At 37.9% G+C, this 230,686-nt stretch carries 203 protein-coding genes, 5 tRNA genes and 17 pseudogenes (2 of these 225 only partly in view); 97 read left to right on the forward strand and 128 right to left on the reverse strand.

Annotation, left to right across the window (positions count from 1 at the left end; genetic code table 11):
- Positions 1-3,153: the 5' portion of a transcription-repair coupling factor gene (mfd, locus tag FPG78_RS01630; protein WP_144086328.1), read on the reverse strand. The gene continues 162 nt to the left of window position 1, outside the view; 3,153 of the gene's 3,315 nt are visible here — the first part of the coding sequence; the start codon lies at positions 3,151-3,153; its stop codon lies beyond the left edge, outside the window.
- Between the two features lie 661 nt (positions 3,154-3,814).
- Here mfd and FPG78_RS01635 point away from each other — a divergent pair.
- Positions 3,815-4,459, forward strand: coding sequence for a hypothetical protein (locus tag FPG78_RS01635; RefSeq protein WP_144086329.1), 645 nt, complete (start codon positions 3,815-3,817; stop codon positions 4,457-4,459).
- Between the two features lie 156 nt (positions 4,460-4,615).
- Here FPG78_RS01635 and trmB read toward each other — a convergent pair whose 3' ends face one another.
- Entirely contained in the window at positions 4,616-5,269 is a 654-nt protein-coding gene (trmB, locus tag FPG78_RS01640) for a tRNA (guanosine(46)-N7)-methyltransferase TrmB (protein ID WP_144086330.1), read from the reverse strand.
- Between the two features lie 213 nt (positions 5,270-5,482).
- Entirely contained in the window at positions 5,483-6,244 is a 762-nt protein-coding gene (gene map, locus FPG78_RS01645) for a type I methionyl aminopeptidase (protein WP_144086331.1), read from the reverse strand.
- Positions 6,245-6,380: 136 nt separating this feature from the next.
- On the opposite strand from map, the gene FPG78_RS01650 reads away from it, so the two are divergent.
- The gene (locus FPG78_RS01650; RefSeq protein ID WP_144086332.1) at positions 6,381-7,019 is read left to right on the forward strand and encodes a protein-L-isoaspartate(D-aspartate) O-methyltransferase; all 639 of its coding nucleotides are present in this window, start codon (positions 6,381-6,383) and stop codon (positions 7,017-7,019) included.
- Between the two features lie 411 nt (positions 7,020-7,430).
- Here FPG78_RS01650 and FPG78_RS01655 read toward each other — a convergent pair whose 3' ends face one another.
- On the reverse strand, positions 7,431-7,649 hold the full coding sequence (locus FPG78_RS01655) for a DUF2188 domain-containing protein (protein WP_144086333.1): 219 nt from the start codon (positions 7,647-7,649) through the stop codon (positions 7,431-7,433).
- Between the two features lie 183 nt (positions 7,650-7,832).
- Positions 7,833-8,225, reverse strand: coding sequence for an Hsp20/alpha crystallin family protein (locus FPG78_RS01660; protein WP_223261942.1), 393 nt, complete (start codon positions 8,223-8,225; stop codon positions 7,833-7,835).
- A gap of 240 nt (positions 8,226-8,465) precedes the next feature.
- Between FPG78_RS01660 and FPG78_RS01665 the strand changes: the two genes are divergently transcribed.
- Positions 8,466-8,660, forward strand: a complete 195-nt coding sequence (locus tag FPG78_RS01665) for a ChaB family protein (RefSeq protein ID WP_223261943.1) — start codon at positions 8,466-8,468, stop codon at positions 8,658-8,660.
- Between the two features lie 142 nt (positions 8,661-8,802).
- On the opposite strand, the gene FPG78_RS01670 is transcribed toward FPG78_RS01665, so the two are convergent.
- Positions 8,803-8,876 (reverse strand) — tRNA-Ala (locus FPG78_RS01670).
- Positions 8,877-9,126: 250 nt separating this feature from the next.
- Between FPG78_RS01670 and FPG78_RS01675 the strand changes: the two genes are divergently transcribed.
- From FPG78_RS01675 to rfbB, 6 genes are all read left to right on the forward strand, one after another.
- Entirely contained in the window at positions 9,127-9,624 is a 498-nt protein-coding gene (locus FPG78_RS01675; protein WP_186292400.1) for a dihydrofolate reductase, read from the forward strand.
- 466 nt (positions 9,625-10,090) lie between these two features.
- A complete protein-coding gene (dnaN, locus tag FPG78_RS01680; protein ID WP_223261944.1) occupies positions 10,091-11,137 on the forward strand; it encodes a DNA polymerase III subunit beta in 1,047 nt (348 codons plus the stop codon).
- A gap of 268 nt (positions 11,138-11,405) precedes the next feature.
- The gene (locus FPG78_RS01685; RefSeq protein WP_144086334.1) at positions 11,406-11,852 is read left to right on the forward strand and encodes an esterase/lipase family protein; all 447 of its coding nucleotides are present in this window, start codon (positions 11,406-11,408) and stop codon (positions 11,850-11,852) included.
- Positions 11,825-12,412, forward strand: a complete 588-nt coding sequence (locus FPG78_RS01690) for a hypothetical protein (RefSeq protein WP_144086335.1) — start codon at positions 11,825-11,827, stop codon at positions 12,410-12,412. The genes FPG78_RS01685 and FPG78_RS01690 overlap by 28 nt, the downstream gene beginning before the upstream one ends.
- Positions 12,413-12,503: 91 nt before the next feature.
- Positions 12,504-12,592: transfer RNA gene (locus FPG78_RS01695), tRNA-Ser, on the forward strand.
- Positions 12,593-12,715: 123 nt separating this feature from the next.
- Positions 12,716-13,714 carry a dTDP-glucose 4,6-dehydratase gene (gene rfbB / locus FPG78_RS01700; RefSeq protein WP_144086336.1) on the forward strand — a complete coding sequence of 333 codons (999 nt, stop codon included), beginning with the start codon at positions 12,716-12,718 and terminating at the stop codon, positions 13,712-13,714.
- Positions 13,715-13,936: 222 nt separating this feature from the next.
- Here the strand turns inward: rfbB and FPG78_RS07520 are convergent, their stop codons facing one another.
- The 6 genes from FPG78_RS07520 to FPG78_RS01720 form a co-directional block, all read right to left on the reverse strand.
- The gene (locus FPG78_RS07520; protein ID WP_223261945.1) at positions 13,937-14,170 is read right to left on the reverse strand and encodes a hypothetical protein; all 234 of its coding nucleotides are present in this window, start codon (positions 14,168-14,170) and stop codon (positions 13,937-13,939) included.
- Positions 14,113-14,712 carry an Rpn family recombination-promoting nuclease/putative transposase gene (locus FPG78_RS01705; RefSeq protein ID WP_223261946.1) on the reverse strand — a complete coding sequence of 200 codons (600 nt, stop codon included), beginning with the start codon at positions 14,710-14,712 and terminating at the stop codon, positions 14,113-14,115. The genes FPG78_RS07520 and FPG78_RS01705 overlap by 58 nt, the downstream gene beginning before the upstream one ends.
- 81 nt (positions 14,713-14,793) lie before the next feature.
- Positions 14,794-16,782, reverse strand: coding sequence for an HD domain-containing protein (locus FPG78_RS01710; protein ID WP_144086337.1), 1,989 nt, complete (start codon positions 16,780-16,782; stop codon positions 14,794-14,796).
- Positions 16,783-16,805: 23 nt separating this feature from the next.
- Positions 16,806-16,958 carry a hypothetical protein gene (locus FPG78_RS07070; protein ID WP_186292401.1) on the reverse strand — a complete coding sequence of 51 codons (153 nt, stop codon included), beginning with the start codon at positions 16,956-16,958 and terminating at the stop codon, positions 16,806-16,808.
- 314 nt (positions 16,959-17,272) lie between these two features.
- The gene (locus FPG78_RS01715) at positions 17,273-18,646 is read right to left on the reverse strand and encodes an ATP-dependent Clp protease proteolytic subunit (RefSeq protein WP_144086338.1); all 1,374 of its coding nucleotides are present in this window, start codon (positions 18,644-18,646) and stop codon (positions 17,273-17,275) included.
- 31 nt (positions 18,647-18,677) lie between these two features.
- A tRNA-Gln gene (locus FPG78_RS01720) sits at positions 18,678-18,749 on the reverse strand.
- A 414-nt stretch (positions 18,750-19,163) separates the two neighbouring features.
- Here FPG78_RS01720 and FPG78_RS01725 point away from each other — a divergent pair.
- Positions 19,164-21,245, forward strand: a complete 2,082-nt coding sequence (locus FPG78_RS01725) for a UPF0223 family protein (protein WP_144086339.1) — start codon at positions 19,164-19,166, stop codon at positions 21,243-21,245.
- Here the strand turns inward: FPG78_RS01725 and serS are convergent.
- Positions 21,219-22,565 carry a serine--tRNA ligase gene (gene serS, locus FPG78_RS01730; protein ID WP_320411049.1) on the reverse strand — a complete coding sequence of 449 codons (1,347 nt, stop codon included), beginning with the start codon at positions 22,563-22,565 and terminating at the stop codon, positions 21,219-21,221. The two genes, FPG78_RS01725 and serS, sit on opposite strands and share 27 nt — an antisense overlap.
- Before the next feature lie 838 nt (positions 22,566-23,403).
- On the opposite strand from serS, the gene rho reads away from it, so the two are divergent.
- The 4 genes from rho to FPG78_RS01750 are packed head-to-tail and all read left to right on the forward strand — an operon-like array spanning position 23,404 to position 27,448.
- Positions 23,404-24,924 carry a transcription termination factor Rho gene (gene rho, locus FPG78_RS01735; RefSeq protein ID WP_144086340.1) on the forward strand — a complete coding sequence of 507 codons (1,521 nt, stop codon included), beginning with the start codon at positions 23,404-23,406 and terminating at the stop codon, positions 24,922-24,924.
- Between the two features lie 58 nt (positions 24,925-24,982).
- Positions 24,983-25,288 carry a hypothetical protein gene (locus FPG78_RS01740; protein ID WP_144086341.1) on the forward strand — a complete coding sequence of 102 codons (306 nt, stop codon included), beginning with the start codon at positions 24,983-24,985 and terminating at the stop codon, positions 25,286-25,288.
- Positions 25,264-25,689, forward strand: a complete 426-nt coding sequence (locus FPG78_RS01745) for a phosphatase PAP2 family protein (RefSeq protein WP_144086342.1) — start codon at positions 25,264-25,266, stop codon at positions 25,687-25,689. Before FPG78_RS01740 ends, FPG78_RS01745 begins: the two co-directional genes overlap by 25 nt.
- A complete protein-coding gene (locus FPG78_RS01750) occupies positions 25,661-27,448 on the forward strand; it encodes a glycosyltransferase family 39 protein (protein ID WP_144086343.1) in 1,788 nt (595 codons plus the stop codon). Before FPG78_RS01745 ends, FPG78_RS01750 begins: the two co-directional genes overlap by 29 nt.
- A gap of 130 nt (positions 27,449-27,578) precedes the next feature.
- Here the strand turns inward: FPG78_RS01750 and FPG78_RS01755 are convergent, their stop codons facing one another.
- On the reverse strand, positions 27,579-28,751 hold the full coding sequence (locus FPG78_RS01755; protein ID WP_144086344.1) for a hypothetical protein: 1,173 nt from the start codon (positions 28,749-28,751) through the stop codon (positions 27,579-27,581).
- 454 nt (positions 28,752-29,205) lie between these two features.
- On the opposite strand from FPG78_RS01755, the gene tyrS reads away from it, so the two are divergent.
- The gene (gene tyrS, locus FPG78_RS01760) at positions 29,206-30,495 is read left to right on the forward strand and encodes a tyrosine--tRNA ligase (protein WP_144086345.1); all 1,290 of its coding nucleotides are present in this window, start codon (positions 29,206-29,208) and stop codon (positions 30,493-30,495) included.
- Between the two features lie 15 nt (positions 30,496-30,510).
- A pseudogene (locus FPG78_RS01765) lies at positions 30,511-32,049 on the forward strand (YifB family Mg chelatase-like AAA ATPase).
- Between the two features lie 52 nt (positions 32,050-32,101).
- Here the strand turns inward: FPG78_RS01765 and FPG78_RS01770 are convergent.
- The 20 genes and pseudogenes from FPG78_RS01770 to acs all read right to left on the reverse strand — a co-directional run bounded on the left by FPG78_RS01770 (position 32,102) and on the right by acs (position 55,464).
- Positions 32,102-34,201, reverse strand: a complete 2,100-nt coding sequence (locus FPG78_RS01770) for a type I secretion system permease/ATPase (protein ID WP_144086346.1) — start codon at positions 34,199-34,201, stop codon at positions 32,102-32,104.
- Positions 34,198-35,550, reverse strand: a complete 1,353-nt coding sequence (locus FPG78_RS01775; RefSeq protein WP_144086347.1) for an HlyD family type I secretion periplasmic adaptor subunit — start codon at positions 35,548-35,550, stop codon at positions 34,198-34,200. Before FPG78_RS01775 ends, FPG78_RS01770 begins: the two co-directional genes overlap by 4 nt.
- A 19-nt stretch (positions 35,551-35,569) precedes the next feature.
- Complete coding sequence (locus FPG78_RS07525; protein WP_255431701.1) at positions 35,570-36,214, reverse strand: ABC transporter ATP-binding protein; 645 nt, start codon at positions 36,212-36,214, stop codon at positions 35,570-35,572.
- A gap of 35 nt (positions 36,215-36,249) precedes the next feature.
- Positions 36,250-37,566 carry an ABC transporter transmembrane domain-containing protein gene (locus FPG78_RS01780; protein ID WP_223261947.1) on the reverse strand — a complete coding sequence of 439 codons (1,317 nt, stop codon included), beginning with the start codon at positions 37,564-37,566 and terminating at the stop codon, positions 36,250-36,252.
- A 220-nt stretch (positions 37,567-37,786) separates the two neighbouring features.
- Positions 37,787-38,257, reverse strand: a complete 471-nt coding sequence (locus FPG78_RS08315; RefSeq protein ID WP_420888390.1) for an ankyrin repeat domain-containing protein — start codon at positions 38,255-38,257, stop codon at positions 37,787-37,789.
- Positions 38,240-38,296: pseudogene (locus FPG78_RS08375) on the reverse strand (hypothetical protein); the annotation flags it as partial. The gene FPG78_RS08315 and the pseudogene FPG78_RS08375, both read right to left, overlap by 18 nt.
- 55 nt (positions 38,297-38,351) lie before the next feature.
- Positions 38,352-38,867 (reverse strand): ankyrin repeat domain-containing protein, encoded by a 516-nt coding sequence (locus FPG78_RS01790; RefSeq protein ID WP_186292403.1) that lies wholly within the window; start codon positions 38,865-38,867, stop codon positions 38,352-38,354.
- A gap of 144 nt (positions 38,868-39,011) precedes the next feature.
- On the reverse strand, positions 39,012-43,190 hold the full coding sequence (locus FPG78_RS01795; RefSeq protein WP_144086350.1) for an alpha/beta hydrolase family protein: 4,179 nt from the start codon (positions 43,188-43,190) through the stop codon (positions 39,012-39,014).
- A 162-nt stretch (positions 43,191-43,352) separates the two neighbouring features.
- Positions 43,353-44,060 carry a C2H2-type zinc finger protein gene (locus FPG78_RS01800; protein WP_186292404.1) on the reverse strand — a complete coding sequence of 236 codons (708 nt, stop codon included), beginning with the start codon at positions 44,058-44,060 and terminating at the stop codon, positions 43,353-43,355.
- Positions 44,061-44,679: 619 nt separating this feature from the next.
- Positions 44,680-45,777 carry a PD-(D/E)XK nuclease domain-containing protein gene (locus FPG78_RS08550; RefSeq protein WP_186292405.1) on the reverse strand — a complete coding sequence of 366 codons (1,098 nt, stop codon included), beginning with the start codon at positions 45,775-45,777 and terminating at the stop codon, positions 44,680-44,682.
- Complete coding sequence (locus FPG78_RS01810; RefSeq protein WP_144086353.1) at positions 45,675-46,490, reverse strand: AAA family ATPase; 816 nt, start codon at positions 46,488-46,490, stop codon at positions 45,675-45,677. Before FPG78_RS01810 ends, FPG78_RS08550 begins: the two co-directional genes overlap by 103 nt.
- A 46-nt stretch (positions 46,491-46,536) precedes the next feature.
- Positions 46,537-47,052, reverse strand: a complete 516-nt coding sequence (locus FPG78_RS01815) for a hypothetical protein (protein ID WP_144086354.1) — start codon at positions 47,050-47,052, stop codon at positions 46,537-46,539.
- Complete coding sequence (locus tag FPG78_RS01820) at positions 46,991-47,572, reverse strand: hypothetical protein (protein WP_144086355.1); 582 nt, start codon at positions 47,570-47,572, stop codon at positions 46,991-46,993. The genes FPG78_RS01815 and FPG78_RS01820 overlap by 62 nt, the downstream gene beginning before the upstream one ends.
- Positions 47,573-48,425: 853 nt before the next feature.
- Positions 48,426-49,040: a hypothetical protein gene (locus FPG78_RS01825; protein WP_144086356.1), complete on the reverse strand. Its 615-nt coding sequence runs from the start codon at positions 49,038-49,040 to the stop codon at positions 48,426-48,428.
- A 47-nt stretch (positions 49,041-49,087) separates the two neighbouring features.
- On the reverse strand, positions 49,088-49,483 hold the full coding sequence (secG, locus tag FPG78_RS01830; protein ID WP_144086357.1) for a preprotein translocase subunit SecG: 396 nt from the start codon (positions 49,481-49,483) through the stop codon (positions 49,088-49,090).
- Between the two features lie 2 nt (positions 49,484-49,485).
- Positions 49,486-50,121, reverse strand: coding sequence for a hypothetical protein (locus FPG78_RS01835; protein ID WP_144086358.1), 636 nt, complete (start codon positions 50,119-50,121; stop codon positions 49,486-49,488).
- Positions 50,122-50,140: 19 nt separating this feature from the next.
- Positions 50,141-50,662 carry an LPS assembly lipoprotein LptE gene (gene lptE, locus FPG78_RS01840; RefSeq protein WP_186292406.1) on the reverse strand — a complete coding sequence of 174 codons (522 nt, stop codon included), beginning with the start codon at positions 50,660-50,662 and terminating at the stop codon, positions 50,141-50,143.
- Positions 50,637-51,869, reverse strand: a complete 1,233-nt coding sequence (locus FPG78_RS01845; RefSeq protein WP_144086360.1) for a sigma-54 interaction domain-containing protein — start codon at positions 51,867-51,869, stop codon at positions 50,637-50,639. The genes lptE and FPG78_RS01845 overlap by 26 nt, the downstream gene beginning before the upstream one ends.
- Positions 51,870-51,881: 12 nt before the next feature.
- Positions 51,882-53,326, reverse strand: a pseudogene (gene miaB, locus FPG78_RS01850) (tRNA (N6-isopentenyl adenosine(37)-C2)-methylthiotransferase MiaB).
- Between the two features lie 116 nt (positions 53,327-53,442).
- Positions 53,443-55,464, reverse strand: a complete 2,022-nt coding sequence (gene acs, locus FPG78_RS01855; RefSeq protein ID WP_144086361.1) for an acetate--CoA ligase — start codon at positions 55,462-55,464, stop codon at positions 53,443-53,445.
- A 449-nt stretch (positions 55,465-55,913) separates the two neighbouring features.
- Between acs and FPG78_RS01860 the strand changes: the two genes are divergently transcribed.
- From FPG78_RS01860 to FPG78_RS01880, 5 genes are all read left to right on the forward strand, one after another.
- Entirely contained in the window at positions 55,914-56,234 is a 321-nt protein-coding gene (locus FPG78_RS01860; RefSeq protein ID WP_223261948.1) for a hypothetical protein, read from the forward strand.
- Between the two features lie 36 nt (positions 56,235-56,270).
- The gene (locus FPG78_RS01865; protein WP_144086363.1) at positions 56,271-57,464 is read left to right on the forward strand and encodes a phosphoglycerate kinase; all 1,194 of its coding nucleotides are present in this window, start codon (positions 56,271-56,273) and stop codon (positions 57,462-57,464) included.
- A 190-nt stretch (positions 57,465-57,654) separates the two neighbouring features.
- The gene (locus FPG78_RS01870; protein WP_144086364.1) at positions 57,655-58,287 is read left to right on the forward strand and encodes a hypothetical protein; all 633 of its coding nucleotides are present in this window, start codon (positions 57,655-57,657) and stop codon (positions 58,285-58,287) included.
- Between the two features lie 414 nt (positions 58,288-58,701).
- Positions 58,702-60,876 (forward strand): ankyrin repeat domain-containing protein, encoded by a 2,175-nt coding sequence (locus FPG78_RS01875; RefSeq protein ID WP_144086365.1) that lies wholly within the window; start codon positions 58,702-58,704, stop codon positions 60,874-60,876.
- A gap of 92 nt (positions 60,877-60,968) precedes the next feature.
- A complete protein-coding gene (locus FPG78_RS01880; protein ID WP_144086366.1) occupies positions 60,969-61,214 on the forward strand; it encodes a DUF6314 family protein in 246 nt (81 codons plus the stop codon).
- Between the two features lie 62 nt (positions 61,215-61,276).
- Here FPG78_RS01880 and FPG78_RS01885 read toward each other — a convergent pair whose 3' ends face one another.
- Both FPG78_RS01885 and FPG78_RS01890 read right to left on the reverse strand, forming a co-directional pair.
- Complete coding sequence (locus tag FPG78_RS01885) at positions 61,277-61,582, reverse strand: DUF6314 family protein (protein WP_144086367.1); 306 nt, start codon at positions 61,580-61,582, stop codon at positions 61,277-61,279.
- Between the two features lie 5 nt (positions 61,583-61,587).
- Positions 61,588-62,534: pseudogene (locus FPG78_RS01890) on the reverse strand (acetyl-CoA carboxylase carboxyltransferase subunit alpha).
- Between the two features lie 571 nt (positions 62,535-63,105).
- Between FPG78_RS01890 and ileS the strand changes: the two are divergent.
- Positions 63,106-66,386: pseudogene (gene ileS / locus FPG78_RS08385) on the forward strand (isoleucine--tRNA ligase).
- A gap of 62 nt (positions 66,387-66,448) precedes the next feature.
- Here ileS and FPG78_RS08390 read toward each other — a convergent pair.
- A complete protein-coding gene (locus FPG78_RS08390) occupies positions 66,449-66,976 on the reverse strand; it encodes a C2H2-type zinc finger protein (RefSeq protein ID WP_420888391.1) in 528 nt (175 codons plus the stop codon).
- Positions 66,973-67,581 (reverse strand): hypothetical protein, encoded by a 609-nt coding sequence (locus FPG78_RS01905; RefSeq protein ID WP_144086369.1) that lies wholly within the window; start codon positions 67,579-67,581, stop codon positions 66,973-66,975. The genes FPG78_RS08390 and FPG78_RS01905 overlap by 4 nt, the downstream gene beginning before the upstream one ends.
- Positions 67,582-68,124: 543 nt before the next feature.
- Here FPG78_RS01905 and FPG78_RS01910 point away from each other — a divergent pair.
- Positions 68,125-69,936, forward strand: a complete 1,812-nt coding sequence (locus FPG78_RS01910; RefSeq protein WP_144086370.1) for an AAA family ATPase — start codon at positions 68,125-68,127, stop codon at positions 69,934-69,936.
- A gap of 41 nt (positions 69,937-69,977) precedes the next feature.
- Here the strand turns inward: FPG78_RS01910 and FPG78_RS01915 are convergent, their stop codons facing one another.
- The 3 genes from FPG78_RS01915 to FPG78_RS01925 all read right to left on the reverse strand — a co-directional run bounded on the left by FPG78_RS01915 (position 69,978) and on the right by FPG78_RS01925 (position 71,931).
- Positions 69,978-70,565: an energy-coupling factor transporter transmembrane component T family protein gene (locus FPG78_RS01915; RefSeq protein WP_144086371.1), complete on the reverse strand. Its 588-nt coding sequence runs from the start codon at positions 70,563-70,565 to the stop codon at positions 69,978-69,980.
- Positions 70,552-71,235, reverse strand: coding sequence for an energy-coupling factor ABC transporter ATP-binding protein (locus tag FPG78_RS01920; RefSeq protein WP_144086372.1), 684 nt, complete (start codon positions 71,233-71,235; stop codon positions 70,552-70,554). The genes FPG78_RS01915 and FPG78_RS01920 overlap by 14 nt, the downstream gene beginning before the upstream one ends.
- 135 nt (positions 71,236-71,370) lie before the next feature.
- The gene (locus FPG78_RS01925; RefSeq protein WP_144086373.1) at positions 71,371-71,931 is read right to left on the reverse strand and encodes a biotin transporter BioY; all 561 of its coding nucleotides are present in this window, start codon (positions 71,929-71,931) and stop codon (positions 71,371-71,373) included.
- A gap of 346 nt (positions 71,932-72,277) precedes the next feature.
- Between FPG78_RS01925 and FPG78_RS01930 the strand changes: the two genes are divergently transcribed.
- A complete protein-coding gene (locus FPG78_RS01930) occupies positions 72,278-74,065 on the forward strand; it encodes an AAA family ATPase (protein ID WP_144086374.1) in 1,788 nt (595 codons plus the stop codon).
- A 139-nt stretch (positions 74,066-74,204) separates the two neighbouring features.
- Here the strand turns inward: FPG78_RS01930 and FPG78_RS01935 are convergent, their stop codons facing one another.
- From FPG78_RS01935 to FPG78_RS01955, 5 genes and pseudogenes are all read right to left on the reverse strand, one after another.
- Positions 74,205-74,399, reverse strand: coding sequence for a hypothetical protein (locus FPG78_RS01935; protein ID WP_144086375.1), 195 nt, complete (start codon positions 74,397-74,399; stop codon positions 74,205-74,207).
- A 217-nt stretch (positions 74,400-74,616) separates the two neighbouring features.
- On the reverse strand, positions 74,617-74,814 hold the full coding sequence (locus FPG78_RS01940) for a hypothetical protein (protein ID WP_144086376.1): 198 nt from the start codon (positions 74,812-74,814) through the stop codon (positions 74,617-74,619).
- 133 nt (positions 74,815-74,947) lie between these two features.
- Positions 74,948-76,893 (reverse strand): annotated as a pseudogene (gyrB, locus tag FPG78_RS01945) (DNA topoisomerase (ATP-hydrolyzing) subunit B).
- Positions 76,894-76,958: 65 nt separating this feature from the next.
- Positions 76,959-77,405, reverse strand: coding sequence for a Smr/MutS family protein (locus tag FPG78_RS01950; RefSeq protein WP_144086377.1), 447 nt, complete (start codon positions 77,403-77,405; stop codon positions 76,959-76,961).
- Positions 77,406-77,424: 19 nt separating this feature from the next.
- A complete protein-coding gene (locus tag FPG78_RS01955; protein ID WP_144086378.1) occupies positions 77,425-77,781 on the reverse strand; it encodes a DUF4296 domain-containing protein in 357 nt (118 codons plus the stop codon).
- A 181-nt stretch (positions 77,782-77,962) separates the two neighbouring features.
- Here FPG78_RS01955 and FPG78_RS01960 point away from each other — a divergent pair, with 181 nt between their 5' ends.
- The 4 genes from FPG78_RS01960 (at position 77,963) to FPG78_RS01975 (ending at position 80,824) form a co-directional block, all read left to right on the forward strand.
- A complete protein-coding gene (locus FPG78_RS01960) occupies positions 77,963-78,865 on the forward strand; it encodes a DUF3822 family protein (RefSeq protein ID WP_144086379.1) in 903 nt (300 codons plus the stop codon).
- 211 nt (positions 78,866-79,076) lie between these two features.
- The gene (tsaB, locus tag FPG78_RS01965; RefSeq protein WP_144086380.1) at positions 79,077-79,742 is read left to right on the forward strand and encodes a tRNA (adenosine(37)-N6)-threonylcarbamoyltransferase complex dimerization subunit type 1 TsaB; all 666 of its coding nucleotides are present in this window, start codon (positions 79,077-79,079) and stop codon (positions 79,740-79,742) included.
- Positions 79,743-79,932: 190 nt separating this feature from the next.
- Positions 79,933-80,679, forward strand: a complete 747-nt coding sequence (locus FPG78_RS01970) for an outer membrane beta-barrel protein (protein WP_144086381.1) — start codon at positions 79,933-79,935, stop codon at positions 80,677-80,679.
- 73 nt (positions 80,680-80,752) lie between these two features.
- Positions 80,753-80,824: transfer RNA gene (locus FPG78_RS01975), tRNA-Glu, on the forward strand.
- Between the two features lie 358 nt (positions 80,825-81,182).
- On the opposite strand, the gene radA is transcribed toward FPG78_RS01975, so the two are convergent.
- The gene (gene radA / locus FPG78_RS01980; RefSeq protein WP_144086382.1) at positions 81,183-82,517 is read right to left on the reverse strand and encodes a DNA repair protein RadA; all 1,335 of its coding nucleotides are present in this window, start codon (positions 82,515-82,517) and stop codon (positions 81,183-81,185) included.
- Between the two features lie 197 nt (positions 82,518-82,714).
- Between radA and FPG78_RS01985 the strand changes: the two genes are divergently transcribed.
- From FPG78_RS01985 to FPG78_RS02010, 7 genes and pseudogenes are all read left to right on the forward strand, one after another.
- Positions 82,715-83,470: a biotin--[acetyl-CoA-carboxylase] ligase gene (locus tag FPG78_RS01985; protein WP_186292408.1), complete on the forward strand. Its 756-nt coding sequence runs from the start codon at positions 82,715-82,717 to the stop codon at positions 83,468-83,470.
- Positions 83,471-83,604: 134 nt separating this feature from the next.
- Positions 83,605-85,170 (forward strand): ankyrin repeat domain-containing protein, encoded by a 1,566-nt coding sequence (locus tag FPG78_RS01990; protein ID WP_144086384.1) that lies wholly within the window; start codon positions 83,605-83,607, stop codon positions 85,168-85,170.
- A 74-nt stretch (positions 85,171-85,244) separates the two neighbouring features.
- A pseudogene (locus tag FPG78_RS08270) lies at positions 85,245-85,693 on the forward strand (pseudouridine synthase family protein).
- A 13-nt stretch (positions 85,694-85,706) separates the two neighbouring features.
- Positions 85,707-85,931 (forward strand): hypothetical protein, encoded by a 225-nt coding sequence (locus tag FPG78_RS08275; RefSeq protein WP_320411050.1) that lies wholly within the window; start codon positions 85,707-85,709, stop codon positions 85,929-85,931.
- Positions 85,932-86,310: 379 nt separating this feature from the next.
- Positions 86,311-86,820, forward strand: coding sequence for a hypothetical protein (locus tag FPG78_RS02000; RefSeq protein WP_144086385.1), 510 nt, complete (start codon positions 86,311-86,313; stop codon positions 86,818-86,820).
- Positions 86,817-87,182, forward strand: coding sequence for an ankyrin repeat domain-containing protein (locus tag FPG78_RS02005; protein WP_223262043.1), 366 nt, complete (start codon positions 86,817-86,819; stop codon positions 87,180-87,182). The genes FPG78_RS02000 and FPG78_RS02005 overlap by 4 nt, the downstream gene beginning before the upstream one ends.
- Before the next feature lie 4 nt (positions 87,183-87,186).
- Positions 87,187-87,423, forward strand: coding sequence for a hypothetical protein (locus FPG78_RS02010; protein ID WP_144086387.1), 237 nt, complete (start codon positions 87,187-87,189; stop codon positions 87,421-87,423).
- A 164-nt stretch (positions 87,424-87,587) separates the two neighbouring features.
- On the opposite strand, the gene FPG78_RS02015 is transcribed toward FPG78_RS02010, so the two are convergent.
- Positions 87,588-88,511 carry an ankyrin repeat domain-containing protein gene (locus tag FPG78_RS02015; protein WP_144086388.1) on the reverse strand — a complete coding sequence of 308 codons (924 nt, stop codon included), beginning with the start codon at positions 88,509-88,511 and terminating at the stop codon, positions 87,588-87,590.
- Between the two features lie 451 nt (positions 88,512-88,962).
- Here FPG78_RS02015 and FPG78_RS02020 point away from each other — a divergent pair, with 451 nt between their 5' ends.
- Both FPG78_RS02020 and FPG78_RS02025 read left to right on the forward strand, forming a co-directional pair.
- A complete protein-coding gene (locus FPG78_RS02020) occupies positions 88,963-90,225 on the forward strand; it encodes a hypothetical protein (RefSeq protein WP_144086389.1) in 1,263 nt (420 codons plus the stop codon).
- 132 nt (positions 90,226-90,357) lie between these two features.
- Positions 90,358-90,696: a hypothetical protein gene (locus FPG78_RS02025; RefSeq protein ID WP_144086390.1), complete on the forward strand. Its 339-nt coding sequence runs from the start codon at positions 90,358-90,360 to the stop codon at positions 90,694-90,696.
- A 186-nt stretch (positions 90,697-90,882) separates the two neighbouring features.
- On the opposite strand, the gene FPG78_RS02030 is transcribed toward FPG78_RS02025, so the two are convergent.
- The 3 genes from FPG78_RS02030 to FPG78_RS02040 form a co-directional block, all read right to left on the reverse strand.
- Complete coding sequence (locus tag FPG78_RS02030) at positions 90,883-91,137, reverse strand: hypothetical protein (protein ID WP_255431702.1); 255 nt, start codon at positions 91,135-91,137, stop codon at positions 90,883-90,885.
- Between the two features lie 32 nt (positions 91,138-91,169).
- Positions 91,170-92,663, reverse strand: a complete 1,494-nt coding sequence (locus tag FPG78_RS02035; RefSeq protein WP_144086392.1) for an AAA family ATPase — start codon at positions 92,661-92,663, stop codon at positions 91,170-91,172.
- A gap of 115 nt (positions 92,664-92,778) precedes the next feature.
- Positions 92,779-93,375: a hypothetical protein gene (locus FPG78_RS02040; RefSeq protein ID WP_144086393.1), complete on the reverse strand. Its 597-nt coding sequence runs from the start codon at positions 93,373-93,375 to the stop codon at positions 92,779-92,781.
- Positions 93,376-93,509: 134 nt separating this feature from the next.
- On the opposite strand from FPG78_RS02040, the gene FPG78_RS02045 reads away from it, so the two are divergent.
- The 4 genes from FPG78_RS02045 to FPG78_RS02060 all read left to right on the forward strand — a co-directional run bounded on the left by FPG78_RS02045 (position 93,510) and on the right by FPG78_RS02060 (position 99,616).
- The gene (locus FPG78_RS02045; protein WP_144086394.1) at positions 93,510-97,283 is read left to right on the forward strand and encodes a baseplate J/gp47 family protein; all 3,774 of its coding nucleotides are present in this window, start codon (positions 93,510-93,512) and stop codon (positions 97,281-97,283) included.
- The gene (locus FPG78_RS02050; RefSeq protein ID WP_223261949.1) at positions 97,270-97,947 is read left to right on the forward strand and encodes an adhesin; all 678 of its coding nucleotides are present in this window, start codon (positions 97,270-97,272) and stop codon (positions 97,945-97,947) included. The genes FPG78_RS02045 and FPG78_RS02050 overlap by 14 nt, the downstream gene beginning before the upstream one ends.
- Before the next feature lie 244 nt (positions 97,948-98,191).
- Positions 98,192-98,449 carry a type B 50S ribosomal protein L31 gene (locus tag FPG78_RS02055; protein ID WP_144086395.1) on the forward strand — a complete coding sequence of 86 codons (258 nt, stop codon included), beginning with the start codon at positions 98,192-98,194 and terminating at the stop codon, positions 98,447-98,449.
- Positions 98,450-98,494: 45 nt separating this feature from the next.
- Positions 98,495-99,616: a DNA polymerase III subunit gene (locus FPG78_RS02060; RefSeq protein WP_144086396.1), complete on the forward strand. Its 1,122-nt coding sequence runs from the start codon at positions 98,495-98,497 to the stop codon at positions 99,614-99,616.
- Position 99,617: 1 nt separating this feature from the next.
- Here FPG78_RS02060 and FPG78_RS02065 read toward each other — a convergent pair whose 3' ends face one another.
- Both FPG78_RS02065 and FPG78_RS02070 read right to left on the reverse strand, forming a co-directional pair.
- Positions 99,618-99,887 (reverse strand): hypothetical protein, encoded by a 270-nt coding sequence (locus tag FPG78_RS02065; RefSeq protein WP_144086397.1) that lies wholly within the window; start codon positions 99,885-99,887, stop codon positions 99,618-99,620.
- Between the two features lie 120 nt (positions 99,888-100,007).
- Positions 100,008-100,937 (reverse strand): annotated as a pseudogene (locus tag FPG78_RS02070) (DUF4158 domain-containing protein); the annotation flags it as partial.
- Positions 100,938-101,104: 167 nt separating this feature from the next.
- Here FPG78_RS02070 and FPG78_RS02075 point away from each other — a divergent pair.
- A complete protein-coding gene (locus FPG78_RS02075) occupies positions 101,105-101,764 on the forward strand; it encodes a recombinase family protein (protein WP_144086398.1) in 660 nt (219 codons plus the stop codon).
- Between the two features lie 398 nt (positions 101,765-102,162).
- Here FPG78_RS02075 and FPG78_RS02080 read toward each other — a convergent pair whose 3' ends face one another.
- Entirely contained in the window at positions 102,163-102,822 is a 660-nt protein-coding gene (locus FPG78_RS02080; protein ID WP_144086398.1) for a recombinase family protein, read from the reverse strand.
- Positions 102,823-102,989: 167 nt separating this feature from the next.
- Here FPG78_RS02080 and FPG78_RS02085 point away from each other — a divergent pair.
- From FPG78_RS02085 to FPG78_RS02095, 3 genes and pseudogenes are all read left to right on the forward strand, one after another.
- Positions 102,990-103,919: pseudogene (locus FPG78_RS02085) on the forward strand (DUF4158 domain-containing protein); the annotation flags it as partial.
- A 136-nt stretch (positions 103,920-104,055) separates the two neighbouring features.
- Entirely contained in the window at positions 104,056-104,253 is a 198-nt protein-coding gene (locus FPG78_RS08395; protein WP_420888386.1) for a hypothetical protein, read from the forward strand.
- 211 nt (positions 104,254-104,464) lie between these two features.
- Positions 104,465-104,656: a hypothetical protein gene (locus tag FPG78_RS02095; RefSeq protein ID WP_144086399.1), complete on the forward strand. Its 192-nt coding sequence runs from the start codon at positions 104,465-104,467 to the stop codon at positions 104,654-104,656.
- A gap of 71 nt (positions 104,657-104,727) precedes the next feature.
- Here FPG78_RS02095 and FPG78_RS02100 read toward each other — a convergent pair whose 3' ends face one another.
- The 5 genes from FPG78_RS02100 to vgrG form a co-directional block, all read right to left on the reverse strand.
- The gene (locus FPG78_RS02100) at positions 104,728-105,621 is read right to left on the reverse strand and encodes an ankyrin repeat domain-containing protein (RefSeq protein ID WP_186292409.1); all 894 of its coding nucleotides are present in this window, start codon (positions 105,619-105,621) and stop codon (positions 104,728-104,730) included.
- A gap of 218 nt (positions 105,622-105,839) precedes the next feature.
- A complete protein-coding gene (locus FPG78_RS02105; RefSeq protein ID WP_144086401.1) occupies positions 105,840-108,326 on the reverse strand; it encodes a hypothetical protein in 2,487 nt (828 codons plus the stop codon).
- 215 nt (positions 108,327-108,541) lie between these two features.
- A complete protein-coding gene (locus FPG78_RS02110; protein WP_144086402.1) occupies positions 108,542-108,946 on the reverse strand; it encodes a GPW/gp25 family protein in 405 nt (134 codons plus the stop codon).
- An 18-nt stretch (positions 108,947-108,964) separates the two neighbouring features.
- The gene (locus FPG78_RS02115; protein ID WP_144086403.1) at positions 108,965-109,273 is read right to left on the reverse strand and encodes a PAAR domain-containing protein; all 309 of its coding nucleotides are present in this window, start codon (positions 109,271-109,273) and stop codon (positions 108,965-108,967) included.
- Positions 109,274-109,461: 188 nt separating this feature from the next.
- Entirely contained in the window at positions 109,462-111,255 is a 1,794-nt protein-coding gene (vgrG, locus tag FPG78_RS02120; protein ID WP_144086404.1) for a type VI secretion system tip protein VgrG, read from the reverse strand.
- 531 nt (positions 111,256-111,786) lie between these two features.
- On the opposite strand from vgrG, the gene FPG78_RS02125 reads away from it, so the two are divergent.
- Both FPG78_RS02125 and FPG78_RS02130 read left to right on the forward strand, forming a co-directional pair.
- A complete protein-coding gene (locus FPG78_RS02125) occupies positions 111,787-112,266 on the forward strand; it encodes a hypothetical protein (protein ID WP_144086405.1) in 480 nt (159 codons plus the stop codon).
- 122 nt (positions 112,267-112,388) lie between these two features.
- Positions 112,389-112,877: pseudogene (locus tag FPG78_RS02130) on the forward strand (Ulp1 family isopeptidase); the annotation flags it as partial.
- Between the two features lie 122 nt (positions 112,878-112,999).
- Here FPG78_RS02130 and FPG78_RS08015 read toward each other — a convergent pair.
- The 10 genes from FPG78_RS08015 to FPG78_RS02180 all read right to left on the reverse strand — a co-directional run bounded on the left by FPG78_RS08015 (position 113,000) and on the right by FPG78_RS02180 (position 121,789).
- The gene (locus FPG78_RS08015; RefSeq protein WP_255431704.1) at positions 113,000-113,128 is read right to left on the reverse strand and encodes a hypothetical protein; all 129 of its coding nucleotides are present in this window, start codon (positions 113,126-113,128) and stop codon (positions 113,000-113,002) included.
- Positions 113,116-113,562 (reverse strand): hypothetical protein, encoded by a 447-nt coding sequence (locus tag FPG78_RS02135; protein WP_144086407.1) that lies wholly within the window; start codon positions 113,560-113,562, stop codon positions 113,116-113,118. The genes FPG78_RS08015 and FPG78_RS02135 overlap by 13 nt, the downstream gene beginning before the upstream one ends.
- A complete protein-coding gene (locus tag FPG78_RS02140; RefSeq protein ID WP_144086408.1) occupies positions 113,531-114,421 on the reverse strand; it encodes a hypothetical protein in 891 nt (296 codons plus the stop codon). Before FPG78_RS02140 ends, FPG78_RS02135 begins: the two co-directional genes overlap by 32 nt.
- A gap of 400 nt (positions 114,422-114,821) precedes the next feature.
- Positions 114,822-115,712 carry an ATP synthase F1 subunit gamma gene (atpG, locus tag FPG78_RS02150; RefSeq protein ID WP_144086409.1) on the reverse strand — a complete coding sequence of 297 codons (891 nt, stop codon included), beginning with the start codon at positions 115,710-115,712 and terminating at the stop codon, positions 114,822-114,824.
- A gap of 206 nt (positions 115,713-115,918) precedes the next feature.
- Positions 115,919-117,505, reverse strand: a complete 1,587-nt coding sequence (gene atpA, locus FPG78_RS02155) for a F0F1 ATP synthase subunit alpha (RefSeq protein ID WP_144086410.1) — start codon at positions 117,503-117,505, stop codon at positions 115,919-115,921.
- Positions 117,506-117,713: 208 nt separating this feature from the next.
- On the reverse strand, positions 117,714-118,253 hold the full coding sequence (gene atpH / locus FPG78_RS02160; protein WP_144086411.1) for an ATP synthase F1 subunit delta: 540 nt from the start codon (positions 118,251-118,253) through the stop codon (positions 117,714-117,716).
- 21 nt (positions 118,254-118,274) lie between these two features.
- The gene (gene atpF, locus FPG78_RS02165) at positions 118,275-118,772 is read right to left on the reverse strand and encodes a F0F1 ATP synthase subunit B (protein WP_144086412.1); all 498 of its coding nucleotides are present in this window, start codon (positions 118,770-118,772) and stop codon (positions 118,275-118,277) included.
- A 212-nt stretch (positions 118,773-118,984) separates the two neighbouring features.
- On the reverse strand, positions 118,985-119,221 hold the full coding sequence (gene atpE / locus FPG78_RS02170; protein WP_144086413.1) for an ATP synthase F0 subunit C: 237 nt from the start codon (positions 119,219-119,221) through the stop codon (positions 118,985-118,987).
- Between the two features lie 57 nt (positions 119,222-119,278).
- Positions 119,279-120,325: a F0F1 ATP synthase subunit A gene (gene atpB / locus FPG78_RS02175; protein WP_144086414.1), complete on the reverse strand. Its 1,047-nt coding sequence runs from the start codon at positions 120,323-120,325 to the stop codon at positions 119,279-119,281.
- A 798-nt stretch (positions 120,326-121,123) separates the two neighbouring features.
- Positions 121,124-121,789 carry an ABC transporter permease family protein gene (locus FPG78_RS02180; protein WP_186292410.1) on the reverse strand — a complete coding sequence of 222 codons (666 nt, stop codon included), beginning with the start codon at positions 121,787-121,789 and terminating at the stop codon, positions 121,124-121,126.
- Positions 121,790-121,816: 27 nt separating this feature from the next.
- On the opposite strand from FPG78_RS02180, the gene FPG78_RS02185 reads away from it, so the two are divergent.
- Positions 121,817-122,038: a PD-(D/E)XK nuclease domain-containing protein gene (locus FPG78_RS02185; protein WP_144086416.1), complete on the forward strand. Its 222-nt coding sequence runs from the start codon at positions 121,817-121,819 to the stop codon at positions 122,036-122,038.
- A gap of 451 nt (positions 122,039-122,489) precedes the next feature.
- Here FPG78_RS02185 and FPG78_RS08020 read toward each other — a convergent pair whose 3' ends face one another.
- The 3 genes from FPG78_RS08020 to lpxK all read right to left on the reverse strand — a co-directional run bounded on the left by FPG78_RS08020 (position 122,490) and on the right by lpxK (position 125,925).
- A complete protein-coding gene (locus tag FPG78_RS08020; protein WP_144086417.1) occupies positions 122,490-123,740 on the reverse strand; it encodes a putative porin in 1,251 nt (416 codons plus the stop codon).
- Between the two features lie 11 nt (positions 123,741-123,751).
- On the reverse strand, positions 123,752-124,492 hold the full coding sequence (locus FPG78_RS08025) for a putative porin (protein WP_144086418.1): 741 nt from the start codon (positions 124,490-124,492) through the stop codon (positions 123,752-123,754).
- A gap of 380 nt (positions 124,493-124,872) precedes the next feature.
- Positions 124,873-125,925, reverse strand: coding sequence for a tetraacyldisaccharide 4'-kinase (lpxK, locus tag FPG78_RS02200; RefSeq protein WP_186292411.1), 1,053 nt, complete (start codon positions 125,923-125,925; stop codon positions 124,873-124,875).
- Between the two features lie 131 nt (positions 125,926-126,056).
- Between lpxK and FPG78_RS02205 the strand changes: the two genes are divergently transcribed.
- From FPG78_RS02205 to FPG78_RS07545, 6 genes are all read left to right on the forward strand, one after another.
- Positions 126,057-127,184 (forward strand): Nif3-like dinuclear metal center hexameric protein, encoded by a 1,128-nt coding sequence (locus FPG78_RS02205; RefSeq protein WP_144086420.1) that lies wholly within the window; start codon positions 126,057-126,059, stop codon positions 127,182-127,184.
- 3 nt (positions 127,185-127,187) lie between these two features.
- Complete coding sequence (locus FPG78_RS02210) at positions 127,188-127,937, forward strand: zinc ribbon domain-containing protein (RefSeq protein ID WP_144086421.1); 750 nt, start codon at positions 127,188-127,190, stop codon at positions 127,935-127,937.
- Between the two features lie 98 nt (positions 127,938-128,035).
- Positions 128,036-128,401: a TraR/DksA family transcriptional regulator gene (locus FPG78_RS02215; RefSeq protein ID WP_144086422.1), complete on the forward strand. Its 366-nt coding sequence runs from the start codon at positions 128,036-128,038 to the stop codon at positions 128,399-128,401.
- A gap of 34 nt (positions 128,402-128,435) precedes the next feature.
- Positions 128,436-129,173 carry a pseudouridine synthase gene (locus FPG78_RS02220; protein WP_144086423.1) on the forward strand — a complete coding sequence of 246 codons (738 nt, stop codon included), beginning with the start codon at positions 128,436-128,438 and terminating at the stop codon, positions 129,171-129,173.
- Complete coding sequence (gpmI, locus tag FPG78_RS07540; RefSeq protein ID WP_223261950.1) at positions 129,174-130,160, forward strand: 2,3-bisphosphoglycerate-independent phosphoglycerate mutase; 987 nt, start codon at positions 129,174-129,176, stop codon at positions 130,158-130,160. It abuts the gene before it with no gap.
- The gene (locus FPG78_RS07545) at positions 130,157-130,723 is read left to right on the forward strand and encodes an alkaline phosphatase family protein (protein ID WP_223261951.1); all 567 of its coding nucleotides are present in this window, start codon (positions 130,157-130,159) and stop codon (positions 130,721-130,723) included. Before gpmI ends, FPG78_RS07545 begins: the two co-directional genes overlap by 4 nt.
- A 67-nt stretch (positions 130,724-130,790) precedes the next feature.
- Here FPG78_RS07545 and FPG78_RS02230 read toward each other — a convergent pair whose 3' ends face one another.
- Both FPG78_RS02230 and FPG78_RS02235 read right to left on the reverse strand, forming a co-directional pair.
- Positions 130,791-131,168, reverse strand: a complete 378-nt coding sequence (locus tag FPG78_RS02230) for a hypothetical protein (protein ID WP_144086424.1) — start codon at positions 131,166-131,168, stop codon at positions 130,791-130,793.
- Between the two features lie 43 nt (positions 131,169-131,211).
- Positions 131,212-131,946 carry an alpha/beta hydrolase gene (locus FPG78_RS02235; protein ID WP_144086425.1) on the reverse strand — a complete coding sequence of 245 codons (735 nt, stop codon included), beginning with the start codon at positions 131,944-131,946 and terminating at the stop codon, positions 131,212-131,214.
- Between the two features lie 276 nt (positions 131,947-132,222).
- Between FPG78_RS02235 and eno the strand changes: the two genes are divergently transcribed.
- Positions 132,223-133,518: a phosphopyruvate hydratase gene (eno, locus tag FPG78_RS02240; protein ID WP_144086426.1), complete on the forward strand. Its 1,296-nt coding sequence runs from the start codon at positions 132,223-132,225 to the stop codon at positions 133,516-133,518.
- Between the two features lie 32 nt (positions 133,519-133,550).
- Here the strand turns inward: eno and FPG78_RS02245 are convergent, their stop codons facing one another.
- The 7 genes and pseudogenes from FPG78_RS02245 to FPG78_RS02275 form a co-directional block, all read right to left on the reverse strand.
- On the reverse strand, positions 133,551-134,237 hold the full coding sequence (locus tag FPG78_RS02245; RefSeq protein ID WP_144086427.1) for a hypothetical protein: 687 nt from the start codon (positions 134,235-134,237) through the stop codon (positions 133,551-133,553).
- Positions 134,238-134,275: 38 nt separating this feature from the next.
- Complete coding sequence (locus tag FPG78_RS02250; RefSeq protein WP_144086428.1) at positions 134,276-135,016, reverse strand: hypothetical protein; 741 nt, start codon at positions 135,014-135,016, stop codon at positions 134,276-134,278.
- A 252-nt stretch (positions 135,017-135,268) separates the two neighbouring features.
- Positions 135,269-136,267: a hypothetical protein gene (locus FPG78_RS02255; RefSeq protein WP_144086429.1), complete on the reverse strand. Its 999-nt coding sequence runs from the start codon at positions 136,265-136,267 to the stop codon at positions 135,269-135,271.
- Between the two features lie 35 nt (positions 136,268-136,302).
- Positions 136,303-137,221: pseudogene (locus FPG78_RS02260) on the reverse strand (Rpn family recombination-promoting nuclease/putative transposase).
- A 278-nt stretch (positions 137,222-137,499) separates the two neighbouring features.
- A complete protein-coding gene (locus tag FPG78_RS02265; protein ID WP_186292413.1) occupies positions 137,500-137,727 on the reverse strand; it encodes a hypothetical protein in 228 nt (75 codons plus the stop codon).
- Positions 137,728-137,822: 95 nt separating this feature from the next.
- Entirely contained in the window at positions 137,823-138,713 is an 891-nt protein-coding gene (locus FPG78_RS02270; RefSeq protein ID WP_144086431.1) for a hypothetical protein, read from the reverse strand.
- A 561-nt stretch (positions 138,714-139,274) separates the two neighbouring features.
- Positions 139,275-141,866: an ATP-dependent Clp protease ATP-binding subunit gene (locus tag FPG78_RS02275; RefSeq protein WP_144086432.1), complete on the reverse strand. Its 2,592-nt coding sequence runs from the start codon at positions 141,864-141,866 to the stop codon at positions 139,275-139,277.
- A gap of 622 nt (positions 141,867-142,488) precedes the next feature.
- On the opposite strand from FPG78_RS02275, the gene FPG78_RS02280 reads away from it, so the two are divergent.
- The 13 genes from FPG78_RS02280 to FPG78_RS07080 all read left to right on the forward strand — a co-directional run bounded on the left by FPG78_RS02280 (position 142,489) and on the right by FPG78_RS07080 (position 157,026).
- Positions 142,489-142,959: a hypothetical protein gene (locus tag FPG78_RS02280; protein ID WP_223261954.1), complete on the forward strand. Its 471-nt coding sequence runs from the start codon at positions 142,489-142,491 to the stop codon at positions 142,957-142,959.
- 225 nt (positions 142,960-143,184) lie between these two features.
- A complete protein-coding gene (locus FPG78_RS02285; RefSeq protein WP_144086434.1) occupies positions 143,185-143,652 on the forward strand; it encodes a hypothetical protein in 468 nt (155 codons plus the stop codon).
- Positions 143,653-143,982: 330 nt separating this feature from the next.
- The gene (locus FPG78_RS02290) at positions 143,983-144,939 is read left to right on the forward strand and encodes a hypothetical protein (protein WP_144086435.1); all 957 of its coding nucleotides are present in this window, start codon (positions 143,983-143,985) and stop codon (positions 144,937-144,939) included.
- A 26-nt stretch (positions 144,940-144,965) separates the two neighbouring features.
- Positions 144,966-145,505: a hypothetical protein gene (locus FPG78_RS02295; RefSeq protein WP_144086436.1), complete on the forward strand. Its 540-nt coding sequence runs from the start codon at positions 144,966-144,968 to the stop codon at positions 145,503-145,505.
- On the forward strand, positions 145,490-145,843 hold the full coding sequence (locus FPG78_RS02300) for a DUF2867 domain-containing protein (RefSeq protein ID WP_144086437.1): 354 nt from the start codon (positions 145,490-145,492) through the stop codon (positions 145,841-145,843). Before FPG78_RS02295 ends, FPG78_RS02300 begins: the two co-directional genes overlap by 16 nt.
- A gap of 399 nt (positions 145,844-146,242) precedes the next feature.
- The gene (locus FPG78_RS08400) at positions 146,243-146,791 is read left to right on the forward strand and encodes a phospholipase D family nuclease (protein ID WP_223262046.1); all 549 of its coding nucleotides are present in this window, start codon (positions 146,243-146,245) and stop codon (positions 146,789-146,791) included.
- Positions 146,792-148,999: 2,208 nt separating this feature from the next.
- On the forward strand, positions 149,000-149,599 hold the full coding sequence (locus FPG78_RS02310; protein ID WP_144086439.1) for a hypothetical protein: 600 nt from the start codon (positions 149,000-149,002) through the stop codon (positions 149,597-149,599).
- A 42-nt stretch (positions 149,600-149,641) separates the two neighbouring features.
- Positions 149,642-150,199, forward strand: a complete 558-nt coding sequence (locus tag FPG78_RS02315; RefSeq protein ID WP_144086440.1) for a DNA-3-methyladenine glycosylase — start codon at positions 149,642-149,644, stop codon at positions 150,197-150,199.
- A gap of 185 nt (positions 150,200-150,384) precedes the next feature.
- Complete coding sequence (locus FPG78_RS02320; RefSeq protein ID WP_144086441.1) at positions 150,385-152,043, forward strand: contractile injection system tape measure protein; 1,659 nt, start codon at positions 150,385-150,387, stop codon at positions 152,041-152,043.
- Entirely contained in the window at positions 151,959-154,829 is a 2,871-nt protein-coding gene (locus FPG78_RS02325) for a contractile injection system tape measure protein (protein ID WP_144086442.1), read from the forward strand. The genes FPG78_RS02320 and FPG78_RS02325 overlap by 85 nt, the downstream gene beginning before the upstream one ends.
- 242 nt (positions 154,830-155,071) lie before the next feature.
- Complete coding sequence (locus FPG78_RS02330) at positions 155,072-155,851, forward strand: hypothetical protein (RefSeq protein WP_144086443.1); 780 nt, start codon at positions 155,072-155,074, stop codon at positions 155,849-155,851.
- Entirely contained in the window at positions 155,763-156,620 is an 858-nt protein-coding gene (locus FPG78_RS02335) for a hypothetical protein (protein WP_144086444.1), read from the forward strand. The genes FPG78_RS02330 and FPG78_RS02335 overlap by 89 nt, the downstream gene beginning before the upstream one ends.
- 241 nt (positions 156,621-156,861) lie before the next feature.
- Entirely contained in the window at positions 156,862-157,026 is a 165-nt protein-coding gene (locus tag FPG78_RS07080; RefSeq protein WP_186292414.1) for a hypothetical protein, read from the forward strand.
- A 193-nt stretch (positions 157,027-157,219) separates the two neighbouring features.
- Here FPG78_RS07080 and FPG78_RS02340 read toward each other — a convergent pair whose 3' ends face one another.
- The 7 genes from FPG78_RS02340 to FPG78_RS02360 form a co-directional block, all read right to left on the reverse strand.
- On the reverse strand, positions 157,220-157,879 hold the full coding sequence (locus tag FPG78_RS02340) for a PD-(D/E)XK nuclease domain-containing protein (protein ID WP_144086445.1): 660 nt from the start codon (positions 157,877-157,879) through the stop codon (positions 157,220-157,222).
- Positions 157,864-158,313, reverse strand: coding sequence for a P-loop NTPase family protein (locus tag FPG78_RS08035; protein ID WP_255431710.1), 450 nt, complete (start codon positions 158,311-158,313; stop codon positions 157,864-157,866). Before FPG78_RS08035 ends, FPG78_RS02340 begins: the two co-directional genes overlap by 16 nt.
- Positions 158,300-158,992 carry an AAA family ATPase gene (locus tag FPG78_RS08040; protein WP_144086447.1) on the reverse strand — a complete coding sequence of 231 codons (693 nt, stop codon included), beginning with the start codon at positions 158,990-158,992 and terminating at the stop codon, positions 158,300-158,302. The genes FPG78_RS08035 and FPG78_RS08040 overlap by 14 nt, the downstream gene beginning before the upstream one ends.
- A gap of 160 nt (positions 158,993-159,152) precedes the next feature.
- The gene (locus tag FPG78_RS07560; RefSeq protein WP_223261955.1) at positions 159,153-160,283 is read right to left on the reverse strand and encodes an HD domain-containing protein; all 1,131 of its coding nucleotides are present in this window, start codon (positions 160,281-160,283) and stop codon (positions 159,153-159,155) included.
- Between the two features lie 26 nt (positions 160,284-160,309).
- Positions 160,310-161,221: a hypothetical protein gene (locus FPG78_RS07565; protein ID WP_223261956.1), complete on the reverse strand. Its 912-nt coding sequence runs from the start codon at positions 161,219-161,221 to the stop codon at positions 160,310-160,312.
- A complete protein-coding gene (locus tag FPG78_RS07570; RefSeq protein WP_223261957.1) occupies positions 161,214-162,434 on the reverse strand; it encodes a sodium:solute symporter family protein in 1,221 nt (406 codons plus the stop codon). Before FPG78_RS07570 ends, FPG78_RS07565 begins: the two co-directional genes overlap by 8 nt.
- Positions 162,435-162,982: 548 nt before the next feature.
- Positions 162,983-163,966, reverse strand: a complete 984-nt coding sequence (locus FPG78_RS02360; protein ID WP_144086448.1) for an FAD-dependent oxidoreductase — start codon at positions 163,964-163,966, stop codon at positions 162,983-162,985.
- 348 nt (positions 163,967-164,314) lie between these two features.
- Between FPG78_RS02360 and FPG78_RS08405 the strand changes: the two genes are divergently transcribed.
- On the forward strand, positions 164,315-164,464 hold the full coding sequence (locus tag FPG78_RS08405) for an SH3 domain-containing protein (RefSeq protein ID WP_186292416.1): 150 nt from the start codon (positions 164,315-164,317) through the stop codon (positions 164,462-164,464).
- Here FPG78_RS08405 and FPG78_RS02370 read toward each other — a convergent pair.
- The 3 genes from FPG78_RS02370 to FPG78_RS07085 all read right to left on the reverse strand — a co-directional run bounded on the left by FPG78_RS02370 (position 164,464) and on the right by FPG78_RS07085 (position 165,972).
- Positions 164,464-164,550: transfer RNA gene (locus FPG78_RS02370), tRNA-Ser, on the reverse strand. The two genes, FPG78_RS08405 and FPG78_RS02370, sit on opposite strands and share 1 nt — an antisense overlap.
- A gap of 207 nt (positions 164,551-164,757) precedes the next feature.
- Positions 164,758-165,369 carry a DUF502 domain-containing protein gene (locus FPG78_RS02375; protein WP_144086450.1) on the reverse strand — a complete coding sequence of 204 codons (612 nt, stop codon included), beginning with the start codon at positions 165,367-165,369 and terminating at the stop codon, positions 164,758-164,760.
- A gap of 453 nt (positions 165,370-165,822) precedes the next feature.
- Positions 165,823-165,972 carry a hypothetical protein gene (locus FPG78_RS07085; RefSeq protein ID WP_186292417.1) on the reverse strand — a complete coding sequence of 50 codons (150 nt, stop codon included), beginning with the start codon at positions 165,970-165,972 and terminating at the stop codon, positions 165,823-165,825.
- Between the two features lie 196 nt (positions 165,973-166,168).
- On the opposite strand from FPG78_RS07085, the gene FPG78_RS02380 reads away from it, so the two are divergent.
- Together FPG78_RS02380 and FPG78_RS02385 are read left to right on the forward strand one after the other, a co-directional pair.
- Positions 166,169-166,828 (forward strand): metal-dependent transcriptional regulator, encoded by a 660-nt coding sequence (locus FPG78_RS02380; protein ID WP_144086451.1) that lies wholly within the window; start codon positions 166,169-166,171, stop codon positions 166,826-166,828.
- A 56-nt stretch (positions 166,829-166,884) separates the two neighbouring features.
- A complete protein-coding gene (locus tag FPG78_RS02385; RefSeq protein WP_223261958.1) occupies positions 166,885-167,763 on the forward strand; it encodes a metal ABC transporter solute-binding protein, Zn/Mn family in 879 nt (292 codons plus the stop codon).
- A 344-nt stretch (positions 167,764-168,107) separates the two neighbouring features.
- On the opposite strand, the gene FPG78_RS07090 is transcribed toward FPG78_RS02385, so the two are convergent.
- Positions 168,108-168,245 carry a hypothetical protein gene (locus tag FPG78_RS07090; protein ID WP_186292503.1) on the reverse strand — a complete coding sequence of 46 codons (138 nt, stop codon included), beginning with the start codon at positions 168,243-168,245 and terminating at the stop codon, positions 168,108-168,110.
- A gap of 58 nt (positions 168,246-168,303) precedes the next feature.
- Here FPG78_RS07090 and FPG78_RS02390 point away from each other — a divergent pair, with 58 nt between their 5' ends.
- The 3 genes from FPG78_RS02390 to FPG78_RS08045 all read left to right on the forward strand — a co-directional run bounded on the left by FPG78_RS02390 (position 168,304) and on the right by FPG78_RS08045 (position 170,108).
- Entirely contained in the window at positions 168,304-169,149 is an 846-nt protein-coding gene (locus FPG78_RS02390) for a metal ABC transporter solute-binding protein, Zn/Mn family (protein ID WP_223261959.1), read from the forward strand.
- 2 nt (positions 169,150-169,151) lie between these two features.
- Complete coding sequence (locus FPG78_RS02395) at positions 169,152-169,910, forward strand: metal ABC transporter ATP-binding protein (protein ID WP_186292418.1); 759 nt, start codon at positions 169,152-169,154, stop codon at positions 169,908-169,910.
- Between the two features lie 72 nt (positions 169,911-169,982).
- Positions 169,983-170,108 (forward strand): hypothetical protein, encoded by a 126-nt coding sequence (locus FPG78_RS08045; protein WP_255431712.1) that lies wholly within the window; start codon positions 169,983-169,985, stop codon positions 170,106-170,108.
- A 69-nt stretch (positions 170,109-170,177) separates the two neighbouring features.
- On the opposite strand, the gene FPG78_RS02405 is transcribed toward FPG78_RS08045, so the two are convergent.
- From FPG78_RS02405 to FPG78_RS08050, 3 genes are all read right to left on the reverse strand, one after another.
- The gene (locus tag FPG78_RS02405; protein ID WP_144086454.1) at positions 170,178-170,363 is read right to left on the reverse strand and encodes an RpnC/YadD family protein; all 186 of its coding nucleotides are present in this window, start codon (positions 170,361-170,363) and stop codon (positions 170,178-170,180) included.
- A gap of 151 nt (positions 170,364-170,514) precedes the next feature.
- Positions 170,515-170,670 carry an Rpn family recombination-promoting nuclease/putative transposase gene (locus tag FPG78_RS08410; RefSeq protein ID WP_144086455.1) on the reverse strand — a complete coding sequence of 52 codons (156 nt, stop codon included), beginning with the start codon at positions 170,668-170,670 and terminating at the stop codon, positions 170,515-170,517.
- 57 nt (positions 170,671-170,727) lie between these two features.
- The gene (locus FPG78_RS08050) at positions 170,728-170,862 is read right to left on the reverse strand and encodes a hypothetical protein (protein WP_255431713.1); all 135 of its coding nucleotides are present in this window, start codon (positions 170,860-170,862) and stop codon (positions 170,728-170,730) included.
- 107 nt (positions 170,863-170,969) lie between these two features.
- On the opposite strand from FPG78_RS08050, the gene trxA reads away from it, so the two are divergent.
- The 4 genes from trxA to FPG78_RS02430 all read left to right on the forward strand — a co-directional run bounded on the left by trxA (position 170,970) and on the right by FPG78_RS02430 (position 176,582).
- Entirely contained in the window at positions 170,970-171,296 is a 327-nt protein-coding gene (trxA, locus tag FPG78_RS02415) for a thioredoxin (RefSeq protein WP_144086456.1), read from the forward strand.
- Between the two features lie 218 nt (positions 171,297-171,514).
- On the forward strand, positions 171,515-173,338 hold the full coding sequence (locus tag FPG78_RS02420) for an ABC transporter ATP-binding protein (RefSeq protein ID WP_186292419.1): 1,824 nt from the start codon (positions 171,515-171,517) through the stop codon (positions 173,336-173,338).
- Between the two features lie 5 nt (positions 173,339-173,343).
- The gene (locus FPG78_RS02425; RefSeq protein WP_144086458.1) at positions 173,344-174,636 is read left to right on the forward strand and encodes an aminopeptidase P family protein; all 1,293 of its coding nucleotides are present in this window, start codon (positions 173,344-173,346) and stop codon (positions 174,634-174,636) included.
- A gap of 155 nt (positions 174,637-174,791) precedes the next feature.
- The gene (locus FPG78_RS02430) at positions 174,792-176,582 is read left to right on the forward strand and encodes an AAA family ATPase (protein ID WP_186292420.1); all 1,791 of its coding nucleotides are present in this window, start codon (positions 174,792-174,794) and stop codon (positions 176,580-176,582) included.
- Between the two features lie 14 nt (positions 176,583-176,596).
- Here the strand turns inward: FPG78_RS02430 and tilS are convergent, their stop codons facing one another.
- Entirely contained in the window at positions 176,597-177,958 is a 1,362-nt protein-coding gene (tilS, locus tag FPG78_RS02435; protein ID WP_144086460.1) for a tRNA lysidine(34) synthetase TilS, read from the reverse strand.
- 419 nt (positions 177,959-178,377) lie between these two features.
- Between tilS and FPG78_RS08330 the strand changes: the two genes are divergently transcribed.
- The 5 genes from FPG78_RS08330 to rsmG all read left to right on the forward strand — a co-directional run bounded on the left by FPG78_RS08330 (position 178,378) and on the right by rsmG (position 181,159).
- Complete coding sequence (locus FPG78_RS08330; RefSeq protein ID WP_338140434.1) at positions 178,378-178,494, forward strand: biotin/lipoyl-containing protein; 117 nt, start codon at positions 178,378-178,380, stop codon at positions 178,492-178,494.
- A gap of 17 nt (positions 178,495-178,511) precedes the next feature.
- The gene (locus tag FPG78_RS08335; RefSeq protein ID WP_338140435.1) at positions 178,512-179,564 is read left to right on the forward strand and encodes a dihydrolipoamide acetyltransferase family protein; all 1,053 of its coding nucleotides are present in this window, start codon (positions 178,512-178,514) and stop codon (positions 179,562-179,564) included.
- Between the two features lie 70 nt (positions 179,565-179,634).
- Entirely contained in the window at positions 179,635-180,195 is a 561-nt protein-coding gene (gene hslV / locus FPG78_RS02445; protein WP_186292421.1) for an ATP-dependent protease subunit HslV, read from the forward strand.
- A complete protein-coding gene (locus tag FPG78_RS02450; protein WP_144086462.1) occupies positions 180,173-180,376 on the forward strand; it encodes a hypothetical protein in 204 nt (67 codons plus the stop codon). Before hslV ends, FPG78_RS02450 begins: the two co-directional genes overlap by 23 nt.
- A gap of 168 nt (positions 180,377-180,544) precedes the next feature.
- A complete protein-coding gene (rsmG, locus tag FPG78_RS02455; RefSeq protein ID WP_144086463.1) occupies positions 180,545-181,159 on the forward strand; it encodes a 16S rRNA (guanine(527)-N(7))-methyltransferase RsmG in 615 nt (204 codons plus the stop codon).
- 79 nt (positions 181,160-181,238) lie between these two features.
- On the opposite strand, the gene FPG78_RS02460 is transcribed toward rsmG, so the two are convergent.
- The 4 genes from FPG78_RS02460 to mtaB form a co-directional block, all read right to left on the reverse strand.
- A complete protein-coding gene (locus tag FPG78_RS02460) occupies positions 181,239-182,288 on the reverse strand; it encodes a hypothetical protein (RefSeq protein WP_144086464.1) in 1,050 nt (349 codons plus the stop codon).
- Positions 182,289-182,666: 378 nt separating this feature from the next.
- The gene (locus FPG78_RS02465; RefSeq protein ID WP_144086465.1) at positions 182,667-183,581 is read right to left on the reverse strand and encodes a hypothetical protein; all 915 of its coding nucleotides are present in this window, start codon (positions 183,579-183,581) and stop codon (positions 182,667-182,669) included.
- 59 nt (positions 183,582-183,640) lie between these two features.
- Entirely contained in the window at positions 183,641-183,871 is a 231-nt protein-coding gene (locus FPG78_RS02470; protein ID WP_186292422.1) for a palindromic element RPE1 domain-containing protein, read from the reverse strand.
- Positions 183,843-185,159, reverse strand: coding sequence for a tRNA (N(6)-L-threonylcarbamoyladenosine(37)-C(2))-methylthiotransferase MtaB (mtaB, locus tag FPG78_RS02475; RefSeq protein WP_144086467.1), 1,317 nt, complete (start codon positions 185,157-185,159; stop codon positions 183,843-183,845). The genes FPG78_RS02470 and mtaB overlap by 29 nt, the downstream gene beginning before the upstream one ends.
- Before the next feature lie 531 nt (positions 185,160-185,690).
- Between mtaB and FPG78_RS02480 the strand changes: the two genes are divergently transcribed.
- Entirely contained in the window at positions 185,691-186,857 is a 1,167-nt protein-coding gene (locus FPG78_RS02480; RefSeq protein ID WP_144086468.1) for a hypothetical protein, read from the forward strand.
- Positions 186,858-187,354: 497 nt separating this feature from the next.
- On the opposite strand, the gene lon is transcribed toward FPG78_RS02480, so the two are convergent.
- The 3 genes and pseudogenes from lon to hslU all read right to left on the reverse strand — a co-directional run bounded on the left by lon (position 187,355) and on the right by hslU (position 192,677).
- A complete protein-coding gene (gene lon, locus FPG78_RS02485; protein ID WP_144086469.1) occupies positions 187,355-189,832 on the reverse strand; it encodes an endopeptidase La in 2,478 nt (825 codons plus the stop codon).
- Between the two features lie 101 nt (positions 189,833-189,933).
- Positions 189,934-191,244 carry an RIP metalloprotease RseP gene (rseP, locus tag FPG78_RS02490; protein WP_144086470.1) on the reverse strand — a complete coding sequence of 437 codons (1,311 nt, stop codon included), beginning with the start codon at positions 191,242-191,244 and terminating at the stop codon, positions 189,934-189,936.
- A gap of 123 nt (positions 191,245-191,367) precedes the next feature.
- A pseudogene (hslU, locus tag FPG78_RS08415) lies at positions 191,368-192,677 on the reverse strand (ATP-dependent protease ATPase subunit HslU).
- Positions 192,678-193,100: 423 nt separating this feature from the next.
- On the opposite strand from hslU, the gene FPG78_RS02500 reads away from it, so the two are divergent.
- From FPG78_RS02500 to FPG78_RS02515, 4 genes are all read left to right on the forward strand, one after another.
- A complete protein-coding gene (locus FPG78_RS02500; RefSeq protein WP_144086471.1) occupies positions 193,101-193,679 on the forward strand; it encodes an ATPase in 579 nt (192 codons plus the stop codon).
- A 4-nt stretch (positions 193,680-193,683) separates the two neighbouring features.
- Entirely contained in the window at positions 193,684-193,887 is a 204-nt protein-coding gene (locus FPG78_RS02505) for a hypothetical protein (RefSeq protein WP_144086472.1), read from the forward strand.
- A gap of 198 nt (positions 193,888-194,085) precedes the next feature.
- Positions 194,086-195,204: a hypothetical protein gene (locus FPG78_RS02510; protein WP_144086473.1), complete on the forward strand. Its 1,119-nt coding sequence runs from the start codon at positions 194,086-194,088 to the stop codon at positions 195,202-195,204.
- 54 nt (positions 195,205-195,258) lie between these two features.
- On the forward strand, positions 195,259-196,671 hold the full coding sequence (locus FPG78_RS02515; protein ID WP_223261960.1) for a PD-(D/E)XK nuclease family protein: 1,413 nt from the start codon (positions 195,259-195,261) through the stop codon (positions 196,669-196,671).
- A gap of 829 nt (positions 196,672-197,500) precedes the next feature.
- Here FPG78_RS02515 and FPG78_RS02520 read toward each other — a convergent pair.
- From FPG78_RS02520 to rpsL, 10 genes and pseudogenes are all read right to left on the reverse strand, one after another.
- Positions 197,501-198,121 carry a hypothetical protein gene (locus FPG78_RS02520; protein ID WP_144086475.1) on the reverse strand — a complete coding sequence of 207 codons (621 nt, stop codon included), beginning with the start codon at positions 198,119-198,121 and terminating at the stop codon, positions 197,501-197,503.
- Positions 198,122-198,293: 172 nt separating this feature from the next.
- Positions 198,294-199,207, reverse strand: a pseudogene (locus FPG78_RS02525) (DNA recombination protein RmuC).
- 151 nt (positions 199,208-199,358) lie between these two features.
- Entirely contained in the window at positions 199,359-199,595 is a 237-nt protein-coding gene (locus FPG78_RS07585) for a hypothetical protein (RefSeq protein WP_223261961.1), read from the reverse strand.
- Between the two features lie 151 nt (positions 199,596-199,746).
- Complete coding sequence (locus FPG78_RS02530; protein WP_144086476.1) at positions 199,747-199,962, reverse strand: hypothetical protein; 216 nt, start codon at positions 199,960-199,962, stop codon at positions 199,747-199,749.
- A 106-nt stretch (positions 199,963-200,068) separates the two neighbouring features.
- On the reverse strand, positions 200,069-201,073 hold the full coding sequence (locus tag FPG78_RS02535) for an ankyrin repeat domain-containing protein (protein ID WP_144086477.1): 1,005 nt from the start codon (positions 201,071-201,073) through the stop codon (positions 200,069-200,071).
- Between the two features lie 313 nt (positions 201,074-201,386).
- A complete protein-coding gene (gene rpsJ / locus FPG78_RS02540; RefSeq protein ID WP_144086478.1) occupies positions 201,387-201,692 on the reverse strand; it encodes a 30S ribosomal protein S10 in 306 nt (101 codons plus the stop codon).
- 22 nt (positions 201,693-201,714) lie between these two features.
- Entirely contained in the window at positions 201,715-201,993 is a 279-nt protein-coding gene (locus tag FPG78_RS08420) for a hypothetical protein (protein ID WP_420888392.1), read from the reverse strand.
- 81 nt (positions 201,994-202,074) lie between these two features.
- Positions 202,075-203,858 (reverse strand): annotated as a pseudogene (gene fusA / locus FPG78_RS02545) (elongation factor G); the annotation flags it as partial.
- A pseudogene (gene rpsG / locus FPG78_RS02550) lies at positions 203,859-204,328 on the reverse strand (30S ribosomal protein S7).
- A 103-nt stretch (positions 204,329-204,431) separates the two neighbouring features.
- Positions 204,432-204,809 (reverse strand): 30S ribosomal protein S12, encoded by a 378-nt coding sequence (gene rpsL, locus FPG78_RS02555; RefSeq protein ID WP_144086479.1) that lies wholly within the window; start codon positions 204,807-204,809, stop codon positions 204,432-204,434.
- Between the two features lie 862 nt (positions 204,810-205,671).
- Here rpsL and FPG78_RS08060 point away from each other — a divergent pair.
- Together FPG78_RS08060 and FPG78_RS02565 are read left to right on the forward strand one after the other, a co-directional pair.
- Positions 205,672-206,019, forward strand: coding sequence for a rhomboid family intramembrane serine protease (locus tag FPG78_RS08060; protein WP_255431716.1), 348 nt, complete (start codon positions 205,672-205,674; stop codon positions 206,017-206,019).
- 361 nt (positions 206,020-206,380) lie between these two features.
- The gene (locus FPG78_RS02565; protein ID WP_144086481.1) at positions 206,381-206,722 is read left to right on the forward strand and encodes a phage holin family protein; all 342 of its coding nucleotides are present in this window, start codon (positions 206,381-206,383) and stop codon (positions 206,720-206,722) included.
- Between the two features lie 10 nt (positions 206,723-206,732).
- Here the strand turns inward: FPG78_RS02565 and murD are convergent, their stop codons facing one another.
- Together murD and FPG78_RS02575 are read right to left on the reverse strand one after the other, a co-directional pair.
- Positions 206,733-208,040: a UDP-N-acetylmuramoyl-L-alanine--D-glutamate ligase gene (gene murD, locus FPG78_RS02570; RefSeq protein ID WP_144086482.1), complete on the reverse strand. Its 1,308-nt coding sequence runs from the start codon at positions 208,038-208,040 to the stop codon at positions 206,733-206,735.
- 69 nt (positions 208,041-208,109) lie between these two features.
- On the reverse strand, positions 208,110-209,033 hold the full coding sequence (locus FPG78_RS02575; protein ID WP_144086483.1) for a CPBP family intramembrane glutamic endopeptidase: 924 nt from the start codon (positions 209,031-209,033) through the stop codon (positions 208,110-208,112).
- Between the two features lie 45 nt (positions 209,034-209,078).
- Here FPG78_RS02575 and ruvB point away from each other — a divergent pair.
- Both ruvB and FPG78_RS02585 read left to right on the forward strand, forming a co-directional pair.
- Positions 209,079-210,099 (forward strand): annotated as a pseudogene (gene ruvB / locus FPG78_RS02580) (Holliday junction branch migration DNA helicase RuvB).
- A gap of 21 nt (positions 210,100-210,120) precedes the next feature.
- Complete coding sequence (locus FPG78_RS02585; protein WP_144086484.1) at positions 210,121-210,867, forward strand: YebC/PmpR family DNA-binding transcriptional regulator; 747 nt, start codon at positions 210,121-210,123, stop codon at positions 210,865-210,867.
- Positions 210,868-211,030: 163 nt separating this feature from the next.
- On the opposite strand, the gene FPG78_RS02590 is transcribed toward FPG78_RS02585, so the two are convergent.
- The 3 genes from FPG78_RS02590 to FPG78_RS02600 all read right to left on the reverse strand — a co-directional run bounded on the left by FPG78_RS02590 (position 211,031) and on the right by FPG78_RS02600 (position 215,518).
- Positions 211,031-211,729: a hypothetical protein gene (locus FPG78_RS02590; RefSeq protein ID WP_144086485.1), complete on the reverse strand. Its 699-nt coding sequence runs from the start codon at positions 211,727-211,729 to the stop codon at positions 211,031-211,033.
- A 523-nt stretch (positions 211,730-212,252) separates the two neighbouring features.
- The gene (priA, locus tag FPG78_RS02595; RefSeq protein ID WP_144086486.1) at positions 212,253-214,712 is read right to left on the reverse strand and encodes a replication restart helicase PriA; all 2,460 of its coding nucleotides are present in this window, start codon (positions 214,710-214,712) and stop codon (positions 212,253-212,255) included.
- A gap of 8 nt (positions 214,713-214,720) precedes the next feature.
- A complete protein-coding gene (locus FPG78_RS02600) occupies positions 214,721-215,518 on the reverse strand; it encodes a 3'-5' exonuclease (RefSeq protein WP_144086487.1) in 798 nt (265 codons plus the stop codon).
- Positions 215,519-215,713: 195 nt separating this feature from the next.
- Here FPG78_RS02600 and mutY point away from each other — a divergent pair, with 195 nt between their 5' ends.
- From mutY to FPG78_RS02615, 3 genes are all read left to right on the forward strand, one after another.
- A complete protein-coding gene (gene mutY / locus FPG78_RS02605; protein ID WP_144086488.1) occupies positions 215,714-216,805 on the forward strand; it encodes an A/G-specific adenine glycosylase in 1,092 nt (363 codons plus the stop codon).
- Between the two features lie 377 nt (positions 216,806-217,182).
- The gene (locus FPG78_RS02610) at positions 217,183-217,389 is read left to right on the forward strand and encodes a cold-shock protein (RefSeq protein WP_144086489.1); all 207 of its coding nucleotides are present in this window, start codon (positions 217,183-217,185) and stop codon (positions 217,387-217,389) included.
- 38 nt (positions 217,390-217,427) lie between these two features.
- Positions 217,428-218,597, forward strand: a complete 1,170-nt coding sequence (locus tag FPG78_RS02615; protein WP_144086490.1) for a DEAD/DEAH box helicase — start codon at positions 217,428-217,430, stop codon at positions 218,595-218,597.
- Positions 218,598-218,680: 83 nt separating this feature from the next.
- Here FPG78_RS02615 and FPG78_RS02620 read toward each other — a convergent pair.
- From FPG78_RS02620 to mobV, 10 genes and pseudogenes are all read right to left on the reverse strand, one after another.
- Positions 218,681-220,305, reverse strand: a pseudogene (locus FPG78_RS02620) (CTP synthase).
- Positions 220,306-220,496: 191 nt separating this feature from the next.
- Positions 220,497-220,784 (reverse strand): cell division protein ZapA, encoded by a 288-nt coding sequence (locus tag FPG78_RS02625; protein WP_144086491.1) that lies wholly within the window; start codon positions 220,782-220,784, stop codon positions 220,497-220,499.
- Positions 220,785-220,787: 3 nt separating this feature from the next.
- Positions 220,788-221,072, reverse strand: coding sequence for a hypothetical protein (locus FPG78_RS02630; protein ID WP_144086492.1), 285 nt, complete (start codon positions 221,070-221,072; stop codon positions 220,788-220,790).
- Complete coding sequence (locus FPG78_RS02635) at positions 221,053-222,294, reverse strand: phenylalanine--tRNA ligase subunit beta (RefSeq protein ID WP_144086493.1); 1,242 nt, start codon at positions 222,292-222,294, stop codon at positions 221,053-221,055. Before FPG78_RS02635 ends, FPG78_RS02630 begins: the two co-directional genes overlap by 20 nt.
- Positions 222,295-222,302: 8 nt before the next feature.
- On the reverse strand, positions 222,303-223,445 hold the full coding sequence (locus tag FPG78_RS02640; RefSeq protein ID WP_144086494.1) for a phenylalanine--tRNA ligase subunit beta: 1,143 nt from the start codon (positions 223,443-223,445) through the stop codon (positions 222,303-222,305).
- A gap of 43 nt (positions 223,446-223,488) precedes the next feature.
- Positions 223,489-224,772 carry a malic enzyme-like NAD(P)-binding protein gene (locus FPG78_RS02645; RefSeq protein WP_144086495.1) on the reverse strand — a complete coding sequence of 428 codons (1,284 nt, stop codon included), beginning with the start codon at positions 224,770-224,772 and terminating at the stop codon, positions 223,489-223,491.
- Positions 224,773-225,150: 378 nt separating this feature from the next.
- Positions 225,151-226,377, reverse strand: a complete 1,227-nt coding sequence (rlmN, locus tag FPG78_RS02650) for a dual-specificity RNA methyltransferase RlmN (protein ID WP_144086496.1) — start codon at positions 226,375-226,377, stop codon at positions 225,151-225,153.
- A 486-nt stretch (positions 226,378-226,863) separates the two neighbouring features.
- The gene (locus tag FPG78_RS02655) at positions 226,864-227,187 is read right to left on the reverse strand and encodes a hypothetical protein (RefSeq protein ID WP_223261962.1); all 324 of its coding nucleotides are present in this window, start codon (positions 227,185-227,187) and stop codon (positions 226,864-226,866) included.
- Positions 227,188-228,241: 1,054 nt separating this feature from the next.
- Complete coding sequence (locus FPG78_RS07595) at positions 228,242-228,637, reverse strand: toprim domain-containing protein (protein ID WP_255431717.1); 396 nt, start codon at positions 228,635-228,637, stop codon at positions 228,242-228,244.
- Positions 228,638-228,642: 5 nt separating this feature from the next.
- On the reverse strand, positions 228,643-230,160 hold the full coding sequence (mobV, locus tag FPG78_RS02660) for a MobV family relaxase (RefSeq protein WP_223261964.1): 1,518 nt from the start codon (positions 230,158-230,160) through the stop codon (positions 228,643-228,645).
- Between the two features lie 256 nt (positions 230,161-230,416).
- Between mobV and FPG78_RS07095 the strand changes: the two genes are divergently transcribed.
- The gene (locus tag FPG78_RS07095) at positions 230,417-230,590 is read left to right on the forward strand and encodes a hypothetical protein (RefSeq protein WP_186292424.1); all 174 of its coding nucleotides are present in this window, start codon (positions 230,417-230,419) and stop codon (positions 230,588-230,590) included.
- A 67-nt stretch (positions 230,591-230,657) separates the two neighbouring features.
- On the forward strand, positions 230,658-230,686 hold the start of the coding sequence (locus FPG78_RS02665) for an ankyrin repeat domain-containing protein (protein ID WP_223261965.1). The gene runs 3,373 nt beyond the window's last position; 29 of the gene's 3,402 nt are visible here — the first part of the coding sequence; the start codon lies at positions 230,658-230,660; the stop codon falls past the right edge of the window.

The following is a 230,686-nucleotide window of genomic DNA, read 5'->3' on the forward strand; positions in this document are numbered from 1 at the left end:
CCACATATTCCCATTTCTTTTTTGGAAATCAGCGCCTAGGTAGCAATGCAAGCGTTGATTCTTAAATGAAATTTTTTGAAATCCAATCCGTTCTGCTTCCCATCGGAGTTGTACCGTTTCCAACAGGGTATCTGTAGCAGTAGGCAATGGACCAAACCGATCTATGAGTTCTTCTTTAAAGTGTGTGAGCTGGTCCATGTTTTTAAGTTCATGTAGTCTACTATACAGGGTCATGCGTTGCGTTGTGCTTTGCACATATTCAGGTGGTAAAAGTGCTTCACAGTTTGTTTCAATGGAACATTCGCTGGGTAGCGTTTTGGCCTCTTTACCAAATAATGCTTTAAAATCATTATGCTTTACCTCTTCTACAGCCTCTTCTAATATTTTACAATAGGTGTCAAAACCAATGTCCGATATAAAGCCACTTTGTGCGGAACCTAGTAGATCACCTGCGCCACGTATGTCTAGGTCTCTCATAGCCAGCTTAAAGCCATCTCCTAATGCTGAACACTCTTCTAATGCAGCTAGCCTTAGTTTTGCTTCTGGTGTAAGGGTTGCATCTTCTGGAATCAATAGGTAGCAAAAGGCTTGTACATTAGAACGACCTACTCTGCCACGCATTTGATGTAAGTCAGAAAGGCCTAAAAGATGGCTGTCATTGATGATAATGGTGTTGACATTGGGCATATCTATGCCAGATTCTATAATACTGGTTGCTACCAGTATATCGTAACGCCCTACTATAAACTGCAGGATTTTTTCTTCTAGCATAGATCCGGCCATTTGACCATGCGCAACACAGATGCGTGCGGTGGGCAGTAGCGCTGATAGATTTTGCGCCATGGCATTGATATTGCTTACCCTGTTGTGCACAAAAAAGACTTGTCCGCCACGGGCTATTTCATCTTCTATGGCTTCTTTAATAAGCTGCTCATCAAAGCCATGAAGCTTTGTTTGGACAGGTAGCCTATTGGTAGGAGGGGTAGCCAGAATACTTAAATCCCTGGCACCCATCAGCGAAAAATGAAGGGTGCGTGGAATAGGTGTAGCGGTTAGGGTTAATGTGTCTACGTTTAAACGCATCTTTTTTAACTTTTCTTTAGCACTTACCCCAAATTTCTGTTCTTCATCGATAATCAATAGCCCTAAATCTTTAAACTTAACACCGTTTGTGAGTAGCTTGTGTGTGCCAATTAGAATATCCACTTTTCCAGAAGCTGTATCGGAGCGCGTTTGCTCAATTTCTTGTTTGGTTTTAAATCTGTTGATATAGCTGACATGAATCGGTAGGTTGGCCAACCTATTGATAAAGGAGTTGTAATGCTGTAGCGCTAAAATCGTAGTAGGCACCAGCACAGCGACTTGCTTGCCACTTGTTGCTGCCTTAAAAGCTGCACGAATCGCGATTTCTGTTTTGCCAAACCCCACATCGCCACAAACCAGTCGATCCATAGGGGTGGAGCTTTCCATATCTTCTTTAACAGCGGCAATGGCCACCGCTTGGTCTGGGGTTTCCTCATAGCAGAAGGAAGCGGCTAATGCTGCGTCTAGTAGCGTATCTGCTCCAAAAGCAAATCCTAACGTTTTTTTGCGTGCTGCGTAAAGTGCAATCAGCTCCTTGGCAATGTCTTTGATCTGTTTTTTAACGCTGTTTTTTTTACGCCCCCAGGCGGAACTGCCCAATGTATGCATCCCAGGCGTTGTGCCGTCTTTGCTGGTATATTTACTGATTTTATATAATTCGTGTACATTGACGTATACCGTGTCGTTGTTTTTATAGATCAGTCGAATGGCTTCTTGCTTTTGGTTATTGATCTGTAAGGAATGTAATCCGGAAAATCGACCAATCCCGTAGTCACTGTGTACCACATAATCTCCAATTTCTAGTTTCCTGCATGCATCGGCAAGTAGGGTTTCAGTTGTAGTATGCCGTTTGGGTGGTTCATACTTGTAGTATCTATTAAAGATTTGGTGATCGCTATAGCAGACTATTTTGGCTGTATGGTCTATATAACCTTCTCGTAAGCTCAGCAGTAGTGGCGTAAAAGTTGTTTTGTGCGCTTGTGCTTCTAAAATAGTATGCAGTCGGGCAAATTGCCCTGCAGCAGTAGCTGTAATGTATATATCATACTCCTGCGCATTCCTTTTGTAGAGGTCATCTGCTAAAAGGCTAAAATTTTGTTTGAAAAAAGGCTGTTTTTCAGCATTATAGGTTAGTACTAGGTCGTTTTCTGAAACAATAGATGCTCCAAATAGAATTTGGTGAAAGGGTATAATGGATGCCATAAAGCTTTCCACAGTGTCTAAGGTATCACTTGATGCACTACTTTTTGGTGCTGCTAAGATCTTTTTTTTATTTTTTAGCCAAATACAACTCCCTGCTGGTAGACAAGCCCCAAAAGAGGTATAGTTTAATTGTTTTGTCGTTGTCGTTTCTGGATTCGATAAGATAGTTGCTACATTTGTCTTTTTAAAAGACTTTTGGTCTTTAGGGTCAAAGATGCGAATGGTGGAAACTTGATCGCCCCATAGTTCTATTCGGTAGGGAAACGACTGGTTCATGCTATAAATGTCAATAATGCCGCCACGTATAGCAAACTGACCTGGGCTATAGACAAAATCTACTTTTGTAAATCTTTGAAGCATCTTTTCCAATGTTTGGAATGATAGCGTTTGGCCTACATGTATATTAGAGCACATAGTGGTCACCAGAGATGGATCCAAGATTTTTTCCAAAACGGCGGCTATATGGGTAACCACTAATGGCGCAGCGCTATTTTCGCTTATAGCCTGTATAATAGCTGATCGTTTGTTTTGAATCGTTTTATACTTATCCTCTTTTTGTTCTAAACTGGGAAAAAGTAGTACAGGATGGGCAGGCAATAGATGAGTGAGGTCCCCATAGATAGCCAATGCTTCTTCTTTGTTTTCCACTACAACCAGTTGTAGCTGGTTGCAGTTTTGTTGCAGTGCTGCAATAAGTAGTGCATCTAAGCTCCCTTGCATACCTTCTAGGTGCATCGCTCTGTTTTGGGGATCCTCTTTTAGGTAGTCTGTAAGCTTGGTTACCACTTCATTTTTTTCGTACAGCGCTATGAAATCGTTGATCTGCAAGATGAAAGTAAAGGTTAATGAAAATAAAACCCCGGACATATACCCTTGGATATACAATGGTCCGTGGCAGCTACGGCTGAACTATAAATAAAATGAAATGAATATGCTATAAAGACTGCGTCCAACGCAAATTTACAAATAATTTTTTAAAAAGTGTAGGGTAAGCGCATGGCTTGGGTAGGGTTTGTGGTCTTTTTTTATTTTTCTTTTGCCATATAATTGGTAGCTATTATAGGGTATGGAAAAGTTGAAGCAATTAGGCAAGTAAGTAATTTATTAGAAAAATACAATAGACGGATTTAAACTGTTTTATTCTGGTATTCTATTATTTATCAATTGATAATCGTATATTAAACTTATAAAGGTGATGAATAGACTATCATTTGTTTATAGTTTATATGCTACTTTTCCGCTTTTAGGGTAGGCTTATTAAGCGAAACCCTTTCCAAGGTGCGTTTTTAAGAAACCTCTTGTTTTTTAACATGGTCAGGTGATTGAAGGGATAGGTTTTATGGAACACTGCACGGGCAAATATATGCTCTATTATTTTAAGTCTGCTCACTCCCATTTGGTTCAGGAGAGAGAGGCTATGGTTGTAATTTTTTTTGCGCTTTAGGTTTCGTCCGTTATGTAATAAAGCAGCAATGAAAAAAAATAAAAACAATTTATTTATAACACTTTTATTCTATTTTTTTACGCTGTGGTCGAATGGATGTATTGGATGTATACGGAATATGCGTGCAAAAATCCAGGTTATAAACAAATTATCAAACCTTTACAACGGCCAGCAAGTGACTGTAATGAGCTCAATCGTGGAGTAGACCCAGCAACTGCTATCCATTACGATTCTAATGATAAGCGTGATGTTTCTAATACTTTTTTAACTCCAAAATCTGAAGAGAAGCCTCCACTACCGTGTGTTGTTAGTAGCCGTATTAATAGGGGTGATAGTAGCCAAGTAACTAAACCGGAGAAAATACCACAAATAGAAAGTAACGTAGCCTTAAGAACAGTATGGAAATTAGTACAAGCATTAATGATTTCAGTCTCTGAATCGGAAAAAATAGTCTTACAAATTCTGGAAATGGTAGGACCGGAATTGGATAAACTTTTAGAGCAAGTATCTGTGCTAAGCAATTGTGTACAATCAGTGCTCTGTAAATCAGAAGAAAAGGCTAAAATAGCTCAAGGAGCAGGTTCCGATGTATCCGATGTAAGAGTAATTATACAAGAGACAGAAGTGGCTGCAAGAACTGATGCATCAGGTAATGATATAACTACTGAAAACATAGTACAAATGGTAGCTGATATGATGTCCATTGTTCAAGATGTAAAAAAAGTATAGGATATGATGAAAAACGCCTAGGAATGTTTAAAAAGGTTCTAAAAGCAGTAGAAGGTCGTGCAAATAACCTTAAAGTAAAAGCCACCAAATCAGTAGAGGTTGCGCATGAAGCTGTACAAGCGTCTGAGAGTGTGTAAATTAGCCTATATCCATTCTTTATTTTAATGCAAAAGATAGATAATAGATCTGCATCCCTTGCGCTATAAACCGTTTTTCATAAGTGGTTTGGATGCCAAAATGGCTATTTACTAATGTAGAATGATATAAATCTGTTGTACAATTGCGTGGTACGATCCCTTGCGCTTGGAGCAAATCTAATGTATACGCAAAGAGTAAGCGACTATCTGTTTTTAAGTGGACGCATCCCCCTTGTATCAGTATCGTTTTATATAGTTTTAAAAAACGAGGGCTGGTGAGCCTACGTTTTATATCCCTGGTTTTAGGCCTAGGATCTGGAAAGGTAATCCAAACCTCAGCTACTTCATCTTGTTCAAAAAAATCTAAAAGATGGGTTGCTTGTGCACGTAGAAAGGCAACATTTTGTAGTGCAGACGCTTTTGCTTCTTGTGCACCCTTCCACAACCGGTCTCCTTTGATGTCAATGCCTATAAAGTTTCTTTCTGGAAATATTTTAGCCAATCCAATGGTATAGGCGCCGTGGCCACAACCAATTTCTAGCGTAATGGGATGGTTGTTTTGAAAATACAAAAGATTCCATTTTCCTTTGATGCTTTTATAGATTGCCTTTTCTGGTTCTATAAGATGATCCAAAAATTTATTTTCCTCAAAACGCTTGCGCTTCTTTCTCATAGCTTCAATCAATACAAATAGCTTTTAGATTCGTGCACTCAAAATGGTAGACCTTCTGCAAAACCTATTTTTGATCAGCAGTTTTTAGGAGAAGCGCAGCCGCCAGCATACTAAATGTATTTGAAGAGCATAGACCACTAAATTGCCATTTAGCAATAGGTTTTACAGAAGGTCTGGTATTGTTTCAGATATATGGCGGTAGCTAATCGATTATCAAACCGCATTTGCCATTAAATTGGTTAAGATGGTATACCCCTCTTCTTCAACAGCAATGGTATGCTCAAAGTGGGCGGAATCTTTTCCATCTTTGGTGACAATGGTCCAACCATCTTGCAAGGTTTTAATGGCCGGATAACCCAAGTTCAATATAGGTTCTATAGCCAGGACCATACCTGCCTTTAAAATAGGCCCCCTACTGGGTTTGCCATAGTTTGGAATCTGAGGCGATTCATGCAGCATGGTGCCTACACCGTGCCCACCCAATTCTTTTACAATACTCAGCTTATGTTGTGTAGCATAGTGACCTATGGCATGGGAAATGGTAGAAAGGTGAATGCCTGCTTTAATCACACGTAGGCCCTCCCATAAAGCTTTTTCTGTATGCGCTAATAAAAACTTTTTTTCGTCAGAAATCTTGCCTATAGGATAGGTCCATGCACTATCGCCAATGTAGCCCTTATATTTGACACCTATGTCAATGCTAACAATATCCCCCTCCTGTAACAGTCGATTATTTGGTATGCCATGTACTACACCATCGTTTATAGAGACACAAGTAGCATTTGGAAAACCACGATATCCCTTAAATATAGGCTCAGCACCATTGCTGCGGATGACTTCCTCCACCATTGTGTCTAAAGCTAGACTATCTACACCTGGCTGAATGGTATTTTTTAAAAGGTCATGGCAAAGCGCTACAATATGACCCGCTCGCTGCAATAACTTTAGCTCAGAACCGGTCCGTATTTTTATCATATAATTATAAAGTAATGTTATATTACAGCAATATAAAGATTTTTATGTAGAATCATCGATTGATTGATTTTTATTAAGGTAGGCAGTATTTATTGCTAACTTTAGTTAGACCTAACTTAGGAAAAATAAAATTGATATGGACCAAGATAATTTTTATACACAGCGATTAGCAATGGTCAATGACCAGTTAGTAGCCAGAAATATAAGGGATGTCAGTGTATTGGCCGTGATGAAAACAATACCGAGGCATCTTTTTGTTCCTGACAATGTTAAAAAATATGCATATTCAGATGCGCCCCTAGGAATAGGATATGGTCAAACTATCTCTCAACCCTATATAGTAGCCTTTATGACAGAAACAGCAATGCTTGACCATGATGCAAAAGTCTTGGAAATTGGTACGGGGTCTGGCTACCAAGCGGCTATTTTGGCCTCATTATGTAAAGAGGTCTATACAATAGAATCCGTCAGTGCTTTAGGAGAAAGAGCTAAAGCACTGCTGAACCAATTCGCATATCATAATCTTTATGTTCGGGTAGGAGATGGATATAAGGGTTGGCCAGAGCAGGCCCCTTTTGATGCAATTATAGTTACAGCAGCTCCTGATCAAGTGCCAAAAACATTGATTGATCAACTTAAAGAAAATGGGAGATTGATTATACCTGTAGGTGAATTTGAGCAACAATTGATACGCATTACTCGAACGAAAGATGGGATTAAACAAGAAACACTTTTACCGGTAAGATTTGTACCTATGGTGAAGGCAAAAGGATAATTATCTACTTCTAAATCAAATAATATACCCTGTAATAGGGATGGTAAGTATACTCAAATGATTTTAAGATTCAAATGGGTTAGCATAACACCGTAACGCTAGGATAAATCATAAAAGCAAAAGAGTATACTCCAATTGGTTTTACTTAACCCCCTCAGGCCTTACTAATTAAAATTAGTAATTAGTAACGAATGATCAAATCTCTAGACCTTCTGCAAAACCTATTTCTAATGGCAATTTTGGTGTCGAAACTTGTCTATGCTCCTCAAATACATTTAGTATTCTGCGGTGCTCGACTGCGCTTCTCCTAAAAACTGCTGATCACAAATAGGTTTTACAGAAGGTCTCCTGATTTGAAGCATCAAATTGCTGTAGAATCCTTACCGTTGCACCTGAATATAATTTTGTTGGTTAAAAATTTTCAACAGTTTCAAATTTTCCCCGTTCATCATGAATGACTACATGGCCCATCTCTACTTTCTTTGCTAGCTCTTCAGCTTTTTTAGTAGCTTCGTCTTTACTATTAAAGGCAAGCGTTGCACTATCTTTCCATTTGACTTCTCTGACATACCATTTGTCATCACTTTTGCTATGCGTAACGTGAAAAAAATGTCCTCTTCTTTCAGTCATAGCTATATAATTAAATTAATACTACTGTCACTTGAACAACTTTTTTAAGCTTGATATGGAATAACCATAACCCCAAATTATGGATTAGGCATTCATTATACTGCCCTGTTGGTTCAGAATTTGGTAGCTAAATTGCCTTATCTCTATTTTTTTGATCTGCCGAACCCTGAGCACTACAGTTCACTAACTTTTGATCTCTATCCTTTTAGTTATCGCCTCTTTCTTTTTAGGAATCGTAAGCTGTAATATTCCGTCTTTAAGTTTAGCATTTATTTGCTCTATAGCAGCATTATTGGGCAAAGAAATGGATCTCTGAAAAGAACCTATATGCCTTTCTTGCATAAAGTAGTTTTTCTCCTTGTTCTCAATATTTTCTTCTTTTTTTCCCTTGATAGTAAGTAAGTTCCCGTCTACCTGAACATCTATGTCCTTCAACTCAATACCAGGAAGTTCTGCATCTATTTGATAACCCGTATTGGTTTCAGAAACATCAATGCTTGGTACTAAATTTCTATCTTTTGTTGTAAACAAATCTGGAAACAAAGAATAAAAATTGTCAAAGATATTATCCATCATTAACGTATTGCCTCTTTACTAAGGCTCGAATGTTAGATCTAGGCCTAAAGCTTGGTAAATTAAATGTCATAACCTTATTTAATTTATTAGTTAATAGATTTATCTAGCTCATTATATTTTAGTATTAATGTTTATTAATACCTTTTACATATTAGTAAAATAAATATTTTTAAGCAAGTGTATTGTTGCAATTTTATACTAAAAGTTTTTTGTAGTAAAATCAATGTAAAATATACCAATATGCCATATGATATAAATGAAGCGTTACCAGAATCTATACAGAAACATTTACCTAAGCATGCTCAAGACATTTATAGGGAAGCATTTAACCATGCTTATAAAGAATATCAAGATCCTGATAAGAAACGCGATAAAGATGACTCAGTAGAAAAAATAAGCCATCGTGTTGCTTGGAGTGCTGTAAAAAAAGTATGAAAAAGGAAGTGATAATGTTTGGCGTGAGAAAAAAGTCTAATACAACCGAACTCCTAATAAAAAATGCAAAGCAGGCATTTTAAAGAATGGGGAACCCTTAAGTGGGCAAACTGCAATTGATTGAGCGCGCAACCAGAAGAAGTGGAGAATATCGGATTCGAACCGATGACCCCTTGCTTGCAAAGCAAGTGCTCTAACCAGCTGAGCTAATCCCCCTTTTGTAGGGCTACAATTAATAGACCTTCTTCAAAACCTATTTGTGATCAGCAGTTTTTAGGAGAAGCGCAGTCGCCAGAATACTAAATGTATTTGAGGAGCATGGACAAGCTTCGACACCAAAATTGCCATTAGCAATAGGTTTTGCAAAAGGTCTAATCTATTGAACCCTTTAGTGTGGAACAAATATAGTGGTGTTGATTGAATAAATCAAAATAAATCCTTTTATTTTGGATATTTTGAGCAAACTATGATTATATCCCTTATTGTAGCGATGTCGTTAAATAGCGTCATTGGCAAGCAAAATAAGCTTCCTTGGCATCTTCCTGCTGATTTGCAAGAATTTAAAAAACAGACACAAGGCCACCATTTGCTAATGGGTAGCCATACTTTTCATGCGATTGGGCGTATTTTACCAGGTCGGATTAGTATAGTAGTCAGTACAAAAATGGATCAGTCCGTTGTTGGTTATCATGTGGTACGCAGTATAGAAGAAGCTATACAGCTGGCAAAAGCCCAAGAAGAATCAGAGTTATTTGTTATTGGCGGAGGAAAGATTTATGAACAAACTTTACCTTTAGCCGATAGAATTTATTTAACAAAGATTCATGCTATTGTACCGGGAGATACCTATTTTCCTGTTCTAGGGAAAGAATGGATAGCATCTGCGATGCGTTCTTGTAAAGCAGATGCAAAAAATCCTTATGATTATGAATTTATTCTATTAGAAAAGGAATGCAAGAAATAATCATGCTGTCTTTTAAATTATAGCTAATATGTACATTAGACCTTCTGCAAAACCTATTGCTAAATGGCAATTTTGTGGTCTATGCTCCTCAAATACATTTAGTATGCTGCGGTGCTCGACTGCGCTTCTCCTAAAAACTGCTGATCACAAATAGGTTTTGAAGAAGGCCTTGTAAGGTTTTATCTACTTTATGGAATCTTTTTTTTGCTAAAATAGATTTACTATTAAATAGGCAAAAATAAAACCTTTTAAATTTTTTTCTTAAATTGCCTTCATTTATAAGTCTAATCTAAGTGGGGCAGTATAAAGTAGTTTTGAAGCGCAGGGGGCAGACTTTTAGGATATCGAAGTGGCTATGGTCATTAGTTTCAATGATTTCAATGAGACAAAAAACATCAAAGAAAATAGATTAAAAATTCTTTTGATAGCAGCATAGTCCCCATATTCAAATCACAAAAAAATAACTATGGAATTTACCATATCATCGGCTTTGCTTTCACAGCAGCTAACTGCCATTAGTGGGGTTATAACCCGTAATCCGGTTGTTCCAATCTTAGAAAATTTTCTTTTTCAGATAGATCACAATCGTTTAGTGGTTACAGCATCAGATTTGCAGACCTCTATTAGCGCTACTTTGGCCATTCAATCAGATGCGCAAATAAGTGTGGCCATACCTGCTCGTATGTTGCTGGATACGGTTAAGAACCTACCAGAGCAGTCTATTAGCTTGGCCATTAACCCAGACTCTTATACTGTTTCTATTAAATCTGATAATGGGCAGTATAAATTGGCAGGGGAGAGTGCCAATGATTTTCCACAGCTAGCTACCTTAGATGATGGCATAGCCTTAGAGGTAGAACTAGATGTGTTGAGGAATATTTTACAAAAAACCATATTTGCAACCAGTAATGATGAGCTAAAGCCTGCTATGTCTGGTGTATATATAGAATTAACCAATGCTATGGCTACTTTTGTAGCCACGGATGGACATCGGTTGGTCCGTTATATTCGTGAAGATCTGAAAGCATCTACACAAAATCCGATTATTGTGCCTAAAAAATCATTGCTACTTTTGAATGGGCTGTTGGGTGGTAGAGATAGGAGGATTGGTTTTATTTTTGATCGACATAAAATCCAATTTAGTATCGATAACATTAAAGTGATTAGTAGATTAGTGGACGAACGATATCCAGACTATGAGAACGTCATACCCAAGGAACATACCAGTAAGCTTACTATAAATAAGCCTGCCTTGGTGAGTGCGCTTAGACGCACAGCTATTTATGCCAATAAAGCAACCCATCAAGTAAAGTTGACCCTTGTGGACAATCAATTGACCATTTCAGCAGAGGATTTGGACTTTTCTAATGAAGCACAGGAGCAACTTATTTGTAACTATGAAGGATTACCCCTAGAAATAGGGTTTAATGCAAAGCTTTTATTAGAGATACTTGCCAGCATCACAACAGAAGAAGTAGAATGCTTTTTCTGGGGGCTAATAAAGCTGTTTTAATTTTTCCTAAAATCCAAAATAAGCAAGAGCATTTGCTGTTGTTAATTATGCCTATTATTTTTTAAGTTTACGCTTTTAATAGAAGACCTTCTTCAAAACCTATTTGTGATCAGCAGTTTTTAGGAGAAGCGCAGTCGAGCACCGCAGCATACTAAATGTATTTGAGGAGCATAGACCACAAAATTGCCATTTAGCAATAGATTTTGCAGAAGGTCTAGACTTGTTTTCGTTTAGATTTTATTCTATGTAACTTGATCCTTATACACTTATGTCATACATCTTTTATATATTTAAATCGATTTTGCTTTATTTATTGCTTATTCCAGGCGTCTCGCATGCAAAGTCATCTTCATCTAAAAATCAGCATCAACCATTAATTGTTTTACTCCATGGATTAGGGAATCATGCATCCTCCTTTAAGTCGATGAAGCAAAAGCTTGAGCAATCCTGCCCTGATGCTTTTGTTTTTACGCCAAAGAGTGTGGAAGGCATGAAGAGCATCGAGCTTTCTATAAGCAAACAGGCTGAAATGATTTTTCAAGAGATTTGCAGCAAGGTAGCAAATCTTAAAGATAGAGCTATACTGTTGGTAGGTCATAGTCAAGGTGCCTTGACTGGTTATGCATTTCTCAAGCAATATGAAGATACTTTAAAAAATATAAAAGGGCTAGTTACGTTAGCTGCGCCATGGGAGGGGCTGCGGGCGCTAGGGTAGATGCTGCCATGTTGGCACAGAATTTGACAGCTTCTGTTTTAAAAGATCTTCGTACTCTTTCGTTTAACCTTGGTTATGCTAAAAATGAGCTTGAAAAGCAGCTTATGTTAAATGTACAGTCCAATCAAGTAGTTTGTTCCCGGCCTGGAGGTAAAGACTTAATGCCAGGTAGTGCTTTTTTAGCTGAGGTTCGAAAGTCCCTTCATAAAGAAAAAGTTCCTATACTAGCAATAGGAGCGGGGCAAAATAATTTTAGAGCGCTTCTGACTAAAAAAAAGGCGCGCCGTTTTAAGCTTAAGGCTTTAAATGATATCTATACTTTTTTTGTAGTTGGTGAAAAACGTATTAATGGTCGCCATGATATGCAGGTTTCAGTTGATAGCCAGCATGCGCTCCATATTGTCCCTAAAAAAAAGAAAAATTTCACAAGATTGCTTATCAAAGATGCCTTTCATAGTTCTTATGTTTTAACAGTACCTGTTCCAAAAGATAAAGCTATATTGTGTCATCCTACTGCATTGGGTGCAGTTGTCAATTTTGCTAAAACCATCTTCAAGTAGGGGATATCCCTTTATAGGGGAGTTTTTTATTTTGAGGTAGTGTGGCGATACGATTGAATCGATAGGCAAAGGTAGTTCACTTATAGCTGTTGGAGTAGTGTCTGAGTGGTTGAAGGTATCCGTCTCGAAAACGGGTGTACCCTGAAAAAGGTACCGGGGGTTCGAATCCCTCCTACTCCGCTTGCAGCTAAAATAGGCAAAACCAGCTACCATTTTAGCACTATCTTTCCAGCTAATTTTTTCATCAGTGCTTGATTTTTTGTTGCTTTTTGATCAGGCAAAAAGTAAAGTAAAAATGCTGTTATGCAAAAGTTATTAGTAACGGGTGGAGCTGGCTTTATAGGTTCTCATTGTATTCAATTATTTTTGAAAAAATATCCTGATTATTATATTGTTAACCTAGATAAGCTTACCTATGCTGCTCGTATAGCCTTTGCACTGCAGGAGCAGCCAAACTACTATTTTGTAGAAGGAGATATAACCGACTTTGCATTGGTCTGGGCATTATTTCAAAAATTTAATTTTGATGGGGTTATTCATTTTGCTGCTGAGTCACATGTAGATAGATCAATTATTGATCCACTTCTTTTTATAAAGACCAATATAGAGGGCACTGGTGTGCTGTTGCATGCAGCTTATAGCCATTGGTTTAAAGCAGCAAGTCAGCCAAGAAATCCGAATCATCGGTTTGTATATATTTCTACGGATGAAGTCTATGGTGCATTAGATGATCACAATAAACAGTTTACAGAAACCGATGCTCTTGCGCCAAGTAATCCCTATAGTGCCAGCAAGGCTGCAGGGGAATGTTTGGTTAGCGCTTATGCCCATACATATGGGCTTCATACAGTTATTACCCGTTCGACCAATAATTATGGGCGGTACCAATATCCAGAGAAATTGATTCCTATGGTTCTAAAAAATGCATTACAAGCGCAACCTATTCCATTGCATGGAGATGGAAGTAGCATTCGAGATTGGTTGCATGTGGAGGACCATTGTAGGGCTATCGATTGCATTTTTCATAAAGGCCAAATTGGCCAATCTTATAATATTGGTGCCAATGAAGAGTGGACCAATCTTGAAATCACATGGATGATTTGCCAAATACTAGATCGTTTGAAACCGCTAAGCGGAAGATCTTACACTTCTTTTATTCGCTTTACTACTGAAAGAATAGGCCAAGATAGACGCTATGCACTTGACTGCACAAAAATTAAAGAAACACTAGGATGGGCGCCATCTATTGCGCTACAAGAAGGCATAGAGCATCTTGTGCGTAGTGAGATCGAACAAGATTAAACTTTTTTACCACTGGCTTAAATAGATACCTCTCTCGAATTATTTAACATTTTATACAATCGTATTCGACCAGTTAGAAATTTTATAAGCTCTTAGCCGATAATTATATAAGTTGCTCGATCTGGTAACGGGATAGACCAGTAATAAACACGATATCTTCCAATCGATAGCCCTTTGAAAGCATCGCTTTAGCGATCTCTATGCTTCTTTCTTCTTTTCCCTCTAGCTTTCCTCTAATTTTAATTTTTCAGCTACTGACATGGCAACTTGTTTTAATTTTGGATTAGACTTCCTAATGGTTTGTAGTAAATCTGGATTATCATCTACCTCTAACATATACAAAAAAACTGCATCAGCATAGGCAATATAATCTTTTTCTAAAAGATCTACAATTAAGCCTATATGATCGATAACCCACTGATTAAACGAACGAGAAATGCCTTGTTTGAGCACCATGGCTGCAAAAGCCGCCTTTTTATAGCTGAGCAGCTTATACTATATAAATCAACCAGATGAAAGCGGTCAAACATACAAGATTTAGCTAATTCAGGATCTGAAAACATTGATAATAAGCTATTGGAACCTTTATATGCTTTATGGCCATTATAAATGCACACATTTAAGATAACTGGAAGGGCAACATTTCCGTTTTCTTTTAGGTGTTGCCGTATTAACCGAATGTTGTATTCTAGAAATTTTAGTGGCATATAGGGATCCTCAGTCGATTGGTGTTCGATTAAAAGGTAGAGATAACCTTTTTTTCCATTTATATTGGTTCTGAATACCAAATCAGATTCTCCCCTTCTACCAACTGGATCAACAAAGCTTTTATCCGTTAAATGCAAGGCTTCTTGATCTATTTTACTGAGTAGGTCAGGCGTTATATTAGCAGCTAAGAAGTCTAATATAGCTTCTTTATTACAGAAGGTGCTCTTAAATACCCTATCATGGGGCTGTGAATCTTTCTTATCCTTTTTCTTGTCTTTGTGCTTACTCATGTGATGAATATTATAATAAATCAGTTTAGCGGTATGGTCATGCTACCCCCAAGACAAGCAAAAAATCAACTGTACATGTCGTTATTTTTTTTCACAAATCTGTAGTGCCTGTTCCGCTGCGTTTGCTAATGCTTCTACAATTTTAGCATTTAAGTATTTCTTTGCTAGCTCAATATCTATTGTAAGTGTTTCTTGCGCCATGTATTTTAATTCATCTAGATGGGTATAGCTTTCAGCATGCCGTAGGTCATACAGTCGTTCGGCCAATTTAATGCAAAGCACAAAAAGCTGTTCTCGATTGATTACTTGCTTCAGGGCATTTCCAATATAAAGCCCACATGGCTCCATGCCCTGGCGGTCATTTACTGTTAAAATACTTTCAATCAGCGAGTAAATATTTAAATCGTAGTTGGCTTTAATATAAGCAAGTGGTAAATCCGCATAATGAACCAAGTCATAAAGCAAAACAACATAAATCGGTTCCGGATAGAACCGTATCCATTCTGCAACCAATTGTGCAATACTTATCGCACGGATATATAACAGTTGTCCGGATATATGTCGTCTGAAACCATAACACCTCCTCATCAATAGCAGTATTTCATCTACTACAGCCTTACGGGCCTCGGATATCTCTAAAAGATGTTGATAAGACTTTATAAATATTTCCATTGATTGATCCATTTCTTTTTGGGATATAGAAACATTTAAAGGAAGTATCTTGGCAATCATTGCATCTCGAACCGCTGCTACATTACAAGGCAGTACTATCAGCATAGGTCTTTTTTTCGAGAGGGGAAAACGTAGGTAACCATAATGGGCACGAACGGCTCGTTCTATGATGCGTTTTTCAAGATGTATGCGCTCTGAATCTGTCTGACTACTGTGCCATTTGAGCTCCCTACCCTCTGTAATATCCTTATAATGGCTTTTAATTTTTGGTAATATCGCTACAGGTGTAGTGGAGGTGCTGATTACCAAGGCTATAGCTGGGAAGCTTGTTTCTGAATGGTAGCCACTTTCTTGGGCATTTTTCTGCGCATATTTTAAATGAGCGGTATGTAATTGAATTTTTATAACTTCCCCTTTTGGGGCATCTAGGTTAGCGGTACGCAAAACAATAGGAACCAATGATTGAATCATATGGCTAATGTCACATGTGATCTTTTTAGGAATGCGGTCATCTTTTCTTTCTACTACTACTTTTGGGGTTGGTGAAGCCTTAGCTTGTAATGCAGCCTCTAGTTTGGAGATCAGTTCATCTATAGTGATTTCACTTGGCATTAATAATATCTGGTCTATAGACCTGGCACGTTGCTTTAAAAAAGTAGTAAAAGTGGTAAAATGGTCGATAATACTTTGAATATCTTGCTTATACAGTGGTTTATTATCTAAATAGGACATAAATTCAGTAACGCCCTGCATCGCTTTTTCTACACAAGGTTCAGCATTTTTTAGGTTTTTGGAGCCATTTTCTAACTGCGCGTTATTCGTTTGTATCGGTTCATCTTTCTTGGTTTCTGTTAGGTTTACTTGACTTTTTAAGTAGCGGTTATAAAGTGTATAGGCAGTTATTTTGCGTTTATTATAAATAATAATGCTAAAAACTATTAAGCCAAAGCCTAATAGCGATAGCAAAGAATCATTTGATGTCAAGAGTTGATCTATGCCTATGTTATAAATTGCGCAACAGATTACTAACAATGTACAGGCTACTAGTTTTATGCTTATATACAGGGGTAATACAAATAAAGTGGCAGATAAATGTGCTACAGACAAGGTTAGTGTAAATTGATAGTCTTGCACATGAAACCAATGCCAAAAGACATTTATAGGAAGGCAAAAAACGGTGCATATTAGCCACGATCGACCAATTTTCCAGGATGGTACCTTTTTTTTCGAAGCAATGCCATGCCCTATCAGCCAAATACCTATACAGAGTTGGAGTATATACCAATAAATAGTCAACCCGCCACTTATGTAATCTAATATAGTGGTGAGTATAACGTAACACCCTGTACATCCGATTATCGCATCACTTGGTCTTAGTTTAGCTAATTTTTCTTTCATAGAAGCAGATTTTAACCTTTTTTTTATGTAGGCTTTTTTTCGTGTATCGCTTGTTGAATCGCTCTAATTTCATCAGCAAATTCTTTATGATTTAGATCATGTTCGCCAGATGGAGCGGCACTTTGATGCAGGTAAAAAGCTACTACTAGCGCCAATAGCAAAAAAGGTAATGCCATAAGGAAGGGAGTATTGAATGACATTGTACAATAGATTATAGATTGCTAAGTAAAAATAGACACCCTATACAATTATAAGAATAAATTCAAGTATTTTAGCTCGTTTTGCTTAAAAATGCTAAATACCTAAAAAAATCTTGCTGATTTAATATTTCTGGTGATTGAAGTGGCTCAATAGAGCTTTTTTGAAATTGGATTGTTAATGGCAATGATTAGCGTTTTAGCTAGGAAGGAGGAGAAATTTGCATCTTACCTTTTGGTTTAAATAAAAGGTAAGATGCAAATTAAGAAGTGATTGGCTTTAGCGCTACTTTTTAATGACTGGCTTGTTTCGCAACATTACCTATCATCTGATTTTTTCTATTAAAGTTGTAGCTATAGTCAAAGTCATAAGGTGCCAATTGATAATACTGCGCTGCTTCAGATTGTTCTGTTTCTTTTGTTGTATTATAACCATATTGTTCTTTTATATACTTTTCACAAGTATAGCTGTTTGGATCTGGTAAGCTGCTAACCGCACTATGCTGTATACTATTGATTACATAATCAACCCATTTAAGCTTTTGGGCATTGTTGGCGTATTCACGCCAATCTCCATACATAGATTTCTCGTAGAGTTTTTTCTCAAATGCTACAAGTGATATTCCCATTTTTTTTGCAACCCTTCCGCCTGAACGCTTCCAAATTGTATTAAGAAATTCATAATGCTCCTTTGTTTCTCTGAGATTACCCCAAACACAAGATAAAGGCTGGTGGTGTAAGATGAGTGCATTTGGATAAGCATAAGATTTAGTAGCTAATGTAGTAATCAAAGCGGCCATGGAACCAGCGTATGTTTTTACCACCACATAGACAGGTGCTTTACTATGCTCTATGGCTTGTAAAATATTCCAGCCTGCCATTATAGAACCGCCTGGAGAATCACCAATAACAATAAATATAGGATAATCTCCATTTTTATTATTAAAATAATGAATTTGATCTACAATGTAATTTGCTTTCCAGGGAGTAATATGACCATTTAAGTCAATACATCGATCGGAGAGGATTAAGGTATTGCTGCGTTTGTCCAATGGATCTTTCAGGTAGATGGGTTTTTTTGTAATATATTTACCCCGTTCTGATTCAGCTTGCAAGGCTTCTATTTCTGCTTTTTTCCGATGGCTTTGCTCCTGTAGCAGTTGTACTTGCCCTTTTTCTAGTTGTATTTTTTTATCTAACATGGCTAATGCCACATCATGCTCCATCATTTGTTTGGTAAACCTAGCCTTTTCGAGCTCTAATTCCATGGTAAGCCTTTCTTTTTCCATGTTTAGTACAAGCATCTCGTGGTCATGCTTCTTCCGAAGGTTTTCATCTTCTATTTCTTTGCCCAAGCGCTGACATTCTTTTTTAATACGGAGCTCTTCAATTTTAGCAATAACAGCTGAAAGTTTTTTTTCCAAAAGTGCGCGATTCAGTGCATTTTCTGCTTCTAGCTTACTTTGTAGCTTCTTGTTTGCCGCAATGATGGCATCATCGGAGTCATCGGATTTTTTTTGTTTGACAGGAGCAACAATAGCTACTTTTTTTTCCTTTCCCCCCTTTTTTTCTTGTTTTGCTAATGCGCTATTATTACCTGTGATGAGTAATGTGCAAATAGAGAGGCCTAATTTTATTAAACCACGGTTATTATTTAAACCTACCATCTTAAATATTTATTTAGTTTATATTTTTTTGTTGTCCGGCTAGGGGTCGAACCTAGAGTCTTCTGGACCAAAACCAGACGTGTTGCCATTACACTACCGGACAGTATTAAGGCAAACTGTAATCACAAATCTATTAATTTAATTAGAAAAAAGGAAGCAATCATCTGTTTTTTATGGTTTAACTTTTACTTTTATACATTTAGGGCGTGTAGGGCAATATAGGTTTTTTATTCAAAATAAGTTGGATAGGATAGTCCAAAGTCGTATAATGCAGTAGGCCTGGTTTGACCATTTAGGGCAGTAGAGCTTCTGCAAAACCTATTGCTAAATGGCAATTTTGGCGCTTGTTTATGCTCCTCAAATACATTTAGTATTCTGGCGACTGCGCTTCTCCTAAAAACTGCTGATCACAAATAGGTTTTGCAGAAGCTCTAGTTTATGCTAACCGTTTGCTTCTCCTTTTGAGGCAATTTAGTATAATTTTAGGTTTGGATTGTTTTTTTATTTAAAAGTTGCAATGTCGTTTAATATTCTACCTTTTGTTATAATATTAATCTTATTATTGCTGAAATCTTCTTTTACAAAAGAACGATTGTCTAAGCTGAAGCCAAGTGATGCCATGATGGCATTGATAGGGTGCTACGTTATATGCACTACTATATTAGATTATGCAAGTGAGGGTTTTATCTATTGGTATCTACTTCAATTTATTACAGCTATTTCGCTTATAGGTTATGCAATCGATTCCAAGAAAGAAGTTCCATCCTGGAAAATTGGTCGGCGTTGGTTGATAAGTGTGGTTTTCTGTCTTCCTATAAATGTGCTTTGGAACTGGTCAGGGTTGGTGCAAGCGCCATCTGTTTTTGCGTTGGCTTTATCTGTGGCCCATTTGACTTTAACTTTGTTTGTATTGCCATTGCGCATAAGCGTAAGGCTAGTATCGGTTATGTTGTTGGTAATTATTTATGCGATATCCCGCAATGGTATGGGTCTATTATTATCGGAATCAGGTGTTTTTTTAATATCCTTGTTGGGATTAAGTCTAATGATTTTTTTCATTATTGTTTATAATAAGCGTAAACTAGCTAGTTACAAGCATCATGGCCATTACCTAAAAAGCAAAATACAAGAGAAACAACTCAAAGAGCAGGAAGAACAGCAATCAGGGTTTGACTTATATTCGGATCTAGAGACGGTGCGTAATAACCCAATGGAAGCACACACTTTTATAGATCAAGTCATGAAGGAGGCTACACAATTTATTTCCTATTTAGATAGTAGGCCGCTGTATAAAGAAGATTTAGATCTTATTACCAATAATTTTGTTATTTGGGATATTTTTCTAAAACAGCGTGCCAGATCTAGAAATCATATCATATTGATACCAGTTGAGGTGAGCCTTGATGAGTTGGTGCGTAAGTTAGAGGTTGCGCTAGACCTGGAAAGTAAAACGCATCCTATTCCTAAGCTGTTAATAGAGCCTAAAGATCATAAGCTTCCTGAAAAGATCATATGTGATGCCAACCAGATGGTCTCTTTATTAATAATGCCTGTTATTTTAAGTATTGCCAGCTTAGATTCTTCAAAAGATAGGTTTGTAACGGTTCAATTATATACCACCTATTTAAAATATGAGCCAAGAAACCCTGCTAAGGATACATCTGCTACAGATGGCTGCTTTCCTGCTATCGCTTTGGTGATTGGCAATGCTGTTATTCCTCAAGAAGCGTTACCTAAAATTAAAAGTTATTATCAAGATGTTACGGTAGGTAGTGAGTTTAGTTGGCACAGTGTGGTGCAAAAGGAATCAGAATGGACCAGTATGGAAAAGCGAAGTATAGAACGGATTGTTCGTATTCACTATGGTTACTTGCAATTTCCGGCTTCCCATAAAAGACCTATACTTATAGTGGTGCCTTGTAATGTAGCCGCTGTGCGGGATGAAATGATTTCCAGAATACTACCTTCAGATCCTTCTATTAGCTATAGAGAATTTAAAGAATCTATGGTAACCTTAACCAAAGCCTATAACAATCTTTGCACGGTGGCTGATATGCGTACCATTGTATTAGATGAACTTTTCCTGCTGGTAAGGCGTTGTTATGGTTTTAGGCGGCATGCATCAGGTCAATTATTCTATGTACGTGCTTTAGATATTGCCCAATTGGTAGCAGAATGGGTGCCCTATCAACCAAGACCGGTTTATTTCAGTGTCCTATATGGCTTGGTACGTTATGCAGGTTTACCACTTGCTTATGTTAAAGCCAATTATAGTATGGATGTCTACCACTTTGTGGAAAGCATTGTAGCCGTCAATAAGCGCCAAGAGATGGAGCCATGTGGACTTTATATCGGTAATCGGCTCAAACGAATCATCAATCGAGAGCAACTCTTTGTGCTTTGTATTAAATTCGCGGAACGATTGTATGACCTCCGGCATGCCAAAGATTATATCCACTTGGAGGAGGTTAAATATATGGCCCAAGAAACCCTTACAATAGATATTGAGCTTGGAAAAAAATATTTAAACGCTAAAATCGTAGAAGAATTGGTACAGGCAGCCAACCAGGCATTAGAAGTCTGTGAAGGAACATGTTAGCAGGTGCCCTTTATCAGGCAAAAAGTAAGACAAACCTTCCTTAAAGGCTTTAATCAATGATATGAAACCCTGTATAAGGTTGTAAGGCCTTTGGGATCTGAATCCCTCTGGGGTTTGATTCCATTCTAATAGTGCGGCTAGAATACGTGGCAGGGCGAGTCCACTTCCATTTAAGGTATGTAAAAGACAACTTTTTTTATCCTTGTCTTTATACCTTAATGATAATCTATTGGACTGGAAGGTTTCAAAGTTACTGATTGAGCTTACTTCTAGCCACTTATCTTGGCCTATAGCGTGTACTTCTATATCGTAGGTCATAGCAGCGCAAAAACCTAAATCTCCACTACAAAGTTTTACAATACGATAGGGTAGTTCCAGCGCTTCTACCAGCCCTTGCACATAGGTTAACATCGTTTCTAGGTTTTCGTAAGAATCCTCAGGATGGCAAATCTGAACCAGTTCTACTTTGTCAAATTGATGTAGCCTATTGAGGCCACGCACATCGGCTCCCCAAGAACCTGCTTCACGTCTAAAGCAAGGGGTATATCCTACATGCTTAATGGGTAAGGTAGCCGCTGCTACCATTGTATCACGATAGATGTTTGTAATAGATACTTCTGCCGTAGGAATCAGATACAATTGTACTGAAGGTATCTGATACATTTGACTTTCTTTGTCAGGTAATTGACCCGTTGCATAAGCAGATGCTTCATTTACCAAAATAGGCGGTTGAATTTCTGTATAGCCTGCTTTTGATGCTTGATCCAAAAAAAAGTTGATGAGCGCACGTTGTAACTTAGCGCCTTTTCCCTTGTATACTGGAAAACCAGCACCTGTAATTTTATTGCCCAGTTCAAAGTCAACCAGGTCATATTTTTTAATTAAATCCCAGTGGGCCCACGCTACACTTTTGGAACTTGGTGTGGTTTGATGGATAATCAGGTTGTCCTGAGCGTGGTTGCCAATCGGTACGTTTGCATGCGGCAGGTTGGGCAGCGCATACAGCTGCTCCAATAGCACCGATGTATATCCCTTAAACTGTTGCGTCAACTGCTTAGCCCTTTCTTTTAATTGGTTAACCTCGCTTTTTTTAGCTTCTAATAGTGCTGCCTCTCCTTGTAGCCGCAACGCATCGCCTATTTCTTTATTCAGCTTATTGAGTGTAGCGGCTAGGTTGTCTAGTTGAGACTGTGTAGCCCGTTTTTCTATGTCTAGTTTGCAGATGGCCTCAACTAGCATTGCTGCATTGGATAAGCCTCTTTTATGTAGGCCATCTATTACTGCCTTTTTATCTGTTCTTATACGATGTAAGTCAATCATTGTAAGTCAATCATTCTATTTGCCGTTTAAACATTGCAATATAGTATACATTAACCTAAAATTACAGCGTTTTAAGCAGTCGATCTGTAGACCTTCTGCAAAACCTATTGCTAAATGGCAATTTTGTGGTCTATGCTCCTCAAATACATCTAGTATTCTGGCGACTGCGCTTCTCCTAAAAACTGCTGATCACAAATAGATTTTGCAGAAGGTCTTATTTTTTCAGGGTTGCTCTTTTTGAATTTTTCAAATTATAGTTGTATAATTGTTCATGTTGGTTTGCTATGGGGCTGCACTCGGAGCCCTACATTAATATTCATTCCTTATTACAGCTGTTCTATATTCTGTATGTACAGAGATACCCTTATTTTCGACTATTCTTACTAGATTTAAAAAAGCGAAATCAGAACAAATAAGAAGGTGATATGCTATTAACGCAGCTATTACTGTTGCTTGGCAATGAAACTATATTATAAAATGGCTGATCGAAAGATTTGCATCACCACAAGTTGTTGCGGTCTTAAAGGTGGCTTTATGTAGCGTTTCGAAGCGCTTGATTAGATAATTCTTTTTATGGATTGATTATCATTTAAAAAATACCATAGACCTTCTGCAAAATCTATTTGTGATCAGCAGTTTTTAGGAGAAGCGCAGTCGCCAGAATACTAGATGTATTTGAGGAGCATAGACCACAAAATTGCCATTTAGCAATAGGCTTTGCAGAAGGTCTTATTTTGGATGCATGTTCACATGTTTAACTTACATACTATATCATATAGGTTTACGATTACTCATTTTATTTTTAATGGGCTTTATTTAACTTACACCTAACTCAATCATGTACAATATCGGAGAGCTCAATCAAAAACTTATTTCTGAGTTACGCGAAATAGCAGAAAAATTTAAAGTTAAAAGCTATAAAACGCTTTTAAAAGAGGAACTTATTTATAAAATATTGGACCAACAGGCGGTACTTCCGGAGATAAAAAAGCATCATGAAGTGGTTGCTGCACCACTACAACCAAAGGAAGCCACCCCATCTGTATTGCCCAAGAAGGGTTATATAAAATCTAGAGCAGTGGAAGCACAGGTTGAGTCTAGCCTACAAGGTAAAAACAGTGAGGGCCCAGATCCAGAAAAGCCAGCTGTGGCGGAACGTTCTCCTATTTCGGCTGTAAAAGAACCAAAAGAAGCCCCTCCTTCATGTGAAAAGTATAAAAAAGAAGCAGCTAGCCTGCATAACTTGGATACCACTATTGAAGGGGAGGGTGTGCTAGAGATTATGCAAGACGGCTATGGATTTTTACGTTCATCTGACTATCACTATTTAGCTAGCCCAGACGATGTGTATGTATCGCCCTCTCAAATCAAGTTATTTAATCTAAAAACAGGTGATACCATTCGTGGTAAAATACGTCCACCCAAAGAAGGGGAAAAATACTTTGCCCTTTTAAAGGTAATTTACATGAATGGTGTAACTATAGAGGAGGGCCGCAATCGTATTCCGTTTGAGCATCTGACGCCCCTTTTCCCACATGATAAGTTGCATATTTCCAATGGGGCCAGCCAATATTCAACGCGTATTATGGATTTGTTTTCTCCTATTGGTAAGGGGCAACGTGGTATGATTGTAGCGCAGCCTAAGACTGGTAAAACGGTATTATTAAAAGAGATTGCCAATGCCATTGCATGCAATCATCCAGAAGTTTATTTGATTGTGCTCCTTATTGGGGAACGCCCAGAGGAGGTGACGGATATGGCTAGAAATGTAAAAGCAGAGGTTATTGCTTCCACCTTTGATGAGCAGGCTGAGCGGCACGTAAAAGTTTCTAATATTGTTTTGGAAAAGGCAAAGAGAATGGTAGAATGTGGCCGTGATGTGGTTATCCTGTTGGATTCTATTACCCGATTGGCTCGGGCACACAATACAGTTAGCCCTTCTTCTGGAAAGATACTTTCTGGTGGTATTGATGCCAATGCACTGCATAAACCCCAGCGGTTTTTTGGTGCAGCCCGTAATGTGGAGAATGGGGGGTCGCTGACCATTTTGGCTACAGCACTTATTGATACAGGCTCTAAAATGGATGAAGTGATTTTTGAAGAATTCAAAGGTACGGGTAATATGGAGCTGCAATTGGATCGTAAGTTGGCCAATAAACGCATCTATCCAGCTATTGATGTACCTGCCTCTGGAACAAGGCATGAAGAATTACTGATCGGAAAAGAGGAACTAGCGCGCATCTGGATACTGCGTAATATCATGGCAGATATGAGTTCTACAGAAGCTATGGATTTTCTACTTAAGAAGATGAGGGGTACACGTAACAATGAGGAATTTTTGGTCTCTATGAGCAATTAGGGAAGTATATTTAGACTGTCTAATTTTATCTATCCATTTGGCCTCCTCCAATAACAGCATGAAGAAGCTAACGGCTATTAGAATGATTTGGTATGAAAACAGGCTGTTTTTTTACCTGCTTATTGCCCTATCGCTTATCGGAAGTTTCCCCTTTTTTGTATTGGATAAAGTTTCTTTTTTTATCTTGCTCAAGCAGTGGCATCATCCTGTAGCCGATTGTATGGCGCTTTATTTGACCTGGTTAGGTGATGGGGTTACTTACCTAGCGCTGCTATCGATGGTTGCCTTGTTTCGTGCAAGTTGTAGAAAGCTTATCATTATGGGGGGAGCTTTCTCTGTATGTCTATTGTGGTACAATTACTGAAGCGTGTTTTTTTTTCCTGTATGCTAAGGCCTATAGCCTTGCTCCCTATAGATGCATCGCTCTACCTAGTAGATGGTGTGCGCTTATTAAGGGATTTAAGCTTTCCTTCAGGTCATGCTGCTACCATTTTTGTGTTGATATCTGTTGTACAGCTATTGTCTAGAAGCAAAAAAAAAAGCTACACTGTTATTTTATTAGGGCTGGCACTTATGGTTGCTTATTCAAGAATTTATCTTTGTCAGCATTTCTATATAGATGTCTATGCAGGTGCTTGGATTGGTATAATTTCTGCCCTAGTAGTCTATAGCTGCTCGCTTTATTTCCGTGGACCAGATTGGTTAGACCATTCTATCTATTTTTTGTTATATACATATGGAAAAGGATTGCCAATTAAAAAGTAGTAGCATTGCTTGTTTTTTAGTTAGCTTTGGGTGCATTTTTGCATGGGGAATCGGATCAATCCACCTATTTGATTTAGATGAGCTTTATTTTGCTGAGATTACCAGGGAAATGATGCGTACAGGTTCGTATGGTCAAGTCACCTTTAACTTTGAACCACTCTATGAAAAACCGCCCCTTTTCTTTTGGCTACAAGCGGCTAGTATGCATCTCTGGGGTATTAATGAGGTCGGCGCGCGTTTTCCTAACTTGTTGTGTGGACTATTGACCCTTGCAACCCTATATTACATAGGTCAACAATACAAGGGGAGATGGTTTGGTTTTTTATGGATGTGTTTGTATGCAACTGCTTTTTTACCTCATTTTTACTTTAAATCAGGTATTATAGATCCTTTTTTTAATTATTTTTTACTAACTGCTATCTATTTTTTATCACGTGCAGCCACACCATCCAAAGAATGGCTGTATGGCTGCGCAGGGCTATCTATAGGTTTTGCCCTACTGGCTAAGGGCCCTATGGGTTTTATTATACCACTGGCTACCTTATCGTTAGCTTATACTTGGTTTAAGGGAAGCGTAGTGCGGCTCAAGGGACTCATCTTAGCGCTGTTAGTGGCAACAGCTGTTTTATCCTGTTGGCTGATTCCAGAAATTTGGTCCAATGGATGCAGGTTTATTAAAGAATTTTGGGATTACCACTTACTGCTTTATCATCAACCTGTAGCTACCCATGTCCAACCTTGGTACTATCACTATTTGGTCCTTTTTTTTGGATGCTTTCCAAGTTCCCTATTTGCCATCTGCTTTTTGCAAGAAAAAAGATTGATTAGACCTCTTTCGAAATCGATTTGTGATCAGCAGTTTTTAGGAGAAGCGCAGTCGAGCACCGCAGCATACTCAGATGTATGTGAGGAGCATAGACAAGCTTCGACACCAAAATTGCCATTAGAAATCGAGTTTCGAAAGAGGGCTATTCAAGGAAATTATTTTGCAGCTAATATGCAAGCCTTATGGGCAGTTGTCCTGCTGATTTTTACGCTAGTGGGTACAAAGATTGTCCATTATAGTTCCATGGCCTATTTTCCTATAACCTTTTTTGCAGCTGGATTTTTTCATCAACGGATGTATAGTCTAAGAATAGGAGGAGTATTTTTAACCATTGGTCTAGTGCTAGGTAGTGTTTTAACCATTATGCCTTGGGTGATGAACCATAAAGCTGTATGGGTTCCCCTCATTAAAAACCAAACGATTAAAGATGCATTGGAGCTGCCTCTTGTATGGAACCACTGGGATAGCATACCAGGGGTTATCTATATGATAGGCATTGTCCTAGCCTACTATTACCTTGTGCGATTGCGTTTGGTTCCTTTTATCGGAACCTTTATGTCCATTAATATTTGTGTGCTGGCATTGTTTTTGCGTTATATAGCACCTAAGGTAGAAGCTTATACGCAAAAAGAGATGGTAGATTTCTGTAAAGCATGCAAAGGAAAGGATCTATACTTGCGTACCATTGGTTTTAAATCAGCTGCACCACTTTTCTATGCTGATCAGCCCAAAGGCTTAACGCAACCAGATATAACCTGGCTATTAGAAGGGGCTATTGATAAGCCTTGTTTTTTTATTTTATACAAAAGTGATCGCGCATCTTTGGAACATTATAAAGACATCACTTATCTAAAAAGTGCCGGATGCTTTGCGTTTTATAAACGGTTGCCTAAGCGATCGATGCAACCATATGATACCCCTGTTCCAAAATAAGCGGGAACGGATCCTGAAATAAAGTTGCGATTGGAACAATTCTCTATTCACTAATTTTTATCATCAGATTCCTAGAATGGTTTAATTATGTACTGCTTACTAAGCGGATAGGCGCTTCTTGTGCTTTTAATTAGCTAACCGTAACGGTGCACTGAAAGGCTTGTGTTTTGCTATTCTTTTCATTTTTGGCTACTGTGATCCTTAATACGTATGCACCAGGTTTTAAGGGGAATTGTTCCGGTAGGGGAAAGGTTATACCAGAGCTGCCTATTGCTTCCCCTTTAAGACGATTTAACCCTAGTTTTGGCGTATGATAATTGTTTGTGTTTGTTTTTTTGAGTGAAATAGTCTTAATAACATATTCCTCGGTTATACCGATTATTTCTAGCGTTATAGATTTCGTGGTGCCAACTTTTATGGTAATATCTTTTAAGCCAACGCTTGGTGACTCAGATGTGGTATCATTTTGCGGCTTCTCCTCCGCTATATTTTTGGAAGGATTAGCCCTATCATTTTTGGAAGCATCTTTCGTTATATTTTTGGAAGCATCGGCCTCTATGTTTTTGAAATCATCTTCCGCTATATTCTTGGAAGCATCTTCGTCTATATTTTTGGAAGCATCGGCCTCATCTTTGCTTGGGCAATCATTTTGTACCATTGTGTTACTATTGTATGCTGCTATGGTTTGTTTTGCGCTACATGATTCATTTTGCTTTTCATTTTTTGCTTTATCGTTAATAACTTGAATCGTACATTCTACCCATTGTTCTGTTGGCCGACTACCTTTTCCTGTTTTACCTATTTTAAGTTTTAATTCGTAATACCCATCTTGCTGCCTTGGATTAGTAGTTAAGGTAATGGGTAAACCAGTAGGGGGTATCGGCTGTTTAAGACGCTTTTTATAATCCTCAGTTATTCCAAATTTTCCTGTGCAATAGGTTCCATTTTTGCTTATTGAAATAGACTTAATGATATATCCCTCTGTGTTGCCGTTTGCTTTTAGCCTTATGGATTGCGTTGTTCCGGCATTTATGGTGATCTCTTCTAGCCTTATGGATTGCGTTGTTCCAGCTTTTATGGTAGTGTCTTCTAATTCAAATTTTGGTGGGGCTTGATCTGGTTGTTTTGGATCTGCTTGCAAGGGTTTACTATTTCCTGCGGAAGTAATCCCATCATCTTGTTGCGCTGTTGAGATTGAGATTGAGTGGGTCTTTAAAGCATTTTGTTGTTGTTTTTGGTCTTCAAAGATAAGATCAATCTGTTTAGAAGCCATTTCGTTTTTACAAGATGTAATATCTGTCAAAAACAAAAAGACTGAAAAAAGGCGATATAATCCGATAAGCTGATTGAGTATAAATATAATAAGCATGACAGAAGGTCTGTTAATGTAGCGTGTAAGTAAACTAGATTTCGATTAACTTACATAAAATAATCTGAGTCAACAATAGGGGCATGCAAATCACCACTTTGTGGCCTGTTGGCTGTTTTGTGCTTTGCAACTTTCTGGTTGGTTGATCGGGTGTTTTATAAAAATTTGACTGCAATGGCCTTTCATTAGACCTTCTGGAAAACCTATTTCTAATGGCAATTTTGGTGTCGAAGCTTGTCTATGCTCCTCAAATACATTTAGTATTCTGCGGTGCTCGACTGCACTTCTCCTAAAAACTGCTGATCACAAATAGGTTTTGCAGAAGGTCTATTATTGTCATGTTTTATAATATTACCTATCTTAAGATCCTTTTATTCGTTTAAGTGATATGAAAAATTTTATTGCCAGTTTACGCTGGCGTGGTATGATCCATGATATGGTTCCAGGTACAGCCGAACATCTAAGCAGCGGCATGGCTACTGGGTATGTTGGTTTTGACCCTTCTGCACCTTCTTTGCATCTAGGAAATTTGGTGGCGATTATGTTGTTAAAGCACTTCCAAGAAGCGGGCCATCAGCCTATTGCACTAGTGGGTGGCGCTACGGGCATGATTGGAGATCCTTCTGGACGTAGCCAAGAACGCCTGTTTTTAACAGAAGAAGTATTGCGTTACAATGAATCCTGTATTGCCAAACAATTGGAAAAGTTTTTAGACTTTTCTACTGGCCAAAATAAGGCTCTTCTATTAAATAATTTTGATTGGTTTAAAGATATTTCTTTCTTAAGCTTGTTGCGTGAGGTAGGCAAACACATACCTATTGGCTATATGATGGCTAAAGATAGTGTCAAGCAACGCATAGAGACCGGTATCTCTTATACCGAATTTTCCTATCAATTGTTACAAGCCTATGATTTTTATTATCTCTATCTACATAAAAATGTAACCCTACAAATGGGTGGGTCTGATCAATGGGGCAATTTAACTACAGGTGTTGAGCTGATTCGTAAAAAAGCGCAATGTCAAGCTTTTGCGGTCACTGCTCCTTTGCTGACCCGTGCGGATGGTACCAAATTTGGGAAAACAGCCTCTGGTAGCAATATATGGCTAGATCCAGCGAAAACATCTCCTTATGAACTCTATCAGTTTTTGTTGAATGGTGGTGATCATGAAGTAGAAAAGTTGATTAAAATATTTTCTTTTTGTACACAAGAGGAGGTAGAAGCGTTTATTTTGGCACACCAGGCCAAACCCGAAATGCGGCTGTTGCAGCAAACACTAGCTAAGATTGTCACCACTATGGTGCATTCAGAAGCAGCTTGTAGGCAAGCCATGGTTTGTAGCAATATTCTTTTTGGCCATACTGACTCAGTAGAGGCGCTCTATGCACTCAGTGAAGAGGACTTGCTGAATGTCTGTATCACGATACCTAAGGTGCCTATTGCAAGAACTGCTTTAGAGGCAGTAGATACAATGGTTTCTTTATTATCTGTGGCTACGGAAAATCGTATTATTCCTTCTAAATCAGAAGCAAGACGCGTAATTGCTTCATCTGGTATGAAGGTCAATAAGGTATTGATTACTGATCCTTATAAGAAACCGGATGTTGCCTTGTTACATAATCGTTATCTATTGGTGCAAAAAGGAAAAAAGAATTACTACCTTATTGTTGTTGAATAATTTTTTTATAAAAAGATGATCACTAGCTCTTTTAGCAGTGCGGTATATGGTGTAGATGCTTTTATTATATCCATAGAGGTAAGTATTGTAAGTGGGACGAGTCTATTTATGGTAGGGCTTCCAGATAATGCGATTAAAGAGAGCCAGCACCGAATAGAATCGGTATTAAAACATATTAAATGCACAATGCCTCGGCAGCGTGTGATTGTAAACCTTGCGCCAGCGGATATACGTAAGGAGGGGCTGCTTATGATCTACCGATTGCCTTATCTATTTTACATGCCTCAGAACAATATAATTTATCCCGGTTGTCTACCTATGTGATTATGGGTGAATTGGCTTTAGATGGAACCTTGAGGCCGGTAAAAGGGGTATTGCCTATTGCCATTGAAGCCCATAAGCATGCCTTTAAAGGTATTATTGTGCCAGAAAAGAATGGTCCAGAGGCGGGTATTGTGCGTAAAATAGAGGTTATTGCTGTTAACCATATTACAGAAGCCATTGAATTCTTATCAGGGGAACGTACCATTCATCCTGTAGAGGTAGATACACGTAACCTCTTTGAAGCGCAATCAGATGCCTATGCAGTAGATTTTGCAGATGTACAAGGGCAAGAAAATATCAAAAGGGCTTTGGAAATTGCAGCAGCTGGCGGTCATAATGTCATTATGATTGGACCTCCTGGGGCAGGTAAGACCATGTTGGCCAAGCGGTTGCCCTCTATTTTGCCTCCTTTTACCTTGGCTGAAACACTAGAAACCACTAAAATTTATTCTGTAATTGGCCGAATGGATAGCCAGTATGGACTGTTTGTCTATACGGCCTTTTCGTGCGCCTCACCATACGATTAGTGATGTAGCATTGGTAGGAGGGGGCACTTTCCCGCAACCGGGTGAGATTTCTTTGGCCCATCATGGCGTGCTTTTTTTAGATGAATTACCAGAGTTTAGACGGAGCGTACTAGAAGTGATGCGTCAACCTTTGGAAGATGGTAAAGTGGTGATTTCAAGAGCTAAATTTTCCATTGAGTTTCCAGCTAACTTTATGCTTATTGCCAGCATGAATCCTTGTCCCTGTGGTTATTACAACCATCCTGAAAAAGAATGTGTGTGTAGTACGGTTCATGTGCAACGTTATCTCAATAAGGTCAGTGGACCACTGTTGGATAGGATAGATCTACATGTAGAAGTGGTACCCATACTCTTTGAAGAATTAACTGCTTCCAAAAAAAATGAACCAAGCCATCTGATTCGGGAACGTGTGGTGCAGGCTAGGAAGATACAGGAAAAACGTTTTCAAGATCATAGACAACTCTATACCAATGCACGTATGTCTTCTGCAATGACTAAAATGTTTTGTCCTATTTCAAAGGCTGGGCAAAAGCTATTGCAAGTAGCCATGGAAAAATTGGGGCTTTCAGCAAGAGCGTACGAAAGAATTTTAAAAGTATCTAGAACCATTGCAGATTTAGCAGGTAGTCAAAATATATCAGAAGTCCATTTAGCTGAAGCCATTCAATACCGTAGCTTGGATCGAGCAGGATGGGGGAGTTAAGGAATTTTTTCCTTTAGAAATAGGTTTTGCAGAAGGTCTATGGATACCATTATTAGGTAGTTTGTAGCTTCCAAAGCTTAGCATATAATCCTTTTTGTTGCAGTAAACGATCATGGGTACCTTCCTCAATCATTCTACCTTGATCCAATACCAAAATGTGATCGGCCTGTTTAATGGTACCCAGTCGATGGGCGATGCTGATAACCGTGCGATCGTGGCAAATAGCATCTATATTAGCCATAATGGCTGCTTCAGATTCATAATCAAGGGCAGCAGTAGCCTCATCTAGAATCAGGATCTTTGGATTACTCAATAAAGCTCTAGCTAGTGCAATGCGCTGACGCTGTCCACCCGATAAACCGCTACCTCTTTCTCCTATATGGGTCTGGTAGCCTTCTGGCAAAGCATTAATAAAACCATCCGCTCCAGCTAGTTTCACAGCTTGTATCACTTGATCTTGGCTTGCTTGTGGCGCACATAATGTGATGTTATCGAGTATTGATCCAGCAAATAACATGTTGTCTTGCAGTACTACACCCATGCTACGACGCAATGCATTGGCATCCATAATGGCTATATCCATACCATCTATTAAGATGCTTCCTTTCTGTGGCCTATGTAGTCGTTGCAATAATCTGGTTAACGTACTTTTACCAGAACCAGAAGGTCCTGTAATCCCTATAAATGTACCAGCTTCTATCGTAAAAGAGAGATTGCTTAAAACCTCTGGTGTATCATCCTGGTAGCGAAAACTTAGATGCTGAAATGCTATTTTTCCCTTTACAGCTGGCAAGGATGCGACGCTTTTGCTTCCTGTTTCTGATTCAGTATATAAAATATCTCCAATACGGCGTAGGGTAATCATGGTATGCTGAAAGTCCTGCCAGATTTGTGCCAAACGTAAAATAGGCTGGGTTACATGACTGGCCAGCATATTGAAAGCGACCAGTCCGCCAACCGTTAGTTCTCCCTTAAGCACAGTCTTTACGCCTAGCCATAATAACCATGCAGTAGTAAGTTTTTGTATGAGGCTAATACCTTGTCCAGCTGTGATGGCCACTTTTTTAGCTGAAAAGGCCTCACGTAGTTGACCAGCCAATACTTGCTGCCACTGTTTAAGAAAATCTGGTTCCGTAGCAGTAGCCTTTAGCACCTCTATACCGGTTATGGTTTCAGTTAAATAGGCGGTAGACAGCGCATTCGCATCATATGCTCTGGTGGTACGATAACGGATGATTTGGCTCATGATTAGCCAAAATAGGGCATATGCTATTAAAGATACTACCACGAGCCAGGCTAATGTGGTAGCATAGCTAAACATGACCCCTATAAATAGTGAGATAAACACAATATCTAGCACCAGCATTAAGACTGATCCAGTTAAAAACTGACGAATATGATCCATCTCTCTTACTCGTGCTACAATTTGTCCCGTTTGTCTCTGCAAAAAGTAGTTTAATGGTAAAGTGAGCAGATGGCGATAGAGTTTAGCCGACCATTCAGCATGTATCTTGTTAGATAAGTTGGTAAATATTTTACTTCTTAAGCAACTATAGACAGGCTCTGCTATGGCAAGGGATAACATGGCTATAGCCAGTACATGTAAACTAGTCAGCCCTCTACTGACTAGTACGCGATCTATAACATTTTGAAACAGCAATGGGCTTACCAATGCCATCAATTGTAGTACCAAAGACAAAACCAATACATCCCGCAGCTGGCCTATATGCCGCAATATAGAGGGCAAAAACCAGTATATACCAGAGGTAATATCAGCAACTTGAAGCTCTTTTTCAGCTAGTAAAACTATTGGCGTATGCTGCGTAATCTTAGGCAATGGTTCTTGATAGCGCATTTGGGTGGCTATATCATACCGCCAACAGGATCCATCTGATTCAATTTTTTCAATAATATTCCATTGTCCATTTAAACAAATAAGTATAGGCACAGGTAATGCTAAAAGATTCCGATCAAATTTTTCATACCATTTGGCATGTAAGCCCATTTTTTTAGCTGATTTACATAGATCCAAAGCGGTTAATTGGGCCGCATCTGTGCCAAGGCTATGATAAAGTGTTTCCTCTGTTACGATTACTTCAAAGTACTGAGGCGCCTTTAATAAGGCTGGTATACCATATTTTCCTTTAATCATGGTTCTCGACAGGATTGTGATCTATAGGCGCTAATGGGGCTAAGTAAATAATCTATTACACGCCTTTTTCCAATTTTAATTTCAGCAGTGATGGCCATACCAGGGGTTAAGCTTACTGGTTTGCCATGAACCATGATATAATTTTGTTCAAGTTCAATTTGGGCTGGAAAAACGGATTCGGTAGTATAAGGTCTATTGCGTTTAACCGAATCACGCGATAGGTTGAGTACCTTACCATTAATCGTGCCATAACGGCTGTAAGGAAAGGCTTCAACTTTTACCGTAACCCATTGCCCAGGGCTAACAAAACCTATGTGGCTATTGGTAATATCAATTTCTGCTTGTTTAGGCGCATCATGTGGCGCAATAATCATTAAGGTTTGGCCAGCTTGGACGATACCCCCAATGGTATGCACAGCAAGTTGTTGTACGATGCCATCTAGTGGCGCTTCTAAGATCTGTAAACGGCTACGATCTTGCGCTTTGGCCAATTCTTGCGTTGCTATTAATAGCGCAGCTGCTGCTTTATTTAAACCATCATGCCAGGTTTTATGTGTTTGTGTTATATAGCTGATTTTATCCTTTTTCAGCCTATTGGCCCGTGCTTGTAATATTTTTAGCTCTTTGTGTTTGGTAGCTATTGATAGTTTTGTTTCTAATGCTTCTTTTTCTTTGGCTAGTAGTTCCATTTTAGGCATAATGTTAGATTTTGCCAGTTTACGGCTGGAGGCCAGACGTTGTTCTATGTTATGCAGTAGTTTTTGTAAATATTTTATACTGGTCTGGTTAGCTATTTGTTCAGATCGGTTAATGGCTAGGTTTGTATCAAACTTGTTTAACATGGCTTGATGTGCTTGCCAAGTGCTCATAAGGTGTGCTTTAGTTCTTGCTGCTATGGATTTTTCTATATCATTGGGTATGATGAAATCCTTTAAGGGTTGGCTACTCAGCAATGCTTTATAGCGTGCCAGTTCTAATTGCCCGAAAGATTTTTGTGCCTCGTGGCGACGCATCTCTTGTGCAGATCCTGCTATGTTTAGTACCAATAACTTATCTCCTGCTTTAACATGTGTTCCATCTTTTACTAATATTTCTGCTATCTTACCAGGTTCATAAGGTTGAATATGCTGCGAGCGGCTGGGTAAGATAAGCCTGCCATAGGCAGTAGCATGAATATCTAATTCACCCCACAAAGCCCAAATGAATGCCAGCGATACCAATATACTGATGACTATAGCGGTTACCCTAGCACTCGGTGAAGGCGGACGCTCCATCGATTCAATATAAGAAGGTAAAAATTCGTATGAATCATAGCGATCTTTCCGGCTAGTAGCATATAATGGTTTCATGGTTTGCTAAAATTAAACTTTAGGTCTCTGGTTGTAAATCTTGTTGTAGTTTCCATAAAAGTGCATATTTGCCATCTAGTCTTAATAAGGTTTCATGCTTTCCTTCTTCAATGATGCTCCCTTGCTCCAGCACGATAATCTTATCACAATGTTGCACAGTAGACAAACGGTGGGCAATAGTAATGACCGTACGTTGATGGGCTATTTTAGCCATATTGGTTTGAATCAAGCCCTGAGACTTGTCATCTAAAGCGCTTGTAGCCTCATCAAAGATCAGTATGCTAGGGTCGGTTAATAGGGCACGGGCAATAGCAATGCGCTGTCTTTGCCCGCCTGATAGAGAGCTGCCTCCTTCAGCCAATACCGTATCATAACCCATAGGGAGTCGTAAAATAAATGCATGCGCTCCTGCTAGTTCTGCAGCACGTATCACTGATTCTAAAGAAGCTTGAGGAAAAGATAAGGCAATGTTATCCCGTACCGTTCTGTTGAATAAAAAATTCTCTTGCAATACTACAGCTATTTGCTGACGGAGGCCACGTAGATCTAGGCTATCCAGTGGTATGCCACCAAATTGTATTTCTCCTTTTTCTGGTATATAAAGCCTCAAAAGCAACCGAGCAAGGGTACTTTTTCCAGAACCTGATGCGCCTACTATACCCACATGGCTACCAGCCTGAATGGCTAATGAGATATTGTCTAAGGCAAGGGCCCACCTGGTTGGTAGCGAAAGGTTACCTGGTCTAAAGTAATAGCACCTTGTAGACTTTGTTGTTGCCTTATTGTTTCTTGTTCAACCGGTAGGTTAAGTATATCACCCAGTTTATCTATTGCCACTCGAGCCTGAATAAATTGCCCCCATAATGCAACCAGTTTAGCCAGTGGTGTAGAAAAATGCTGATAAAGCATATTAAAGGCTATCAATTGACCAGTGGTTATGGAAAGGTTGATCACGGACCCAGCGCCATACCATAAAATCAATAGGCTGGTCAGCTTCCCTATTCCTTCAACTATATGGTGAGATAGGGAGGATAATACTTGGCTACGGTAGCTGGCGTTTACTAGATCTCTTGTTTGCATTTCCCAACGGTAGGACAAACGAGGCTCTACGGCTAAACTTTTGATAGTTTCTGCGCCAGCTATGCTTTCTGTTAGGAAAGCCGTATTTGCTGCACTATATTGGAATTGCATCTCCATGCGCACCTGTTGTGGCTTGGTAATGCGCCAAGCCACAATGATATAAAAAGGAATAGAGGCCAAAACTATTTTCGTTAATGCAGGTGACAAGACCCACATTACCAAAAGAAATAAACCCATAAAACTCATATCAACCACCAAACTAAATAGTGCGCCACTCAAAAACGATCTAATGCTATCCAGCTGGCAGACACGAGTTACCAATGAACCAACTGGTCGATTCTTAAAATAAAGTAAGGGTAACCCAAGCAAATGTTTGACTAGTTTCATACCTAGTAACATATCTATGCGACGGGTTGTATGGGCATATTGGTATTCGCGCAACCCCTTAAGCACTACTTCAAAAGTACTCGTAACCACTAAACCAAATATCAATACATCTAAAGTATGGTGCGTTTTATAGACTATAACTTTATCCATGATTATCTGAAAGAATAGGGGAAGTATAAGCGCTAATAGCTGTAAGACAAGGGAAAAGGATAATACTTCCGCTAGTATAGCCCGGTGTGCCCAAAAAGTTGGTACGAACCAAGACCAGTTAAATTTTAATGATGCACTAGATAAAGCAATTACTTTTCCACTCCAATTATTCCGCAGTTGTTCCCTAGACCACAGTTCGCTATGCGATTGGAGTGGGTGTTGTATTAAGGCATGCGTTGTATTTATTTTGGCTACTATGCGATAGACACCATCAGTTGCAAGAAAAGCTATGGGTGCATGATCAGCTACAAGATTAGCATGTTTTATTTTTTTCTGTTTTAATTTTACGCCATAGGCTTTGTTTAGTGCCTTTAAGCCAGCGTCAATATCCTGGGACATATACCCTCAGATGCCTCAATACCTGCTAATTTTAGTAATAATTTGCTACAAGTTACCGCACTTTCTATATCTATATGGGTCATGGTCTGTACTATTTTGGACAAATGTATGATGCGTATGATAGGTGTTGTCCATAGGTGAAGTATTGCCAGCGACTTGGTCGCTCTGTGGCATGCCGCATATATCTTGTTTTAAGAGATTGATATTAACTTTATGGTAATCAGATGAAAAACCTATTTGCATTGTTGACAACAACGTTACTATTTTCAGCTGGAGCATGGTCTCTATTAGCATGGTTAATGAACGTTTCTATAATCTTATTTGCTGATGCTATATTATTGAAATTGTTTAAAGGAGTTTCTCCAAGCTTGCTGGTCGCTTCGATTATTTCTTTGAAGGTTTTCCAACCGTCGTCAATATTTTTGGCATAGGTGAGTAATGTATCTACCACCTTATCATGACCCTCTTTAGCTGCTATATGACAAGCAGTGTTTCCACTGCTGTCCTTAGCTTGTATTAAAGCCTTTACGGTTTCCTGATTCAAAGGTGCTAGTAATGGCGCTACAGTGACATCGTGGCCACGATAGGCTGCTAGATGCAAAGCAGTGTGTCCATCCTCATTCTTATCTGTTATTAACCTCTTCAAGGCTTTTGGATCATCTCTAAAAGGTGCTAGTAATTCTTCTACAATGGTAGTATGGCCATTTACAGCTGCTAGATGCAAAGGAGTGTATCATTCCCTATCCTGATCTTGTATTAACGTTTTCAAGGCTTTCAGATCATCTCTAAAAGGTGCTAGTAATTGCGTTAGAGTGGCATCGTTTCCATTTGGCTGCTCCATGTAAAGCAGTGTGTCCATCCTCGTCTTGAGTTTTTATGAATTCCTTTAAAGCTTTCGGATCATCTCTAAAAGATTCGAGGAGTGAGGCTACAACAGTAGGATTGTTCTTTAAAGCTGCTCCATGTAAAGTAGTGCGTCCATTGTTGTCCTTAGCGCTTATGAACTTCTGTAAAGCTTTCGGATCATCTTTAAAAGATGCTAGTAATTGCGTTACAGTGGCATCATGGCCATTTAAAGCTGCTAGATGCAAAGCGGTGCATCCATTGCGCCTCTCTTTACTCATAACGAATTGCTGAAGTATGTCTAAATCTACACCTTTAAGGCTATTTAATAGAAAACTTATAATATTTAGATTGTTTTCTTTTGCTGCAATATGTAATGCAGTGTATCCTTGTTGATGCTTAAGTAGATTAGGGTTATTTTGCCATAATGTTCTAATGATGGCTCCATATTGTTCCAATACTGTTTCTGGAAATGTTTGTCGCTTATTTTCTAACCCATCGTTGATAAGAAAGCGGATAAACTGATAGTGTTTATCTATTAAAATATGCTCTAAAACAAATTTTTGTTTATTTGTATTGGAGAGTTTAGCCTCTTTTTCTACTCAATGCATACATGTTTGAGTAGCAAAGTATTCTTCAATGGTTTGATGAATAAATCTTAAATCACTGCCTTCAGACTTGATGATGCCAGATGACAGCGCTGCCCCTTTATATTTTTTTATATATACTTCTAAATCATCTTGAGGGGCTAATGAGAAAATAGATAGCTTTGCTAAAGCTTTACTATAGTCATTAAGCTGTTTCTTAATACTCTCTTTGATTTCTTCTTGTGTAATGCCTGCTTTTTTTAAATAAATATCATGTTTGCTATTAATGAATGTTTCATAGACGTCTCGTATATTACTACCCAGATAATCAAAACTTGGCGGATCATCAGGATAAGTTGCCCAATTTTTGAATGCTTTTATAGCACCATTTGATTCCAAGAACAAATAAAGTTGTAGTGGTGCTCCTATAAATCTAGATCCATCACCTCTAAATATTGATTGTATTTTTTGTGTCAATGCTTCACTATATTCCCATATCTTTGTACCCTCTTGCACTGCATCATGATTACTAAAAATCTCTGCAAGCGTTTCGTTACTTAACACTAAACTTAAACGATCCTTCAGATACTTGCTTATAAAAATTCTTTTTGTTGGATCATCTATTGGATGAAAGGTTATCGCAAATGTCGATAACGTATCTTTTAGCATTGCACGATGGTGCAAGCGAGTGGTAATCCAAATCTTGGTATTGGTGTTATTTTTTAACAACTTTAATAATCCTATAACCTTATCTCTATCTTCTTTATCTGGTATTTCATCGAAACCATCAAATGTTATTAATAGAGGCTTGAGGAAGCCTTCTTTTTTACACAAAGCGAATCCTAGTAAATTTTGGGAGAAGCGATCGGCTAAATTTGAGTCAATATGGGATAAGAATTGTGCTATGTTAGTAATATCCATACAATCAGAATGAATACCCGTTTTGATTGCTTGTAAATGATCTCTAAGATTTATGTTAATAACCCAATGCGATTCAGCTAATTTTGATTTGTTCTGTAAACCATATTTTGATTGGTATAGCTTCGTTAGCGTGGTTGATTTTCCCATTCCTGGATCATCAGCAATGATGAGTACTTGTTGATCTTTAATAGATTGAAGTAGGCTATCTTGTTCTTCTAAGGATATTTTACACTGATCTGGATCAATGTGTTCACGTAAGTTGCTGAATGAACCTTTAGAACCACGCCAAATAATTTGCTCAGTACTTTCACTGGTTATTACTTCCAACCAGTGCACAGTACCATGAAGTCCATTGAATATTGCCTTTGCATCTTCTGTAGCTTTTATAACAAATATTCGATTATTATCTAATGGATGATCCGCTAAGTCAAGAAATATTTTAAGTTCTTTATCATCTTTGCCACTCCATACAAATTGATCGCCTGTTACCTGGATGAGGGATTCTTTTACATCTTTTTTAATAACTACCTTATCTACCCTATTAAAACTTCGCTGAATATAAAAGTCAGGATTATAAAGTTGTTGTAGTATAAATTTTGATCCATCCCACTTGATCCAATATACTTTTTTGTCTGAATGATTGTGACATACTTCCTTAAAGTTACTTTCTTGAAACGCACGATCAACTAGTTGTATGGTTTTATAGCCAGGTACTGGTACATACGAGTAGGTAAGCATATCAATCTTATCGTTGCTATTGTCCATTGCAAACGTTAGATTAGGTATGCATACTTTGTGCACATTACTTTGATCTTCGCTATTGATCCCACTAATGACATAAATTACTTCTGATGCGTTATGCTCTAAATTTGTTTTCAGTGTATCTTCGTTAATTTCTTCAAACAATTCAGTATAGGCTCCTTCTGAATCACTAATCCCTAATGGCTTACTTCCTATTGCAATTTTTTCATTATTGATAAGCTTTACTAATGTGTTAAAATCAAATATTTGATTCATTTCATTGCTTTGAATCAATTCCCTTATACTTGTCTTTTTTCCTTGGAATTGTATTGATCTGTCTAGAAGCACTTCCTGTGATTTAGGCGCTAAGTCATTCCAAGTGAAACCTTGATCTTTTGTTGCAATATATTTTTGATTATCTAAATTTTGATTGATGAGTGTTTTAAAAAGTAAGCCCTTATCACTATTATCTTGTTTAGTGATTAAAATAATCTTAATGGAACGTTTCAAAGCACCATCTTTGACTTTTTGGAACAAACTGGTAAATACTTTTTTAACTTCAGGTTCATTTACATCACTTGGATTACACTCGACCATTAACAGATGAGGAGCTGTTTTTGATTCCAACAGACTTTGTATACCAATGATCTCATTGGTTGTCAATAGTTTACTTAGTTTTAGTATGGTATGATTATTTTTATCGCAATAATGGTTCAATGCTAGTTCTTCTGGAGCTATTTGCTCTAGTATTTTATATACCCTAAACAAACATAAACGGGTATCTTCTTGAATAGCTACCTGCCAAACTTGTTGATCGGTACTATCCAAGAAATTCTTTAGTATGCCTTTAACTGCATGGTCATCATTTTTAAAATCCAGTTGATTTAGAATGCTGTTAATATCTTTAAGATACTGATTAGAGTGATGTTGATATACCTGATCTTTAAACCCTTTCACAGAAACTTGCCTTTTTATTTCATCTACTATATTGGAATAAAATTTCCCTAACCATTTAACTAAAGCAATGAGTTTGTCTTTGTTTTCAGCAGAGTCGCAACTGATCATATCATTTTTAATAGTAAAACTATTTAATGTCTGTATCACCTCTTCCTTGACGGTGTCATCGCTAATCAGATTGAATAAAGAATCAGGATTAAACAGCTTAGGAAATTTTCGCAGCAATTCATAACTTTTTAAAACTTCTTGTTCCGATTGGCTACAAACATTAATGCTACATGCTCGCTCGTTAAACGTTTTAGTTTGATACCTAATAGGATAATAACCTTTTTTTCTACGCAGTTCAGTTTGAAACTCATCTGATCTTGGGTCTGGATGATATTTATTAAGATGCTTTGCCCACTTAAAAAACGCTTTGTATTCTCCTCCAAAATAGCTATCAACTGGCCAATCTACTACTTCTTGTATTTTTAATCTACCTGATTCATCTTTATAAACTTGACCTGTTTCAGGGTCAAATGTTTTTAGTATTTTATCAATACTATGCGTTGCTGTGTTATAGGAAAACAATGATTTTAAATATGTCATGTCTGAAAGATCAACAAAAATGCGATATATTTTTCCCACATGTGCGTTGCAAGTATTAATTCGATTTGGAGCAGATAGATAGCTATTAATATCTAAAGTAGTTATAGGAAGTGCATGATCTTTATCATATCTCACAGCAAAACTGTCCTGCATCTGAGCTAACATTGTCTTACAGCCAGGACTATCAAAAACTACCGTGTGGGCATGGTAACCTTCTTGATCTGCCTTTACAAAACAGCTGTTGGTAGCATCTACAGTAAGATATTTTACTGTAAAAGTGGTAATCTGTGCGAGCCATCCGCCTAGCGAATGACCGGTAAAGTCCATTTTAAAGTTTGTACCGTACTCTTGGTTAACTGTTTCTAATACACTCAGAATATGGTGCGAAAATGTACTAGCAGCATTCATCTGATCAACATATCTGCCAAAAATCACTCCACTTATGTCAGTCCAATCTGCCCCTAAATTCGTAGGCTCAGTTCCTCGATGGGCAATAACAATTTGTTCCCTTTCCGGATGCCAATAAGCTGCACCAAAATAACCATTAAGCATACCAGGATTATTGGCAATAGTCAATAATTCCCATTCATCTGGTAAACCTTTTTCATATTCTTTTGTTGTTTCTTCGTTGTAGGCTTCATCTGCTTTCTCAGCAAATTTGGAAGTAGTAAATAATGACCAGTCATCGGGCGGTTCATCCGGCCATCCATCGGTTAAGCCTTTTTCATCTTCTTTTGTTGTTTTTTTATTATAGTCTTCATATGCTTTCTCAGCGAATGAAGCAAAATGATAAGGAGAAGGATAGCCTACTGCGCTATTCAATGCATCAATTTTTGATTTCCTTTTAGATACTTTAGTTGTTATATATTCTTTTAATTCACTAGGTGTACGTGTAGGTATATACTGTAGATTTCGATCTACTGCTAGTTGCCCTGAAAAGGGAGCAAAAATATTTTCTCCTTTTTGGTTGGCACTAGTTGTTTTCATTTGATTGTCTGTCTGCCTTTCCATTTTAGTAACCTGAATTCTGGATTAGATTAGTGAAGCAATCTGTTAAAAAAGCTCCTTTGAGTTTTAAATTTGAATATAAAGCTATATGTAAGGTTTTTTACCAAATTATCAAAGGATTCAGTTATGGATGTAGCAAAATTAGTTGAAATATATTACGTTGTGGACGCTTTTAATATGCCTATATAAGTTACCTCGACTATAGAAATTTTTCTTGCATCCTTCAACCGTACATGGGGTTCTTTCACCTTTGTGGACGATTTTGATATGCTGAGATAAGGACTCTCGTTTGACGAAATCTTTCTTGCATCCTTCAACCGTACATGGGGTTCTCCCATTGTTTGCTACATGATTAATATTATTATCTTCTTCTGTTAAGTCATTACCTTGATTGACAATAGTGGATTGAACAATCTCTTCTAATATATCATTACTGTTATATTGCTTTTCAATGTACTCCTGTAACAATTTAACCGCATTGTTGGCAGGATAATTAGTAAACTCAAGTGCAACAAGAATAGCATCCTCTGCGTTATCCTTTGATATATATCCATGATCGAACAAAATCTTAATAAAACTTTTATGATTATGTATAGTTGCAGTATGAAGCACAGTATATGACTCGTTATTTTTTATATTTAAAATTTTCTTTATATCGTGCTTTATATTTTCTAGATTTTTAGATGAACATGTATATAAGTACCCTAAGATCAGTTTTAAAAAATTATGGTATCCTTTTTCCGCTATAATATGCATTAAGGTGTTTCCTTTTTCATCTTGTATCTTTAACATTGAAATTTTGGCTATATACTTATTATTGGATTGCTTGAGCTCTTTAATTAGCGTCAAAAAAGATTGCTTTAAGCAAATTGACATTGCGATCCCGGATTGAAGCAACCACCTTATGCCATTCATTCAATATAACATTAGATGTTAGATCTATTACTGATTGATTGTTTGTTACGTCAACACCATCATAACCTGATTCAGAACTGTACAAGTTAGATGTTTGATTTGCAGCATTAAGATTGCTTATATGCTTATATTATTGCAACCGTATATAAAAAGATGCAAAAATAAACAGTAAAAAAAAAGCATAAAACCTTGTTATAAAATCCATTGCGTATCTAAATACGCATATACTTAATGACCTAAATGCGTATCTATTTCTGACTGTAACGCTTTTTCTACAAGACGCTTATTTAATTGTTTGGCTAAGGCCTTCTTGTATCCATTCAGCCTAAACAAATACAAAAATTTGACTACTTCTCTTTAACTATCATGCTATTAAAAAAATTAGTAAAAAGAAAATAGTTTGAGGAAATTATTAAGAACGGTTAAAGTGAAAAAGATTATGATTGTCCATTTACTCGATGGACAGGATTGTGCAAAAGCATGCCCTTGGAAATGGCTGGAATGATGAACAGGTATCCTATGAAAACAAGACAGTATCGTTTTCCATGTCTTTCTACCTTACTTCTTGAAAATACCCCATAGCGTTAACCGTAAAGTTTTTGCGTGGCATCACCTGAAAGGCATGTTCTTTATTGCGTTGATGTACTTCAATAGCTGCTTCTGTAATATTGAGTCTTACAGGATCACATTTTAACCCTACGCATACTTTTTTAGCGCATGTATGGAATGACATGCTGTAATCTCTATCGTAGATCTGCTGTAACGCTTCTGAAACTGATTTTCCTACTTTTAACTCAAAAATGTAAGCGGTTTGGTGTAGGTTATCCTCTAGGGCGATATCCAAACGCCCTAATCCACTCGCTAGCTCAGCATTCACTTGCATCCCCTCCGTGATATGAAAAACACCATTTAAAAAGGAATATAAAGCACCATGAAAGCTCCTTTCTGTTTTATCTAGAAAATGGTAACCTGCTTTAGATAAGCAAGCCCCTTTAATAAGATTTAAAAAGCCACACCACTTCTCATTTCTTAATGCTTCTAAAATAGAATCGCTATATGCTATTCCTGTTTCCTGTTGTTTTTGAACTACAAACCTAGATAAAGTCAGCTTTAAAGCAGATTGCACTTCCTGATTTGGAAACTTTAAATAGTAGTCCGTTGCGTTTTTATCTGCTCGTGTGTCTGCTTTAAATCCATTAGGGTCTAAGGTCAGATAACCTGTTTGGTACATTAAAGGAAATAAAGCTATCTCGAAAAGAGCGCCTGCTGGGGTTTCAAAGTCTAGCTGACTGATTGGAAAACTAGATTGATCCCAAAGGACAGTAAATCTATTGATATTGTTTTTTATTTGTTGTAGTAAGATGGCAGGATTACCAGAGTTAGACCAGTAATTACCAAATGATTTATCTTTAAAGAATTTTAATATAGAGTCTGGGTTATAAACGCTTGTGATTTTATCTATTGTAAAGCAATAGCCATTATAATAGTCTTTTAACGCTTGCTTTAGTTGAATAAGTGTGTATTTTTCTTCCTGGGTATTTTTTCTATTCAGTTTTTCAAGTACTGGATGAACAATTGTATCCTTGCTAAGAAATAAGCTGTCAATATCCTCTTCTGTATAGCCCAATATCTCTGCATAATCCTCATGCAAGGATATGTCATTGGCTGAGTTGGCCCTGAGGTAAGGCCAGATAAATGAAATTTAGTTACGCCTGTTACAAAAATAAATTTACAGTCTTTCTGACTGCCTTTTAAAACTTTAAAAAATGAACTAAGCACAGCAAGTACCGCTTCATACTGCTCTTTTTCGCAAGAAATTAACGGACTATCATATTCATCGACTAAGATAATAGGGGTAGATTCATAATTTTCCAGTTTACTCAACAAATTAATTACCCTCTTTAGGTAGTCTTCGCATGCTTCCTCTACTGAAATATTTATCCTATTTTGTACATCATAAAACTCTGCAATATCACATAATCTTCTATTAAGGCTCTTGTTTAACATCTCTGGACTGCTTTTGGCTAACTCCGAAAAATTCAACCAAATCACTGGATATCTTTTCCACTTATAGGTTTTATCTGCATAAATAATACATCTTTTAAATAATGCTTTATTGCCTTTGGCGATTTGATCTATAGTGTCTAGGAGTAGAGATTTACCAAATCTACGTGGCCGTATAAAGAAGTAATAGGTACCCTCATCTTTAAAAAGTTTAGTGATATAAGCGGTTTTATCTGCATAAAATCCAGCATCTATCATCTGCTTCACACTGGATTTCCCAATGGGGATTTGAACACTTTCAGTAATATCTACTTGTTGCGCCGCTCTTTTTAGTTTTTTATCTTCTTTTTTATAATCCATATCCTATTCCTTTTATTTAGAGCGATCCAGACATGTTATGCATAGCCTAAGATTTACTGCTCTCTAAATTTTTATCTAAGTAATGGGGCGGATAGGCTGGTTGCTGAGCAGCACCTTCAATCGCTTTAACAGCAATTTCTTGGACTTGGCGACTGGCATGGTGCGCACTCTCGGTAAGCTCCTTGATATGTTGTTCTTGTTGAGCAATTTTGGCTTCAAGTCCTGTGACACGCTGATGGTATAGTTTCTGTTCACTTTCCATTTCTTTCTGCATGAGTTTGATTTCATGATCATACTGAAATTGCAGACGATTGGTTACAGATTGTTCCGTCTCTTCCACGGCTTGCTTAAGCTTTAGAGGAAAAGTTTCAACTTGACTCTTTAAGCTTTCAAATTCTTGCTCTTTGGCCTGTATTTTCGCTTCTCGCTCCGCATAATCTTTCTCGAGCAAAGCACGTTGTTCAACGAGTTCTTTTTCTAAAGCTTGTTTTTCTGATATATTATTGATCGTGATTTTTTTGTCGTTCGATGTCCCGTTTATAAATATAGGCTTCCTCTTCACGTTGTCTTATAGTTTTTTGGCTTAAAGCTTGTTCTTTTTGGTAAGCTTCTATTTCTTCTTGCTCTTTTTTCCATCGAGACCGTTTTTGAGCCATTTCTTGATCAAGAATAGCTTGTTGTTTCACCATTTCTTGTTCAAAGGTTTCTTTTCGTTGCTGATGCGCTTGCAGGAGCGCTGCTAAGGTATCGGCGTTTTTTTGAATCCCATACGTTTCTTCCAGTTCTGCTGTTTTTAGTGTAATGGCTTGTTGTAATTCGGCAAGTTTTTTCTGCTCATTCAATAGCTGATTTTCCAAAGTTTCTAAAGATTTTCCTATCAACAACTTTAGCCCAGCTATATCATTGATAATTCCATCAGGAGTTTGCTGAGCAGCCCGGTTAAGCATTACTTGTTCACTTGGTTTAGGTTGAACAGCCATTTTGTTGCTCTTTTTAGATTCTTTTAGTTGTTGTAAAACTTCTTGGTAAGCTTCGAATATTTCGTTTTTAGTATTCTTAGCACTGATATCAGATGTAGTCATAGGTGTATATCTGTTGATTAGACTTCTTTTAAAAGGCTACTGCTACCGAACACTTGATTTGAATTTGTTAAAAGTTAAAACTTAAGGTTACGGAAGTAAGCTATTCAAAGTCTAAAAATATGGTTGAAATTACGCTAGTGCTTTTTAGCATTTAAAAAGTCTATATTTAGCGTTAGCAATCCCCTTTTTTAATCATCTATATTTGCTGCATATAAACATTTTTAAGAAAAGTAATGCTACTACCGATATTCCGCATAAAAAAATAAATTTTTATATTTATTATTTGCTTGGTTATCAACAATAAACTATATACATATATGAAGGGTCAACATTGAGAACATATTAGTTTATATTCAAACAGCACTTTATTAGGCTGTTTATGGCCAGATCCAGGAGTTACATACCGAATTTTATTTTTACATTAACAAATCAAAAACGTAAAGTACTTTTGAAAATGATTAGTATAAAGCCTGGTTTACAAGCAAATGACAACTTCTATAAGCGTGCTCTACGATTCGGCATCTGCTGATCCTCTTTTATATAGTAAAATTATTTTTATTTAGCAACTTTTTTAAATACATAATTAAACAATTTTGTGAGGAATGTCGGCTACTACGTAGAAAAATTCATTAAACTTTCTGCAAAATCTATTGCTAAATGGCAATTTTGTGGTCTATGCTCCTCAAATACATTTAGTATTCTGGCGACTGCGCTTCTCCTAAAAACTGCTGATCACAAATAGGTTTTGAAGAAGGTCTATTAAACAATTTTATAAACTTATCTAGCAAAAAGCAAATAATCTAATCTGTTTTTCTATCTCACCTAGTACTACTGTTCTTACCCCTCTTCCTTTTTACCAGCCTAATAAATTGTAACCGATCTTTAAGGTAAGTTGCTGCGGTCTATGCTCCTTGTGGCCATCCACTAAGGTGTCGCTTATAGCATTTCTAGTTAGTGATGATTGTGCAAATTCCCAATGGATATCGATTATAAGGTTGCTTATATCTATACCCAAGCCTAATATATAGCCATTGATTTTTTCTTTATATCTTTCTATAAGCTCATTGCCTTGATGGCTTGTATGATCTAAGCCATACAAAGGTACTCGGAAAACAAGGCCAATATGAGGACGAAATATGCTCAAAACAGGCATACCAACTGTTAAAGGTAGGGTAAGGTATTGGAAATGGTCGCGCTGTAATGTATGGGGTAATCTATGCCAATCTAATACAAATAATCCGTCTAGCTTAGCATATAAAAGCCCAAGATCTAGTTTGACAAACCATCCCATCTGTAAGGCCAGATTGCCGATGGTAACTTTTTTTTCGAGTGGGTGTTTTGAGTCGAAATGAGTATGGAACCCACTTATACCCAAAGATGGCCCCGTAGCGGGTCCAATGGCGCTGGATGAATGGGGAAAATAGGCGAAGCAGGCTAAGGTGTATTTTATTATGTTGATTACTTTCATACAAATAACCTTTTTTGTTTAAAAAAAATCAGCAGCCGGCTTCTATTTTAGCAGTTACTTTTCAGTGGTGGAAGCGCTGTTTCATTAGATGGAGGCTTTTGATCTGCTTGCTCAGTAGCTGCATCATCCGTAGCGCTTGGACCTGCTGTATCATTTGATGCTTGTGCTTCCTGCGCTTTAGCGAGATTGGGACTGCTATTCAGCTGTGGTGCATCTTTAAGAAAGATAGAGGACAAGAGGGTTAAAAAAAGCAATAACCCGATCAGCACCCAAGTAGTTTTTTCTAAAAAATCTGCCTTTTGATTAATGCCAATGCGTTGCACAGAAGCCGCACCTCCACCAGAAGGGGCAATGCGCTCTTTAGGTTCTTGCAGCAGAATTGCACCAAGCAATAGAATGGCTACGATAATAATAAGTATAGTAAGCAGATTGAATATAGACATAATTAAAGATTACTATTTAAGCTAGAGATGATGCCTTCAATATACGATTTTTTTTCAGGATGTTTTGACATTAAATGGCTATAAATTTCAATGGCACGTTTGTATTTTTTTTGTTGGACCATTATTCTAGCTAATGTTTCAGTTGCAAAACGATCATCTAAAGTAGTACCCTGCGCTGAAAGATCTACCGTTGCTTCGTCATGTAATGGCACTACTTCTATGCAGGGATCAAACTGTAAATTTTTATTTAAAATATTATCTATAATAGAGAACTGTTTGACGCTATTTTCATTTGTACTTTTTTGAAGCGACTTTTTAGCAATTGTCTCTAAATAGTTATTAATGGTAGCAGATGGTTCCTGCGTAGCTTTAGCGTTGGTGTTGCTAACAATGGGTAGGGCAGGGAGTTTGTTGTCCAACCATTTGCGGAAATGGGTGCGGTCAATAGCATAGGTAGCCGCTCTTTGAACCGCATCGTTTGCTGCATCTTTCTCCTCCGTATAAGCTGCCTTGGCAAGGAGCGCATGAGCTAAGTAGAAATAAGGGTATCTTTGTATAAGCGCTTCTAGATCAGGTACATCTGCCTGCAAAAGCGCTGCAGGTTGCCCCAATAATTTTAATAGTTTTTGAACTTGCATGGTAAAAACAATTTGAATCTTACCAGTTATCTAATGACTTATTATAAATCTCATCCACTAGTTTAGTAAAAATTTTTTTAACCAACTCTGGTTCTTTTTCTAATTGATTTTCAGTATAAAGTATATCTTCGCTAGCCGAAAATTGTTTTTTCTTAAAGGAGGCTTCCTCATCAAAACGATTGATGAAAGAGACTTCTATGGTTATGGTTAAACGTTGTACTTCTTTAGGGGTGTCATTATTGTCACTTTTTGTACTGAAGGTTGTACGGTATGAAAAGGACTTGATGATGCCTTCATATTGAATGTCTCCATCCTTTTCTTCTCTTGTTAAAGGTGTTGAGCGCGATAGCTTTTCTTTAAGCGCTTCAGTAAGATTGCTTGGCATATCTATTGGGCCATCTGAAACCTCTGTATGAAAGGTCTGAATGGAAAAGGTCTTCACATCAGGAGAGAGCGCAACACCTGAGAACGTAAAAAGACCACAGCTCCATAATAAGCTAAAAGTCAAGTATAAACTACTTCTTAAAATCAGACTCTTCAATCTCATATTGTTTAATTTTTCGATAGAGCGTTCTTTCAGAAATCCCTAAATCATCAGCTGCACTTTTACGATTTCCATTGTTTTTTTTTAGAGATTTACGAATTAATGCTTGTTCTTGGGCTTCAATAGAAAGGTTCTCTGTAGACGCTGTTATGCAATTTACATGATCTTCTTTAAAGGATTGCGCTGTATCCAAAAAATGGATCTCTTTATTTTCTTGCGCATGGTAGGTTCCGCATAGCCTGGTATGCTCTTTTACAATAGGATTTTTAATGGCATTAGACTCCATAAAATTAAACATTAACGCTTTTAGTTCTGCGATGTCCCTTTTTAAATCAAAGAGGATAGGATATATATATTCTTTTTCAAGCAGCCCATTATCGTTCCATTTCTTATAAAGCACTGGTAAGGTATGGCTTTGCGCTTTGGGTAAATACTTTTCTATTATCTTGGGTGTAACCATAACTACCTCTTCAAGGAGTGCCATTTGCTCAACAATATTTTTCAATTGGCGAATGTTACCTGGAAATGGGTAGGTATGTAAAATGTCTTTTGCATCTGAGCTGATTTCTAAGGGTTTAGTGCGATATTTGGCAGCAAAATCACTGGAAAACTTATGAAATAATTGTATAATATCTGCACCTCGTTCACGCAGCGGAGGTATGTGAATGGGGACTGTATTAAGCCTGTAGTACAGGTCTTCTCGGAATTTTCCTTCCCTAATGGCATGGAGTAGGTCTACATGTGTAGCGGCTACTACACGCACTTTCGTTTTTTGTACGCTGGAGGCACCTACTTTTACATATTCTCCATATTCTAGGACGCGTAAAAGTCTGGTTTGTGTGCCCAAAGGCATTTCACCTATTTCATCTAGAAAAATGGTGCCGCCATTGGCTTCTTCAAAATAGCCTTTTCGGTTTTCTAAGGCACCGGTAAAGGCTCCTTTTTCATGGCCAAAAAGCTCAGAGTCTATTGTGCCTTCTGGAATGGCTCCACAGTTAATGGCTATAAAGTTACCATGCCGGTAGGGACTGAGTGCATGAATGATTTTTGAAAAAGATTCTTTGCCGGTACCACTTTCACCAGTAATTAAAACAGATAGATCGGTAGCAGCTACTTGCATGGCTATCTCAATGGCTCTATTCAATAATGGGGCATTGCCAATAATATTAAACCGCTGTTTGATGTATTGAAGCTCTTTTTTCATAGCCTTGTATGCTTAAGATAACAGGGTGCCAAATAGGGTAGCTGCATTGCAACTTGTAATCTGTATAGCTACATAGTCTCCTATTTTATAGCTCCCCTTTGGGAATACAACGATCTTATTTTGACTGGTTCTACCTTGGAAGAATGCTGCTGACTTTTTAGAGCATTTTTCAATTAACACTTGGTGGACTTGACCTATGCTTTTTTGATTGTGCATCAAAGCATGTTCACGTTGTTTGGCTATAATTTCACTTAATCTACGTTTTTTAACGGTTTCTGGAACATCGTCTGGATATTTTCTGGCGGCTAATGTACCTGGTCGCTGGAATAGTAAAACATAAAAGAAAAATCATACTGCACATAATCCATCAAGGAGAGTGTATCGGCATGTTCTTCCTCTGTTTCGGAGCAAAACCCTGCGATCATATCAGAAGAAATGGCACAGGATGGCCCTAAAATATTTTTAATCGCATGAATTCTTTCTATATACCATGCGCGATCATAGGTACGGTTCATAAGCTTTAAGATGCGGCTATTGCCACTTTGAACAGGGAGGTGGATGTGCTTACAGATATTATCATATCTCTTCATCGTATATAACACCTCATCGGTCATATCTTTAGGGTGAGAGGTGGAAAAACGTACCCTTAACTTAGGGTCAATCTCAGCTACCATGGCTAGTAATTGGGAGAAGTGAATTGTCTGATTGCCGGATGCATCATCCAGGGATGCAGGAGCTGCTATAGATGCATTCCACTTATAAGAATCTACATTTTGCCCTAAAAGGGTAATTTCTCTATATTCTGACTCAAATAATGTTTTAGCTTCTTGGACTATAGAATAGGGATCTCTGCTCCGTTCACGCCCTCTGGTAAAGGGAACAATACAAAAAGAGCACATATTATTGCATCCCCTCATAATAGAGATAAAAGCGGTTACACCACTTGAATGCAACCGAATGGGCGCAATGTCGGCATAGGTTTCTTCTTTAGACAAAAAGGTATTGACCGCTTTATGCCCTTGATCTACTTGACTAATTAATCTGGGCAGGTCTCTGTAGGCGTCTGGACCTGCTACCAAGTCAACTACTTTTTCCTCTTCTAGCAATTGCGTTTTAAGCCGTTCTGCCATACAACCCAATATACCTACAATAAGATCTGGTTGTTTTATCTTTTGTTGGTTGAAAACGAGTAGTCTGTTTCGAATCGTTTGTTCAGCTTTGTCCCGAATGGCACATGTGTTGATGAGAATAAGATCTGCTTCATGATACTGGTCTGTAAAAACAAAACCTTGTTGAGCCATAATAGAAGCGACTATTTCACTATCGGAAAAATTCATTTGACAGCCGTAGCTTTCTATATATAGTTTTCTATGCAACAAAGGATTGTCCGTACCAGGCTGTTTGGGTAGGCTGTTTGTTGCAGCATCATTGGTAGCAATTGGTGTTTTTTGTTTCATATTGATAGGATCATATTACGCTATAATCTATTGGTAAGGCCTTCAAGTAGCACAGGCAGCAACCAGAGAAAAGTTATATAAAGGTACAAAATAGGTGGAATTACCCCATGTGCCCATTAAAAAATTTTAACTTTATGCTGGGTCAGCTTGCGCAGCTGATGGACAATAGTTGGATCAACTAGTGTTGAGGTATCACCTAAATGCACTTCTTGCCGAACTATTTTTCTGAGTAGTCGGCGCATTATTTTTCCAGAGGCTACTTTAGGTAGAGCGGGTACAGGGTGGATCAGGTCTGGAATGGCAAAGGCGCCTAGCCTATTTCCAATGATTGATTTGATCTCAGATTCAATGATGTGATCATATAACCATCTATCTTTTAATACAATAAAACAATGGATGGATTCGCCTTTTATGGGATGTGGTGCAGAGACGGCAGCTGCTTCAGCCACTGATGGGTGTTGCATCAATGCGGATTCAATCTCGGCGGTTGATAGTAAATGACCGGAGCTATTCAACATGTCATCTGTTCTACCTATAATCCAAAAATAACCATCTGCATCACGTCTTGCACCATCGCCTGTATAGTAATATCCGTTGTATGGCTTAAAGTAGGTAGACTCAAATCGTTCATGATGGCCATCAATGGTCCGTGCCATGCCTGGCCAGGGATTTTTGATAACGAGATGGCCCTTTCCTTCACCTATAATTTCAACGCCATCGTCATCAACGATGGTGGGCAGAATGCCCCAAAAAGGGAGTGTAGCAGATCCAGGTTTCAATGGCGTAACGCCAGGAAGCGGACAAATAATGGGTGCACCTGTTTCTGTCTGCCAAAAGGTGTCAATGATGGGACATCGGCTTTCCCCAACTACTTGGTAAAACCAGGCCCAGGTTGCAGGATCAATCGGTTCACCCACTGAACCAAGTATGCGCAAAGAGGCTCTACTATAGTTTGTAACATAAGACGACTCGAGTTTCATAAGGGTACGAATCGCAGTGGGCGCTGTATAAAATGTCGTTACCTTATATCTATCAATCAAATCCCAGAAGCGGCCTCCATCTGGATAGGTTGGAATGCCATCAAATATAACAGAGGTGCTTCTACAGGCCAGTGCACCATACACATTAAAGGTATGGCCTGTAATCCATCCTAAATCGCCAGAACAGAAAAATAGATCTTCTGGGTGGTAGTCAAATGCATATTTAAATAGGGTTGCTGCATACAATAAATAACCTCCACTTGTATGCAATAAACCTTTGGGCTTTCCAGTCGATCCGCTTGTATAGAGTATAAATAATGGATCTTCAGCATCCACCCACTCAGGTTCACATAGATCTGATACAGGTGCCATCAATGTGTCCCACGCGAGATCTATGGAATCGTCCCATGGGATATCGGGTATGGGTTCGGTTTGTGGAGTGGTTTGCAGTCGATTGAAAACAATACAGTGGTGGAGTGGATGACCAGCCGCTTTACATTGGATCAATGCTTGGGTTGCAATTGATTTGAGCGCAATAAATTTTGTTCCACGAAATGTTCCGTTAGCTGTTACCAAGAGCTTTGCTTTTGCCGCTATGATGCGTTCTGCTAGTGCATCTGCTGAAAATCCTGTAAAAATAACAGTGTGGACCGCACCAATGCGTGCACAACTTAACATCACTACTATAGCCTCTATAGTGGTGGGCATGTAGATGGCTACCCTGTCCCCTTTTTGTATGCCTAGCGATTTTAGCACATTTGCACATTTACAAATAGCGTTAAGCAACGCTTGGTAGGTGATTTGTTTTTGTTCGCTTGGCTCGTTCCCTTCCCAATAGTAGGCGATCTTATCGCCATACCCCTCTTGAATGGGTTTATCTACTAAGTTGTAACAAACATTTGTTAAGCCACCTTCCATCCATTTGGTGAAAATGGGTCCTTTTTTTAGGTCAAAATTATAGCTTAGAAATGGACCGGTTGGTTGCCTTTTCCAAAAAAATTGTGCGGCTATTTTTTTCCAAAACTGAACAGGATCCTCAATAGAGGCGCTATATCTCTTTAGGTATTCCTCCAATGAGGAGACATATGCTTTTTCTTGAATCGTATCGGAAGGAGGGTATATTGCATTTAAATCTAAATCAGTCTTAAGGCTTTTCATGCTTTTAAAATTCTTCTGTCCATGCTTTAGGCAAAGTAGCTACAAATCTGGTCAGTTATCTAGATGACTTGGTTGCACTAAAATAAGGATCTATCTACAAACATACCAAAACATAGACCTTTTGTAAAACCTATTTGTGATCAGCAGTTTTTAGGAGAAGCGCAGTCGAGCACGGCAGCATACTATGTATTTGAGGAGCATAGACAAGCTTCGACACCAAAATTGCTATTAGAAATAGGTTTTGCAGAAGGTCTTAGTGTATAATCGCATCAGCATAAAAAGTTCTCCTCAGGCTATTTCTCCACACGATTGCTTTTTGAAACTTGATTGCTAAATGAAAATGTTTTTTTATAGGATTATCAAAATATTTATTAAATTTATGAGCTAAAAAGTTAGCGTTCTAAAGTGATCAATGATAAAGAATGAAATCTGTAGTAGAGAAAAAGCCTGTGGAAGAGCATAAAATAGATCAAGTTAAGCTAAAAACAAAAGAGATGATTCTCCAACGAATCAATGAGGTTTCTTTAATTGGGTCTCTTGTTTCTGGATTTGATCCAGTCAATGTAGAAGGCAATTACCAATCTAAATCTTCCTCAAGAATATCCATTTACTTTGGAAAGGTAAGTAAAAAATGGAAGTTTAAATGCCATCAAACAGACCAGGAAGGAGATGTATTTGCCCTTTGGGGATACTGTTATGGATTAAATTATCAAACTCAGTTAAACGATATTCTGGAACATATTAATCGAAAGATGGCATTGGGTCTATAAGCAAAATTATATTTTTGCATATCATTATAAATTTTCATGGTTGGCATTCAAGAAGTCTCTTTTAAAGATAAAAAAGTCCTCATACGGGTTGATTTTAATGTGCCCATAACTGACCAGGGTATCATTACTGATGACCGGCGCATTCGAAGCAGTTTGCCAACGATTCAAAAAGTAATAGCGGATGGTGGCATAGCTATTTTGCTCTCTCATTTTGGAAGACCTAAAGAGGGCTATGCAGCACGTTATTCATTAAACAGGCTTTTGCCTACATTGACTAACCTATTGCAGCAACCTATTGTGTTTGCACCCAGCTGTATAGGCACAGCGGTCGTGGAACAAATAAACGCGCTAGCACCAGGTAGTGTTTTATTACTTGAAAATGTTCGTTTTTATCCAGAAGAAACAGCAGGGAGTAGCAGTTTTGCGCAAGCATTGGCTGCATTAGCAGATGTCTATATCAATGAAGCCTTTGGAACCTTTCATAGAAACCATGTTTCTATTAGTTTGCTACCTACTTATTTTAAGGAACGATATACAGGCTACTTATTGCAACAAGAAATAGCGGCTATTGATAAGCTTTTTTCAAGGGAACAAGCGCCTGTCGTTGCTATTATGGGCGGAAGTAAACTGGTAGATAAGGCAAAGCCCATTGAAGGCTTAATGCGTTATGTAGACCATATATTGATTGGCGGAGGGCTGATATTCCCTTTTTATCATGCAAAAACAAAGCAGGCTACACACCTTTCCGATACTGATGAGCAAGCAAAGACGATTGCAAGTAGATTGTTTGATGCACTGCGTGATAGTTGTTGTCAATTGTGGTTGCCGGCAGATGGCTTAGTTGCTTCTGAAATGAATGAACAAAGTGCGCTCTCTACCTTATCCCTTGCGGATATACCCCCTGGGTCTTATGTGGTAGATATTGGACCAGTTGCGCGCGCAGATTTTACTGAAATAATTCTAGCGGCTAAGACGATATTATGGGCTGGGCCTATGGGGATATTTGAATGGGATAAATGTATGGCTGGTACAGTGGCCATTGCCCAGGCGATTGCAAAGGCTACGCAGCAGGGTGCCTATAGTATAGTGGGTGGTGGAGATACCGCTGCTGCCATTAAACAAATAGGATATGAAAATCAAGTTTCCTATATTTCCACAGGCGGAGGGGCATTGCTGGCCTATATTGCAGCAGATAGAAAACTACCAAGCTTAGCGGCACTGAAGGGGTAGCGCCTGAAAAATTCGCTTGAATAGCATTCTGAATGCATTATAACTTTAGTCTTAGATTTGGTACCACAATAATAAATAATACAATATAACTATGAAGATCAAACACATAAAACGTGGTTTAAGCGTTTTTGCATTTGCATATGCAGCACACTTCACAGTAGGGTGTAACTGTTTAAATAAAAATTTAAGCATGGATCAGCAAGAAGTCCAGAAAAGTACTGGTATTGCAGGCCAAGAAAATCAGGAAAATAATGCATCTAAAAAGTTCGTTTTTATTGATTTTGAGTATTTTTTTTCCGATGGGGAGCTCAAATTAAATTTAGATGATAGAGAATCGTATTTTAAATACGATTCTGAAGGCCGCAATATTTTAGGTCCGTATATTATGCAACAAGGTGACATATGGTCATTTGACAAAAGCATCTCTAAAGATGCCTTCATAAATCCTAACTATAATAAGAAACTTGTAAAGGATACAACTAAATTACTATTAAAAGGCAAATCTGATACTGAAAAATATAAAAAACTCATCGTTGATTCTTTAGAAGCAGGTCATAAAGTGGTTATTAGTGCATATACGTGCTATCCTCATGCAGTCACAGCGACACTACAACATATTGGATTAGATAAAAATCAGATAAAGGATATACTTATTTTATTTTCTGCAGAAAACAAATTCAGAAAGTGCAACAAATCTTACTTGTATACTAAGATACTTGGGCAAAACCGGGATGCTGCTCAACAATTAACTGGAATAAAAAATATTGATCCTTATATTAATTTGGAGAGCTTATCCAAATCTATTAAGTCGTACCAAAATTAGGAATCTGATGCGTCAGGTTTCATCTTACAATAGTTTCTTGCATTAAGATGAATGGTTTTTAATACTTCATATATTTTCGGTTTCGGTTTGCTTATCTTAAAGGCGTATGTTTATTGTATTCGTTTAACGTTATGGCCATAGTAGGAAAATGCCCCTGTAAAAAGTTGCGAAATTAGCACCCACCCCTTACAGATGATTAGGAAAAACAGTTTCCTTTGAAGCCCGCGCAGTGGGCGTATTCTGTTTTTCCAGCTGTAAGGGGTGGGTTCCGCAACTTTTTGCCGAGGGCTTGATTTTTTGCTTACTTTTTGATCAAGCAAAAAGTAAGATAAAAATTCCTTTTTTACTACTAGTCTGAACAAATTCCTTTTATTGGGAAGCTATGCTTATTTTGTTCAAAACCTTATATACTATATGCTTAACCAAAAAATCCTATTATCTCTAATTTGGTTGTCTATAGGTGCTATATATCCTACCTATGGCAAGAGCGAGCAGGTGACTAAGTCAGTTGATAAGCTTAGTCTAGACAAATCGATACCTATAATAGAACCTATAGAGGTGCACCGAGCAGCTGCTAAGGGGGATGTAACGCAGATTCGTTCTTTAATAGCTGCTGGCAAAAATGTGAAGGTATTGGATAAAAATAAAATCAGCGCATTGCATATTGCTGCTGCCAGGGGGCATTTGCTTTGTGTTCAAGAGCTTATTAATGTAGGTGCTGATATCAATATATTAGATTACCTGGGCAGAACGCCGCTCTATTTTGCTGCTCAGAATGGACACTTAGCCGTTATTCGGGAACTTATTGCCGTTGGTGCCGCTGTTCGGCTCCCCGATTGTCAAGGTAGAGCGCCCCTGCATGTCGCTGCAAAAGCTGGTCACGTGCCATCTATCAACTATTTGATTCAAAAAGGAGCAAATGTACATTGGTTTGATAACGATGGTTGTACACCTTTACATTATGCTGCCTTATCAGGCTCTTGTTTAGCTGTCCAAGCTTTAATAAAAGCAGGTACCAAAGTGCAGGTATTTACCTATGACGATAAGCTAACCCCTTTACATACTGCTGCTCAAAGTGGTAATGTAGAGGCTATACGTTTGTTAATCCATCACCATGCGAATGTCAATGCGCTTACACCAAATGGTATTTCCCCCCTTTACTTAGCGGCTCAACATGGCAGAATAGGTGTGGTAAAAGAGCTATTGCAGCATAAGGCAGATGTGCATGCACTAGAAGGGTTCAATACACCCTTACATGCTGCAGCTTTAGGTGGCCACTTGGCCTGTTTAAATCTATTATTAAAAGCAGGTGGTAACCCATCTGCTTGCGATACAGCACACAATACCCCGCTACATATAGCCGCTCGGTATGGTAAAAGCGATTGTTTGAAAGCATTGGTAGCGGTCAATGAGGCATATGTACAGCTAGTAGGTGAAAAGCAACGAACGCCTTTGCATTGGGCTGCTCGATCAGGCCATACTGCTTGTGTAGCGCAGCTTATTGAGGCAGGAGCAGCTGTTAATGTGCGAGACTTCCATAATAAAACGCCGCTGCACCTCAGTGCTTTTTATGGACACGATGGCTGCTTAGATAGGTTGTTAAAAGCGGGTGCAAACCCCCATGCCACAACCAATATAGGATTTACGTCATTGCATATGGCTACCAAAAGCGGCAATATAAAATGTTTAGAATCACTTTTAGCAGTTGGTGTCAACCTCTCTATTATAGATCAATTTAAAAATACGCCCCTTCATTTAGCTGTTGTATTTCAAAACATAGCTGCTAGTTTAGCACTTATAAAAGCTGGCGCGCCAGTTGATGCCGCCAATCAATGGGGCATCATACCTCTACATGTAGCTGCAAAAACAGGCGACTTGGTTACTTTGCAAGCACTGATCGAAGCAAAATCTAAAGTAAATACTGCAAAAAAATCAGGTGCTACAGCGATGCATGTAGTGGCAAAGCGAGGACACCTAGCTTGTTTGAAAGCATTGCTACAAGCAGGTGGAAAGGTTAGGGTATGCAACCACGAGAAGGAAACCCCGCTTTATCTAGCAGCTGCTAATGGCCATTTGGACTGTTTAGAGGCATTGATTGAAGCTGATCAGAAGGAGGATTCCATCACTAAAAAGCTCAAAAGTAAAGTGGCAAGTCAGCCGCTTCTAGGTAAGGTTGTTAAAAACAAGCCTAAGCTAGATAGCGCCAATAAATTGAATGAGACCCCTTTGTATGCTGCGGTTAAGAATGGCCATGTCGATTGTGTTTTATCGCTTATACGTCATGGTGCAAAGGTAAATATTAGAAGAAAGAATGGAGAAACCCTTTTACACACTGCTACTCAAAATGGTTGTGAAGTCTGTGTGCGCGCTATTCTAAGTGCAAAAGCAGCAATTAACGTGGTAGACCGGTATAAAAACACACCATTACACCTTGCTGCTCAGAATGGCCATATTAAAGTGGTGCAAGAACTCATCAGGGCAGGGGCTTTATCAATGAAAAATAAGTTTAACAAAACACCTGCTTATTTGGCATTACAGAATGGCCATGTAAAGTGTTATCAATTGTTGACTGGTTATTTCCAAGATTAGACCTTCTTCAAAACCTATTTGTGATCAGCAGTTTTTAGGAGAAGCGCAGTCGCCAGCATACTAAATGTATTTGAGGAGCATAGACCACAAAATTGCCATTAGAAATAGGTTTTGCAGAAGGGCTATTGTTTTATAGATTACATCTACTAGATGGTCAACTCAATGGTGCACATCTATGCATTCAAGATAGATACCTATCAAACTATATTTTTGAAGCGGATAGATTGCATATCATGTATCAGGTTGATGGCCCATTAAAATGTTATCGCATAACAAGTGTATATACACGCATGTCTTATAAAGAAGTAACTAGACCTTCTGCAAAAAGCTATTTCTAATGGCAATTTTGTGGTCTATGCTCCTCAAATACATTTATAGTATGCTGGCGACTGCGCTTCTCCTAAAAACTGCTGATCACAAATAGGTTTTGAAGAAGGTCTAATCTTCCGTCATGAAAGTGTTTAGATAAAGAAGACTTAGCTATATCGTATCTATATTGATACTGTTGCCTGCCTATATGCGTAGTATTGAAGTAGTGTATGGCAACTTTTTCTGAATATAGTATTAAATGAGGGGTTGATGCTATAAAAAATCCATAGCCATGCGCTATAGCATTTTGCTGCGGAATCTTTGCGGTTATACGCCTAGCTATTTTCCATACACCTGGGAAAAAATCAAATGCTTCCTTTAGCGTCTTTGGTTGCATATAGCTTAACCAATTTTGCCCATGGCGCAAAACTTCTCGGTTCGCTCTTGGAGTAGGGTGTCTATAGGCTTGCTGGATAATTTTTCTAGATGGTTGAGGATACTTTCCTTAACAAGGGCTGCTGCGGCCAGTAAGTCTCTATGTGCGCCCCCATGGGCTCTTTAATCAGCCCATCTATTAGACGAAATCTAGACATGTCTTTAGCAGTTATTTGTAGCATTTCGGCCGCTTGTTCCTTATAGTCCCAACTCTTCCAGAGAATAGAAGAACAAGATTCAGGTGTAATAACAGAATACCAGGTATGTTCCAGCATAAGTACATAGTCACCTATTGCAATCCCTAAAGCTCCACCTGATGCGCCCTCTCCAATCACAATCGATATAATCGGTACACGTAGCCCAAACATCGCCTGAATATTGCTGGCAATCGCTTCTGCTTGTCCACGCTCTTCTGCTTCCAGTCCTGGATAGGCACCAGGTGTATCAATAAAGGTAACAATCGGTTTGTTGAATTTTTCTGCCAAACGCATCAAACGGAGTGCTTTTCGATATCCTTCTGGATTTGGCATCCCAAAGTTCCGCATTTGGCGTTCCTTTGTAGTTCTCCCTTTTTGGTGACCAATGAATAGCATCGTTTGCCCATTTATGGTGCCAAATCCACCCACCATTGCTTTATCATCTCCTGCAAAACGGTCCCCATGTAATTCAATAAAATCTTCTGTAATCTGCTCGATGTAGTCAAGTGTATAAGGCCTATCTGGATGACGGGCCAGCTGAACCCGTTGCCACCTGGTTAGGTTTTGAAAAGTTCTTTTTTGTAATGCTTTTATATCACCAGCTAATTTAGCAATTGAAGCCATAAGCGCTGGATCATTTTGTGCTTTAGCCGCTTCTTGCATTCTGGCAAGCTTTTCCTCAAGTTTTACAATGGGTTTTTCAAAATCTAATAGCATAAAAAATAGAGATTTATTTAACTTTAGTGGAAGAACGATTTGATTTTCAATTAAAAATTGAGTAATCTTTTGGTATAATCCAAATAGGATAGAAATTGTTGCCAATGCCTTTTCTATTCTAGCAACAAATCTATGCTTTTTTTAGCATAACTCATGCTTAGCTTTTATATATTAGACCTTCTGCAAAACCTATTTGTGATCAGCAGTTTTTAGGAGAAGTGCAGTCGAGCACCGCAGCATACTAAATGTATGTGAGGAGCATAGACCACAAAATTGCCATTTAGCAATAGGTTTTGCAGAAGGTCTTAACTTTTATGCTAAATCACTTATGTGTTCCCTATAACTTTTATTCGCTATAACTTTTTCACTAAATTGCAACTTATAGTCTTTTAATATAATAGACCTTTTGCAAAACCTATTTGTGATCAGCAGTTTTTAGGAGAAGTGCAGTCGAGCACCGCAGCATACTAAATGTATGTGAGGAGCATAGACAAGCTTCGACACCAAAATTGCCATTTAGCAATAGGTTTTGCAGAAGGTCTAATAGGCCTCACTACCTCCATATAGATAGATGAAAAAGTACAAAACGCAAACGCAGCTCAACTTGCTAGAAATTGCAAACGAAATCAACCTTTTTTGGGAAAAACAAAACATATTTGAAAGCTCTATGCAGCAGCGCGAAGGTGCTGAGCCTTTTGTTTTTTTTGAAGGTCCTCCTTCAGCCAATGGTGCACCGGGTGTGCATCATATTTTAGCCATGACGGTTAAAGATCTGTTTACAAGGTATAAGACGATGCAGGGCTATTATGTACGCCGCAAAAGTGGTTGGGATACCCATGGTTTACCAGTAGAGCTTCAAGTAGAAAAAAAATTAGGTATTACCAAGGAAGATATTGGCAAAAAAATTAGCATCATCGACTACAATCAGGCATGTCGAGAAACGGTTATGGCTTACAAAGGCGCGTGGGAAGCATTGAATAAGGAGCTGGGCTACTGGAAAGACAACCAGCATCCCTACATCACCTATGAACGCAATTACATCGAGTCTGTTTGGTATTTGCTAAAAGCACTTTACAACAAAGAACTGATCTATAAGGGGTATGCCATACAACCTTACTCACCTACTACGGGTACAGGGCTCAGTTATCATGAATTAAACCAGCCAGGTTGTTATAGGTTGGTCAAAGATATTTCGATTGTGGCCCAATTTAAAGGGATGGCAAATGAATACTTTCTAGCCTGGACGACTACGCCATGGACCCTTCCTGCCAATAGTGCGCTAGCGGTAGGGGCTGCGATTGATTATGTTAAAGTGGCCACTATCAACCCCTATACCCGCCTGCCTATTGAGGTTATATTGGCCGAAGATGCTGTGCAACGTTTTTTTACAGGTGAGGAGGCTAGTTGTGATGGCAATCAGCTTGGTCATGGAGCTACTGCTTTGCCTTGGAAGATTGTTGCCCGCTATAAAGGAGCAGATTTAGTGGGCTTGCGTTATGAACAGCTTTTGCCTTATATCCAACCCAATGGGGATGCTTTTAAAGTGATTGCGGCTGATTTTGTAACCACCACAGAAGGTACCGGTATTGTGCATATTGCGCCTACCTTTGGTGCAGACGACTACCGCATTGCCCAAAAAGAAAATATTGCGCCTATTATGGTAACCAATGCAGCGGGCGAATCTGTTCCAATTGTAGATAGGCAAGGTCGTTTTGTGCCAGAGATTATTGATTTTGCTGGGCGGTATGTCAAAGCTGCTTATGAAGAAGATGCCACTTTACCTCCTGTAGATCTACTGATTGCTGGTAAGCTCAAACAAGAAAATAAAGCCTTTAAGGTGGAAAAATATGAACACAGTTATCCCATTGCTGGCGTACCCATAAACCTATTCTTTACTACCCACTAGATGCCTGGTTTATTAAAACAACTGCTTATAAGGAATTATTGATTGAACTAAACGATACCATTCAATGGAAACCTGCTGCTGTAGGGAAAGGACGATTTGGTAATTGGCTAGAGAATCTCGTAGATTGGAACCTAAGCCGCGATCGCTATTGGGGCATTCCACTTCCTATCTGGCGTACCAGTGATCAAAAAGAGGAAAAATGCATCAGTTCTATAGCTGAGCTTATGTTTGAAGTAGAGCAAGCTGTATTGGCTGGCTATATGAAAGAACAGTTACCCGCAACTATTGATTTGCATCGTCCTTATGTAGACGACATCGTACTGGTTAGCAGTAATGGATTGCCTATGTATCGAGAAAGCGCTGTGATAGATGTTTGGTTTGATTCTGGCGCAATGCCCTGTGCGCAATGGCATTATCCATTTGAAAACCAAGAAATATTTGAAAAAGGCTTCCCTGCTGATTTTATTGCAGAAGGGATAGACCAAACCAGAGGATGGTTTTTTACCTTACATGTTATTTCCACCTTATTGTTTGAAATACCTGCTTTTAAAAATGTAGTAGTCAATGGGCTTGTACTCGATAAACAGGGCAATAAAATGTCTAAAAGTATTGGCAATACCATTGATCCAATGGAGCTATTGGCCCAATATGGTCCAGATGCCATACGTTGGTATATGATTAGTAATGCCAATCCGTGGGATAATTTAAAGTTTGACACAGCAGGTGTAGCAGAAGCAGCACGTAAATTTTTCATTACGCTCCATAGCACCTATAACTTTTTTGCCCTTTATGCCAATCTAGATCAGTTTTATTTTAATAAAACCCCACTTGCTTATAGTGATTTAAATGAGAGTGATCGATGGATTATTTCCCGTTCTCATACACTTATTAAAACGGTAACAGAAGCCTATGATCAATATGAGCCTACCCTAGTGGCTAGAATGATTCAAGATTTTGTAGTAGACGATTTAAGCAACTGGTATGTACGGTTGAATAGAAAAAGGTTTTGGAAAAACAGCCAAGATAGAGACAAAGAAGCTGCTTATCAGAGCCTCTATCATTGCCTGGTAACCGTTGCCAAGCTTATGGCACCTATAGCACCCTTTTATGCAGATTATCTCTACCAAGCATTGAATCAGGTTACTGAAAAAGAAACCCATCGTTCTGTACATTTATCAGATTTTCCAGTAGCAGCTGAAGCAGCTTTGGATGTAACCTTAGAAAGGGAGATGGGTCAAGTACAAAAAATTGTTTCGCTGGCACATGCTTTACGCAAGAAACATAAAATTAAAGTGCGCCAACCTTTGCCTAGCATCCGCATTGCTGGTTTCTTTGCTTCAGCTGAGCGGTCTCGTTTAGAAGCGCTGATTAAAACAGAAATTAATGTTAAGCAGGTTCATTATTTAGATGATACCCATCATCTTAAAAAAGCCAAACCCAATTTCCCCCTTTTAGGCAAACGGTATGGCCATAAGATGCAACAGATTACTGCAGCTATTGCAGCCTTAACACCAGCTGAAATTCATGGTTTATCGCAAGGCAAGGCCCATCTATTACACTTGCAAGATGATACCATTCCTCTGACTTTGGCAGATATATTGATTGTTACAGAAGATATACCCGGATGGTGTGTAGCCACAGAGGGTAAAATCACCATTGCGCTAGATACTACCTTAGATGATGCGCTGCAAGGAGAAGGGGTGGCACGTGAATTCGTGCACCGCATTCAGCAATTGCGTAAAGAACTGAACTTTGATATTCAAGATAAGATCATTATTGCTATCCAGCAAGGTCAAAAGCTGACCAGTCAGGCCATTGCTACCTATACAGATTATATTTGTACTGAAACACAGGCGGTGCAACTACAATTTGTGCTTGAGCTAACAGGATCCCAGGTTGATATAGAAGGTGTAATGGTAGCCGTTCGATTGACCAAAGTGGAATGAGGTATAGGGATGGTTTTTTTGTCTCCATCGTAGGTTCAGTTCACTATGCTTGCCCAAACCTATCACATTTGTACGATTTCTCTTCTGTGTGGAATTTTGATATGCTTTTTTAAGGCATTTGACTGCCTGAATGTTTTTTTACACATATTACATTTGTAGGGTTTCTCTCCTGTGTGGGTCCTTTCATGTGTGCGTAAGGTATGTGGCTGGTTGAATGTTTTTCCACACGTATTGCATTTGTAGGGTTTCTCTCCTGTGTGGACCCTTTGATGTACGTGTAGGTTACTTGACTGGCTGAATGTTTTCCCACACGTATTACATTTGTAGGGTTTCTCGCCTGTATGGACCCTTTGATGTTTTTTTAAGTCAGCTAACTGGCTGGATGCCTTCCCACACGTATTGCATGTATACGGTTGCGCTCCTGTGTGGACCCTTTGATGTATGCGTAAACTATTTGATTGGCTGAATGCTTGCCCACACGTATTGCATTTGTAGGGTTTCTCTCCTGTGTGGACCACCCTTTGGTGTCTGCGCAAGTTACCTGACTGGCTGAATGTTTTATTACAATAATTACATTTAATTTCCTTTATACTACTAGAGACATTACTTGTCGTATTGTGTAGTTCGTTTCAGAACCTGAAACTAGGTGCTTGTTTGTTTGTACATCTGTGCTGATTGAGCCATTATTGCTACCACCTTGTACAGCCTGGGCAGCGGTTCTATTTTTAGTCTGTAGCCTATTCAAGCAGCATGTATCACATGCTTGCTTCCAATCACCAATATGCTTTAATAGACGTCTCCCACATTCGCCAGAATGATGAGAATGGTCTAGCATAAGAAAGAACCTAAAACCTTTATAGCACAATTCATACCTTTTATCATGATTCTTGATCGTATCTATAATATCGTTTATATTTTTTATCAATATTTTCTTGTCAGAATCGCTACAATTGTTATAAATATATTTATCCCAATGTTTACAATCTTCGTTGCTATCTTTAACAAACTTAGGCAAAGCATTTCTCCAATTAATAAGTTTTAATCTGAAATACTGATTGAAGTTAGAAGTGTATAATTCTTTAACGAACTTACTCTCTTCCTCCAAACAATGATATACTCGAAGCTCATGATTAGACATACTTTTTTTCAGCTCCTCTAGTTTCTTTTTGATAGCTTCTATTACATTCTTGTTCATAACCCCGAATGAAGCGTTGGCCGAAGCATTTTTTCATTTTTTTTATATACCTTAAAAAGGTCCATCACTTTTTCCATGTTTATGCTTACTTGGTATGTATTACACCCAAGTAAATGGATGCAGAGGCTATTCCATAGGGTTATTTTCCATGTTTGTTTTATATATTTTAGCATTGTTGTATGGATTTTAGTTTTGTTTATTGAACTAAAAGCATGCTAAGAATCGGATTTCTGCCAGTCTGCTAGGCCTTGTGCGTCAAGCTAAGGTAAGCTTAAACTAAAGATATATTTTGGATCAATTTTGATTGTGTTCATTAAGGTAAAAAAGGCTCAAAGTATGCGTTCCATTAATTCCGCGAACTGAATTAAGAATAAGAAACTTATATGCTATAAATTTATTTAGTAAAATTATCAATAATATGCAAATATTTTTTTTACAAAAAAATCAAATAAGCTATCCCGTATTACGGGCTTTATCAAAAGAAAGAGGAAACTGACAGCTTCTTCTTTTGTTAAAACATTGATCTTAAGCAATATGTAAGGTATGGAATATAAAAAAGAAGATAAAGAACAAAAAAGAGGGGCGCAACAAGGAGGTGTTACTGAAAGTGTTCAAATCCCCGTTGGCAGTGCTGATGTCAAAGAGATGATTGCGCAAAATTTATATGCAGATAAAACGGCCTATATCACGAAGCTCTTTAGGACGAATGGGATATATTATTTCTTTATACGGCCACGAAGATTTGGCAAATCTCTACTCTTAGATACTATAGATCAAATCGCAAAAGGCAATAAAGCATTATTTAAAAGATGTGCCATTTATGCAGATCAAACCTATAAGTGGAAAAGATATCCAGTTATTTGGTTGAATTTTTCGGAATTAGCTAAAGATAACCTGGTAGAATTAAAAAAGAGCCTTAACAGAAAATTATATAAGATTGCTAAGTATTATAAAATTCAAGATCAGCTCAATATAGTAATAGATGAAGCTTGTGAAGATTACTTAGCAGAAATATTGGATTGTTTGATGCACATTGACAATTATGAACCTACTCCTATTATCTTAATTGATGAATATGATAGTCCATTAATTTTTTGCGCAAAGGACCAATATGAAGAGGTGCTTGCTGTGCTTAGTTCATTTTTCAAAGTTTTAAAAAGTCGCCAGAAGGACTGTAAATTTATTTTTGTAACGGGTGTAACTAAATTTCATTTATCTGGCCTTACCTCAGGGGCTAACTCGGCCAATGATATATCATTCCATGAGGATTATGCAGAGATGTTGGGTTATACAGAAAATGAGATTGATAACCTATTTCTTAGCAAGGATACAATTGTCCATCCATTATTTGAAAAACTGAATAGAAAAAATACCCAGGAGGAAAAGTACACACTGAGTCAAATAAAACAAGCGTTAAAGGATTATTATAATGGTTATTGTTTTACAGCTGATAAAATGGTAAGCGTTTACAATCCAGACTCTATACTAAGATTTTTTTATGCAAAAGATTTTGATAATTTTTGGTTTAACTCGGGCAGCCCTACCATTTTATTGCAACAAATGAAGCAAAATATACATCGGTTTAATATGGATTGGGATAAATGTAGTTTCCCAATCGATAAAGTTAGATTTAAACTCGTACATGCTTCTCTCCATGAAATGCCCTTGTTTCCCTTGATGTACCAAACGGGATACCTTACAATGGATCTTGATCCATCTCATCTACAAGACAAAAATAACCTGGCTTACTATTTAAAGTTTCCCAGCCAGGAAGTTAAATCTTCTTTAAAGGTTATATTAGCTGATTTTATTGCGCAAGCGCAACAAGCATCAGGCAAGGCATGTAGCGCATCTATTTTGAAGTCTTTAAGAAAAGAAGCATGGATTGCTTTTCTTAACATTATTCGAAGCGATTGTTTGGCCAAAGCGGGTTACCGTTTCTTGGATAAAACCGAAAAAAGCTTTCAGGGTACTTTATATGTGTTCCTGAATGGTGCCTTCCATGAAACGCAATCTACAAATGCTAGCGCTGAAAGAGATAGTGCAATAGGCCGTTTGGATATCGTTATGGAAGATGAATACAATGGACAAAACACCGTTTATATCTTTGAGTTAAAAGTAGATAAACCAGCCCTAGAAGCTTTAGAGCAAATCCAACGTAAGGACTACAGCATTCAATATGGTGTATGTTATAAAAAGGTGCTTATAGGCCTAACATGCGATGCTATAAAGCGCAATATTACAGAGGCCGCTATTGAAGTGCATCAAAAAGATGATCAAAATGACTTTAAGATCGTGTCACATAAAAGTTTTGCAGTGAATCCTATTGGGTATTTTCACGAAGTAGGGCAGTAGCCTGTAAGGTAGTTAGGCGTTTAAGTGGTTGTGCAAGCGGTTTATTCCCAAGATCGGGCTTCTATAGCTTCCGCTATACCATCTGCCATTTTTATGGTTTTTATAATCAAAGGAATCAGTATGGCTGTAAAATTTTTATCTATTCCTCTTGCTTTTTGAGCCATTTTTATTTCGTTAAAAGTATCAATGATCAGTGGCATAAAACGTATGGCTAGCGTAAAGGAGAGACTAACCTGGGCAGGCTTTATGCCAATATAAGATAGTGGCTTTAATAGAGTGGTTAACCCCTCAATGATCTCTGAATGGGATGTTGTTAATAGGACCCATGAAGCAAACAGTATAATGTTATATAATCTAAGTATCACCTTTATCCCGTCTATCCAATCTCCCCAAACGCTATGCATGGCAAATAGTATAAGCAATGGGTAAAAGGAGGATCTAATTGGCTTAAGCAGCAGTCTACTATCACTATTTTCCATGCAACAACTTAAAATAAAGGTTACCAACAAATTGATTAGATAGAAGCGCCAATCATATAGTATAAACGATAGGCTACTTACCAGTATAAGCAGCATGAACTTCCATTTAGGCGTTATGCTACACAACTTGTTTACTTTACAATTGGTCATATATCAACTTTTGGTAAGCCTTTATAGATACTGACGGTATATCATCTATAACCAAACATCCTTGTTCAAAAACCAGTACGCGGTCAAAATGAGCCAGCAGGTCTAAATCATGCGTAACCATTATAATGGTTTGGTCGAGTTTTGCTATCATCTGCAGTATTTTGCGCTTATTGCTAAGATCTAGCAGCGTTGTTGGTTCATCAAATACAATATAGGCAGGTTGCATAACCAGAACAGCTAAAATGGCTAAAAGCTGTTTTTCACCGCCACTAAGCAGATGGGATTTTCTGTATCTTAAGTGCGTGGCACCATAAGCATTGAGTAGGGCATCAATCGTTTGATTGATTGCTTCTTTATTATACCCAATATTTTTAAGACCAAAGGCCATATCGTCTTCTACTATTGGAAATATAATTTGATGGTCAGGATTTTGAAAAACAAATCCTACCTTACGCCTAATCGCTTTGCCATCTTTATCAGTAGATAGGTGATCAATGTGTACTTTCCCTTCAGATGGAAGCTGTAATCCATTTATAAGCCTAGCAAATGTACTTTTACCGCTGCCATTTGAACCTATGATACCAATCCTTTTTTTATGCAATGTTACACTAATGCTTTTTAAAGCATAACAACCGTCAAAGGCAACACTTACGTTTTCTATTTTAACCATATCACGAATAGTAGCTGGCGTTATGTTTTAAATAGACCGCTTTCAAAACCTATTTGTGGTGCGCAATTTTTAGGAGAAGCGCAGCCCGCCAGAATACTAGATGTATTGGACAAGCTTCGATACCAAAATTGCCATTTAGCAATTGCGTTTTGAAAGAGGTCTAATCAAAGGATAGGCTCTTCTAACAACCATGGAGGCAGTAGCTGCAATCATGGTTTTAATAAGATCTCCTGGAATAAATATACAAGAAGCCACAAATGCTTTGTATAGCTGAATATCAAATAAGATATTGAGCCATAATAAGCCAAAAATATAGAGCACAATAATGCCACCTAATATGATATACAGCGCAGCCCAGACTAGATTCAATCTATTCCAGTTCTTTTCAAATAGTAAGCCAATAATAAATGCAGCAATAGGGAACCCAAGTATAAAACCACCAGTTGGTCCCATTATGCGGCCTATGCCACCATGACCACCTGCGATAATAGGGAGTCCAGTTGATACAATGATTATAAATAAGAGCGCGGCCAAAGCACCTCTTTTAGCACCTAAAATGCTTCCTGCTAACGTAGGTCCTAAAGATTGAGCGGTTATGGGCACTAGACTGAAAGGCAATGGTATGGGAGGTATGATGCCTAAAACAGCAAATATTGCCGCAAATAGCGCGGTGTATACAATATCTTTGGTGGACATAGGTCTTTCTATTTTTTAAGATTGCCAGGTGGTTAAAGCAAATATAATGAGATAACCTGAGTTTGGGATTAGCATAGTAAAGAAATCTATTAAAAAAGCTCCTTATATTTATAGGAGACCTTCTTCAAAACCTATTTGTGATCAGCAGTTTTTAGGAGAAGCGCAGTCGCCAGAATACTAAATGTATTTGAAGAGCATAGACAAGCTTCGACACCAAAATTGCCATTAGAAATAGGTTTTGCAGAAAGTCTAGTGTTCATTACTATTGAATTGTTTCTATTATAAGTAGTTCAGTATCATAATTATTTTAATAATCAGTTTCTTATAAACCTTAAATCTTCTAATCATGAAAAAATTACCAATTGGGGTTGATAATTTTCAAGAGTTAGTACAAGGAGATTATCTTTTTTGTGATAAGACCGATATGATTTCTGAATTTCTGAGCAAAGGAGATAAAGTTACCTTAATTGCTCGTCCCCGTCGTTGGGGTAAGACACTCAATATGTCTATGCTGCAACATTTTTTTGCCTCAGAAGTGAATGGGGTAAATACAGCAGGTTTATTTGATGATTTAGCAATAGGTAAGATAGAAGATGGTAAATATATTGCGCAACATCAAGGAAAGCATCCTGTCATTATGATCAGCTTTAAAGACGTCAATGCAGATGATTTTCAAGAGGCATATGATTCGGTTTATGAGTTGATATCAAGCATTTATGAGTCCTATATCTATTTATTTAATAGTGATAAAGTTAATAAAATACAGTTAAAAAAACTGCATAGCATTACAGATAACCAAGCTAATCAGGCACAGTTAGAGCGTTCTTTAAAACTGCTCAGTCAATGCCTCTACCAACATCATGGCCGGAAAGTCTATATGCTAATAGATGAATACGATACGCCACTCAATAAAGCTTACGGTAATCAGACATACTTGAATCGTATGGTCAAATTTATGCGTAATCTATTTAGTAATGCACTAAAAGGTAATACTGCTCTAGAAAAAGGCGTACTAACGGGCATATTACGTATTTCCAAAGATAGTATGCTTTCTGGATTGAATAACCTAGAGACTTATACCTTACTAGATGAAGCGTATAGTGCCCATTTTGGTTTTAGTGAAACGGAAGTTGCTTCTTTATTTAAAGAAAATGGTCTTGGAACTTGCATGGAAGAAGTAAGGAATTGGTATAATGGGTATAGGGTAGGGAACTTAGTGATGTATAATCCATGGTCTATTATTTCTTGTATGAATAGGTCAGGTTGTTTTGATGTCTATTGGGTAAATACAGGTAATAACAACTTAATCGAACAAAAGGTACTTACTGCTCATTCTGAGATCAAAGTGCAATTTGAACAATTGATGCGAGGGGAATCTTTAGTTGTATCTATCAACAGACATATTGCTTTTGATATCTTAGACAAAGATGATACATCTTTTTGGAGTCTTTTATTACTTGCTGGTTATTTAACCTTTGAAACAAGTCATTTAAGCGCCTATACGAGTCTATATGACTGTACAGTCAAGGTTCCTAATTATGAAATATGGCGGCTCTATAGCACATTTTTTCAAGAATGGTTCGTCAATCAGTTTGAGAGAAGGGGGCAATATGATTCTTTTTTGAAACATTTGGTAGCTGGTGAGGTTGCTGCTTTTGTAGCACAACTTAGCTACTTTTTACGAAGCAGTGTGAGCTATTTTGATACCAAACAAAGTAAAACATCAGAAGGGTTTTATCATGGTTTTGTGTTAGGGATGTTGTCAAGTTTGGGTATAACCCATTATATACGCTCCAATCGAGAAAGTGGTTTTGGCAGATATGATCTGCTATTAGTCCCTAAAAAAGAGGGTTTAAAAGCGCTTTTATTAGAATTTAAGCAAGTTCGGAAAGAGGAAGAGTTGGAAGGTGCCTCTAAACTTGCCTTAGATCAAATACAAACACAAGCCTACCATACGGAAATATTACAATATCCTCACGTAAAAGAAGTCATAGCATGCGGTATTGCTTTTTCTGGGAAGTCAGTTTTAGCTGCTTATGCAACTTATGATTTGGCTGGTAAACAGTCTGATGAGGTCCGTTTAACAAGTAGATATAGTGAGCAGGGGAGTAGGTCCCATAGCCATCCAGACTAGAAAATGGACCAGCCCCATTCAAAATTGGAGTGAGGCTATGGCACATTTTTTAATTAAATTTGAAGATAGAATGCTATAAACAAAAAAAATAATTTACACACTTAAGTGGACAGGCCCAAAAGCGCTAACATGGCCTTAACTACTGAAATAGTAAAGGAATAATTTTCTTTGCCCAAGGTTTCAATAGCAGCCTTGCTAGAATAGATAGGGCAGCCCGTTGTATAGCGCTGTAGCGCTCTTTTTTAGCTTTTGGATTACCCTTATTAGCTATAAACAACCATAGAGAAAGCCCAACTAAAAGTGTGCCCCAACTTAACCATAATTTTTTAGACATACCATTACAGAGAATAAGGCAAGAGCAGCCAAAAGATTTATCTTTTTTGCTGCCCTATTATAATGCCCTAGACCTTCTGCAAAACCTATTGCTAAATGGCAATTTTGGCGCTTGTCTATGCTCCTCAAATACATTTAGTATTCTGGCGACTGCGCTTCTCCTAAAAACTGCTGATCACAAATAGGTTTTGAAGAAGGTCTCATTAACCTAGTTAAGCTCATCGCTTAACGGCGCTTTTCACAGCATTTATTACTTCTTCGGCTTTTTCAGAAGATGATTGCACACAACTAGATAAGCGCTTGGCTTTATTCTGGATCGCTTTGGTAATTTTTTTCTTGGTATCATCACAGATTAAAAATCCCAATACAGTGCCCAATACTACGCCTAATACTAGGTAATACATATTTCTAAACATAACATGCTACTTTAAATTAAACTGTTTAACAGTTAAAAAAATGAACTTCACAGATACATTTAAATTTACATACTTTAAGTGAATAAAGCTATATTAAAGATAAAATATAATACCGTGAAGGTTAGTTTAATCTTTAAATATCCAATTTAGCATATTTGGCATAACGTTCTATAAATTCCCTACGAGGTGGTACTTCATCTCCCATTAACATAGAAAAAAGATGTTCTGCAGCCAGTGCAGAGGCTATGGTGACCTGTTTTAGGTTGCGACGGGTGGGGTCCATAGTGGTATCCCAAAGTTGGATTTCATTCATTTCACCTAACCCTTTATAACGTTGTACAAATACGGCATCCACTTTGCCATCTTTCAGGCTAAAGTGCTTAACCCATTCTTCTTTTTCTGACTCTGCCCAGCAATATTGCTCTTCTTTGTCTCTTTTCACCAGGTAGAGTGGGGAGAGGCAATGTAAAGATGTCCTTTTTCTATGATGTCCCGCATATACCGGAAGAAAAAAGTTAAAATAAGGGTGCGAATATGGCTGCCATCTACATCTGCATCAGTCATAATCACAATTTTGTGGTAGCGTAATTTATCTAGCTGAATCGCTTGATCATTTCCGTCTGTGCCCATGGCAATGCCTAGTGCAGTGATCATATTTCTAACCTGCTCATTATCATATATTTTATATACTTGTGCCTTTTCTACATTTAGAATTTTACCTTTTAGGGAAGAATCGCTTGAAACCTTCTATTTCTACCCATTTTAGCAGTACCACCAGCAGAATCACCCTCTACCAAAAAGAGTTCACAAAGTGCAGGGTCCCGTTCGGAGCAATCTGCTAATTTGCCCGGTAAACTGTTGCTCATCAACACATTTTTGCGTTGGACCATTTCACGTGCTTTTCGAGCAGCTTGGCGGGCCTGGGCAGCTACGATTACTTTATGGATAATTAGTTTTGCCTCCTTAGGGTGCTCTTCTAAGTAGTAATGTAATACTTCGGCTACACAGCTTTCTACAGCGCTTTGTACCTCTGCATTCCCCAGCTTGGTTTTTGTTTGTCCCTCAAATTGAGGTTCTGCTACCTTTACAGAGATGACAGCAGTTAAACCCTCTCGAAAGTCATCTCCAATAATCTCTACTTTAGCTTTCTCTAATAAACCAGATTTATCTGCATAGTTTTTTAAAGTGCGGGTCAGGGCTCTTTTAAACCCAGTGACATGCATGCCTCCTTCAATGGTATGTATATTATTGACATAAGAGACTACTGTTTCAGAATAGCCTGTATTGTAGGTCATGGCAACTTGTACCATTACATTGTTTTTTTCTCCCTCTACAACGATAGGCGCAGGCATAATGGAGAGTTTGGTGCTATCTAAGTGGGCTACAAATTCCAAAAGCCCCCTTCAGAGTGAAAGCTTTGCCTGAAAGGATTGCCTTGCTCATCGCGTTCACGGCGATCCTCTAGTTCCATCTTTAGCCCTACATTTAAATAGGCCAATTCTTGTAGCCTGCCGACAATGGTATGTAGGTTATAGATCGTAGTAGTAAAAATAGAGCCATCTGGGGTAAAATGAACGGTAGTACCGCGTAGATCTGTATGGCCTACCTCTTTAACAGGGTAATGTGGAATGCCTTGGCATATTCTTGTTTGTAGATCTTTCCATTGCGGTATACGGTAACCTCTAAGTGCGCCGATAATGCGTTTACACAAGAAACCCCTACACCATGCAATCCTCCAGAAATTTTATAGGTGTCTTTGTCAAATTTACCACCTGCATGCAATACCGTCATCACCACTTCTAGGGCTGATTTTTGTTCTTTTGGATGTATCTCAGTAGGAATACCACGACCATCATCCCATACGGTAATCGAGTTGTCCTCGTGGATAATAATACCAATTTTAGTGCAATAGCCTGCTAAAGACTCATCAATAGCATTGTCTACTACCTCCCAAACAAGATGGTGTAATCCCTTTATGCCCACATCACCAATGTACATGGCAGGACGTTTGCGGACCGCTTCTAGCCCTTCTAGGATTTGGATATTATCTGCTGAATAGTCATTAGTGGGTTGGGTCATTTTTTAAAAGCTGATTTAAACAAAAAAAATATATGTTAAGATAATAGGTTTCATTGAAAGGTATGCTATATTTCAACTATTGTCATGCCGTTCATACAGTGTATTGGACTCTTTACCGTTACCTCTTTTACGGAGGGATGGCTTTTTAAATAGCTCCGTATGGCGCTACGCAAAATGCCCTTTCCCTGTCCATGGATGATTTTTAATCGATTGTGACCCAATAACAATGAGCGGTCTAGAAATTTTTCTAATGCACACAGTGCTTGGGCCTTATTGAAACCATGCAGATCAAGTATTGGATCGGCTGCTGTAGATGGTGCGCGCATCGTAATGGTTTTGACTGGCATCGTTCCAATAGATGGGGCAGGTGCTACTGCCTCAACCGCCTCAAGTGGAAGATAAAAGTGCAGCTTTCCAAAAGCAATCAATGCTTTATGCAGGTGTATATCTATTACTTGACCTATGGCAGATTGATTTTTAATCCGTACATAGCTACCAACCAAAATGGCCATATTTAAAAAAAATTAAAAACTAAGCAGACAGCCCCTCTAAAGCTACATAAACTTTGTCATATACCTTAACTGCCCTGTCCAAAGAGTTTTCTAAATAATAGTTTACACTTGCTTTAAAGGCTTGCTGATCCACCCCATGTAATGTTAATATTTTTTGATGGTTTTGATGACGCAGTCTATCTATCGTTTCTTGAGGGTAGTAGCTGTTGAGTAACCAACTATTAAGCAGTTCCAAATCCCTTACCACATGGACAAAAGCGACTTCATTGATTATAGTGGTAGGCCGATGATCGGTAAAGATACGTGTAAGCGTTGGCTTACCTACCCAATATAATAATAGCGATGATGCTAAGAAAATAGCAGCTATTTTTTTCATACTGCAAACAAGAGGTTAAGTGATCTATTTCATGTAAAGTTAAGTAAAAAACCCTATATTAGGTAAATGTGAAGTAAAAAATTAGATAGATGAAAAGAATTTAATAGGAGGTAAGCGGGTTTTGCAGGAGCCTCATTACATATTTTTATGTACGTAACGATAGCTCATATAAACATTGATTATGGAAGTCTACCCAAAAAAAATTCTTTCTGTTGTTCATCCAAGAAAATTTAACTTTGATAAAAGCACCAACTACCACTTGTCTATTAATATAGGCGATGGCCTGATTAAAGTATGTTGTATAGAACATGCTACGCAAGCATGCTTATTGCTGGGCATATATGCACTTCCGCTCGATAAAAACCATCCAAGCTATATTAAAAGCTTAGAACAACTTTATAATCAAGATTTTTTTCTCATTAAAAAGAATTGGCGTTCTGTTACGTTATCTATTTCAAATCAAAAGTTTACCCTGTTGCCTCATCTGCTGCTTAGCACAAAAGATTTGTTGCACTATATGCATGTTGCTTGTGGTGTAGATACAAATGATGAAGTGATCTCTTTTACCCATCCATTGGCGAAAGTGTCCGTTGTCTTTTCAGAAAATGCTGCTGTATTAGATTGGTTTAGAAAACGCTATACGGGTAGTAATTTTCATGTTATCCATCAGGCCAATGCAATTATAGAAGGATCCCAGATAGAATGCCTACCTAAAACGGAATTATTTGTCTGGTTGGCAGTAGATTATTTATATATAGTGGTCCATAATAAAAGACAATTACGCTATTGTAATCTTTTTACTTATAAAACATCCGATGACTTTTTAACCTATCTATCGGCTGTAATCCAAGTGATGCAGTTGGAACCTACTTCCTGTCCACTACTGGTGAGTGGATGTATTGAAAAAAAGTCATTGGCCTATCGTCGGTTAAAAGCATATATGCCAAAGACTACATTAAAAACTAAGATTAACTTTTTACATGCCAATCCATATGTTTTTAAAGCAAGTGGCACTTCGCCTATGTTGTATTTTGACGTGATCAGCAGTTTCCTTTGTCATACCCATAGCAACGCATGCTCATAAATCAAGGGCTATGGTAAGCTTAGGCTGTCTATTAGACCTTCTACAAAAGCTATTTGTGATCAGCAGTTTTTAGGAGAAGCGCAGTCGAGCACCGCAGCATACTAAATGTATGTGAGGAGCATAGACAAGCTTCGACACCAAAACTGCCATTAGAAATAGGTTTTGCAGAAGGTCTATCTAAGATCCATTATTTTTAGTCAGATCTGTTTATATGTCTCTTATTTTAAGCATTGAAACTGCTACAGCGGCTTGTTCTGTCGCGTTACACCATACTGGTAAGCTTATAGGCCATACCACACTTTTCACTGATCGTTCCCATTCGGAATACCTGATGCCTATTATAGAAGATTTATTAAAGAATAGTAACTATGATCGTGGGTCATTAGCTGCCATAGCCATTTCTGGTGGTCCTGGTTCTTTCACTGGGTTACGGATTGGCACTGCAGTTGCCAAAGGGCTTTGCTATGGGTTAGCCATTCCACTGATCTCAGTTGGTACATTAGAAGCCATGGCCTATGGGATGCGTTCATTTGTCGATAAGGAGACTTTGTTATGCCCCGCTCTTGAAGCCAGAAGAACCGCTATTTATACCCTTATCGCTGACCAAGCAGGGCAAATCAAACGTCCTGCCCATGTAGCATTGTTAGATAGTAAGGTATATAGAGATGCACTTCCCTGCCAATCCCTACTCTTTTTTGGAGATGGCGTTCCAAAATGCAAAACATTTCTTATGGAAGACAAAAAGATTCATTATATAGAGCAGCAGGTAGTGCCTTCTGCTATACAAATAGGCTATTTGGCTTTTTTGAAGTTTCAAAAGCAGCTTTGGGAAGATATGGCTAGTTATACACCCTATTATTTAAGCCAATTTCAGTAGCAATAAAGGAATTTTTAATATTTATTTGGTTTTTTTTAAGATTAACCTTAATATTGCTGCTATTAAGTCATTTGGTGGGGGCGATTTGGCCTGTAGTAAGGTCAGGTTGCTTCTGCATTGTAGAAGTTGTAATTTGTAATTAAGTAGTAAAAGAAGTTTATAACACACACAATTTTTAATAATTATTAACATGAAAGGAATCAAAAAAACTTTAATGGCAGGTCTATTGACTTGCGCTGCGTTGAATCATGCACACGAGGCAAAGGCGGAAGCGAATCCGTTGAGTTATGGTTTTCACCTTAGTGGAACTATATCCTCTGCTATAGGATGTAGTGATGAGGCTAAATTTGGTGCAAAAAAAGCAGAGCCTAAGTTCTTCGATAACCTATGGTTTTCTCCTAAAATTTATGTAGAATATGCACTTGCAGATTATTTCGGTATGAGGCTCGATGTTCTTTATATGAGGCAAGGAGGTACGCTGGAAGCAGAGGAGGAAAAAAATGATGACAATTCGAGCAGCTCTAGTAAATCATCTATTAGTATGGCTGCTCATAGTGTTGGTATAGGATTGCATGCATGCTTTTACCCACTTAGTCTAGATGGAGAAGATGGTGCTTTTAGAGCTATGCTAGGCGGTTCTGTTTCTATGCCGTTCAAAGAAACCTATGAGAAAAATGGTAAAGACTTCACAGTTGATGAGGGTAAAAAGAATGAACTAGCAGGCCTTGATATAGCTGCTGTTGGTACGCTTGGATATGAATTCCCTATTGGATTGACTATTGAAGCTCAATATAGATATAACTTTTTAAATAGATTTAAAACAGAAGGCGATAAAGAACAAACTGTATTCGACAATATATCCAAATTAAAGCAACTTCACACGCAATCTATAGCCCTTGGAGTAGGTTATAACTTTGCTGCTTTGTTCTCTGAGTAATCTGGATGTAGGAAGATAACGTTTCTATACTTTATTTTTCCTGGTTTTAGTAGCAGCTAGCTTTTGCTTATATGGCCCGTTCGTCTAGGGGTTAGGACGTCAGGTTTTCATCCTGGAAACAGGGGTTCGATTCCCCTACGGGCTACTTCATTATCTTCTCTTTAGCCATACACAGCATTGCTATCCTTAAAAATTGTATAAAAAAACGCGCCCTTGGAAAAAGCTGCGATCAGAAAGTGCAGCTTACAGATGAATAGAAAAACAGATTGTAGGGAGGTATGCGTTCAATGCTATGGCCATAGTAGGAAAATGCCCCTGTAAAAAGTTGCGAAATAGAATCCGCTCCTTACAGATGATTAGGAAAAATAGATTCCTTTCAAGCCCGCGCAGCGGGCGGTTCCTGTTTTTCCATCTGTAAGGGGCGGGTTCCGCAACTTTTTGCCGAGGGCTTGATTTTTTGTTACTTTTTTATCAAGAAAAAAGTAAGAGAAAGACTCCTTTTATCAAGAAAAAAGTAAGGATAAAAATTCCTTTAGGTTTTTTATAGGGTTGATTTTTATATTAAAAGGTTTAGCAAATTGCTGATGCTGTGCAGTTATAAACACCTCTTTAAACCCCAGTTTTTCTGCTTCTGCGATTCTATATTCCATTCTTTGTACGTTTCTAAGCTCACCGCCTAATCCTACTTCTGCTATAAAACATTTTAAGTTTGAGATAACCTGATCCTTTAGAGAGCCTATCACTGCCATACAGATGGCCAGGTCTAATGCGGTATCATCTACTCTAAGTCCCCCTGTAATATTTAAAAACACATCACGGTCATGTAGACGAATCCCTGTTCGTTTTTCTAATACAGCTAGTAACATATTCAAGCGCCTTGGATCATAGCCTGTAGCATTGCGCTGAGGGTTTCCATATCTGGTTGCAGTTACCAATGCCTGCACTTCCAGCATAAGTGGCCTGGTGCCCTCCAAGCAAGAGCCAATTGCTATGCCGCTTAGCGCATAGTCTTTTCCCGAAAGTAGTATAGAAGCAGGATTTTGAACGCCATGTAGTCCAGTCACTTTCATCTCATATATGCCTAATTCTGATGTAGGGCCAAATCTATTCTTTATCGTTCGTACCATTCGATATAGGCATGGTTTATCTCCCTCAAACTGCAGTACAGTATCTACCATATGTTCCAATAGTTTAGGGCCTGCTAAAGCCCCATCCTTATTGATATGCCCTATTAAAAATAGCGCTACGTTTGAACTTTTGGCATAATGCAGCAATCGTGTTGTGCAAGCTTTAATCTGGTTGATGCTACCTACAGCCCCTTCTTCTTCCTCAGCATATAAGGTCTGAATCGAATCTATAATTAATAGGGTTGGTTCCAAATCATTGGTATGTTTAAGGATCTGTACGAGTCCGCACTCCTGGAGCAGCAAACAGTTTGCAGAGGATAATCCCAGGCGAGCAGTACGCAGTTTAATTTGATGGGTTGTTTCTTCTCCAGATACATATAATACCTTACCCTCTTTGAACTGTAAGGCCATTTGAAGCAGCAGCGTTGACTTTCCAATACCAGGCTCACCGCCTAATAGCACCAACGAACCTGGAACAATCCCTCCACCCAGCACCCTATTGAGTTCGGCATCTTCAGCTAACAACCGTTTGTTAGTAGGCGCTTGAATCTCATCTAATCTTTGGGGATAATTGATAGGTTGCTGATTTTCAAAATGTTTGGTACTTCCTTTTGTAGCAAATGAAGTGAGCCTATTCCATTCCTTGCAAGCGTCACATTTCCCTTGCCATTTCACATACTCAAGCCCACAGTTTGTACAGACGTATGCCATATAGGTTTTATTTAGGTTTCCAATAGAAGGCTAATAGTTATATTTATAAAACTTTATAGACCTCTTTTTTTAGGAGAAGCGCAGTCGCGAGCATACACAAATGTATGTGAGGAGCGTAGACCACAAAATTGCCATTTAGTAATCGACTTTCGAAAGAGGTCTAATAGATAAAAATAATGTTTATAGCTCATATTCCCATGGACTATTTATTCGACGCGCCTATTCAAACTGAATTTGACAGGGCTTCATTTTATTATAAAAGCTGTTCCTCTACCAATGATATGGCCCAAAGATATATGTTCCATTCCGCAGAAGGAACCATTTTTATTACGGAGCATCAGTATAAAGGAAGAGGGCAACGTGGTAGCAGTTGGGCATCAGAAGCGGGTAAAAATCTGCTATTTTCCTTTATCTTATATCCAGAATGGTTGGCCATAGATGCTGTTTTTGCCTTGAATATTATTACCAGTTTGGCCATTTATAAGGTGTTAGTGGCTTACCTTCCCAAGGCGCTTGCTATAAAATGGCCCAATGATATCTATTGCTTAGACCAGAAACTAGGTGGTATATTAATTGAAACCAATATAGGTGACAAGATCAAAGCAGCTGTAGTTGGTATTGGGTTAAACGTCAATCAGCTTCACTTTGAATCTTCCAAATGCACCTCCTTAGCCATACAAAAAGGAACCATCTTTGATAGCGCACTACTGTTAAACCAGATTATGGATGGCTTAAGCAGCTATTATGCCCAGCTCCAAAATGGAAACCATAATCTGCTTTGGGAGAAATATAGCAATATACTCTACCGTAAAATAGGATGGCATGCCTTTGAAACGATATATGGATCTTTTGAAGGGCATATCGTAGCCGTGAATAGGAGAGGGGAGTTGGTTGTAGCAGCACGTAATGGCAACCATTATAGTTATAAACCCAAAGAGATCGTATTTGTATAGATGTGCAGCAATGTTTATAGTGTATTTGCTTTTTGATAAAAAAATTTGTAAAATTGCATAGTTATAAAAGCCCAGGTCATACACGTCTTAATATTTCTCTTTTTATTCAAATTATTCAAAAATCCTTATCCGTTATGAAAAAGTATTTTATTGTTTTGCTGCTTATTATTGCATCTTGTAATGGGTTAAGTAAGTCTACTTCAAATAATATGGGTCAAGTCCACAGTAATAGCCAGAGGCTAGATAAAAATAAAAGTAAAGAACTCGGCACAACTGAACTGGATGAAATAAATTTAGAAACTGCATCTTGTGAATCTTTAAAGGCATGGTATCGTAAGATTGCCTCTTTTGCTCTAGATCAGGAAAAAGCGTATCGAGACATCAAATCATTTCTTGGGGAAGGCAGGCTACTCTTTTTCGATTTAGTAGGCAAGACAACTTTAACGCAGGAAGTTTTAAGACAGGCACTAGAAATTTGGAATAGGGGAGGTACACTTTCTAGTTATTGTGGTAATATACAAAACGTGTTCAATATTGAAAATTTTATAAAGATTCCTGATAGAATAAAATTCCCAATGGCGCTAGATGATTTTGAGGAACGCTTTCCTGAGTCTTTTAAACAAAATAATCCTACCTATGTTGATCAAATGGATTGCTTAAAAATGCTACTTACACAACATGCTGACAATGAAAAAATTAAGGAAAGATTTTATAGCTTATGTAGCAAGGTGTATAAAGGTAGTAGGATCGATAGTCCATTCGGAATTGTAGTTTGTTTAGATGATTGTCCTATACTAAAGGGCTTTTTAGATTTTATAGAGTCGAAAGGTATAAAAATATCTATGAACGATAAACAGATTTATACGGGTAGTGAATCTAATTACCAGATAAGACTCTGTAGCCAGAAAAGCCAGCGCATCAATGACAATACATTGAGTGGGCAATATTGGTATGAACATTCTCCAATCACATATGTAACACAGTCTGGTAATGTAGATATACTCCGGTTACTTATAGATCGTAGTAAGGAAGTTGATAATGCTTCACTTAACCTTAAGGAATGGTTAAATATGGCAGCAAATTATGGTAGTTTGTCGATATTGAAGCTATTCATAGAGAAAGATGAGTCTGTAGATCACCACATGATCATGCATTTAATATATAATGACCATGTGTCTGTAGTAGAAGAATTGCTTAATCAGGGTCTTATAGACCAAGAAAAGCTAATAAAAAAAGATGATACCGTGATTTGTGATTTACAAAGTGTATTTATTGCTGCAGTAAGGAGGTATATGAGCATTCTTACTCTTACTACTTTCAAAAACACCCCATTAAGTTCACCATTAAAAGCAGAATTAAAGCTATTAAAAAATCTACTTATTAAGATTTTAAGAAATGAATGTATAAATATTTGTGAAAAAGACCTAAAAAAAGGTAAAATCAAATTACTATATTATGCATTTACCAAATCTTCACAAGAATCGCCCAAGTATCCCGAAGAATTCCATAATCTAATATTGATATTGTCTCAACATCTCGATTTTGAAAAGATTATTGATGAGCAGTATTATGCTTATTTTGCTAAAAGTTACTTGACTATCCGCAAGTTAGTGGAGCGATGTGCACTTCCGGATATAGTAGCGTTATTAGAATCAATAAAAAAGCCCAACATTCCTAAGTCTAATTGGCCATATCGTTAAAACACTTAAGGACTTATTTTTGCTCACAATTCCTTATGCATCGACCACAAAGCGACCTTTCTGAGGCTATTTTTATGGTGAACAAACCTTTGGGTTGGACCTCTTTTGATGTGGTCAAAAAGGTGCGCCATGGCTTACAAATCAAAAAAATAGGTCATGCCGGTACCTTAGATCCGTTGGCTACCGGGTTGCTTTTGCTATGCAGTGGCAGGCAAACTAAAAATATTAGCAGCCTTCAAGCGTTGGATAAGGTCTATACCGGCCAAATTGTGCTTGGTAAGACTACACCATCTATGGATTTAGAAACCCCCTTTGATAGTTTATCTGATTATGGCCATATCACCAGGGAAATGGTAAGCGCTGCTGCTGCTACCTTTGTTGGGTCTATGCTACAAATTCCCCTATCTATTCAGCCGTTAAAGTAGGTGGCAAAAGAGCCTATAAAATGGCTAGACAAGGAGAAGCAACTCAGTTGAGTCCTCGTCCTATTAATCATCCATTCCTTCTTGCTGACAGCCATTGAGCTGCCATCTATTATGTTTAAAGTAGTTTGTAGTAAAGGAACCTATATTCGGCGGCTTGCCCATGACTTAGGCGTAAAATTAGGCGTTGGAGGCTACCTCCATACCTTATGCCGCACCCAAATAGGCGATTATTGTTTGGATCAGGCTTATAGCCTAGAAGCATTGCTGAAAATCAATAGATTTTCAGATTTTCCCATTCAGTGCAGTGGCGGAGAATCTGTTCAATTAATGCCGTGAACATACAACGACTTATGGATAGTTGGTATCTGCTTTTGTCATCCGATCAAGGAACTTGGTCCGGAGTAAAAATAGACCTTTTTCGAAACACTGTTTCTAGTGGCCATTTTGTTGTCAAAGCTTCCCTATGCTCCTCATATACACCTGAGTATGCTGCGGTGCGACTGCACTTCTCCTAAAAATTCCTTATCACAAATAGCTCTCGAAAGAGGTCTAATAATGAAAATATCTCTTTTCTAACTGGAAAACAGGGTAGGGAGTAAGCTAAAATTATAATAACTTATTTGTTTTTTTAAATAATTGTTGAAACCTGCAGACAGTTATTGTTGAATAACTCAACATCGTTTTATATGTTTCTTTATTATCTAAAAAAATAATCATGAAAAAGTATTTAGTTTTGCTGCCGCTTTTTGCGTCTTGTGGGTTAAGTAAGTCTAATATGGGTCCTGAAGGACAGGATATGGGTCCTGAAGGGCAGGATAGTCAGATAGTAGGTGGCAGTAGTTTAGATACAAGTAGCAATCTAAATTCATTATTAGGAGATAGGAGCTCCCAAGAAGTAGCCAGTGAAATCCTTAATTTGCCTAAAGATGAGCTATCCTTATTTTCTATTGCAAAGCGATTTACAGAATTAAAAGCTCATTTTTCAAAAAAGCCAAATTGTCCGTTTCAAGATTTTATTAATTCTTTAGTTTATTGTTATAAAAAGGAAATTTCTGATAAAATTGTTGTGTTTGTAGTACAATGCGGTTATACAGAACTCCTCAAAGCGTTATTCTCTTATGGTGATAAGATAGATGTAAATGGGGAATATATGCCATATATACCAAATATACCAAATATGCCAAGTACTAATCGTGCAACCCCTGGTTTACTCTTATCCATATAGCAGCAGGCTATAAAAAACCTGAAACAGCAATACCTGTAATTGAGATTTTATTGGCTAACGGTGCTGATATAAATAAAAAAGATAGTGATGGGCGTACTGCTTTACATGTGACAGGGTGGGTAAAAACAGCCGAATTCTTATTGAACAAGGATGCTGATATAAATGCAAAAGATAATAATGGGTGTACTGTTTTACGTTCGGAAATCGTGTCCTTATGTGAGCTGTTAGAAAACTATAAAGAAGACTGTGACTTTTCCATGACATTAGAAAAATTGAGCAAAATAGAAGGTAAATCTCTAAAAGAATTGGACATAATAGAAGGTAAATCTCTAAACTCAGAATATGTATCATATATTAACTAAATATATGTCTGAAACAACGATATTTTTTATTAAAAAACATTTACCAAAAATTAAGCTATTGTTAGAAAAAGGAGCTAATCCGTGTCTGGACGGTGAGGGTGAGCTTAGTAAGGAAGGTGATAATAAGCCTTCAGCTTGGCATGATGCTCCTAATCTTATTCGAGATATAATTGAAAGTATATATAATTCAACAAAAATTAAAGCCGTGTCATCACACATTGATATGAAAAAAACTGTGTGATTTTCTATTGAAATAACGTTGAAACGACAAACAAAAAGGCACTCATGGAAAAAAGTTGCATTTTTAGCAATTTTTCCATGAGTGCCTTTCTTTTTAATTAGGTAAAAAGGAAAAGAATGAAACCTTCTCTTTTCCCAGGTCCACTTTCAGCACAAAGATTTATATCAGCAAAAAATGCTTCTGTTAACAGGGGACGTTGGGCATTGCCACTGCTTTATTTCTTTGCCCAGTTCTGTTATTATCTTATCCCATTTCTTTTTGTATGCAAAACGCCAATTAATGTTGCTTAGACAGGATTGGAAATCTGCACCTTTGCTATTTTTTCTGCATAGATCTGCATGATAATCTATTAAAGGTTGTATCATGTCCTTGGCCATATCTTGAGTAATACGATCAAAAGAATGGGATAATACTACCGTCATTAATGGTGTCAACCCATTAAGATCTTCTATATTCGGATCCGCCCCCCTAGCTAGTAGAAGCCGAACTTGGTCTATTTTTCCAAGTATTATTAGTTTTCCTATTAGAGAACATCCTGTTATAGGACCTACCCTATTTGGATCTAGTCCTTGATCAAGCCAATAGGTTAGCCTTTCTATCGAAAAATCATGCTTCAAAAGGTCATCAGCAATCTTCTTATTTGTGAATTTAGGAGCCTTTACCTCCTCTAAGCCATTATTGGATGCTTCATTAGTAGCTGAGTCGAAGCGCATTCCATTACGAACCAAGTCTGCTGGTTTGTTGGATATTGCATTAAGAATGAATGCTGTCTTCTCAGTAGTCATATTGTATGGTGATGTGGTACTTGTACTTGGCATAGTACTTGTATGATCATCGGGTAACGTGGGTGATGCGATAGTGGTAGTTGAATTGTTATTATTATTCACGCTAGGTACATTTGTTTGATTTGCATTTGTATCCGTTGGAACGCCACCAGCCATTATTAACCCACTTAACATAGCCGTTAGACCGTAAGATTTTGTATTTATACCCAGCTCTTGTCTTGTATTGACACAAGCAAACAAAGCATTACAACTTAATAGTACAATAAGGAGACCTATCCTCGTATTGTTTGTGTATGTTTTCATAGTATGAATTTATTTATTAGAGCCCATGGCTTATTCTATATTATTCAATGTGCTGCCTTAGTTTATTAAGACAAAAAAATATTAACCAGACGCAATGGTAGGCAGCTATCTACTTACCCCTTATTTTTAGAACGTACAAAAAAATAGATATAATTACAAATAAAAATCCGAATAAAATCTCTCCTTTTGCGTGCAAGGCAATTGCTGCTGGTAGGTTAAATTATAAAGGAGGAAAACCAGATGATATATCTATAGTGGTTGTTGGCGTTAAATTAGCGTTTGATTTTTTCCTACTTTTTGATCCAGCAAAAATTAATAAAAAACTCCTTTTTCTCACCAGTCTGAATAAATGCTATATTTATTTGCTTTTTATTAAAAAAATTTACAATATAAAAAACCTAACTAATACACGTCTTAGTATTTCTGTTTCTATTCAAAACTTCTATCCGTTATGAAAAAGTATTGTATTGTTTTACTATTTATTATATCCTGTAATCGATTAAGTAAGTTTACTTCAACTAATATGGGTCAAGCTTCAAGTAGCCAGAATGTGAGTGAAGATAAAGGTGAAGATAAAAGTAAGAAGCTCGGTACCATTAAACTGGATACAGTAAATTTAGAAGTTGTATCTTATGAGTATTTAAAGGCATGGTATCGTAGTATTGCCGCTCTTTCGCTAGATCATGAAAAAGCGTATCGAGACATCAAATCATTTCTTAGGGAAGGTAGACTACTCTTTTTCGATCCAGCAGGCAAGGCAACTTTAACGCAGGAAGTTTTAAGCCAGGTAATAGAAATTTGGGATACGGGACGTACACTTTTTAGTTATTGTCGTGATACACACAACATATTCAATATTGAAAATTTTATAAAGATTCCTGATAGAATAAAATTGCCAATGGCACTAGATGATTTGAAGGAATCCCCTCCTGACTCTTTTAAAGAAAATAATCCTATCTTGATCAGACCTATGGATTGTTTCAAAATGTTATTTATAAAGCATGCTGCTGATAATGAAACAATTAAAGAAAGATTTTATGAACTATATAGCAATGCATACAAAGGTACTTTTGCTAGTCTATTTGGACTTGTAGTTTGTTTAAAAAATTATCCTCTTCTAGAGGAATTTTTAAATGCTATGAGTTCGAAAAATATAAATATAGCTATCAATGATAAGCAGATTTATTGCACAGTGGTCCCACTAAAAAAACTTGACAAGCGTCTCCTAAAGGCCCGTTTATATCATAGACATAGAAACACATCTATCCAATATAACGAGATTAATACCTATATTTCTAATAATCAGAATTTAGGCACCGTACGACGATCTTTTTTCCTGGATCCAGCAAGTCTGCATAATTATTATCCAATTGTACGACGATATGATGAACTGGATCAAGGGAGTAATTATTCTGTATTCGAATATATGCTAGAATTTGCTGAGGAAGATGGCCTCAAGCTATTGATGTCTTATCATAAGGAATTGAATAAAGATCCTTTAGTCTCTATCGAACCTGATTTAATCGTCAAAGTATGGCATCATCACCCGGAAAAATTGAAGCTATTAATAGAGGGAGGTGTATTTGCAGATCAGGTTACCATCATGGATTTAATATGGTTTAAACACGTGGCTATAGTATTAGATTGTCTTAATCAAGGCTTTATAAAAAAAGAAACGCTTATTAGAAATAGTATACTCGAGCGTAATAAATAATAATAATGTACTCAGTTGTACTATACAAGGGTATATTGGAATGTGCTTCTTGCCTTGATAGAAAAATCCCAGAAAAAAAAGAAGAATTAAACATGCTAAAAAAGCTACTGGAGATCTTAATAGCCGAAAGACATGCTTCCAAATAAACGCTCTAAACGCAATATTATAGTAGATATAATGTTTTGTGATAAGCAACTACCATCTTTTAAAGATTTCTATCCTAAAGAATTAGATTATGAAGCAGTACATGATTTAATCTTTTTACTTTCTTCACATCGCGATTTTAAAAAGCTTATTGATACACCCCGCCCTCTTTGCCCATTCGACGATGGTGTAGGTGAGTTCCTGAACAAATTTATGGATGTTCTTTATACAATATTACCTTCTGATCCTTCTGAACTTTATACCATACGTCAATGGCTGAACCAATATGGACTTGATAAAACAAAAGCATTATTAGCATGCTACTAGTTCTAGTTAGTTGCATTAAAACACTCAAGGAACTATCCTTGCTAAACCCCTTATATAGGCGCCATATCATTAAGCCGTTGCAATGTGAGTAATTTAGCTTTTATAAAACAGGGGGGCTCTATTATTTTTTCAGGCTTTCTAGCTGGAAATACTTTAGAGGATCATCTTTGTAAGATTTAGAATTTTTCAGGATGACATCTCCTCTTGCCTACTATATCTACTGGTTAAATGAACATCACCAGCTTGTTTACCAGCCAAATCATAAGTCGCATAAGCAGCTAAAACCGATTTGCCCGAAAAAGCAATACCGCATGCTAGAACTTCTTCTATATAAGGATACTGCAATAATTCCGTATGATAGGCTTGTGCTTGTATTTGATCTAAGGCAAGTTTAGCTGCAGTTTCCAATTCTTCTTCTTTACGTACCTGTTTAAATTCCAATAGCAGCGCTTTTAGCCCATCTTTAGGAATGATTAATACATCACATATCTTCCAAAGCCGCTTTCTCGATTGGAGCGTATATAATGGGTTCTACCTAAACTAGCCAGCATCGCTAAGACAAAACCATGATAAAATCCTTCTGATTTTCTAGAAAATTGTGTATCAAAACAACTAGCACTTTGCCGTAAAAACAAGCTTAGTTCTTCCACAAAAAGAGGAACGGCGCCAACTACTAAATGTTCCAAAAAAGCGTTATAAACACATTGATCAACAAATTTACTACTCAACCATTCTTTAAAGAATCTATTGTAGAGTCTACGTATTTCCTGATTGGGAAGCGCAACGATACAATCATATAAATCATTATCTAAACTTAGGTTACTTGTTTGAAAGGTTAAATAACCAGCGAATAAGAGTAAGCTCCATAAAGCTGTTTCGTCCCTATCCAATAGATCAAAAGCAATGTGTTTGTCTACAGGAACAGTTAAAGCTTTTCCCTGCATTAATTGTTCAAATTGCCTTTTAATGCTATCGCTAGCCGATAGTAGCAGTTGTTTGATTAAATCATTATTACCCGTATTCACCCAATAGACATCAAAACAACCTGATCTATTGATACAAGAAATAATAGACCATGGATTATACATAACCAAGTTCCCTACCCTATAACCATTGTACCAATTTCTTACTTCTTCCATAGAAGTACCAAGATCTTTTGCTTTAAATAGAGCGGAAACTTCCATTTCGCTAAAACCAAAATGGGAACTATAGGCTTCATCTAGTAAGGTATAGGTTTCTAAATTATTCAATCCAGAAAGCATACTGTCTTTAGAAACACGTAATATGCCTGTTAGTAGGCCTTTTTCTAGAGCAGTATTACCTTTTAGCGCATTACTAAATAGATTACGCATAAATTTGACCATACGATTCAAGTATGTCTGATTACCGTAAGCTTTATTGATTGGCGTATCGTATTCATCTATCAGAATATAAACCTTCCGGCCATGATGTTGGTAGAGGCATTGACTGAGCAGCTTTAAAGAACGCTCTAACTGTGCCTGATTGACTTGTTTACTCAGGATAGTATGTAGTTGTCTTAACTGTATTCCATTAAGTGCATCACTTTTCAATAAGTAAGCATAGGAACTATAAACTTCTAGTATCAACTCATAAACCGAATCATATGCTTCTTGAAAATCATCTGCATTGACGTCTTTAAAGCTGATCATAATGACAGGATGCTTTCCTTGATGTTGCGCAATATATTTACCACCTTCTATCTTACCTATTGCTAAACCATCAAATAAACCTGCTGTACTTACCCCATTCACTTCTGAAGCAAAAAAATGTTGCAGCATAGACATATTGAGTGTCTTACCCCAACGACGAGGACGGGTAATTAAGGTAACTTCTTCTCCATTTTCTAGTAAATCAGCAATCATAGCTGTCTTATCACAAAACAGGTAATCGTTAGATACCAGCTTATGAAAATTATCAACCCCAGTTGGTAATTTATGCTTATTCATATGAGATTGTTTGCGTTAATCTTAGCTTATATCTGCAATTCAGTATTTCAGAAATAAAAAAGCTAATCAAAAAACTTGAAGCGTTACCAGATTACACCCTAGATGCTGAATCAGGTTAAGGCAATTTCTTTTCTTCAAAGAATTTACTAGAAAAGAATTTACCTACTATGTAACCAATAGATGCTGCAGTTACAGTTAAAAATAGATCTTTTTCTAATTCTAGAAATAAAAAAAGCACTTCTCTTTTCTGATAGACTACTAAAAATAGATCCAAGTAAAAAAGAAAGTACAAACAGGTAAATAAAATCCAGGTTCTGGAGATCGATTTTTCAGCTTTTAGTTTCTTAATCCAAAACCCACCTAGTATAATCGCACCTAATGACAATAGCAATAATAAAAAAGAAAAGATTGGGTACAAAAGGAGGTTGGCTAAAACATTATAGCAAAGTGCCAAGCCACCTAATATGTTTTGAATGGCACCTTCTGCGTGGGTATCCTTTTTAAGGATCTCATCTAGAGACTCAGAGGGCATATCTGGTGCAGCATCGGAGGCTTTAGACTCCAAGTCTTCTCTATTCCCTTCTGTTTCGCTTGTAGCTTCCGATCCTGTAGCTTCCAATGCAACATGTTCCGTCTCTGGAGATGCAACGGCATCATGCCATTTAAAATTTGTTGTGATAAAGAGAATCAGTAAATAGGATAAGCGGCGCATAAATTTTAAGGCTGAATTACTTTTTTGTAAGTGATTTTTAGATTAGATTGATGTCGAAGCATAGCGATTGCCTACTGGAGTATGCTTCCTTGCTCAATATCTTAATTTTTGGAAAAAGATCATAGTTTAAATGTATGAATATTGAAAAAAAACTTAATATTTTATTTGCCGGAAGAGGCACCTGTCACGCTGAACGATTGTTACCTGAATTGGTAGCAAATGATTTATTGATTAGCGATAGGCAATTTAGTGACCACCTTCGATTCCTCTATTTATATACCGACTTACTCGCTTACTATGACAATAACAATCAACGCATCAATCAGAATGTCTGGCGAAAGTTTTTGGAACAGGATGATACCGTTATACGTTCCTTAATTCTACACACCAATATTGATACGCTAAGAAAAAATATTCATAAAGATTTTTTAACGCTACGCAGAAACCCAGCAGCGATTTTAGATCATAACTTGATAAAAAATATTTTGGTAGTGGCCCAAGAGCTAATCATATTACTGGATTATTGGTATAAAAATCTATCTAATGAAGATGTGGTTCGCGCAAAATTAGACACGATTATACATAAAGAAATCAATACCCATATTACTAAAATATACAAGGTGCTGCAACAACATCGCAAAGCCAGTTCCATTCAATCTTTTATAGATTTGTCTACTTTTCTTGATCAGAAGTGTCATAGTGCTTCCTTATGGCAATTAAGAACTGATCTGATTTATGATGAAATAAGTGGTATAGAGCCTAGTGATGCGCAAGTTATTGATATTTTTGGTGATTTTTTTGATGCTGTTTTTAACACCATTTATAAACTAAAAGAACTAGCTGCTAGTGATTATTTTGACACCCTTTCCGGTCAAAATAAAGAACCGCATATAGCACTGTTGATCGCTTTTCTACAGCTGCTACAGTATGCAGATGCGCATCTTAACTACATTCCACAAAGAACACTAGATCATTATTATAGACATGTACTAAAATTTAATAACAATCCTTCTATTCCAGATCAGGCTTATATCCATTTTTCGCTTAGCCCCAACCAACCCTTTGCTTTTGTACCAGAGGGCAGCCTCTTGGTTGCAAAAAACCCAGTTAATGGCGAAGATATTTTATTTGAAACCAAAAGAAATATAACGATCAATAAAGCTAAAATTGCACAGGTTAATACGCTATTGATTACTAAAAAGTTTGATAAAGAAGGCTATAAAACAGTTGAATTATCTACTACTACCTATGATAGCAACCTATTACAAGGGCTTCCTTTTCAGTTGTTTCCTACACCAGCGCATAATGAAGCCATCAAAACGCAGTCGAACGAGCAATTGGCTGTACTGGTTGGGTCACCTTTGTTTTACCTTGCTGAAGGCATCCGAACCATTCATATCAAGTGGAAACTTACCTTTGAATCCTTTCAGATATTAATCAATCGCAATCCAAATAAGAAGGTTCCTACTGCAACATTTTTAAAACAATTGTCCGGTATGCTGTATACCCTATCACGGGTACAAATTACTACTAAAGATGGATGGCTGACTATACCAGAAGAGTCTGTAGCATTAGCCTTTGTGGATGAAACGCGTTGTCTACATATGACCCTATCTTTACATACAGAAATACCGCCAATAGACGTGTTGTCTGATGAATATCAAGGTAAAATAGTTAACCCTGGTACCCCTACCGTTTTTGTTGGCATACGTGATAAAGCATCACTTACTGGTTTATACCTTTTAAATGGTTTGGCACTGGAAACAATAGATTTAAAAGTTAGTGTGCAGGGATATCGTGGATTAGTACTTCAGAATCAACTAGGTATCATTGACAATAGTCAAATTTTTGAGCCTTTTGGTCCATTGGCCAAACTGGATAGCAGCTTTTATATAGGCAGTGGAGAAATCTTCTCTAAGAATCTAACTGATTTAAAAATAAATATCAAATGGGACAGCATTCCTACCGTAGAAGGAGGGTTTAAGTCTTATTATGATGCTTATCCTACTAAGGTAAATAACGATGACTTCAAGGTAAATATTGCTTATTTGAATCATCAGCACTGGAATCCATCTCATGCCCAAAACAGACAAGTTGTCCCTCTTTTTCAGGTTATAAAAAATAATAAAGGTGGCGAGCAGTTAGATTACCTTAGAACCATTAATGAGATTGACGTAGCTGCATTGCGGATTACCAAAACGAATCATCCATTAGATGTTGCCGTCTATGGCCCCAAAACAGTAGCCGGTTTTTTAAAATTACAGCTATGCGCACCAGAACAAGCTTTTGGCCATGCCATCTATCCCAACCTGATGAGCAGCATACTCGTTAAAAATGCCCAAAAAAAGAAAGATGAAGCCATAACTGTATTGAATGAGCCCTATACGCCTCGTATTAAATCCATTACAGTTGACTATGAGGCAGAGGAGTCTATGGTATTAACTTCCCCCCCTGGGGAAGAGGAAGAAAAATACCTAAATAGTTTTTTTCATATTTCTTCTTTTGGCTATTTAAAAACATTTCCAAGTAAGTTAACTGCTCCACCTACATTATTGCCATTGATAGAACAGAAAGAATCATTTATAGCTTTTGGCATAGGAGATCTAAACAGCACCCATCTCTCTATGCATATAGCTATTGGCGAAAACAACCCCGATCAAGAAACCCAGCAACCAAAATGGTTTTATTTATCTGACAATATTTGGTTGCCCTTTGAGGAAGCGATTGTTGTAGATGGAACCAATGGATTATCTAAATCTGGCATTATCATTTTTGATTTATCCAATTTACCCAGCCAGGTGAATAGAAACAATACCCGTATGACCCCAGGATTAACCTGGATTAAAGCACAGTTTATGGACAAAAAAGGAGCATTGGCCACTATTGTCGGCGCCTATATGCAAGCCGTTGCTGTGTCAAGGGTTATGGATAAAAATGGTGTTTTTTCTGCTCCGGTATTGCCTGCAAAAGCGATTCAAGAACTCCAGAACCCTATAGAGGGTATTGAATTGGTCGTGCAACCCTTTCAAACCTTTGGTGGTAGGCAATTTGAAAACCATCAAGCCTTCTACAGACGCGTTAGTGAACGTTTGAGACATAAAAATAGAGCGATATCTGCGTGGGACTATGAGCGGATTGTGCTTGAAAAATTTCCAGAAATCTTCAAAGTAAAGTGTGTCAACCATGCAGCAAAAAGCACAAATAATATGGCAAATCCTGGCCATGTAACCATTGTGGTCATGGCTAAAGCAGATCCTAATATAGGGATACCGCTTGTTAGTAGACAGCTTTTAACTGAAATTAAAAGCTATATTCAAAGCGTAAGTACCCCTTTTATAGCGTGTGAGGTTATCAATCCTATTTATGAGGATGTTAAAGTTAATGTTACCGTTAAGTTTAAACCCGGATATGAAAAAGGATTATTTTTAAATTTGCTATACCAAGATTTACATAACTTTTTTTCTCCATGGATATTAAACCCATCAGTGGACCTCCAGTTAGGTGGTAATATACCTACTTCTAAGATTATAGACTTCATTAATAACCGTTATTATATAGAAGGAATAGGAAATTTTTCTATATTGAAGTATTCTGGTAATCCTCCAGACTTAAAGCTAGACAAGGTAACAACCTATGATAGTCATTTATTTGCCGGTTATCCATGGTCTGTTATGGTTTCTTCAAAAAATCATAAAATATCTGTTGTGGATAAATTCGATACTGCCGTGAAGTTGCGTCATGGTAGCATAGGGGATATGGCTATTTCTGAAGATTTTATAGTAGGTCCGTGGGAGCGTCCTAAGCAAGAGCCTATACCATGTGTAGATAAGGGTGCACCCATACCAAGTTTAGAAGAATACTGTTTAATTACCAAAAAATATATTAGCACCGATCATGGCAATCACTAGTAGAGAGGCACTAAAGAAAAGCTTTGAAAAAGGGTCTATCCCTACCCAACGTGATTTTGAGGATTTGATAGACTCAATGTTTCACAAACAAGATGATAAGATTATTTCTCAAGATCATGGCTTGAGTTTATCTCCTAAAGGGAGTTCCTCTAAGTTGATAACCTTTTTTAACAATTTAAACGACTTTAAACCTACTTGGAGTATTGAACAATATCCCAAAAATACCCCAGATTTTGGATTTAATCTTGTTGATAGGGAAGGGGAGAGCAAGCTTCTTATTCAAGCCAATGGATATGTTGGCATAGGTACAACCAACCCATCAGAAAAACTAACCGTAAATGGTAACATCAGCATGCATGGACGTAGGGGCACTTATACCGCTGGAACAGTCCCTGGTGATGGCAATTGGTATAATATTACCCCTCCATTAAATGCATGCCATGCCTTTGAAGTCATTGCTAAAATTGGTAAAAAAGGGCGTGGTTTATATGCCATGACCCACGCTATCGCACTGAGTACATTTGGGGACTCAAGCAATAAGATTAATGCTGTAAAGGCCTATTATGGAAGTTTCAGAAATAAAATTAACCTTCGTTGGACGGGTGATACCTTTAATTACACGTTACAAATAAGGACGCAACGTGATTATGGGAAGATAGTATGATTAAATATTATGTAACCAATTTATGGTGGGAAGAAGAAGAGTATGAAGCTGTGCATCAATAGATCCCTTTCGAGGCTCGATTGCTACATGGCAATTTTAGTGTCGAAAAATTGCTTGTCATAAATCGCTTTCGAAAGAGATTTAATAATAAACGCTTGTTTTCTGGGTAAAGAGATATCAAGAAAACTCAGAAACTTTCTTAAATTAGCAGCATGATTCTAAAATTATACTATTTAATATACCTATGAAAAAAGAGATTCATCCAGAATATAGGCCAGTTGTTTTTTTGGATACTTCTAGCGGTGCTAAGTTTATGACTCGCTCTACCATATCTACCTCAGAAACCATTGAGTGGGACGATAAAAAAGTATATCCTTTATTTAAAGTGGAGATTAGTTGTGTTTCCCATCCTTTTTATACAGGTAAGAAAATTTTCGTAGATACAGCAGGTAGGATTGAGCGTTTCAACCAGAAGTACAAAAAGAAAAAGGAAATGGTCTGATACGCCTGCATCTGTTTAAGTGTGTGTATTGTATAATGATTTAAAATGCAATTTGCAGAAATACCTGAGCACTATGCTTTTAAGCGCACCTTAATAAGGATGGCTGTGACAGGTCAGGTAGCGCATGCACAGCTTTTTATAGGTCCTGTTGGTTCTGCAAATTTTGCTTTAGCATTGGCTTTAGCTACTTATTTAAATTGTAGTGCGCGCCAGGAAGCTGATGCTTGTGGGTCTTGTTTTTCTTGTGCCAGCATGGCACAATTGACCCATCCAGATTTGCAGTTGGTTTTTCCTAGAAAGGCAGGTAATGCTGGTTTAGAAGCGCAGTCAGATAAAGCCTGCTTAGAAACATTCCGCAATTGTCTTAAGGAAAATCCTTTTTTGACCCTAGAGGAATGGGCTAGTGCTATGCATTATGGGCAGTGTCAAATTAGCAGGAAAGATTCCAGCAAGATTATCCAGCAGCTTAGCTTAAAGCCTTTTATTGGGCCCTATAAAATAGTTTGCATATGGCTGCCAGAATACCTGCATCATACAGCAGCTAATGCACTATTGAAAACCTTAGAAGAGCCACCTGTAGGCACGCTCTTTTTATTGGTTAGTTCGAATAGTGACAAAATATTATCCACTATTAAGTCCCGAACTCAACAGCATACCATTCCTCCTTGTTCAGAAGAAGCCATTCAGCAGCTATTACGTAATAAATATCGAGACTTAGATGCGCATCGATATAAAGAAATAGCATTTTTGGCTGAAGGCAATCTAGCTAAAGCTTTTCAATTGGTTGAGCAAAGTGCTGGGGACAATTTTGAACATTTTAGCCATTGGATGCGTAGTTGTTATAGTGGTGATTGCATTAAATTAGTTGCCCAATCTGAAGCATTTCACAAATTAACTGCTGATGCACAAAATATTTTTTTTGCTTATGCACTACAGCTGATCAGGGTTACGCTATTGGGTAAGTTGGATTGCCCACTGCTGCAGGTGCATTTAACCGCCGAGGCAACCTTTAGCAAAAAATTTGGTCTTAATGTGACTATTAGTCAACTAAAAGAGATTATAGCACAGTTGGAACAGGCCTGTTATTGCTTAGAACGCAATGCCAATGCAAAAATGGTGTATGCCCATTTGTCTATTGAAATCGTACATATTTTTGGTGCTGTGTAGGTTATGGATCTTCTGAAGTAGGCCAAAATAAGCCGACCAACAATGCGAATCCTCTAGGGATAACGGTTACACATGGAACGGCAAAAGCTACCCGTAAGGCTAACGTAAAGCCCTTATGTTCAAATTTTATGCCCTCGTAAAACTGATTTAAATCTTTTATAAACGCTTGCTCAATATCTTCTTTGCAGTAAGGGCAGAGGTGTCTATATAGGTAAGAAGGCCTAGGAAGCAACTTGACCTTTCCCTTAGGATTTAGTAGTAATGAGTGCACGTACTAGGCAGGAGCCATGCACATAATGGCCACATGAAGGAATTCGAATTGTAGTAGGGGTCTCCTTGGATATGGGAAATTATTGTACGTTAAGGCTGTTTTTGTATTTTTCTATGTTAGCCTTTTAGCCCGGCTGAACATACTGTTCAAGATACGCTCATGCAAATCGATGATCTCATCTGTAAGTGTAGCTCTGGCTTCTTCAATCACACATATTAGAATAGCGTATCGTCTGCTCGATGAGAACTTAGTCAAATCTCGGCTGCTCATATTCCGACCCTCACGGGCCAGTTTCAGTAACCGATTCTGATGAACTAAACGTCCGATCCCTACCGGTAAGTCTATTGCCACGATCGTATTCAAGCGTTCAATGTGCTGTAATACATTTTTTCCGTTAATTTTACCAGGAGGTTGAAGAATCCAAGATAGACGTGAAAGATGATTATTTGATGCAATCAGAAGGCTGTCTAGATTGACCTTATGCTCTGATATAAGTTGAGCATTCAGTTCCGAGAATACTATTTTATCACCAGCAGCCATGGCCTTTGAGCACGTTCGCTCCAGTACATCAATAGTGGGAATAATCACGCAATTCCGCTGCATATACTTTAGAAGTTCTTGTGCAAGAAGAATACCCTTGTCAGTGCGTTTTGCAAGTGGAATTAAATACGAAATGCAATCATTTTGAATCTGTTTTGTAAATTTTTTTAGTCCTAGATAGTGGTATAGTTCTATTAAATGTTCCCTGCGAGTGGTGTCTCGTCCTGATGCATAATCTTTCCAAGGTTCATTTGATAAATTAAGTCTGCTAGCGATATGCTTGAGTAAAAAATCGGAAAGTAGTGATTTTTTATCTGGGATCATCCCTATGTTCTTCAGGTAACAAAGCAAGACAGAAAAACCGAACCTATTGGCTGGCTTGCGGTGCGTATTAATAAGCGCTAAATCCTGTTCGCTGAAATAAGTCATGCGGATCAGCGTCAGTTCATCCTCAGGTAAAGCTAGTAATGATGCTCTTTCGGACTGGGAAAGAATTTGTCTCCTAGGCATATAGTTTGCATTGATAATTATTTTGTAGATTAGTTTTCGTTTAAATTTTTATCGCATAATGGTACACCTCAATGAAATATCTTAAAAATTATTAAATTGAATCAATGAAATAACCTATATGCAATAGATTCAATGACATAACCTAAATACGATAAATTCGTTAGAATATGTTCATCAGAGCTTATTTGAGAGCTTCAATAGAAGATCAGTTTGCAGATCGAGCAAAAGAAATGCTCGAGCAGTTTGTTCAGGAGAGAGGACACAAAATCGCTAGCTACTACCGAGAAAATATCAGCGGAACAAAACTGGAAAGACCAGAACTGGGACGATTACTAATGGATAGTCACCGAAATGATATTCTACTAGTAGAACAAATAGATCGGCTGACCAGACTTAGTAACAGTGACTGGCTAACACTCGAAAAGCAGATTGAACATCATGAATTGAGAATTGTAAGTCTGGACATCCCAACTTCATGGCAGGTTTTGTCTGACAAAGAACCATCACAAAATGATCCAGTAACTCGTGCTGTGATTTCTGCCATCAATAATATGCTCATGGATCTAATGGCCACAATGTCGTATAAGGATTGGTTGAGCCGTCAGCAACGGCAAAAACAGGGAATCGAAAGAGCACGTCAAGAGGGTAAATATCGTGGAAAACAGGCTGATCATGAGCGTCACCAGAAGGTAATATATTATCGAAGTGTTAAAAAACTAAGCATTCAAGATACCGCACAAGCTACCGGGTACAGCGCTTCGCAGGTATGTCGTATTCAGAAATTGTACTTTGTAAACAATGAAAAAAGCGATGCTAAGCACTTTTAATAAATTGCTGGAAAGTGGGAAAAGTAATGTCTGAAACATGTTGCTAATCAGGTAAATTTATACAATAACCTGGAAGAAAAAGAAGAACATCTTTAGTACAGAAAACAGCCTTAACGTACAATAATTTCCTATATCCAAGGAGACCCCTATTTGGCTTTTTTGTAAAAACTAAATTCTGGAATTATATCCTGGATGGCTGTTTTGTAAGTCCATTTATCGAAGAACTGATTGCCCGATTTATACTATATGCAGGGGTCTCCTTGGATATAGGAAATTATTGTACGTTAAGGCTGTTTTCTGTACTAAAGATGTTCTTCTTTTTCTTCCAGGTTATTGTATAAATTTACCTGATTAGCAACATGTTTCAGACATTACTTTTCCCACTTTCCAGCAATTTATTAAAAGTGCTTAGCATCGCTTTTTTCATTGTTTACAAAGTACAATTTCTGAATACGACATACCTGCGAAGCGCTGTACCCGGTAGCTTGTGCGGTATCTTGAATGCTTAGTTTTTTAACACTTCGATAATATATTACCTTCTGGTGACGCTCATGATCAGCCTGTTTTCCACGATATTTACCCTCTTGACGTGCTCTTTCGATTCCCTGTTTTTGCCGTTGCTGACGGCTCAACCAATCCTTATACGACATTGTGGCCATTAGATCCATGAGCATATTATTGATGGCAGAAATCACAGCACGAGTTACTGGATCATTTTGTGATGGTTCTTTGTCAGACAAAACCTGCCATGAAGTTGGGATGTCCAGACTTACAATTCTCAATTCATGATGTTCAATCTGCTTTTCGAGTGTTAGCCAGTCACTGTTACTAAGTCTGGTCAGCCGATCTATTTGTTCTACTAGTAGAATATCATTTCGGTGACTATCCATTAGTAATCGTCCCAGTTCTGGTCTTTCCAGTTTTGTTCCGCTGATATTTTCTCGGTAGTAGCTAGCGATTTTGTGTCCTCTCTCCTGAACAAACTGCTCGAGCATTTCTTTTGCTCGATCTGCAAACTGATCTTCTATTGAAGCTCTCAAATAAGCTCTGATGAACACATTCTAACGAATTTATCGTATTTAGGTTATGTCATTGAATCTATTGCATATAGGTTATTTCATTGATTCAATTTAATAATTTTTAAGATATTTCATTGAGGTGTACCATTATGCGATAAAAATTTAAACGAAAATTAATCTACAAAATAATTATCAATGCAAACTATATGCCTAGGAGACAAATTCTTTCCCAGTCCGAAAGAGCATCATTACTAGCTTTACCTGAGGATGAACTGACGCTGATCCGCATGACTTATTTCAGCGAACAGGATTTAGCGCTTATTAATACGCACCGCAAGCCAGCCAATAGGTTCGGTTTTTCTGTCTTGCTTTGTTACCTGAAGAACATAGGGATGATCCCAGATAAAAAATCACTACTTTCCGATTTTTTACTCAAGCATATCGCTAGCAGACTTAATTTATCAAATGAACTTTGGAAAGATTATGCATCAGGACGAGACACCACTCGCAGGGAACATTTAATAGAACTATACCACTATCTAGGACTAAAAAAATTTACAAAACAGATTCAAAATGATTGCATTTCGTATTTAATTCCACTTGCAAAACGCACTGACAAGGGTATTCTTCTTGCACAAGAACTTCTAAAGTATATGCAGCGGAATTGCGTGATTATTCCCACTATTGATGTACTGGAACGAACGTGCTCAAAGGCCATGGCTGCTGGTGATAAAATAGTATTCTCGGAACTGAATGCTCAACTTATATCAGAGCATAAGGTCAATCTAGACAGCCTTCTGATTGCATCAAATAATCATCTTTCACGTCTATCTTGGATTCTTCAACCTCCTGGTAAAATTAACGGAAAAAATGTATTACAGCACATTGAACGCTTGAATACGATCGTGGCAATAGACTTACCGGTAGGGATCGGACGTTTAGTTCATCAGAATCGGTTACTGAAACTGGCCCGTGAGGGTCGGAATATGAGCAGCCGAGATTTGACTAAGTTCTCATCGAGCAGACGATACGCTATTCTAATATGTGTGATTGAAGAAGCCAGAGCTACACTTACAGATGAGATCATCGATTTGCATGAGCGTATCTTGAACAGTATGTTCAGCCGGGCTAAAAGGCTAACATAGAAAAATACAAAAACAGCCTTAACGTACAATAATTTCCCATATCCAAGGAGACCCCTATGCAGCACGAAAGCATAACTGGAAACTATATGCTTTAGTAGCGATTCTTTCTTCTGTAACCTTTAGCCTTATGCATATTGCCACTGATCCTTCGTTATTCACCAAGTTGACGTTACTACCTAGATTAAGTGAGCATTTTTTGTTTGGATGCATACTTTGTAGCATATTTTGGTTTTTTCCTAGATTGGGCTTGCTCGTCAGCATACATGTTATCTCTAATTTGTACGGAATACTTAAGCTTGCTTCTAAATTAGGAGCTCCATGGTAAGGCTTTGAAAATCATGTGCGATGCTCTATAAAAAAATAAATGCAAACATAAATAATGTTTAAAAATTTGTTTTATACAAAAAAATTATTAGTATGGAAAAAAATTATTTATTACTAAATAATTTTAACAATCTAAAAATAAATTAAACTCAGTAACTGATTATAACTGGGTAGCCTAATGGAATCAATTATCTAAACATAAAATAATCATTATGGAACAACAAGCTAAAACTAAATGCAAAAAGCTGGTAATCAGCCTTAATGGATGCACGAAAGATGATAAAGTAGATAAAACTAACTCTGATAAGAGCGATCGTGCTACACGATATAGTCTAAGAGAAATGAATACCAATGGTATTTATCAAGCTGAACAATTTGCATCACAACTTTCTTATAAGTTTTAGCAAGTCAAAATAAGTGAAGTAATATTTCGGAAATGTTCAATGAACTGTATCACAGCCCACTTCATCTCAATTCAGGCAGACATCTTCTTTTCAATTTTCTTCTTTATTATATACGGATCTGAATTAAAAATTTTTTTATCAATCGTAGCAACTTCAAGAAGTTTGTCTCTTTTAGAGATACCTGGACAAGTAGTAAGATCAAGATATTGATTATCTCTGATTAAAAAGTCTAATCTTTTCTCTTCATTCAAATGTAATAAGTCAATAGGTGCTTGTCCATCACAGTTTTTAATGAATAAACTAGCTCCTTTTTCTAATAATTGAGTTATGCATCGTATATCTCTTCTTGCACAAGCAATATGCATAGCAGTATCACCCAACAGGGTCGCATCATTAATATGCTCCCTAATATCTTTTCTTTTTAATATCGCGTCAATTATACATCTTTGTATTTCATGCCCCTTGAGTAACAAAAAGTGTAAGGCATTCTTGCCGTAGCTATCTTTTATAAAAGGATTAGCATTGAATTCGTTCGATAACAATAATAATGCAGAAGTTGGCTGAATCTCTCTACCATATGCAATACGCCGCATCAACATAGTATTATTATATATTCCACCACGAAATCTATAGTTCTGATTTACGTCGAATCCTTTATTACAAAGATTCCGCATTATGTTAATATATTTATTAGCCATAGGATCTATAGGATTTTTTATACGATCTAAACATTCAGTTGCACCAAAGAACATACATTCCATAAGCGGTAGACTATATGGTCCATTTAATTTGTTATCGAAACATGCTAATTGTTCAACAACAAAATTTGTAATTTCTTCTGGTAAGAAGCCAGCATTAACTAATAGGTCATGTACAGGGTTTCCATCTGTAGGAACATGAGTGGCTGTTGCATCTTGAGCGTTCTGATTTGTTGTAGTTGCTGTGTCTCTATTTTTTTCATTCAACTCGTTGACCATGTTTAGAAGGCTCGTCCTTTTGAAATATCTAGCAACGCCAATACATATAGCGATAAATAAGATGCTTATTAACGAATTCCTTGTTATAGCGTATATACGTTGCATTTGATTTTTATTGGTTTTAAGTGTTAATTTTAAGGTTTTTATCTGTTCAAACTTGAATCAATACTGTTTAAAAACATATAGCTTCAAATCGCTACTATGGGTTATCCACATAAATCTATTTTATTGTTGCTATAAGGTTCTATAAAATCCATTAGTACTTTGGCTGCTGCGTCTACTTCTGCTTTGCTAGATTTAGCATCAGTTTTTAATAATATCCATGATTTATAGGCCTTTTCAAAAATTTCCATATCTTCAAAATCTAACCATAGAACATTGGTAAGTATATGAGCTGGGCCTTCCATTAACACCATTTCCTCTACGGCATGCCTAAACGAAGATTGTTGAAATCTAGCTGGCCATGCAGGAAAAACCATTGTCATGATAAATGAATAGGAATCTTGTTCGGTTGTTAATGTATCGTCACTTCTAAGCAAGATATGTTCTATTAAGTGAAACCCTTCACATGCTTCATTCAATGATCTAAACACTTCCACACTTTTTTGTACAATAGCCTCTGCTTGCTTAATATCCGTAATGGATTGGGTAACCAGCTCAATAGTGTTCTTTTTTACTTTATCCACATAGAGTAGAATGCTATAAGTGTCATTTGGTTTTTTGATAATATTATAATTTTTTTCATTGATACCATAAGATATAACCAAGGATTGAATGTTTTCATACTTTCCTCTAAACATAAAAATGTCATCATATTCTGTCTGGGAATTTTTACCTAGAAAAATATCCAAATTATATTGTGTAGCCTTTTTTTCTAAGTACATACTATTTTTGACTACTTGATGGAAAAGCTTTTTTTCTAAACTTTTAATACCCAAATTCCGGTAAATCCGTCGCTTAAACCCAGATGGCATATGGTCGATCCAGTTATTCATCTCATTGCTTGTTATATGGGCTGCCCGGTTTCTATTTTTACTGATATCAATATAATCCTTTAGAAATAAGGCTTTATTTCTATTAAACTCATCCAGTTGTGTTTCTTCATTTTTAGGATAAAGGTGCAGCGAGTAGATGGTAAATCGTTCTGCAAAATAAGCCAATAAATGGTCTAGCACCCTTGATCGCTTATCTAAGCTTCTAATATCACTTTCTAATGCCCTATTTATGTAAGAACAGTAGATTTTAGTAGTTGCATCAGCCTGGTCTTTATCTTCAGTAGGTCTATCTATTATTTCTTTTTTCAAGTCTAGGTACTTTCTTTGTACCACAAACTCAAGATCATTACCTGGGTCAGTTTCTTGAGTAGGTTGCTTAATAATGGTATCCATTCTAGGTACGTCCAAGGGCAAACGGCCATTAGGCTTGTTGTAATCCTCACTGTAAATGGCCATAGTGTGTTTGATATTAGATAATTGACCCAAATAATTGGCAAAAAGCTGGTCAAAAAGCATTAAATAACTTTTTAATTGTTTTGCTTTAGCGTGGTTTTCAGGTGTTTCGGATGGAGTACACCCTTCATGGCCTACATTATAGAGTAAAGGAAAATCTTGTTGTATGGAAACATGATCTTCTAAATGTCTATAGTTTCCTTCTAAAACAAAGACATTTTCCTCTTGTAGGTAGGCTTTTGTTAAGGAGCCTCTTCCTTTTATATCTTCGAGCATATCAATCACTTTTCCCCAGTCTGTATTGATGGGTAGGCCATTATAATAGAGGATGATTTCACTTTGTGCAATATCAAGCACTAACGATCGATCTGGCAAGACCGGTACCGTGACGCTACTTGTTCTTGTATTTTCTTCATGGATAAAGAGTTCAAAATTTAATACATTTTTGATATTACCAGTTTTACTAGCCTGCTCTAAGAGTTCAACTACGTAAATTCTAGATTTATTTTTTAGGTAAATGAGCTCTTCTTCATCTATAAATCCTTGTTTTAAAAGTGGTCCTGTAAAGATTTGGTCTATGGTTCTGCCTTTTTCTAGTAGTTGACTGATGCTGTAAAAAGGAATACGCGGCGAGAAAAACTCTTGAAACGCAAACAATATATGCGCAATAATGGTCTCTCCTTCTTCGTAAGCCAAACAATTGGCTACCTCAAAGGTTGCTTTAACACTAATGGGTAGTGTTTCCATGGTTTGAATAAGAAAGAAATCTTCACATAGATTTCTTTGGGCATGCAATCTTTGCTTGACTAAATCCAATACCTCTTTTTCTTGTGGTGTACGGCTGATGCGTTCTTCTACATCTACAAAAATCTTATACCCCCCTTTAATTTCTTGTGGTCCATCACTTAAAAAGATATTTGCGTTTTTTACCCCTGAAACATCTAGCACAATCTTTAAAAAGTCCCACTGGGTGAGTGGATTACACGGAAGAATCTCTTCAGCTTTGTAGAATGGTTGCTCATTGGAATGGACTACTGCGTCAGGATCCTTAGCCCATATATCTTCTATATAGAAGTTGGTTCTATATTCTAGATCCATGATCGCAAAGGAAAGTACTTCTAAGATGGTAATGCCAGGGTCATGATCTCCATAGTCTGTCCATTTCTTTCCTGCTAATTGTTGAATGTAGGCGATTCCTTGTTCCTTTAAAAAAGGATAATCCAGTTCTAGTGGGGTATTTTCCATAGTCTGTATCTATAAATAACGCTGATTTTTTGAAGTTATAGTGTCTAAAGCATAAATATAGCTATTCAGCCTTGTGGCCATATAAAACAAGAAAATGGTACTTTCAGCAACTTTTTGCACAGCGGTTGATTATTTGGTTACTTCTTAATCAAGCAGAAAGTAGTATGCAAATTTTTTCTTATTATACGCTGTTTATTTTCAGTATTGCTGACATGCTATTTGTTAAAAATAGGATGGTAGCCATATTGAATCGTCTCTTCTATATCTAATTTTTTAACTTTATAACTTACATTAATATCGATAGACCCTTCTCCATCACTTGGCGTAGTCAATGCAACATCAAGTACCTCCACTCTTGGCTCATGTTCTGTAATGGTTTGTTTGATGTTATTGATCATAAAGGTTTCTAGGTTAAGATCCAATTGTTGAAAGGCAAGTGGCGTCAGATCACAACCATATTGCTCCTCTACAATCCGTTCACCTACTCTGGTACGCATTAAGATGATTAAACTTTCTCTAATATCATTCAATCCGTTTACCATCTCTACGGTACTGCTATGGTGGTTAAAGGAAGGTGGAAATTTCCACCCTATACCCAAGAAATTATTGTCATCTTCCATATATCTACTGGTTTTATTTTATCCGCCGATCATTACCGTTGGGCATCCTTGTAATATCATTCCACCCATACCTGTTGTATCGCCTAAGCGTGCTGCTGGTTTTTTGCCTATTAGAACGGTTAGCGATCCTTTTACAATCGTATCCGGATGGGGTGGAGGCCCATTGCAAAGCATCGTGTCTCCCATTCTTGCTGCAGGGAACTTGCCTATTAAAACAGTTGGACAACCCAGCATAATCATGCCTCCAGTAAGATGGGGAACAGGTGGAACACCTGGCGTCACCATAGGGCACATGTGTTTATTTAATAATACGGCTGCAGGTGGCATAGTGTGCTATTTATAATAATGATGTAGACATAAAAATCTACAAAATAATTCTATTATTAACCTTCTTTCGAAACCTATTTGTGATCAGCAATTTTTAGGAGAAGAACAGTCGAGCGCCGCAGAATACAGGTGTATTTGAGGAGCATAGACCACAAAATTGCCATTTAGCAATAGGTTTTCAAAGAGGGCTAATTGATTAGTACAGTGGTACCTTTAATAATCGTAGCCATACCAGATTTTACTTCTGTACTGGCATTGCCACTTAAGATGGCTTTCATAGAAGCTTGTGCATTAATATTCATACTCTTAAAATTTACATTTTGTGTGCCACTTACAATCACATCTTTGCCTGACTTTATGGTGATGCTAGCTCTTGCACTCAAATTAATATCTTTACTGCTGGTTAAATTGATCCCATCGTTACTTAAAACCACTTTATTACCATTCTGGTCTACTATGTCAATGCTTTTTTTCTTATCTGATATCTGAATCAGCCCTCCTTTGGGTGTTTTAATAATGATTTCAGGGCCTTCTTTATCGTCATGAAAGTTTAACTCTAGTTTTTCTCTAGAAATAAAAGATTTAAAAAGATTTTTAGGGTCAACTGTTTTGGGTGGTGCATGTTTGCTGCTATGCAGCGCACCTAAAATAATAGGAAATCGGATGTCATCATTGACAAAGCCTACTACCACTTCATCTTCTAACTCTGGAATAAAAAAAGCACCTGACCCTTGCGTAGCATAAAATGAAGCCAAGCGACACCAAATCCCCTCTTTGGGTTTGTCTTGTACCAAAGGCAAGTGTACTAAAATTCGATTATGCTTTTGAGGATCCTGGGTGATTTGCTTGACAATACCAAGCTGTAGCCCATGCATGGGAGGCATCATGCCCGCTGCTGGAAGTGCACCAATGTCATGGTATTTGTGCATATAACGTTGTGCGTCTAACCCTAAGGTTAATAGGGTTTGCCAGTTTCCATTTGATATAATATGCTGAATACCAGATACATAAGCATTTCCTTCAAAGTGGCTTGCACCTTTTGCGATGGTTATCAAGCCATCATGGCGTAATGCAGCATTACCTGGAACGGTGAGGCTCCCTTTTATTTTAGCAATTCTACTCCGGTTTAGTAAACTAGTTGCTAACGTTTTGATTTCCAAAGGATCTAGTAGGCCACCGTGGGATATAGCAACGTTACCTGGTTGGGCAGCAGCGGTTAATTTTTTATAGGAGAGGTCTCCCATAGACTGTTCTCCTGGGTCACTTGCTTTTTCAACAACCTTATTTTGTTTGCTGCTATTCCAAGATAGCGCAGTAGCAGCTGACCATGGGTCTTTTGCATCTATTTCAGCTTCAAATTCAATAAAATCTACTCCATAGGTATAGGTAAAGGCGCCTTTGCCAGTTGCTTTGGGTTTTTTTACTGCAATGGTTCCATCATTGACCACTACGACCTGTCCATTTGCCTCGGCGCGAATATTCAAGAAATCCCAATCTGATATTTCATGTTGCGAAATGTTTTCGTGTACAATGGTGGTTGCTTCAATTTTATGGCTTAATCCACTATAACTACCTAGTATTTTTTTAAAAAGATCGCTATCCTTGCTTTTGACAAAATGCATGGTTTTAGGGGTAAGGGTAGTTTTATAGCTAGCATCTCTACAGGTTACGGTCAAGGTAGATAATCCCGTTGACCGAGACTGGATGGCTAATTTGGCCACTACACCTTCGAACAGCTGCTCTAATCCATCGTTATAACCGGCCCGTATGGAAACTGTGGCGCCAATGGAAAAAGTTTTGTCATTGGCTATAGAAAAAGCTTGTGACTGGATGCTCCCATCATGTAAAACTATTTTTGCATAAGGAATTTTATTGATTTTTTTATCAACAATTATAGATTGTATTGGGTAGCTTGCATCTAGCGTTTTAGAACCTACCTTGATTGCGTACTTAATAAAATCACCTGATATAGCTGTTGCCATGGAGATAAAAAAATAAAAAATATGGTTAAACCTGTGCTTATTTAGGCCGATGATCTATTGGGTGAACCAATTCAAAGGTATTCAACTCCTTACTATGGGCAATAAATTAAATAAAGGGGAAATTTCCAAGAATACTAGGCTATAAACTTGATTTTCTTGTTAAAATATTAATAAAAGCGGCTTGCGTAGGCTCTTTCGTTATTTCTGTTTATTTACAACATTTTCTAAAAATATTGCTACATTATAGGAACTATTTGTGAAACATTAGACCTTTTTCAAAACCTATTTATGATCAGCAGTTTTTAGGAGAAGCGCAGTCGAGCACCACAGAATACTAAATGTATTTGAGGAGCATAGACCACAAAATTGCCATTTAGCAATAGGTTTTGAAGAAGGTCTATTATAAAATTGCTTTAAATCTTCATCCCCGAGCGCATCAGGCTGCTAGCTTTAAGCTTTAGATCAGCATTAATCAGCATGAAGGGATGAGCTTAATCATGCCTTATGGATATATTAACCAATAGCTTTTTAATGACTAGGAATTACGCTATAAAGTCCAGTTTCTTTTTGATCCTTTTTTTCTATGCCATGCTCCATGGCGCATGCTTGAAAAGGTTAAATAAAACCAATAAAACCAAGCAAAAATTTCTACTAAGTAATACAGATAGGCCTAATAAAGGAGGTGGCCATGTGTCAGCAATAACCAAACCACTGAATCCCTTGTTAAGAGGTACGATATCAAACAACAATCCATCGCTCTATTCGCAAGATAGAACACTAATCAAGGAGGTAGTTGACCAACATGTTGAGCCCTCTATAAATGGAACTAAAAGCAATAAGCAAGTGGGTAACCAATTCCCTATACATATAACCAAAAGCAATCAAGAATATAGCGCAAATAATAAAGAATATGGTATAAGAGAATCAGAAAATAGCTGCTTTATTACCCCAGAGCTGTCATCTTCAGCCCACAAGATGTGGCACTCACCGAAGAGATGCTTACTCCAGTAAATAAGGAATTGGCTGATCTATCTGATCGCAAAATTCCTATCAAAATTGACGGCGTAGAGTTTTACACTAAGGACCTGCTTGCGCTCCTACATCTAAATGGAAATGGTTGACTTACCGATAATGTAATTATGGCATACATGAAAATGATTGAGAATCGTTCAAAAAAAGACGATAAGCTACCAAAGGTTTATATATTTGACTCCCTATTTTATTCAGCTCTTAAATCGTGTCCGAAAGATAAGTACGATACAATGCAATGTTGGATTAAGGGAGATCTATTTTCCTGTGATATGATTATTATACCCATTCATCTAGAGAACCATTGGTGTTTAGCAGTTATTAATTTGCCTGAAAATCCTGAAGCGTTTAATGTTATTGAATATTATGATTCATTAGGAGAAAAAAATGAGGATTGTGAGAAAAAACTTTTAAGCTACTTTAGTCATGTAATAAGGGACAAAAACTGGATATTCGAATCCAAATACCAGAAGGGCGCTAGCATTCAGCATGACGGTAGCGCCTGCGGTGTCTTTATATGCCAATTCGCTGACTACGCCGCACGGGGTGCTAAAATTGATTTCAAGCAGGAAGACATACCCCTACTTCCGTAAACGTATGGCAATCGAAATCCTCAAAGGAGACTTTATATAGGGAACAGGTATCGGTTTAGGTGCAAAACCTATTTCTAATGGCAGTTTTGGTGTCGAAGCTTGTCTATGCTCCTCACATACATTTAGTATGCTGCGGTGCTCGACTGCGCTTCTCCTAAAAACTGCTGATCACAAATAGGTTTTGAAGAAGGTCTTCTGAAAAATGGCCACAATGCGCAATGACGACAGGGAAAAAGCGCTATAATATCCATTGGCCTGTTAAACCTATTAAAGCACATGCCCTAGCAGGTCGGCCTATAACAAACCCCTCAGACTTATATCCCGCTGTAGCAACTATAGTGAAGCGCTCATTGATTGCGTAACTAAGATTTAAAATTCCCATCGCACCATTCTTCAGCTGGGCATGTATAGGATGTTTTACAAACAGTTCAGGTTGTCTCCAAGCTGATAAAGTAACGCCCGTTTTTACGCTACCTATAGATAATAAATGGGCCACTTCAAATGCTCCATAATAGGTATAACTGCTTGTAAAATTAGTGCTATCCTTTTCCGTAAAGCGCCCATATGCATCGGATGAAAAAATAAAATCACCCTCTTTTACTGGATCATTTGATTTTAATTCCTTACCGAACCCAAATTCAATTTTAATAGGGCTATATGCAGCATCTATATATAATACTATCAATTCTTTTTTCTAACACATTATAGGGGGTGAGGATAAGCCTTACTAATGGTATAATACCTGTTTCCCCTAACCCTGGTAGTATGCCGAGTCGATAGGTCGGAACCCGGACGTCACGCCTGGCTATTATCGAGTAAAGCGATGCAAATAGCATAGGGTTAAGCAGATCCAAGTAATTGAATGCTTTCATTCTGGATACTGGGAGTGAGTCCTTTCCATAGAGCAGATACATATTTTCTACATGGGATTTCATGTCGCAGTGCTCTCTAGAACCAAGACGGAATATATAACTTATCTGATTGCCTGCACTAAAGATATAAGTAGCAGCAATAACAGGACTTATAGCTTGCCTATTTTGTAGTAGCTGATTGGTAATCTTATCTGCTAAAACAGTGTTGGCTTGATTCCCATTAATAGTCCGTATGTCGTTTTCTTGTATATTCGGAATCCAGCCATTACCAGCCGAACCAGTAAACAAACCTATATGAATGTCTTTTATTTTGGCTCCAAATTCCTGTCCCTTAAGGCCATGTCCAGTAAATTCATGATTTAATAATGCTATGTAGAACGATAGTACTGTGTTAGCAAGGGTTCCAATAATGCTATTATGCCAACCATGTTTATGGCTTATACAAGCCAGGCCATTCATTGTTGATAACGCAAGATCAGTACCTGTATGCTGAGAATGGAATAATGGACTTATTTGACTATCAAAGGATAGCGTAATTGGAAATTTTTTACCATCACTAGTGTGATGATGGACTTCCTCATTCGTACCATTCGGTAGACTACTAGATTCGGCATATGCACGATTACCCAATAGCATCATGAGGCAAAACATTAAAAATCTGATTGGTAACATTAAATTTAATTAGGTTTCAAAAGAGGTCTAAGGTCTCGACAATTGCGTCAATAGGATAAAGATATGGTTATATACTTTTTAATTTTTTTATTTGTTAAATACATATTTACTTTCTTATAATTTTATTATCATACCAGTGGGTTTATTATCTACTACAGATAGTAGTGTAAGGGCCAAATTTCCAAAAATATTATAACTTATGCAAGATATATGTTGTACATAAGTGAGGCTTGCTCCTGTATGTATTCTTTCATGTGCTTTTAAAGAATTTCTAGAAGAAAATTGTTTATTGCATGTCGAACATAAGTGTTGGCTTTTATTGACTTGCGACGCCGCGATTATTTTCCTTAAGCGCCAGCCATTGGCTGAACAAATATGAAAAAAGTAGCATACAAACGCCTTATGCTTCTGCTAAAGCTTCTGCACCACTGGTAATCTCTGCTAAAGAACTGGTGATTAATGCTTGCCTAGTTCTATTGTAACTGATACGCAGTACTTTTAAAAGTTCATCTGCATTGTCTGTTGCTTGACTCATGGTGGCCATTCTTGCAGCATGTTCACTTGCACTGGATTCAACCAACATATGCATGATTTTATGTTGGAGTATCTTAGGAATCAGTTGTGCGATGAGTAGCTGACGAGAGGGTTCATACATATGGTAGAGCGGTCGGGTAGGGGAGCAGTCTTCTGCTATATGAGGCGAAAAAGGTAGAAAGGGTACAACCACTACTTCTTGCTTAGCAGCGTTTTTAAAAGCAGTATAAGCCAATGCAATTTCTGTATACTTATTTTGCTTGAAAGCTTCTATACAATAAGTAGTAAGCGCAGCACTTGCCTGGTCATCTGCTTTATCACCCGCTTTTTCTAACAGGTCTACATACGCATCTATAACAGGTATAGTAGACTTTTTAAAAAATTGATAGGCTTTTTTGCCAATAACGAGCACTTCTACAGTAGTAGAAGCCTCTTGTTTGGTAAGCTGCTCATAGGCTGCTTTGAGTACATTTTTGTTGAATGCGCCACATAGTCCTCGATTGGAAGCCACTACGATCAACAATAGCCGTCTACCTGTCTTTTGTTTTGTTAAACAATGCACTAGATCAGCTCCATCTATATTTTGTAGTGCAGTATATAACAATCTGTTGTATTGCGTGGTATAGGCTTTTAGTGGTAATAAAACCTGCTGAATTTTATGCAATTTCGAAGCAGATACCATCTTCATAGCTTTTGTGATTTGCTGGGTAAAGGCAATCAGGTTGATGCGGTCTACTACTTCTTTAAGATGTGCCATAATGATCGGGTTGCTTTATTTTTATTTTTTAACCTCTAAATCTACGTCTTTACTAAGCCTTTTGGCCACACGTATTTGTTCATTACTTTTACTGCGCGCCAAACTTTTTATTGGCGGCCATGGGCAGAGGAATATACTAACTATCCATAAACTGCTTTTTGTACTGCTGTATTAGCATGCTTTTTCCTTAAGTTGACGCAATTTCTTTAACCGCTTTCTGAATACTTTATTAGAAGCGGTTTGGCCATTTCTATCAGAACTTGAATGATTTGGTCTCCCCATGCGCCTCCGGCAATACTTGCAAGCATGCTAGGATGTTGGGCACGTAATCGTTCCAAAAATTGCTTTTCAAATATTTTTAGTTGATCCAGTGGAACACTATCCAAGTATCCATTCATAGCTATATATAAAATAGCAGCTTGCTCCTCTACTGCCATAGGCGCGTGCAAGTTTTGTTTGAGTAGTTCCTGGTTTTTACGACCTCGTTCAATAGCTTTTTTAGTCGTAGTCTCTAAATCAGAGCTAAATTTTGAAAAAGCTTCTAGTTCAGCAAATTGTGCTTGATCGAGTTTTAAGGTAGCGGCTACTTTTTTAATGGCCTTGATTTGTGCAGCACCGCCAATTCGGGATACCGAAATGCCAACATTAATGGCAGGTTTGATACCTGCGTTAAATAAGTTCATTTCTAGGAAGATTTGCCCATCTGTAATCGAAATAACGTTGGTAGGAATATAAGCAGATACGTCACCCATTTGGGTTTCTATAATAGGTAATGCGGTCAGTGATCCTCCTCCTTTGACTTTTCCAATTAAAGCATCTGGAATATCATTCATAGAAGCAGCCATTTCATCATTAGCAATAATGCGTGCTGCACGCTCCAATAAACGTGCATGTAGGTAAAAGATATCACCAGGAAAGGCTTCCCGGCCAGGTGGCCTGCGCAATAGCAGCGATAATTCTCTATAAGCAACTGCTTGTTTGGAGAGGTCATCGTAGATAATCAGTGCGTCTCTTCCCGTATCTCTAAAAAATTCACCAATAGCTGCTCCTGCAAAGGGTGCAAAAGATTGCATAGGAGCCGAAGCAGAAGAGGATGCAGCTACAATAGTGGTATAGGCCATAGCACCATGTCGGGTCAATATGTCTACTACATTAGCTACAGCAGATGCTTTTTGACCAATGGCTACATAAATACAATAAATAGGTTTGCCTTGCTCAAATAATTTACGTTGATTGATAATCGTATCAATCGCAATGGATGTTTTACCAGACTGGCGGTCACCAATAATAAGCTCTCTTTGCCCTTTGCCAATAGGAATCATTGCATCAATGGCTTTTAATCCTGTTTGGAGGGGTGCATCTACGGGCTGACGGTAAATGACACCAGGGCCATTGCGCTCTAGAGGCATTTCAAAAGTTTCTCCAACTATAGGTCCATTGCCATCTATAGGTAGGCCAAGGGTATCCACTACACGGCCTAGTAGTCCTTCACCTACTTGAATGGAAGCTACATGCTTGCTTCTTGTAACTACATCCCCTTCCTTAATTGAGTTGGCATCTCCCAAAATAACGGCACCTACCATATGTTCTTCTAGGTTTAATGCCAATCCTTTGGCCCCGCTGGCAAAAGAAAGCAACTCTCCTGCTTGTACATTTAAAAGACCATAGATGCGTACTACACCATCGCCAGATTGGATCACTATGCCTGTTTCGGCTAGTTCAGTTTCTGTTTTAAAGTTGGATAATTGTGCTTTGAGTATTGCAGTAACCGCATCTGTATTTATTTGTGCCATTTCTTTAGTTAAATTTTTGTCTGCTCCATAGAAGCGCGCAATAGTTTGTTCAATAGGAGCGGTATAAAAGAATGTCTACTAGACCGCTTTCGAAATCTATCTGTTATAAAAAATTTTTAAGAGAAGCGTAGCCGCCAGCATACTAAATATATGTGAGGAGCATAGACAAGCCCAAAATTGCCATTTAGCAATAGGTTTCCAAAGGGGTCTAATGTAAAACGCTTTGTAGTGCATGTAAATCATATTTTATACTTCTATCTAACTTTAATGCATCCATTTCAAGAATATAGCCTCCAATAATAGAGGGATCAATTTGTTGCTTCAATAAAACTTCTTTACAGGGGACCCATTTTTTTACCTCTTCTATTAGTTTTTTGGTTAAAGCTTCTGGTAAGGCAACAGCAGTTATTAAAGTGGCAGATTGAATCCCTATATGGTGGCGATAGGCTATCGAAAAAGCAGTTAAAATTTCTTTTAGCAAGCCAATTTGATGTTGATCTATAATTATTTCAAGAAACTTCCACACCATAGGACTCAGATTTTGGCTGCAAATTTTTTGAAGCAGTTGCTGTTTTTCGCAGCGAGGTATGGTAGGATTATTCAGTAAGTTATCTAATATTGGATGGTCTTTAAACTGGTTTTGCAAAAAAGAGAGGTCACTATTGATGGTTGTAAGGGTGCCATTTTGAATGGCTTGAGCTAAAAAAACGCTAGCATACCGCTGGGCTATCTTCTTTTTTTTTAACATAGACTAGGCTTTTGATGTGCACTAAGCAGATGGGTGCTCGTTTGCCATGCACCGCTCTATTAGTTCCCATTGGGATGAATCTGCACTTAGTTCTTTAACAAGTAATTTCTCAGCAACTTGAAGGACCAATGCACCGATATTGGCTCTCGCTGCTTCAAGGGTACGCGCTTCTTCTCTGGTAATTTCGATTCTAGCTTGTGCCAACAACTGTTCTTTTACCGCTAAACCTTCCTGATGCGCTTGGTTGATGATTGCTTGCTGGGTCGTTAGTGCTTCACCAATAATGCGCTCACGCTCTAGATGCGCTTCTCCTATTAACCTAACTTTGTCATCTTCCACTTGCTTGATTAGTGCTTGTGCTTGAGCTATTTTATCTACAGCATTTGCTACTGCATGCTCCCGTGCTTGCACTACTTCTAAGATAGGCTTCCAAGCGAATTTAGATAATACGAAAAGGACCACTAAGAATGTTGTGGTTTGCCAAAATATAATACCAAAATCGGGGGTTATTAAATTCATGACAGCTATAGTTGTGGAAAAATAGAGGTATACGCGTTGACTAAAACAGTACTAGCCTTCTTTTGGAACGCGCTTATGCTTAGGAATTTGTAGGAGACACGGAGCGCAAAACCGGAGCGTACTAGATGTACGTGAGGATTTAAGCACCGGATCAGATCCCCTGGATCACCGTGCAAATTACCAGCAGAAGTTAGCGTTGCGAAAGAAAATTGCTACTTGGTAGCAATCAACAGACAAACCAGTACACCAAAAAGCGCAACACCTTCAATAAGCGCACAAGCAATAATCATAGCAGTTTGGATCTTTGCGCTCATTTCTGGCTGTCTACTAATAGCCTCCATAGCAACAGATCCAATTTTACCAATGCCAATGCCTGCACCTAAAGCAATGATACCTGCACCAATACCAGCACCAGCGTATGATAAACTCATATCTAATAAAGCCAACATAAAAATTCCTGTTTAATTGTTAAAGACGTTAGGTAAATATACATAAAAACTACCATATTAATGGCTTTCTTGATCAACAGCTTGTCCAAAATAAATGGCAGAAAGTAGTGTAAAAACATAGGCTTGCAAAAATGCAACCAGCAGTTTTAGTAAAAACATAAAAGTGCCAAAAGGTACGCTAACCATAAAGCCTATGTATGTGCTTTTCATAGTAAAGACAAGTCCTATAATGCTTAGTAAGATGATATGACCTGCTGTAATATTGGCAAATAACCGCACCATAAGGGAAAAAAACTTGGTTAGAATACCCAACATTTCTACTGGAATCATAATGGGTAATAACCAATTGGGTACACCTTCTGGCTTAAATATATGGCGCCAATATTGTTTGTTGCCGCTGCAAATGGTAATAAAAATGGTAAAAGCAGCCAATACCAGGGTAACTGAAATGTTGCCTGTTACATTGGCACCACCTGGCAGCAATCCTAAAAGATTATTGAGCCATATAAAGCAAAAAATGGTTAATAGATAGGGAAGGAATCTTGTATAATGCTGCTTGCCTATATTAGGAATAGCTATTTCGTTTTTTATAAAGGATATGATCAGATCTATACAAGCAAAGCATCCTTTAGGTGGCGCAAGTGGCGCGCTCCGATATTTGCTTGTGGTCCATAGCAGCCCGCCTACTAGCAGCAGGATGCTTAAAAACATGGCGGCTATATTTTTAGTAATCGATAGGTCTACAACAGATCTATTTGGATCTAGACAGTGAATTTTTTGATCCAAAAGGAAATAGTTACGATGGGGGGTAGGCTGGTGGTGCTGATCATAAAAACGCGCAGAGGAAAAACATTCTATGCCTTTATCCGAAGAGTAAAGTATAATGGGCAATGGCAGCTCAATATGCTTGCCAGCAATGGTTGCAAAATGCCAGCTATGTGCATCTGCTATATGCTCCATCAGACAATCCTCTTTTTGTGGGGTAGCATGGGCACTAAAAGGAGCCATCAATCCCAATAGATATAATACCCAATATGCTTTTTTGGTGCACATAGGCCGCTTTAAAATGGAATAAAATAGCTTAAATAATGTAGCGTGTACCATAAGTGGTTAGATAAAATAAACATCCACTATGCTAAGGTACGTAGTTGCAAGGAATTTTTCAAAAGATAAGATGTGTATCCGACATTCCGCACAAAAAAATAAATTTTTAAATTTATCATTTACTTGGTTATCAATAATAAACTATATACATATATGAAGGGTCAACATCGAGAACATATCAGTTTATATTCAAAACAGCATTTTATTAGGCTGTTTATGGTCAGGTCCAGGAGTTACATACCGGATCTTATTTTTATATTAACCAATCAAAAAAGTAGAGTACTTTTGAAAATGATTAGTATAAAACCTGGTTTACAAGCAAATAACAACTTCTATAAGCGTGTTCTACGATTTGGCATCCGCTTATCCTCCTTCATGTAGTAAAATTATTTTTATTTAGCAACTTTTTTAAATACATAATTAAACAATTTTGTGAGGAATGTCGGTTTAAAGTTAAATCCAAATATTTTTTTTTAAACTGATCATAATCATATTCGAGCCAGCTCATCCTAATAGCGCATGTATATACATAAAAGATATATGACTAAGCTTATGATTAAGCTTAGGGAGATTCTATTTGTCCAAAACATTATTATAGTTGCTGTAAGTAGTGTAATAGTAGCTGGTATCATATCAGAAATACTTTTTATATCTCTGTAGCCCATAGTATATATGAGCTCTCCTGTAATAAGACAAATCATATAGTCTAGCCACTCAATGGTTGCTGGACGATTGTTTTTTTAAATGACACCAATAAGGGTAACACGCGTATTAAAAATACAATGCATGCGGCCACTATTATTTTGATCCACATTGTTTATACTTTACTAGATAGATTAGGGTAGCGATAATGAGCCATGCAAATATTGAAAACATGCCCAAACGCGTCACTAAAGGTGATAGCAATATGCCTAAGTAGGTGGCCAAGATGACACGTTTTTCTTGCTTACGCTTTATGGTAAGACAGAGAAAATGTATAGGCAGTACAATATGCGCTGCATTTTTTAAAATATACCTACAATCATAAGCTATATCAAAAGTTAAAAACCTTAAAACCGTTGCTATAATAGCTGTTATATAGCTAGGTATGGATACACCAAGGTAAAAACTCCAGTTATCTTTATCTGGCCTTGTCATAGAGACCATATACGTACTACTACATAAAAAATGTAAACTTATCATGTATTTCAATTTTTTTAAAAGTTTAGAAATGAAAGTCAATCCTGATTTTTTATGAAGCGTTTGTTCAAGAAGCGTTTGTTCAATTGGATTTGACGGATTTGACGCTTGATCGGGTACTTCTTTTGCATGCAAGTTATGACCATGATTCCATATCGATAATAGCATAGCTGACATAAGTAAAAATTTAAAATTTAATAGCAATGCATTGATAGATACTATGGTTAAGTCATTGACCGTTAATACAAGGGATTGTAATGGAACGGAAAAAATTATGGCGCTCATACTAGCAGCTTGCAGTAAGCTTGCTTCATGCATATAAGCCAACATACCCAGAGAAAAGAACATAAACAAAAATGCAATACAAATAGGGGTGGAAAAATAGCCTTAGAACAAATTAAATCAAACGGATATTATAAGCCTTACTTACTCAGACAAAAGGCCATTATACTACTAGGCATTAACTTCAATGAGGAAAGCAGAATGATAGATAACTGGGACTATGAAATACACGAAGAACACTTAGAAGAGTAATTGGTTATCAAGCGTATAAAGGAGTAGCTCGTTCTGGATAAAAGAATCTAAATAAACAGGGGAGAAAGGTAGTAAAGGGGAATACAAGTGCAGGAAATAAGCTTCCAAAAGGGAAAAATACAGATATAACACCAGTATCAAAAACAAGAATTGGGTCTTTTGTTTTAAGTGTGTAAATATTATTTAGGTTGAGTCTGTTGTGATAGATCTATAGTATAAAAACGTGCTCTTTGTACACCTTCCAAAGGAAAAACAAGCAAAAGCAAAGCACAGGAACCTCCTATTAGGTATGTGTGTTTTTTTGGCCAATTAGTAAAAGCATCTACTGGAAACTTTTGCCAATTGTTTGCCTCAAATGGTTTCATTATCCTTTCTGTGTACCAAATGCATAGCTTTTCTTCAAATGCGTTTATGCCCGGGAATTTGCAGGAAACAGGGCGCGCAAAAAAGGCTAATCAAAGAAAGACCAATGTATACCAATATCAGCTGCCTTTTTTAGGCCAGGATAAAATGGTGTAGCAAAATAGCCCCCTTCTGTATAACAAAAGTCATTGATATAGCTGTATTTAAAAGAAAGCTTTAAATTGTTGATGCGAACATTACAAAAAATGTCTACAATGGGTCTACCCTGTACGGCAAATTTGTTTTGGCGGAAAAATTGCTGTGCCACTATATCGTAACCATCCCCGTAGTAGAGCTCTTTAAAATGTATATTTAGACCTGTTTCTATATCCATCTTTTTGTCATAGGGTTGGTGTGCATAATAATACCGGCCTGTATAGATACAGGGCGGGATATAGCCTTTAAAAATTTTGCTCCCGCTGCTGAGGTCCTTTAAGATGGTAAGGTTGTTGTCAAAATGGAAATAAGAAAAGAAACAAAAATTTAAGTTGCCTCCTAAAGAAAGGAGGTCAATAGGTGTAGTAGCCTGCATAGGCTCAGCAATACAATGGTCATTATTACCATTTACAACAGCCTTTGCGTAGTAGATGTGGTTGTATATCTTTTTAAAAGATAGGATGGGATGAATGGTTATATGGGGCCAGTTGTGCCATATCTCTGTATCCACTGCAAATGCAGATGGTGCTCGAAAATCCTTATGCCATGGCCTATACCTGCTATAACCATGGGTTACTATATAGGGTACCTTGTGCTTAACCGTATGACAGGCAAGCTTAAAAAAATTGTTTTGGTAGGCTACATTTAGTTTATGATACCCTCCTTTTTCTAATAGATAATCCCCATCTATATCAAGCTTACTATGGCCTGCAAAATGCAACCGCGTATGACCGCCTAAGTAGTGCTCGTTTGCTTCCTTTGCTTTCTTTTTTGAAGTATCATTTGCTATTCCTTTAGGTTGCGAGAAGTTATAGTTTAAATAAATATTTTCGAGCCTATAATGTACTGCATAGAATAAGTCAGGTTGGGTAATATCTCCTTTAATGCCTATTTCATTGCCAAAGGTATGCATCACAACGCTGTTGTGGTCTTTGTAGGATGCATCATGGGGATATGGGTTATGCGCTATAAAATCTAATAACTCATCTGATTGTTTAATGGTAAATAGATTCGTTTTACGCCTATAATGCAGTTCATGGTATAATTGGAATGGTTTGCTAAAGTCATAATGGTGGTAGAGGTAGAAATGGCCTCTAGTGTCTTTGTGCATGACTTTCTTTGCTTTGTCGATCTTATTTTCCATAGATGCTTCTTTCAATAGTGGAAAAGAAGACCGATAACGCTTACTTGCATCTGGTTCATCAAATGCAAATTTACCTGCCTTGGAACGTACCCCCCCGTCTCTCTAGTTATATATTCCATACTAGACCAGCTGGTGAATAGGTGATAGGATTCGTCTGGGCTTTTAATATGGGTAAAAATGTCAAAATAGGGGAAGGCATTTACAATTTTATCATCTTTGGTATGCGGCCATTCATTTTCTGTCATCGCACCATACCAATTTGTACCTATATGGCAATTTTTAAACAGTCGTTGGGTATAGCAGCCATTAAATACAAAACTACCTAGATTGGCTAATACAATGTTAAAGTATGCGTATGCTTTCTCTGTATGATAGTAACGTATATCTTCAGGTTGCTGAAAGTAAAAATCATAAGTAGAGAGGCCATAGGTTGCACCTATATGCTCGGGCAATCTATAAAAGATATGCTGGGCAGCTGTCCAGTGATTGCCAAGGTCTTGAAAGTTGTAGTTATGCCGTTCTGCAACTGTAAAACGGTCCATTTTGGTTACAGTACGATCGATCCGATGATACCTTCTATGGTTCTGCTTTACCGCTCGTGGTGTTATAAAAAAAGTAGAACTTGCCTGAACTTTTTCTTCTTCAGGCTTTTCAAAGATATCTTCTGCTTTTTCCTGTCCATCAGCGCTAAATGGCAGAAAAAAGGCTAAAACAAATAGACTATACCGCCACCAAATCGAAAGATCTACCATTATGATTTACTACTTAAAAAATATATATTGTCTCTTGAGTAAATGGTGCCAAGATAATGTATCGGCGACCATCCCTAATATCTTAATTTTTATCCATTTAGCCTGCCGGTCATATTACCTTAAACCAAGAAAAACACCAGACCTTCTGGAAAACCTATTGCTAAATGGCAATTTTGGCGCTTGTCTATGCTCCTCAAATACATTTAGTATTCTGGCGACTGCGTTTCTCCTAAAAACTGCTGATCACAAATAGGTTTTGCAGAAGGTCTACCCTTTCTAAAAAGTTACGGTCACGTAAAAAATAGCCTACATTAAAGGTGGTAAGGTAAAAACTGGTTTTGGAAGGGATAATTTTATAAAAATAAGCTACCCATATCACGCTAAAAAAGTAAAGCTTGATTAATTTTTTCCTCAAAATCCCCTTGTGCCTCTTGGCTAAATCTTATTTCCATAGGAATATAGAATATAGGTAATCTGGATAATAATTTTATTCCATGGTGGTCTATTAATCTTACATAATCTTTTTCTGTTGTAACAATGGCTTTATCTGGATCATTTAATTTATGAAATAGATTAAAAATGTCTAATATATCAACATCATTAAACCAGTGATGATCTTGGAAAGCAAGATGCGTAACTTTATGTCCATTCGTTTCTAAATAAATGCGTAAGGGTAGGGGATCTGCAATCCCTGTAACCAGCAATAGCACAGTAGGCAACTGATTCGTTTTGCAATCTCCTATAGCAACAGGATCATGGTAGACAGTATGTGTAAAAAAGATCGACAGCGCTTTGCTATGGTATGGTTGCATAGCTGTTTTAATGACATCAATTTTTGATTGACTTAAGTTTGGTGGGCTTTTGGTTACCACTATGATATCTGCACGTGATGCCCCTTTACGTGGCTCACGCAATCGACCCAACGGCAATAGATGATCCGTAAAAAAAGGCTGATGAAAGGTGGTCAAGAGAATATTTAAGTGAGGCGTTAGGCTAAGATGCTGAAAAGCATCATCTAAAATGATGACTTCAACATTTGGCCTATATTCCATGATTTTTGCAACCCCTTTGGCCCTATTTTCGCAAACTGTAATGAGTACATTAGGGTTGCCTAAAAAATGTTTATACAAAAGGTAAGGCTCATCACCTGCTGTGGAGGCAGATGCTAGCCCATTGACTACTTTAAAGTCTACTGAAGTACGTTTATACCCCCTACTAAGCACTGCTACAACGTGCTCCTTAGCAAGCAGTTGAACCAAATAGATGACCAAAGGTGTTTTGCCCGTACCACCTAATGAAAGATTGCCTACACCAATCACTATTGGTTTTTTGTAAAAAAAACTTTTTTTAACTTTTTTTTTGTAGAGCAAATTGCGTAAAGAAACTACGCCACCATACCCCCAACTCAATATTTGCAACCCTAGTGAAAGCATAAAAACCATTCTATAATTTAAAATTAACCAACGCTATTACACAAATAACGATATATTTCTTATATTGAAGGTAATTCAGATCTAAACGGAGTAATCTTATACCTGTATATTTTGCCTATATTAGCACGACGATGACTATAAAAGCCCCAAGATATAGCGATCCTACTGTTACTATATCGGATGTTATAAACTATTTGGAGCAAAAAGTGCAGGTGCAAAGCCAAAATGGTGTAGCAGCATCTGGCATTGTAGTTGGCGATATAGCTAATGTAGTGACTGGCATACTGATTGCTTTGGATATAACAGAAACAGTATTGGATGAGGCTGTTGAAAAAGGATGCAATTTTATAATTGTAAATCAGCCTATTTTTATTGAGCCAATGGCTCAAATCATTCCAGAAAGCTATGCTGGAAGATGTGTGATCAAAGCGATAAAACATGAGCTTACTATTTATGTTTTTAGCACCAATTTAGATCATCTAGGTCGGGGAACCAGCCATAGAATCGCTAATTTTATTGAATTACAAGATACCCACCCCATTGTTCCCCATCAAGTAATGTTGCATAAGCTTACTACTTTTGTGCCACCTCATGCAGCAAAACATTTAATTCAATCTTTATGTCAAGTAGGGGCTGTACTAGCGACTCAAAATTTAACAAGTGTTGCTGCTAACCTCCATTGTGGAACAGGATCAGCTTCTTTATCACATCTTTCTTTTGGTTCAAAGGTAGAATTTTCACAAGAAAGCCAGCTTACTTTTATAGTACCCATACCTTGCAAAGAAAAGATCATTCAAACGTTGCTACATGTACATCCTTATGAAAAAGTCACCTACTATTTAGAGCAGGTAGCAGTTATTGTAAACAATACAGGCAGTGGTGTAGTAGGTAGGCTGCCCATAGAGCTACCAGAAAAATATTTTTTAAAATATATCAAAACAAAATTGACTTTATCCTATCTTCAGCATACCAATTATTTCGACCGGCCCATTAAAAAGGTCGCCGTTTATGCTGGAAGTGGTGGCCAGCTACTCAAGGAAGTGCTAGCCAAAAAGATAGATGCATTTATTACAACAGGCTTACAATATGAGCAGTTTTTAGAGGCTAATGGCAAAACATTATTGATTGATGTAGGGTACCATGCTACTCGGTTGGGTCTGAAAAAACTAATACTTGCATTATTATCAGAAGAATTTAATAATATTGTAATACTGCGCTGCAAAACTATTACCAATCCTGTTCATCACATTAACGACTAACCAATGGATAAAAATATTGCAATTAAATTAACAAAACTCTCTGAGCTTCAGGAAACTGATACGCATCTTAATGATATTGTAAAGCTTAGAGGAACCCTTCCAGAGGAGGTATACGCCTTAGAAAGGAATATAGAAACCTTATCTGCAACCATCAAAGAGCGTGAATCGCTATTGGCCACGTTGCGGGAAGAGGTAGTCAGTAAAAAAGCATTTATCAAGCAAGCCGAAAAGAAGCTCCAGCAGTACGAAGCGCAACAAATGGAGGTCCGTAACAATCGGGAGTATGATGCGATTACCAAGGAGCTTGAATTGCATAAGTTGGATATGCAGCTTGCAGAAAAGTTTCTACGTACTGCGTATGGCAATATAGAGCAAGAGCAGGCTCATTTAGAAAATCTTTGTAAGCTATTGGAATCAAAAAAAGCCGATTTGGTTTTAAAGAAAGAAGAGCTGCAGGTAATTTTAAAAACAAGTGAAAAAGACGAGTGCTCCTTGCATGAAAAAAGAAAAGCTATTCTAGCAGTGCTCGGTGAGCCTTTATACCTTGCTTACGAAAGGATCAGAAAAAATGTGCCTAATAATTTAGCTGTAGTCCCTATTAAAAAAGGAGCCTGTGGCGGGTGTTGTATTGTAATTCCTCCTCAGCAAAAAATAGGCGTATATGAACGCAATAAAATAGTACTTTGCGAACATTGTGGTAGAATGTTAATTGCTTTAGAACAGCCTATAAACGAGCTATTGTTTGTTGGTTAAGGCATAAGCAAAGAAAGTTAAGTTACTAGGGTGGTGTAATGTAATGGCCATTTTTAAAGTTGTTACGTTAGGTTATTTACCATTAAGATCAAAAAGTTATGGAAGAGGAAGCATACTCATCTGAGGATTTAAAATTTTTTGAAAAAATTCTTTTAGAAAAATTAGAAAAAGCGAACCATGAACTTCAAGTATTGGAAAAAGTTTTAAGTCGTCAAGAGGCCGGTCTTGAGCCTGCTGGTAAACCATTTGAGGAAAATGCAGAGGTAATAGAGACAGAAAATGTAGGTCAATTGGCGGAGCGCCAACAAAAGTTTATCAAGCAAATTGAGCTTGCTATTCAGCGCATTAAAAATGGCACTTATGGCATTTGTGTATTAACGGGAAAAATGATAGATAAGGAGCGTTTAAAGGTAGTACCTCATACAATGTATGCAGTGGATGCCAAGTTAAATACAAAAAAATAAACGTAATGGCTAGGTTTTACTAGTTATGTTCTTTATGGAAGATTGTTCTGCTTACCTTTCATCTTTAATACGGTTAAATAAATTGATAAGTAATGCTGGTCTTTGTGCCAGAAGGGAAGCAGATCAACTGATCGAGTCGGGTTGTATTGCTGTTAATGGTGTAGTTGTGCAAAGGGTAGGTACAAAGATACCCATTGATGCAGTGGTTACTTATAAAGGTGTTGTTTTGCATCTAGAGAAGCGAAGGTATATACTTTTAAACAAGCCAAGGGGATATGTTACTACCATGCAAGATCCTGAAGGCCGCAAAACGGTTTTAGATCTTATTGGCAAGCAGCATTGTGCGGAGCGCGTTTATCCTGTTGGTCGGCTGGATTATGATACCACAGGGCTATTACTGCTTACCAATGATGGGGAACTGGCCCGTAAGCTATCGCATCCTGCTAATAAGGTTCAGAAGCTCTATCATGCAGTCTTGGATAGAGCCATACAAATGAAACATTTAGATGCTATTCGACAAGGTCTTATACTAGAAGATGGTCTAGCAAAGGTAGATCAAGTGGCTATAGTAGCAGGCGATCCCACTCAAATAGGCCTGGCAATTCATATGGGTAAGAACCGAATTATCAGAAGGATTTTTAGCCATTTGGGTTATCTGGTCCATACCTTAGATAGGGTAGGCTATGCCCACCTCACTAAGCAGCATATCCCTCGTGGCAAATGGATCTTTTTGAAAGATCAAGAGGTTCGTAAACTTAAAAGTTTGGTATAAGTGCACACACCCAACCCACCTAAACCTGTTGTTTTATTGATTCTTGATGGTTGGGGCCATGCTGCGGCCACTCATTATAATGCCATTGCAGGGGCAAAAACGCCATGTTGGGATCATTTAATGCAGTGCCATCCACATACCTTATTAGATGCATCTGGTGGCTCAGTAGGCTTACCAGCAGGTCAAATGGGTAATTCAGAGGTAGGTCATTTGACCATTGGTGCTGGTCGTGTGCTGGATCAGGACTTAACCCGTTTGAATAAATCCCTTGCATCGGGTGATTTCTTTACCAACAAAGTATTCTTATCCGCTTTAACGCAAGCAAGACGTACGAAAGCAGCTGTGCATATCATAGGCCTATTATCCCCTGGCGGCGTGCACAGCCATGAAAAACATATCCATGCATTATTAGCATTATGTGCAGAGCGGGGCATAACCAACTGTTATATCCATGCTATTTTGGATGGGCGTGACACACCACCTACTAGTGCAGCAGCATCCATTCAACTGCTACAAACCAAATGCGACCAAATCGGGTTAGGCACCATTGCTTCCCTTAGTGGTCGCTATTATGCAATGGATAGAGACCATCGCTGGGAGCGTACCCAATTGGCTTATGAGTGCATCGTAGCTGGCCAGGCACCCTATAATGCTTCAACCCCTTTAAGCGGACTACAAGCAGCTTATGCACGGGATGAAACCGATGAATTTGTGCAACCTACTTATGTGTGTGCACCAGGTAAACTACCTATAACCATGCGTTCAGGCGATGTTGTTTTTTTTATGAACTTTCGTTCAGACCGTGTCAGACAGCTCAGTCGCGCTTTAACAAATCCTGATTTTGCACATTTCAAACGTAGCGCTTATCCCCATTTAGGTGAATTTGTTTCATTAACGGAATATGCAGCTGATATCCCTAGTCGCATCGCTTTTCCTCCTTTATCGATACAAAATGGCTTAGGGCTTGTTTGGCTCAAGCAGGTTTGAGCCAGTTGCGTATTGCAGAGACAGAAAAATATGCCCATGTTACCTTCTTTTTCAATGGAGGTATAGAAGCCCCCTTTCCTGGTGAAACACGCTTACTCATTCCTTCTAAAAAAGTAGCTACTTATGATCTAGTTCCTGAGATGGGCGTACTAGAGATTACCGATCAGGTGGTTCAAGCCATTGAACAGCAAGCTTATGATGTAATCATTTGCAATTTTGCCAATCCTGATATGTTGGGCCACACAGGCAATCAATCGGCTACGGAAGCAGGCATTACCGTTGTGGATGGCTGTATCGGTAAAATCATCGCTGCATTAAAGCAGCAAGGCGGCGAAGCAATTATTACAGCTGACCATGGCAATGCAGAGTGTATGTATGATGAGACGCTCCAACAACCCCATACAGCACACACGCTAGCACCTGTACCCTTGTTGTATGTAGGACGCCCCGCTACACTAGCCGCCTCGGGTAAATTAGCAGATATTGCGCCAACCCTATTGGCGCTATTAGGCTTACAACCCGCTAAAGAAATGACGGGGAAAAGTTTACTGAGTTTTAGATAAGTTAAACAAGTTGACGCCATTGGCCTAACGACAGATATTTTCTACGCTCTTGTATACGCAAAGTTGCCTACCTTTTTCTATCCAGATGATTATGTTTCTCAAAGAACTTTATATAGGGATCTATATACTTACTAGAGTGAAAGAACATTCGTCCATATTTTACACAGTAGCTAGAATTTATTGCCATTAAATTATAACAATGTAGTGCATTATCAATATATATTTCTACATTTTCAGGATAAACAGGCTTATCTGTAGATACAGCAAGCTTACCTGTAGATTCAGCAAGATTTTCCCAGTTATCTGTCCTACATAATGCACCTTTTAAAGCAATCAGTCCATCATGTCTACCGTTTTCTTTTCCAGTAGCTATTTTTGCATATCCTTTACTGAATTCCTCAACATCCTTTCTATTCTGCTCGGGAAAATCGAAATATTCAGTCAAACTATCTATACAACCAGCTATAATTTGTATAGGAATCCCATCCTTATTCTTCGCGTATAAATTCCTTTATACGTTTACAAACTTTAGAACCGATACACATGTCGCTTACTCCTTTAAGCTTACCGCCCAAGTCGCTCAACGATCCGTTGAGTAGTTTTATTGCTAGATCTACCTCTAGATTTTCTAGGAATTTAGACTTACATCCTATTGCTTCCATACCTGGTCTTAAAGATTCACGCAACTTCTTGATATCAGATTTGGTATTCTCCAGTACATATGTGCCAGATAGAGGCGCATGGCAGAGCGTTAAGGAATTAATATAGAGCTCCTTACTATGCTTGATTGCTATCATACAAGCGACTAACCCACCCTGACTATAGCCAAATATATCGATTGATATAGCCTTAAGGGCTTCCTCTGAATATTGCGGATAGAGATTCCGTAATTCTGTTTTAATCTCTTCAACAACTTTTTCTGCTTGTACATCTATCGATAGATATAATGATTTTAAACCCTCTCTGCATTTTGGTTGAATGACCACAACATTACCACCATATTTTTGCTCCATTTTTTCCTTAAGCGCATCCTCTTCCTCTACATTCATCATAAGGCCATGCAAGAGTACCAAATGAGGTTTGTACAGAGGAGCGCTCGTTTTCTGATGATTAAGTTTAGTTGGGTTTTCCGCTTTAGATTGATGCTCAACTACCTCCTCTATTGGTTTATCTAAACTAGGATCCAGCTCATCCTCATGTTGAGTGTCTGAAGACTTGTGCATTTTCTTTATTTGTTCATCTACATGATGCTCTGGCTTTTCTTTTATTGGTTTAGGTAGACTACTATTCTTCGGCGTACAAATATTGGATGCGCAAACTAGAATTAAAAAAAATATTTTTTAATATTACATTTCAACATAGAGGAAATATTTAAGATAATAGTCCTGATTCAGTTTAGATTAATAAGAAAGTATATTACATTTACATAGATTTACTAGACCACTTTTAGTGCTCGCTTTCTAAATTAGATATATAATTTTTAATTTAAAAAAATCAAAATGTCAAAGATTAGTTCGGTTACTGCCTATGAAATCTTAGATTCCCGTGGGAATCCAACGATAGCAGCTGAAGTAGGCCTAACATCAGGCGAAAAAGGATATGCCAGTGTGCCTTCTGGTGCTTCTACTGGCTCACTTGAAGCAGTAGAGCTTAGGGATGGAGATCCCAATCGTTATCATGGCAAAGGGGTTTTAAGCGCAATCGAACATATTCAAGCCACCATTGGCCCAAATATAATTGGCAAAGCTATTGATGACCAAGCTGGGTTGGATCGTTTCATGGTAGCGCTTGATGGTTCGCCCAATAAGCAAAACCTGGGTGCGAATGCTATTTTAGCTGTTTCTTTGGCAATTGCTAAAGCTGCTGCTTTACATTTCCGCCAGCCTTTATATCAATACTTCTCTAATTTAATGGGTGCCAAATATAGCATGCCGGTTCCTATGATGAATATTATAAATGGCGGCCTACATGCAGATAATCAGCTTGCCATACAAGAGTTTATGATTCTACCCTTGGGATTTACTTCTTTTAGCGAAGCATTGCGTGCGGGTGTAGAAATTTTTCATCTATTAAAAGCCTATTTTAAGCGAAAAGGGCTAAGTACCAATGTAGGTGACGAAGGAGGATTTGCACCTAATCTATATGGCACCGCAGCAGCCATTGAAGCTATTTTAGAAGCAGTTACCCAAGCTGGGTATAAACCTGGCGCAGACATCTATATAGGCTTAGATGTAGCTGGCACTGAATTGTATAGGCCAAATGGATCTTATCATCTAGAAAATAGAGTTTTCACTAGGGAGGAATGGATCGCTTATTGGGTAGACTTAGTACGCCAATATCCCATTATCAGCATAGAGGATGGCATGGCTGAAACAGACCATATAGGGTGGAAACAGCTTACGCAAGCACTAGGTGACCGGGTGCAGTTGGTAGGGGATGATCTATTTGTAACCCATCCAAGCCTATTACAGAAAGGCATAGCCGAAAATTTAGCCAATGCAGTACTGGTTAAGTACAACCAAATAGGTAGTTTAACCGAAACATTGACCACCATTGCGCTAGCCCAAAAAGCAGATTATACGGCTATTATCTCCCATCGATCTGGCGAAACAGAGGATACCACTATTGCTGATTTGGCTGTAGGAACAGGTGTGGGACAAATTAAAACAGGTGCAGTTTGTCGTACAGATCGAGTGGCAAAATACAATCGTTTATTACGTATTGAATCAGATTTAAAAGGTAAGGTAAGTTATGCGGGCCACGATGCCTTTGCTCGGTTTTTAGATGGGAAGTAAGGCGCTATTCCATTATGATGTATCAACAATGCCTAGCCACTTTTAGCCTGTTGTTCCTTTAAAAAAGCGATATAATCCGATATACTTTTATCTTCATTATTTTCAAAAAGTTGTATGCCACTATCTTCTTTGATTGCATTTTGGTGTTCAACTACATCTGCAGTAGATAGCGTTTGAATATTGAATTGAACACCAAGAGATAATAAAAACTTATCGTTCTCTTTTTTGATACAGGCCAATAAGTTACCTGGGCCATAGCTAAATATATGCATTGGTAGATTAAGACGTCCTGCGAGTTTCAACAAGGATCGCGCTTTGAATTCCTTAGATAACCTATCCACCATTTCATCATAAACTTTTTCTCCAAGCGTCTTTATTGTTAGGTTTTTTTGTTTTAGTTCCGCTATGCACTGTATTTGAACCACCATAACATCTTCTCCAAATGTAGCCACCAGTTTATCCCTGATTGTATCAGTTTGAGCAGTATGCGCCTCGCAGCTAGGCAATAATACTACAAAAAATTTGGGAGCGGGAAGACGAGATGCTAATTTTTCATATTTAGAAATAGAAGACTCTTTGCGCTTTATTTTAAATAAATCTAAAAATGAAGATAATCCATATAAATGTGCACGCGATTGAATCGAAGTATATTGCTGGCAACTGCCAAGCGTGCAAGCTAGGATAAAAAAAAGGTATTTTTTGAGGTTATGTTTTATCATAGTGATATTCCTATTAGTAAGCACCCCTATGGGACATTTCAAGATTCATATTCATTGTATGCTAATTGTTTCTTTCTGTACAATATTTTATCTACACACTTCTTGAACGAGGCTTTATCTTTAACGCACTGTATAGGAACCTTGCTTTTTCCTGCATTTTCCAAAAATTTTATATTTTTTACGCCTTTTTTATTTTCACAATTTATATAAGCTATCGTTTTAATGTTGAGGGGAAATTGCCATTCCTTAGAATGCATCCATGAGGGACCTTTACTACGACCATCGCTCAGTTCTATTATTTTACGAACCAATGACTTAGTTTTTTCGTCAAAGCCAAATATATGAACGTCTATAGTCTTACATATTAACTTACTATTTTTGCCATATTGTTCAAGTAACGATGATGCAATCAGTTTATAAATAGCATCCGCTATTTTATAAACATTGCTCGTTATTTTTCTTTCTACCCAGCTTCTGCGTTCGTATCTTGCTTGAACGATCTGAATCCCATCGCCAAATTCTTTATTCAGTTCCTCCTCCATTGCATTAGTGTCAGACACACATCCCTCTTTGTTGGTTAATAATACGATAACAGGGATGGTAAAAGAAGATATTAGTGGTTGATATTCACTATCCTTATGGAATTTGCTACGTATTATTGCTAATGTCTTACTCACATTCTTCATTTCCATCTGATAATGCTGCTGATAGCTACAAAGTGCGCAAACTGCTATTAAAATTAAAAAAGCATATCTTTTGATTGTATTATACTTTAACATAGGGCTAAATTAGAATAATTTAAGATAATGGGCGCTATTCAATTTGTTCTTAAAACCTAATCTAACCATGCTATATTTATATGTATTTTGCAAATTTTTTTGTATATGATTGCACAACTTGTATCGTTCAATGTTGTGGCAATAATAAAAAATGCCCCTGTAAAAAGCTTATATCTTGTTGCTTGCGCTGATAAGGAGGTATAGGGTAAGAGGGGGGTAGATGGGTTTTGCAGAAGGTCTAAGGTCTTGGTCTTATACAACTGTTTTGATAAATTGGATGAGATCAGTTAAAATTAAGTCAGTATAGAGCACCATTTGGCCATGGTCTACAAACAAACGGGGATCTATCGCCACTAAGTTATGGGCATGGATGATGCCTTTATATACCTGTCTTTTTACTTGGGGATGGTTAAGCCTAGCCATAGCGCTATGCTTACTGCTGTAAATGGGAATTAGGTTATGTGCATAATCTTTTCTTGCCAACTGACTGGCCAACGGAATCAGGGTATCATGTTTTCCATCTTCTTGACCAGTAATAAATAGGGCATAGGCACTATTTAATGCCGCTATGGCGCTATGCTGGTTAGCGGTTTTAATATCGAATAATGCCAAAAAATCATTTTGATGGGTAGCAACCAGCAAGCAAGGAATCTCTTGGTTATCTTGTAGGAAGCTACCTACATCTTCTATACATGCACTGCTGGGCGCTATATCTTTTAAACCATTTATGGGTACCCAGCGTGGACGTGTAAGGAGCAGCATCCATGCCTGTAAGGTCATGCTCCATTTGATTCTAGATAGCGGATAACCAATAAGCTGTAACCCGGCTGCTGCATTGGCTATAAATTCTTGTAGATCCCTGCGGCTGCGTTTAAGCAGCGGGGTGCCCATTAGCGGCGCATTTAGGGTAATAATCCCAGCTATATTGAGGTGACTTTTATAGCATTTTCCTAAGGTACATGCCAATACGCCTCCTTGACTATAACCAATGATAATGAGTGGAAAAGAGCTGGCTTCTTTGTTGTATCGTTTATATTCAAGTTGGGTCTGTCTAAAGACATCTTCTGCTTGTTGTGTTATGGATCGTATAACAGATTTTAGTCGGACCCTACATGTGGGCTGAATGACTAAAACTTTTTTTCCAAATTGTTTATGTAATGCTGCTGCAATGGGCTTTAGCTCATCTACTTTGGCGTATAAACCATGCAAAAGTAAAACGGCAAAAGTAGGTGTTTGGGTAAATCTATCCATTTGTGTCTCTTCAAGTCAGCAGTAAAAAAGGAATTTTAAGGAATTTTTTGTATGTCAGATTCAGATAAGCCAGTGAAACACATAATCTTTTTTACTGGTTCACCCGCTTCAAGCATTACTTTGGCGATTTCTACACTTCTTTGCACTTTTCCCTCTAATTTCCCTTGTTCTTCCCCTATTCGAATACCCTCTAACCTTCCTGCTTCTTTTGCTTCTTTTTGAAATTTCTCTATTGTATTAGCCTCTATTCTGAGCCATTTTAAGTGATCTTCATAGGCCATTCTTTCCTCATCCGTAAACCGTAAAGTTCATCGTGTCTAATACATGCAATGCCTTTTTTAGGCTGTTACTAGCTAACTGCTCAGGTAAGCTGTCTTTGTTGAGTAAGTCGTGACGGGTAAGAAAAGCGGTCCAAATATCTAGTCCGTTTTTTATCTTTTCTAATAAGGTGTCTAGCGTTTCTTTCGGACCAGTACTAAACTTAACCAGCTCTATTGTATGCAATTCTAAATCGGAAAAGTAGGGCATACCACTCTCTTTTTCTGTGATATGGAAGACATTATGATACCGCTTACTATCTGGTATAGAAGTAAAGTTAAGAATATGAATACCTATTGCTTTGTTTAAAGTGGAATAGTGCTGTGCAGCCTGTAACTGATCTGTATACAACTTGGCCCAATAGTATAAAGCACGTTTGTCATAATCTGCTTCATCGGTGATTTGAATCTCTATATTAAACATTTTACCTGTTTCACCTACTGCTTTTACATCTAATATAGAGAGCTTATCACTTCTAAAATTTTTGGCATTATAAGGGTTTAATAGGGTCACATCGCGTACTTGATCTGCTGGTGAAACAGTAGCATTGATTAGATCAATAAGCAAATCTTTATTCTCTTCTACACCAAAGATTTTTTTGAAGGCAAGGTCGACTTTTGGGGTAATTTTTTCCATAGCTTATCTATTTTTTATGTTAATCTATAGGTAGCCTACTTGGTGAAGCACTACTTACCCATGTGCTTACAAAGTTAAGCAAATAGCAACTACTATTTTTATTAGATCACTTATTCAAAGCAAACAACAGACCTTCTTCAAAACCTGTTTGTGATCAGCAGTTTTTAGGAGAAGCGCAATCGAGCACCGCAAAATACTAAATGTATTTGAGGAGCATAGACAAGTGTCAAAATTGCCATTTAGCAATAGGTTTTGAAGAAGGTCTAACTTTCTTTTAATTAGGTGACTTTAGGTGCCAACTTGGCCATATCTGCACAGGATTCAATTAAGCGCAAGTATGTTCTGCTTAAATTACAATCTACCATACCTAAATTAATCAAAGCGATATAGAAATCAGCTAAATAAGTAGCGAGTTTGACCTTGTCTGAATAAGGTATTATAGCTGAATAAACGTCTAGTTGAGATTTTTTCTTAGGGCGTTTTATACTTGTTTGATCAAGTGTCATACTATTGTGGCCTAATCCGAAATAAAGGAGTAGTCTAATGCCATTGCAAATAGAGATGGTATGCATCAATCTACTTACACTATTTTTTAGTGCGTCTAGATTAGGGTCATTTTGTAAAGTGATGTAATATTTTTTTTAATAAAATTAAGCAGTAATTCGCCCATTTGCTGAATAGGATCATAGTATTTTAACTTTAATTTATTAAAATAATCTGCTAGGCATTGGTATATAGACGCTTCGTCAGGCGCTACAGCCGTTTTTAGAAAATGATCTTTGTTCACGCAATCCTTGAATATATTGAAGATATTGTCTTGGTATCCTTCACCGGTTTTGAAACGAAAATGCATAATTTTCTTTATATATTTTTCAATCTGTCCCACAATTTCTCGATGGCGTGCGCCCAGCTTTAAATCCGCTCTTGACTGTTTAATTATATGTATAATCTGATACTTCATACGATCAAACATCGCATTACCTAATTGCTTCATTAACTCGGTATCACTAGAAGATTCAACATTACTATAGGGTTGCTGAAAATTATATTTAAAATATTTTTTAGGATCAACAGTGATAGCAAGGATTTTATTAGAATATGTAATGTATGTCTCCATATCCGAATCCGAATCCGATGAACATAATTGCACTCCTATGAAATAACGTTTGTCTTGATCACAAACAATGAGGTGGTATAATAATTGAAAGATGGCCTTTTTAGCCTTATCATCATTATCGACTACATTATCAAGCTTAATCAGCTCCTTAATATGTTGTATTAGCTTACCTTTAAAATTATTTATAAGTCCATTCACGCATTCAGAACCAGATGGAGTAGGGGGTATAACGCTTGATTCAGATGACCTACTAGAAGGGGAGGGGATGTTTTGTGGATTATCATTTGTATTGTTATGACCTAAGTAGACACTGTTACATGATATAAAGAATAGGCGCAATAGAAAGGAAGCCAAGCAGTGCAATAGTATACTCATTTTTATAAGCCTTATGGTTTAAAGAGGTGGAAGCCTCTCGGTATTAAATGATTTTTACTTAAGTATAAAAATTTTTAAATAAATATTGGAAATTCGATTTAATATATGCGTAATAAAATATAAATTAATAAACCTATTTCAAAACTCGATTGCTACATTAGACTTTCTTCAAAACCTATTTGTGATCAGCAGTTTTTAGGAGAAGCGCAGTCGAGCACCGCAGCATACTAAATGTATTTGAGGAGCATAGACAAGCTTCGACACCAAAATTGCCATTAGAAATAGGTTTCGCAGAAGGTCTATAGAAATTTTGGGGCTTGCCTATCCGCCTCAAATACATCTAGGATGCTGTTTCTAAAAATTATGCGCTACAAACGTATTTGTTGAGGCTAGTGGTAAAAAAGACAGTTTTATACTACTTTTTGTTTGACAAACAAGTAACAAAAAAAATAAAGCGCTAATGAAAAAAGTCGCTAAAAGGAGAAGCTTACAGATAAAAAAAAGAATTTGCCCGCTTCGCGGGCTTAAACATGCGGAAAGGGTCTTTAGTTTTAAGTTATATCAATTTGAAAACACCACTGTTCCTTTGTCGTAGCCAATAAGGATCGGTTGTTCTTTGGTAACACGTCCAGATAGCAATTCTTTAGATAACTCGTTGAGTATCATGCGCTGCATTAAGCGTTTAAGTGGCCTTGCACCAAACTGGACGCTATACCCTTCTTGTGATAGATAATCTATTAACGCTTCATCTATCTGAATCGCTATACCATTCTTTTGCAGGTCTGCTTTAAGGTTTTCTACCTGAATATGTACAATATCTTTAATCACTCCTTTGGAGAGCGGATTAAACATAATGATTTCATCTATCCGATTTAAAAACTCTGGACGCATCTGATTTTGGAGCAGCTGTATCACTGCTTCTTTGGTTTCTGCTAATACTTCTTTGGTAGGTAAATCTTCAGTGCCAGCAAACTGGTTTTGAATCAAATGGGCACCCATGTTACTGGTCATAATAATGATGGTATTTTTAAAATTTGCTGTTCTGCCCTTATTATCGGTTAGCCTACCATCATCCAATACCTGTAGTAAAATATTAAAAACATCTGGATGGGCTTTTTCTATTTCATCCAATAAGATCACAGAATAGGGTTTGGTACGTACGGCTTCTGTAAGCTGACCGCCTTCATCATATCCTATATAGCCAGGCGGGGCACCAATCAACCGGCTTACTGCATGTTTTTCCTGGTATTCTGACATATCTATACGAATCATCGCCTGTTCGTCATTGAATAAAAATTGGGCCAATGCTTTGGCTAGTTCGGTTTTACCTACTCCAGTCGTTCCTAAAAAGATAAAAGAGCCAATAGGCTTACGCGGGTCTTGTAGCTCCGCACGGCTTCTGCGTACTGCATCAGCAATAGCCTGAATCGCTTCCGCTTGGCCTGCCACACGTCTGGCCAGTACAGCTTCTAAGTGCAGTAGTTTTTCTCGTTCGTCCTGTAGCATCTTAGCAACAGGAATACCGGTCCAGTGGGCTACAATTTCGGCAATATCTTCGCCTGTAACCTCTTCTTTGAAGAGTGGACTGGCCTCACGTAGTTTTTCTACCTCCTCTTGTAACGCTTTGAGTTTTTTTTCTGCTTCTGCAAGCCTTCCATAGCGGATTTCTGCTACTTTACCATAGTCAAAGTTTCGCTCAGCTTGTTCGGCTTCTAAGCGCAATTGTTCAATTTGTTTCTTTTGTGTACTGATGCCCTGAATAATCGACTTATCGTGTTCCCATTTTGCTTTCAGAAGATTCTTTTTTTCATTTAAGTCCGCAATGGTTTTAGCTAATTCCTCCAGCTTGACTGCATCTTGCTCTTTTCGAATCGCCTCCCTAGCAATCTCTAGCTGGGCAATCTTTCGTTGCAGCTGGTCTAAGTCTACAGGAATAGCATCCAATCCAATGCGTCGCTTGGCAGCTGCTTCATCCATTAAATCGATCGCTTTATCGGGCAGAAAACGTTCGGGTAAATAGCGATTGGAGAGTTGCACAGCTGCTATAACTGCCCCATCTTTAATCCGTACACCATGATGGAGCTCATATTTTTCCTTTATACCTCGTAAAATAGAAATGGCGTCTTCTTGACTCGGCTCATCTACCATTATCACTTGAAACCTTCTTTCTAAGGCTTTATCTTTCTCTATATACTTTTGGTATTCCTTTAAAGTAGTTGCGCCAATAGCATGCAGCTCTCCACGTGCAAGTGCTGGTTTCAGTAGGTTTGCAGCATCCATAGCGCCCTCTCCAGAGGCACCTGCGCCAATAAGCGTGTGGATTTCATCAATAAAAAGAATAAACTCCCCATTCGAATCCACTACCTCCTTAATAACCGCTTTAAGCCGCTCTTCAAACTCGCCTTTATACTTGGCACCGGCAATCAAAAGGCCTAAGTCTAACGCAAAGATTAGCTTAGACTTGATGTTTTCAGGAACATCCCCAGCTACAATTCTTTGTGCCAAACCCTCTACAATCGCTGTTTTGCCCACACCGGGCTCGCCAATCAATAGTGGATTGTTTTTGGTCCTACGTGAAATAACCTGTAGCGTTCTTCTCGATTCCTCATCACGTCCAATCACTGGATCTATTTTACCCTCCTTAACCAGCTGATTTAAGTTTTTTGCATAACGCTCCAGCGACCTATATTTAGACTCTGCACTAGGATCAGAAACTTTATGGCTCCCCCGTAAGGCCTGAATGGCTTGCAGCAAAGGTTGTTCTGCTATGCCGTGTTTTTTCATAAGCTCTGCTACCTTGTCTTTACCTGTGCAAAGGCTTAAAAGCAAGTGGTCTACCGCAATAAAATCATCCCCTAACTTTTTCTGGTAGTCTGCTGCCTTGCGAAGGGTAACATCCATATCTGGTGATAGGTAAGGCTGTTGCCCAGAGGCCTTTGGATAGGTATCGATAAGTCTGTCCAATGCTTGCGCCAAAGGTATTAAAGCAACCTGAAGCTGTTTGGTAAGAAAGGTAATGTGTGCTTCATTACTGCTTAGAATTGCCTTCAATAGATGACCATTTTCAATAGCAAGTTGTTGGTTTTCTTGCGCAACTGCTATAGCACCTTGTATGGCTTCTTGCGCTTTAATGGTATATTTTTTAAAGTCCATAATGCTCTAGTTATTGCTCACTAGACCTTCTGCGAAATCTATTTGTGGTGAGAAATTTTTAGGAGAAGCGCAGTCGAGCACCGCAGCATACTAAATGTATTTGAGGAGCATAGACAAGCTTCAACACCAAAATTGCCATTAGAAATAGGTTTCGCAGGAGGTCTACTATTTTACTACTGCTACTCCCTAAATATAATAATTTTTGTCTGGCTGAAATCCAAATCTTTTCAGCAGAAGGTCTAAAGATGCACCGACCTATGCCCATCTGTTTATTTGCATTCATTAAAGTTTATCCGTACGATATAATAGGCGCCATTTAACTGGCTTGTACGTCTGTAATGCCAGTCATATTGAAGGTGCAGAGGTTTTAATTGTAAAGAATCGTTTAGGAATCAACATGTTATTTAAAAAGATGAAAAATATAAATACTTTCTATAGTCGTATTTTCTGGGCCAGTACACTGTCAACATTAGTTGGATGTATTTACAATCAAAAAAATGGTATGATGAAACATACAGCTTCAGTAAGAGAAGAATCTGTTTACTGTTCATATGATCCGAATATATACAAATTCAAGGATCATGCCCTTACTCTATAAAAATTAATTTCTTTGGAACGTAAAATGGAACAATGTGTCATGTTCTTGAAAGAAAAATTAGTCAACACAAACTATCACAATGAACTGATCCATACCCATAATGAGTTTAGTAAAAGTTCCCATAACATTGTGGGTGAAGATGGTAAGGACATAAGTAAAGGCCTCTTAAAAAATATTATGGACTTAGGTTCTATGCGAAATGGCACTATAGAAGAAATAAAAGCGATCAATTTTGATTCGAAGGATTATATAAGAAATAGGCTAGGTCTAGTAAATAAGGCTTATGCTTCAACTTCTAATTTGATAAAATTACCTTTTTATGGACCTATAAAAAGTGGGAACAATTTTGCGAAGAGGCAGAAAGATAAAATACAAAGCAAGAGGTGCATGGAAAAAAGTAAGCTTAACAAAGAAAGCTGTTCTAATGATTTATCATCAAAGCTTAATGAAGCTATAGATGAATGTAAAGATTATTGGCGCGAAGTATTTCTATAATTCATACGCTATGGTAGTTTTACTAGTTTAAATCAAAAAAAAATTACTTGTGACAAGGTTACAGGCATATATGTAGACCGTGAAAATATTATATCTTTTTCTGAAGTACGCTGCAGTCAAAAAAAAATTATGTATAATGAGGTTAGAGATGTATATGCAGAATTTGAAAAAAATATTATATCCTTTTCTAAAGAAGAGTACTTTGAGCAATATAATTCATGCATTATGAGCTTCATACGGAGCCACTCTACACGTGATAATGTAGGCAACCTTGTTTATGATCCTGAAGTTATAATTAACAAACTAGAAGAGTTGCGTTTACAACCTCTTAAAAGTAGCTATGATAAACTTAGTAGCCTAGTTGCGGACAATAGCCATTATTTTGACGATACACTGACGCAAAAGGCAAAAAATATTCTTGATATACTCTATAATATTTTGTACAGCTATGCCATAGTTGATGTAATGACCCATATGATTATGATGCCTGCAGTAGCTAATTCTCCTAAAAATCATGATTTACAAAACGTTATATCACGTACAGAAGTATTAGCCAATTCGTATGCATCACAGTATAAATTGTTGCTTATGAAGGCTAGTCTAAATATAGAACCTGCTGATAATATTGATAAAATGAATGCTGCTCTTACGAACTTGAAGAATCTAGGTCTGTCTCATAAATGTAGTAGTTAAGCCCCTCGTATAAGTATAAGTACTAGGGAAAAATCATCAGGGGTCTTTCATTTTAAGTGTGTAAATATTTAGGTTGTATATTTCTCTAAATAATCTGCCTGAAGTATTATTTATTCATTTGTTAATCAATATAAAAAATATTAAAAACTGGTTAAATTTATATTAGGTGCCACTTCTATGAGCTGCATGCGTTACGCATGCAGCTCATAGAAGGCTCTACATTTATCTCAATAAGTTCTCTACAAAATTTATTAGACCTTGCTTTAAAAAATAAAATGCTTAAATATACCTAGCGGTTGACTTTTTAGGGTCGGCATCATTAAGGTAAATATGCGGAGCTATTTTATTGTTTGTATACTATTAGAGGTCTTTGTAGCTTTTGCCTCCCCGCTGCCTCATCTGCTTTCTTTCGATGATTACGTAAACGCAGTCTACCAGCGACAAAACTTTATGGAAGAAGAGGATTTTGAAGCAATTAAAGAAACGCTTCGAGAGGCCTATGCCGCGCCATTGGATTTAAATAAGGTAACAAGGGAATCATTGGAAGCATTAGGTATTTTATCTAAAAATCAAATAAAAAATTATTTTAACCATTTGGCTGCCACTGGTCCGCTCTATTCTAAATACGAACTACAGGCAATTCCGGATTTTGACTTAACCACTATCGCCTTGCTCTTACCTTTTGTCTACGTAGTGGAAAGCTACCATATACCATCTGATTACTTGAAAATCAAAACAAATAGACCTAGCTATTTTTTATTTCGTTATACGCCTTTATGCAGCTCGACGCGTTTGAACCCTACTTTAGGCAAGCTAGATAGCTGCATGGTTCAACTCTCTTATACCCATCAAAATTATACAACATGGGGCATCACGGCCAGAAAACAAGCAGGGGAATCTTTTTGTTGGGATTATCCTACCCATCGGTATGGATTTAACCTATGGTCTATTTTTGTAATGGTAACCAATAAGAAGTATATTAAACGAATGGTAATAGGTGATTACCAAGTTGGCCATGGGCAGGGCTTGCTATTGAGTGCAGGTTATATCCAGACAGGGGATGCCATTCGTGCTATGATCCGTTCTAATAACGTGGGCATTCGGCCCTATAAGGGCATTAAACGTATTGGCCTGCGTGGTATAGCCATTACGTCTGAGCTAGGCCCTATTGAGTTAACGGGATTCTATGCAAATCATAACCTAGATGCTACCTTAAAACGCAATGCAGCGAACAAACTTTATACCAGTCGCATTGATGAGAGCGGTAGGATACCACCCAGCATTTAGCAAAAAAATGGACGATCAATGAACAGGTGATTGGATGTACCATACGCAAGCAATACCATAGAAACCAAACAGAAATAGGCATGAATCTACTCTATAACCATTACGATATACCTATTATAGAAAAGGAAAAAGATCCCTATTACTCCCAATCTGTTGTTAGCCTATTTTATCGCTTGCTATGGAAAAACTTAATGCTATTTGGAGAGGCAGGGCTGAATGGTCCGACTACTGCTAAAAAGGGAAAGGCGCTGATTACAGGATGTCTCATCAGCCTTTCCCGTTATATAGATCTTGCCAGTGGCTTATATTACTATGGTAAAGGGTTTTATACACCCTATGGGTGTGGCTTTAAGCGGTATACCACAGACCATGGCAATGAGAAAGGGGGTATGCCTGTTTGCAGTTTACCCCTTTGCCCTGTTGGCAGCTCACAACGAGTGGTCACATTTTTGCTACCTTGTCCCCTAAACCACAGTTGGCAACAGCCAGTAGTGGGTATCGCTGCATTACACGTGCGCATTATACATGGAGCCGTGCAACCCTATTCGTTATGCAGCATAAGTTAGCTAAAAGTCCACGCAATACACCTAAAGAGGTAGATGGTAGTGTAAAAACTGAGCGATCTACTCAAAATAGTTTGAAGTGCAAGATAGACCATAAGCTTACCCATTATTGGTGGACCCATGCAGAAGCGCAATACACCCGTTATACTTTTTTAGGGCAAACCCATCATGGCTATGCACTCGCCAACACCCAAAAATGGAAAGGAATGCAATGGCAGTTTTCACTCAAATCAATCTATTTTAAAACCCAAAATTATGCTACTAGACTATACTTTTATTTTATACACCCAATCCATTATATAGTGGCACCCAGTTTCAGCCCTACTATGGCAATGGCATAGCTACTACCTGGTTGGTTTGCTGGAAGCTTATGGATTCGGTTCGTCTCGAAATTAAATATACTTTTACCTATTTTTTGAAGCGCTAACAGAAACCGCTCAAACCAATAGATCCAATAAAGGCAAACATGATGGAAGCATACAGCTTTTGGTTCGTTTTTAAAAAAGTAGATGATGTTCATCTAATTTTGAATTAAATTAGACCTTCTGCAAAACCTATTTTTGATCAGCAGTTTTTAGGAGAAGCGCAGTCGCCGGAATACTAAATGTATTTGAGGAGCATAGACCACAAAATTGCCATTTAGCAATAGGTTTTGCAGAAGGTCTACTATACTTATCTGAAATTTGTACCTATTATTATACATACCAATGAAACAGACTACCATTCGAAAATTGCCCCGCATGACCCATACTTGGGTTAAGCTTGTAGGAACTGCTATCATTACCCTTAGCAGTTTATTGGTCAATTATACCGCTTGCCATACCTCCAATCCAGCTGATCTGTACGTACAAGCCTGGTTTACACCACAGGACCCTTGTATCGATCTTATCGTGGCTAAGATTCTATCTGCCAAAACATCAATTCTTGTCCAAGCTTATGTGATAACCTCTTATGATATTGCAAAAGCACTGATACAGGCGCATCAAAATAGGGTAAAGGTTCAATTGTTAATAGACAAAGATGCGCAGACTACAAAAGGAAGTAAAGTTGGTTTATTGTTGCGACATGGTATTCCCATTATAATTGATAAAACAGTTGGTTATGCACATAATAAAGTCATGATTATTGATGATGCATATGTGATTACAGGCTCTTTTAATTGGACACATGGTGCACAAACTAGAAATGCAGAAAACCTGCTGATCATAACAGGGGAAAAAATCAATAGACAGTTTAAAAATAATTGGTATCTAAGAGCTGCAGCTGGACAACGGTTAAGGATAGGGTAGGGCCCGTTTAAGCTATTTTTGTCCTTAATGAAGCGGTACAAATCGATCTTTAGAAAAACGGAGCACTGGAATATGCTGATTGGAATGGTACTTGCCATAGGATACCCCTTGAAAAATATGGGTATTGTAGTGCATGTTTTCCCATTTTTTTTGAAAATAGGTGCCATAACGCCCAGCATCTGACCAAAAAATAGCATCATTTCATAACCAATGTAGCTTTTTTCATTGGGTTGCGTACCATTTCTTTCAAAGAATTTTTTGCGAAATGCGTGTAAAGCAGGTCTGCTATAGTCAATATAGTTGGGGGCTAAGAATAAAATAGGCAACCTTTTGAGTTGATGCATATGGAGTATCTCTTTTTTAATCCATTGCTCATGGCCTATAATCTGTGGCTTAATGCCAAGTTTTAAGCAGAGGCTTATCACATTAGAAATAAGCAACTCATCTTGAGATGGAACATAGATATGGGTGAGCTTCTTGTAATCAAACCTATCTTCTTCTCTCTCTTCTTCAGTAGCTTCAAGGGCTGGTTCTTCAATAGCTTGTGCAAAAAAATCTTTAATCGTTTTATTAGAAAGTTGTACAAACAGATCTACCTGCTTACCCAATTGTTGCTCAACTTTTTCTTTATATAGGGTTGCTTGCAATGCATCTTTCTGTTCCATACCATAAAAGACCCCTATACAAGGTGCTGCTATTGCTTTGGTCTCTATGTCACTTCGTGTAAGTGCTGCTGCTCTTTGTGCGTAAGTTTCTAGCTCAGGCTGAAAAAGAAAGGCAAATGGGTTTCCTTGGGTTACCGCAGCATTATCTGAAATGGGATTCACAAGATTGATCTTGTGTTTTTTAGTAAATGCAGTAACCAACGGAATCGTATTGGGATAAAGAGGACCTATGATAAGATCCATATAGGGCATCGCTTCTTGTGCGAGCAGCTCTTGTGTAACCGCTGCATTTTTTTTGGTATCAAATACAAAAAGATTAATAACAATACCTTCACTCGCAAGTTTTTCTATGGCCAACTGTATGCCCTGATATAACTCAAGCACAAAATGGTCTGTACAGGCTTCATAGTTTAACTCTTCTACAAGAAAGGGCAGTAAAACAGCTACATCATAGGCAGCTTTTTGCTTAGACACCAAACGCTTCAAAGGATCATATACATAGTCTGAAAAATTATATTTCTCCTTTAACCTATTGAATAGGGTAAAGTCTTGTGTAAGGTAAGCCTGTCGGGCGACTTTTTTATGTAATATCTCTTTGATAATAGGATCACTGGGAAATTTTTTAATCAGCTCTTCTAGAGCTGTATGGTGCTCTATTTGCTTAAGGAAATATTTTTTCATTTGCAGCATTGCCTGATCCATCTGCTTATCTTTAATCAAAGCAAGTGCTGCCAAGGCTTCTATAAAGGCTCCTGCTTCAAAGCTGCATTGTGCATACCAATAATGGACTTCATTGCGTTTGTTCCAATCTGGAAATTGTGCTTGTATCTCCAAAAAAGCTGCGCTAGCGGTTGCTTTTTCTCCATTGTGATAGGCGGCTAATGCATAATAAAAATGAATATAAGGAGAAAGGGAGGGAGGATGTTGCATGTTTCTAAGCCCATCAAATAATGATTTTGCCTCAGCATAATTGTTTGCTTTGTAAACTTTTTTGGCTGCTTCATATTGCGCCAATAGAAGCTGCGCATGCTGATCGGACATACCCAATCGTACCTTGCGTTTTGCAGCAGCTCCTAAAGGGAGCCAGAATAAAAATAATAATAGATAAACCTTAATAGCTGTTTTTGCTTTTTTTTGCATGTTCTAGATAAAGCTAAATTTTCCTGTACCTTTATAGGGTGCTTTTATAAAGCCATTTTGGTATGGCTAAATGTATTAATAGCAAATTTACATTTATTTCATCTTTATGACATAAAAAATGATGACTAAAGTGGCAGGATCAGCTTTTTAGAAAATGGGTAACCTCCTTAAAAATAAAATCTAAGCACAAGAGACCTTCTGCAAAACCTATTTGTGATCAGCAGTTTTTAGGAGAAGCGCAGTCGAACACCGCAGCATACTAAATGTATTTGAGGAGCATAGACAAGCTTCGATACCAAAATTGCCATTAGAAATAGGTTTTGCAGAAGGTCTAAGGTGATAAAGCAGATAAATGCATATATTTAACCATCTATCTACAATCCATTAAAAATATAACTTAGACATGAACAAAACTTTAAACAACTATATGTATAAGGTTGGTCTATTATTTGCATGTACATTTTGCATTAATTTAACCAATAAAATAGTCTATTGTGCACTATTGTTTACTTTTTTAACACTTGTCTTAAATGGTATAGCAAAGTACCATGGTCACAAAAAAGCTGCAATCAGTATTGTGTTGTGCACAGCTTTATCGCTTGGGCTATTCTATAATAAACAATATTTTATAGGCGGTAAGCCTATTAATGGACTTATCTTGACCTCTTTATGCGCTATATTGATCGCTTCATATATTGGTTTGAAACTTTTTTTAAAGCTAACGGCCAGATATGGTTTTGCCATAAGCAATTGTATCAGTTTATGCACTGCCTCGCTGGTGGATCATTGTATAATGGGTATATTTTTTACCACTAAGTTTCCCATGGATAAGGTTTGGGTAATAGTATATAAAGAAACAGGTTATACCTACCTATTTGGATCATTGGTATACCTATCTTCACTTGCCGTTTTGTATGCAAAACCGATTTATATTCAAATTAAAAAATGGTTGTATCTATTGGTCTCCGTCGAGCAGGCTAAATCTAAAACACCACTCTTATAAGTAATCAACGGATGCTATGGTACTAAAACCCAGTAGCCTTACATGATTTTAAATAGAGCTTTTTTTGCACAGGATACCAATACGGTTAGCATCCATTTAATTGGCAAGCTGTTGTGTTTTCATAACTTTCAGGGCATCATTACGGAAACAGAGAGTTATATTGGTGCAGACGATCCTGCTTGCCATGCGGCTAAAGGTATGACAAAAAGAACCAAAGTAATGTTTGGCTCGGCTGGGTTTAGTTATGTATATTTTATATATGGCAGGTATTATTGCTTGAATATTGTTACAGAAGCTTTAAACTTCCCAGCGGCTACACTGATCAGGGGCATACAATTGATTCATCCGCCTTATACTTACCTAGATGGTCCAGGTAAGCTTTGCCAGTTTTTAGGTATTAATGTAGCCCATAATGCAATTAATGTAACCGAATCAAATGCATTGTATATTAAAGACATAGGTTGCGCGTTAGCCTATACATCAACACCTAGAATAGGGATTTCAAAAGGTTTAGATAAAATGTGGCGTTACGTTGTTACGGATAAAAGTTGCATAACCGCTATATTACCTAAGATAGCCGATATTGCTAGCCTGGAATAGACCTCTTGCAAAACTCGATTGCTAATGGCAATTTTGGTATCGAAGCTTGTTTATGCTCCTCAAATACATCTAGTATGCTGGCGACTGCGCTTCTCCTAAAAATTGCTGATCATAAATAGGTTTTGCAATAGGTCTAATAGCTCTATAAGGTACTGGTGTGCTTGTCTTATACAACTTAATCAGTTATGCCTAGAAAAAACCATCATATTATTTTACGTAGTCGCATTGAAGTGACTATTGATCAGCACAGTGAAAATAGTATCCTCCAACATACCATTCATAAAGCCATCCAGCAACGGATTATTCCTATCCTATCCAAGCTCTTTTCTCAACATGTTCCAGAGGATGTAGTCATTCATTTAGACAAACTGGTCATAGATGGAGGTCGCTTACATCTTTCTACCCTTGGCAAGCAACTACCCTGCCAGGTAGAACAGGTGTTAACGGTTAAGATAAAAGAAGCGATTAAAAAGGTGATGGATAACCCTACCGCAGACCAAGTAATACCACTACCAGATGCAAAACGGCAAGCTATAGCACACTATCTATCAGAAGGTCATTTTGCTTGGTGGATGACCGAGCGTTCTGAAAGGCAAATTGAAAAGATCTATTTAGAGTTGCTCCACCATACGCCTTTGCAGATAGAACAGCTTTGGAATAATCTAAGCAAAAAAGAAAAAGCTGCTCAACGTTGTATTGCACTTTTTTCCAAGGCTACTGTAGCACATACACTTGCGTGCTTATTGAAGCAGCCTATCGCATCCTTTAGACCTATTTTAGCTGAAACAGGGTTATTGTTACATCATACCAAGATTTTAACCAATCTGTTGTACACACCAGAAGAGCAGTTGCTTTCAATGGCCCTATTGGGCATCATCAACCAGCAAAGATCCAAAGTAGACCGCATGGGTTTTTTAAGCATGCTCCTTAAACAAGTAGCCATGCAAACTTCAATAAGCTATGAAACAATTCTAGAAAAACTACACACGCACTATGGGCAACATGAGGAAAAATCTTTAGATGATCCAACCACTAAAGCCTTAGTATTTCAGTTGCGCGACTTGGTTGTAACGCCACCAAAACGCTGGTATCAAGATGTTCAAAGCCAAGAAAAGGTATTAAAAGAATTGGACAAAATAGGCAACAACACCATAGCGTTCCATCAACTGCCAGCGGCCATCAGTGACATGAAAACCGCAATGGACAAACCCAACATACGTCTCCTAGTAAAAAGTTGGCTGCAAGAAGCACACAATAGGGAAAAGTTGGTTAAAAACTTGCCTGATAGGCTCTTTGTGCCATTTTTAGCATCTATAGATTCTTCTATAGTATCTATATTTTCTGATTTTATCCAGATTGCAACGGCTGCTACTGCTACCACCGCACCCGCTTGCGCCATTAAAGCGATTACGTTAGCCTATTGTGCCTTTGCGTATGGAAAAAACGCCTACCTTAAAGAGATGCAATCATTATTCAGAAAATATATTGCCAATCGTACCATTGGCAAGCAACAGTTCGTAACACTGCTTACCACGCAATCCTATCACCCAGCCGTAAAAGGTATAATGGGCCCATTGGTAGCTACAGCAGCTCTTCCATCAACTCCTCTTAAAAAAACGCAAGATGGCACCATCCATCCGAAATTAGGGACTACTCATCAAGATGAGCTATTGAATCGTGCAATCAATCAGCCTATCCTACCATCGAGCTTTGTACACAGCATAGAAGCACTGGTCATGGCATTGCTTGAGACTACTCCATGTCAGGTTGGCATGGATTCGGTGCGCAATATTTTACTTACCGCAGCAAAGGCAGATTCACCTATTACGGGGAGGAATATATAGCACGTGTGGTAGCCTACCTTGCTCCCTATACGCCATTTTCTGCTCATATACTATCTGCTAAGCTATCCAATATCGCGCGGCAGGTAGCAGATCCAGATCTAGCAGAAGGTTTTGCTGGTTTGGCACCAACAAACCATTCCACGACCCACTTAGATGACAAGCTGATCTCAGAAAGCCCACTAGCTGATGTAGTTGATTTCCTGCTTTATAATGCATTGCCAAAGGATCAGTTGGTACCTGCCTATGTAATAGCCAAACGTTTGGAAGATGCAACACCCGACCAAATACGCGATCAGTTAACGCCTTTATGCCAAGAAGTGGCCATCTTAAAAAAGTTAATACAACATGCCACAGCGTCTACTTTAGCCAAGCTATTTCAGGCTTTTATTCCTTTTCCTGGTGCGCTACTGAATCGATTAGAAAAGGTAGTGATTGCCTCAAAAGTCCTCCAGAACAGCCAAGAAGAAGTCAATATCCGTTCAATCAAAGAAATTTTTATTGCAGCTGCGATTATGCATACCCCATCTACTACGCCACAAGCATATATAGCGCGTATATTGCTCCACCTTAGCGCAGCGGTTGCATGTCGCCCAATCACTTTATCTGATCAATTAATAGATGCAGCCAACCAAGCAGCCGATGACTATCTAGTAGCGAGATTTTCCTTACTCAAGGAGCAGCTAGCGCCACTCGACCTGAATACAATAGATGGAGTAGATCTTATGTTGCTCTCTACACACGAAACATTAGACAAAGCACTTTTGCCACTTTACTATAATAGGTTACTACCAGCTATTAAAGATAGGGTACAACGATCTGTTGCGCTATCTCAATCAGAGCTTAACCAATTGGTTGCACAGCATTTACCAACTACCTCCAAACCATTACAGGAAACGATCAGCATAGCCCTCTACAAGCAGATTAGCCAAACCCTGCAAAGCAACAAAGAACGCGTTGCACAAAGATGGCATCTTTTTTTACATACCGGTAAGCTTGAGAATTATGCAGATGGAACTGCCTTATTAAATGATGTGATCGCCCACCTTCCTACTTTTTCCTTAGCACAAGATAAAGCACATGTACGTCAACGGCTTATTGCAAACTTTACCCATACACAACTGATGCTATTGGTTCAAAGGCATAGTGAAGTCGGCAAAACGTTAGGAGACTTTATACAAGGAAGCTATCAATTGTGGTGTGCCACACAAGGTGTATTAAGCGGGCAAAGTAGTACTAAAAATTTATTTTGGGATAGTGTCTTGAAAACGCTACCGCAAGCATCCATTGCTAAAGATGATTGGCTTGTACAAATCACTACCGAATGGAGTAACCTTTTAGAGATTACACCCACTACCTTACTGGCAACTTTTCAACTCCTGGATACCACTGGGATACCGGAAGCATTAACGGGTTCATTGCATCTACTACAAAGAAAATACCAGCAAGGGATTCAAGAACAAGCCATACAACGTGGCTATAAAGCACCTGTTTTAACCAAGCTCTATCTATTGCTCAATGGTAATTTATCCCTTTTTGATCAGCAATACCATACAGACATGCCTATATTAGGCAAGCAACTGATTCAGTTTATAGCAGACCAACCATTGGCCTTATCAAAGTTTCTAGCAGCGCAAAGCAATCATCAATTGGTAGCCAGACGCATGGTATATTACTTTAGCCAAGAAGTTGCTACAAAAATTATAGCCTGTTTGGCAAAAGATAAAGCCCAATTTATAAGCCATTACCTAAATCTATTAAGTAATCCATTGCAACAGACAGCCATAGCGTTCGATCATCCCTCAACATGGCAAAAAGAACTCTACATCTCTACTATATATTATTTGATTACAAAAAAGCAATTTGAAGAAAGCGACTTTGTACACAGCACCTTGTTGACCATTTGTTATACTAAAGAAACCATTTACAAAGTGATTACCTCAATTATGGCTACAGGAGCAACTAATCAAGAAGCAGCCAAAATGATCACCTTGCTCAAGCCAGTGATAAAAGCAATCAACAAACCTACCATTGATAGCCCAGCTTTAGGACATCATCGATTAGAAGAACGAGCAGTAACCAATCAAAAAGCACCATCCTCTAATATACCAGAAGAAGAGGTCCGGGTCTATACCAAAAATACTGGATTGGTTTTTTTATGGCCCTTTTTGTATGATTTTTTTAAGGTGCATAATCTTATGATTGGCAACCAATTTTTTTGTGCCCAAGCAGCCCATAATGCAGTTTATCTCTTACAATACTTAGTTACCGGCAAGCTAAAGAGTCCAGAATGGCAGCTTACCCTTCCCAAACTACTTTGTGGATTATCCTATGATGAAGTATTGCTACCCTATAGACCTATAGATGAAAATTATGATGCTCAAGAAGCAATAGAAGCAATAGAAGCTGAGTCATCAAAACACACTCAAGCGGAGGCAGCAATGGCAACAGGTGCATCAATAGCTAGTAGCGATATGGAAAGCATCGCATGCAATAACCAATTGCTTATTGAAAAAGTAATCAAACGCTGGAAAAGTTTAACAAAGCTCAAAGCTATCGCTTCATATCAAGATGCCACTACTGAGCATATTTTGATAAATTATTTTTTAAATAGGCTAGGTATTCTGACTAGACAGGATGGTGATGATGCTACCCAAAGCAAGTTTTGGCATTTAACCCTTATGCATCAGGACTACGATAACGAAAATTTACTTCCTCCCTGGTCTATGACCAGTATTAAATTACCTTGGATGCAAGAAGCAATTGTTTTGTTTTGGATCCCTGGGTAACATCACAGTCCATCTATTGATCATAATTCTTTGCTAAAAATCTCTTTTAATACTTGTAATTATACAAATGGTTTTGTAGTATGAGTAATGCAGCCTGCTGTAGTTATATCTACAGACCTTCTTCAAAACCTATTTCTAATGGCAATTTTGGTGTCGAAGCTTGTCTATGCTCCTCAAATACATTTAGTATTCTGCGGTGCTCGACTGCGCTTCTCCTAAAAACTGCTGATCACAAATAGGTTTTGAAGAAGGTCTTACCATTGGACTATTTTTTTATGCAAAAGTTGACCTATTTAACCATTCAATCCATCTTTAAGGTCTTTGATAAGAAGACAAACTTACTACCTTTACTACTTATTTGTTTGCTATTAGCCGGTCGGTGTCCCAATAACAACCAGGTTCCTATTACATCGATTTCAGATACTGAGAGTCATCCGCAAATTAATAAGGTAGCTGATAATAAGCCACAGGTATCGATTTCCTCTTGTAGGTCACTAGGCAGTCTCAGTTGCATGGAAGGTAGCAAAACAGATTTTTTACTTCAAGTGAAGGGATGTATAGCTAATATAGACCCTCAATTAAAAGGTCAAATAGGGTTTATAGGGATTCCAGCTAATGGGAATGAGATTGAGGAATTTATAAATGATTTAGAACAAAAGGCTTTAGATGACGGTAATGCAGCGTTGAGTACCTCCATAGTACAAAACGCCATATGTTCTAAAAACAAGGTTGAAGAATTTCTATGGCAAGACGAAGATGTTTTTAATTATTGGAATGCTATAACTAAGGTTGGTACAGGTCCGCAAGAATGGACTATTCGAGTAGATGAAGCGGCATACAAAAAATTAACTTCAAACAAGTACGCTATATATATTATATGTGCCAAGTGGTGCAGCTGCCAAAGATTATGTAATGTCTCCTACTCGATTCCAAATGGATATAACAAACAAGGATGCATCGCTACCAGATTGGAAAGGTATTGGTTTAGGGGCTGTGGAATATGGCCAAAAGCAAGTAGATGATGACACTGCTTTCGTTTTAAAAGGGAGGATCAATAAATCTTTCGCAAAAGATGGAAATGATGTAGGTTTTATTTTGGTAAAAGAAGGGGTGAATCTTTACCATTCGATTCAGAAAGTAATAGCCTCTGAAAATGGTTGGTCTACTGTCACTACATCATTTAGTAGTGAAATGGTCATTGTTCCAGCTAAGTTAAGAAATATTGCCCCTTATATAATAGCTGACTTATCACCTAAAGAGGTTCAAAAGGGAAAATACAAAATACTTTATTACGTAATTGAAAATACACACTATTATTTGAGTCAAATGGAGCAGCTCTTGTCTGATGTTACAACAAGTTCTATTTCTGGGGAAAGCATAGCTCCTTCTATTACATTTGATGGCAGTAGCCATGGTTTAAAAGTATTGGATTTAAAGCTTATCCGTGAGCGCGTACCCGGTCAAGACCAAACTGTAAAAATTTTAGAAAATTCTAAAATAGAATATTCCGTTAATGATCAAATACAACAGCTGCCTAATCTACAATCAGCTTTACTCTTTATACAAAAAGGGACTATTTGGAGAACTACTGTCATTGAATCTTTATTTAAAGAATTGCAAAAATCAAATGGCAACGCTAGCATAACAAATGATGGCACCATCGCGCTGATTTCAGATTTGAGCAAACCGCTAGGCCAATCTGGTATCGACTTCTTTAATCGTGCAGCAGATTATGAATATTTTGCCTGCCTATTTTCTAAAGAAAATAACAGGCTTATGTTTTACACATAAAAAGAAGCATTAAGTATAGAAGAAAAAGAGATACAAAAATTAGATGAACTAAAAATAACCCTAAACAATGAAGGAGCGAATATTACTTTCCATAAGATAAACACACTTAAGCTATACGGTCCACGAGATAATCGCGCTACCTTGATACCTCCTAAGGTTAATCTGGAGCCTACTGGGTTTTGATGAAAGTAAGATCATACATCGGGGGTTTTTAATAGATAAACGCATCAATAATAGAAACATGGCACATCTGCTTCGTGCTATTGAGCGTTTTATTAAAGGTCAACAAGAGGTATGGCAAAATAAGCAGTTGGTGCTCTTAAAAGAGTGCATCATTACGGATGATAAAGTCACGCTAGGAGATCAATTGTATAATGCATACTATAATGGCATACAGGAAAGCTAAACAAAAACAAGTAGACATTAAAGTAAACATTATCTATTGGGCTGAATATAATGGTAAGATTGTATGTAGCGATCCGGTCAGTATCGAACTTATCAAGGCATAAAAAAATTGCACGCACAACGTAGCAATACCAAAAAGGGGGGTATTTGTTACGTGTACAGAACAAGATGAGCCTAGAAAGAAGCGCAATAAGCTATTCGTATCCCTCTTCTTGGTTATATTTACTCGTTAGAATAATATCGCTAGCCTGTTTATTAATCAGGTTATAGGTAGCGTAAGCAGCTACAACTGACTTTCCAGAGAAAGCAATACCGCATGCTAGAACTTCTTGTACATGAGGATGCTGCAATAATTCCGTATGATAGGCTTGTGCTTGTATTTGATCTAAGGCAAGTTTAGCCGCAGTTTCCAATTCTTCTTCTTTACGTACCTGCTTAAATTCCAGTAGCAGCGCTTTTAGACCATCTTTAGGAATGATTAATACATCATATCTTCCAAAGCCGCTTTCTCGATTCGAGCGTATATAATGGGTTCTACCTAAACTGGCCAGCATTGCTAAAACAAAACCATGATAAAATCCTTCTGATTTTCTAGAAAATTGTGTATCAAAACAACTAGCACTTTGCCGTAAAAATAAGCTTAGTTCTTCCACAAAAAGAGGAACTGCCCCAACTACTAAATGTTCCAAAAAAGCGTTATAAACACATTGATCAGCAAATTTACTACTCAACCATTCTTTAAAGAATCTATTGTAGAGTCTACGTATTTCCTGATTGGGAAGCACAACGATACAATCGTATAAATCACTATCTAAACTTAGGTTACTTGTTTGAAAGGTTAAAATAACCAGCAAATAAAAGTAAACTCCATAAAGCTGTTTTCGTCCCTATCCAATAGATCAAAAGCAATGTGTTTGTCTACAGGAACAGTTAAAGCTTTGTTTTGCATTAATTGTTCAAATTGCCTTTTAATACTATCACTAGCTGATAGTAGCAATTGTTTAATTAAATCATTGTTACCCGTATTCACCCAATAGACATCAAAACGACCTGATCCATTGATACAAGAAATAATAGACCATGGATTATACATAACTAAGTTCCCTACCTTATAACCATTGTACCAATTTCTTACTTCTTCCATAGAAGTAGGCAAATCTTTTGCTTTAAATAGAGCGGAAACTTCTGTTTCACTAAAACCAAAATGGGAACTATAGGCTTCATCTAGTAAGGTATAGGTCTCTAGGTTATTCAAACCAGAGAGCATGCTGTCTTTAGAAACACGCAATATGCCTGTTAAAACACCTCTTTCTAGTGTAGTATTGTCTTTTAAGGCAAGCACTAAATAGGTTACGCATAAATGCGACCATAGCGTCCAAGTATGGCTTATTGCCATAAGCTTTATTGAGTGGCGTATCATATTCATCTATTAGAATATAAACCTTCCGGCCATGGTGTTCATAAAGACACTGACTAAGAAGTTTTAAGGATTTTTCTAATGCTTGTTGATTGGCTTGCCGATTCCGAATAACATGCAGTTGCTCTAACTGTAACGCATTGATTTTATCACTTGTAAATAAATAAGGGTAGAAGCTATAAATTTCTAGTATCAACTCATAAACCACATTATAAGCCCCTTGAAAATCACCTGCATTAACATCTTTAAAGCTGATCATAATAACAGGGTACTTTCCTTGATGTTTCCTAATGTACCTACCACTTTCTAGCTTTCCGATTGCTAAATCATCAAATAAACCTGCTGTAATGACCCCATTCACTTCTGAGGCAAAAAAGTGTTGCAACATAGACATATTGAGTGTCTTGCCCCAACGGCGAGGGCGTGCAATTAAGGTAACCTTATCTCCTTTGCTCAAAAATTCAGAAAGCATAGCTGTCTTATCGCAAAAAAGATAATCTCCTTGTACTAACTCTTGAAAGTTACTAACTCCAATCGGTAATTTTTTCATGATAAGAAGCGTTAAGGTGTATAATGAGCTGATTATTAAAATAATAAGGAATAACCCAGCCAATAGTTGCTACAATGCACTTGTAAATACAAATATGATATATTAATTCTAGTATACTACTAAAATCAATGGAATAATATTCCAGTCAATAGTAATCCTTCTAACTATTTTTTTCTTCTTTGTTAGTATGAATAATCTCTAATGCCTGATTAGCTGCCTTTTCTAAGGCCATTCCTATAGCTGGGCCTAAGTATGTATTGGCTATCTGCACATCTATAGCCAAGGTTTCTTGCGCCATATGGGCTACTTCTGGTAGATAAGCATAACCTGCTGCATGACGTAGGTCATAGAGTCTTTCAGCCAGTTTAATAAAAAGAACGGAAAGCTGTACGTGCTCTTCTTTGATCGCTTGTTCCAAACGGTTTTGCACATAAATCAACGAAGGATGGTCTAGCTCCTTTCGTTTATCTATACCTATCACATTCAATACAAAAGCATATACTCCTAAATTATAATGTTCCTTCACATAAGAAAGTGGCAAGCAGGTACGACGCACCAACTCATAGAGCAACGAAGCATAAATCACTTTAGGTGAGTGAAAAACCCATTCTACCACTAATTTTACAATACCTACTGCTCGTACATAAAACAATTGACCAGAAGCATGCCGTTTACATCCAAAGTGTTTCCGCAACAATAAAAGCAAACCTGCAATCGTTTTTACATCGATGGGATCATCTTGATGAGAGACTTTACAGACATAATCATGGAATTGCATTAATATCATCATCGAATTAGCTTGTTCCTGGGGGGTAACAGGCGTATCTAAGGTTAAGGAATCTAGTGGTAGAGCTGCCGTCATCTTACTAAATATTTGAGTAACATCATTAGGAAGTACCAATAGAATACCAGGTTGTTTACTATCAACAGGAAATTCCAAATAGCCATAGTGTGCTCCAATAATAGTGGACATAGTTTGCATCTGAAGATCTATTGATGGATGCGCTTCCTGTTTCCCTTTAGGGCTCATACCATCTATTAGACCATCATAGACCTCCTTTACTGCAGGAAGGGACTCAAAAGAAGTAGCATGCTGACTTATAACCAAAGCAGTGGCTAAAAAATCCATATAGGTAGGATAGCTGTTATCAATAGCATCAGCTTTCTTAAATTGCAAAACAGTAGGAGACAGTTGTACACGCACAATTTTTGTACTAGAGTGAGCTATATTACCAACTCGTAAAACGGCCTGAGCCAATAGATAAACGACTTGGTTAATATCACATACCATAGCAGATAGCTCCCCACTAGCATCACTTATTTTTTTACCAATAGTCTAGGCGGATCAGCTACCTCTTGAGATAAAACATATTCTACTTTACGAATCAATTTGCTAAAAGTAATTTGAGTAGGCTGCAACAGTGCATGATTTTTGTATTTTTCTTTTCTATTAAAATAGATAACCCAATCATAAAACTTATTAATAATACTTTGAAAATCTTGTTTATAAAGGGGCATATTGCCATCTAAAAAAGAGATAGTTTCCTCAATTTTACCAACTACTTGATTTAAAATAAATCCATAACCTTTAGGACCAAAGGAAATAGCACCATTACAAGGGACCAACGATGCGTCATATAGGGATGCTTTTAATTTTCGTGCCTTTTTAAGCGCTTCTCTATCCTTGAAATAGATTACTTGGTTGGAACAACTATCGTTTTTAGCCTTAAGGTAGATAAAAATGCTAAAAATAAGTAAGCTTAACCCAAAACAAAGGAGCAGTAACAACGAAACAGTTGATGGCAATAGCACCAGATACTTAGTACAATAGACTGAACCAAGCCGCATGGCAATCAATAGCGTAATCACTAAAAAACTTATGCCAAGATACAAAGGAAACACCAACAAGGTTACTGACAAATGAGCTAAAGATAAACCTAAGGTTAAGAAAAGATTAGTACCATGCCACCAGTGCCAAAGTACATTGATAGGAAGGCAAAAAGTTGTACCTATTGTAAAAAATAGGCCAATCACCCAACCTGGAATAGGTTGTATATTTTCTGATATAAATGTGCTATACCCTAAAAAACAAGCACCTAGCAAAATTTGTAATATAAGCCAATAACTATGATCTGAAATAGAGGCTATAAAATAAGTCAGTAAATTACTAACGACAATATAGAATCCAATAAATATTAGTGTAGAACGATTGGGTTGAAGTTTAGCCAAAGTGTTTTTTTTTATTCGTCCAAGATTTTTTAATCTTTTCTTTCCATTCTGCCTTTTTACGGGCCTTCTCTTGTTGAATTTGTTTAAGCGTATCATCTGGACCAACCCAACCTGCACTTTTTGGCTGTTTTAGAAAATAGTGAGCGACCATCATAGCTAAGCCATTGGCCAACATAGAAATGAAAGAACCATCTATTCCGGTATCAGGCTCAACCCATTTGTTCCAAGCTAAAATAGTTAATACACCTGTTGCCATCCCGATCAAAGCGGTACGGGAAGTGCCACGAAAACCAAAAACAGCTAAGACAAATGGGGCAACGGTTATAGGAATAGAAAAATTTAAGCTGTACTTTAATAAAGTTAAAAGACTATTACAATAAAAAGTTAATATCATAGCTAATAAACCTATTATTAGGCTACTCCATTTAACTATTTTAAGGTGATTAATAGGACGTAATTTATTTGGTATGATTTTTTCTAAAATATCGTAACTAGTTATGACTGCACAATTATTTATATGTGAATCAGCCGTAGACATCGTCATGGCCAATAGACTGATAGCAATAAATCCGTTAAGAGCAGGAGGTACATGAGTTGGTATATAGTTCCAAACTTTATTTAGGGGAAGATGTGGCTCTTTTACAAAGACAAATAGGCTGATTAAAATGATCAGTACCTTTATAAGGTAATGGCAAATAGTAGATATCTTAAAAACCTTGCAAGCCTGAGTAGGATCTGAAGCCATATAGATCCTTTGCATAATGGTGGGCTCTTTCGTATATCCTACTAAATAACTAAGCAAGAGAAAAAATAAACTTATTAATTTAATATTACACTGAAATAAATTATTAAACCGAAATTTTTCTTGATCCTTCAGAAAATATATAATTTCCAAGATAGATTTCTCAGTGTTGAGAAACATAAACCAAGCTACTAGTGGGATAATAATAGTAAATGTTATAAACTGTAATACATCAGTAAAGGTGACTGAACGAATACCACCTAGTGTGGAATAGAAAATAAGTATTAAAGTAGCTAAAATAGTAATAATATATGAGTTGTATGGAAAGATACTACTGATGGTTACTGATATAACATTGATTTGAATAGCAATAACCGCTATAGCACTACAAACAGAAGATATACCTGTAATAATACGGGCATATTGTCCATGTATGCTACCAATTGTTTCTGGAAGGGATAAATGTTCCATAAATGGACGCCATACGTATGGCCATTAGACTAACTATCCAAAGATTAAGTCCTGCTAAAATCATAAGCATGATCCAGTATAATCCACTACTATATACCTGCTCTACAGCACGTACTAAGGTTCCACCACCATAAGTTGTAGCTAATACCGTGGCTACTAAAGTAGTTGTAGAAAAAGTTTTATCTCCTATTGCATATTCTCGAATGATGGTTGATTTTTTATTATAACTTATAGTAGATGCCAGTGGCTAAGGTAAGCAGTAAAAATATTACTACCATCAGAAAAGGAAGATTAAACATAAAAGGACATAATTATTATACGTTTTGTATACTTGGATACGATACGGAATAGCAATTTGCATCTATTGAGGGGGTCATTCATACCTCATCATAATATAGTGAACAATTAAGAAAAAAGTATATTAATGAAGTTAACTGTCTGTTTAGTTCAGCACACCCCTATGTAACTTAATCAGAAAATCAGTAGTCATAATTCATATGAATACTTTTAATAGAAAGCAAAGGTACTGTATTACATACGTCTCTCATTTATCTAGTTATTTTGCATACTTGTGGAATAAGTTTAGGAGATTGTTGTAGGATTGCTTTTGCCAAAATGGAACCAAGGTAAGCGTGGTACATTAAACCACGAGATCCTAATCCTGGAAAACACCAAGTTTTGTTATCTAATTGATCAATAATTGGGTGAGCGGAAACTAGAGAACGGTAGACTCTAATGCCAGACTTGTAGCCTAGCACTTGAATATCGCTTTTAAACCATGGATCTACCTGAGATCGAATAAGTTTTGTAGCTTCATCTAGGGTAAGATCTGTTAAGTCTGTTCTCGAGGTTGTACCCATATAACATATGTTGCTTTGATCCGTTAGGCTTAAATAGCCATCACCAATAAGCGCATAAGTCAATCGTTTTTCACAAATTAATACCTCTCCTCTTTTTAGTACTAAATTTAATGCAGGATATAATTCAGCAAGATTGGCACCACAAGCTAAAATGACCTTATCAAAATAAGCACTATCACTTAACGTAAAATTTTGTAATACTAATTCAGCACCATAGTGATCACATAAATGCCAAATTCCTTTTAAGTAAAGATCTGTATAAACACTTAGTCCATTCGGAATAAATAGAGCTGGCCTGTATACTCCTGTTTGACTATAGGTATGCTGTGGATCCCATAAGGACACATCATCTTGTGTTCTGACTATATTAAAAAAAGCTTGCTGATCTTCTGGGTGTATGGCGCAACGAACAATGCCACTTATTTTATAAGTTGCTTTCCCTATAGCCTGTGCTGCTGCATCTAATAATTGTATGGTTGCTGCTATACCTGGTTGGGCACACCAGTTAAGCTGTGCAAGAGATCCTGTATATGGATGCAATAAGCCTGCAGCAGATCCTGAGGCTCCTGCTCCTATACCGTCCTTTTCAAATAATTGTATTTTTAAATTACGGTCTATAGCTAAAAGATGATAACAAGTGGCAAGCCCTCCTCCTACAATAGCTACACGCATCCCTAATAATTATTACATGATGACTATCAATAAAGATTTTTCTTAACACGCTTGCTCAATAGCATTGATGATTTACCCATGGTAATAAATTTTATTTGAAAAAACCAATAGAAAATCGGAATATTAAGTTTATAAGATGCCAGTCAGCGGTATATAGTATAAGCCAGTTTGAACTAAACTAAACGGTTTACAAGAACTTCACCAGGTGAATAGATACAAAATATAGCCGATACAATCCCATTAGACGAACTAAAAAAGTTATCTTTTCATAAAGAGAACAGAGCAATAACAACTAAGAATTTAGCAATAAAAAGCCTACCTACAACAGATATTTATGTGCGCAACATTATGCCAGGCTATGGCTATCCGCTTGACAAGCTACAAGCCTCTGCTATCTTTATTAGCACCCCTATTTATATTATAAATCAAACGAAAGATAAACGCTGGTCGCTTGTTATAACACCAGACTTTGTGGGAGCTAAATGGATGCTTATATGAGGAGGGTGAGGGATTCGAACCCTCGGTACTGTTAAAGGTACCACGGTTTTCAAGACCGTTGCATTAAACCGCTCTGCCAACCCTCCTAAAAATACAAATAGGTTACAACTTAATCTAGCTAAAGATAGATAACCTGGTTAGTCAATAGATTGATAATCCTTAATATCAGACAATATTTATAAAATCTAAAAAGATAGCAGATACAATATAAGCTTATCTGTAAAATTACTAAAGTTATCGATCAAATTTCATCAAAAGAGGCTTTACAATAGCTACCTATAATAGGTACGCCACTATACTGCTTCATCTAAATCTGGGATATCCTCCTGCTCCTTACCATTTTTTAGTGGGGTAAGCCCTCCAGAAAAATTAAACTTCATTACTTCAGAACCAGGTAAATCTAAAGGTGTAACCAATTCTGGAGGAACAATAATCAAGATTCCAGCCAAATCATAAGCATTGGGCAAATAAACCGCCACATGGTTCGGCATAGAGAGCACCTCTAAAGATTCTTTTGTAATAAACCCTATCCTATAGACCTGAGTCGTTTTATTCATTAGAACGACAACAGGCTTATTAAACTTTCCCTTGCTGCTTACAAAAGCCGAAGTAAAATCTTTTAAATAAGAATAGAGCGCACGAATAAATGGCACTTTTTTGATGAGCCCTTCTGTAAACCCAAATACCGACTTAACCAGTAAAGTAGTACCTATATATCCCAATAGCGTTATAGACGCTACTACAATGAACATACCAAGACCTGGAATGCTAAGGCTTACAAATCCATCTACCTTTAGCAATATCACTGATATTAAATAAAATGTTCCCCCTAATGGAATGATTAATAGCAACCCTCTAAAAAAGTAGAGTATAAGCTGATTGATAAGTGGCTGTTTTGTTTGCATGGTTTCAACATTGTAAATATAAAGCAGCCTAATCCTTAATTATTTAACTCCAATTTTAAGAAAAAAGATGATACTACACAATAGTATAGCAACTCTTTTTTATGCAAACCATATATTAAAGTAATAGATCTATAATCAAATATATAGATTTGATAATGAGCCTATATACACATACTACCTTATTTTATTCGGTCTTATGCGCAATGACAAGCATTATAAGTGGAATATAAGCACCATATTTATTAAAGTTTTTGTTTAACATTTATATATTTTATTCTGATTATATTATAAATTAATACTTAATACAAATAATATTTGGGCTTATTAGGGCTAGCTGACACCTATTTATCGAATCGAACGAACCAAAGAGATATCCATCAATTAGACCTTCTGCAAAACCTATTTCTAATGGCAATTTTGGTGTCGAAGCTTGTCTATGCTCCTCAAATATATTTAGTATTCTGGCGACTGCGCTTCTCCTAAAAACTGCTGATCACAAATAGGTTTTGAAGAAGGTCTATTGATTGGCAGCACATGCCTTAAACTGCCTACATCCGTCAAGCACAATCTTTGGCTTACCCAGCCGACACTGCCTAAAGTCAAGAAAATACCCAATAAAAAAAATAATATTTTTATTTGATTTTCAGTATTAATTTTTTTTAGTCTAAACTAAAAAAATTTTTATACTTGACTAAAATCACAAACCATAAAACCTGCCGTCAATTTGCAATTCATGTTATAGGCTAGTATTTAGATATGTCTAAATATTTATTTAAATTTGACTAAATTCAATATATTTATGAAACGTACACATGCAGAAGAAAATTATTTAAAGGCTATTTATATGCTTTCGGAAAAGAAAGAAGCATTGGTTACAACTACTGCCATGGCAGAATTTTTACATACCAGTGCTGCATCGATTACCGATATGGTACAGAAGCTACACAACAAAGGGTTGGTTGTCTACCGTAAATACCAAGGCGTAGCTTTGACAGAGACAGGGAAACAATTTGCTATAAAGATTCTACGAAAGCATTTGCTTTGGGAGGTTTTCTTAGTAGATAAGCTAAAATTTGGATGGAGTGAAATACATGAGATAGCAGAACAATTAGAGCATATTGACTCTGATATACTCATAGATCGGCTGGACGATTTTCTAGGTCATCCCTATTGCAACCCTCATGGTATCGTTATTCCAAATGCTGATGGAAAGATTATAACTAGGCCTAGATTGTTGATGACAGATCTCTCTGAAGGAGCAAGTGGCATAGTAAGCGCCATTAAAGATGACTCAACCTCTTTTTTACAATATCTGGGTAAAAGAAATATCTATTTAGGGGTTAAGATAACGGTTGTTGAAAAAATTGAATTTGATGAGTCTATGGATGTAACTATTGATAATCAGCATAAAATTAATATATCTCGTAAGATAACAGATAATATTTTAATAAGTTTATAGTTATGATGGCTATTTTTATTAGATATCTAGCCTCCAATAGGCATATAGTTTTTTATTTGTTTTTTTGTTTAAGCCTATTTTCATGTTTTGATCCTGTTACAGAGGAACCATTTACCATTTTGACTACTACAGGTATGCTGGGAGATGCGGTAAAAAACATTGTGAAAGAAGACGCGCATGTAGTCAGCTTAATGGGCCCTGGTATAGATCCGCATACCTATCAAACTACCCAAAAAGATGTGCAGCAGCTGATGCATGCACATATGGTTTTTTACAATGGACTTGATTTAGAAGGAAAAATGAGCAATCTATTAAAAGAGATGGCTAAAGAAAGGAAGGTATACGCAGTGAGTGATGCCCTTGATAAAACAGCGTTACTATACGAGGGTACCATTGGGGCAGATCCCCATTTCTGGTTTGATGTAAAACTATGGAAACAGGTAGTCGGCTTTATCAGTCAAAAGCTACAAGAAGCAAGACCCGAGTCAGCGGCGTATTATCAAAATAATACGTTGGCTTACATGGAAATACTAGAGCAATTGCATAAATCAGTTGCTACTCAAATTCAATCTATTCCAGCAAAACAGCGGGTATTGATCACTGCACATGATGCTTTTGGCTATTTTGGAAAGGCGTATAATATAGAAGTAGTTGGTTTACAAGGAATTTCTACTGTAGCTGAGTGTGGTTTAAAAGATATTAACCGGATTGTACAGCTTATTAGGGAACGAAATATTAAAGCAATTTTTTTTGAAACTTCTGTTTCAGATAAATCGATGCGGGCTGTATTAGAAGGTTGTGCCAATTATGGACATAAGGTAGCAGTAGGAGGGTATCTGTATTCGGATGCACTTGGTGCGCCTGATACGTTAGAAGGAACCTATTGCGGCATGATTAAGGCCAATGCTACAACAATTGTCAATGCACTGAAATAATAGACCTTCTGCAAAACCTATTGCTAAATGGCAATTTTGTGGTCTATGCTCCTCAAATACATTTAGTATGCTGGCGACTGCGCTTCTCCTAAAAACTGCTGATCACAAATAGGTTTTGAAGAAGGTCTATTATAATGCACGGATGCAAATAGCAAATTTATAGGGAAAGCATTAACTTTGCATGACCTGCTCATAAAGTTCTAAAAAGTGCAACAGCATACTTGGATCGGTCTATTGAAGCAATAATAAAACTACAGCAGGCTATAGCAATAGGAGACCTTCTGCAAAACCTATTTCTAATGGCAATTTTGGTGTCGAAGCTTGTCTATGCTCCTCAAATACATTTAGTATACTGCGGTGCTCGACTGCGCTTCTCCTAAAAACTGCTGATCACAAATAGGTTTTGAAGAAGGTCTAGGGATGAATAGGCACATAATGTTAAATATAATATTCTGTATGGCAGCCAATTTTGCTAGATACATATTGTCAAATTTATATAGCGTTTTTTATCTATTTTCTTGCTTTGCTTTACCTTCTTGTTTGATACCTACAAATGAAAAATTTGTTATTTTAACTACTACAGGCATCTTAGGAGATGCGATTAAAAACATTGTAAAGGAAGATGCGCAGGTAGTTGTCCTAATGGGCCCTGGCACAGATCCGCATACATACCAAACTACTCAAAAAGATGTACAACAGCTTAGGCATGCGCATATGATCTTTTATCATGGCCTTGATTTGGAGGGAAAGATGACAGATATCTTGCAAAGAATGGGGCAGGAAAGAAAAGCTTATGCAGTGAGTGATGCGCTTGATAAAACAGCGTTACTATACGAGGGTACCATTGTGGCAGACCCCCATGTCTGGTTTGATGTAAAACTATGGAAGCAGGTAGTCGGTTTTATCAGTCAAAAGCTACAAGAAGCAAGACCCGAATCAGCGGCGTATTATCAAAATAATACATTGGCTTACATGGAAGAACTGGCGCATTTACATGAATTAATTACTATTCAAATTAACTCTATCCCAAAACTACAGCGGGTATTGATTACTGCACATGATGCTTTTGGTTATTTTGGAAAGGCGTATAATATAGAAGTAGTTGGTTTACAAGGTGTTTCTAGTGTAGCTGAATGTGGTTTAAAAGATATTAACCGGATTGCAGCGCTTATTAGAGAACGAAATATCAAAGCGGTTTTTTTTGAAACTTCTGTTTCAAATAGATCGATTCGGGTTGTATTAGAAAATTGTGCCCATTATGGACATAAGGTAGCGGTAGGGGGATATCTTTATTCAGATGCACTTGGTGCACCTGGTACGTTAGAAGGGACCTATTGTGGCATGATTAAGGCCAATGCTACAACAATTGTTAATGCACTAAAATAAGGATGATAGAAAAAAACATCATAAGCATAAAGGATTTAACTGTTGGCTATACAAACCATAAAGTTGTGCTGGAAGCAGTTAGTTTTGATTTACCATCCCATAAAATCATTGGCATAATAGGTCCAAATGGGGCTGGTAAGTCCACCTTACTAAAGGCTGCTATGGGGCTAATTCCTTATCAAAAGGGTGAAATAAAATTATTTGGAGAACCTATAAGTAGGGTAAGAAAGTGCATTAGTTATGTCCCTCAAAAAGAATCCGTAGATTGGGACTTTCCTGCTTCTGTATTTGACATTGCGCTTTTAGGCAGGTATAATAGATTGGGATTTTTTCAGCGGCCTAGTAAAAAGGATAAAGTAATAGCTATGCAGTGCTTAGAGGAATTAGGCATGGCACATCTTGCTAAGCGACAAATTGGAGAGCTATCTGGAGGGCAACAGCAACGGGTATTTTTGGCCAGGGCATTGGCACAAGATGCAGCGTTGTATTTTATGGATGAACCTTTTACGGGTATAGATGTTACTACAGAAAAAATTGTTATTGGACTCTTAAAAAATATGGTGGCAGCAGGAAAAACAATTGTGGTGGTACACCATGATTTGGGATCGGTACATGGCTACTTTGATTGGCTGGTGCTACTCAACCATAGGCTTATAGCTTCTGGTGATACAAAAGAGGTTTTTACAGCTGACTTATTAGAAAAAACCTATGGTAGTACGTTCTCTTGCTTCCGAGGCCATGCAACCAAGTGTCCGCTATAGGTTACTTGGATGGATGATACCTTATACCACTAATAATTCCCATGGTCGTATACCATGGGAATAGACCTTTTAATGCTCCAAGAAATTTATGGGACCTGTATTGCTAGAGAGCTTATGGGGGAGATTAGACCTTCTTCAAAACCTATTTGTGATCAGCAGTTTTTAGGAGAAGCGCAGTCGAGCACCGCAGCATACTAAATGTATTTGAGGAGCATAGACAAGCTTCGACACCAAAATTGCCATTAGAAATAGGTTTTGCAGAAGGTCTTATATAAGACGCTGGATATGTGAGCGAGATAACCCAGTAAGCATAATAATATCGTCTATAGGATAACCCTTTAAAAGCATAGACTTAGCTATAGAACGGGCTTTCTCCATTTCTCCCTCTAGTTTCCATTTTTCTTTCCCTATTTGTATACCCTCTTCCCTATATTTTTGTGCTATAGTTCTCATAATATCTTCTTTATCTTCTTTGGGTAGATGCTCCCTAATAATATTTTTCCATATCTGGATGCTTATCTTCTGGCAACTTGCTGTCAGTGTACCATAAAAAATTCTTTATATAAAAATATAACCTTTTTCCTTATCTAGCAGTATACAAGACTTAAAGTTTTCTAAAACTTCCTCCCATAACCTTAATCATATCACGAACGTGGACATACTTCATAAAATATTCCATCATCCCCAAATGTGCCTTCTTCTTGATCTCATCATCTGGCATAGCATACAAGTCCACCAGTTGATAATAGACCTTCTGCAAAACCTATTTCTAATGGCAATTTTGGTGTCGAAGCTTGTCTATGCTCCTCAAATACATTTAGTATGCTGCGGTGCTCGACTGCGCTTCTCCTAAAAACTGCTGATCACAAATAGGTTTTGAAGAAGGTCTATAGACCTTTTTTCTAATCAACCAAAGCAAAAGCGCTTGATTTTTGGTTGACTCTTGAATCAACCAAAAAGTAAAATCAAGCCTCCTTTTGTATATTGCAGGGGAATTTTTTAAATTCCCTTTTTGAGTAAAATCCCCGGGCGTTGCCCGTTATGAAACAACTTTAACCTATGGATCAAAATATTCTAGAGATTACAGATGCGCAGTTTGATGGAGTCATTGGCGAACACAAACTTGTCTTAGTAGACTTTTGGGCACCTTGGTGTGGGCCTTGCCTAAAACTTGCCCCCGTTATAGAGCAGCTTGCGGCTATCTATAAAGGGAAAGCAGCTATTGCCAAGCTTAATATCAGTGAAAATAGCCAAACACCTGCTAGATATTCTATTACCACCATCCCTACTATGTTGTTGTTTCATCAAGGCCAACAGGTAGACCGTTTGGTTGGAAATCTGCCGATCATTCAAATTCAGGAAGTATTAGATAAATATTTATCTTAAAATGTGAGAAATTATATATCTTGCTTTTTACAAGCACAAATAAAAACGTGCCTTGAAAAAAGTTACGATTAAAAAATCCAGCTTATAACTGGAAAAATTGTATAGTAAAAACGCGCCCTTGGAAAAAGTTGCAATGGGTAAGCATGCCCTCTAAATGATGGATAGAAAATCAGTACCCATTCGGCTATATGGCACTGCTATCCCCAAAGTAAGAGCGCTTGATTTTTTGCTTACTTTTTGATCAAGCAAAAAGTAAGGTAAAAACGCCTTGTATGCAACCCATTACTAAAAACCTAAAAACCTTTATCCTACACTTTGTAGCGCAATACAAATGGCATTTTATTGCTATGGCTTGTTTGCGCATGTGTTTTGTGCTCGATAACTTAGTTGTCCCTTATGCTTTTAAGATACTCGTTACACGGCTGACAGCATTGGGCGACCATACAACAGGTTCTTGGATAAAGCTAGCCTGTCCGCTAAGCGCTTTATTGGGTGTAATCGTACTCATAGAGCTTTTGTTTCGTCTGTTTGACTACATGAAAATCAGGACTATTCCTGCTTTTGAGGCAAAAATACGGATCTGGATTGTACGCTATTTGCAGGGGCATTCCTACCAGTTTTTTACAGAGCATTTCTCTGGTGACCTGGTAAAGCGTGTCAATGACTTAACAGATGGCATCAGTCAAATGGTGATGATTGCCATTTCATCATTTTTGCCTACATTCTGTACTATGTTGGCTGGTGTCTTTTCCTTTGCCTATATACAGCCTACTTTTGGTGCATTGTTGATGACTTGGCTTATATTACATACCACTACCTATCTTTTTTATTCAAAAAAGGTAAGCCATAGTGTGGCCTTACATGCAGAAAAAGGCAGCCGTTTATCTGGTAGTATTGTAGATGGGTTTACCAATATCTTAAGCATTAAACTCTTTGCTCGAAAAAATCAAGAGATAACCCATTTGGTAGCGCCGCAAGCAGCAGAAAAGTTAGCCCATGAAAAAGCTTTACAGCTTATTATGCAGCTGCACTTTATCATTAGTGGGCTTTCTATTGGCTTTATGGGTATCGGCATGCTTACCTATATGGTTTATTATTGGCAGCTTGGTAAGCTATCTATTTCTGAATGCACCTATATTTTTTATGCCGGTAATAATATTTGTAATTTGGTTTGGGTTTCTGTAGCGGAGTTTCCTGATTTCTTTGAAGAAGTTGGCTACTGTAAGCAAGCTTTAAAATTGGTACAAAAACAACACGCTGTGCTCGATGCACCTGGTGCTGTACTGCTTAAATGTGGGCCTGGTGCTATTGCCTTTCAAGAGGTTTCTTTTGCCTATGTGCCGGGTAAGCCTATATTTGAAAATCAAAGCATGGAGATAGCACCCGGTGAAAAGGTAGGATTGGTGGGCTTATCTGGTAGTGGTAAAACTACTTTTATTAATCTGCTTTTAAGGTTTTTTGATCTGAATCATGGTGTTATTACCATTGATGGTCAGGATATATCTACTGTTACGCAAGAATCATTGCGTGCTGCTATTTCCCTTATACCGCAAGATACCACTCTTTTTCATGGTAGCATTTTAGAGAATATCCGGTATGGACGCAAAGAGGCAACGGATGATGAAGTCATCGCCGCTGCGAGGAAAGCAAGGTGTCATCACTTTATTATGGGTCTATCGGAGGGATACAATACCCTAGTGGGCGAAAGGGGTTCAAAGCTTTCAGGCGGGCAGCGCCAACGTATTGCTATTGCACGTGCTATATTAAAAGATGCGCCTATTTTAATACTGGATGAAGCTACTTCTGCATTAGATGCCGTTACCGAAACGGAAATTCAAGAGAGCCTTTCTATGATTATGGCTGGTAAGACAACCATTGTCATTGCCCATAGGTTAACGGTTTTGGCTGCAATGGATCGAGTGTTGGTCTTTAATAATGGTACAATAGTGGCAAGTGGATCCCATGAGACCCTTTTAAAGATTAGTCCCCTGTATGCAAATATGTGTAAATTACAGCTTGACGGCATGCATTCGCTCACCTAAACCCTATGCGTTATCAACCTATTGATCCGAATCTATTTATACAAAATAGAAAAAAACTAGTAGCGCATCTGCGTCCCAATAGCTTGGTGGTGTTACAGGCCAATGACCTAATGCCTAAAAACGCAGATGGCACCATGCCATTTGTGCAAAACAGTGATCTTTTTTACCTTTCTGGTATAGATCAAGAAGAAACTATTTTGTTGCTCTACCCAGATGCGCCAAGGGAAGAATGGAAAGAAATTCTATTTATAAAAGAGACAAACGCACACCTGGTCATTTGGGAAGGCCATAAATACACGAAAGAAGTAGCAAGTAGCATAAGTGGGATTGCTACAGTGCACTGGACCCATCAATTTAATCAAATCTTTCATACGTTAATGGGCTTGGTCCATCAAATATATCTGGGCACGAATAAGCATCCAAGGGCCCATTCTCCTATAGCCACCAGGGAGCGCCGTTTTATCAGCTGGTGCCAGGACCACTATCCCCTACATCAATATGCACGGGTTGCACCTATTATGCAGCAACTACGTGGCATAAAAGATGAAATAGAAATTGCGTTTATACAAGAGGCCTGTAATATTACAGAAGCTGGCTTTCGATCTGTTATACCAATGGTGCGTCCTGGTTTAATGGAGTATGAAATAGAAGCATTGTTTTCCTATGCCTTTCTTCGAAGGGGTTCAAAAGGCTTTGCCTATGCGCCTATTGTGGCCAGCGGTGCCAATAGCTGTGTGCTTCACTACATCCATAATGATAAACCCTGCCCAGCAGGTGAGTTGCTGCTCGTAGATGTAGGTGCAGAATATGCTAATTACTCAGCTGATGTAACACGCGTTATACCTATTGATGGGAAGTTTACAACCAGACAACGGAAAGTATACAATGCCGTACTACGCATATTAAAAGCTGCACAGGCACTATTGCGCCCAGGCTTATCTTTTGCATCTTACCATAAAGCAGTTGGTGAATGGGTAGAAGCAGAACTGGTAGCCCTGAACCTTATAGATGCTACAGCTATTAAAAACCAATCCAAAGAGGTCCCAGCCTATAGAAAATATTTTATGCATGGCATTTCGCATCATCTGGGCCTTAGCACCCATGACCTAGGCGATACCCATGGTCTTATCTTACCCAATATGGTACTAACCATAGAGCCTGGCATTTATATTAAAGAGGAAAAGATCGGTATACGGCTAGAAAATAATGTGGTGGTAAGAACAGATGGTGTGCAAAACCTAACAGAAAACATTCCTATAGAAGCAGAAGCAATTGAAGCATTAATGGCTAAAGGTTAGGCCACTTATACAACTTCAAGAAAAAGTCGTAAAATTATGAGAGAAGGCTTCTGCTTTAACTAAAGCTGACCAGACAAGCTATCGCAGTTGAGCAAGATCGACTGGATTGGAAGCCTATGCTGGCATACGAAATCATCAAAAAAATGGAAAAAGAGATGGAAAAAGATAAAGTCATCCGTAAGATAGATGCACTGCCTATTGGTTACTCAGATGTTAAATCCGTCATTGAAACAGGCTACTATGTAGACAAAACAAAATATGCACAGGAGTTGATTGAAAAGAGAAATCCTATTTTTATAGCTCGACCTAGAAGATTTGGAAAATCTCTATTTATTGATACGTTAGATACTATATGCAGCGGAGAACAAGAAGTTTTTAAAGATTACCATATAGGTAGGCCAGAAAATGGGTATACATGGAAGAAATATCCTATAATCAACATAGATTTTTCAGGTCTGAACCACAATCCGAACTGTTTGGAAAACAGCTTAAAAAGTAAGTTAGATAAAATTGCTTGTTTATATGGTTTAACCATACAGGTCCCAGATATACAAGATGGGCTAGAAAACTTAATAGAAGCACTTTCAAAACTCAGCAATGGTTATGAATCCAATATAGTAGTGCTTATAGATGAGTATGATGCGCCAGTTGTCAATTTGCAGAAAGGATCAGATTTGGAACAGGCCAATATCAAGGTCATGAAAGATTTCTTTATGACTTTAAAATCACTCAATAAACGTTTTCAATTTACCTTTATCACTGGCGTAAGCAAATTCAGTTTATCTGATGTATTTTCAGGGGCCAATCATTTAAGCGATCTTACGATTGATAAAAGTGCAGCCGCTATGTTTGGTTATACCGAACAAGAGTTATTAGAAGTATTCTCCGATCGTATAGCCATGGTTGCTGCTACTTGGAGTGAAGAGCTGGGCGGGCCAGTGACCCAAGAGAAAGTCATGCAAGAGATTGCTAGCCATTATAATGGTTATAAGTTTTATGAGAAAGGTCCTTCGGTTTACAACCCTTGGTCTACCCTTCATTTTTTTAAAGAGGGGAAGCGAGAAGACTACTGGTATGAATCGGGAAGCTCTACGTTGATAATCAGTCAAATGTTATCAGATCCTGATAGATTTAACCTAGATGAACTACCCATTGATGCCTATAGACATCAGTTAATGTATACCGGTAGTAGGAGCGAAATCAGTTTAAAAGCATTGATGTTTCAAACCGGATATCTAACCATAGCACATTATGAACCATCTACAGGTATTTATAAACTCAAGTTTCCTAATCAAGAAGTAGCAAAGGCTTTTGCGCAAACAATTCAAGATACCTTAGAGCGACGCGTAAAAGATTACTTTATACAAGAGCGGGATAAAATTAGACATGCATTAGCTGATAAAAAAATTGATACCTTTATAGAACATATCAACATAGCTTTTGCGGCGCTTCCTTACTATATTAGACCTCTTTCGAAAGCGATTTGTGATCAGCAATTTTTAGGAGAAGCGTGGTCGAGCACCGCAGAATACTCAGCTGTATTTGAGGAGTGTAGACAAGCTTCGACACCAAAATTGCCATCAGAAATCGAGTTTCGAAAGAGGTCTGACACGAAGCAAGAAAAACAGTACTATAGTAATTTACATATGCTACTGCAAGGATTGGGATTTTTAGGTGGGAGAAAAATGCATATGCATAGTGAGTCAGCATCTAGTCAAGGCAGATCCGATATTGTGCTAGAACTAGAAACGGCCATTTTTATTATAGAAATAAAGTATAAATCCAGCGGAAAAATAGCCTTAGAACAAATCAAAGCAAACGGGTATTATAAACCTTATTTACTCAGACAAAAAGCCATTATACTACTAGGCATTAACTTCAATGAGGAAACCAGAATGATCGATAACTGGGACTATGAAATACATGAAGATCATATCAAAAAATAAAATCACCCGCTTGATCAACCAGATGGAATCTGTAGAAGGTCTTGTTTACCCGCTGCTATTTCCAATACCTTTTTTGTGGTCTCTTTTATTTTAAAGCGTTCGTCTATGCGATGGCCTACTACCCATATAATCTGATCCTTACTGGTGACTACCAGTACTTTATTTTTTATGGCCATTGGTATTTTAAGGTCAATCAATAGATCACTGATTTTTTTACGTCCTTTTATGCCAAGGGGGTGGAAAAAATCTCCAGCTTGCCACGGACGTATCATCAGTGGAAATTGTAGCCGATCATAATCGAATGCGCCGACCATTGCTGTTTTTTTAATGATATAGTTGGCGCTGGCATAGATGTGAAGGTGTAGTCTATAATCTCCATATGACTCTGTTGTAGAGGTAATGGCTGCTTGTTGCAGCAATGGTCGTTTTTTAGGGATGATCAACCACGCTTTTCTATCTACATATAGCGTATAGTCTGTTGAATGAATTGTTTTTCCGCTGATTCTATCGCCTTTTATAAGCTTTTTAATAGCTTGAAAGGTAAAGCCATAAGGACGCAATAGCTCAAATGCAACTGTAGCTGCCCATGGCTGATCGATGATTGGGTCAATGGCTAGGTAATGGATACCATCTTTAAAAGTGATGCGCTCTTTTTTAAGCTCAGCCAGATGGCCGTCAAAGAAGGTGCCTATATCTTTTAGTTTTGTAGCGGTTTCTTGCGTGGTGGCCTCAAAGTTTGGATTGATTTGGTGTAAGAGCGGGATGACTTTGTTTCGGATAAAGTTTCTTTGATAGTGGTTGGATCTATTGGAGCTATCCTCTTGCCAGTGCAACTTTTCTTGTTGTGCATAAGCTATTATTTCCTTTTTTCTGGCAAAGAGCAAGGGACGTATGATCTGGCCATCTATACCTCTCGGAAGCGGGCTAATTGGCTCTATGCCATAGAGCCCCTTAATGCCTGTTCCTTTAATAAAGTTAAATAGTATCGTTTCAATCGCATCATCCCAGTGGTGTGCGGTAGCCACTTGATGCCATCCATGTTGCTGCAGCAGTTTGTCAAAAAATTCGTAGCGTAAGCTTCTGGCAGCCATTTGTATCGAAACTTTATAGTGGCATGTAAAAGTAGTGGTGTCAAAGCAGGTACTATAAAAAGGCACTTGGTAGGATTCCGCTAAGCCTTTTACCAATTCCGTTGCAGCCTCTGCTTCTGCGCCACGTAACTTGAAGTTACAATGGGCAATTGCAAAAGGCAGGCCAGCCTGTTTGAATAAATGCATGAGTACCACAGAATCCACGCCACCACTTACTGCTAAAAGAGTCGTTTGACCTGTGATGAGCTGCTTACGCGCTAGAAAGGCTAAAAAAGATGTTAACATGTAGGCATTTTTATCTTAGACATTCTGCAAAAGCTATTTGTGATCAGCAGTTTTTAGGAGAAGCGCAGTCGAGCACCGCAGAATACTAAATGCATTTGAGGAGCATAGACAAGCTTCGACACCAAAATTGCCATTAGAAATAGGTTTTGCAGAAGGTCTCTTGTTGTAGGCTGGTATGACCATATGACCAAAAGGATAGATATAAGCTTTTTACAGGGGCATTTTTCTACTATAGTCATAATGTTAAACGCATACAGCTAAGTTGCTAAATTATATGTAAATTTATTGAAAAGTTAAAGAAAAATCATTTTATGCTATTTTTTTAGCAAGAAAAGATTAGCATAAAAATACCTTTTTTTCCACTAACCTGAACAAATACTATCCAGGGTAGTTATTAGATTATTTTTAATTCGAAGCATATGGCAGAGTTCATTAGGATGCCTAAGATGAGTGATACCATGCAGAATGGTATCATAAGCCGTTGGGTAAAGCAAGTAGGGGATAAGGTGGTAGCCGGGATATCCTTGCTGAAGTAGAGACAGATAAAGCTACCATGGAGCTAGAAGCCTATGAAGATGGTACGTTGTTGTATATAGGTGTACCCGAGCAATCAGCGGCACGGGTTAATGACATTATTGCCATTATAGGGGAGGCAGAAGAAGACATCAATGCGTTGCTTGCGGCTACTGCTTCTATAGATGGCGCTACGCATACGGATGTAGCGTTGCCTTCTAATCCATCTGCTCCAGTTGATCCAGTTGTAGCTGCCAAAGTAGTAGCACCTACCTCCTCTACCGAACCTTTACCTTCAGATCGCTTTTGTGCTTCACCTTTAGCCAAAAAAATAGCAAAAGAAAAGGGGTATGACATCACACAGGTGCAAGGCTCTGGTCCGGCTGGACGGGTGGTTAAGAAAGATGTTATCCATTTTGTTCCTGATGGCGTGCACCAAGCTTATATCGGTGCAGACTCCACTGAACCATCCTATCAAGACCTTCCGATTACCCCTATGCGTCAGACCATAGCAAAGGTGCTGACAGAGAGTAAAATGAATATTCCCCATTTTTACTTAACGGTTGCCATCAATATGGACAAAATCGTTGCGCTGCGTGCAGCGTTGAACCTCCACGCGGCAACAAAGATTTCTATGAATGATTTGATTATTAAGGCTACGGCCTTAGCGCTTGCGCAGCATCCAAAGGTAAATGTTGCCTGGTTAGCCGATAAGATTAGAAGCTACCAGGATGTCCATATAGGTGTAGCTATAGCCGTTGAAGAGGGTTTAATCGTTCCTGTTGTTCGTTTTGCAGACCGAAAACCGCTCGTAGCAATTAGTAAAGAAGTAAAAATCTTCTCTGAACGGGGCAAAAAACTTACACCTAAAGATACTACAGGTGCTACTTTTACCATTTCAAATTTAGGCATGTTGGGTATCGCATCCTTTGCAGCTATTATTAACCCACCAGCGGCTTGTATTTTAGCAGTTGGTGCGGTGCAGCAGATACCTATTGTGCAAGACAATCAGATTGTTCCTGCGCATATGCTAGAGGTTACCCTCTCTTGTGACCACCGTGCTGTCGATGGTGCCGTAGGGCATTGTTTTTAGCTACCTTAAAAGGATTCTTGGAAGAACCATTGCGTCTATTCTTATAAACTGCTAATCCGTACAAATCATTATGACCCAAGTTAAGTCGACCACTGTTTTAGCCATTATTCATAATGGAGCCGTAGTCATTGGTGCAGACGGCCAGGCTACATTTGGCCATACCGTTTCCAAGCATAACGTTAAAAAGGTAAGAAAGCTTTTTGGAGGCAAGATTTTAGCCGGATTTGCCGGTTCTACAGCCGATGCTTTTACCTTATTGGAACGCTTTGAAGAAAAGCTCCAAAGCTATCATGGCAATATGAAGCGAGCCGCCATTGAGCTGGCCAAGGATTGGCGTACAGATCGTATGCTGAGGCGATTGGAAGCGATGTTGATAGTAGCCAATCAAGACACCTTATTAATGGTGACCGGTACAGGTGATGTATTGGAACCAGATTATCCCTTAGCAGCGATTGGATCAGGCAGCATGTATGCCCAATCTGCTGCTATGGCTTTGATGAAACATGCCCCTCATTTAACCGCTATGGAAATGGTTCGCGCCAGTTTGACCATAACAGCCGATATTTGTATTTATACCAATCACAATTTTGTCTTTGAAACATTGCAAGATGAAGAAGAAAGAACAAAATGACCCTTTATATGGCCACGCTACCTCCAGAAGAAGATATCCATTCAGCTCCCACCCACAGATGTGGGTTATACCTAAGCAAGAAACTGTATTTGAGTGTGGTTTCTTAGAAGCCCTATGGCACTACTACTTTGAAAACAAGGAAAAACGCGCCTTTGGAAAAAGTTACGATCAGAAAGTGTAGCTTACAGATGAATAGAAAAACAGTTAGGTGGACTTGCAGGGTTGATTCTGTTTTTCCAGCTGTAAGTTGTGCTTTCAGCAACTTTTTCCATCAGCGCTTGATTTTTTGCTTACTTTTTGATCAAGCAAAAAATAAGATAAAGAATTCCATTTAGCAATCGAGTTTTGAATGAAGTCTATTATATCGCATTATTTTCCTGAGCTCTCACCGGCTCAAATTGAACTTTTTAATCGTTTAGGTGCCATTTATGCCCATTGGAATGCCACCATCAACCTTATATCTCGTAAAGATATCGACCATCTTTACCTCCACCATGTCTTGCATTCCTTAGCCATTGCCAAGGCGACCACTTTTTCTGCCCATACTAAGATTTTGGATTTTGGCACAGGAGGAGGTTTTCCTGGTATTCCTTTGGCCATTATCTTTCCAGCGGTTGATTTTCATTTAATCGATGCTACTGCAAAAAAGATAAAAGCCGTAGAAGCCATCGTGGCCACCCTTGGGTTAGATAATGTTACCGTAGCTTGGGGAAGAGGAGAGGCGCTAAAAACACAATATGACTTTATAGTTGGCCGAGGCGTTACCAACTTAACTGTATTGTATAGTTGGGTAAAAGATAAAATCGCTCTGGAAAGCAAAAACAGCTTATCCAATGGCATCCTTTACCTAAAAGGCGCGCCATTTGAACCTTTACCATGTGCTATCGACCTATATCCCCTCCAGCGCTATTTTACCGAAGCTTTTTTTAAAGAAAAGTATTTGGTGCACGCTTATGGTATATAAGTCATTCATTCACACAATAATGGAGAATTAAGCCCGTCAACTTAAAGCATATATGTCACAACCGCCTCATTTTCTATTTTTATGTACCAGCGACTTCAATGGACTCTAAAGAACTATTTAAGTCAACTTTTTCTTTGCTTTTTCTAAAAAATATATCTTGTATGCTGTTTGCTATCTTATTTGCGACTGCTGCTCCTAATGCAGCTCCAGTGTATTGTGCAGTGTGTTTTGCTATCCATGTTATTATATTTGGTGTTGGATTTAGTGCTAGTGCTTGTTTTTCTTCTTCTATATTGTTCATATCTATATTATTAAGTATATACAAATAGGATCCAATATGTCCGCCAGCTAACGCCACTGCCCCTATAGGCAAATTTTCTGTTATACAGTACAATATGCACTTCCCATGACTGATACAATTAGTGCATGTTTTCAACAATCCAGTCTTGGTGTACCAACTATTGTTATTAAGGTCTTCTGATTCAAGCATTGTTTTTGTTGCAACTTCTAACTTGTTTAGCGCATCCGGTTCTGTTAGATGGCTACAATCCGACAGGTCCCATCCCGGTTCGGGACCACTAGGATTATCTGGATGGCCTGAGTTACGTTTAGAATCTGTTAGTTTGCTTGCAAGCATTGATCCTACCGTTGCTCCAATTAGGAGTACTACATTTTTTATGATTGGTTTGGTTTCTATTCCTTCTACCTTTATAAACTTATGAATAATAAAGTAGACAAAACTCGCACAGTCTAGAGATGCGCTCCCTTTAATGCAATATCTTAATAAGTCCTTACCATGATTTTTCCAATTAGCGCATGTTATCAATTTAGTGCATACTTTGCATAATCCAGTCTTTAATCCAGTCTTAATATTGGTATAGCAACTATTGTTATTAAGGTCTTCTGATTCAAGCATTGTTTTTATTGCAACTTCTGACTTTTTTAGCGTATCCGGTTTTGTTAGATGGCTACAATCCGACGGGTCCCATCCCATTTCGGGACCACTAGGATGATTTTTCTTATCTTGGCAAGGTTTGAGACCTAGTTTGTTCCCTACAGAACATGATGAAAGCGTTGACAATAAAAATACTACCACTGCATGCCGAATAGTGAAATTGTTAGTAAGCATAATAACTTGATGTATTGTTTTAATTATAATTTTTATATGAAAATATTCTGCAAATATACTCATTTTCAATTAATTAAAAAAAAGATATACTATTTCTGCTTTTAACCTTTCTATAATAGGCTAATAATCTCCTTGTTTTTACCACTTAAATCTTTGCGTAGTCTTAAGACACGTTTTCTATGGGTATATTTTGCTTGTAGGTAAGGCTTGCCAATAGATCTAAAAGGGTGTATGATGCATTTGTAGTCAACATATAAGCTTTTTCCAATCAGCATTTGATAATATTGCCAGAAGATTAAATAAATACAAATTAAGCCTATTAGGGGGGTATAAGCCGCAGGGCATAGGAGTCATTAAGATGCTTTTTGAACAGTTCTACTAAAATATATTCCTCTTAGCATTCAACCGTTCGATGAAACGTGAAAATTTAGATCTTTCTTGTGGATTACCTGTATTGTTACGTGATATCCTTTCTAGATTCTTTAATCCCTCTTGTTGAACACTCTTGTAAATTTTTATATTACGTGATATTGATTTTTTGATATTATCTGGCATTTTACTCAGGATTTCTTTATTACTCATAAAGTCAGGAAATTCTTTTATCTCGTTTTTTATATATTCAATAAGTAAATCCGCCAGACTTTTTTTACTTTTAGAATCTGGAGCTAATTCCATACATACCTTTTCAAGGTATATGCCATCTGAGTTATTTTCTATCTTCTTATTAAGAACTTGCTGTTCTTTAGGCGGTAATTTAAGGCACCATTGCATAAGAGCCTTTAGATAAAAATCATGGTGCTTTATTAGAAATTCTATTTTATCGCTTGTAACGTTACATTCTGGTAATAGGTAGTATGATCTGTATGAACGTTTACTTTTTTCCTCTTTTATGTCCTTTAGGATAAAGTCTATAAAGTTGATGAGGCGGCCAAGGCCATCAGGTATATTTTTTTTCCATGTTATTTCAAGTTCACTTGGCTCTTTCTTTTTCAGGGTCTCCTTAAGCTTGTTTTCCTTAACTTCCAGTTCTGTCTCCTTTTGTTCATTGATGAGATCATTTTCTGTTCTGTCATTTTGGTGATCTGTATTTTTTTGTTTATTACAAATAGGGAAAAGCTTATCCCCTGTTATGTCATTTTCCAGCTTCTCTTTTTGTAGCTTATCATGAAGATGATTTTTCGTTACACTATTGTGCGTATCCTTAACTTCGTCCAATTTTTGCTCTGTGCACTTGCTACCAGTAAATATTGCTGTACATAAAGAAAGTAAAATTGGTTTATAGGCGTATTTCATGTGAAAGGTTATTTTTTTTAGGTAATGTTTAAAATTAGGCCTCATTCAAAACTCGACTACTAAATGGCAATTTTGGTGAGGTCTATTGTACTTAGACCTTCTGCAGAACCTATTTCTAATGGCAATTTTGGTGTCGAAGCTAGTCTACGCTCCTCACATACATTTAAGTATGCTGCGGTGCTCGATTGCGCTTCTCCTAAAAACTGCTGATCACAAATAGGTTTTGAAGAAGGTCTAACGTAAAGCCAAGCAAAACCACGCCTAAGTGGATGTACACAATGTTGGTACAACCATTCCTGCTGCGTTGACCTCTTTGAGGCGCACCTTACAGAGTTTACTGGCCAATGTCTCTTGGTAGGGTATTTGCACCCGAATATAATTTTCTGTAAACCCTTCCATTATATCATCATCTGCTCCATATTCAAATAGAACCGTAGCAGTATGGCCCAGGTGTTGGGTATAAAAGTCTCTGAGTTTTTTTTCTGAAAGGATGCGCAGCATTCTGGCCCGTTTTACACGTTCTTGTTGCGGTACTACACCCGCCATGTTAGCTGCTTTTGTATTGGGTCTTTCTGAGTAAGGAAATACATGTATATAGGCAATAGGCAATCGATTTAAAAAATGATAGCTTTCTAAGAAGTCTGCTTCTGTTTCGCCTGGAAACCCAACCAGTACATCTACGCCTATGCAACAGGTCGGCATTTGTGCTTTTATATGGGCTATACGTTCTTGGTACAGTGCGGTTAAATAGCGGCGGCGCATGGCTTTTAAAATCTTATCACTACCAGATTGTAGGGGAATGTGGAAGTGGGGCACAAAGCGTTTGGAGCTGGCTACAAAATCTATAATTTCATTACGAAGCAGGTTCGGCTCAATAGAGGAGATGCGAAAACGTTCTATCCCATCTACTTCATCTAAGGCTTGAATCAGTTCAAAAAAATTGGTTTGGCGTTTGGCATCAATGATGCCAAAATCCCCTAAGTTAACACCGGTTAGGACAATTTCTTTTACATTTTTGGTGACAATTTCTTTGGCTTGTGTGACCACTTCTGCAACGGTAGCGCTTCTGCTAGGACCTCTAGCCAGTGGTATGGTACAAAAAGAACAGGCATAGCTACAACCATCCTGTACTTTAAGAAAAGTCCTGGTTCGGTCGCCTATAGAATAGGCAGGGGAGAAGGTTAGCTTTTCTTTGATAGAGGCAACCTGTATCGTAGCTGGTTCATCCGATTTTTTTTTATTCCAATCGGTAATCCAATCAAGCAGCTTGAATTTTTCATGCGTGCCAAATACCGCATCCACACCTGGTATCGCTGCAATCGCTTCTGGCTTAAGTTGGGCATAGCAGCCTATCACGATTACAAAGGCCTCTGGTGCCATTTTTAGCGCTTCTCTAACAATTCTTGCACACTTATGGTCTGCATGCTCCGTTACAGAACAGGTGTTCAAGACAAAAACATGCGGCCGTTGCGCTAAGGTTACAGAAACAAATCCTTTTTCTGTAAACAATCGACCAATCGCAGAGGTTTCGGAAAAATTCAATTTGCAGCCTAGGGTATGAAAAGCAACTTTTTTCATTCGGTTGTTAAAGTTTTTCAGTGATTTATCTCAAGAGACCTTCTTCAAAACCTATTTGTGATCAGCAGTTTTTAGGAGAAGCGCAGTCGCCAGCATACTAAATGTATTTGAGGAGCATAGACCACAAAATTGCCATTTAGCAATAGGTTTTGCAGAAGGTCTAATAACCTACTGGGATGATATCGGTTCAAGCCTATCAATAAGGTAAAGCTATTTAAAGTTTAGACAAGTTTACGTAAAAAGGTATACAAATGTAAACAAATCTGGCCAATTGGCTTTTTGGAATCTCTAAGTGGCAGTTTGAATTGATTTGAACTAGGTTTACAATCGCTTGCCAATTCGTAGGAAATCACTAGATGGACTGTCGAATTTATAATAGCAACCTGCCTTAAAATTGTAAAATTTTAGCTGCAACCTGGTTTTTCAAAATCGATTGACTATCTTTGCATAATCGTAAGCAAGTTTTTATGCTCTTTAAACAATAAAACAAATAATTTACTAAAAACTAAACAATAATCAAAACCATAATATATGAAAAATAATAAAGGGAGTACGAAACTATCTAATGTATTTGTACAAGGGATTACTGCGTTACCCCTTGCTTTATCGTTACAATTCAGTGCCGGTTGTACTATTAAGCAGCAGAATATGTGGGGGGAGTCCTGCAAGATGTCCTACTTACCTTTGTGTGAAGATACTCCTACACTCAAAGATATATTCGGAAATGGTAATCTAGTACAAACAGTGAGAGAGTTGCTGCCCATTTTGAATGATTCTAATTCCGAAGATATCAAGCAGATCTTAAACCAATATTATTATTATAAAGATAAGTTAACTATACTTGCAATCCTTCTACAGAAAGCCGTTTCACACGAACTCTTTGCACATAAAAAATCTAATAAATTTTTCGACCTTATCGAGGAAATGATAAAATATTCTAAATATATAGATTTTAATAAAGCAAAAGAGGGTATTAGTTCTTTCCATTACATCTTGGACCTTATTCAAAAGGATCTGCTTGCAACAAAAAAAATACAAAAAATTTTACTTAAGCTTCTAGAGAAATATGAAGCTATAGATTTCACGAGCCAAGACAAAAATGGTAGGCCTCCAATTAAGGTGCTACTTAACTTAAGTAGAAAGTCATTCTCGAATGCCGACCCTGGCGATTTCTCTTCTATAATTTCAAAAACAATCTGTAAATATAAGTTAGAGCATTTCCTATTGAAGGATAGAAAAGATAGATGTCTATTGCACTATGTTACACGCTGTCCTATTCCTTTTCTTATTCCTTTTCCTGTTCCTATAGAAGATAAAATTAAAGATAAAATTGAACATAATCTAAATCTATGTAAAAACTTGATTAAACTGCTACAAGGTTTAGGTTGCAGCAATCAAGAAATATTTGATATGTTCTTTTTTAAAGATAAAAAAGAACGTAATCCATTGCGTAATATGGCGGATTGCTTTTCGGATATCTTTGAACAATTTGTAGAAGGTTTAGTCGATCTCTTGCATTTAGACTCAGGGCAGCTTAAGCGTATCAAGCGTACCCTCCTTGAGGCTAAATCTGAATCTAAGAAAAAAAGTTTGTTGTTTGAAAAACCATTACGTTCGAGGTATAGAAAGTGTATAAACATAGTAGAAGAAAAGATCCAAAAGGAAGAAAGCAAGCAGACCGTTCTAAATAATCTATAGTATGCTATAAGTAAGTAGGAATGTAAATGCCTACTTACTTTCCTTACATCATCTGCTTAATTTAATCTGAGCGCAAGGTAGGCGTGTTAAGTCTATCACTTTATTTATTCAGTCATATGGCATTATCACCTCCAAAACAAGAAAAACGCGCCCTTGGAAAAAGTTACGATCAGAAAGTGCAGCTTACAGATGATTAGGAAAAACAGATTCCTTTCAAGCCCGCGGAGCGGGCGGTTCCTGTTTTTCCATCTGTAAGTCTGCACTTTCAGCAACTTTTTCCATCAGCGCTTGATTTTTTGCTTACTTTTTGATCAAGCAAAAAGTAAGGATACAAATTCCATCTGTAAGGGCGGATTCCGCAACTTTTTGCCGAGGGCTTGATTTTTTGCGCACTTTTTTCTTGATAAAAAAGTGCGATAAATTGCCTTATTAGCCATTGACTTGAACAGATATCTCTCCGGCTCTGTCCACTTAAGTGGACAGAGCCGACCCTTTACTTACTTACTTGCTATCGTTTCACTACCATCCCAGATCTTTGCACCAGGTATTTTATTTTCTTGCAATGCCAGCTGATAGACCTGATCTACAGAATCTACATAGTGAAATATTAAATTTTCACGGTAGATTTCTTTGATCTCTTGAACATCTTTTTTGTTTTTGCTGCTGAGTATAATCTCTTTCATGCCCACACGCTTTGCGGCTAGAATTTTTTCTTTAATGCCACCTACTGGCAGTACTTCGCCGCGTAGGGTAATTTCTCCTGTCATAGCCAAGCGGTCTTTAACCTTTTTTTGGGTATAGAGAGAGGCCAATGAGGTAAAAAGGGTAATCCCTGCAGAAGGACCATCCTTAGGAACGGCGCCAGAGGGTACATGAATGTGTAGGTCATAATTTTCAAACACACCATGTGATACGTCAAGGTATTGGTCGTTTGCTTTTAGGTAAGAAAGAGCAGTCATAGCAGATTCCTTCATTACTTCTCCTAAGTGGCCAGACAAATTAACCCTCCCTTTCCCTTTGCTCAACACAGATTCTATAAAAAGAATTTCACCACCAGAGGCAGTCCATGCTAAACCAACCGAAACACCAGGCAGCGGTGTGGTGTGATAAGGGACCTGGTCAAATGGCTCTGGACCAAGTAAAGTAATGACATCTGATGGTTTGAGTTTTTTGGTGTAAGCTTCGCTTAAAGCAATCGATTTGGCAGTTTTTCTGCAAATATTGGCGATCTGACGCGATAGCTCACGCACACCAGATTCCCGTGTGTAACTTGCTATAATGGTGGCAAAGGCATCATCTTGTATGGCTAAATCGGTAGCTTTTAGGCCATGCTCTTTTCTTTCTTTGGGGAAAAGATATTTTTTTGCAATTTCTATCTTTTCTTCTAGCAGATAACCACTTACTTCAATAACCTCCATTCTGTCTTGTAAAGCAGCTGGAATACGATCCATCGAATTGGCAGTGGCCACAAACAAAATATTAGAAAGGTCGTATGGAACCTCCAAAAAATTATCTACAAAAGCATTGTTTTGCTCTGGATCTAGGACCTCAAGTAGGGCAGATGCTGGATCCCCACGCATGCCGTCTATTTTATCTATTTCATCCAATACAATAATCGGATTGGATGAACCCATTTTTTGAATGTTATAGATGATTTTTCCAGGCATGGCGCCAATATAGGTTTTTCTATGGCCACGTATCTCTGCTTCATCATTTAGCCCTCCTAATGCAATGCGGGCATACTTCCTACCCATTGCTTTTGCAATAGACTTGCCTAAAGATGTTTTGCCTACCCCAGGAGGACCACATAAACATAAAATAGGCCCTTTCATATTCTTTTTTAGCTGTAATACCGCTAAAAACTCTAAAAGACGCTCTTTTACTTTTTCAATACCATAGTGGTCTACATCAAAAATCTTCTTGGCGCGGTTCAGGTCTAGATTATCTTTGGTGTAGGTATTCCAAGGAAGCTCTACGAGTAGCTCTGCATGGTTGATGCTGATAGAGTAGTCTGGACTATGGGGACTGATCCGCTCTGCTTTTTCCAATGCTTTTTTAAAATAATCTGCTACTTCTTTAGGCCATTGTTTTTTATTGCCTTTTTCACGCAATGCGTCGATTTCATCCGAAAGGTCGTTTTCACCAAGTTCATCTTGGAGTACTTTAACTTGTTGTCTTAAGTAATAATCCCGTTGCTGCTGGCTAATATCGGAATGCACTTTATCCTGAATCTCTTTTTTAAGCTCGGAGATTTCTAGCTCTTTAAGCAGATGCTTTAAAAGCAAGTTGGCGCGTTTGCTGCTGTTGTTTAATGATAGTAACTTTTGCTTGTAATCGATATCTGTATTTAAATTAGAAGCTAAAAAGTAGGTAAGAAAATGTAGGCTTTTAATATTGGCTAGCATAGCCTGCGCTTCACTAGAGCCCTCAGATCGAAACTTAAGGATCTTAATTGCAACATCTTTCAATGACTGCATGAGTGCAAGCACTTTTTTATCTTCTTTATAAGGTTGGTCTTTGAGCAGTTGAATGGTAGCTTCTAGCCCTAATGACTCTGTAAAGAGTTGAATGGTGTAAAATTTTTGCCTGCCATGCACCAAAGCAATCGTTTTACCATTTGGTAAATTAATGATTTTAATGATTTTAGCTAGTGTACCTATTAGATAAATATCGCTTGGCTTACCTTCAAAGGTTTCTGGGTTGCGTTGTGCAATAATGCCTAGTAGCCCATCTTTTTCATGTATGGTTTCTATCAAATGCACCGCCTGCCTTTCCTTAACGGTAATAGGTACCACAACATTGGGAAAAAGTACCGTGTTACGAAGCGCTAACAAGGGTATTTTATCTTGGGTCCCCTCATCAGAGGGCTGTTCTTTTTCATCAGAGACAATCAGCTCTACCATGCCGCCTATGCCATCCTCACCCCATCCAGAAGCAAGGCCCCCATCCATTACTAGTGACTTATTGAAGTACATATGGTTATAAATGGTTTATATTTACGTTTCTATTATAAAGTATATAATAGTACAAGCAAATAATATGCCAGAAAAGTGAAAATAATAGGCTTGCTAATTATTTATAATAACTTACGAATATCATTACTCAATGCATAAAACGTAAGTAAAAGTATAAGAATCATCCCCAATTTTTGGGTGGTTTTTAAAAATCTGTCAGAAGGTTTTCTGCCAGATATTGCTTCATACAATATGCATAAAGCATGCCCTCCATCTAATGCTGGAATGGGTAGCAAATTGATTACAGCAATGGCAATGGATAAAGAAGCAACCAACATCCAGAATCTATATCCAATAAACTCATTGCCAAAGCTTTGGGCAATGCCAATGGGACCACTTAAAGAGTTTTTTAAATTCAGCTTGCCTGTAATTAATTTCCAGATGGCTAAGAATTGTGCCTGCATCAAATCCCAAGTTTTGCCTAGACCAATAGGAATAGATGCTATAAATGAATAATTTAAGTTTTTATACCTATATGGAGATGCATCCAATTGAATACCTAATCCTTGCTGGCTCACCTGAATAGCGGTGGACATTTGCCTACCATCGCGTAGATAGGCCACTTTGACGGTTGTATCTATAGAAGCTTTAACGATCTTCCTTAATTCACCTATGTCAAGCGTAGATTGGCCCGCTACTTCAATGATTTGATCTCCATCCATTAAACCTGCTTGTGCAGCATTGCTGCCCGGGGCAACCTCTTGAATGAAACAAGGGTAAATGGGCCGTATAAACATATCTTTTTTTAGGTCTGCAAAGTCTTCTATGAGCTTTTCTGGAATGGGTAGTTCGAGTAGCTTACCAGCTCTTTCAATGGTATAGTAGCTTTTACTACGGAGTAAAAGGTTGGGCGATAGGATATCATTAAAATCTTCAAAATCTTTTCCATTGATTTGGATGATTTGGTCCCCTATTTTAAAACCCATTTGGCTACCTATTGCACTGGGTATAATTCCATATTTATTTACTTCATCTTTAGGTAAATAGTTATAGCCCATCATATAGGTTAAACCAATCCATATAAAGATGGCACTGATCAGGTTAAAAATAATACCCCCCAGTATAGCAATCAGCCGCTGCCAAGCTGGCTTTGAACGAAACTCCCAAGGCTGTGGGCTATGCTGCAGATGATTGGTATCCAATGACTCATCCACCATACCTGCAATCTGAACCGCTCCACCTAGCGGGATCGATCCTAAGGAATATTCCGTTTCACCCCATTTTATTTTAAATATTTTAGGCGGGAATCCAATCATATAGCTGTTGACCCGCATTTTAAACAGCTTGGCAAAGAGTAGATGACCCAATTCATGCATGCCAACCATAATGAATAGAGCTGCCAAAAATTGAACAGTCTTAATAAGAAACGCCATATGGTATAGTAATCGTTATTGTATTAGTGCATAAATATAAGCAAAAAATAGAGAATATGTCTTAAAGCATGATGCAGACTGCGTTATGGATGGAAAAAATGAGTTGTCTACTAAAAAGCACCCTTATAAGATATAGCTGCTCAGATCTTTTCGTTTTATTAAATCTGCTAGCGCGTCTTGAACCATTTCTTTGGTGATGGTAATGGCCGTGTCGGGGGTAATGGTATCTGGTACATCAAATAGTATGGGCGTTAGTAGATGACTCATTACGGTTTGCAACCGCCGTGCACCAATGTTTTCTATCTCTTCATTGAGCAAGTAAGCAGTAGCTGCAATTTCTTGTTTGGCTTCTGGACTAAAATCGAGCCTAACTTTTTCTACCGACAATAGTGCCTGATACTGAATGGGTAATGCGCTTTTGGGTTCGTCTAGAATCTTATAAAAATCTTTTTGTGAGAGGTTTTCTAGTGTTACTCGGATGGGAAATCGGCCTTGTAATTCCGGGATAAGGTCAGATGGCTTGGCCATATGAAAAGCACCCGCTCCAATAAAGAGAATATGATCTGTATCGATGGGGCCATGTTTGGTTTGTACCGTACTGCCCTCTACAATCGGTAAAAGGTCACGCTGCACGCCTTCTCGGCTTACACCTGGACTATTGCCTTGACTGGTATGGGCAATTTTATCAATCTCATCTATAAAAATAATCCCTGTATTGCTGGCTCTGGCTAAGGCTTCCTCTTTAACTGCACTCATATCAATGAGTTTGGTGAGTTCTTCTGTTAATAGCAATGCACGTGCCTCTGCAATGGTTACTTTTCTTTTTTTAGTTTGTTTGGGTAAAAAATTGCTGAGCATATCCTGAAAGTTTATTACAAACCCTTCGTCTATAGCAGGACCTGCTCCTAAACTATTTATACCCCAGATGGGGTAGCTTTGGTTACTTTGATTTCTATTTGCTGTTGATCTAGTGCACCGCTTCTTAGCTTTTCACGAAAACGTGCTCGAGTAGCATCGCCGCCTTCTTCCACTTCTGCAGATTGATCTGCTCTGGTTTTTGGATGAAGTGGAGGAAGCAATATATCTAAAATCACTTCTTCTACCTGCTGAACCGCTTTATGTTGGATGGCTTCCATTTTTTCTGCTTTTACCATGGCTACGGCACGTTCGACTAAATCCCTGACCATGCTCTCTACATCACGTCCTACATAGCCCACTTCTGTAAATTTAGAGGCTTCTACTTTGGTAAAAGGAACTTTTGCAATTTTGGCCAGTCGCCTGGCTATTTCTGTTTTGCCTACGCCAGTTGGCCCAATCATTAAAATATTGTTTGGAATAATGTCTTCCTTGAGCTGCGCTGTGACTTGCATTCTGCGCCATCTATTCCGCAATGCAACTGCAACGTTGCGCTTGGCTTCTGCTTGACCGATAATATATTTATCTAGTTCTTCTACAGTTTCTTTTGGGTAAGGGCACGTGGATCAGCTGACATCATTTCTTGGATCTATAAAATAAGTATACGCCACCCTCTTGTGGTCAAGATAGTAGGACGCTATTGGCATCTAATAGACCTTCTGGAAAACCTATTTCTAATGGCAGTTTTGGTGTCGAAGCTTGTCTATGCTCCTCAAATACATTTAGTATTCTGCGGTGCTCGGCTGCGCTTCTCCTAAAAACTGCTGATCACAAATAGGTTTTGAAGAAGGCCTAATGTTACCTAAATTTACTAATTTTTGAAGATTAAAAATAACCTAATTTAAAAATTAGTACATTGCAAAAACAAGCTATACATAGCATACTGTTTCTATCAAAATTTAACAAAAAGCATTTGTTAATTGCTCTTTTATCATTTTTGTATGATAAACCATCTATATATAATATCTGGACCCAATGGAGCCGGAAAGACCACGGCAAGTTTTACGATCTTGCCTGATATTTTGGACTGTAAGGAATTCGTCAATGCTAATCAAATAGCTTTTGGATTGTCTCCTTTCGATCCTGATAAAGTTTCTATGCAAGCGGGAAAACTAATGATCGCTCGCATAAATGAATTGATGGAAAAAGAGGTAAATTTTGCACTGGAAACAACTTTGGCAAGTCGCAGCTATGTATCCTTTATCAAAAGAGCAAAAAATAAAGATTATGTCATCTCCTTATATTACTTTTGGTTGAGTTCCGTTGACATAGCTAAAGAACGCGTGCAGAAGAGAATTGCAAACGGGGGATACAATATTCCTGTTGAAACTATAGAAAGAAGATATAATAGGAGTATAGTAAACTTAGTGACCCTATACCTTCCCATTTGTGATAATTGGATCATTCTTAATAGCCAAAATTCTAACTCTGAGGTAATTGCTTATAAAAAAATGGCGAAAAAAGAACAAATCCTAAATAAGGATGCTTGGGAAAGTATCCTAAAACAAAGTAAACAGTAAACATATGAACACGCCTGAAATAAGCCCATTTATAAAAAGACTGCTCGAGGGAGTCAATAAAGCCAACTATAAAATGGTAAAGGCGGCTGCTGCGGAGAATAGGTCGCTTGTCCTGGGAGATGACAAGGGTAAGGTGATTATTCGACCGGCAATAGAAGTATTAAAAGAGTTAGATGAAAAGTATAACAGAACCGAAGAGACAACCTAAGACGTAAACAGATCATCTATGTTTACTAACCACATAAAAACCATCCAATACCCTTCCTTTTTGGCAGAAGTGCTTGCGCATTTAAATAGGTCCGGTAGGGTGGGGGAGCCTCTTTTTATATTTCCCAATCAGCTATCTATTGATTGCTTTCAATCGGTATGCAATAGTTCTCATATTTGTATAACCTTGCCTCACTTTATGCGTAAGCATAGTAAGTTAACCTGTTTACCTACTTTGGATTTACTCCGCAGGCTACATGGATTGGTTGGACCAATTAGCAAAGAGTCTTTTGAGCAATTTTATGGTTGGGGGCTTACGCTTTTACAAGATTTTAATAGAATAGATAGCTATCTGGTGGATGGTGCGGCGTTGTTTACATCCTTGCCAAAACAGCTGACTAGTAATGCTTTTATAGACCAGATGGCATCTCTTAAAAAGGATAGGTGGCTGCTGCCATTGGAACAGAAGGAAGGACTGCTTTTTTGGAAACAATTGCCGCTGCTCTATCAATCTTTTAGAGAAAAGTTAATGGAAGCAGGGGAGGGGTATGAGGGGTTATGTTATAGCATGGCCCAACCGAAAGCAATCGATCAGGAGCTGGTATTTGTTGGATTTAATTTGCTAACGCCTGCTGAAGAGCGGTTTATTGAGCAGTGCCAATTGATGGCTTCGACGACCTTTTTCTGGGATGTAGATCGGCATTATTTGGATAATCCAATCAATATAGCGGGCCACTACTTGCGTCAGCATAGGGAAAAAAAATGGTTTCAGGAAAGTTTTCCTACGGGTAATTACTTGACCGATCCGCATAAAAAGGTTTTCCTAATCGAAGCATCTACTACGGTTGCACAGGTGCAAGCAGTTATAGCTGCTTTACAAGAAAAAATAAATGATAGCCACCCAAAGTTTTTGCCCAACCAAACGGCAATAGTAGTAAGTGGTAGCGATCTATTGATTCCTTTGCTGGATCAGCTGGCTACCCTATCTATTCCGCTCCATTGTAGATTAGATTATCCATTCAGTGCCACGGTTATCTATACCGTAGTAGAGCGATTGGTACAGCTTTGGGAGACTTCAGAAAAGGAGGAAATGTATGGCCATATGGCCCATCTATTGGCATTGTGGCATCCATTTGCGAAAGCAGGAATGCAATCAAAGCTCACTGCTATGCGCCAATCATTAAATGAGGGTAAGCAATCTGATGCCTTTGACCTATGGTTTAATAAGGATCATCAAGCGCTTTTGCCTTACCTTCGGGAGGGTTTAACTTATATCTATAACCATTTTATAGAGGGGATCACCTTTTCTTTGAACTGAATAAAAGGGCATTGGATTATCTATTGGGCTATATAGAGGGCTAGAGATGGCTACTTGTTCGGGGCTTTTTTATTAAATGGTTTAAAGGAAAGTAGGATGCTATTCCATCAAGACAACCCTGTAACTGGTCTATATATTATAGAGGTTGCTGAATCCTATAACTTAGATTTTGAGCATGTTTTCTTTCTGGATATGAATGAAGGGTGTTTCCCTAAGGTTACGCATCATGATTCTTTTTTACCGTATGACCTATGCCATAGCTTTGGGCTGCCATTGGCAGATAAAGTAGCAGAAAATAAAACAGCTTATGGATTTTATAGGCTGCTACAGCGTGCCCAAAATATTTGTTGTTACTTTTCCCAAAAAGGTCATTTGGATGGTTCTGGTGAAATGAGTCGGCTGTTGCTACAGTTGACTTTTGATAGCAAGTTAAAAATAATAGAGACGCATCATTCCATAAATCTGCTAGAAAGGCCAGTAGCTGCTATAGCTATTCAAAAAGACGATAGCGTGATGCAGCTATTGGATCGATTTTTGGAAAAAGAGGAGGGAGCTGTTTCCAGCCTAACGCCTTCTGCATGCATCTCTTATTTGTCTTGTCCGCTTCAATTTTATTTTAAATATTTGCTGCAACTCAGGCAGACCGTGGCGACAGAAGATGTGCAATTGGGTATATTGTTTCATGATGTTATGGCTAGGTTGTATCGGCCTTTTGCTGGTAGTCAGATAGATACAAACATGGTACGTCAGCTACAATCAAAAATAAAAGTAGAGATAGCGGAAGCCATAGCTGCGTGGCGCACCCCACTCAGTGCGCCTATGTTGCTCCATGCACTACTGGAAAAGCTCTTAGGGCGCATGTTGGACCTAGATGACGCAGCTGCACCATTTACCCTTTTGGGCGTTGAAGTAGCCATGAAGCAATCCATCATGCTCGATGGAGAGATTGCGCGAAAGGTCTGGTTAAGTGGCACGATCGATCGTATCGATAGGCAAAACCATTGCGTCCGTATTATAGATTATAAGACAGGGCGCTCCAATTGTAAAATATCGAGTATAGTTAACTTATTTGATCCTGGAAAGATTAAAACAAACAAAGCTGTTTTTCAGCTTTTTTTTTATGCTTGGCTGTTTCAGTCGCTACATGGAGCTGATAACGCGATTATGCCGTATTTAATCCCTATTCGAGAATTTTTCTTAGCGCATTATACCCCTGGCATCTTTATACAACAGCCTGATAATGGGCCTCTTTCGAAAGCAATTTATGATGTAGCAATCGAGTTTGGGAAGAGATCTGGTAAAAAGTACCAACAGATAGAGGATATAAAGGAATATCTACAACCATTTGAAGAGGGACTAAAAGGATTACTTGTAGAAATATTTAATCCTACTATCCCTTTTGCCCAAACAGAGGATCTTGAAATATGTGGCTATTGCCCATACGTGCGGATTTGTCAAAGGGATTAGTCTATTCTTAATATCTTTTACGCTTCTAAGTGTTCTTCATGTATTTCATAGTCCGTTTGCGTTCAGCACTGTGGCAGAAATTTGATCTTCGGCATGTTTTCGACACCATTTTAGGACAGTTTTTTATCTAAAATGATCAATTTTTGCTCAAAATTTTAGTAAAAAACTAGAAAAAACGCGTTTTCTGCCAATGCGCTGAACAGGTACTCATAGTCCCAGTTATCGATCATTCTGGTTTCCTCATTGAAGTTAATGCCTAGTAATATAATGGCTTTTTATCTCAGCAAGTAGGGTTTATAATACCCGTTTGTTTTGATTTGTTCTAAGGCTATTTTTCCGCTGGATTTATACTTGTTAGGTAAGAGGAGGATAGCAATAGCCTCCTCCTACCTAACAAGATACATAGATTTCGTAAGATGAAATGCATAATAGAATTAGATTAGTTAAGATGTGGGTTTGTGATCTCGTGCCCGCTACGTTGAAGATGCACTGATTTGTAGTTGGTCAGGATTTTGATAGTATATTTCTTTTGTATCTAACATAGCCCTGATGGTATCCAATTAGGTTGGATATCCTTAATGTACTTTTAAAAAGTTAGTCTATAGAGCGATCAAGTAGTTAAAAATTGCTTAACCATCGAACTTCACTATCTTTCCTACGTAGGAAACCTTCCTACATCTAGGGCATCTTGCGTTCTCTTTAGGAGAAATTTTTTGTTCGTTACAAAACTGTTTATTTGGTTCAGAATCAACTAGACCTTTGATACATGTTGCTGGCTGCAAGAATCAGCACATTATTAATGACTCCATATATCTCTATTCTAATCTCGTTAAGATTTAACTGAGGGTACCTGTTTTTTTAATACTTCTTTAACTTGTTCTTGCGAAGGAATTCCATTTGGGTCATTAGTTTTAATGTTGCCTAAGCTCTTTATTTTAATTATATCTTGTAATTTTTTTTTAGTTTGATTCTCTATTTTATTTAAATCTAAATCTTTTAATGTTTGTTTACCTGGTTGTAGAGCTGTATAGGAAAGCTCTACGTGACCAGTGTAAAGTCCATTGCTGACTGCAAAAATCACTACCTCATTAATGACTCCATATATCTCTATTCTAATCTCGCTAAGATTTAATTGAGGGTATCTGCTTTTTAATGCTTCTTTAACTTGTTTTTCCGAAGGAATCCCATTTGGGTCATTGGTTTCAATTTTGCCTAATCTCTTTGTTGTAATTATGTCTTCTAAGCTTTTTTTAGTTTGATTAGGCATCCGATTACCTTGTTTCTCCGAAGGAATTCCAAGTGGATCATTAGTTGCAATATTGTCTAAGCTGTTTATTTTAAATTTGTCTTTTAAATCTTTTTTGGTATGGTCGGTACTATTAAGATTACACCAGGAGAAGCTTAGTAGCATTGGTATTAGGATTCCTTTAAATATTTTGTTTATGTGCATAATACATTATTTAATTTCATTAAAATTTGTATGGCTGTTTACTTTTTTTCACTATGGTTTTCTACATTAATAGAATTAACCTAAGATAACTTTGCCAGTTTAGATAAATTATAGTTAATTTCCTATCCCGAACTTAGGAGTATCTAATCCTTAGATATAACTAATTAGCATACTAATTTCTTTGTTTATCTTTCTTCCTGCTCGCTTTATCTATAAGTTGTTGATCTAATACCTTATTGGTTCGTGCACCTAATAGTTTCATTTTTTGCGCTCTAGAGACTAAACTGCCTTTGCCATCATATAGTTTTTTAGCCGCTTCTAGGTAGTTTTTTTTGGTTAGATCCAATTGGCGGCCTATATTTTTAATGTCCTCTACAAAGCCAACAAATTTGTCATATAAGGCGCCGCCTTGCGTGGCAATCTCTAAAGCATTTTGATTTTGATAGGCTTGCCGCCATAAATTTGCAATGGTGCGTAGAGTGGCTATTAGGTTTGAGGGGAGACGATTACAATGTTGCGTTCATAGGCTTCGTTAAAAAGCATAACTTCTTCTTGAACAGCTAGTGCAAAGGCTGGTTCAATGGGTATAAACATTAAAACAAAATCTAATCCTTGAAGATTATAAAGCGACTGATACTGCTTCTCGCTTAGTGTTTTAATATGACGTCTAATGGAATGAATATGTTGCTTAAGGTGTGCAGCGCGTTCGAGTGCATGCTCATTATTAAAAAATTGTTCATAATGGGTTAAAGATACTTTTGCATCAATGATAATATTGCGCCCTTCTGGAAGGTTAATGATGACGTCTGGCTGAAGTCTTTGCCCATCTTCTGTGGTAATAGAGGGTTGTATTACATATTCTCTATTTTTGACCAATCCAGATTGTTCTAAAATATTTTCTAGAATAAACTCTCCCCATCCTCCTTGTAGTTTTGAATCTCCTTTAAGTGCCTTGGTTAGTCCTTCTGCTTCTTGCGTGATTTTTAGGTTCAGGTCATGGAGTTGTTTTAACTCTGTCCGTAAGGCTACATTTCTTTCTAAGCTTTCTTGGTTATACTGGGTTACTTGTTGTACAAAGGTCTTAATGTTGTCGCTGAGTGGGTCAACAACCGTTCCATTTGGAGTCCGCTATGCTCTGAAAGTTTTTTACTTTTTTCTTCTAAAAGTTCATTGGCTAGGTTTTTAAAATGAATGGTGAGTTGCTGCTGGAGCTGCTCAACCGATTGGCCTTGCTCGGCTATTTTTTTTCTAAGTGGTTATTATCTGCTAGAGCAGTGGCGAGCGCTGTACTGATTTGTAGGTGCTTTTCCTGTAATGCGTAGCATTGACTTTGGCTTTCGGCTAGGTACTTTTCTAAGCTAGCCAGCTTATCCTGTAAGGTTACAATGGGTGCTTTATGTAAGGCTTTTGTGATCAACCATCCGATGATACAGCCAATAAGCCATGTAATGATCAAGTAAATTGTAAAGGACATGGTAGCCTAATAAAGGAATAATTGTATAGCTGACTAACTGTATGCCTGCTTTTAGTTCTGAATATCAGAATATAGTCTTGATATAGTCTTGAAAACTTTTATCCTGTTGTATTATTATCTTTTGCTCATTGCGTTGACGTATGAGGTGCTGTTATGAACATTTTTCCTTAATCGAAACTCCACATTCTTGTACGGCCATTCTAAACTCTTTTATATTATTATATTTTTTTGCTTCTTCAAGTGCCTCACTGGTACTCCCTTCATTAGGCTGAATGCCTGACACGCCTAACAACCTGTTACATCGACCTATATTCGAGTTCGTTGTGCCCATAAGTGTTCCATCCAATACTTCTTGAGTAACTAGCATTTTCTTTTTTTAAAAGCTGTATACATTCTTCTACGGCAGGTTTGGGCCTAGTCCTACTATTATATACTAAATATTGTACTGACATTCAGTTCCATTAAGTAGAATCTTATATATTGCTAAGCACATCAACTATATCTTGATGATTATTTTTCTTTACTTTTGCCACTGCTGAATTGATATCTTGTTTATTGAATTGAATATTTCGGACTATTAAGTTAACTACATCTAGATGACCATTTATTGCTGCTTCCCAAAGCGCTACCCTGCTCATTTCTCCATCAAGCTGAACACCTTTGCCTAACAACATTTCAACTATATCTTTATAACCGTTGCATGCTGCTATTTCAAATGCTGACATGATCATTTCTGAATTAAGTTGAACATTTGTATTGAACAACGTTTCAATTATATCTTTATAACCATTGCCTGCCGCTCCTTCAAGTGCTGGCATGATTATTTCTCCATCAAGCTGAACTCCTGAGTTTAATAACATTTTAACTATATCTCTATGACCATGTTCCGCTGCTACTTCAAGTGCTTGTCTGATTGTGTATTCAGGAAGCTGCATACCTAAGCCTAATAACATTTTAACTATATCTTCATGACCATTTCTTGCTGCTTGCCAAAGTGTTGAAGAGACAATTTGCGAGTTATTATTAATGCGTGGAACATCAAAAAATGCTTTAAGCATCTCTATATGCTTGTTTATCACTGCTAAATTAGCAGCAGTAGTGATAGTATTTATATCAAACAATTCTTGAAACATATCTAATAGATGTTTAGCTAGAAGAACGTTATTGTCCAACACTATCAAATCAAGTGCACTATGTTTAGCATTATTACGCATATTTACCACATTACGATTACAACTTCTTCGTATCAATTCTAATTGAACACGAGTGTAATTATCATAATTATGTGGTGGATTTAAGACAATCCAATGAAGCAACCCATTTCCGCGATCGTCTGGAGCATAAGCAGCCAAAGATTGTAAATTGCTAACCTCCTTTTTTTTACCATCACTGATACCATATCTAACTAGATAGTTATTACAAGATGTAGTAAATAACAGAAGAAATATCAAAAAATATCTTGATAATGAATATAACATATAAGAAAACTTTATAGTGGGTTACTAATCTAAAATAGATACCTTATTAGTACCAGTAGTTACAAAATGCACCATAAGTACTTTCACCTTACTGCTTTTAATTACGAAAAAAGACGCACTTTTGTAGAAAGTTGCGATCAGAAAACGCGTGCTGCAGCTGAAGTAAAAAAAATATGTTTGAAGCCTGCACAGCAGTCAAGTTCTAATTCTACCAGCTTTCGGCTACGTTTTCACTAACTCTTTTACCAACCTTTCACCAGCGTTTGATTGTTTAGGTACTTTTTGATCGGGCAAAAAGTACCATATAGCATCTTTATACTTTAATCTCAACCTCTACACCACTAGGTAGCTCCAGCTTGGTTAAAGCATCTACTGCTTTTGAACTACTGGAATAGATATCTATTAACCTTTTATGGGTACAAAGCTGAAATTGTTCTCGTGACTTTTTATTTACATGTGGAGAACGAAGTATCGTATAGACTTCTTTTTTGCCTGGAAGCGGAATGGGGCCGTTTACTACTGTTTTCGTAGCTTTTACAGCCTTAACAATGCTATCTGCCGATTTGTCTAAAAGGGCAGGATCGAATGATTTGAGTTTAATGCGAATTTTTTGATTCATATGTGTAATTGCTATGCTAGGGTTACGATACGGTTATGCCTTTTGCTTTGTTAATAATAGCTTCTGCTAAGTTCTTAGGAACAGGTTCATAATGCGAAAAGGTTAATGAGGCAGAGGCTCTACCGGAGGTAATGGTTCTTAGATCTGTAACATAACCAAATAGCTCTGCTAACGGAACATCTGCTTTAATCATTTGTGCGCCGCCTTTTCCAGTCATCCCTTTCATAATCCCTCTTCTTCTATTGAGGTCTCCTGTTACAGGACCTGTAAACTCATTGGGAGTGGCTACTTCTACAGACATAATAGGCTCTAAAAGTACAGGCGAAGCTTTCTGTGCCGCTGCTCTGAATCCAGCTCTAGCGCATAATTCGAAAGATAAAGAATCTGAGTCGACATCATGATAGGAGCCGTGAAAGATTTTAACCCGCATCGATTCTAGAGGATAGCCTGCCAATGGACCATTCTCCATAGCTGCTGTAAACCCTTTTTGAATGGCTGGTATAAACTCTTTGGGAATAACCCTCCTATAATCTTATTCACAAACGCTAATCCTGGCTGAACAGCTTCTCCTTCAACAGCTTCCCTAGGCCCTATCTCAAAGACAATATCGGCAAATTTACCCCTACCGCCTGTTTGCTTTTTGTAGACTTCTTTATGCTCGACCGTAGCTGTGAGCATTTCTTTATAGGCTACTTGTGGGGCGCCTTGGTTGATTTCAAGTTTAAACTCGCGTTTAAGCCGGTCAATGATAATCTCTAGATGAAGCTCACCCATTCCTTTTAGAATGGTTTGGCCTGTTTCATGGTTGGTTTCCATACGCAAGGTTGGATCCTCTTCCATAAGCTTGGCAATAGATAGGGTCAGCTTATCTTGGTCTGCCTGTTTTTTAGGTTCAATGGAGTAACCAATGACGGGCTCTGGAAAGGTGATGGCCTCTAGTATCGCTTTGTCTTTTTCATTGGTTAAGGTATCTCCTGTTTTAATCTCTTTAAACCCTACTACTGCGCAAATGTCCCCTGCTTGTACCGCGTTAATGGGGTTTTGTTTATTGGCATGCATTTGCATGAGACGAGCAATGCGTTCTTTCTTGCCGGTTCTATTGTTGTGCACATAAGATCCAGCGTCTAAGGTACCTGAATAGACACGTAAAAAAGCCAGCCTACCCACAAAAGGATCTGTTGCAATTTTAAAAGCTAGCGCCGTAAATGGCTCGCTATTCTCTGGCTTTCTTGACATGGTTGCACCTGTATCTGGATGGGTACAGGCTACTGGAGGTAGGTCTAGTGGAGAAGGAAGGTAGGCACATGCTGCATCTAGTAATGCTTGCACCCCTTTGTTTTTAAAGGCAGAACCGCAAAGCACAGGGGAAAAAGAAAGGTCGATAACCGCTTTTCGAATGGCTGCCCTGATTTCATCTGGCGTAATGGCATCTGGATGATCAAAGAATTTTTCCATTAATGCTTCATCATAACTGGCTACACTTTCAATCAGGTTTTGACGCCACTCGGCAACTGTTTCTACTAAATCGTCAGGAATGGGTATTACCTGGTAAGTCATGCCTAAGTCATGCTCGTTCCAAACGATGGCTTCATTGGTAATCAAATCAACCACTCCTTTAAATGAGGCTTCACTGCCAATAGGAATTTGTAATGGAACAGGATTGGCTCCTAGCTTTTCTTTGATTTCGTGTAACGCATTAAAAAAGTTGGCACCGGCTCTATCCATTTTGTTTACAAAACAGATACGAGGCACCCTGTATTTATCCGCTTGGCGCCAAACTGTTTCAGATTGAGGCTCTACACCAGATACAGCACAAAACAACGCAACGGCACCATCCAATACACGCAAAGAACGCTCTACTTCTACTGTAAAGTCTACGTGGCCAGGTGTATCGATGATGTTGACTTTGTAGGTTTGGGTTGTATCATTTGCCTTGCCCTGTATAGTAGGATATTTCCAAAATGTAGTAGTGGCAGCAGAGGTAATGGTAATGCCCCGTTCTTGCTCTTGCGCCATCCAATCCATTACAGCCCCTCCATCATGTACTTCGCCTATTTTGTGGGTGAGACCTGTATAATATAAAATGCGCTCAGTAGTGGTTGTCTTTCCAGCATCAATGTGGGCCATGATGCCTATGTTTCTTAAAAAGGTTAGTTCGTTTGCCATCTATCTCAGGTTAAAATGTGAGAAGGCTCTATTGGAACTGGCCATCTTATGGGTGTCTACCTTGCGCTTGAAAGCAGCCCCTTCCTCTTTAGCAGCTGCAATGATTTCGTTGGCAAGCCTTTCTGTCATGGTCTTTTCACCACGGGACCTTGCATAGTCAATCAGCCATTTCATACCTAAAAATACCCTTCTGTCTGGCCTTATCTCAATAGGAACTTGAAGGGTAGCCCCCCAACCCGTCTGCGTTTGACCTCTAAAGTAGGGGTTACATTATGAAGCGCTTTGCGCCAAACCTCTAACCCTTCTTCTTTTGTTTTTTGGGAGACAGATGCAATGGTATCATAAAAAATGCTAAAGGCAAGGCTTTTTTTGCCTCTTTGCATTAACCCGTTTACAAACCTAGTCACAAGCGGATCGCCATATTTATAATCGGGTGGTAGTACTCTTTTTATAGCTTGTTTTCTTCTCATATTATTCCTGAAATGAATGCTTTATGTAGCTGCTTACCGCTCTATTGGCAGCCCTATAACTCGGCAACCAATGGGGTAGCTACATAGGAAACACATTAAAACTTTATTTCTTTTTCGGTTTCTTGGTGCCATATACAGACCTGCCTTGACACCTTCCATTAACGCCTGAAGTATCTAATACACCACGAATAATAGAGTAGCTCACACCTGATAAGTCTTTTACGCCTCCTCCTCTAATCAGGACAATAGAGTGCTCTTGCAGGTTATGGCCTTCTCCAGGAATGTAAATGTTTACTTCTTTACCCGTTGTTAAGCGTACCCTAGCTACTTTTTTCATAGAGGAGTTTGGCTTTCTTGGCTTCATGGTATAAACTTTGACACATACGCCCCGCCGTTGCGGACATGATGAAAGTGCTGGAGATTTAGATGAGGAAGAAGGTTTTTTTCTTCCTTTTTTTACTAGCTGTTGTATGGTTAACATGTACTAACTTTTGTTTTAAACCTAGAGGTGTGCAAATTTAAAAAAATTATAAATCTTTATCAAAACCCTTGACCGCTATTGGCTGTCTATTCAAGGCTCATCATGCGAATATAGGCATTAATATTGATTATTTCTAATAATGCAGCTACCATTCTTATGGCATATTTTGTTTAAAGCTGTGTTGTGATACTATATATTTTATGCTTTGGTATATATTCAGTCAATGGCGGGGGCTTAGTGGCACATCTATAATTTAGCGCAGACGTGCAAAAAAGTGATTTATGGATGGTTCGTATGCTCCTCTGCCATGGCCGCCAATAAAAAGTTTGGCGCGCAGTCTCCTTAAGCCCCGTCATTGACTATTCAGCCTTTTTGGCATTACTACCCCTAAAAGCAAACCAAAAAGTAGCATAAAATACCTTAAATTGATACCATTTCCTCTGCGATTTTAAATATAAAATCAATTTTTATAAATTAACTAATCTTTAAGCCTAGCCCGACTTTAAGCCTAGCCGAAAGGGCTTTATGGTTTATTCTGGTAAAGTGTTAATGGAGGTATTAACCTTTGTGAAGAGACCTTCTGCAAAACCTATTTCTAATGGCAATTTTGGTGTCGAAGCTTGTCTATGCTCCTCAAATACATTTAGTATTCTGGCGACTGCGCTTCTCCTAAAAACTGCTGATCACAAATAGGTTTTGCAGAAGGTCTAAGGTATTAAATAACCCTTGATTGGGTAATTTTTATTAATTTTTTTTAGTCATGCATATCGTTTACGCTTATCTTCGAAATCAATTTAAACAATCCGGGAATGGATTTATACAGTTGATTTTGATACATATTTTAAGCTTTCTATTGCTTTTTTTGTTTAATATTGGATGTTATATATGTGGTTGTGAAGATCATAGCTCGTGGCTCTATACGCAGTTGGCCTTTCCTTCTCTTTATCCATTGTTATTAAAGCGGCCATGGGCCATTATTACCTATTCTTTTATACATAAAGGTTTGCTAGATTTATTTTGGGATATGTTTATATTATATCTTTTTGGGCAAAGGATACGCGCCATTACCCGTTCAAAACATATATTACGCCTCTATTTTTTAGGACAAATAGTGGGTGCGCTTGTTTTTTGTATACTATACCAGTTTTCGCCCCCTTTTAGGGGCATTGCTGCCGATCTTACGGGCCTTCAGCGGCTATTTATGCTATAATGGTTGCAGTGTGTGTTTTGATGCCTAGTTTGCGGCTATATTGCTTCTTTTTCTCTTTACCATTACGGTACGTTGCGCTTGCTTTACTGGTACTGGCGCTTGTGCATTTGCCCACCCAACATGCGGTTATTACTTGGCTCAATTGGGTGGCGCATTGGTTGGATATGTGTATACTAGGTTTTGTAAAAATGACCTAGATATTAATCGCTCTTTTTTTAGTGTACATAGTGTGAGCAGAACAAAAATGTCAGTTAGTGTTACGAAGAAGTAGGATGGCTCATATGGGCTTGTTCACTAACTGAACCAAGGTTAATTTTTATTTTTACTTGATTTGAATAGCATGCTTTTTAAAATTATAAAAATGGTATGCAAGCTATTTGGTATTGCTTGCATCGTGGAGATAGTCAGGGAAAGGTTGGGTATGTTGGCCTATACATTGCGGTATAACCTTAGCGCGCACGCTAAAAAAATCGCCAGAATGTTTTTGCTGGTTTGTATTGCTTGTGTATTGCTTGGTTTAGGGTTGTCTTTTTTATTGCTTGGCTTGGCCTACTGGTTGAATATAATCTTTTCTAGTCTCTATCTTGGTTTTTTTCTTGTTTCGATCTTTTGCTTTTTAATGGTTGCCTTTGTAATCCTTATGTTGCGTAGAACGGTCAATAGCCAAGCAGTGGAGCAGGGAGACATTATGGATAACGAGTAGGTAAATGGATTTACTGTTGCATGCGCGCACTGATCTTTTCTTTAAATTGATTCCCTCGATCTTCAAAGTTTTTAAATAAATCAAAACTGGCACATGCAGGGGATAAGAGTACTACGTCTCCTGGTAGTGCTATGGATAGGGCGCTATCTATGGCTGAGGATAGCTTCTGCGTCTCTTCTATGGGTAATCCTAGGGGACGAAAAGCTTGTACAATGGCGTTATTCTCTTTTCCCAAACAGATAATGGCTTTCACCCGATCCCTTACGATGGGCAGCAGTGGGCCATAGTCGTTTCCTTTGTCTATGCCACCTGCAATCCAGATAATAGGTTGGCTAAAGCTAAGCAATGCGGCTGTTGTAGAGGCTATATTGGTAGACTTGGAATCATTATAACAGTCTATTCCTTGTGGTGCGCCGCACCATTCCAGCCGATGGGGTAGCCCGCAAAATTTAGGCAAAGCAGCAGTAATTGCTTCAGAAGGTAGGCCTGCTAATGCTGCTGCTTTAACCGCAACCCTAGCATTATACTGGTTATGCATACCTAGCAAAGGTAACTGCTCTTTGCTTATGGCAACAGCATGGTTAGATTTTTTAAAATGGAACAGACCATTGGAGGATGGATCAATAGGATGTAGTTGGGGTAAAGTATTTTGTGTGTGAAGATATTGCGTGGTAATGGGGTCGGATGTATGGTAAATAAAGTGGTCCAATGGGGTCATATTCCGTAGTATATTTAGCTTAGCTTTTGCATAGCCTGCTATGGAATAATGGTATCTATCTAAGTGGTCAGGTGTAATGTTTAATAGGCAGGCTATATCTGGCTTAAAATTTTTGATGCCTTCTAGTTGAAAGCTGGAAAGCTCTAGTACATAGTAGTCATACATAGATTGTGTAAGGCATTTTGCAAAACTATAGCCTATATTTCCAGCTAAAATGGCATGATACCCTGCTGCATTTAGCAAATGGTAAATCAGATGTGCAGTGGTGCTTTTGCCATTTGAACCCGTTACGGCTATAATCTTACCCTTTGCATAGCGTGCTGCAAACTCTATTTCATCTATGATGGGGATATTATGGAACCCTTTGATCATCGTCGCTTCGTAAGGTATACCAGGGCTTTTAATCACCTCATCAGCTGATTGTATGGCTGCTAATGTATGGCCGCCTTCTTCAAAGGGAATCTGGTGGGTGATGAGTAGATGCTTATAATCCGCTTGAATGACACCAGCATCTGAAACAAAAACATCTATACCCTGCTGTTTGGCCAACAGTGCTGCACCTGTACCGCTTTCTCCGCCACCTAGTATTACTAATCGCATCTTTGTTTCATTTTAGAATAGCCTTCTTTCGAAACGCTAACTTCTGCATAAGCGCGTTTCGAAAGAAGGCTAATGGTGTTTTTGTGTTTTTTGACCAATCAAGGTTACATACCCATAAGCTGCTAAGAGCAGCCCAATGGCTAGCAGAATACGCGTTACAATCGTTAAATCATGTATCAAGCAATCCAATCTTTTATCTAATGTAAGGTATATTATAGAGGTAGCGCATAGATTATGTAGCCCATGGGCGATAATAGGGTAAATAATATGTTTGGTTTGATGGTATAAGTAGCTAAGAAAACATCCCATTACAAAATACAAAAGGTTATTGCGCATGTTACCGTGCATCAAGCTAAATGCTAGCGCGCTGATTATCGTGATCCATAGCCTGGCTGGAATAATTCTACGGAGTAGTTTTTCTAAAATACCTCGAAACAGCAGTTCTTCTAAAATCGCAGTTAGACCGCTTATTTCTATAATGCCACGGTATAGAAAGTTGATTTTACTGCTAAAATGTAATACAGGTTGTATAGTGGGATACCCTAATCCTGCTTGAATGCTACTGAGTAATACTAAAGCAAATGTCATCATCAATTGAGCCAATATGGTGCCAATGGTTAAGCTATAACCACTAGACCGTTTTCGAAACGCGATTGCTACATGGCAATTTTGTGGTTTATGCTCCTGAAGTAGATTTGAGTATGCTGGCGACTGTGCTTCTTCTAAAAATTCCACATCACAAATCGCTTTCGAAAAAGGTCTATGCACACATTTCTGTGCAGAAGATTGTATTCCTTTTGGCTCTTCTAAATGTAAATAGTACCTCAAGGTAATGCAACAAATGATGATGCGTACAATAAATTGCTCAAAGAGAGAATGGTTCAATAAGGAGCACCCAGCCGGCTCTATCAGGATTTTGCAAAATAGCATACCCAGATACAGCCCTATAGATGACCACATCACCCGTTGCACTAGTTTGATTTTTGATCCCATTATTGATTTTTTTTACCTATATTTTGGTTTAGTAAAGATAGAAAAATGGAGCATGATCTTATCAATGGCCCCTTTAGTGGGCTAAAGAAGCCAGAAGAGCAGCTTGACAAAGCCTTACGTCCACTTCAATTTAATGACTTCTTTGGGCAAGAAAAGCTCGTAGAGAATATCCAAATATTTGTAGCAGCTGCTAAGCAAAGAAAAGAAGCATTGGATCATGTTTTGTTGCATGGTCCGCCTGGCTTGGGCAAAACGACATTGGCCTATATTATTGCCTATGAGCTGAATACCAATATAAAAATTACTTCTGGTCCTGTATTGGATAAACCAGGGATTTGGCAGGGTTGTTGACCAGCTTAGAACCAGCTAATGTACTTTTTATAGATGAGATACATCGTCTTAATCCCATAGTGGAGGAGTATCTCTATACGGCCATGGAGGATTTTAAGATAGATATTATGCTCGATGCAGGTCCCAATGCCGTAGTGTACAGTTGGCACTCAATCCTTTTACCTTAATTGGGGCTACCACCCGTTCTGGTTTGCTCACCGCACCTTTACGGGCTCGTTTTGGTATTAATGCTAGGCTGGATTATTATCATGTTACTTTATTGAGTAAAATTGTTCAGCGTGCCAGTGGTATATGGGGTACGCCTATTGACCAAGAAGCTGCTTACGAGATTGCAAGGCGCAGTAGAGGGACCCCACGTATAGCCAATAATCTACTAAAGCGTACGCGGGACTTTGCTCAGGTTAAAGGAGATGGACGCATTACTAAGGATATGGTCACGTTTAGTTTGGCTGCCTTGAATGTAGATGAGAATGGATTAGATGAAATGGACAAACGTATTCTTACCAATATTATTGAAAAATTCAAGGGCGGTCCTGTAGGCCTTACCACTATTGCAACTGCTTGTCTGGAGGAAGCAGAAACGATAGAAGAAGTATATGAACCATTTCTTATTCAAGAAGGATATATCAAACGGACACCCCGTGGAAGGGTGGCAACAGAGGCGGCTTATAAGCATTTGGGCTTTCCTTATACGGCTGATCTTTTCGATAAATAGATGACATTATAACGTAACACAATGGCAGGACATAGTAAGTGGTCTAATATCAAGCGTAAAAAAGGTGTCAATGACGCAAAAAAAAGTAAAATATTTACAAAACTGGTTAAGGAAATAACTGTAGCTGCTAGAAGTGGCGGAGCTGAGCCAGAGTTCAACCCACGGTTGCGTTTGGCCATTCAAAATGCCAAGGGAGCTAATATGCCTAAAGATGCGATTCTTCGTGCCATTAGCAAGGCTAATGGGAGTGATGTAGCGGCTTATCATGAAGTAACTTATGAGGGATATGGTACACATGGCGTGGCCATTATGGTGGTCTGCATGACAGATAAAATCATTAGAACAGTAGCAAATGTGCGGGCTATATTTACGAAATATGGTGGCAGTTTGGAAAAAAATGGCGCGATTACTTTTTTATTTGATTACAAAGGGGTATTTACCATTCCCACAGCTGATATTAAAGATCAGGAAGACTTGGCATTAGAGTTGATAGATGCAGGCGCAGAAGCATTAGAAAATGATGAGGGCGCTACCCATGTGATTTGTGCGATAGAAGACTTTGGTAGGTTACAAAAACACTTGGAAAAGCTTGCGATTATGCCAACTGCTGCCGGTTTAGAATATATTCCTCATACCCTTGTACAGGTAAGTGATGCAGCATTGCCTAAATTGATCAAGTTGATAGATGCATTAAGAGATGACGATGATGTGCAAAAAGTCTATCATAATATCGATGTCCAACCAGAGCAGGAAGCTTTATGGGAGTAGTATGTATTGTTTTATATTGATAATCACCATTGTATAAGTTTTGCATGCTGTAGCAACCGCTTGTATGGTGTGAAGGCGAAGCAGCATTTATCTTCTTTGCAGCATTTATCTTCTTTAGGTACTTTTATTGGGCTATTGCTGTCTATCATATGAACATGGATTGTTATTTTTTTGTATGAAGATTGCGCTGGGGGGTATATTTAATAATGTAAGCCTTGTCTTTCTGATTGAAAAAAGTAGTTATCTGCTTTACTTTTCTTGCCTTAAGTCTTTCTTTATAACTTTTTTCATGTTCTTGAGAAGGTTTACTTTGTTTTTTTAAACAAACCATGTAAGGTACTTTTAGGCTAGGTGTATTGTCCTTGGGATGGAACATCATATGGTAGATTGTGGGTGTAGGATTATTGGTATCAATGCCGATTTCAATTGTTCCATCACGGCATACTTCTTTTGGTTTATTTTTCTCCTTAGGGAGCAATACTAAACTTGCTCGAGCGCATCTGTCTTGTGGTGTCTTGATAAAGTATTGATGATGATATGGTCCACTTAGTAAATCAACTACACCAGGCAGATAATGGAATGCATGTTGGATCCATAGTTGTTCATCTGGTAGGTGTGCATAGGTAGCCTTACCATTGTCTGAAAATGCGCTTATATCTTTGATATTATCTGTTACCCAGCGCGCCACTCTGTATAGTAGGGTATATGTTTCTGGTTTTGCTTCTTCGTTAGCGTGCTTTACCGTTTGGTTTAGTATACCAATGGTTGAGTTGGCTTTGACACCTCTTTTTAAGGATTGTGCTATAGCTATACTTGGGAAGGTTGAGCATATACGAAGGAAAAACTGTGCTACAAGCAGCAATTAAAGCCATTAAAATAATTCCTATAAACATGGTAAGCAGCAATATATACCTTGATAGGGTACTTGTATGGTTAATTATATAATCTATCTATATACAATTGGCATCTTGTAGGCTGCGTAAAAGTTTTTTTCTACGCTATAGGGGTATTTATTCAGCCTTGTGGAAGTATTGCCTCAAAATCAAAAACCGGAAAAAGTTACGGTGAGAAAACAGCGCTTACAGTAACTTTTTCATTAAGGGCTTGATTTTTTTATACTTTTTGGCTGGGCAAAAAGTAGTAGGCGTTACCCTTGCCATTTGATTTATTAAAATTTAATACTATTAAAATTTGGAAACCTTTGCAAGTTAGGTGGTGCAAAAAAATAGTAGACCTACTGCAAAACCTATTGCTAAATGGCAATTTTGTGGTCTATGCTCCTCAAATACATTTAGTATTCTGGCGGCTGCGCTTCTCCTAAAAACTGCTGATCACAAATAGGTTTTGCAGAAGGTCTAGTGTAATCTCAAAGAGACACATTTGGATTAAATCGGATCTATATCTAAGACTATTTTTATTTTGGATCTTTTACCCAATGCATAGGTGCAGGCGCTTTTTAAGGTTGCTTTTGCGTGTTGCAGTGTATGTAGATTTTTGTGGGGTAGCTTTAAAAATAGATCTAGCAAAAAATGATTCCTGATCTTGCCAACCAGCGGCTGTTGAGGGCCTAGTACCATGCCTCTAAACTTTTTTGCTAATATGTTTTTTAACAGCATAGCTCCTGATTGTAACGTAGCGGCGTCCAGGCTGCTTAGGCTTAGTTTAATCAGTCTAACATAGGGAGGATAGGCAAACCGCTTTCTTTCTGCTAACTCAGCTTGATACATCCCTTCGTAATCACCATTAGATAGATATTGGAATAGGGGATGATCGGTTTGTCTGGTTTGAATAAAGACACTACCTTGCTGGTTGCGTCTACCTGCTCTGCCTGCCAACTGTGTGATGAGTTGAAAACATTTTTCATTGGATCTGAAATCTGGAAAGTAAAGCAAGCCATCTATATCTAGTATGCCTATAAGGCGTATGTTGGGGAAGTCCAATCCTTTGGCCATCATTTGTGTGCCTACTAAAATATCTATGGATCCAGCGGTTACCTCTTCTAAAATAGATTGGTAGCTATTTTTCCCTTTTGTGCTGTCCAAATCCATGCGACTGATCTTTTGTTCTGGAAAGATAAGTTGCAAGCTCTCCTCTAGTTTTTCTGTACCAAAGCCTATGTTGTGTAGTTGCTGCGACCCACAATGGTTGCACGAATAAAAAGGAAGCGTGGCATAGTCACAATAATGGCAGCGTAGTTGATTGGCCTCTTGGTGGTAGGTAAGGCTTACCGCGCAGGTAAGGCAACGGGGAATCCATCCACAATCGGCACATAAAAAATACTGGGCATAACCCCTTCTGTTTTGAAAAATCATCGCTTGGCCGCCTTCTATACTATTCTTTTGAAGCTTATCTAGTAGCGTTTGCGAGAAATGTGCACGCATGGCCTTCCGCTTTTCTTCTATGTTTAGGTCAATAAAAAATAATTTCGGGCGACTGGCTGCGCCAAATCTATGATGGAGGGTTACCAGACCATATTTTCCAGACTGGGCATTATAATAGCTTTCTATAGCAGGTGTGCCCGAACCTAACAAAACCTTTGCGTGATGTTGTTGGGCCAGTAGAATGCTGCTGTCTCGTGCATGATAGGTAGGCATTGGATGGCTCTGTTTATAGGCAGGATCGTGTTCTTCATCTACAATAATGAGTTGTAGTCTCTTAAAAGGCAGTAAGAGTGCAGAACGTGTGCCTACTACAACCAAGGTTGTTTGGTGTAACAGGCGTGCCCATGTCTGTAAACGCTCTTTATGCGATTGTTTAGAGTGGTGTACTACCAACCATTCTCCTAAGAATGGTCTGATGCGTGCTGCTATATGCGTTACCAAACCTATTTCTGGTACTAAAAGTAATACTTGTTTTTGTTCCTGTAGTGCGGATGCAATCAGATGCATATATAACTCTGTTTTGCCGCTGCCTATAGCACCATGTAATAGTACGACTCTTTTTTGAACAAATTGCGTTTGAATAGCTGCTAGTGCATTTTTTTGAAATGGGGTTAAGGTGGCTAAGGGTGCCACGGGTACAGTAAAAATCGATGGAGGTAACTGGTTGAGACGCGTTAAAATCCCTTTCTTGCATAGAATATTAAAAGCTGACTTGGAATAGGCTAAAAGCTCTTTTTTAGAAGTGTATGGGATCGATTTTTCTCTGTTAGCTAAAAAATGAGCTAATAGGGCTTGCTGTTTGGGTGCGCGTGGCGCTAGATGGGAGGTGGTAAGTGCGTCTAGGTCGATGGTAGGAGAGAGGGTAAAGTAGGGGTTTTCGTTAGCTACCAGATCGATTTTGGTCGTGGGAACTGCCTTTACCAATCTTTGAGATAGTAGCGCTATAAGTGCTTTGCTGGCTTCTTTTGGCTCCATTAACTGGAGGATAGATTTATAAGATAAGGGTTGTTGGTGTAGCGCAGCTATAATAGCTCTCTTTTGAAACTCGATTGCTACATCACAAATCGCTTTCGAAAGGGAGCTGGCAACCGGTTCCGTTGGATGCTCGTGAATCGTTTGATTGATTTGAAAAACGATGCTATTCTGAAGGTTGAATCCTTTAGGCCATGCAAGCGACAAGGTTTCACCCAGGTTGGATAAGTAATAATCGGCTATCCATTCTAAGAGTGCCAGTTGTTGAGGGGTAAATAAGGGTGTTTCGTAGCATATGCCTAATAGATCCTTGGTAGGGTAGGTGGGTGCTTGACAGTGGCATCTCATCACCATACCCAAAAGTAGCTTTCCTATGCGCAATGACACAAGTACCATACTCCCTCTATCTACCATATTTTCGTATGTAGAGGGAATATGGTAGGTTAAAGGTTTAATAGGCAGCGGTAGTAGAACATCTGCAAATTTTTTCACGTCTATGATTAGATCATGCCCATTTTAATTTGTGTGAGCTTACGTTTGGTGTCCAAGGGAAAGTCTCCTTGAATCATCCAGTTATAGTAAGAAGGTTCTAGTTTGAATACCTCTGATACGGTTTTTCCTTTATGCTTGCCAAAGTTAAAGATGGGCACATGTTGCTCATTGTAGACTATTCTACCTGCAAAATCGACCATGTTGGTATTGGTTAAATCATGTAAGGTAGCTACATCATTTTTTACAATACCCAATGTATTGCCTAAAGCATCAACCACAGATTGGTTTTCATATCTTTTTACTTGTTCCATCAGTACTTCTACCGTAGCTTCTATATCTACCATGGCATTATGGGCGCCCTCTAGTTCCTTCTGACAATAAAATAGATAAGCTGCTTTTAACGTTCTTTTTTCCATTAGATGAAAAAGCTTTTGCACATCTACAATTTTGCGATTTTCTATTTTAAAGTCTAAGTCTGCACGCAAAAAGCTTTCTGCCAATATGGGTATATCAAAACGAAGCAGATTAAAACCAGCTAAGTCAGCCCCCTTTAAAAACGAAATCAATTCTTTGCCTATTTGTTTAAAGGTTGGTTTGTCTGCCACATCTTCAGCATAGATACCGTGAATTAGACTCGCTTCAATAGGAATAGCTTGTTCTGGATTAATTCTTTTGTAAAAAGTTAAGCGATTGCCACCCGGCATAAGCTTAATGATTGCAATTTCTACGATGCGATCATGTACCACATTGGTACCTGTAGTTTCTAAATCTAAAAAAGCAAGTGGGTTGGTTAATTTTAAACTCATAGTATATTTAGGCTTGGCATACTTTCATTTTTAACTATAATCTTTTTTGTTTATGGCAAAAAATGGCTGACTATACTTAAATTTTTGTTATTTTAAGTTTTTTATCAAAAAAACCTATTCTAATAGAACAGCAGTGCGCAGCAATATTGCTTCTCAAATATAATAAAATATGCCATTACACTTTCATTTATTTGTATGTTAATTAGTACGATCAACCATGTTGTGTTTCGTAGGTTATTGCTTACTTGGTATAAGTCGCACCAGCGTTGCTTGCCCTGGCGTATTACTAAAGATCCATATAAAATATGGTTATCAGAAATTATTCTACAGCAAACAAGAGTCATGCAAGGGTTGCCCTACTATGAGCGTTTTGTAGCGCAATATCCTTCTGTAGCCGCGTTGGCTGGTGCTAAAGAGGAGGAAATTCTACGTTTGTGGCAAGGATTGGGTTACTATAGTAGGGCACGTAACTTACACCAATGTGCGCAAACCATTGTTGCGCAATATAATGGTGATTTTCCCACGAGTTATCACGCACTACTTACGCTCAAGGGGATTGGGCCTTATACAGCTGCAGCCATTGCTGCATTTGCTTTTAAAGAAGTAGTTGCTGCCGTGGATGGCAATGTCTACCGTGTCTTGGCACGTATTTTTGGACTCACCTATGATGTAGGTACGTCGAAAGGAAGAAAACAAATGCATCAGTTTGCAACCCTACTGGTAGATCATATGCAGCCCGATACATATAGCCAAGCCATTATGGATTTTGGTGCGCTCCAATGTACGCCTGTGTCTCCTTTTTGCACGACTTGTGTTTTTAACAACTATTGCATCGCCTACGCTACCGATAGCCAAAAAACACTACCTGTTAAAACCAATAAACTCAATAAAAAAGACCGTTATTTTGACTATTTTATTTTGCAGCATAAAGATGCTATATATATGAAAAAGCGTGTGAAAAGTGATATTTGGAAGGGTATGTATGATTTCTATTTATTAGAAAATAAGCAGCATTTGGTTGTAGATCAGATGGATGACCCTTTATTTATTTTAGCTAGAAGCTATCACTTACCCATTACTACTTTTGAAAAAGAGGAGCGCCATTTATTAACCCATCAGCGGTTGTTTGTAAAATTCCATAAGATAGACCTCACTGTAGCTTTCTTACAAGAAGCCAAGCAGCTCTTCCATCAATTTTCCTTAGTGCCATTTAATCGCAGAGAGATTGAAGCTTTGCCTAAACCTATATTGATTCAGCGCTTTTTAAAAAAGGTTGACCTGTCCTAGCTAAAAATATTGGAGTAGCTGTTTGGTTATGCTCACAGCCTATCTGCTGCTTACTCCTTTCGCATACAAGTTTTATGAAGGGAAGTTTTCTTTTTTGAACAAAAAACTTTACCTTGCAACCAGCGTTTTTTTCTTAGATCTCTTTCAAAACCTATTTTGTGGCAGGCAATTTTTAGGGGAAGTGCAGTTGAGCACTGTAGCATACTAGATGTATGAGGCGCATAGACAAGCTTCGGGCCAGCGCAATCGAGTTTTAAAAGAGATCTATTCCAACCTTGAATCAAGGTCCTATAGGTTGCTCGTTTCACAACTTTATAAATAGGAAGGTAGGGTAAAGCGCTTGAAGTTTAATTTATTAATATAGTTTTTTATTTCCCATGGAAGGAGTAGTAAAATGGTTTGACCCAGCTAAAGGTTATGGGTTTATCAAACCAGTAAATGGAGGTAAGGATGTCTTTGTGCACATAAGTGCACTTGTTGCATCTAGAGTAAGCATGATAGACCAAGGCCAATCGGTGGACTTTGAAATCACCAGCGATAGAGGTAAGGAGGTAGCTAGTAACATTAAAGTTCTTGATGCGTAAAACGTATCAAGAACTTTATTAAATTTTAACATTGTACTTTGAGTAATACTTTTCAAAAATATAATCTGCCATCAGCTCTGTTAGGGGCGTTGGCAAGAATGCAGTATGAACACCCTACTGCCATTCAAGATCAAGTAATTCCAATAGCCTTAACCGGTCAAGATATCTTGGGTTCTTCTAAAACAGGTAGCGGCAAAACAGCTGCTTTTTCTATACCTGTAGTTGCACAACTGATGCATCGTCCTGATGCTAGCGTATTGGTATTAGCCCCTACACGAGAACTTGCTGAGCAAGTAGCAGGTGTTATGTCAAGCATGGTGAGTGGTTGTAAGCATTTGCGTACGGTATTGTTAATAGGGGGGGAGCCTATTGGAAAGCAGTTGATGCGTTTGCGTACTAATCCTAACATTATTGTAGGTACACCTGGTCGTGTAGAAGATCATTTATGTAGGGGATCGTTGCATTTGCATAAGACTACCTTTTTGGTATTGGATGAGATTGACCGAATGCTAGATATGGGTTTTTCTATTCAAATAGATAAGATTATCAAACGCTTACCGGTAGAACGACAAACTTTAATGTTTTCAGCTACTTTGGATAGGAATATTGAGCGGTTGGCTGGATCCTATTTAAGGCAACCAGCACGGATTAATGTGGAGATTGCAGATAATGAATCTAAGAATATTCAAGAAGAATCTCTTTATATATCAGAGTCAGGGAAATTTCAAGTTTTATTGGAGCAACTTAGTAGGCGGGAGGGCTCTGTTATTATCTTTGTAAAAACCCAAATGAGAGCTGATCATATCAGTTACCAATTACAGCAAGCAAATTTTAAGGTTCGCGCTATTCATGGTGGATTAAAACAGCACCAACGCAAGCGTGTCATAAAGGACTTTAGAAATAAGCATTATGCTATTATTGTGGCAACTGATGTAGCTGCAAGGGGATTAGATATTGATCATATCAAACATGTAATCAATTATGATTTTCCGCAAGCTGCTGAAGATTATACCCATAGAATTGGTAGAACGGGTAGAGCCGGCGCTACAGGCTTTGCCTTGTCTATGATTGCTTCTCCTCAAGAAAAAAGACTTTGGCGTATTATTCATAATGAGCCAGTAGAAAAAGAAGAGAGGGGGTCATTTAGGCAAAGTTCGGGTTTTAATCGGTTTAAATCTCGCCCTTTTAGGCGTAGTTTTTCAGGCTAACCAGTTTGCTTGTTTGGCCTATGCTACTTAAAGACCAGCGCTCATCCATAGACCTTAGGTCTCATTTTGAGGGTTGGTTTTTTTTATGTCTGCTCTTTTTGTTGTATTAAAGCTGCAACAAAAGATACAAATAAAGGATGAGGGCTAAACGGCCTAGACTTATATTCTGGGTGAAACTGTACACCTATAAACCAGGGGTGCGTGTCTATCTCCAGTGATTCAACTAAATTCCCGTCAGCTGAGATTCCACCTATCCGCATACCCGCTTTTTCAAAAGCATTTTTATAATGTATATTGAATTCAAATCGATGTCTATGGCGCTCCAAAACATGGTCAACTTTGTATATCTCTTTGATTTTACTGCCATTAGTCAAAAGGCTCTCGTAATTTCCAAGGCGCATTGTGCCGCCTAAATTTGACGCGTGCGTACGTACCTCTTTTTCTTTCCGTTATACCAATTCATCATTAAGTCAATTACATTGGAGCAATCATTGGTAAACTCTGTAGAATTTGCATCTTTTATGCCTAACACATTACGTGCAAATTCTATAGCCATTAATTGCATACCAAGGCAAATGCCAAATAAAGGAATATTATTTTTTCTGGAATATTCAATCGCTTTGATCTTTCCTTCTATACCACGCGAGCCAAATCCTCCAGGAATCATGATGCCTTCAATGGTATCTAATGGTGCATGGCACGCAGCGTCTATCTCAGCGGCATCAATCCATACCAGGTTTACTTTACATTTATGGTGCATGCCTGCATGTAAGAAGGCTTCTAAAAGCGATTTGTAGGCATCTTGCAATTGGTTATACTTTCCGATAATAGCTACATGCACCTGCTTTTCATAGGTAGTAATCCTGCTTTCAATTACATGCCATTTCTCCAAGTCAATCTTATCTGAATCTGTTAAGCCAAAGTATGCTATTATTTCTTTATCAACGTTTTGCTTATAATAAGAAAGCGGTACGTGGTATATGGTCTTTTGATCAACGCCAGCAATCACCCTATGTGTAGGAACACTACAGGAAACGGCTATCTTATGCAATAAAGATTCTGAAATCTCTCTATCGGCCCTACATATTATTAAATCTGGCTGAACGCCTATAGACCTGAGCTCCTTAACGGAATGTTGGGTGGGTTTCGTTTTAAGCTCGCCAGCTGTTGCAATATAAGGGAGCAAAGTGAGATGGATAGAGATAACAGTAGCGCTACCAAGTAGATACCTGATTTGTCTAACGGCTTCAAAATAAGGTAATGCTTCTATATCTCCTACTGTACCTCCTATTTCGCATATCATGAAATCTACCTCATCTTGGCCAAATTTAATAAAATCTTTTATCAGTTTTGTTAAATGTGGTATAATCTGAACGGTTCCTCCACCATATTTTCCCTCTCTTTCTTTGCTTATAACACTTTCATAAACCTTTCCGCTGCTTATGGTGTCATGCTTAGAAGCAGGGATATCTGTAAATCTTTCGTAATATCCAAGGTCTAAATCGGTCTCTGCACCATCAGATGTAACAAAGACTTCTCCATGTTGATAGGGATTCATAGTGCCAGGATCAACATTTAAGTATGGATCAAGTTTTTTTAATCTAATGCGATGGCCACGGGCCTGTAATAGTGCTGCTATACTTGCTGCACATACGCCCTTTCCTAGCGAAGAAACGACTCCGCCTGTAACAAAGATATATCGACACATAGTGTTATGATGGATGCGTTTAAATATAAGACCTTCTGCAAAATCTATTTCTAATGGCAATTTTGGTATCGAAGCTTGTCTATGCTCCTCAAATACATTTAGTATTCTGGCGACTGCGCTTCTCCTAAAAACTGCTGATCACAAATAGGTTTTGCAGAAGGTCTATAGATTAAGAAACATAGGAGACCTATCTATTGCAATATTTTTTCAATGGAATCAGTCCAACTGCCTATCTTTTGTATAAGTGCATTAGTTTTGCTTGCATCGGCTTCTTGTACTTTTAAATAGGCTACCAAACAATCAAATGCTACCATAGCTAATAAATCTTGTTGATCCTGAATACCAAGGTTTTTTTTATATTCCTTAATCCGTTCTGCTAAAGTTTTACTGGCTACTCTTACAAAGGTCTCATCTTCCGGTTGTACCTTCATGGGATAGATCCGATCACTAATTTTAATTTTTATAGAGAGTGATTCCATTTTTTATGCTTGTTCAAAATAGGTTAAACAAAGATCTATTTCTTTGATATACTTATTAAGCTGATCTACTAAATGGTGCGCCAATGGGGCTGCTTTATGATTGGCTGCAGTGGATCTGCTGGGGCTTATTTTTGATCCTTCCAATAGGGATTTTAATTTTTTATTTTCCTCTGTCAGTTGCATGATTTGTTTTTGGTAGTCTGAATGAGCCTGTAGCAGCTGCATCAGCATGTTCTCAAAACGCTCTATAATGCGCTGATCTTTTTGGTTATCTTCTAATGATGACATTTAAATCACGTTCAAAAGTTTGAATCAGCTGATCCATGATTTGGTCAATACTTTTGTCATCTAGTGTCTTTTCTTTATCCTGTAGCGTAAAACGAATGGCATAAGATTTTTTATCTGCTGGTAAATGTGCCCCCTCGTAGATATCAAAAAGATTGATCTCTTGAATAGCTTTATGGCCCTGCTTTAGAATGAGCGCTTTTATGTTTTGGAATAGCACAGCTTTATCGACGATCAAAGAGAGGTCTCTTTTAACAGCAGGAAATTTAGAGATAGGCTCATAAATTTTATGAGGTTTGCTTATCTCTAATAGATGGCTCCAATCTATATCTGCAAAAAAAACAGGTTGAGAAAGGCAATCTAGAATAGATGGCTGAAGTTGACCAAAGGTCATTACCACTGCTTCTTTATATCTTCCTTGAACGGCTTGTATATAGAATGGGTGTGTTACAGTGCTATAAGATAGTTCTGTAATGCCTAACTTTTGTATGAGTTGTTCTATAGTAGCCCGTATACTGTGTAAGGTTACAGGACCCAGTTGACGGACCCAGTTGGGTGGTTCTATTTGACCGGTAAGCCAAAGGGCTAGTCTTTTTTCTTCGTGGTATGATGCACCATCTTGGCTATAGATTGTACCCAATTCAAATAACTTTAAGTCATGCTGACGGCGTGCAAGATTATAGGCGATGACTTCTAAGCCGCTAAAAAGCAGCGTAGGACGCAAGATACCAGTAGATTCACTCAGTGGGTTAAGGATAGAGACTGCTTTTTCAGTAGGTTCTATGGCTGTGTAAGCCTCTTTGGTTAAAGAATTGGTGCATATTTCATAATAGCCGTTGGCTACCAACATTTTACTAACTTCTTCTGCTACCTTATAGGCTTGATCTATGCTGTTTTCAGGGGAGAGGTAAGCAGCAGCTAAATAGTTGGGTATGCGATCGTAGCCATATATGCGTGCAATTTCTTCAATCAGGTCTGCTTTTCTGGTAACATCTACTCTATAAGGTGGTACTTTTGCGGTAAAACCTTGTTCGGTTTCTGCTTCAATAGCTATTTCTAAGTCTGTTAAAATTTGCTTAATAGTGGCTGGGTCAATCGTTTTACCCAAGCATCGGATAATTTCTGCGTAAGCAATAGGAATGGTAAAATGTACCAATGGTGTGGGGTAGTGTTCTATGACTTGGCATGCTTCTGTAGATGGAATCAGCTCTTGTAATAATAGCACTGCTCTTTTTAATGCATAAAGGGAAGGTTGGGATCTGTTCCACGTTCAAATCGAAAAGAAGCATCAGTTTTAAGGTTATGGTGTTGGGCAGCACGACGTATAACCGATGGATTAAAATAGGCACTTTCTATAAACACATCTCTTGTAGCATCGGTGATGCGTGTCCTGAGCCCTCCTAAAATGCCAGCCATTGCTATAGGACCTGCTTCATCACAAATCATTAGCTCGTGACCAGCTAGTTTTCTTGCTACGTCGTCCAAACCTGTAAATAAAGTAGCTGGAGCGCATGGCTGAACCATAAGTGATCTACCGATGATGGTATCGTAATCAAAAGCATGTAATGGTTGCCCCAATTCATGTAATACAAAATTGGTTACATCTACTACATTGTTAATAGGTTTGACGCCAATATGTGATAGCCTGGTACGCAACCATTCGGGAGAAGGTTGTATAGAGATATTTTTAAGCAATAGGCCAGTGTAGCGTGGGCATAGTGCAGCATCTATATGGGCTATTGTTAATGCCCGGTCGCATCTTACCGAATGAAAATCTTTAATAGAAGGAAGCGTAATAGGCAGGTGCAAAATAGCTTTAAGCTCTCTGGCCACACCTAGGTGTGAACAGGCATCTGCTCTGTTGGGTGTAATCTCAATTTCTAAGACTTCATCTAATAGCGGTTTGAAGTAGTCTTTAGCAGGGGTTCCTGCAGGCAATGTAGTGGTTAGTACTATAATGCCATCATGCGCTGGGCCGATGCCAATTTCATCTGCTGCACAAATCATTCCTTCAGACCATACCCCCCTAATTTTAATTTTTTTAATTTGAAAAGAAGATTGGTCTACATAATTATAAATCGTACTGCCTACTGGGGCGACCACTACCTTTTGCCCGACTGCTACATTAGGCGCTCCACAAACAATAGTGCAGCGCCTATCTGATCCAATATCCACTAAGGTTTGCTTTAACCTATCTGCATTAGGGTGGGGCAGGCAGGATACTACATCACCTATTATAAGCCCTTCTAAACCACCCTTAATAGTAGAATGTATATGGGCAACTTCTAGTCCGCTCTGGGTTAAAAGAGGTGCTATATCAGCGGCCTTTAAAGAACAATCAATAGAGGATTTAAGCCAATTTAAAGATATTTTCATAATGCGTAATCAATCCGTTCAGCTAGGTAGTGCAAAGCTACCTTTAATTCTGATGGCCTACCCGTTCTAATAACTCCATTTTATAAGCATCCCAATCATGAATAGGCTGTCTAGCCACGCCAGAGTCCATAGCAGCCTGCGCAACAGCTATAGAAACGGTAGAAAGCAAACGTGTGTCCATGGGCTTAGGGAGTAAGTATTCTTTTCCAAAATGTATCGTTCCACCATAGTATTTCCGAACGGCAACGGGTACTTCTTCTTGTGCCAGTTTTTGAATAGCTTGTACCGCAGCTTGTTGCATCGCTCCATTAATGGCGGTAGCACGTACATCTAAAGCACCCCTAAAAATGTAAGGAAAAGCAAGTAAGTTATTGACTTGGTTGGGGTAATCGCTACGTCCTGTAGCAAAGATCACATCTGGTCTGGCAGCCATAGCATCTCGGTAAGAAATTTCTGGCATAGGGTTTGCTAACCCAAAAATAATGGGATCCTTAGTCATGCGCTCTATGCTTTGGCTCATTAATAGATTGCCAGAAGAGAGCCCTATAAATACATCTGATCCAATTACTGCATCATGTAGCGTATGTACAGGACGGTCTGTAGCAAAGGGCGCTTTAATAGAATCAAGATCATCTCTATCCTTACGGATCACCCCTTTTCTATCACACATAACGATATGGGCCGGATTCGCTCCTAAGGCCATCAAAAGCTTTGCCGTAGCAGTCGCCCCTGCGCCAGCTCCACTGAAAACAATCTGCACCTGTCCAATCTCCTTGTTTGTAATTAATAAGGCATTTAATAGCGCAGCAGCTGTTACAATAGCCGTAGCATGCTGGTCATCATGCATAATAGGTATATCCAATTGAGCCATCAATGCCTCTTCAATCTGAAAGCATTCAGGCGCTTTAATGTCCTCTAGGTTAAGCGCACCAAAAGTAGGTGCCAATGCTTTAATCACTTGTATGACTTCTTCAGGAGTAGTTGCATCAATTTCAATGTCAAAAGCATCCACGCCAGCAAACCTTTTTAGGATCATCGCCTTTGCTTCCATAACTGGTTTAGCAGCTAACGGGCCAATATGACCATACCCTAATACAGCTGTACCATTGGATATTACGGCTACTGAGTTGCCTTTATTTGTATATTGGTAAACTTTCTCGTTAGATGCAGCAATTTCCTCGCAAATAATGCCCACACCAGGGGTATAAGCTGTAATGATATCGCGAGGTGTATGGAATGATTTGGTGACACAGGTACCTATCTTGCCAGCAGGAAACTGCGCGTGATAGGCTAGAATTTCTTCTTTGGTAACTGCTGTTTTATTCATAGTATATACATTTTATTTGTAAATGTTGGATATATTGGTTTAAATATTTTTGTTTCTATTCAGTTTAATGGTTAATAAGGCATTTTATCCCACTTTTTTCTTGATAAAAAAGTGGGCAAAAAATCAAGCCCTCGGCAAAAAGTTGCGGAACCCACCTCTTACAGATGGAAAAACAGAAGCCGCCCGCTACGCGTGCTTGAAAGGAATCTGTTTTTCCTAATCATCTGTAAGGCGAGGGTTCTATTTCGCAACTTTTTATAGGGCATTTTCCTACTATGGCCATAACATTGATGAATGGATACATATTTTTCTGCTTGAAGCAATAGCTGAGCTAAGTTACCATTTTTCAATCATTTATACCAAAGGGCCTAACATGAATCATGCGTTTGGTTTATGTTTGAGTTGTTTGCTGCGCAATTGGCCACAAGCAGCGTCAATATCTGTTCCATGTTCTCCACGTACAACTGCATGAATCCCTTGTGCACGTAGCGTGGAAACAAAGTCATGAATGGTTTTGGGCGTACTGCGTTTGTAATGGTCCAATTCATCTACAGGATTATAGGGAATAAGGTTTACATGAACCAAATGGCGTTGTTTACGCGCTAAAATTAAATTGGCTAGCTCAAAAGCAGATGATTCTGAGTCATTTATATCTTTTAGTAGAATATATTCAAATGTTACGCGTCTGTTTGTTTGATCTAAGTAGTAATCAATTGCTTCCATCAGTTTTGCTATGGGAATGGCTTTATTGAGTTTCATGATGCGTGTACGCAGTGGGTTATTGGCTGCATGTAGCGAAAGGGCAAGGTTTACCTGTAGGCCTTCATGTGCAAAGGCTTTGATTTTTTGGTCTAGTCCACTGGTAGAAACGGTAATATGTCGTGCACCAATAGCAAGACCTTTGGGATGGTTGACCATACGTATAAAGCGCAAAACATGGTCGTAATTATCAAATGGTTCTCCAATACCCATTACTACGATATGGCTGATTCTTTTCTGTGCTATATCCAACTTTTCTTGCATGTGGACTACCTGTTCAACGATTTCACCTGTTGTTAAATCTCTTTTCTTGCTTAAAAGACCGCTGGCACAAAAGCTACAACCAATATTGCAACCCACTTGTGTGGTCACACAAATCGATAGGCCATAGCTATGTTCCATTAAAACGGTTTCAATTAAATGGCCATCTCTGAGTTTAAATAAAGACTTGATTGTTCCATCTTTTGCATATTGCACCTTATCTTCTACCATGGAGGCCAGTGAAAAATGCTCATCCAAGCGCGACCTGGTCGTTAAGCTTACATCGCTCATTTCACTAAAGCTGCTGACACGTTTTTGGTAGAGCCATTTCCAAATTTGGGCACCCCGAAAAGATTTTTCACCTTGCGCTTCCAACCAAAGGGTTAACTCCTTGTCGGTTAAATTATAAATAGATGGTTTTTGAGACTCGATTGTTAATGGTAATTTTGAAGCTGGTCTATGCTCGTCCAATGCAGTTGAGCGCTCTGGCGACTGCGCTTCTCGTGAAAATTGCGCATCACAAATCGCTTGCGAAAGAGGTCTAATAGATGGTTTTGGTAAAGTGCTTGCTGAATGGTTTAACATATAATCTGTGTCGGTCGAGGTTAGGCCAGTAAAAAAAGATGTTAAAACGCTCCTTTGTTGGTTTAAATTGGAAGATCCAATTTTCTACCAAGCCAACAAAAGCATCGACTATGAATGTAGCAAAATTAGTAAAAATATATGATGCCACGGATGCATTTTTTACAAAATGTATGGAAATGTTCATTAAACTGTGTCAAGGCCATAAAAAGTTATAAATTTTTTCGAGAATATAGATTTATGATTTTTTCCTATACTAGGATCGAAAGTAGGAACAAGATGTTGCATTAGTGTCACTTCATTGGCTCTATTAAGGATCATATCTTTGGTCAAGTGTGTAGTATGGCATGCATGATTGATTTTAAGATTTGATTCGAACAGGTCTAGGTTCTATTTTTCAGGTGTCCAAACCTCAAAAAAAATAAATTTTTTAGCCTTCTTCGGGAGGCTTTTTTATATATTCTTATATTTTTATACACCCTTCATAACTTATTTACAGAGGATTCCTTCATTAAAAGACTTATTATTAACCCAGTAAACAAGTGAAAATTTAGTTTTTGCTAGTAATCCTTTAGAACACAATTCTAAAAGACCTTTATTGGTGGATGATCTAGTTTTATATCTCATGAACTTGCTAAAATCATCTATATCAAATAACAATTTACCATCCTCCGGGATACCCTTATGAATAATATATTTTATAACGTTTTGAGCTGGTTTCGACAAAGAAATTAAAAAATCTAAATCAATAACCCTTTCTGACCTACCTCCAATAAATGGGTTAGATTCAAATTTATCAAGACCATCTCTCATAGAGTTTTTCATCATAGATTAACATCTAAAAGTTCAGTACAGATTAATTCTCGATACATACTACAATTGAATAATAAGATTTATACTAATATCTCGTAAAACTAAAAAAGAAAAATTAGTTTTCTAACGTTACTTTGTATAGATACAATTATAATAAAATATTTTATAAAAAAATAATTTTAACTATAAGAAATATATCCTATGTATCATACTCCATTTAATTTATCTAGTTAAAAAACAACCAGGTGTTAAAGAGATGGAATATACCACACCTTATTAATATGTAGAAAGTATACGGTAATTATGCACGTATTGAGTATGTACAAAAAAGCACTTAATAGTAAGGAAATAGATTGAAAAGTAGTGCTATTAAAGTTATATGTGATCAAATAAGGCCAGATAAATTTTAGAAAAAGGCCAGATAAGAAAATACAAAATAACTTCACTTTCAATGAAAAAAGTATTAAAAAGGCCAGAAGGCCAGATAATATACTTGTATATAATTCGATAAGTTATTAGATATATTCATATATATGTGTCCTTAATAACTATGAATTATATCTATAAATATAATTTATCTGGCCTTCTGGCCTTTTTAATATAAAAACGTTGTATATGAATGTTTTAAATGGGGCTAGATATTAATACATATTTAGCCCCTATCTGGCCTTCTGGCCCTATTTAAAAACGTTTAATACGCCTTAAACGCTTTTATAACTTATATTATATTAAGTGTTTCTAATTAATACTTAACTAAATAATTTATAGTACACTTCAGTTAACATAAATAAGACTGGATATGAATAATTTATATGTATATTTCTATATACTTTCATATATATTATTCTATAACACTTCAGCAGACACTTCAATTAACACATATATAATTGATTATGAATAACTTATGTATTTTCATATGTCTATTTTTATAAAAAGACACACATACACATATATTGAACTGATAATCAGCTTAATAACTATCATACAAGTGTCTTCAGAAGTATCAACGGAAAATAAGCACATATGGACACATACAAGAGATACCTTCCCTCTCTTAATCGAAAGAAATCTCCATACCCATCACAGTCGGCCCCCTTTCGCGTTGCTTACGCAACCCGTGTTCCTGCCCACTAATCACTAACTCCTTTTGAAGTTTTCTAAGCATTTCTTGCCTTCCTAAACCAGATACCAATTCTTCATTCCAGTCTTTAAACTGAGAGGGCATGGACGATCTACAGTTTACCCGACACGTACCAGCTAATTCACGAACTTCCCTATACATCTGCCTCCCCGCTTTATCACTATCAAAAGCCAGCATTACTGACTGTCCATTCTCCCTAGCATTAGACAACACATTCTCTAGTTCCTTTTTAACCCCTTCAGATAAACTACCACAAGTAGAAACATACATAGTACCTTCCGAAGGCTTATGGATCTGCTTATAGCTCAAAGCATCTATAGGCTTTCTGAGACCACAATATGCTTTACGGGTAGACCACAAGACTCAACCAAGACAGACAACCCACGAGGAAGCCCTTTTTGGAAGTATTTGGTGCTATTAAAAAATCCGTCATCTGATATGGTACCTTTAACATCAAATTGATAACTAATGGTGCTGCATATAGTACCTTTTCCGCTACTATCTATGTCCCGGTATAAGGCAAATACAGCTTGGTTACCTACCTTAACACCTGCATAACACCCATAAGTAACCTCATCAATACCTCTACAAGACAGATAATTTCCTTTTTGATGCTCAACAACCCTATCAAACGCCTCTTGAGCGATATATCGTTGAGATAAAACATCTCCTATTTCTACAGAAAATGATTTTTGATCCTTAACGATACGATCGTCTAAATGTCTGCTAGACAGCCCACAAATACTCTGATAACTAAATCCACGTTTTTGCATAAAATCCACAATGGTTCCTTTTTCTTGTTCATCTACTAAAGATTTATACATCCAATGACCATTCTGATTAGGTCCATTTTTAATCAAAATTTTATCACCTTCTTTTTCCATAACGGCCCAGGCTTTAGAGCTTTTTTCTTTGTCTAAAACATAACCCATAGAAGCAGCATGTTGAATCAGGTTAACTTCATGCTTGACTCTTTCTAAATCATTATTAATGCGATGCTCTATAAGCGTTTTATGAGTATTTCTAGAATAGATAACTTCCTGTTTAAGACCTCTATTTTCTTCTTCTAAGGAACGAAGCTTATCCTGTACGTTTTCTAACGCCTCTTTGGCTTGTTCACGATGAAATGGATTTAAGGTGTTTATATACTTAGTTTCTGCTACCAACTCTCTTTCAATTTTATTGATGCTTTTGTAGTATTCTTTTGAGGTAGTGTGTTTTCTACCAGTTAATGAAACTTCTATGCCACGTTCTAAGCCAAACGGAGCCATAGCTTCCGCATACCTATTTTGATATCCTTGTAATTTAATAGTGCCGTGTCGATAATGTTTAGCGTTTAACCTTCCATCTGGAGTAATTGGAACTACTACACAATGAATATGTGGTGTTCTTTCATCTCTATGTATAGAAAATCGAACAATATTTTTTTCTCCACCAAATTCTCTACAAGCAAAATCCCAATTAGCTTGTTTCCAATTTTCAAATAACTTTTCATTAGATTCTATTTCTTTCATGCGATCACGACTGCCAGTCATAACCAAACCTAAAGCCTTAATAGCATCCAAACGAATAGATTTAGATAGCTTATAACCTTCTGATATCCTTTGCTCAACAAGTTCAGATAACGATTTACCTCCTGTATCTACCCATTCTTCGTTTAAGTATGTTCTAGAGGGATCTATATGTAAGCCTAGTTCTGAAGTTAGATTCTTATCTTCTTCATCTTCAAATACACCTGTTTTTTTAGCTTCCTTACAAGACCTATCTATATGTTTACCGATTCCTATTAAACCTTTCTGATATCCCTTAATATTAAATGTTGCGAACGCCATACCTATAAATGCATCATGCTAAACATACCCAACCTTCTTTCCCATTTGCTTGACCTAAAATACCAAGCATAAGATAACGATAATTTGCTAGAAACGAATGGTCCTTGCGAAGCAAGGATTAATAAATAAACCTTACTAAAATAAGGCCTTGAAGACAGCAAGCTAATGGGGGAAAAGTTGCTCCATTCAAGCGTATGATCCCTGGAATATTATCCTATATTTACACCATGAGTCGTCGCTTAAATTATTGCTAATTATGGCAGATAAAATTAAAATAATAGTCGAAAAACTGATTAAAGCAGGTGTGGATATGAATACCTTTCTAAAAGCATCTGGATCGTCTATACAGGAAAAAATAGCAGAGATAAGTCAATTATATACTGCTCGAGTAAAAAAACCAAAGCATAAAAGAAAAATGGCAAAATACTAATGGACTATTACCCATGTTAACTTTTTATTTTTTTCTAGCCTTATTTCTATTTCAGTTACTTTACTGGATGAAAATCAGTAGAATTTGTATGAATGA

Origin of the sequence: Cardinium endosymbiont of Dermatophagoides farinae (genome assembly GCF_007559345.1) — a bacterium.
In the GTDB taxonomy this organism is placed as follows: Bacteria; Bacteroidota; Bacteroidia; order Cytophagales; family Amoebophilaceae; genus Cardinium.

Excerpts from the sequence above, each read along its gene's own strand:
- trmB (WP_144086330.1), bottom strand. The coding sequence starts at position 5,269 with ATGAGAAAGAAGCGCAAGCGTTTTGAGGAAAATAAATTTTTGGATCAT.
- map (WP_144086331.1), bottom strand. The coding sequence starts at position 6,244 with ATGATAAAAATACGGACCGGTTCTGAGCTAAAGTTATTGCAGCGAGCG.
- FPG78_RS01650 (WP_144086332.1), top strand. The coding sequence starts at position 6,381 with ATGGACCAAGATAATTTTTATACACAGCGATTAGCAATGGTCAATGAC.
- FPG78_RS01655 (WP_144086333.1), bottom strand. The coding sequence starts at position 7,649 with ATGACTGAAAGAAGAGGACATTTTTTTCACGTTACGCATAGCAAAAGT.
- FPG78_RS01660 (WP_223261942.1), bottom strand. The coding sequence starts at position 8,225 with ATGATGGATAATATCTTTGACAATTTTTATTCTTTGTTTCCAGATTTG.
- FPG78_RS01665 (WP_223261943.1), top strand. The coding sequence starts at position 8,466 with ATGCCATATGATATAAATGAAGCGTTACCAGAATCTATACAGAAACAT.
- FPG78_RS01675 (WP_186292400.1), top strand. The coding sequence starts at position 9,127 with ATGATTATATCCCTTATTGTAGCGATGTCGTTAAATAGCGTCATTGGC.
- dnaN (WP_223261944.1), top strand. The coding sequence starts at position 10,091 with ATGGAATTTACCATATCATCGGCTTTGCTTTCACAGCAGCTAACTGCC.
- FPG78_RS01685 (WP_144086334.1), top strand. The coding sequence starts at position 11,406 with ATGTCATACATCTTTTATATATTTAAATCGATTTTGCTTTATTTATTG.
- FPG78_RS01690 (WP_144086335.1), top strand. The coding sequence starts at position 11,825 with ATGGGAGGGGCTGCGGGCGCTAGGGTAGATGCTGCCATGTTGGCACAG.
- rfbB (WP_144086336.1), top strand. The coding sequence starts at position 12,716 with ATGCAAAAGTTATTAGTAACGGGTGGAGCTGGCTTTATAGGTTCTCAT.
- FPG78_RS07520 (WP_223261945.1), bottom strand. The coding sequence starts at position 14,170 with ATGGTGCTCAAACAAGGCATTTCTCGTTCGTTTAATCAGTGGGTTATC.
- FPG78_RS01705 (WP_223261946.1), bottom strand. The coding sequence starts at position 14,712 with ATGAGTAAGCACAAAGACAAGAAAAAGGATAAGAAAGATTCACAGCCC.
- FPG78_RS01710 (WP_144086337.1), bottom strand. The coding sequence starts at position 16,782 with ATGAAAGAAAAATTAGCTAAACTAAGACCAAGTGATGCGATAATCGGA.
- FPG78_RS07070 (WP_186292401.1), bottom strand. The coding sequence starts at position 16,958 with ATGGCATTACCTTTTTTGCTATTGGCGCTAGTAGTAGCTTTTTACCTG.
- FPG78_RS01715 (WP_144086338.1), bottom strand. The coding sequence starts at position 18,646 with ATGGTAGGTTTAAATAATAACCGTGGTTTAATAAAATTAGGCCTCTCT.
- FPG78_RS01725 (WP_144086339.1), top strand. The coding sequence starts at position 19,164 with ATGTCGTTTAATATTCTACCTTTTGTTATAATATTAATCTTATTATTG.
- serS (WP_320411049.1), bottom strand. The coding sequence starts at position 22,565 with ATGATTGACTTACATCGTATAAGAACAGATAAAAAGGCAGTAATAGAT.
- rho (WP_144086340.1), top strand. The coding sequence starts at position 23,404 with ATGTACAATATCGGAGAGCTCAATCAAAAACTTATTTCTGAGTTACGC.
- FPG78_RS01740 (WP_144086341.1), top strand. The coding sequence starts at position 24,983 with ATGAAGAAGCTAACGGCTATTAGAATGATTTGGTATGAAAACAGGCTG.
- FPG78_RS01745 (WP_144086342.1), top strand. The coding sequence starts at position 25,264 with ATGTCTATTGTGGTACAATTACTGAAGCGTGTTTTTTTTTCCTGTATG.
- FPG78_RS01750 (WP_144086343.1), top strand. The coding sequence starts at position 25,661 with ATGGAAAAGGATTGCCAATTAAAAAGTAGTAGCATTGCTTGTTTTTTA.
- tyrS (WP_144086345.1), top strand. The coding sequence starts at position 29,206 with ATGAAAAATTTTATTGCCAGTTTACGCTGGCGTGGTATGATCCATGAT.
- FPG78_RS01770 (WP_144086346.1), bottom strand. The coding sequence starts at position 34,201 with ATGATTAAAGGAAAATATGGTATACCAGCCTTATTAAAGGCGCCTCAG.
- FPG78_RS01775 (WP_144086347.1), bottom strand. The coding sequence starts at position 35,550 with ATGAAACCATTATATGCTACTAGCCGGAAAGATCGCTATGATTCATAC.
- FPG78_RS01780 (WP_223261947.1), bottom strand. The coding sequence starts at position 37,566 with ATGTCCCAGGATATTGACGCTGGCTTAAAGGCACTAAACAAAGCCTAT.
- FPG78_RS01795 (WP_144086350.1), bottom strand. The coding sequence starts at position 43,190 with ATGAAAACAACTAGTGCCAACCAAAAAGGAGAAAATATTTTTGCTCCC.
- FPG78_RS01810 (WP_144086353.1), bottom strand. The coding sequence starts at position 46,490 with ATGGATTATAAAAAAGAAGATAAAAAACTAAAAAGAGCGGCGCAACAA.
- FPG78_RS01820 (WP_144086355.1), bottom strand. The coding sequence starts at position 47,572 with ATGACTACATCTGATATCAGTGCTAAGAATACTAAAAACGAAATATTC.
- FPG78_RS01825 (WP_144086356.1), bottom strand. The coding sequence starts at position 49,040 with ATGAAAGTAATCAACATAATAAAATACACCTTAGCCTGCTTCGCCTAT.
- secG (WP_144086357.1), bottom strand. The coding sequence starts at position 49,483 with ATGTCTATATTCAATCTGCTTACTATACTTATTATTATCGTAGCCATT.
- FPG78_RS01835 (WP_144086358.1), bottom strand. The coding sequence starts at position 50,121 with ATGCAAGTTCAAAAACTATTAAAATTATTGGGGCAACCTGCAGCGCTT.
- FPG78_RS01845 (WP_144086360.1), bottom strand. The coding sequence starts at position 51,869 with ATGAAAAAAGAGCTTCAATACATCAAACAGCGGTTTAATATTATTGGC.
- acs (WP_144086361.1), bottom strand. The coding sequence starts at position 55,464 with ATGAAAAGCCTTAAGACTGATTTAGATTTAAATGCAATATACCCTCCT.
- FPG78_RS01865 (WP_144086363.1), top strand. The coding sequence starts at position 56,271 with ATGGTTGGCATTCAAGAAGTCTCTTTTAAAGATAAAAAAGTCCTCATA.
- FPG78_RS01870 (WP_144086364.1), top strand. The coding sequence starts at position 57,655 with ATGGATCAGCAAGAAGTCCAGAAAAGTACTGGTATTGCAGGCCAAGAA.
- FPG78_RS01875 (WP_144086365.1), top strand. The coding sequence starts at position 58,702 with ATGCTTAACCAAAAAATCCTATTATCTCTAATTTGGTTGTCTATAGGT.
- FPG78_RS01885 (WP_144086367.1), bottom strand. The coding sequence starts at position 61,582 with ATGCAACCAAAGACGCTAAAGGAAGCATTTGATTTTTTCCCAGGTGTA.
- FPG78_RS01905 (WP_144086369.1), bottom strand. The coding sequence starts at position 67,581 with ATGAACAAGAATGTAATAGAAGCTATCAAAAAGAAACTAGAGGAGCTG.
- FPG78_RS01910 (WP_144086370.1), top strand. The coding sequence starts at position 68,125 with ATGGAATATAAAAAAGAAGATAAAGAACAAAAAAGAGGGGCGCAACAA.
- FPG78_RS01915 (WP_144086371.1), bottom strand. The coding sequence starts at position 70,565 with ATGACCAATTGTAAAGTAAACAAGTTGTGTAGCATAACGCCTAAATGG.
- FPG78_RS01920 (WP_144086372.1), bottom strand. The coding sequence starts at position 71,235 with ATGGTTAAAATAGAAAACGTAAGTGTTGCCTTTGACGGTTGTTATGCT.
- FPG78_RS01925 (WP_144086373.1), bottom strand. The coding sequence starts at position 71,931 with ATGTCCACCAAAGATATTGTATACACCGCGCTATTTGCGGCAATATTT.
- FPG78_RS01930 (WP_144086374.1), top strand. The coding sequence starts at position 72,278 with ATGAAAAAATTACCAATTGGGGTTGATAATTTTCAAGAGTTAGTACAA.
- FPG78_RS01935 (WP_144086375.1), bottom strand. The coding sequence starts at position 74,399 with ATGTCTAAAAAATTATGGTTAAGTTGGGGCACACTTTTAGTTGGGCTT.
- FPG78_RS01940 (WP_144086376.1), bottom strand. The coding sequence starts at position 74,814 with ATGTTTAGAAATATGTATTACCTAGTATTAGGCGTAGTATTGGGCACT.
- FPG78_RS01950 (WP_144086377.1), bottom strand. The coding sequence starts at position 77,405 with ATGGCCATTTTGGTTGGTAGCTATGTACGGATTAAAAATCAATCTGCC.
- FPG78_RS01955 (WP_144086378.1), bottom strand. The coding sequence starts at position 77,781 with ATGAAAAAAATAGCTGCTATTTTCTTAGCATCATCGCTATTATTATAT.
- FPG78_RS01960 (WP_144086379.1), top strand. The coding sequence starts at position 77,963 with ATGGAAGTCTACCCAAAAAAAATTCTTTCTGTTGTTCATCCAAGAAAA.
- tsaB (WP_144086380.1), top strand. The coding sequence starts at position 79,077 with ATGTCTCTTATTTTAAGCATTGAAACTGCTACAGCGGCTTGTTCTGTC.
- FPG78_RS01970 (WP_144086381.1), top strand. The coding sequence starts at position 79,933 with ATGAAAGGAATCAAAAAAACTTTAATGGCAGGTCTATTGACTTGCGCT.
- radA (WP_144086382.1), bottom strand. The coding sequence starts at position 82,517 with ATGGCATACGTCTGTACAAACTGTGGGCTTGAGTATGTGAAATGGCAA.
- FPG78_RS01985 (WP_186292408.1), top strand. The coding sequence starts at position 82,715 with ATGGACTATTTATTCGACGCGCCTATTCAAACTGAATTTGACAGGGCT.
- FPG78_RS01990 (WP_144086384.1), top strand. The coding sequence starts at position 83,605 with ATGAAAAAGTATTTTATTGTTTTGCTGCTTATTATTGCATCTTGTAAT.
- FPG78_RS08275 (WP_320411050.1), top strand. The coding sequence starts at position 85,707 with ATGTTTAAAGTAGTTTGTAGTAAAGGAACCTATATTCGGCGGCTTGCC.
- FPG78_RS02000 (WP_144086385.1), top strand. The coding sequence starts at position 86,311 with ATGAAAAAGTATTTAGTTTTGCTGCCGCTTTTTGCGTCTTGTGGGTTA.
- FPG78_RS02010 (WP_144086387.1), top strand. The coding sequence starts at position 87,187 with ATGTCTGAAACAACGATATTTTTTATTAAAAAACATTTACCAAAAATT.
- FPG78_RS02015 (WP_144086388.1), bottom strand. The coding sequence starts at position 88,511 with ATGAAAACATACACAAACAATACGAGGATAGGTCTCCTTATTGTACTA.
- FPG78_RS02020 (WP_144086389.1), top strand. The coding sequence starts at position 88,963 with ATGAAAAAGTATTGTATTGTTTTACTATTTATTATATCCTGTAATCGA.
- FPG78_RS02025 (WP_144086390.1), top strand. The coding sequence starts at position 90,358 with ATGCTTCCAAATAAACGCTCTAAACGCAATATTATAGTAGATATAATG.
- FPG78_RS02035 (WP_144086392.1), bottom strand. The coding sequence starts at position 92,663 with ATGAATAAGCATAAATTACCAACTGGGGTTGATAATTTTCATAAGCTG.
- FPG78_RS02040 (WP_144086393.1), bottom strand. The coding sequence starts at position 93,375 with ATGCGCCGCTTATCCTATTTACTGATTCTCTTTATCACAACAAATTTT.
- FPG78_RS02045 (WP_144086394.1), top strand. The coding sequence starts at position 93,510 with ATGAATATTGAAAAAAAACTTAATATTTTATTTGCCGGAAGAGGCACC.
- FPG78_RS02050 (WP_223261949.1), top strand. The coding sequence starts at position 97,270 with ATGGCAATCACTAGTAGAGAGGCACTAAAGAAAAGCTTTGAAAAAGGG.
- FPG78_RS02055 (WP_144086395.1), top strand. The coding sequence starts at position 98,192 with ATGAAAAAAGAGATTCATCCAGAATATAGGCCAGTTGTTTTTTTGGAT.
- FPG78_RS02060 (WP_144086396.1), top strand. The coding sequence starts at position 98,495 with ATGCAATTTGCAGAAATACCTGAGCACTATGCTTTTAAGCGCACCTTA.
- FPG78_RS02075 (WP_144086398.1), top strand. The coding sequence starts at position 101,105 with ATGTTCATCAGAGCTTATTTGAGAGCTTCAATAGAAGATCAGTTTGCA.
- FPG78_RS08395 (WP_420888386.1), top strand. The coding sequence starts at position 104,056 with ATGCATATTGCCACTGATCCTTCGTTATTCACCAAGTTGACGTTACTA.
- FPG78_RS02095 (WP_144086399.1), top strand. The coding sequence starts at position 104,465 with ATGGAACAACAAGCTAAAACTAAATGCAAAAAGCTGGTAATCAGCCTT.
- FPG78_RS02105 (WP_144086401.1), bottom strand. The coding sequence starts at position 108,326 with ATGGAAAATACCCCACTAGAACTGGATTATCCTTTTTTAAAGGAACAA.
- FPG78_RS02110 (WP_144086402.1), bottom strand. The coding sequence starts at position 108,946 with ATGGAAGATGACAATAATTTCTTGGGTATAGGGTGGAAATTTCCACCT.
- FPG78_RS02115 (WP_144086403.1), bottom strand. The coding sequence starts at position 109,273 with ATGCCACCTGCAGCCGTATTATTAAATAAACACATGTGCCCTATGGTG.
- vgrG (WP_144086404.1), bottom strand. The coding sequence starts at position 111,255 with ATGGCAACAGCTATATCAGGTGATTTTATTAAGTACGCAATCAAGGTA.
- FPG78_RS02125 (WP_144086405.1), top strand. The coding sequence starts at position 111,787 with ATGACTAGGAATTACGCTATAAAGTCCAGTTTCTTTTTGATCCTTTTT.
- FPG78_RS08015 (WP_255431704.1), bottom strand. The coding sequence starts at position 113,128 with ATGGATATTATAGCGCTTTTTCCCTGTCGTCATTGCGCATTGTGGCCA.
- FPG78_RS02140 (WP_144086408.1), bottom strand. The coding sequence starts at position 114,421 with ATGTTACCAATCAGATTTTTAATGTTTTGCCTCATGATGCTATTGGGT.
- atpG (WP_144086409.1), bottom strand. The coding sequence starts at position 115,712 with ATGGCACATCTTAAAGAAGTAGTAGACCGCATCAACCTGATTGCCTTT.
- atpA (WP_144086410.1), bottom strand. The coding sequence starts at position 117,505 with ATGGCACAAATAAATACAGATGCGGTTACTGCAATACTCAAAGCACAA.
- atpH (WP_144086411.1), bottom strand. The coding sequence starts at position 118,253 with ATGTTAAAAAAAAAGAAGATAGCCCAGCGGTATGCTAGCGTTTTTTTA.
- atpF (WP_144086412.1), bottom strand. The coding sequence starts at position 118,772 with ATGAATTTAATAACCCCCGATTTTGGTATTATATTTTGGCAAACCACA.
- atpE (WP_144086413.1), bottom strand. The coding sequence starts at position 119,221 with ATGTTGGCTTTATTAGATATGAGTTTATCATACGCTGGTGCTGGTATT.
- atpB (WP_144086414.1), bottom strand. The coding sequence starts at position 120,325 with ATGGTACACGCTACATTATTTAAGCTATTTTATTCCATTTTAAAGCGG.
- FPG78_RS02180 (WP_186292410.1), bottom strand. The coding sequence starts at position 121,789 with ATGAGCGCCATAATTTTTTCCGTTCCATTACAATCCCTTGTATTAACG.
- FPG78_RS02185 (WP_144086416.1), top strand. The coding sequence starts at position 121,817 with ATGCATATAAGCCAACATACCCAGAGAAAAGAACATAAACAAAAATGC.
- FPG78_RS08020 (WP_144086417.1), bottom strand. The coding sequence starts at position 123,740 with ATGGAAAATAAGATCGACAAAGCAAAGAAAGTCATGCACAAAGACACT.
- FPG78_RS08025 (WP_144086418.1), bottom strand. The coding sequence starts at position 124,492 with ATGGTAGATCTTTCGATTTGGTGGCGGTATAGTCTATTTGTTTTAGCC.
- lpxK (WP_186292411.1), bottom strand. The coding sequence starts at position 125,925 with ATGCTTTCACTAGGGTTGCAAATATTGAGTTGGGGGTATGGTGGCGTA.
- FPG78_RS02205 (WP_144086420.1), top strand. The coding sequence starts at position 126,057 with ATGACTATAAAAGCCCCAAGATATAGCGATCCTACTGTTACTATATCG.
- FPG78_RS02210 (WP_144086421.1), top strand. The coding sequence starts at position 127,188 with ATGGATAAAAATATTGCAATTAAATTAACAAAACTCTCTGAGCTTCAG.
- FPG78_RS02215 (WP_144086422.1), top strand. The coding sequence starts at position 128,036 with ATGGAAGAGGAAGCATACTCATCTGAGGATTTAAAATTTTTTGAAAAA.
- FPG78_RS02220 (WP_144086423.1), top strand. The coding sequence starts at position 128,436 with ATGGAAGATTGTTCTGCTTACCTTTCATCTTTAATACGGTTAAATAAA.
- FPG78_RS02235 (WP_144086425.1), bottom strand. The coding sequence starts at position 131,946 with ATGCACAAGTCTTCAGACACTCAACATGAGGATGAGCTGGATCCTAGT.
- eno (WP_144086426.1), top strand. The coding sequence starts at position 132,223 with ATGTCAAAGATTAGTTCGGTTACTGCCTATGAAATCTTAGATTCCCGT.
- FPG78_RS02245 (WP_144086427.1), bottom strand. The coding sequence starts at position 134,237 with ATGATAAAACATAACCTCAAAAAATACCTTTTTTTTATCCTAGCTTGC.
- FPG78_RS02250 (WP_144086428.1), bottom strand. The coding sequence starts at position 135,016 with ATGTTAAAGTATAATACAATCAAAAGATATGCTTTTTTAATTTTAATA.
- FPG78_RS02255 (WP_144086429.1), bottom strand. The coding sequence starts at position 136,267 with ATGGATAGATTTACCCAAACACCTACTTTTGCCGTTTTACTTTTGCAT.
- FPG78_RS02265 (WP_186292413.1), bottom strand. The coding sequence starts at position 137,727 with ATGACACTTGATCAAACAAGTATAAAACGCCCTAAGAAAAAATCTCAA.
- FPG78_RS02270 (WP_144086431.1), bottom strand. The coding sequence starts at position 138,713 with ATGAGTATACTATTGCACTGCTTGGCTTCCTTTCTATTGCGCCTATTC.
- FPG78_RS02275 (WP_144086432.1), bottom strand. The coding sequence starts at position 141,866 with ATGGACTTTAAAAAATATACCATTAAAGCGCAAGAAGCCATACAAGGT.
- FPG78_RS02280 (WP_223261954.1), top strand. The coding sequence starts at position 142,489 with ATGGAACAATGTGTCATGTTCTTGAAAGAAAAATTAGTCAACACAAAC.
- FPG78_RS02285 (WP_144086434.1), top strand. The coding sequence starts at position 143,185 with ATGAGCTTCATACGGAGCCACTCTACACGTGATAATGTAGGCAACCTT.
- FPG78_RS02290 (WP_144086435.1), top strand. The coding sequence starts at position 143,983 with ATGCGGAGCTATTTTATTGTTTGTATACTATTAGAGGTCTTTGTAGCT.
- FPG78_RS02300 (WP_144086437.1), top strand. The coding sequence starts at position 145,490 with ATGCAGCATAAGTTAGCTAAAAGTCCACGCAATACACCTAAAGAGGTA.
- FPG78_RS08400 (WP_223262046.1), top strand. The coding sequence starts at position 146,243 with ATGACCCATACTTGGGTTAAGCTTGTAGGAACTGCTATCATTACCCTT.
- FPG78_RS02310 (WP_144086439.1), top strand. The coding sequence starts at position 149,000 with ATGAACAAAACTTTAAACAACTATATGTATAAGGTTGGTCTATTATTT.
- FPG78_RS02315 (WP_144086440.1), top strand. The coding sequence starts at position 149,642 with ATGATTTTAAATAGAGCTTTTTTTGCACAGGATACCAATACGGTTAGC.
- FPG78_RS02320 (WP_144086441.1), top strand. The coding sequence starts at position 150,385 with ATGCCTAGAAAAAACCATCATATTATTTTACGTAGTCGCATTGAAGTG.
- FPG78_RS02325 (WP_144086442.1), top strand. The coding sequence starts at position 151,959 with ATGTCAGGTTGGCATGGATTCGGTGCGCAATATTTTACTTACCGCAGC.
- FPG78_RS02335 (WP_144086444.1), top strand. The coding sequence starts at position 155,763 with ATGGATATAACAAACAAGGATGCATCGCTACCAGATTGGAAAGGTATT.
- FPG78_RS07080 (WP_186292414.1), top strand. The coding sequence starts at position 156,862 with ATGGCACATCTGCTTCGTGCTATTGAGCGTTTTATTAAAGGTCAACAA.
- FPG78_RS08040 (WP_144086447.1), bottom strand. The coding sequence starts at position 158,992 with ATGAAAAAATTACCGATTGGAGTTAGTAACTTTCAAGAGTTAGTACAA.
- FPG78_RS07560 (WP_223261955.1), bottom strand. The coding sequence starts at position 160,283 with ATGGTATGTGATATTAACCAAGTCGTTTATCTATTGGCTCAGGCCGTT.
- FPG78_RS07570 (WP_223261957.1), bottom strand. The coding sequence starts at position 162,434 with ATGGAACATTTATCCCTTCCAGAAACAATTGGTAGCATACATGGACAA.
- FPG78_RS02360 (WP_144086448.1), bottom strand. The coding sequence starts at position 163,966 with ATGCGTGTAGCTATTGTAGGAGGAGGGCTTGCCACTTGTTATCATCTT.
- FPG78_RS08405 (WP_186292416.1), top strand. The coding sequence starts at position 164,315 with ATGCCAGGCTATGGCTATCCGCTTGACAAGCTACAAGCCTCTGCTATC.
- FPG78_RS02375 (WP_144086450.1), bottom strand. The coding sequence starts at position 165,369 with ATGCAAACAAAACAGCCACTTATCAATCAGCTTATACTCTACTTTTTT.
- FPG78_RS02380 (WP_144086451.1), top strand. The coding sequence starts at position 166,169 with ATGAAACGTACACATGCAGAAGAAAATTATTTAAAGGCTATTTATATG.
- FPG78_RS07090 (WP_186292503.1), bottom strand. The coding sequence starts at position 168,245 with ATGTATCTAGCAAAATTGGCTGCCATACAGAATATTATATTTAACATT.
- FPG78_RS02395 (WP_186292418.1), top strand. The coding sequence starts at position 169,152 with ATGATAGAAAAAAACATCATAAGCATAAAGGATTTAACTGTTGGCTAT.
- FPG78_RS08045 (WP_255431712.1), top strand. The coding sequence starts at position 169,983 with ATGCTCCAAGAAATTTATGGGACCTGTATTGCTAGAGAGCTTATGGGG.
- FPG78_RS02405 (WP_144086454.1), bottom strand. The coding sequence starts at position 170,363 with ATGAGAACTATAGCACAAAAATATAGGGAAGAGGGTATACAAATAGGG.
- trxA (WP_144086456.1), top strand. The coding sequence starts at position 170,970 with ATGGATCAAAATATTCTAGAGATTACAGATGCGCAGTTTGATGGAGTC.
- FPG78_RS02425 (WP_144086458.1), top strand. The coding sequence starts at position 173,344 with ATGCGTTATCAACCTATTGATCCGAATCTATTTATACAAAATAGAAAA.
- FPG78_RS02430 (WP_186292420.1), top strand. The coding sequence starts at position 174,792 with ATGGAAAAAGATAAAGTCATCCGTAAGATAGATGCACTGCCTATTGGT.
- tilS (WP_144086460.1), bottom strand. The coding sequence starts at position 177,958 with ATGTTAACATCTTTTTTAGCCTTTCTAGCGCGTAAGCAGCTCATCACA.
- FPG78_RS08330 (WP_338140434.1), top strand. The coding sequence starts at position 178,378 with ATGGCAGAGTTCATTAGGATGCCTAAGATGAGTGATACCATGCAGAAT.
- FPG78_RS08335 (WP_338140435.1), top strand. The coding sequence starts at position 178,512 with ATGGAGCTAGAAGCCTATGAAGATGGTACGTTGTTGTATATAGGTGTA.
- hslV (WP_186292421.1), top strand. The coding sequence starts at position 179,635 with ATGACCCAAGTTAAGTCGACCACTGTTTTAGCCATTATTCATAATGGA.
- FPG78_RS02450 (WP_144086462.1), top strand. The coding sequence starts at position 180,173 with ATGAAGAAGAAAGAACAAAATGACCCTTTATATGGCCACGCTACCTCC.
- rsmG (WP_144086463.1), top strand. The coding sequence starts at position 180,545 with ATGAAGTCTATTATATCGCATTATTTTCCTGAGCTCTCACCGGCTCAA.
- FPG78_RS02460 (WP_144086464.1), bottom strand. The coding sequence starts at position 182,288 with ATGCTTACTAACAATTTCACTATTCGGCATGCAGTGGTAGTATTTTTA.
- FPG78_RS02465 (WP_144086465.1), bottom strand. The coding sequence starts at position 183,581 with ATGAAATACGCCTATAAACCAATTTTACTTTCTTTATGTACAGCAATA.
- mtaB (WP_144086467.1), bottom strand. The coding sequence starts at position 185,159 with ATGAAAAAAGTTGCTTTTCATACCCTAGGCTGCAAATTGAATTTTTCC.
- FPG78_RS02480 (WP_144086468.1), top strand. The coding sequence starts at position 185,691 with ATGAAAAATAATAAAGGGAGTACGAAACTATCTAATGTATTTGTACAA.
- lon (WP_144086469.1), bottom strand. The coding sequence starts at position 189,832 with ATGTACTTCAATAAGTCACTAGTAATGGATGGGGGCCTTGCTTCTGGA.
- rseP (WP_144086470.1), bottom strand. The coding sequence starts at position 191,244 with ATGGCGTTTCTTATTAAGACTGTTCAATTTTTGGCAGCTCTATTCATT.
- FPG78_RS02500 (WP_144086471.1), top strand. The coding sequence starts at position 193,101 with ATGATAAACCATCTATATATAATATCTGGACCCAATGGAGCCGGAAAG.
- FPG78_RS02505 (WP_144086472.1), top strand. The coding sequence starts at position 193,684 with ATGAACACGCCTGAAATAAGCCCATTTATAAAAAGACTGCTCGAGGGA.
- FPG78_RS02510 (WP_144086473.1), top strand. The coding sequence starts at position 194,086 with ATGCGTAAGCATAGTAAGTTAACCTGTTTACCTACTTTGGATTTACTC.
- FPG78_RS02520 (WP_144086475.1), bottom strand. The coding sequence starts at position 198,121 with ATGCACATAAACAAAATATTTAAAGGAATCCTAATACCAATGCTACTA.
- FPG78_RS07585 (WP_223261961.1), bottom strand. The coding sequence starts at position 199,595 with ATGTCCTTTACAATTTACTTGATCATTACATGGCTTATTGGCTGTATC.
- FPG78_RS02530 (WP_144086476.1), bottom strand. The coding sequence starts at position 199,962 with ATGCTAGTTACTCAAGAAGTATTGGATGGAACACTTATGGGCACAACG.
- FPG78_RS02535 (WP_144086477.1), bottom strand. The coding sequence starts at position 201,073 with ATGTTATATTCATTATCAAGATATTTTTTGATATTTCTTCTGTTATTT.
- rpsJ (WP_144086478.1), bottom strand. The coding sequence starts at position 201,692 with ATGAATCAAAAAATTCGCATTAAACTCAAATCATTCGATCCTGCCCTT.
- FPG78_RS08420 (WP_420888392.1), bottom strand. The coding sequence starts at position 201,993 with ATGTCTGTAGAAGTAGCCACTCCCAATGAGTTTACAGGTCCTGTAACA.
- rpsL (WP_144086479.1), bottom strand. The coding sequence starts at position 204,809 with ATGTTAACCATACAACAGCTAGTAAAAAAAGGAAGAAAAAAACCTTCT.
- FPG78_RS02565 (WP_144086481.1), top strand. The coding sequence starts at position 206,381 with ATGGTATGCAAGCTATTTGGTATTGCTTGCATCGTGGAGATAGTCAGG.
- murD (WP_144086482.1), bottom strand. The coding sequence starts at position 208,040 with ATGCGATTAGTAATACTAGGTGGCGGAGAAAGCGGTACAGGTGCAGCA.
- FPG78_RS02575 (WP_144086483.1), bottom strand. The coding sequence starts at position 209,033 with ATGGGATCAAAAATCAAACTAGTGCAACGGGTGATGTGGTCATCTATA.
- FPG78_RS02585 (WP_144086484.1), top strand. The coding sequence starts at position 210,121 with ATGGCAGGACATAGTAAGTGGTCTAATATCAAGCGTAAAAAAGGTGTC.
- FPG78_RS02600 (WP_144086487.1), bottom strand. The coding sequence starts at position 215,518 with ATGAGTTTAAAATTAACCAACCCACTTGCTTTTTTAGATTTAGAAACT.
- mutY (WP_144086488.1), top strand. The coding sequence starts at position 215,714 with ATGTTAATTAGTACGATCAACCATGTTGTGTTTCGTAGGTTATTGCTT.
- FPG78_RS02610 (WP_144086489.1), top strand. The coding sequence starts at position 217,183 with ATGGAAGGAGTAGTAAAATGGTTTGACCCAGCTAAAGGTTATGGGTTT.
- FPG78_RS02625 (WP_144086491.1), bottom strand. The coding sequence starts at position 220,784 with ATGGAATCACTCTCTATAAAAATTAAAATTAGTGATCGGATCTATCCC.
- FPG78_RS02630 (WP_144086492.1), bottom strand. The coding sequence starts at position 221,072 with ATGTCATCATTAGAAGATAACCAAAAAGATCAGCGCATTATAGAGCGT.
- FPG78_RS02640 (WP_144086494.1), bottom strand. The coding sequence starts at position 223,445 with ATGAAAATATCTTTAAATTGGCTTAAATCCTCTATTGATTGTTCTTTA.
- FPG78_RS02645 (WP_144086495.1), bottom strand. The coding sequence starts at position 224,772 with ATGAATAAAACAGCAGTTACCAAAGAAGAAATTCTAGCCTATCACGCG.
- rlmN (WP_144086496.1), bottom strand. The coding sequence starts at position 226,377 with ATGTTAAACCATTCAGCAAGCACTTTACCAAAACCATCTATTAGACCT.
- FPG78_RS02655 (WP_223261962.1), bottom strand. The coding sequence starts at position 227,187 with ATGAGAGATGGTCTTGATAAATTTGAATCTAACCCATTTATTGGAGGT.
- mobV (WP_223261964.1), bottom strand. The coding sequence starts at position 230,160 with ATGGCGTTCGCAACATTTAATATTAAGGGATATCAGAAAGGTTTAATA.
- FPG78_RS07095 (WP_186292424.1), top strand. The coding sequence starts at position 230,417 with ATGGCAGATAAAATTAAAATAATAGTCGAAAAACTGATTAAAGCAGGT.